This is a genomic window from Paenibacillus sp. GL_099_B (genome assembly GCF_057835695.1).
Genome location: NZ_CM174430.1, coordinates 1,900,713 through 2,131,398, shown reverse-complemented (window position 1 = coordinate 2,131,398; position 230,686 = coordinate 1,900,713). Strand labels below are relative to the sequence as shown.

Sequence of the window (230,686 nt, the reverse complement as noted above, 5' to 3'; positions counted from 1 at the left end):
CTGCGATTTGGGAACAAAATGTTTCGGTAGCTCCTTGCCTGCATCCGTCACGATCCCATCAATCTTTGAATCATCCAATCCCGCATTTTTCAACAACGTTTTCAGCCAATCCATATATCATCAACCTCCATAGATTTGTATAGCTGCTCTCCAGCTAAGGGAGTTAACCGTTATGCTCCGGTTACTGAGCGGTGAGCCCCAAAAGTCTCATTTGGAGCCCATGCAAAAAGCACCCTCTGAATGAGAAGGTGCTAATTAGGCGGTATTCTGAGTTTTTCGCGTTTGGAATCCCTACGTAAGTAATCATGTTCTCTTAGGTGCATCCGTAACTGAGCTTGCCACTGTCTAACCTTGGCCTTATAATTCGCTTGATTCTCTTCATCCACGCTACCCGCTTCCAGGCGCTTGTATTTACGTATCTGGCGTTCCATGTATCTCTGCTTCTGTTCTGCTTGATAGTTGGATAGGGCTTTCTCATCGTCAACTGGCTTTGGTAATGAGCTGGTTCCCACAATGAACGTGGTCATGTTATGACGACAGTTCGGATGGAACAACCCCCCAGCAATGGCGGTACTCAGCAGCGGGTACTTTCCATCTGCAGCCGTTCCCCCGGAATACACATCGTCAATGAACACCTTGCCCTGATATGGCAGGCATAGCTTCGAACAGTTGCCGTGTGAAGATATGACCACGGTTCGGATGCCAAGTTGATCCCGTTTGGCGCCCTCTCCGGCAAACACCGCACGCTGGGAAGAGGTACGCAACGCCATTTCCGCATAAGAAGCAATGTTCACCCGCCTTCCATTGGCATAGGTGATATTGTCAAAGCCCTTTTCAAGAAACTCCTTCGTCGCCATGTCTATAGCCTGATTCAGCGAAACAGCACCACTGTTCATATATACCTGGGACTTGTAGATGGTCTGTCTGTACACGTCATCCGCTTGTCTTAGCATGGCATGACGGGCAATTTGAAGATTGTTCTGCGCTGCATCAGCCAGAGCGTTAACTCGCTTTTCATTGAGTTTAAAGAAGCTGCGGTCTGAACCATCCTCGGGTTCTATATCCGGCTTTTTGCCCGTGATCTTGTTCCACAAGCTCTTTACCGTATCCTTTACCCGGTCAGCCCCACGCCGCCAAGAGCCTTTAACCTCTTCCTCGGCTGCCCTCTTCACTTCCGGTTCATACTTCTTGGATATCTGACGTGTCTCCTTGCGGTACTGCTGGATGTCTTGGAGCTTGCGTTGCTGCCACTGCTCCCACTCCTTGCCTTCCTCTTCTTCGGCAAGCTCATGACGTTTCAGGTTGCGCTTCATGGACTTGATCAGATCCATTTCCATGTCAGAGAAGATTTGACGGATGTCATATCTCTTCTTCATGATTCATCCTCTTCTGATTCATCGTCGTTTTCAGTATGAGGCGGGTCATCCCGGTTTAGAGATGGTTCGTCAAAAATGTCTTGTTCTGCCTTTAACCGGGCAACCTCAGCGGCCTTTTCTTCATCCGTCCAGGTATCACCGTACATTTCTTCAATCGCACGTTCTACGCTCATCACACCGAACGTCCGGGCCTTGCCCACCGTCTCTACCACAGCGTCAAAGGATGGACTGGCATATTCCCCGAACTTAACAGATACTTCATACTCGCCCGCTCCCCGATTCTGCATCGTGTCATGCACCTTCAATACAGTTTCCACCAGACGGGGCAACACCTCATTCAGGGCATCAATGATCTTGCCACGGGTATATAACGTGGCTTTCTCCTTCTCCCGCTGCGCTTCTGCATTGTCGGTCTTCTTCAAGTCAATGCCCAGCGTGGACGGCGACATAACGCCCTGCAAGCACATGTCCAGCGCGCTGGCATAGGACCCCACGAATGCTTCATACAGGATTTGCGGCTGTAACATAGTGATTTGGTCTTTACCGTCCTCAGCCATGGAGCTGCCAATCTTGATGAACTGATTATCAAATGGGTTGGCACGCATTGGAGCCCCCGTTTCAGGGTTCTTCGGAACCAAGTCGTCTGGAATGTACTTCTGTACCCTTCCGGCCCGGATCGCGTCCCACCATTGACTCACCACCTCATCCAATGCGTCAAAGTTGTCTGATTTGCTATCAAACAAGGATTTCCCTCGTCCCTCCCACTTGGAGCTGCGGAAGAACATGAGCGGCACAGCCATAATAAACTTGCCATCGTATTCAACGTTCGCTAGTGCTGCTGTCTGAGGCAACACAGCAAGCGGCACGCCTTTCCCATAAGCGTCATAAAGCTGATACCGGATGTAACCACGCCCATAGATTTCTTCCAAGCGGTATTCCTTGTCCTTTAGCGTGTAATCAGTAAAGAACACAACCTCATGCAGCCTGCCCCGGTTGCGTCTATATTCCACTCGATCCCCACTGTAAAACTCAATGATGGGATACTTTGTGACTGCTGTGTCCACGGTAATCTTGTATGCTCCATCCCCGGCCACCAAAGCGTCTATGATGTTTTGACCAAGCAACTCAGCAAAATTATTGTCCTGGCTGATATCATCCCATGCCGTTTCCTTGTCTACCTCAATGGCTTCCAGATCAGCAACGACGATATCCGATAGACGTTCTGTAATCATGGCAGGCATACCGGAATGGATTTTCCTAATCGCCAGGTTCTGGCTGGGTACCGCTGCCCAGAATCTTGCCTTGCCCACGGCGTCGGTCCCTGTCTGCTTGTAAAACTGATCCAGCTCAGACGCATCACCACGGAACCATAAGCGGTTACGCATTACATTTGTCCGATATGATAGCGGCTCAGTGATGTTTACGATTCGATTCTCCGGCGCTGGGTTAATACGCAGCATTTTCATGACCATATTCTTGATCCACCCCATTTCTATACCTCCAGTCTCTTCTTAAACGGCTGAACGGCGTATTCGCTACTATCCAAGCAGTCCACTGGGTAACTTCCGTCATCCGTCCGCACCCATTCACCCTTCTGGCGCTCCGTCTCATCCCATGTGGCGTTCTCTATGGCTTCAATCCAATGTTTAAGATGGGCCATGATCTTGTATCGCCCTTGGTTAATCAGAACGTTCGTCAATCTGATCCGGTCAACGATGCCCTCTTTCTTATAAGCAGGTACTACCTGAATGTGTATTCCACGGCGTTTAAGCTCATTTGTCAGGGCCTGCCGGAATAGCTTATCAGCAGATTCAGCAAAGATATGGGCACACGACAAAAAGGCCGGATAGGTTTCCGACCACTCGACTATTTTCTCAACAATCTCTTTGGCGTAACGGTCATGTGTATAGCCGTTCTCCTTGCCCTGCTTGTGGTAATAGCCATCCAGCAACATAACCTTGCCATATCGCGGCGTCATCCCTGTTAGCGTGGCAACCGTGGCGTCAGTGCCCCCAACGTCTATGCCAATTGAAAACTCAATGAACCGTTCGGCCCGTATCTGCTCCCGAGTGATAATGACATCCTTGACGCTGTAACCCGTGTATATCCGTCCTGTAGCTGCCGTCCGTTCACCCTTAATCTCTGACTTGTACCACAGACTGGATTTGTCATAAGTGATCAGCATCGCCTTGAGTCGGTCGTCTGGGATACTCAGGTTATCGAACACGGTAAAATGTGCGTAATTGTACCCCTGATTCTCCCCTTGCTTCAACAACTCATCCTGAAAGTCCAAGATATCTGCATAGAACCAATGGGCTGGGGGTTTCGGGTTAAGGTCAAAGAACAGTTGCCGCTTGGTGGACGCCAACGTCCGGTCAAATACCTCTTTGACGAACGATGGATGACACTCGTTAACCTCCGTCACGTAGGCCGTCCCGTAAGAGTTACCCTTGATCAGTGCGGCGTTGTTTGCCTTACCGCCACCAGCAATAATGACAATCTTCTCGCCTGTCTTGGTCTGAATGAAGAGTGCTGCACGGTCCTTGTATTCCCCTTCCCGGCAACGCCCCTTGAACAGCCATTGCAGCCCGAACCCGTTGGAGTCAATGGCGTTCATCTTCGCGGCTGCCATGCTCACACCAGCAACCAAATGAAGCTTGTCCGGGTGAACCTCCAAGCACATGGCATAGGCAATCAGGTTAATGATGTTCTTGCCTGCACGCTTGCCACCCTCGGCTACGTTCAGCCACGAGTCCTGGCAACGTCTGATATATTCCGACTGCTTCGTATTAAATGGAGCATACGGAATCAGGGCTGTGTCAGTCATCGTCTATCACCCGTTCCGGCACAGGGTTGTTGATCAAGTCAGCCAATGCGGTAATTTGCTGGTTTAGATCAAGCTTGCTGTTATCTGGAACCTTCCCACGCATCACGGCAATACTGGCCTTGATCTGCTCCAGACGCTGTTTCTGGACTTCGTTCACCTCATCGGGGGAAGCCATCCGCAAAACATCTTCATACTTCTTAATGGAGCTACCCAGGGCCGTCCATGCAGCAGCCATGGCTTTCAGGCTGTTTGCTGATCGTTCCCACGAAAATTGGAATTCGTATTCCTGTTCGGTCATCATTTGTTCAAACTTAGGTTCCTTCTTGGTACCCGTGTTATGGATCTCAAATTTCTGCTTTTTGACTTCCTTTATCATTTCATCCTTGCCCGTTACATGCTGTGTTTTAAGAGCGCGTATAATGTTCGTGAGCTGGATGCGTATGCCTTCCCACAGAATGTCCAGCGCGGAAAGCTCGGCTGTCGTGTCATAAATCTCTTGCGTTTCTTCATCATCTGGCAGAAACTTACGGAATAGACCATGCTTTACGGCTTTATCGTTGCCGTATGGACCACCGTGCCCACCTCTATTGCCTACTGCATTCTGATTGCCCTTGGGGGCTCCCGGGCGTGGCTCAGGCTGCTTCTCCCATTCATCAAGGCTTTTCCATTTACGAACAAGTCCATCGCTTATGCCAAGCTTTTCGGCAATCTCTCTTGGCTTCATTTTTTTGCCACTGGCGAACCACATCGCTAATGCTTTCTTGCGGTCCGGGCTTCTCTCTCTCGCCATTACATAATACACCTCACCCCTGACATTCGTTTATGCAATATTTATGCACAGACATGTGTTCAAAACCCTGAGTTTTGTACATATGTACTTTCCCACAACCACGCCGAAAACCCTGATTTGACGGGATTTTTGACAGCTAACTGAATTGCGCAATTATACATAGTTTATGCATAAACCCGAAAACCCGCGTCATTACTGGATTTTTCAATTTTGCCGATTTTGATTATTTCCCGGCTTATTGCCCTCAAACGGAGCGTTTATTCATCGTTTATACAGCCATAATTGAGTCGGTTTTCTTAGAATCAGTCTAAATAGACAAACTTCTAATTGTTTTTCTTGAAATCCAACCCAAAATAAAATCCATTTTCGATCCATTTAGAACCAATTTAAGGAAGTAGAGTGAAACATAACTCTATTTCTGTTGCACTGGAGATAGTTCAAGAATCTGATTAAATCAAGCTTTGTCCCGTTCCCACGTTTGAGTGCAACATTAACCGGATTGTGTAAAACTCAAACGGCGTATAGCATCGTCCATGGCATCCTGGGTGATACCCAAATACATAAGCGTGGTTGCCATATCCTCATGCCCGAACATCTCCATTAGTAACGCTAGATTGCGTGGGTCGTCGTTATAAAGGTGATAACCCCACGTCTTTCTGAGTGAATGGACACCGATGTCTGTAAGCCCAAAGCGCTTGGCTATGCCACAAATCATTTTATAGGCTGTTATCCTATGGATTGGCTCTCCCACGGCTCCTGTGAGCGTCTTCCGTTGCCTGCTGGGGAACAAGTAGTCATCATCGTCCATATCTGCAATGTAAATCATTAGATCATCGTAGATATCCGGGTGAATGATGAACTTTTTCCGCTTACGCTTCTTACGTTTCCTGTTCTTTGTTTTCTGGGCCACATAATTGATATGTTCCTGATCACGAACCGAAACCACTTTAAGCTGCAATAAGTCGGATACACGTAATCCACTATGAACGCCCATACTAAAGAAAATGTAATTACGGAAACTAGTTACCTTCAGGTAATTTTTGATTTGTTCAACAATAGCCTTGTCTCGTATCGGTTGAACTTCGTTCATATCACCACCTCGATTAAAAAACTGGAATCAAAAAAGCGCCTTTAAAGGCGCTCAATTTTACTAACCTGCAAAAAGCTTTGCAACAATTTTGTCCGTGATTGGCTCCGCTAGGTTAGACCCTTCCCTTTGTTGCTCAAAACCTTCGTTCAACAAGGATTCATTGGTATCCAGAGCCACCAGATCTATAGCGTCAATTGTTTTTTCAGTGCCCTTGATGAACGCATCAAATGCATTAATAAAATCGTTATGTTCTTCTGAAACAATGCTGGGGACATTCATTTTCAACATCTTTTCTTTACATTCTTTATATTCTTTTAATGATTTTGAGAATGAATCTTTTTTATGCTTAAGCGTCTCAAAGGTCGTGGCACTTAAACGATTGACTTCCCCAATATGTTTAGATATATGTCCGATTTTTTCGCCTATTGCACCGAACTCCAGAGCATATTTTTTATACTCTTCTTTCATCCTATCACCTCCTTAACACCTTCTTTCGACAAATAGGAAGGGATTTCCTCTTTTGGTGTCGAAAGGAGGTTAGGTGCTTGCTTGAACGATTGTATGATGAAATCGGAAAACCACTTTTAATACGCTGTATTTCCCTTGCTGCTGTACTTGTCTTTTTGTACATGAGAGCTGAAGCAGTCTCAAATTAAGTCGCTTAATGCGGCTTCTCCCACGTTGATAAATCTATTGAAATTTTTTGTACTCACTTATGAAATGATCCCAGCGGTCGTTGTCTACTCTTTTCCCTATTTCAACCCATATCTTTATCAGGGAAGAACGCCACCCTATTTAAAGGATCGATCCGTGTCACCTTCCGAACATTCACAACTGCTTCGTCAGAAATCACTACGAATCCCGGCGTGTTAAGGACACGTTCCATTTGTGCTTGTGCAAATTTATTATCCATATTGTCATCTCCCCAAATGCAATTGAAATACTTTCCAATCATACCCACTCGTAGACACTCTAGGTAATGGAAGATTATTTAACATTTGATTATTATTAGTTAACCATACTATATCAAAAATTATTTCTCTAAAGCAGTTTTCGGAAAATCACCATAGTGTTAAGATAGCTTCATAACAAGTAAATTTTAGGAGATGATCTTTAATGCAAAATATCGGTGCTAATTTCACAATGGATATCTATAGTTGTAGATGGGGACACAAGGACACCTACTCACTAACTAAGACAGAGGAAGGTTGGAATATTTCTTCTAACAAGTTTGATTCTCTAAAGAGCGATAAACACGGTAGTCCCGGAATCGGCAAAGCCCTTGATTCTGAATCTATAGCTTATCCTCAAAGTATTGGATACTTTCTATCAGATCTCTGGGATGCTTCACAACTCAAAACGAAAGAAGAAACCCAGGAACTTTTTAACCAACTCGCAGAGTGGATTTCAACTTCAGAAGAAACAAAACCGAATTTCGGTCCATTGCACGTTTAATCATAACTAAAGCCGCCCTAAGTATTAGAGCGGCTTTTTTTCATGAATACTAATATACGGCCTTCCGGGAATCGACCCAACTCACACCAGTAGGCCATAATATAAAATAGCGGTGATCATAACCGCTTTCCCCGCACACCGCACCCCTGACGATTCACGTCTAAGGATATACAATCCCACAGCACGGTCGAGTCCTGCCAGGATAAGGGGTAGCAGGGACACCCAGGCAATTGCCTTATGTCCCTTAGTTTAGTTCCAAACCTCAGACAGCATGTTGTCTTACTAGTGTCATACACAGGACACGATACAGACATGCCAAACTATAAAACAGATAAAAATTACCATATACTTCCTTGATTGTTTTTTCATTCGAAAATATAATGATTACGTGAGGATAATCAAGCGTACATAAAATACATATAGGGAAGGATGTTACACGAAAATTTAAAGTACTATTGTATCGTTTGAATAGATGTCATCTTTCAAATGATCATAGAACGTTAAAATTTTCTATGATAATCTTGAAGGTTTACTTTTGGTAGGGTAAACCCCCATGTCTCCTCTATTATGTTTTTGTGCCTGATTGACCACCTCACGCTTCCATCCATTTCATTATTTTGGAAAATGTTAATTTCCTCACTTCCTCTAACTCTGGGGTTGGATGCCACATTCAGCCCCAGACTTGGGCTTTGGCCTATATTTTTTGTTGGAGGAGATCATCATGGGGAATAACACTACCAAGGTCTTGTTGGAGTACACGCTTTTCTTATTAGGGGTATATGCCTCAACAATAGGAATAGCATGGGCTACGCTGTTCTGGATGCTGTTGTATTTCTTACTTAGAAAGCCTTAAGAAAGAATGACCGAACTACATAGCTGTGGAGCAAAAAAAGAGGGTTGCAAACCTCTTTTTTTTGTGCTCAATTTATGTTTTATAATACTCCAACTAGTTTTAGAGTTTCTGCTACTGACTCAATTCCTCTAACAATTTGCCGATCAATCGACCTATCCGTTACACTGCTGAATCTTTTAATAGTTCCCCATCTCGGATTACCTCGGATGAACCGAAAGTCCATGACTCTCCGTACATTATCATCAACAATTAAACGCACAGCCATTTCAATATTAGCTGTTTTCTCCTCATACTCCATCTGAACTTGTTTCCATCTTTCTGATGGATTAGTCATTGTCCCGATTTCCTGAACTGCCTTCCTCATCCGAACATACTTGTTCAACAGTTCGCGAGTCTGTTGGATGTCTGAAGGGCTGGGGGACGGGAACATCTCCATCTGACCAGTTTCCCCCATTCCTTACACCCCTTATATAAAGTCATCTATAGTCGTTTGTCCTTCAAGTTCAATTTCCGATGCATCTTGGATCAAACCCTCGTCCAACCAATCTTTTGGAGCAGCGGTCTTGAAATGGGGCCATATTGGTTCACCTACACGAGAATGTGCGGGGTTTTTCGCAGCGGCCTTTTCTGTCCATACCCAGTGTGTTTGAGCTGTGACTTTTTCATCACTCATGTCTGTTCTTCCTCCCTCTCAGCTGCTCACACAGCCTGTGGTATTTCTCTAATGCTGGTTCCCGACGTGGATCTGTTGGGGAAAGCGAATCAATAAATTTTGCACCCTTCACAATCCGTTCTCGTAACCGATCATGATAATAGGCCAGCAATTCGTGAAAAATCCTATCGAAATGGTCCAATATCTCGTCATGTGTTTGAGCAATACAGCCCTGACTTTTCAAGCGGGTGAATGTATGTTCGTCGATTCGACCGTTTTTCAACGCATTTTCCAAATGACTGACCAACAAAATTTGATATCGCATGATCAGCCTTACGCTGTTTTCGATCTCCAGTTCATCTGCTGAACTTGTCATCTTCACCCCGCCTTTCTCGTCAGTACTGCATGCGTTCTATATTTACAAACTTGCTGAAATTTTTGAGATAGATCATCTCTGCAAGTCCGGTACCTGTATTCCGTCCCTTGGCTACAATGATTTCTACGATGTTCTTTTTGTCAGTCTCGGCGTTGTAGTAGTCATCCCGATACAAGAAATCAATCTCGTCTGCATCTTGCTCAATAGAACCTGACTCCCTCAAATCTGACATCATCGGACGTTTGTCCTGCCGTTGCTCTACACCTCGACTGAGCTGTGACAGGACTTCCACCGGACAATCATTGTCTCGGGCAATTTGCTTCAAAGAGCGACTGATATAGGCGATTTCCTGTTCACGACTTGAGAACTTTTTGCCTGCGCTGATCAATTGGAGGTAATCAATCTGGATAAACAAGTTATCATGCTCTTTCTTGAGCTTCTTCACCTTGGCTGCTATCTGCTGAATGGTGATTCCAGGAGTGTCGTCAATGTAGATTGGTAGCTCGTCCAAAATAGATCGGGACATCGTGTATTCCGGCCAGTGTTCCGGTCCAAGTTGACCAGTTCGAAGCAGGGTACCATCCAAATTCCCGATACTGCCTATCAACCGTTCCCCAAGCTTCTTACCGGGCATCTCAAGACTGAATATCCCTACGGTTACGCCAGACATAGCCGCTGCTCTTGAGTTGTTCAGCATGAATGCCGTCTTCCCCACCGATGGCCTTGCAGCGACAATAATTAAATCCTGCTTCTGTCTGCCGCCCGTGAGTCGGTTCAGATCAACCCCACACGTAGGAACGCCTGTTATGCCTTTGGATTTACCTCGCGTCTCCAGATCGTCATCATGGCCTGTCATGACGTCATTGATCTTGACCATGCCGCCTTCAACTGGCGAACGTCCGGACAACTCTTCTGCCCCTGCCTTGATACCAGCAATCACTTCGAGTGGGTCCGAAGACTCTTCGAGTGCCTGACGTTGTTCCTCCAGCAATCGCAATGCCTGCCGTTTAAGTCCAAGACTCTGAACAATTGAAATGTATTCTTTGGCATGCCCTACGGTCGGTACTGCATCAACCAAATTGCCAAGATAGTCAATACCTCCGATGTCTTCCGTAACACCTCGCGTTTCCAAATCTGCGTAGAGCGTAACCAGGTCAACGGCCTTCTCAGATTCGTGCAACACGATTACCGATTCAAAGATCAGACGGTGCTGTGAAGAAAAGTCTTGGGGAGTAAGCAGCGCTACAGCAAGTGCTGTATTATCTCCTGACCGATCCAGAAGAAGGCTTCCAATCACGGCTTGTTCAGCTTGTAGGTTATACAGGTTATTCATTCGTCTCACCGTCTTTCAGGAGCGGTACAGCATTCTGTTCCCAAGTCTCCATAAGCGCAAAACGTTCCTGTGTCTCAGCTCGGAGCCGATCTATGTTAGCCGCTGCGGGATTTCCGTATATCTGTGAAATGGCTGGTGGGAAATGTGATGTCTTGATGTGGTGTGAAAGGTTCTGTTCGGCTTGTGAAAAAGGAACATCATGAAGCATTCGTTCCCAAAGTGTGACCATTTCGTCAGTAAGTTCCACTATGGGGTAAGCTGTAACCACTACCGCCAAAATTCTCAGCACCTCTTGGTTGTTCATGTTGAGCTGCCTCCATCCGTTTTTGTAAAATGCTCTTGTTCCGGTCTGCACGGGAATTTCCCTGCCCTTTATTCACCGGAACAACCGTTATCTGTTCTGGAGCTGCTTCGAAATCGGCATACCGTTCATTTTTTAGGTTTAAAAAGGTTGAACCGTGAAGGATGAAATTATCTTCCGTTCTGTTCACCTTGCAATGTACCGCATAGTTCTCGGAACAGCGGATCAATAGCGCAGGATCTACCTTCGCTTTGATTGCTCTCTCCCACATGTTCAATGCTGCTTTTTTCGCAACTTTTTTTGGATAGGCAGACCAGAAGGTTTCGAAATCCGAAACAGACATATCTTTACTGTCTTTCTCTTTTAATGTCTTTAAACTGTCTTTAGAGAGCTGGAAAGCCGCGTCCTGTATAGGATCATCGGCACTCTCAGTTCCTGTTTCAGTAACCGCAAGTTCCTGTTTTGGTAACTCATTTCCGATTTCAGTTCCCGTTTCAGTAACTTTAGGACTTTTCTCCGGTTCCTGTTTTGGTAACTCTGGAATAGGTTCTAAGTTACTGTTTCGGTAACTGTCATCTGGCGGTTCGTCGCTTAAATCTGGTAGTGGTTCGGTTCCTGTTTCAGTAACTTTTTGTCGAGATAAGCGACCATTTTTTAAGTTCAAATGTATGAGTTCATGAAAGCGTTCTTTTTCCCAACCACGAACCGAGTCGATTTTCCATAAGTCATAATTTTCGTTAAACCAATACTCGGCGTCCGTTCGTGTAATCACCTTGCAGGTCTCCAGATGCTTCAGTTCAGCTCCTATGTGACCCTTGCCCACGCCACAGAGGGAGAAATCCTTCTGCATCGGGATTACTGCAACCTGTTGATTACAGCCGTAGGAAAGCCGCCAAATGAAGAACAAAATATCTTTCTGGCGCTTGGTGAAATCCCGACGAATGACCTCATCCCATATCTCGTTGGCAATGGCTACATATCCGTTCTTCCTGCGAGAGTCGGTCACCCGTCTCACCTACTCTTTCTTTATTTCAAAATTGATGCTATGATCGTCGCCGCCATACGCCGAAACCTTAGCCCTTGGATCGTTTCGTCCAACATGACATGGCACTCTTTGCATAAATGAGCTAAATCATAAACCTCAGTACGATGGTCCAGCTGCTTACGACCAGTCAAATGAGCCCGTTCCGTTGCTCTTGCTTCGCCACATGCTTCACAAACACCGCCTGAACGCTTTTTAAGTGACTTGTCTACCGTCTTACGAATGTCTCCCATTTGACGTTGTGTAGGTTTGATACGCTTACTGCCGGTCTGTTGTGATTTACTGTAAGGCCGATACTCGAATGTCATGAAAGACCTCCGGAGTACGCAGGCTTGTCCTTTTTAACGATCTTTGATATGATGACTGCATATGAATTGTAAAAGTGTTTAAACCGATGACTGCGTTCGCGAGACGCAGTCATTTTTCTGTACCCTGGCATCTCTTGAATATGTACAGAGCAACCTTCACTCATACTCCAGCGCTTGGTTTTGATTTGTGTCACAGTTTCCCCTCCTTATCTTGCAAATCCGTGTACACATCATCCAATACCTGAACATATTCAAACTTTTGATTGTCTGGCAGATCCGTACTCATGATAGCGTGTGCCATGATGGTGTAGGACTCTTCACGTACAAAGCCGTGATAGTCCAGCTCATTGACCATACGTTCCTTGTACTTCTCAAGAAGATCTGGAGCAACCGCAGGTGCCCCTTTCTTCTCCCCGGATTCATACACGGCTTGCAGCAAACCCATGACCACAGTCTGAGTATCCTTCTCCCATCCGTTCATCCATTCTATTTTTTGACGTTCTACATGGGTGAGGGGGCGGCTGAGTAAACTTTCAATCTCAGTTGGATTCATGAGAAATCCGCTCCTGATATTCTTTGTTCGCCGCTCCAAGCAGCTCTTGCAGCTTACTTAATTGGTCGTGACGGACAAACCATACTGCAACGCTAGCAGCGTTATTCCGTTCATAAGATTCTTCCAGGGCATTCCGTTTGGATTCACGGGAAGATTCTCCGATCGCATCACATGCATCCAACATGGTTTCGAAATTCAGCGTTCGAATATATTGTATTAGGGCTGATTCTTGTTCAGACAAGTTCATGGCTTTACGCTCCTTTGGTTTGTTTTTGGATGTTGCGTACAATAATCGCATGTTGAATTGGGTTGCTAAACCAGAGTCGAGCCAATTCAGAAAGAGTCATGGACTCACCTTGCCTACGTAACCGACTGTTATTACCTGGTTACCATCTCCCAATACCTTCACACTTTTAATGACATAACCTTCACGGATTAGCGTGATTAAAAATTGAAAAGAGTCTTCGAAGTCTTCTGAGTTAATTTCCATATGGATGATTTTGTCATCAAATTCATTGTCATAAGCCTTAGCCAATAATATTTTTTCTGATGACATCATACTGCTAGTAAACCAAGCTACATAGTTGTCGTTCGACACACACAATTGGATCTGGTGAGAGGTAATCTCATATCCAAATCGGTGATCGGCAACGTTGAATCCGAATTCTAGTTCCCCTAATCCAATGATGAGGGTTTCCTCTTTCGGGCCACAATCCCAGATATAGTCAACTTGCACCGGCTGATAAGATATTCCCATTAGTGGATCTGGTTGAGCAGTTTGAAATTCAACACCACACTGGATATTATGATTTTGCATGATATTAAACAGGTGGAAAATATGCTTTGTGGAAGTTTGAATGAGTTCATTACCCATCGGTTTCACGCAAGATTTTTCTTCCAGATTTTTATTAGTCATATCCCCTGTCCTTCCGGTTTGTAATTGATTCTTTCTTGTTCTCGACCCCAAGCGTCCAACGAAGATAAACTAAATGTAATACGGCTACCAAGACGACGATGTGGAATTTTCTTTTGTTTGCACATCGTATATAAGGTTTTATCTGATATGCCCAGATGCTCCGCAGCTTGGGGAATATCCAACGTTCTATCCTGAGATATGCTCATTTGATTAGATAAAATATCTGTTATATAGGGTTGAAGGTTTGTTAGTACGCGCCTAGATATTTCATCTAACAAGTCATTACTGTTCATGTCATCGCCACCTCTTTCTGTTTCATAGTCATTTTAACTTGCGTTATTTAAAATGACGGTTTATAATAATGACTGTGGGACATTGCTTAAAGTAGCTTCATGCTCAGCCTGTTCTGCAAGATCAGGAAATAAGTCTTCGGCTTGCACTCCAAAGTACTTAATCATCTTGAACAAGAGCTTTACATCGGGGTTTCCTCTCCCGCTTTCAATATTACGAATATGGTTTTCACTTACGCCTAAGTCCATAGAAACCTTGCGTTGAGAAACATTTTTTTGTTTACGGTGTTTTCTAAACTGTTCTCGGCGTGTTGGAATAACTTGCACATGTTCACCTCCTGATTTAGACCTATATTTAATGTGCTTTTAAATGACACCCTTATCATATACGTCATTTTAAGAAACGTCAACCCTTGATACGTCATTTTAAATGAATTTTTCTCGTGAGGAGTATCGATATGAATGATGATGAAAAAATGATTATGTCGGAACGCATAAAGCAAGAAAGAGAAAATAGTGGATTATCCCAAGAGGCTCTTGCTGTTAAATTGAACATGAAGAGAACAAACGTAGCTAATTATGAAGCAGGTAGAGTTACGCCCCCGAGCAATGTTTTAAGGGAATTGGCTACTATTTTTGAGGTCAATGCTGATTATCTGTTGGGCCTTAGTGATATTAGAAAAAGATTCAGCAGTGAAAATGATCAAGAAGTCCCTAATTGGGCTACAAAAAAAGATAAACGGGATTTCAAGCAACTCTTGACCGATGATCAAGAATTGATGTTTGATGGCGTTCCGCTAGATGATTCGGACAAGCAGAGAATCAATGACATACTCACAGGTTTATTTTGGGAAGCTAAGCGCTTGAACAAAGAAACCTACGGGAAAAAGAAGAACACCAAAAAAGACAACATAGAGTAGGTGATCCCTTGGATAATGTCATTCAAAAACTCGTAAAAAAATTTGGAACAAACGACCCATTTGTGATTGCCAAAGGATTAAACATAATCGTTGTTTACAAGAACATGGGGAAAACAACTCGAGGAATATACTTCAGAAAATTGCGAAGAAGGTTCATTGTTATCAATAGTGAACTATCTGAAGAATGGCAGAAAGTAGTATGTGCTCACGAGTTGGGTCACGATAGGCTTCATCCTGGCTTGGGTAGGTTTTGGTTGGATGAGAACACCTTTTTCAATACTGGAAAATATGAACGTCAAGCTAATACCTTCGCAGTTAAACTACTTACTTACACCACTAACCAATTCATTGACGAACCATTGGATAAATTCTTATTGCGTTGTGGTGTCCCCCACGAAATACATAATCTGTTTTTGTAAGCTTTCGGCTTCACTGAAGGTTTACTTTCCATTGCCCAAAAAGCGAACATACATTCTATTTCATGAAAGGTGGTGATGCAGACTGCAGTAAATTCATCAAAATTAGAAAGGAGTATTTACCATGGCTAAAGGAAGTATTGAAAAGAGAGGTAACAACAGTTGGAGGTTAACTGTAGACGTAGGACTTCTACCAAACGGAGAGAGAGACCGAAAAAGAAAAACTGTCATTGTTGAAGATAAAGCACTTTTGAAAACAACAAAAAAGTTAAACGATTATTTAGATAATGAATTAGCCAAATTCAAAATAGAAGTTGAGTCAGGTGAGTATATCGCACCCGAAAAAATGGATTTCAAACAATTCTCTGATGAATGGACAAAGAAATATGCAACTAAGCACCTGGAGATAACCACATTAGAAAATTACGAACGACAACTTGAGAATCACATCATTCCAGTTTTTGGACATATGCGAATCGATCAGATCAAACCTCTTCATGTAGTTTCATTTCTTGATAAGTTGTCTGAGGAAGGAGCTCGTAAAGACGGAAAAGAAGGTGGTTTAAGCGGTACTTCTCGAAGGTTCACACATAGGGTTCTGAAGGATGTACTCGAACGAGCTGTAGAATGGAGAGTAATCAAGTCCAACCCTGCAGATGAAGTTAAACGCCCTAAAATAGATACAGAAGAAAAAGGTTTCATGACTGAGGAAGATTTATTTGAGATGTTTGATAAATTAAGAAATGCACCGTTAAAGTGGAGAGTTCTTGTAGAATTAGCTGCTACTTCTGGAATGAGACGCGGCGAACTCCTTGCTATTGATATCAACAAGCACGTCCATCTTGAAGAACACGGTGGAACAGAAATTGCTTTTATACAAGTACGGGAATCATTAGCTTATGCAAAAAAGAAAACTATATTTAAAGACGTAAAATCAAATAAATCTCGTCGTACTATACCTGTAGCCGACTCAATCGTTCCCTTACTGAAAAAATTGATCAAACAAGTAAAACGCAATAAATGGGATCAGCAAGACCTGTGGCAAGGTGGAGAACGTATGCTGTTATTTGGGCAAGACAATGGGCTGCCGATGTTTCACACCTCACCTACTCAATGGTTTGCAAGGTTCCTAAAGAAACATGAACTTAAACAAATACCCTTGCATGGGTTGCGTCACACTACAGCGACTTACCTAATGAGCAAGAACGTGCCAATGAAACAAATACAAGAGTTACTTGGTCATGCCGATATAAGAACTACAGGAAATATGTATACTCATGCAATTGAAAAATTGAACCGTGATGCAATTCAAACTTTCAATCAATTCAAAGAAATTAAACAGCTTGTCCCCAATTCGTCCCCAATGGAAGAAAAATTATAGGATGCCATGTTTTGATATGCCATTAAAAAAAGAAAAACCCTTATATATCAAGGGTTTCAATGGTTTAGTTTATATGGAGCCTAGGGGGATCGAACCCCTGACCTCATCGCTGCCAGCGATGCGCTCTCCCAGCTGAGCTAAGGCCCCAGAATTATGAATGTAACAAGTTGTCCAACGCTTCAATGCTCCGCAGGCGACTCCTATATCATATAAAATACAGCTTTTGCTGTCAACAACTTTTTCTTATAGCTAAAGTGATTGGAGAAGAACAACCTTTTTTACTGGAACACACAGATGGTAACCCCAGAATGCTCTTCCCCTTTACCCGTTTCACTAATCCTCGTTGTTGTCTTTGGACAATAGGGATTTCAGTTCTTTCATGAACATATTGATGTCTTTGAATTGACGGTATACCGAAGCAAAGCGCACATAGGCTACTTCATCCACTGGAAACAGCTGTTCCATCAGCAGCTCGCCAATCTGACGGCTCTCTACTTCTGCATCGGCTGTATTTCGCAGAGACTTCTCTACCTCAGATACCATCATTTCCAGTGTCTCCACAGAGACCGGACGTTTCTCACAAGCCCGAATGAGGCCACGGAGAATCTTATCCCGGCTAAATTCTTCACGACTGCCATCTTTCTTGATGACGATCAGAGGTGTTTCTTCCACCATTTCAAAAGTTGTAAATCGACGGCTACATTGCTCACACTCACGACGACGACGAATCGATTTCGATTCATTGGCCGGCCTTGAATCAAGCACCTTTGTGCCCAGATAGGCGCAATAAGGACATTTCAAATCAGATCACTTCCCATGTTTTACTTTTTACCAGAAATTGCCTGCATGCATTTAGTTATGAAAATCGTATTGCCGACACATAATACTTTTACCAACCGCGAGGAGGTGAACAGCAATGGCACAAAGCAATGGTAACTCCAACAACCTGGTGGTAACTAAAGCTTCCGCAGCTCTGGAACAACTGAAATATGAAGTTGCTCAAGAACTCGGAATCAGCATCCCACAAGACGGATACCAAGGTAACATGACTTCTTACGAGAACGGTTCGATCGGTGGATACATCACGAAGCGTCTGGTAACAATTGCAGAACAGCAATTGGCAGGTCAATACCAATAATATCTGCATCGTAATACGGTACACAGAGGAGCATGGAGCGGCCGGTGAATAACCGGCCTGCTCGGTGCTTCTACTTATTTTAGAGCATGAATCCAAAGTGTCTTAACTTAGAACGTATTATAGATCTTTACATATTGATTATAATAATAAATGACGCGTTGTACATAGTGCCGGGTTTCACCAAACGGAATATCTTTGACCGTCTCGAATGAACCGTCCCATACGCCATCCCTTAACCATGAGTTCACTTTACCTGGACCTGCATTGTAAGCAGCAATCATAGCCGCTTCATTCCCGTCAAATTGATCTGACAAATTGCGTAGATACCAGGTACCCAGCTGGATATTCCTTTCAGGCTCGTGCTTCAATTCTTCCAGTGAGGTGCCCGGTATTTTAGCCTGCTCCATAATCCAGTTCGCGGTGTCGGGCATCAGCTGCATTAATCCGATGGCACCTCTCTTGGATTCCTTGCTTGTCTTAAAATTGGTCTCCACCTTGATGATGGAAGCTATGAGAAACGGATCAACCTCATAACTCTGAGACTGGGCACGAATCTCTTCCTTATAATGAATCGGATAGAACCATGACATCCAATTGGTATTCAAGAACAGCACCAATACAAAAGACACAAACATCAACAACAATACCCGTTTCTTACGCAGCAATCTCATAATAGGCCCTTACGATGCAAAAATGAAATGATTTGCTGCTCCGTCTCTGACCACAAGCCGCTGTTGTCGATAACCACGTCAGCACGCTGCTTCTTATCTTCAATATCCATCTGCACGTCTATACGGGCATCTGCCTGTTCGGCCGTCATTCCATCCCGGCTCATCAGTCGATCCCGCTGCACAGACCTCGGAACATATACAACCATCACTTCTTCGAAGCCATCCTCCAGCCCTGACTCGTACAACAATGGAATATCCGATACGACCAGCTTGTCCGGATGTTCAAGCTCATAAAGGGCAGCGCGCTTGCGCATCTCCTTGCGGATCGCAGGATGTGTAATAGCCTCCAGTGCCTTACGTTCCTCTGGATTCTGAAATACAATACTGCCCAGCTTTTTCCGATCCAGTGTTCCGTCCTCATTCAATATGGCTTGTCCGAACCGCTGAACAGCCGCAGCCAAAACGGGATGCCCGGGCAGCATTACTTCCCGGGCAATAACATCTGCATCAATGAGCAACGCTCCCTTACTGGCGAGAAAAGCGGACACACTGCTTTTGCCTGTCGCGATCCCGCCGGTTAAGCCAATATTCATTATTTCACCTCACAACAACTTCATTATTCCCATAAACATTAATAATAGCGCAGGTAGCACGGATAATCTTCGCATCCAACGCAGAGCAGCAAAGCGCAATCCAACTTTCATGCCGAGTGACAGAAATACCCCACTAAACAACGCAATAACTAATGCTGTCCACAAAGTTGGGAATCCCAATAATGCTGCCCCCAGTCCTGCACCGAAAGCATCCAGAGAAAGGGCTATACCCAGCCACATTGCTTCTTGGACGGATATACTGCCCGAGTTATCCATATCCGCCTTCGAGGGACTACGCAGGATTTGAATAACAACACCCAGCTTCCGCAGCTCAAGTGTAAAGACCATTCGTTCTAGAGATCCTCCAGAAGCAGATGGCTCAAGCTCAAGCGCGAGCACCTGGTTTCTGCCCTTCGATTGAGCTTCTTGTGAGGCTTGCGTACCACTGCGGATTGTTCCTGCTCCCTTTTCCTCACCCACTCCATTATCCGTTTCCAGCTGTTCCTTGCCTCGTTTTCGAATGAGTTGCAGCAACGACCATGCGCCAATACCGATCAGAATAACCGCTCCAACAATCGAAGCCACGTCCGGAGATACTACATGAGACAGAAGCACACCTACTTGCATGGATAACGCAATAACTAGACCCGAACAGATGGAAATGACGACAATGGATAACAGCGGAATTTTAGTCCTCCGCAGCCCATATGTAATCCCGACTCCAAAACCATCTAAACTAAGCGCCAAAGCAAGCGCCAGTAATGAAATAAAATGATGCAGCACCCCGGATTCCTCCCCTGTGCGGAACTCGTTCCAACTGGCGGCTGCCAGTATGGGTATACGCCCGCTTATTTCTGCCATATCAGTATATGGAGGGAGGAATCCAAGGGTGCTACAATTTGACGATTTCGTTCATGCTGCCAAACCCATCACCGATTTAGAGCAGCGGTTGACACTTCGGACAGTAATGCGTGCCCCTACCGCCTACTACGCTCTTCTCGATTAATGTACCACAAGTTGCACAGGGTTCAGATTTGCGTCCATATATTTTCAACTGATGCTGGAACATTCCCATCTCGCCCTGTCCATTGACATAGGACTTAATGGAGGATCCACCTGCATCCACCGCATCCTGCAACGTAACCACGATCGCTTCATGCAGTACGGTTAACTGGGCTGCTGTCAATGTCTTGGCAATGGTCTCTGGATGAATGCCTGCGCGGAACAAAGCCTCGTCCACATAAATATTCCCAATGCCGACCACATATGCCTGATTTAACAACACGGCCTTGATTTTGGTCATCCGTTTGCCAACAGCATCCCGGAATGCAGCTACGGTAAACGCAGGATCAAGCGGCTCCAGCCCCAGTTTCAACAAAGGTTTGGATACCAGTTCCTCCCCTGCATTGAAGAGATGCATTGTACCGAATTGACGGACATCCTTGTAACGTAATTCTGTACCATCGTTAAAGTGAAAGATGACATGGGTATGCTTCTCCACTTCCTCATGCTGTTGGTACACCCCGTACCTTCCTTCCATCCGCAGATGGGAGACAAGCACCAGCCCGTCCAGCAAAATACGCAAAAACTTGCCTCTGCGCTCCACACCAATCACGGTATGTCCCGCAAGTTCCATTGCAAATGCATCTATGTCGTCTGGCCGCTGAATAATCCGCGGCAAGCTAACGGTAACTGAGTCAATGGTTTTACCAACAATAAGTTGATTCAAAGTTCTTCTGACTGTTTCGACTTCCGGTAATTCCGGCATGATGTTCTCACCTCCCCTATATTATAACGGAAGATGGCGCTCAGTGGGACCCCTTCTTGTGTCGAAAACAGTTGAAAAACATTTTGTGAAATAACGGAAAACCCGCTTGGGGTCTATTATTTAGCCTCGTACCAGTTTGCCCCGTAGCTAACTTCCGCTTTCAGCGGCACAGAAAGCTCCAATGCTTTTTCCATGACCGAAGGCACCAGCTCTTTCATCAGTTCCAACTCATCAGCAGGCACTTCGAATACAAGTTCATCGTGCACTTGAAGCAGCATACGGCTCTTCAGCTTGCGTTCACGCAGTGCTTCATCCATCTGTACCATGGCAAGCTTGATGATGTCCGCTGCAGTTCCCTGGATCGGTGTATTCATCGCTGTCCGTTCAGCAAAGGAACGCAGGTTGAAGTTGCTGGCATTGATTTCTGGCAGATAACGACGGCGTTCCAGCAACGTTTTGACATAACCATCCTGACGTGCTTCCTTCACAATATCATCCATATATCGACGCACACCCTGGAATACTTCAAAGTATTGATCAATGAACTGTGCTGCCTCTTTCCGCGTGATGTGCAGGTTCTGCGAAAGGCCGTAATCGCTGATGCCATATACAATCCCGAAGTTAACCGCCTTGGCAGAACGACGCATGTCTCCATCCACCTCTTCTGGCTTCACACCAAACACATCTGAGGCCGTCTTCGTATGGATATCCATGTCCTGAACAAAAGCTTCCTTCAGCCGCTCATCATCTGAAATATGTGCAAGGACGCGCAGTTCAATCTGCGAATAGTCTGCTGCCAGAATGGACCACCCAGACTCGGAAGGAACAAATACCTTCCTGATTTTACGACCTTCTTCCATCCGAATCGGAATGTTCTGCAAGTTCGGGAACTGGCTGCTCAAACGTCCGGTAGCCGCAATCGTCTGCCGGTAATACGTATGCACCTTGCCATCCTTATCTGAAATCTCTTTGAGCAGTCCTTCTACATATGTGGACTGCAACTTGGCAAGTTGACGATATTGCAGAATGTGCTTGACCACATCATTATATGGAGCCAGCTTCTCCAATACTTCGGCATCCGTAGAGTATCCTGTCTTTGTTTTCTTCACCACAGGCAGACCGAGTTTATCGAATAGAATCTCCCCCAGTTGCTTCGGTGAATTCAGATTGAATTCCGTACCGGAGAGCTTGTAGATTTCCGCCATCAACCTGCTGATATTTTCTTCGAATTCACTACCCAAAGCCTTCAAATCTGCCGTATTAGCCTTAATCCCCTGTTTCTCCATATCAGCAAGAATACGTGACAACGGCATCTCCAGTTCATGGAAAAGTGCGTTCATCTCATTGCTCTCCAATGCCTGCTCCTGGAGTGGAATAATGGCTGCTACCGCCGCCGCTTTGCGACACAGAAAATCGCCCAGTATATCCGCCTCAGGCACCCTGTATTTTGCACCTTTGCCCATGACCGTATCATCCTCCACAAGGGAAGGTAGACCATACTTCGTGGTCAGGCCACTGATCGTCTGATTCGATTCGGTTGGATCAAGCAAATAGGCAGCCAGTTGCACATCAAAGGACGCTCCAGCAAACTCAATGCCATGCGCATGCAGTGCGAGATCGACACGATGCAGATCATAACCGCGCTTGGGTTGTTCTGCATTGCCGAGCCATTCTCGTACTGGGGCAGCTACATCAGACTGAAGCAATTCGGGAGACAGGAATGTATAGGTTCCGGCTGAACCTACAGCAAGTCCGATTAGTTTCGCCTGATGGGGGTTATCGCCATGTGTCTCCACATGCAGTACATCAATGGATTCGAGTGAACCGAACAATTCGCTAATCGTTTCGTCTGTTGCAATGGAGGATTCTACCGCGGCAGCTGGAACGGCTTCCTGTTCAGAGACTATACTTCCACGGAATGACAGACGCTCAAGCAAAGACTTGAATTCGAGCTTGGCCAAAGCCGGGCCTGCCAGTTCCTCTTTTAACCCGGCGAACTGCATATCTTCCCAAGTTTGTTCCAATGGAACTTCACGGTGGATCGTGGCAAGCTGCTTGCTCATACGTGCATCTTCGGCGTGAGCCTCAATCTTTTCTTTCATTTTGCCCTTTAGCTCACCTGTGCCGTTAAGAACTTCCTCAACCGAACCGAACTGGTGCAGCAGCTTCAAAGCCGTTTTCTCTCCAACGCCAGGAATGCCCGGAATATTGTCGGACGTGTCGCCCATCAGACCTTTGAGGTCAATGATTTGCAACGGGGTCAGACCATAGCGCTCCTTGATCTGAGCAGGATCGTACAGCTCAATCTCGGTTACCCCTTTGCGCGTAAGCCCGATATGCACATGTTCAGAAGCAAGCTGCAACATATCTTTGTCACCTGACACAACGAGAACCTGTCTTCCGGCTTCATCCGCACGTTTCGTTAATGTTCCGATAATGTCATCCGCTTCGAACCCTGCAAGCTCAAACTGGGCAATACCGAAGCCCTGAAGCAGCTCTTTCAGCAGTGGAAATTGCTCCGACAACTCCGGTGGTGTTTTCTCCCGACCACCCTTATATTCCTGGTAACCTTCATGCCGGAACGTGACTTTGCCTGCATCAAATGCCACCATCACATGTGTCGGTTTATGCTCTTCCAGCAAGCGCAGTAGCATCGTGGTGAAACCGTACACCGCATTGGTGTGCAAGCCTTTCGAGTTAGTTAGCGGCGGCATTGCAAAAAACGCCCTGTAAATAATGCTATTTCCATCTATAAGAATAAACTTGTCCATTCCAGCACCTCGCGTATCGTATGGTCAATCCTTCAATTACATCTACTCTCATGATACCATACACACCTGTTACAACAAAAAAATTAGTCATCTTTACATGTCATAATCTGCCTGCAAAAAAAGAACTTCCTCCGCGGACAGCCTGATCATAGGCCACCCGAGAGAAAGTTCCTTAATTTCGTTACGAATAATACCCCAATTCCACTAAAAGCTGTTACCTATTGATTCAAATCAGGGCGTTTGCCTGTTACCAGGTACACCGTGCTCTCACCAATATTTGTTGCATGGTCACCAATCCGTTCGATGTAACGCCCAACCATCATCAAGAGCATCGCTTGGGAAGCCTTATTCGGATGATCTGTCATGAACACGTAGAGGTCACTGATCATATGACTGTACAATTGGTCAACCTGATCATCAGTCTGAGCCATTTTGTAGGCCAAATCCGTATTTTCTTTCAGGAAAGATTCGATGGATTCATCAACCATGGCTTTGACGATTTCCGCCATTCTTGGTATGTCCACAAGCGGTTTAATGAGCTCCTGTCCCTCCATCCGAAGGGTCACTTTCGCCACATCCAGCGCAAGGTCACCCATACGCTCCAGGTCACTTGAGATTTTAAATGCAACGATAATGCGTCGCAGATCCTTCGCTACTGGCTGTTGTGTAATGATGAGCTTGGAACCCAATTCCATAATCTTGTCTTCCAAGGCATTCAGATTCGCATCATTCTTGATGATGACCTGAGCTTTCTCAGCATCCATCGTCTGTAAACTTTCAATAGCACCATCCAACGCTGTGCCTACATGCTCACCCATTTGCCGAAGCAGTGTGCGCAGTTCCTCAAGCTCCTGATCAAATTCTTTTCTGCGAATCATAGATTCCATGTCCTCCTTATCCATCATCTCCGGACACGCCGGGATCGTTCGAACTCAGCTTGCTTATCCGAACCGTCCGGATATATAATCCTCGGTTCTGGAATCCTGCGGTGTGGAGAACAATGTTTCTGTATCCGCCGCCTCCACCACTTCCCCGTTCAGGAAAAATACCGTACGACCCGATACCCGTGCAGCCTGGTGCATGTTGTGGGTTACCATAACAATCGTGTATTTGTGGTGCAATTCCTTGACTAGTTCCTCAATTTTGAGTGTCGAGATCGGATCAAGTGCAGACGTTGCTTCATCCATCAACAGTACGTCAGGCTGCACAGCCAGAGCACGTGCAATACAGAGGCGCTGCTGTTGTCCACCAGAGAGACTGAGTGCCGATTTTTTGAGCACATCCTTTACTTCATCCCACAGTGCAGCATGAACAAGACTCTGCTCAACCAACTGATCCAGTTCGGCCTTTTTTGTCACCCCATGAAGTCGTGGTCCATAGGCTACGTTATCGTAGATGGATTTTGGAAAAGGGTTAGGTTGCTGAAACACCATACCGACCCGCTTGCGCAGCGTCTCCACTTCAATCTCATTGCTATAAATGTCGGAACCGTCCAACATAACTTGTCCTTCCACACGTACGCCTGGAATCATGTCATTCATCCGATTCAATGTACGAAGCAAGGTCGATTTACCGCAGCCCGACGGACCGATAAACGCGGTAACCGTCTTCTCCGGCAGGTCCATCGATATATTTTTAAGCGCGTGATGCGTATCATAGTATAAATTAAGTCCTTCAATGTGAATGAGGTCCTTCATGGATGTTCACTTCTCCTTCGCGGCAGGGACAACCAGATTCCCTTACGTAGACCGATGCCAATGATTGAACTTGGCTCTCGGTCATCTATAATATCCTACCCTCTCATTGTAAAAACAGTATCACTTTCATGTTAACGGAATGTAAAAAGAGACATCTTTCACACCCACGACCCACCTATCCGATCATTGTGTATGAATGATGCCCATCCTACCTTCGTTTAGTCATCCACCTGGACCATATCTTCCAGTCTCTCCCGAATGTGCTCTGCCAATTCTCCAGCCGTTTTGCCTTCCATCGCGATATCCTCTGCAATATGGGACATGCCTGCTACAGCCGTGTTCAGCTGTTTGAACGCAGCCCCTCCTTCGTTTACATGAACGGAACTGTTGTCAATCTCTGCCGCGCTTGCTCTCACCAGTTCTACAGTCTGTCTGGTCAAACCTCCGATATCATCCAGCAAAGAGGACATATTTCCCGCAACCTCACGGGTCTGCTTGGCTAGTGCGCGAATCTCACCAGCGACAACCTGGAAACCCCGTCCATACTCCCCCGCATGTGCCGCTTCAATGGAAGCATTCATAGCGAGTAACCCGCTTTGGTCAGCCAATGAACGAATGGAACGAGCCATCCCGGAACCCATGTCAATGGAGCTCAGCATGTCATCAGCGTGCTTCTGCTGACCCTCCATATGCTGATTTACACGGTTATAGGAAGCATCAACCTGGCTGAGACTGCTTGCTCCCCGTTCGGACAACTGCATGATCTGAGACGCCTCTTCCCCCGCCTTTCGAGCTGCTTGAACCAGTTTGGTGACGGAGTCGTTGATTCTCGTTATTTCCTGCCTGCTCTGTGTAATAATATGTACACGTTCTTCCGAAGCCACATGCTGCAGCTTACGGGAAAGGGACATGACATCCCTCATCGTCAACACACCCAGCAATCGGCCTTCTTCCGTAACGATCAAACAATCATAGAAATATTGCTCACTGCGAGCCAAAGCGATGTCAATAATTGCGATCGCTTCTGCGTGCACATCGACAATGACAGGAGAAGAGTCCGCTGCATGTACAACCGGCTTCCGATAGAAGAGGTCTGCCGCAAAGCGTCCATTCAACATCCGGTATAACGTCTCTCGCATCAACAATCCTAATGGCTGCATGTGATCATCACATAATACAATACACGGGTACTCCTGATCCTGATTGAGCAGGCTTGCCGCTTCCCCACAGGTAGTATGAACGTCAACTACAGGTATTTGACGGCAATAGTCCCGTAATGAGATTACATTCTCTTTGGTGACCCCAACTTCATCTTCATCTTTTTGTTCTCCCATGGGAGCTACAACTTGTTCCTGTTGCGTATTTATCAATTCTTCGGGCTGGTCGGGCTTCACTTCGAGCAACATGGGCATAAATGCGCAATCTCCTTTACGTATGAGCTCCGTCCTGAGGTGGAATATGTAGGTATAAAGTATCACTCAGACAGCTTCATCCTACTCCCTATACGTAAAGGAAAATAATTGTTTATGTTAACGGAATGTAAAAAAAACTCCCCGATCATTGTTAACTTGAATGATGGGGAGTTTTTCTTTTTACAACCAATTTATAACCTACACCGCGAATCGAATCAATGTGAACCGATTCCGGGTCCAGCTCCAACTTTTTCCGCAATGAACTGACATGAACGTCCACCGTGCGCTGTCCTCCGATATAATCGAAGCCCCAGACCGCATTCATCAGATCATCCCGTGTAAGCACAACACCCGGCTTCTTGGCCAGATAAAGCAGTACCTCGAACTCCTTGGGACGAAGACTGATGGATTGTCCACCCAGTGTCACTTCATACTTCAAAGGATAAATCTCAAGCTCTCCCAGAATAATACGGGAACCGTCCTTATCCTCTGGTTGCGGCAAATCTTCACCGTTCGAATAACGTCTTAACACTGCATCTACGCGAGCAAGCAATTCGGATACACCAAATGGCTTCGTAATATAATCATCGGCACCTGATTTTAAGCCTTGTACAACTTCGGCTTCACCGTTTTTGGCTGTGAGAATAATGACCGGTGTACTAACACCCTGAATTCGTAACTTATTCAGAATATCCAGACCATTCATTCCAGGAAGCATCAGATCCAGCAGAATCAGATCAAATTCCTGGGACAACGCCCGATCATAACCTGAAGATCCGTGATCCTCAGCAATAACATCATAGCCCTCTTGTGTCAGGTTGTACGTAAGCAATCTTGATAATGTTGGTTCATCTTCAATAACGAGCAAACGCTGCGCCATGATACCCCTTCTCTCCTATAGGTTGTCTGTTGCCACAACACTTTCATTATCATAGCACCTAATTGTTAACTCTGTGTAAAACAGCACATTCCTTTTACATTTCACTTCCATCGCGCTAGATTTCTTCATCCTGAATTAATGGAAGGATAACACGAAACGTAGTCCCCATGCCAAGTTCGCTCTCTACAGACAGTTTGCCATGGTGCAATTCTACCAGATGTTTCACAATTGAAAGTCCTAGTCCAGTCCCTCCCGAATTACGGGATCTGCCCTTGTCCACCCGATAGAAGCGTTCAAAAATCCGCGGCAAATCTTTCTTCGGAATACCAATTCCTGTGTCGGATACTGCAAATACAACTTCTTCTTCGTCCTCATTATGTTCAACCGACACTTGTAATTTTACCCGTCCGCCCTCAGGGGTGTAATTAATGCCGTTGGATAACAGATTAATAAAGATCTGCTTCATTTTATCCTCATCAGCTTCAATATACAATTCTTCGGGAACATTCATCTCCAGGCGAATCTCTTTCTTCTCTGCCACCTTGGACAGGGTACCCAGGACCATCTCGAAGAACGAATACACATGCACTGGTGAACACTGCAGGGGAGCCCGTTTGGACTCAATTTTGGACAACTCCAGAATATCTCCGATCAATCGGTTTAGTCTGTCACCTTCATCATAGATAATCTGCAGGAATGAACGCTCCGTCTCTTTGTCCTGTACCCCACCGCTGAGAAGCGTTTCGGCAAAACCTTTGACCGCAGCCACCGGCGTCTTGAGTTCATGAGATACATTCGCTACGAACTCACTGCGCATTGATTCTAGCCTACGGATTGCCGTGACATCCTGCAGGAGGAAGAGCATCCCCCGATAAGCGCCGTCATCTTCGGACATCGGTACTCCATCAATCCGAATTAATTTTTCGACCGGATTGAACACACTCACTTCTTCATGCATCGGTTCTCGCAATGCAACACTCTCTTCAATCGTGCGCGTCAGCTCATAATGCCGCTTCAATTCAATATATGGTTTGCCAGTAACCCGCTCTGCCTGAATGCCAAGCATACGCTCCGCTTCCCGATTGACCAGCGCAATAGATTGACCAGCATCAATCATAATAATGCCGCCCGTCATGTTGGCAAGCACACTTTGCAGCAACGCTTCATTATCCCTGATCGTCTTCAGTTGCATCTGAAGGCTGTCTGCCATTCCGTTAATGGCAAGTCCCAGTTGACCGATCTCATCATTACGAGTTACATCCACTCTAGCATCATAATCCAGCTTGGTGATCCGGTGAGCCACCTTCGTAATATGCTCAATGGGCGATGTCAGTCCCCGCGCAACCCGGTAACTTACCAGAGCCACAATCAGGAACAGAAGGCCCAAGGTGAAGAACATCAAAATCCAGCCCTGCTGGAGACCCTGATCAACAGCTTCAAGACTCATGGATAGTCGAATGTAACCGTCAAATTTCCCACTGGGTAACTCGATCATGTCGCTTTGATCCGAATTCACAGGTAGCGCCACATACAGCATATCCTGTCCCAGTGTTGCACTATAACGAATCGACTGACCATAGTTTTGCCCAACCGCTTCTTTAATCTCCTGACGGTTCAAGTGGTTGTCCATTGAATTGGGATCGCTCTCCGAGTCGCCAATGACCGTTCCGTCTTTATTGATAAAAGTTACCCGTGAATCCGTCAGTCGATCCAGCTCAACCGCACGTTCTGAGTAATATTTCTGTGTCTCTTCATTTTTTGGATTGGTTGCATCATGGAACGGGAACGTTGCTTTTAGCAAGTTGATCTCACGCACCATCGTTTGCTCCAGTGCATTAATGTGAGTAGTCTTAAAAACTCTGCCCATCGTATACCCCGCCACAATGACGGAAATACCGATCAGCACCATCATGATGATGGCAAGGCGAATTCGGAACGGTCTCATCTATCTCTTCCTTTGTTATAAAATTAATAATTACAAATCCATTTCTATTCGATCACCACGAGAGGTAGGCTGGGAAATGACAAGAAACTCTATGTCTACTTCTCCCCGATTCTGCATCTGATGTGGCATCTCCGGCGCAATCTCTATTCCTTTCACCCCATATATAGTGTGCCGCATTTTGTTTGCTAATCTTCATGTGACCGCCTCCGAAGCTTACTTGTTCGGTGTATATCATATCACAGATAGCATGGAGACCCTGCCATATTTGATAAGCAGCAAAGCCGCGGCTATTCTAGAACTATCTCCAGGCAAGACTAATGATAAAATATCATGGTTGTATCAACGCCGATCCCGACTTTTGTAAACAGGATCAAAATCATACCCATTCCTCTATATGCTCATAAAAAAAGACGTACCGACCAGTCATGCTGGAAACGATACGCCTTCATTTAAAACACGTCTTCAATGGATTATCCGTTCACCACTTCGCCGCCATTAACGTGCATCACCTGACCGCTTACGTAGGAAGAATCATCCGAAGCGAGATATACGTAAGCTGGAGCCAGTTCATCCGGTTGCCCTGGACGTTTCATCGGCTGAGTAGCACCAAATTCACTCACCTTTTTCTCATCAAATGTGGATGGAATGAGCGGGGTCCAAATCGGCCCTGGAGCGACGGCATTCACACGAATTCCCTTCTCCACAACGTTCATTGACAAGGAGCGTGTAAATGAAGTGATAGCTCCTTTCGTAGATGAATAATCAATTAACGTCGGATTTCCGCGATATGCGGTAATGGAGGTTGTATTAATGATTGTACTGCCTTTCTTGAGATGTGGCAGAGCAGCCTGTGTAATATAAAACATGCCAAAAATATTTGTGCGGAACGTACGCTCCAACTGTTCTGGAGTAATATCCTCCAGCTGCTGCTGGGGATGCTGCTCCGCTGCATTATTCACGACAATATCCAGCTTGCCCAGTTGATCCACTGTCTGTTGCACGGATTTCTTGGCAAAGGCATTGTCACCAATGTCACCGGCAATCAATATGCATTTGCGTCCTTCCTGTTCGACCTGACGCTTGGTCTCTTCTGCATCCTCATGCTCACTCAGGTATACAATCGCTACATCCGCGCCTTCCTTCGCATATGTGACGGCAACAGCACGTCCAATTCCACTGTCTCCACCCGTGATCAAAGCAACCTTATCTAACAACTTTCCAGCTGCTTTATATTCAGGTTTCTCAAACTCTGGTTTGGGGTGCATCTCCGATTCAATACCCGGGCGCTGGTCCTGATGTTGCGCAGGCATCGTCTTTTTGTTTTGTGTGTCGGTTGACATGTGGCATTTCTCCTCTCAAAATGGAATTTCTGATCCAGTCTCATTCTGTAGGATGGCATGAACAGTACATATTATTCCCTTTTCCAACAGTCATGCTCCAAAGTCCCTGTGTGATGTCTCGATACTTACTTACCACTCCCTTTTGGCAGTCAAACAAAATTCCCAATACTCTCTCCCAGACATGCTGTCAACTGAGTTAAAGCCACATTGAATTCGACCTATTTTGCCATACATTCGAAGTTTTTTCGAAATTGAACTGATTCACTCCCAAATTGTATTCCTATGCCGTATGGGCTGATGTACAATGTACAGTATCAGATAAGCTTTAAACTACATTAATCCAGTTTGAATGAAGCTGTCATACTTCCCAACTAAGCAAATATTCTGATCTAATATGGAGACCTAACCCATGGAATCGCACATTAATTCTTATATAACATTTGTAGCAACTTCAGCTGTGCTGAATGTTTTTCTGTGTTTATATACTTATGTTAGAAGAGCAGAAATCCCCAGTTCGAAAATATTCATTCTCTATACAGCAGCTCTGTCTGTTTACACCTTCGGATATGCGATTGAACTCGCCAGCAATACACTGGAGCAGATGAAATTCTGGACAGTCGTAGAATACATCGGCATGCCTTTCTCCGCCTCTCTTGGCCTGATGCTCATGATGCAATACACGGGTAAAAAGTTATCCAAAAAAGCTTCTGCGGCGCTGTTTGTAATCCCTTCCATTACTTTGTTCATGGTGGCAACAAATGATTTTCATCATCTTTTCTATAAAAGAGTATGGCTAAGAGAAGACAGTTCCGTCCCTCTAATGGATATTGCCGTAGGGCAGTGGTACGTTGTTCATGGTGCATTCACCTTTTCCTGTCTGTTATGTGCCTGCCTTATTCTCGTCGGACAATGGAAACATACCAAAAAGATGTATCGTCGTCAGTTACTCACACTGATCACTTCACAGCTTATTCCCATGGTAGCGGCCTTTGTGTATTTGCTTGGTCTGACCCCAGGTGGTATGGATCCTGTTCCGGTTCTCATGTGCATTACATCCGCAATGTATATCTGGGCTATTCTATCCTCCCGACTGCTAACTATCGTACCTATCGCCAAGGATAGTATCTTTGAGAGCATGCGTGAAGGCGTTATTGTGCTGGATAGTTCCAATCGTCTCGTCGACTACAACAAATCTCTGCGCGATATGCTGCCAGAGCTTGATTTCAGCATGGTGGGTCAACACCTTAACGATGTATGGCTGTCGCTTGCCGGTGAGACCTTTCCGGTGGAATATGGCCGAGAAGGTCTGCAAACCGATCTGTACTGGCAATTGAACGGAGAGACTGTCTGTTATCAGGTAAGAACCTCTTATGTGTATAACAAAGAAGGACAAGCCGTTGGCACACTGATTATGCTGATTGATATTACAGAGCAACGTTTCCTACAAGAACAATTGAAGCAACTGGCTTACTTCGATGGTCTCACCAAAATATATAACCGCACGCAGTTCCTGCTTAGAGGTCGAGAGATACTGAGTGAAGCTCAGCTTAATCTGCAGCCTGCGGCCTTTATATTATTTGACATTGATTATTTCAAACGAATTAACGACACCTATGGACATGACGTTGGGGATCAGGCGATCATTCATGTGGTCTCTGTATGTAATCGTTATCTGAACCCAGAGATGTTGTTTGCACGTTATGGAGGAGAGGAGTTTGTTATCGCGGTTCCCAATGCATCCCTCCAAGATGGTGAACAGCTCGCTGAGAAGTTACGCGTGGCTTTGTTGAATGACCCGCTGGAGGTACAAGGTACTCGTATTCCACTGACTTCAAGCTTCGGAGTGGCACAATATAATGGAGGGTCCGATTCTCTGGAATCCTTACTGCGCGATGCTGATACAGCACTATATGAGTCCAAGCGTAACGGTCGTAACACCGTATTTGCCCACGCTGTGAGCCTAGGTTAACTAAATGTAGAGTATAACTACGTGAGCCATATATGCCGTTATTTCAGCACTAGCACCTTGATGGTTGTCAGACATTATCCCAGACGGAGCGAACAAAAATAGACAGCCTCAGGGCTGTCTATTTCACTACGGTTCAAGACCTTACTTTCTTATTCAGGTTGTCCCAACGTTTGAAGTGCAAACGCTTTAAGTTCAGCTCGCGAATAAAACTCGTTCGCAGCTATTGTTAGATAACCTGGTTGTTCACCATCAGATACACCATAATGAGCAGGAATACGGCAAGCAATGTGCTGAACGTACGAATCTTACTTTGTTCTGCACTGACGTCACGATTGCTTTTCACAGCCTCTGCTGCCAAGCGTAACGGTTTACCCATAATGCCACCGATTGCTGCAATAGCCAGCAACAGAACGACTACCACGCCCATCCACAGATAGGAATACTCACCCTTGGTCATCAAGTAACCACCCGTAAGAAGCTGAATTACAAGTCCGTACTGTGCGATACGGTTCAATGAACGGAGCGATGCAAATGCTCCCTCTTGAGCGGCAACACTCAAGGTACGGATTTTACCCACCACGAAAGGCAAGATCAGATAGAAGCCCATCGCCAGTGCTCCAATAATATGGAGCAAATACATAATCATTGTCAAAATGTCCATCCTCCTCAAAAATTTCAGTCAGTGTGCTATACATCACATCTCATTATACTGGGGAACTTATCCAAAGAAAAGAAAACCTCCGGATGATCCGGAGGTTTTCTGTGTGTTCCTGTCAAAAAGTTTTCAAACTTACAGGTTTACTACTGAAATGACGTTACGAACCGAATCCGCAGATTTGTCGAGGCCCGCTTTTTCTTCAGCAGTCAGTTCCAGTTCAAATATTTTTTCAATTCCGTTACCACCCAGAATGGTTGGCACACCAAGGAACAAGTCGTTGTAGCCATATTCCCCTTCAAGGTAAGCAATAACCGGAATGATTCGTTTTTTATCTTTCAAAATGGCTTCGGTCATTTGCACCAATGAAGCTGCGGGTGCATAATATGCGCTGCCGTTTCCGAGCAGGTTAACGATCTCACCGCCGCCAACACGTGTGCGTTGTACGATAGATTCAATGCGCTCTGCCGGGATGAGGGTATCGATTGGAATACCGCCAACGCTGGAATAACGAACGAGTGGTACCATATCGTCTCCGTGGCCGCCAAGAACGAATCCACGGACGTCTTCAACCGATACATTCAGCTCTTGCGCAATGAATGTGCAATAACGTGCAGTATCCAGAACACCGGACTGGCCGATTACGCGGTTTTTAGGAAAACCAAGCGTCTGATAAGCTGCATATGTCATTGCATCTACCGGGTTGCTTAGAATAATGACGATGGAATCAGGGCAATATTTTTTCACATTTTCACAAACAGACTTCACGATTCCCGCGTTCGTGTTGACCAGATCATCACGGCTCATACCCGGTTTACGGGCAATACCTGCCGTAATAATAACAATCTCCGAACCTGCAGTATCCTCGTAGTTGGAAGTACCGACGATATTGCTGTCGAAGCCCTGAACAGGACTAGTTTCCCACATGTCGAGCGCTTTACCTTTAGTCGGGTTTTCCAATTGTGGAATATCAACCAGAATAACATCCCCGAGTTCTTTTTGGGCAAGCATCAAAGCCGTTGTAGCTCCGGTAAATCCGGCGCCGACTACTGTGATTTTTTTGCGCTGAATAGTCATGATTCACATCTCCCCTTACAGGTTTTTAATGATTTGATCAGCAAATTCAGAACATTTCACTTCAGTAGCGCCGTCCATCAGACGTGCAAAGTCATAAGTAACTGTTTTGTTGTTGATGGATGTTTCCATACCTTTGTAGATCAAGTTAGCCGCTTCTTGCCATCCCAGGTGCTCAAGCAACATAACGCCGGACAGAATAACGGAACCAGGGTTCACGACATCTTTGTCTGCATATTTAGGTGCAGTACCGTGAGTAGCTTCGAAGATAGCATGTCCTGTTACATAGTTGATGTTCGCTCCTGGAGCGATACCAATTCCGCCAACTTGTGCAGCCAGTGCATCGGACAGATAGTCACCGTTCAGGTTCAACGTTGCAATTACATCAAACTCACCTGGACGAGTCAGTACTTGTTGCAGAGCGATATCGGCAATAGCATCTTTCACGATGATTTTGCCAGCATCTTCAGCTGCTTTTTGAGCTGCATTAGCTGCATCCGTACCGTCTTTTTCTTTAATGATATCGTATTGTGCCCAAGTGAACACTTTGTCAGCGAACTCATCTTCAGCAACTTCATAACCCCAGTTTTTGAAGGCACCTTCTGTAAATTTCATGATATTGCCTTTGTGTACCAATGTAACGCTCTTACGGTTGTGATCGATGGCATATTGTACTGCTGCACGTACCAAACGTTTGGAACCTTCGGAGGAAACTGGCTTGATACCAATACCGGAAGTTTCAGGGAAGCGGATTTTGTTTGCACCCATCTCCTGTTGCAGGAATTGGATTACTTTTTTCACTTCTTCTGAACCTTCTGCGTATTCAATACCCGCATAGATATCTTCCGTATTCTCACGGAAAATGACCATGTCTACCAACTCAGGACGTTTAACTGGAGAAGGTACACCATCGAAATAACGAACAGGACGCAAGCAAGTGTACAGATCCAGTTCTTGACGAAGCGCTACGTTCAGGGAACGAATTCCGCCGCCGATTGGTGTAGTCAATGGTCCTTTGATCGCTACGATATACTCGCGAATAGCTTCAAGCGTATCGTTTGGCAGCCACTCCCCGTATGTATCGAATGCTTTTTGTCCAGCAAACACTTCATACCATGCGATTTTTTTGTTGCCGTCATATGCTTTTTCAACAGCTGCATCCAATACACGTTTGGAAGCTTTCCAGATGTCACGGCCTGTACCGTCACCTTCGATAAATGGAATGATCGGGTTATTAGGTACTTGCAGTGTACCGTTATCAATTTGAATTTTTTCGCCTTCAGTTGGGTGAGCAAATTTTTCTAATTTCATTAGTATAATTCCTCCTTGGGTTTCGTAGATACAGTATGATAACACACCGCTTGTCTTATTGGAGGAAGGGTTATGAACGTGCTGCTAATTTCAGCCAACATGTTACACCCCTTCACCCCGTCCTTTTTTATTATACTGGTTTTGATGCCATTAGCGAAGTTCGATTGAAACGTACTTCTGATCTGTTGGGCCTGTGTACTCGGCACGCGGACGAATAATACGGTTATCCGCAAGCTGTTCCAGAATATGAGCAGTCCAACCTGATACCCGGCTAATCGCAAAGATCGGTGTAAACAGGACCTCTTCAATACCCAATTGGGTATATACGGAAGCAGAATAGAAATCTACATTTGGTTTCAGGCCTTTTTGTCCTGTTACCAGTTCTTCGATCTTCACTGACATTTCGTACAGGCGTGTATCGCTATTCATTTCTCCCAGTTCCTTGGACATCTTTTGCAGATGTTTTGCACGTGGGTCTCCATTTTTGTAGACACGGTGTCCAAAGCCCATGATCTTCTCACGGTTGTTCAATTTTTCTTGAATAGCTGCTTCCAGACGATCTGGTGTACCAATCTCATTCAGCATTTTCATTACAGCTTCGTTCGCGCCGCCATGCAATGGTCCCTTCAGTGCGCCAATGGCAGAAGTTACTCCCGAATAAATGTCGGACAGCGTAGCTACCGTTACACGTGCTGCAAATGTAGAAGCGTTCAACTCGTGATCCGCATGCAGGACAAGCGCTTGATCAAGGGCTTTAACAGCGGTCTCGGCTGGTTGTTCTCCAGTCATCATATATAAAAAGTTTTCTGCGATGGAAGCGCCTTCTTTTGGAGCCACAGGTTCTTTGCCCTGACGGATACGGGCTATGGCTGCCACAATGGTTGGCAACTGCGCTTGCAGCTTAACCGCTTTGTTCTCATTCGCTTCCGCTGTCATCTCGTCAGCCTGCTCATCGTACAGAGCCAGTGCGGATACCGCGGAACGCAGTGCTGCCATGGTACTCATGTTTTTCGGATACAATTGGATTTGTGCAATCAACTCGCTCGGAATCGGCGCGTAATCGCTCAGGCTTTTGCGAAGGGATTTCAGTTCATCCGTAGTTGGCAATTTACCAAACCACAGTAAATAGGCAACTTCTTCAAAGCTTGCATGTTCTGCCAGATCGTCAATATCGTAACCACGGTATGTAAGCACACCGTCTACAATGGAGCTGATCGAAGAGGTTGTTGCAACGATGCCTTCCAGACCTTTGGTAGCTGTCATATTACATCTCTCCTTTAATAAACGAAATCAAGAACCCATCCAGAGTGTCATCTACGTGCTCAAACGCACTCGTCCTTCTTTTGTAACCATTTACATTTTAAAATTAATAAATACCTCAATATCCGGTTTTCATATCTGTCAATCGGTATTTCCTTATCTCATCATACTGGATTTTGTCGTTTATGTGAACATGGTGCGAGGTCATCCGCACATCAAACTTCTTTATCGGACCGATAAAGCATTTTTGAAAACCTTTACAAAAACAAGGTTGACATTTTATTCTTTTTATATAAATCCATGCTATAAATCAAGTTTTTATTGCTATATTTTGTGAACATGAGGCATACTCTAGGCAAAAGAAAAGATCTAATTCGACGACATCCTGGCGTTTCAAATCAGTGTATTTGCTCTATATTAACTAGATAGCTTCCTACGCTTCCTTCATGGTAGCTTGAAATGGAATAAGGAGAGTTGATGCTTGGATAGAATCCTAATGAAACGCCTGTTGCGCGGCTTATGGGTAATTATCGCGACCATACTCATTGCCGTTGCCATATACCTGCTGTTCCCGCTGTTATATCCTTTTGCCATCGCCTGGATTATCGCTTATGCGATGAACCCTCTGGTGAAGTTGCTTCAATACAAGGCCCGATTTCCTCGCTGGCTGGCTGTAACCTTATCACTAATCATTTATTTCGGGGCCATTGTCGTCGTATTGTCTGCTGCGGTAACCCGTATGGTCAAGGAAGTCATTTCACTAACGACGAGCTTCGACCTTCATGTCGATGAGATTAAGGCTACGTTCATCCGCTGGACCCAGAATGACACGATTCAGAGTTTAATTGGACAGATCAATGAATTTTACAAGGAAAACCCCAACTATCAGGAGACCATTAACAGCAATATTAGCAAAACAACCGAAACGGTAGGTACAGCTGTAACGGACCTGGTCACCGGATTTTTCAACATGATCCTGAACCTGCTCACTTCTCTACCCAATATGGGAGCCGTATTAATCGTGGTTCTGCTGTCAACTTTCTTTATTAGCAAAAGTTGGACCAGACACAGCATTACCGTATCGGGCTGGGTGCCCTCATCCATTCGCAAACCGATTACCGACATATGGAATGATCTGAAAAAAGCCCTGTTCGGTTATGCACGAGCCCAGTTGATCATGATCTCTATCACCGCATTATTTGTCATGATTGGATTGCTTGTGCTCCAGGTTAAGTCTGCCTTCACGATCGCTCTGCTCATCGGTCTGGTGGATCTGCTTCCTTATCTCGGCGTTGGCCTCGTGATGGTTCCCTGGGCAGCATACCTGCTTATGAATGGAGACTTGTACCTGGGGATCGGCATCAGTATTGTATATCTCATTGTGCTGATTGCCCGCCAAATCATTGAACCCAAAGTGCTTGCCAGCAGTGTCGGATTGGACCCTCTCGCCACATTGGTTGGCATGTTTGTCGGATTGAAACTGTTCGGTGTACTCGGTTTGATCATCGGCCCTGTCAGCCTCGTTATCCTTGATGCATTTAATCGAGCGAACGTGTTCCGTGATCTCCGAACGTACATTATTAACGGACGTGTCCGATGAAATCATGATCTCTGTTTTCTGTCATCCGTATATATTCAAGATTAAAAAAGGCACCGCTCATCAGACTGAATCTGGTGGTGGGTGCCTTTCTTTAACTGATGCTGGTATATCCTATTTTTTCGGACCACGATAAAACTTAATACTTCCGTTTCTCATTTTTTTCTCCAGCCAGCCCAGGAAGAATAGACGGTACACTGAACGTGTTACTGGGAACAACAGTGTAAAACCGATCAGATCTGTGATAAATCCCGGAATCAGCAGCAGGAAACCACCGACAAAAATAAAAAGTCCATCTACCATTTTCCTTCCGGGCACCTTACCGCGCTCCATCTCGGATTTGGCATCAATAAGTACTTTTCGTCCTTCAAACTGCAACATTGCTATACCGATCAAGGACGTGAGAATCATGAGAAGCAATGTCTTTCCGGCTCCAATCCAATCACTCATAAGAATGAAACCAAACAGTTCAATCACCGGAATGATTAATAGCAGGGCCCACATCCATCTTCGCATTACGTATTACCCCTTTCCTGAAAGCCACACTTTCTCAAGCGCGCTGTAGAGCTCAGAAGCTGCCTTATCCAGCCTGACTGGCTTCCAGTCCCCATTGACCCATACATGTTGGGTAGAGCCTGTAACCAATCGTTCACCAGGAAGGGACTCCTCAGATGACCATACTCGTTGCCCGATGCCTATCTGCTCATTAAGGTCTGGAGTCATGCGCCTTATGTCATACTCATAGTTCAGTCGCAGACCACTAAATGCAGCAATACGGGTGAAAATGATGATGTCATCATCATACCGGGCAGGTTTATGATATTTTACATCCAGTCCGGTTACCGGAAGCAGTAACCCCTGTTCCTCCATTTTACGATATGTATACCCCATTTGGCGAATCATCTCGGTTCGACCGATTTCAAACCAATTCAAATAGTTGGCGTGATAGACCACACCCATCTGATCACTTTCTTGATAACGCACGCGAAGGCGTGCCGTGTACCAACTGCCATTGCTTTGTTGTTGCATGTTACCGGCCTCCTTCGATATACCAATTATTACGTATCTAGCGACGGTAAAGTCTCATAAAGATGGAAAAAAAGCAACGGGACGCAAACGCCCCATTGCTTCATTCCTGTTGCTTCTCGTCCAAACACAATTATGCGTTGTTTGGAATTTGGCTTACTTTGATCAGGTTAGTGGAACCGGAACGACCCAAAGGTACACCCGCTGTAATAACAACAAGGTCTCCTTCTTTTACAAGTCCGGATTTCACGCCGCCTTCAATTGCATTTTCAAACAAAGCGTCAGTGGAATCAACAAGTCTTCCTTTGACTGGTGTTACACCCCAAGCCAGTGCAAGACGACGGGAAGTTCTGTCTTCCGTTGTCACCGCGATGATTGGAGATTCTGGACGATATTTAGAAATCATGCGTGCTGTATGACCGGATTCAGTCGAAGTAATGATCGCTTTAGCGTTCAGATCTTGAGCTGACAGGGCAACAGATTGGCTGATTGCTTCAGTAACTGTTGTTTGTTGAGCAACACGTTGTTTCAGATACAGCTCTTGGTAAGGCAGAGCGGATTCTGCTTTTTCGGCAATACGGGACATTGTCAGAACGGATTCAACTGGGTATTTACCAGCAGCTGTTTCACCAGACAACATGATTGCATCTGTACCGTCGAAGATCGCATTAGCCACGTCACTTGCTTCTGCACGTGTTGGACGCGGGTTGCGTTGCATGGAATCCAGCATTTGTGTAGCTGTGATAACCGGTTTGCCTGCAACGTTACATTTTTCGATCATGCGTTTTTGTACCAATGGTACTTCTTCCGCAGGAATCTCTACACCCAGGTCTCCACGAGCAACCATCAGGCCATCGGACACTTCAAGGATTTCATCCAGGTTGTCCACACCTTGTTGGTTCTCAATTTTGGAGATGATTTGAATATGTCCAGCATTGTGTTTTTCAAGCAATTCACGAATCTCAAGGACGTCGCTTGCTTTACGAACAAAAGAAGCCGCGATGAAATCGACACCTTGCTCGATACCAAATACGATATCGTTAGCATCTTTTTCAGTAATACCCGGCAGAGAAATGGCAACGCCCGGAACGTTAACACCTTTTTTGCTTTTGATCGTACCGCCGTTAACGATACGGCATTTGATCTCGGTGCCTTGTACTTCCACCACAGTCAGTCCGATCAGACCGTCGTCGATCAGAATTGTAGATCCCGGTTCAACATCACTCGGAAGATCTGCATACGTAATGGAGAGACGTTCTTTGGTGCCCAGAATTTCTTCTGTTGTCAAAGTGATGTACTCGTCTTGAACCAGTTCGATTGGCTCCACTTCGAGTTTACCTGTCCGAATTTCCGGTCCTTTGGTGTCCAGCAAGATCGCTACTGTCTTGTTCAGCTCTTCGCATGCTTGGCGAATTGCTGTGATCCGTCCGCCGTGCTCATCGAAATCACCGTGGGAGAAGTTCAAACGGGCCACGTTCATACCGGCCATAATCAATTTTTTGGTATTCTCCAATGATTCACTGGATGGACCAATCGTACATACAATCTTTGTTTTACGCATTTTGGGTTTCCTCCGATTTTAAAGGTCTATCTTTTTATCTCTTTTTCTTTTTCCAACTATTAAATTTACTATACTTTTGCTCATTTGTATAGGAAATTCGTCACATCATTCAGCATTTCCCGACAAATTACCTGCTGTATCGACCTCAACAGGCACTTGGGGGGCTTCAATCTGCACTTCAGGTTCAAACGTGACAGATCCAATCTTACGGAATTTCTCATACCGATCCTGCTTCAATTGGTCACCAGTCCAGCCTTTCATCTCATCCAGATGACGAACCAAAGCCTCGCTAATTGCAGCCGCAGATTCTTCATAATCCCGATGAGCACCACCGCGTGGCTCAGGGATTATTTCTTCAATGACCTCCATCTCCAGAAGGTCTTTGGCCGTTATTTTCATCGCTTCGGCCGCCTGATCTGCCTTGGATGCATCTTTCCAAAGAATGGATGCAGCACCGTTCGGAGAGATCGCAGAGTAAATCGCATGCTCCAGCATCAACACACGATTACCCACAGCCATAGCTAGGGCCCCGCCGCTTCCGCCTTCGCCGATGACCACTATAATAACAGGTACCGAGAGCTTCGCCATTTCCAGCAGGTTACGGGCAATAGCTTCCGATTGACCTCTCTCTTCAGCAGTATTACCCGGATACGCCCCTTTAGTATCAACGAATGTAATAATTGGACGACCAAATTTGTTCGCTTGCTTCATGAGACGCAAGCCTTTTCGGAATCCTTCTGGATGTGCGCTCCCAAAAAAACGGGCGATATTATCCTTCGTATCTTTCCCCCGCTGTTGGCCGATGACCGTTACTGTTTTTCCGTTCAGCTTCGCCAGTCCGCCAACAACCGCCAGATCGTCTCCGAACATGCGATCACCGTGCAACTCAATGAAATCGGTAAATATCAATTGTATCAAATCCAGTGCCGTCGGACGCTGCTGATGCCGCGCCAGATGCATTTTCTGGGCAGCCGTTATGCCGGTATAAATCTCTTCTTCGAGTCTATGATAACGTTCTTCCAGGCGGGCAATTTCGTCAGTGAAGTCGATGCCTTTTTCCTGTCCAAACTGTACGAGCTCTTCGATCTTTTTGCGCATCTCAACCAGAGGCGCTTCATATGGCAACTCACCCGCCATTTAGACCCCTCCTTTTTCACTATGCATGTCTAGAAGCTTGCCAAGGGTGGCTCGAAGTTCTTTACGATGGACCACCATGTCCAGCTGACCGTGCTGCAAATTAAATTCTGCCGTCTGGAAATCATCAGGCAGTTTCTGACGGATCGTTTGCTCAATAACGATTCTACCGGCGAAGCCAAATACAGCTCCCGGCTCAGCAATAATGATATCACCAAGGCTCGCAAAACTGGCCGATACTCCGCCTGTCGTCGGATCGGTGATGACCGAAATATACAACCCGCCCTGTTCATCCAAACGGGACAAAGCCGCACTTGTTTTCGCCATTTGCATAAGGCTTAGAATACTCTCTTGCATCCGGGCACCCCCAGATGTTGAGAAAATGATCAAAGGCAGGCGTTTCTCTGTTGCATGCTCAATCGCACGGGTAATTTTCTCCCCTACAACCGAACCCATACTACCTGTGAAGAAGTCGAAGCTCATGACAGCAACAACCACAGGCAAACCTTCTAAGGTTCCCTCACCCGTAATGACAGCTTCCTTTAGTCCTGACTTCAGGCGCTGTTGTTCCAGTTTGTTACTATATCCAGGGAACTCAAGCGGATCAACTGATACCATATCAGCGTCATACTCCACAAACCCTTGCTCATCTAAAACCATGGCGATACGTTCCATTGCGTTCAAACGCATATGGTAGCCGCAAGCCGGACATACTTTCAAGTTCTTTTCCAATTCCTTGCTATATTGAATCGTGCCGCATTTGCTGCACTTGTTCATAAGCCCTTCAGGTATTTCCCGTTTTGGACGTTCTCCAGCTTCCTGACCTTCGCCACGAAGCGCACGCTCGGAAGGTATGGTGGCGTACTTCCGTTTTTTCTGGAATATATCTTTGAACACAACTACACCTCTCCAGCCGTTGATTTGATGGCCGCAACCTGCAGTCCGTTGCATGTAGCAACTTCATCCGCGCGCTGCGGTAAACCGCTTACGACCCATACGCTGCCATGGGCCTTGTCCAGCATTCACAACAAAAAAATCCGCCGGTATAAGGCAAGGATCAGCGGCTTCTGTCAGCACGATTGATGTTACCTGCAATAACCGAAAGATTGTTGCGCTGATGTTTGAATCTGTCTTGGTAGGGTCTCTGGGAGCAATCTGGTCAGTCCTTGTCCTAACAAAAAAAGAAGGAAGGACAGCAGCATACAATACATGCAAGTCGATTCCTCTTTCCGCTTACGCGGTCAGTCCCTTATGTACCATTGGTACTTCTTCATCTGCCAAGGCACGTCTGATATCGAATGAATCAGGAATGCAGAATCGAATTCAGCACTTCCTGAACCTCTTCCAATTCCCCTGAAGGGACGCGAATCTCAAATTGCTGCTTGGATAAACTGATGGGACGGGTCTGTACCAGAAAACCTTCTTCCGAAAGCTTGGTCTTAATCTTGTCCGCAACCTTTGCTGTCGGTGCAATGTAAATCACCGTCCACATGCCATGTCCGCCCCCTAAGCTAATGTTCAGAGCCCGTATATTGGACTAATGATAACATACCTCACTTTTTTTCTGCAAGGAAGGGTTCGGGACCTTTGGGGAGAAAACGAGAACTAGAGGGACATTTGTCCCGTGAGGATAACCGATATGGTTGATGCAATGTTCCTAAGACTTTCTTTATCAAAAAGGAATTTCAGGCCGCTCAGGGCAGCAACAGCCACCCCGGATGACCTTCCATTGAACAAACAAAAGATACCAAATGAATGAAAACACAAATGAAGAAAATCAGATATCCGATGGATATTTCTTGGCTTTAATATTTTTGTGAGCAATTCGGGCAGAAGCAGCGGCGGCGAGCCCGGCAACCAGGTCGTCCAGAAAAACATGTATAGCTGGTCCTGCTTCATTCAGATCATGAATGACGCCAATCTTTTCTTTATCCAGATAACCAAAACTGGTTAAACCGATCATACCATACACATGGGTAATGCCAAGAGCAAGAGTCTCGTCCACTCCATACAGGGATTCATCCGCCTCCATAATCGCCTGCAATGGTTGCGGCAAAAGGCGTTTCTCAGCAAGCTCGTCAAGGGCTATACCTGTGTACAGTGTATATTGCACCTCACGTTTCTGCAGTACTGATTTTACACTGGTGACACAGTCGTCCATAGTCAGTTCCGGGTGGTACCCTTTTTGCAGACGATATACAATTTCCGCGATTGCATCAATCTGTACACCCCGCCGGGCCAGCATGGCTTCTACGATTTCATATGACATATCTCGACCTCCCGCATCGCTCCCCCGAGGACCCCCAGGTCCTTCGGTGTTCTCAAGTGTATGCGGCAAGCTCGCAAAATGTTCATAAAAAATGCGGAATGCACATTCGCTTTGGCAGTCTGCTTATCCTATAAATTATGTAAAAAGATTCACATATTACATTCTTGTGTTCAATATCACCTTCGCCTGTATACTTGATGTAATTGGTAAAATAAATACAAAAAAACCTGCTCGGCAGTTGGCCGAACAGGTTTTTTATTAGGAATAAGGGGTATTTGAGGGTCATGAGCATGGCCGGAGACACCTTTTTAGCATTATTCGGTTCGGCCCTAACGATTCAATCGCACGTTATTAGCTCCAATTTCCACAGATCTGCGGTTTAACGAATCTCAGAGATGTTATTTCGTCATTCTATAGGCCGTGCCGCAGTTTTGTACCGGAATAAAGTCACTGAAGTTCGTTAAACTTTGCATTACACGATCATCCGCCTTTTAAGGCGCAGTAGTATCGTTAGCGCTTTGAGGCGAGAAAACAATCACTTGCGAGACAGCCTATTATTTTATTTTGACCGTGCCCTCACCCAGCATCTTCTCCATCTCGGAGAACAAAGAGGGCGAAGGTTTAATCCGGTAGGCATCACTCAATGCGAGCAGCTTCTGCTGCTGTTCATAGAAGAGCACCGTCGCCACCGGACCCGAATGCTGCTGAAGCAACTGTTTCAGTCGGGCCAGAAGCTCGGGCTTCTCCGCCTGCGGGGTGATCTTCACGAACACCCGCTGCTCCACCACTCGCGGCCCACGACTCTGCTCCGTGCCGCCAGCGGCCTCAGGGGCCCGACGAGCCACGGAAGCGGCCCCATTGGCATTGGCCGCCCCAGATCCACCCCCAGCGCTGTGCGACGCTGCCGGACCCTGGCCTCCGCTGCTGCGTGCAGCTCCAGCATCCACGCCTGCGCTGCTGCGCTGAGCTCCGGCTCCCGCGCCGCCCGCCTGCCGTGGCGGAGCCGCCGGGCGCGAAACACTGCCGCTACCGGGCTTGCCGCGCCGTTCGCGGCTGCGCAGCTGCTGTTCCAGTGCCGCCGGTGACAACGGCGCCACTTCCTCAGCCAGCAGCTTGACCCCTTCGTCCTGCTGCTGCACCTTGGCACGCACGACGAGCAGTTCACCTTTCCCGACATGCTGCTGGCTGCGCCGCCATAATTCGGGAAAGAGAACCACTTCACAGCGTTCGATCTGGTCTTCCAGCTCCATGAACGCCATAGCCTTGCCCTGTTTCGTCGTAATCGACTTCACAGACACGACCATCCCGGCTGCGACGGCCATCGTATCGTCAGCCGCTTCCGTCAGCTCCATAATGCGATCTGCGCCGCTGGATTCAAGCACATCTTCATAGTCATCTAATGGATGACCAGATAGATACAAACCTAACAGCTCACGTTCCAGCTCCAACTGCTGACTCCCGGAATAAGGCGGAATTTCGGGATATTCAATCTCCCAGTTCGGCGTCTCGACAAAATCAAACAATTGAATTTGCAGATCCTCGCGTTCCTTGCGCCATTTCAGAGCGGCTTCCACAGTCTCATCCAGCATAGCAAGTAATTGGGCACGGTGCCCAGGCAATGTGTCAAAAGCTCCCGCCTGAATAAGCGATTCAATCACACGTTTGTTGCATACCCGCAAATCGACGCGACGACAAAAATCGAGCAAACTGTCGAACGGTCTTTCCTGCCGTACAATCATGATACTTTCCATCGCCTGGGTACCTACATTTTTCACCGCAGCCAGACCAAATCGTATCGCCCCGGTTGCAGTATCTGCATCAGAGTTCTGATTCGACAATCCATCTTGCTCCTGTACAGCAGACATTTCATGCTGTTCAGAATGCGAGGACTCCTCTTCCCCAGTCCCATGCAGACGTTCTGCTGTAGAAACAGTCACTACGCCTGAATTAATCCGATCCTCGGACTTCTCTGGCATAGCCGTTGCTGCCTGCCACTCATAGGCACTACCGTCTTCGTCTGGTGCGGGACCCGGGTCATCTGGTAGAGGTGCTTCACCGTACTCCGCTTGTCCCGAATAATGATCATCATCATGTACGGCATGTTCCATCGTAGAACTTGCTGTACCGTCCTCCCCATGCTCTCCCCCTAAACGTTGGGTTCCCGCCGCTTGTCCAGGCCTAGTGCTGGTGGATGATGCAAGTACAGGTGTAAACAGAATGCCGCTCTCATTCACATCTGGTGGAAGTACTTCAATGTCCATGCGTCGGCATTCCACAACGTACTCCGCCACTTTGCGGTGACTGCCCATAACAGCTGTTAACATGGATGACATAAAATGAATGGGATAATGTGCTTTCAGATAAGCCGTTTGGAAAGCCAGCACGCCATACGCAGCGGCATGGGCACGCGGGAAACCGTAGTTGGCAAACTTGACGATCATGTCATAGACCAAGTCAGCCTCCGCTTCGCTGTATCCTTGCTTAAGACTGCCCTGAACAAAATGTCCACGTTCGAGATCCAGTACTTCCCGTTTCTTCTTGGAAACCGCTCTGCGGAGCAAATCCGCTTCACCGAGAGAGAAGCCCGCCATCCGGGAAGCAATCTGCATAATTTGTTCCTGATATACAATGATGCCATACGTATCCTTGAGGATGGACTCCAGATCTGTATGCGGGTAATCCACTTCAATCTGTCCATGTTTGCCCTGAATGTATTTGGATATGAACTCCATCGGGCCTGGACGATACAAGGCCAGTACGGAAATAATATCTTCAAATACACTTGGCTTTAGCTCCTTCAGGACACGACGCACCCCTGCGGATTCGAGCTGGAATATTCCCATGGTGTCGCCTCGACCAAGCATCTCATACGTGAGTGCATCGTCGTCCGGAATATGACGGAAATCAGGAATTTCGCCATTTTCACCAATCCAGCGCAGACAGCGTTCAATAATCGAAAGGGTACGCAGACCGAGGAAGTCCATTTTGAGCAGTCCAATGGACTCCAGGTTTTCCATGGAATATTGCGTTAAGGCCGTTCCCTCACTGCCCTCCTGAAGCGGAACGGCATCCGTCAGCGGATCACGGGAGATGACAACCCCCGCCGCATGCGTGGAAGCATGACGAGGCATGCCTTCCACTTTCATGGCCATATCGAGCAATTCACGTGTTTTCGACTTGGTCTCATACAGTGCCTTCAGTTCAGGTGTGGCTTCCATTGCCCGCTGAATGTTAATGCCAAGCTGTGCAGGAATCAGCTTCGCTGCCTTGTCCACCTCGCCGTAAGGCACATTCAGTGCACGCCCGACATCCCGAACGGCTGCACGGGCAGCCATTGTACCAAAGGTAATGATTTGGGCGACATGGGCTTTGCCGTATTTTTTCGCAACATACTCAATGACTTCGTCCCGCCGTTCATCGCTGAAGTCGATATCAATATCCGGCATGGATATCCGTTCCGGATTCAAAAACCGCTCGAAGAGCAGGTTATACTTCATGGGATCAACGTCTGTAATACGCAAGGTATAGGCAACCAGACTACCTGCCGAGGAACCACGGCCCGGTCCGGTGACAATTCCCTGCCTGTGAGAATAGGCGATAAAATCCCATACGATCAGGAAATAATCCGAGAATCCCATACTGTCTATAACCCGGAGCTCATAATCCAGCCGCTGTTCAAGTTCGGCTCTGAGCTCCGTGTCCGTCCAACGCGATGATTCAATATAGCGGTCTTCCATTCCCTCTTCGCACAACTGACGCAGATAGGCAGAAGGACTTTCCCCTTCAGGAAGCGGCCTATACTCCGGCAAAATCGATTTGCCGAATTCCAGCTGCAATTCACACGACTCCGCGATGCGAACCGTATTCTCCAAAGCCTCGGGCACATGGGGGAACAAACGCGCCATTTCTTGTTCACTCTTGAGATAAAGCTGATTGGTTCCGATGCGCAGCCGGTTCTCGTCATCTACCGTTTTCCCTGTTCCGATGCAGATCAACACATCCTGAAGCTCGGCGTCCTCTTCGGACAAATAGTGCGCATCATTGGTCGCCACCAATGGAATATCAAGCTCTGCTGCCAGACGGATCAGCTGGGGGTTCACTCTTTTTTGCTCAGATAGCCCATGATCCTGCAGTTCCAGATAGAAATCGGCACCAAAAATATTTTTGTAACGGAGCGCCGCACGCTTTGCCTCTTCCTCTCGTCCATGCAGCAAATGCTGGGGAACCTCTCCCCCCAGACAAGCACTTAGACAGATGATACCCTCGTGATGGGCGGCCAGACTCTCCATATCAATACGTGGTTTGTAATGGAAGCCTTCCAAATGACCGATGGAGCATAGTTTCATCAGATTACGATAACCCGTCATATTTTTGGCCAGTAAAATCAGATGATGGATCGGCTGATCCTTGCGGCTTCCCCGCTCTTTACGAGACCCGGCAGTCATATAAGCCTCACATCCAATGATCGGCTTAATTCCCCGCTCGACGCATGCTTTATAGAAAGGGATAGCACCATACATTACACCGTGGTCGGTCAATGCCAGCGTAGTCATTCCGAGATCCGCGGCTTTATTCACGAGATCCGGTATACGCGCAGCGCCGTCCAGCAAACTATATTCACTGTGAACGTGCAAATGCACAAAAGAACTCATGTTTTTTTCTTCCTTTCGCCATGGACAGTCGCAGCAACGATCTTGCATCAGGTTGCTGCACTATCTTCTTCTATCCGTATTTTTCATCCTTCGGTTCAGACCGAAAGTTGATTTCTGTATTCATGCAAAATGCTGCTATAAATGAAATGAATGAAATATAAGGATTCATCCTAATGAAGAGTGCTTTATTATTCTATTTTATCATAACGTTCGGGGGCACGCCCATACAATAGAAGTACAAGCCGCTCCCCCTGTTACGGACCGAAGACAGGAGGTGTGCTGCTGGGTCTGAAAGGGGTGTTGCCGGATGAGCACATTTTTGTCCAAAGCCATTCTTGATTTCTTCATTGCGTTTGGGATCGTGCTGGGCGGCGCGATGATTGGAGGTATAGGAGCGGTGGTCTCTCTCCAGCCTCCGACACAGACGATGCTTGATGTCGCTGGGAAAATTAAAATTTGGGCGCTCGCAGCGGCCGTTGGCGGTACAATCGATCCGATGCGGGTGATCGAAAGCAACGTGCTGGACGGCAATCTGTCTCCGGCAGTCAAACAAATTTTGTACCTGATATCCGCCTTCATGGGCGCCCACATGGGTACTGAACTGGTGAAATGGGTTTGCGGTGGAGGACGGGGTTAGCATGACTCCAAGACAACGCCCATGAGAATCCCGCCTTTTGCACGTTACCGTCCGCTTATGCGCATGACTGCTGTCTTTGTTCTGGGAATGATCGCCGGTTGTGTCGTGTACAACGGTGTATTTCACCTGAGTTACAACGAGTTGTGGCTCAACAATCAGGAGTTGCAGCTTCAGCTGCATCAGAATGAGGAGGATATTAAAACGCTGAAAAAATACAGTAAACGCCAAACCGTCATCAAGGAAATCAAGGTCCGTGCAGAAGATTCTGACAAAGGTCCGGACGAGGCCTCCCTGAAAGTAATGTTGCAGAAACTGGGCGATGAACTTGAGGTTCTCCGGGGCCGCGACGTCTTCAACATCGATGAGTACAGCAAAATGACGCGGATCATGCTGAACCAAAAAGTGTATACGGTCAGAGAAAAGGAATACACCGTCCAGGTAAAAACAATGCTGGTGATGGAAGGTGTCCTGCAAGTTTGGGTACAGATTCGGATGCACGTTCCGGCTTAGAAATGGATGACAGCCCCGGAAAAAAACTGCCCTTGCCCTCTGCCTGCATGGTACAATAAGGGCAGTAAATGCTTTCCAGAAAAGGAGCTGCGTCTTTGTGTTCATCGATGTACTCAAATATGCCCTAATCGCCATCTTTGCCCTCGCCATGGTCTGTTCAGCTCTGAACAGCATTCGTTCACGCAGGACCACTGATCCCATCGCCACAGGTCTTTATCGCTCATGGACCAACGTTTGGATGGGCAGCATGCTGATTATTCTTGCCCTTATCCTGATGTTTGTCTTTACCGGTTCTACACTATCCGTCGTTGTGGAAGCGCTATTTCTGATTATGGGAGCGTACAATTTGTTCGCCGGATTACGTAACCGCAGTTACTATGCTCGTCTTCAGCAACATGCAGACGGTGGAGCTGGCAAGACATCCGGACAATCTGCCTGATGCATTTAGCGGGATGTCATTGCGTTGTGCCAAAAAGAGAGTACCCTCATCTATCGAACAAGCCTGAACCACGTTTTTATCGGGGTGCAGTGCACTGTTTCGAATAGAGAATACTCTCTTTTTTTCTGAACTCATGATATTTTCGAATCCAGACTTTTCTAGGCATGGTCAATGGATTGCAGGGTCATCACCGCTTTGCATACCACATTCCCATCACGGGTAATGACAATATCCATTTTGCAAGTCCGACGACTTGTCTCCAGAATTATTGGACGAACCAGAATCTGATCTTCAATCTGTACCGGACGAACAAAATACGTTGTTACATTATCCACCATATGGTCGTTTCCAGTAACATCCCAGGCTGCACGCCGTCCCGCCTGTGTCATCACATTCAGCAGAACACCTTCCGAGATGGTGCCGAGGTCTGTTGCCATCTGCGGGATGATGAATCCGTGGAAAAACAATTCGTTCTGCTCTCCGCGCTCTTCCGCAAACCCGTTCCAGATCAGATGATCAAACGTCTCTCCAAGCTGTGGCTGCTTCTGTGCATCACGCATCGCCTGCAGCACTTCCTTACGTGTGACGGATGCAATCAGTTTACGGTTCCGATCCACAATCGGCAGAAAGTCAATGCCTTCCCACGTCATGATCTGTGCAGCCGAAGCCAGTGAGGTTTGCAGCGAAGCCGTGATCGGGCGGCGTACAACACACTTCTCAATACTCTGATCCTCTTTTAACTCGCTCACATCTTTGAGGCTCACAATACCGATAACCCGGTTCCATTCATCTACTACCGGGAAGCGATGTTCTCCTGTTTCAGAAACCAGCAAGTGAAAATCCGCAGCTGAACTGGTCACCTTAAGCACCTGAAGGCGGGGTTTCTGACCGATAATGTCCTCAACCAGCATAATTTTTTTCTTAATCAGTCGATCGAAGATCGCACGGTTAATCATTGAAGCCACCGTAAACGTATCATGTCTGGAGGAAATGATGGGCAGACCCAACTCATCAGCCATGACTCTCACTTCACGGCTTGTACCGAAGCCACCTGTAATTAATACACCTGCGCCCTGCTCGAGGGCAAGGGAATGTGCATTGTCCCGGTTACCGACAATCAACAGGCTTCCCGCGTCAATGTAACGGGCCATGGCCTGCTCTTTCATCGCACCGATCACGTACTTATGAAGCGGTTTGGCCAGACCGTCACTTCCACCCAGCACATGACCTTCAACGATGGTTACTACATCGGCAAAAGTCAGCTGCTCGGTCATGCCGCGAGGTCTTTTCTCAATCCGCACCGTCCCGATTCGTTCCTTGGTCACGACCAGGCCGAAGTTCTCTGCCTCTTTTACCGCACGGTATGCTGTTCCTTCGCTTACGCCCAGTTCCCGCGCCAGTCCGCGCACCGATATTTTACTGCCTACCTTCAGTTGTTCAATATGTTGAAGCAATTGTTCGTGCTTCGTCACATTTTCTTCCTGTCCGTCCATCTGTACCACCCCCGAAGATGCATCTGTACTATTCTGTATCTATTATAACACGACCTTATGAAAATAACCCCATTCTACGCAGCATTCTCCTAAAGAACCGCGCTACATTGATCACAATAACAGGAACATCGAATAACGGTATAAAAAAAGACCGGCCCCTTTCATACCAAAGGGAATCCGGCCTTACTTAGACAGATAGAACCATCATCTCTATCACCATGTCGTATGTGATCCAAATCTTATACAGATTTGCTCTGTTCCTGCTTGTCCACCAGTTTCATCTCCCACTGCCGCAGCTTTGCCCGCCGAACAGCTTCCAGGGCACGCTTCTTCTCTTCATCCACACCAAGAATAAAATGCAGATGTGCACCAATGATTAATAACGAGAACAGCACCCATACGATGCCAAAAATATTAACCCAGTCCATTCCACCAGCAAAGGAAATCCGTGGCAACGCAATGACCAGCATCGATAACGCGATAAGCAGATAGATCACATGTTTTGCTTTCTTCAACCTTTTCACCATTCACAGCTCCTTCGTTCTTGATCGACTCTATATGTCTAGTCTATGAACGATAAAGAGCTAATATGAGAGGTTCAGGCAAAAAAACGAGACAAGGTTTTGGTTTAAGCTTCAGCGCCACCGTACAGATGACCCAGGCTGTCTGCAATAATTTTGTTCACGTCTTCGATAATGACACTCAGGCGACGTTCAGCGTCAAACAGACGACGGATATTCAGGTTCAGGCTCAGTACTTCAAACAGTTTCTCCATTTTCTCCATCTCGTCCGGTGCAGGCATATCCCCACTCATCATACGTTGTTGCAATTCCATCTGTTGATCACGGAAATTATCCAGCATAGCCTTTGCTTCCGGGTCCGTTTCGATCAGCTTCATCGCAGAAGTAATTTCTTCCACCTCGCTGCTTTCTCTCAGTGCTTTGGCCAAATCATTGGCTTTGTCATAAATGTTCACTATAATTCCTCCTCGAATTGGGTTGTTCTTCTGTTATCCATTCGTATTCATTCACATTCTCATCGCAACGTTCACCCGTGTTAATACACGTATTTAACTTCCGTCAAACAAAGGTTGTGGAATCATGCCATCCATTACCTGCCCGAGCATCAAATGCATTTAATCCAAATGGGTCAATCACCAAGGGTTATATGTCCTCATATGATGAAGCACATGCCATGTTTAGATGCCGTTCAACTTCGAGATCAGACATCAAGTTGCCGCCCGGAAGGAGATCCGCGATGTCCACTAAAAAAGTAACGATTCAGGTTACCGGCTCGGGCATCCTGCAGGACGACGTCATCATGCTGGGTGAAGGGCTGCTCAAGGCGCTTAAAATCCCTTCGGGAAGGCCGCTTCAGCTGCAATTCGGCTCTTTCAGCCGTGAAGTCACTGTCATCCCTGTTCCCAGGTATGTCGGTCTGCGCATCAATCAGACGGTAGCCAGCAAGACCGGCCTTGTTCCCCGTTCGGTCCTGAGCATATCTTATCGTTCAGCCAGCCGTACTTTGCGTCTTGGACCTTACATCAGTGTATTGGTCAGCCAGGATTACCCCGATCAGCCCGATCGGCCCTTTGGCTCCATCACGATGTTCTGTCAAGAACTGGTGAACGCCTGCCGGAAGAAGGGCGCCTATGTATCCTTTTTCACACCGGAGGATATTGGAGCGGTAACGGGTTATATGAAAGGCTGGGTGTATGATGACGGCTGGAAAAAGACCGTTCTGCCTATAGCAGACGTCGTCAATAACCGGCTGACGTCCCGTAAGCTTGAGAACAAACCTAGCGTACAGCATTTTATGAAAGAAGTAAAATCGCTCTACGGTACACAAACCTTCAACGAAAAGTTTCTGGACAAAAATGAAGTATTCGATGCCTTGAAGTCCATTTCAACACTGAAAAGGGTACTACCCGAATCCCATTTGCTCAAAGCTTCCGCCACACTCAAAACCATGTGCAATCGATATCCGGTTGTCTTTCTGAAGCCGGTTCGCGGGTCGCTTGGCAAAGGTATCATCCGGGTCTCCCGTCAAAGCGACGGCAGCTTCCTCACCCTCGCTACAAGCGTTGGGGGTACCCGAAAACAAACGTATGCTTCTCTGGATAAACTGTATTCCAGTCTGTCCGGGAAAATGAAAACAACGCGTTACCAGATCCAACAGGGTCTTTCCCTTATTGATAACAGCGGCAGGCCCGTAGATTTCCGTGCGCTTGTGCAAAAAAACCGTACGGGCAAATGGAGTGTCACTTCCATCGTCGCACGTATTGCAGGCGGCAGTCACTATGTATCCAACCTGGCACGAGGTGGAAGCCTCAGCACCGTCAAGGAAGCTGTAGCCAAAACCCAATTGTCCGGATCAGCCAAAGCTTCTGCGTATGCAGGATTGCATACGGCGGCGCTGGATATCGCCAAAGGCATTGAAGGTGCCATCCCCGCCCATTTTGGTGAACTCGGCATCGACCTTGCCTTGGACACCAGCGGAAGGGTCTGGCTACTTGAAGTGAACTCCAAACCATCCAAGAACGATAATACGCCACTTAGCGAGAGCAAAATCCGGCCTTCGGTCAAAGCGATGCTGGAATACTCTACCTATCTGGCCGGATTCTGAAGAGTCATCCATTAGAGGAGGTGTAGCGGAATGTTCCTGCAACATCAGACAAACACAGTAGCCATCCTGGTTCGGGCAACAGAAGGCTCGCCTCCTTTCGTGGATGAACTCTTCTGTCGTCGTCTCAGTTTGGAAAGCCACCGTTACGACCTAAATATCATTGTGCTGGCCGTAGCGAATAAACCCAGCGCATCCCTACTCACACAGGGCTATGCATTCGACAAAGGAAAATGGAACATCGTGCCTCTTCCTGCTGTGGACCTGATCATGGACCGCTGTCTGCTACCGCTTCCCAGAAGATTCAAACAGCAGCTTCAGCAGCTTGTTTCCTCAGGCAACGGACACCATGGCCGATACTGGTCTGCTTCCTTGCCTGGTAAATGGAAGGTATACCGCGCCTTGTCTACTGATACAAGACTGCGTGCTCTTCTTGCGCCTACGACGCTCCTTCAGTCGGATACCTTATGGGAGCAATCGCTGGAGCGCTGGCCGAAAGGTATTTTCTTCAAACCTGTATCGGGCACCCATGGTAAAAATACGTTTCGCCTTTATCGCGAAGATCACCACGCCTCCTGGATCATGGAGGGAAGAAATAATCGCAATGAATTGATTCACCGTACATTTGACCGTCGCCAGGATGTCTCTGCCTGGCTGGATTCACACAAGGCCGGTAAAAAGATGATCTTACAGCCGTATCTGGAACTAAGTCATCATGGACGACCGTTTGACATCAGGGCCTTGGTGCAAAAAAATGGGCACGGACGCTGGTCTCTAACCGGATGCATGGTACGGGAAGGACCCACAGGTTCACTCACTTCCAATTTGCATGGAGGGGGAAAGGCTCACCCTGCAATTCCTTATCTGCTGGAACGCTACGGGAGCATTCATACCAACGATCTGCTGGAGGAGATCAGGCATGCTGCAGCCCTCATCCCCACCCTGGTGGAGAGCCACTTCGGCAGGCTGGCTGAATTGGGGCTTGATTTCGGAGCAGATGTCCAGGGACGACTCTGGCTGCTTGAAGTGAATTCAAGACCGGGCCGCTCCTCATTTGCAGAAGCAGGTGACCGACGTATGCATGCTCTTACCTACACCCGGCCGCTGGCCTATGCCCGTTATTTGCTGCAACAACATGTTCTAACGGACGTAACGCGTCCACTGAAAATGCCGAATACATCCAGCAAAGCTGGCCTGAAACCCATCCCAATTCACGGCGGCTGAGGCCCGCATCGCCCTGCTTGCCATGGAGCAAAGGATCTTTTCAGGATAGGAGGATAAATCATGAGTTTGACCTTTTGCAATCTGCATTTCACAAAGCAGCCGGATAAAGTGGTTTATGTATCCAACGCGTTAATGAAAAGCCTAAATCTATCCGGCAAAAAAACGATACATCTGCGGTTTGGACGTGACCGGGTACCTGCCACGATCAAACCAATCAAAAAAGCAGGTAAACATCTCTATCTCGCCTCAGGCATACGCAATCTGATGAACGTTCCAAAAAGAGGCAGCATCTACCTTCGCAACCTGCAGAATGATGAAGTTCAACTGGGTCCATTGATTGGCGTATTGTCTGACGGACCAGCTACAGGTACCAGCCCTTTTGGCTCCCGTACGGGTTTCATTAAACAGCTGCTCCGCGAAGGCAGTCGCAAATCCTATATTTATGCATTCACCCCACGAGATATTAACTGGCAGAATGAAACAGTATCCGGTTTTTTTCTTAACGACAATGGAAGCTTCAGTCGGAAAACAGTACCTCTGCCCGATGTCGTGTACAACCGATTACCCAGCCGCCGTTCTGACTTCTCACCAGCGATCAACCAGCTGCGAGAGCGATTCATCCGGCGCAAGATCCCATTCTTCAACTGGAGTTTCTTCAACAAATCGGACATCTACAAGTTGTTGGAGAATGAACCTGCAGCAGGACGACATATTCCTGAATCCATCACTAATCCGACGGTGGAACAGATGAGGGAAATGTTGGAACGGCATCAGTTTGTCTACTATAAACCAACCGCTGGAAGTCTGGGCAACGGGATATACCGATTGACCTATTCACCCAAACGTGGATATTTCGCCCGTTATCGTAAAAAAGGTGGCAACGCACTGCTACGTTTCGGCTCGTTCAATAGCCTGATGCGCATGCTTCAAGGCAGACACGGCAAACAGCTCCGCGGGTATGTCGTTCAACAGGGTATCCGGCTCATTGAGATCGACGAATGTCCGATTGATTTCCGCTTTCACATGCATAAAAATGGAAACAATCATTGGGTGGTCGTCGGCATTGGCGCCAAGAAGGCTGGCCGAGGCAGCGTAACCACACATATCAAAAATGGCGGTTCCCTGATGACCCCTGAGCAGGCGCTCAGCCGCAACTTTGGCGACCGAGCGGGAGAAGTGCTTCAGCATGCCAAATCCGTCGCTATTACACTGGCCCAGGCGATTGAAACCCAGCACCAGCATCTGATTGGTGAGATTGGCTTTGATCTGGGCATTGATCAGGAGGAACATGTATGGATGTTCGAAGCCAACGCCAAACCCGGGCGCTCCATTTTCCGTCATCCTTCACTCCGCGTGGAGGGAAAATCGTCGGTGGAGCACATTTTGGAACATTGCCTGTATTTGAGCAAATTCCGGAAGCAGGACGGCAATTGATGAGTCCTCATGATGATTTCAAACCAGTCATTGCTGTACTCACCATGCATGATGATCAGCGAATGTTCAGGGGAAATCACCAAAATTTTCAGGACATTGTGCAGACAGGCGAGAATATGGGATACGTGGTATACATTGTGACTGTACGAGATCTGAACGTGAACGGTCCAACCGTGAAAGGATATACGTACAACAAGGGGAGTGGAAAATGGACGTCACAGTCCTTCCCTCTCCCCCATGTATTATACAATCGCATCCCTAACCGGGAAGACGAGCGCAAGCCTTCAGTGCAGCGCAAGATCGATGAATGTATGCAGTCTGGAATAGAGCTCTATAACCCGTTTTTCTTCAATAAATGGAATCTGTTCGAATGGCTTAGAAAATCGAAGTCTACCCAGAACCTGGTTCCCTATACTCGCCGAATGCGTAATGGATCCGCTTTGGGTACGGTGCTGCGGTCATATCCCTACTTGTATCTGAAACCCGAAAGTGGTAAGGCTGGAAAGGGTATCATGATGCTCAAGTTCCAGGAAAAAGAACGTCTTCCTTACCGACTTAAAATACAAAGCACCCGTAAAAGCACCACGTACAAAGCAGCAACCCTTTCCAAGTTATGGGCAAGAATTCGCAAGGAGACCGGACACACGCCTTATATCATGCAACAGGGGATTGAGCTGGCATCTTCCCGAAAGCGTCCCTTCGATCTAAGGGTACTTGTGCAGAAAAACGGCAAAGGACACTGGAGCGTAACGGGAATTGGAGCCCGTCTCGCCGGCTCCCGGAGCATTACCACCCACGTTCCGCGCGGAGGTAGTGTGGAGGACCCCGAGAAGTTGCTCACTGATCTGTTCGGGGAAGAGACATCAATTACACTGATGAAGCGTGTGAAATCTACCTCATTGTTGATTGCGAGACAAGTCGAACGAGGCTCAGGGCATACGCTTGGAGAAATGTCCATGGATCTGGGTGTTGACGATCTCGGTGAGATCTGGTTCTTCGAAGCGAATGCGAAGCCGATGAAGTTCGATGAACCGCAGATTCGGCGCCAGTCACTGGAACGAATTTTTGAATACAGCGCCTACCTTGCCCGTCAGTCCAAACGATGATGAACAGGAATAACAGCAAAAGAAGGTGATTGTTTGTGTCCTCACCTGTTCTGGGCATTATGACGTTGTACTTAAATGAACATCGCGCTCTGGAAGAACGGAGTATATACCGCAGAATGATCCTTGAGGGGCGCAAGCGGGGACTCGATATCTATGTGTTCACACCTGCCGATGTACATTCAGGAGGCAAGCAGATTGAGGCTTTGGTCTTTCATTCGGAAAAAGGGTGGTCCCGGGAATGGCGTTCATTCCCGGATATGATCTTCGACCGCTGCCGTATACAGCGCAATCGCAGATTCCAGCAATTGCTTGCCTTTCGGGAAAAATATGGGCATCTTCTCTTTCTGAACCGTCCACTACGCAATAAATGGACGATTCATCAGACGCTCTCGGGGAAATCAGCCTTTCGTGCGCATCTGCCAGATACCGTTCTGTTTCAGGATATGTCCGATGTGAATCGAATGCTGAAAGCCTCCTCACTCATCTATCTGAAACCCATTAATGGAACGGGAGGACGAGGTATTCTCCGTATCGAACGCAGCGGTAGCGAGGCTAACACGGTTCTAGTGCAAGGACGGGACCAAAAGCGCCGGATCATTACCCCGCGCAAAGTCCATCTGTCACGCCTTGGTTCACTACTCACGCATTGGAATATGAAAGATAAATACCTTGTTCAGCAAGGTATTCAACTTCAGCTTCCGAATGGCCGTGTTCATGATTATCGAATGCTGGTCCAGAAGAATGGTGAAGGGGAGTGGGAATTGACCGGATGTGCAGGACGTATGGGCGCAGAGAAAAGTGTTACTTCCAATCTGCATGGCGGCGGTCAGGCTATTGCGATGCACAAATTGTTGAAACAGTGGATTACCGATGAGGAGGAACGGGCTGAAATCAATGCCACTGCAGAGAAATTCGGGATTGACGTTGCCACATTTCTGGAAAACACCTATGGTGCCTTGTGTGAATTAGCTCTGGATCTGGCGATAGACAAGAGCGGACGTATCTATTTGCTGGAAGTGAATCCAAAACCTGCGCGTGAGGTGTTCGCCCGTATCGGTGAGCAGGATACCTACACCAAAGCTATTACCCAACCACTGGAGTACGCCTTGTGGGTGTACCGCAACCATCCACATACGAATCGTCCCCCTCGCGGAGTAAAGGTAACCAAACCTGTCAAACGCGTAAAAGGTAAGTCTGCCACCCTCAAAAGGACCAGAAGATCCCGGTTATGACCGTCAGACTTAAATTGGTAGTGAACCAAATTCTCCTTGAACCAAAAAAACTGACCACCCAACATCCGAATGGATTTAGGGTGGTCAGTTTTTTTCTATTCGGCTTCCCGATATAAACGAAGCAGTTCCGTAAAATCAGAGATTAGTACATCTGATCCTGCAAGTTCTTCATCTCGTCCGAACCCTGCATAGGCACAGCCGATGACGGTCTGGTTGTTCATTTTACCTGCTTCCACATCGGAAGAGCGATCCCCGACCATCCATGCATCCTGAATCCGATGCTTCTCAAGCAGAATCTGAACCAAGTTAACTTTGGAAGGGGTCTTGTACTGTCCTGCACTATACACGCCTTCAAAGAGCGGCATGATCTCATGGGCAAAGGCCACACCTTTAACATAGTCCTCCAGCCCGTTGCTGGCAACAAACAACCGCACGCCCTGTTCTTTCAACGCTTCCAGCGTCTCTTTTACTTGTGGGTACAGCTGCGAGCTCCCTCCATCCAGCCCTTCAATCTCCAACTGAAGCAGCAGTTCGTCTGCACGTCGATGGGCTGCAACTGAAGCTTCGGGCATAACCACTTTCCATATATCTTCTAGTAACATCCCCAGGCTTCCCAGCATTCGTTCTTCAGGAGGAGTCTCTCCCTCAAAATGCCCTTCAGCCCGCAATGTATCAAACAGCTGATGATAGGCTGGCAACAACAGAGTTTCCGTCTGAAACAAAGTACCATCCATATCAAAAATCATTGCTTCCGGTTTACGCAATACCGTCTCTTTTGTCATGTCCAATGTTCCTTTCGGATTGGGATATGTATTCGGAATCGTTCCCCTTCCATGATAAACATAAACGTTTGGCAGTGTAAACCGCGCAATGTAAAACATCTGTGTCATCAAAGTTATACACAATCTACAACCTCTTCTAACTCAGTCCTTTTTGGGATCAGGATTGATCCGGATTACGCAGCGCTTCAAGGACAAGCTGTGCATGATAGCCATCGTGGAAATCGTATATTTTGGCAGGTTGGCCCTGAATACGAGCAATGACGTGTTTGAGTACAGGCAGCATGCTTAAGGATTCCTCTACTACGACGGGAACAAGCGGCTCCCCGACGCGTCCACTCCATAGTTGATCCCAGTTTTCCAAGGCAATCGTTCCTTCAGTACCGTAAACCACCATGGATACACGCTCTTCACCTGCAAAATGAGCAATCCCATTTAACTGAACTCGGGTTCCATCCTCCAGCTCCATCGCAGCCTGAACTTCATGTTCACATTCACCTGTATTTTGAGGAAATTGAACCTGACTGCTAATCACGCGGATAGCACCAAACACTTTTTGGATCATATGAATCCAGTGGATTCCCACTTCAAGAATAAATCCGCCCTGCTCGCGGCTGGTAATCCATGCATTTTGCTGCCACGCTCGTGGCCACAGAGGGAATTGCAGGATCAGATCGATTTTGCGAATCTCACCAATCGTTTCCTGACGGATCAACTCTTGCAACTTCACTACAGACGGTTCATGCGGCATGGAGAAATGAATTGCATGTACTACATCGGCCTTCTCGGCTGCCTCAAGCATTGCTCTAGCTTCCTCCACGCTGTTTGCCAGTGGCTTCTCACAAAATACATGAATCTTGCGCTTTAATGCATCCATAACGACCGGATAATGATATTTAGGTGGAACTGCAATGTACAGCAGATCAACCGGATGTGTGTCGAGCAATTGCTTGAAATCTGTATACGTCTTCGTCTCAGGATGAGAGGAAGCAAACAATGTCAAATTATCCTCACTGGAATCGCACACCGCTACAATCTCTACTTTTTCGGATAGTTCCGCCTCTGTTGCCTGATGAATCATATGTATTCCCATTTTGCCCAGTCCAATTACGGCCATTTTTATCGTTGTCATTCAATTCACTCCCATCGAATTTCAGTATAACAGAAAGCATAACATTGCCAATCCTTGCACGGATGCGAAATGGAAAGCACACGATTCTCATTGGATCCTCACAAAAAATCCATCACATTATACATTATTTTACATTTTATTCTATAAATCATGTTTATAGGTAATTTGTTTCAGGAATATATAACCAATTTATTTTCTCTTATGGGACAAGACATTAAGCGTTTCCAACCTAAGAATCAGGAGCTTATACTCATAAAAGCGGTTGACAAAAAACCACAAAAAAAGCTACGCTTCCTATTAACAAGGATTTATTTCCTTTTACAACCTTAGACAACGACATACACCCCAAAAATGGAACTTGACCTGTGGGTCCAAAAACCTATTTTGTGAAGCGAGGTGTCCCGCATGAGAACAGTTGCGGACTATTTGGCAGAATCTCTGCGTAATTTAGGCGTTACTCATGTCTTTGGTATTATCGGAAAATCCATATGTCCTGCTGTCCTGAAGATGGTCGATTACGGCTTGGAATTCATTCCAGGTCGCCATGAATCCAGTTCAGGCTTTGCCGCATCGGGCTATGCCCTTCAAACAGGGAAACTGGGTGTGGCCTTCGCCACTTCAGGTCCAGGCGGAACCAACTTGCTCACCGCCGCAGCCCATGCCAAAGCCAACAACTTGCCTGTCCTGTTTATTACGGGTCATCAATCCATTCAGGAATTGGGGCTTCCACAATGTCAGGACTCCTCTTCCTACTTGGCTGATTTGGCGGAGATGTTCCGTCCTGCCACCCTATTCAGCAAGCTGGTGGAGCGCGGTGATCATTTCAGCACCATATTGAATCACGCCCTTTCCATTGCACTCGGTCCCAACAAGGGTCCGGTCCATCTCTGTCTTCCGTTTGATGTACAAACCGAACAGCTCGCTGATTTCCGGGTTGTCATCCCGGAGCCAGAACCCCTGATTAGCGTATCCAACCTGAATCGTATCCTCCCCTTACTTCAACAGTCCAGTCATCCTTTAATTATTGCAGGCAAAGGCGTTAGTCGCGCCAGAGCCCATGATGAATTGCTCCATTTGGCCGAACATTTCAATATTCCTGTCATTACTTCTCCTGGAGGTAAAGGTGCCATTACCTGGGATCATCCCCTTTACCATGGGCCATGCGGTGTTGGCGGCTTCCCTCATGCAGATGAACTGCTCAATCAAAGTGATCTCTATATCGTATTCGGTTCACGTCTGAGTGATATGACGATCTGTAATTTGAAGCCTGTAAACCATCCTGCACATCTAATTCAATTCGACGCTGATCCTACATTCGTTGGTAAAATACTTAACGCTCAAACCTTACATATCACCGGCGACTTGAAGGACAACCTGCAGTTTTTGCTCGGTACACTGACAGAACAACCTGTTGTTCCAAGAGAAACGACAACTGTTGATTACACCGTACCTCTCCCGGATCTGCCAAACCTGTCCCTAGCTTCCGTGCTGGAAGAAATGAGTGAACTGCTTCCATATGATCATAAGCTGTTTGTGGATGATGGCAGTCATGGTTTTCATGCGGTTCAACGATATAAAGTCAAGAAACCCGGTAGCTTTGTGTTTGACGCCTATTTTGCCTGCATGGGCAATGCCATCGGCATGGCTATTGGGGCCAAGACTGCTGCACCGGAAGAAACCATTGTATGCATTACAGGTGACGGATGCTTCATGATGCTTGGAACTGAGATTAACACCGCTGTATGCAACAATTTGCCAGTCATCTTCATCGTCGTGAACAATAAACAGCTGGATATGGCACTGAAAGGCATGGAAAAAACAACAGGTCGAATCGATGGCACTTTATTTGAGGTTCCCGTGGATGCGGCAAAGTTTGCCGAGTCACTCGGTGCTGTTGCTTTTCGGGCAGAAACACGGGCTGAATTCACCTCAGCTCTCCAGGCCGCGCAGCAGCTGAACCAGGTTACTGTAATTGAGCTTCTTACCGATCGCGACGAGATCCCACCCACGGCTCACCGTACCGTGACTTTGAATTAGGAGGAACTTAGCATGAGTGAACACGTGACTCAGGGATTGGAGCGTTTTGCAAAGCTTTCCGGTGAATATGGTGCAAAAGCACTGGCACCGATTAAGGATCAGTTCCCCGAGCTCGCCGAGTTTATTATGGGAACAGCTTACGGGGATATTTTTCAGCGTACAACCATTACCGATCAATGGAAGGAAGTTGCGATTATCTCCTCACTGATCTCACAGGGGCAGTGTGAGCAGTTGGGGGTTCATTATACGATGGCGTTAAGTGTCGGTGTAACCGTGGATCAGCTCAAAGGAATTTTGCTGCATCTGGCACCTTGTGTTGGCGCTCCACGAATCATCAGTGCTTTTAATATATTGCTTGCTACACTGAATGAAATCCAATAATTCACTCTTCTACATTTTTATACACGATTCGACTTTTTTATTGATCTTATTACAGCTCTACCTTTATAATATGGTTAAATTATCCTCCGAATCCGACTACATCTCAGACACAGTCAGCGAGGGCCTCAAGGCCTATGTCTTGGTTAGCAGGATAGCCTTAACTCATTTAAAGGAGAGAGAACAATCATGGGAAGTTTTATACTGAAAACTGACGTTCCGAACAAGGTGTTAAACATTGAACTGGAGGGCTCTTTCTCTCAAGAAGATGGTTTACGTTCCATCTCGGCATATCAGGACACGATCGCTCCGATTAACACCAAGGAGTATCAGCTGAATATCGATTGCAAAAAGTTGAATGTTACCGCTCCGGAAATTGTGCCTCTTCTTGAGGGCTGCCTGCAGATGTTCAAAAAAGATGAATACAAAAAAGTGGTGTTGACGCTTGAGAATAATGCCATTCTGAAAATGCAGCTGTCCCGTCTTGGACGGTCTGTCGGACTGGAAAATCTTGAGATCATCTCCACGGTTACGACCTAATAAACCAGGCGGACAAGCATGAGGGTTCACCCATCCGCTCAGGAGGAGAATGAAGATGGCTGGAATTCGTATTGTAGATATCGATATCTATCATCCAACGAATAAGGTGGGCAATGACTTTTATATTGAACATTTTGATGCAAGAGGTGTAGATATTCGGGGATTGTTAAAGGCACTTGGGCGTGATACACGTTACAAAATTGACAACGATGATGAAAACTCACTAAGCATGGCCTTTGAGGCCGCCAGTAATCTGCTCGAAAAGACAGGACTTACCGGTGCTGATATCGATCTGATTGCTTATGCAAGTCAAACGCCGGAATACATCTTTCCTACGAATTCCTTAATGATTCATCGCCTGATTAACGGGGCATCCCATACGATCTGCATTGACAGCAATGCCAACTGTGCGGGCATGACCGCCGCCTTTGAACAAGTTAGCCGCCAGATGCTGGGCAATCCCAGAATTCGTCGCGCCTTGATTATCGGCTCTGATTACGTGGCTCCTCACGCCAGTCCGGACGATCCTGTATACTTCGCGAACTTTGGGGACGCAGCAGCAGCTGTCATTGTTGAACGGGACGAACAGGCTGTCGGTTTTATTGACTCGATCTATCAGACCGATACCTGTGTGTACGGCAATTCCCTCTTCCCAGCACAAGGTCTTGCAAAACTGGGCCAAACCGGTGTTGACGCAGGTGCCTTCCATGTAAAATTCATACCGTTTGATGATTCCATCTGTGTAGGTGCAGCCTCCGAATCAATTCGCACTCTGCTGAGTCGTAACGAGATCGGAACAGACGAGATCAAAGCCGCTTGTTTCTCCCAATTATCCATTGGCAATATACGTGCTGTATCCGAGAACATTGGCATTGGCGAAGATATTGCCGTCTACATCGGAGACGAGTTCGGGTACACCTCAACCAGCAGTCCATTTATTGCATTGCATCGAGCCATTACATCCGGCCAAATTCAGCGTGGTGATAAAGTGCTGTTCTGGACCGTCGGAGCTGGGTGGCAAAATGTTGCCATGGTCGTTGAATACTGAGAGCATGACACTAAACCCAAAAAACAGGGCAGTCTTTTTTTAATAAAAAAAGGCTTGCCCTGTTTTTTATTATTTTATATTTGAAATGATAACTTTTGCTGGATAACCCCCATTCCCATTACCTCAAAACCAATGAGCAGGATGCTCTGAACAATTCCTTTAATCGCAAAAACCGCTCCCTTGGCAGAGAACGGCAATGAGAATGATATGTTATCCTTTTCAGAAAATCTTCTTTGTCTCCCGATCATCCTTCAGAATCTCTACTGCCTCACGAAAACGCAAGGAATGCACAATCTCCCGTTCCCTTAGAAACTTGAGACTATCCTGTAGATCAACGTCATCCGTCAGATCGATCAACCACTGATATGTAGCCCGTGCCTTCTCTTCCGCTGCGATATCCTCGTACAAATCCGCGATAGGATCTCCCTTCGAGGCAATATAGGCTGCTGTAAATGGCACACCCGAAGAATTCGTATAGAACAAAGCAGAATCACGCTGTGCATAGTTCGGTCCAAGCCCCGCTGCTTCCAGTTGCTCCACAGTCGCATCTTTTGTCAATTTATATATCATCGTTGCAATCATTTCCAGGTGAGCGAATTCCTCCGTGCCTATGTCGTTCAACAGCCCGATAATCTTGTCCGGAATTGTATACCGCTGGTTCAAATACCGCAGGGCGGCCGCCAGTTCTCCATCTGCGCCTCCATACTGTTCCGCTAGCAATTTCGCCATATGAGGATCACATTTGCTGACCCGAACGGGATATTGCAATTTTTTCTCATACACCCACATGCAAATGCCTCCTCTTCTAAATCAAATCCAACCTGTTACGATCCCTCGAGCTCCCGGCCTGGAACAACTGCAAGGAAACTCGAGGCTTTTATCTCACACTTGCCAAGGCCATGGCGTCTGGGACCATTCCCACGGATATTTGGAGAAAGCATGCCCAAAGTTCATCAGCGGTCCGTACAATTGCTGAAACTCATGCGCCACCCTCATCCGCTCCTGGCTGAATTTGTTGTATTGCTCAATGCTCTGATAGTCGCCCGGGTGGGTGTCCAGATACAGATTCAGCTCAACCAATACAAAATCCAGGGCCTGAAGTTCCTCCAGCAGCTCATAGTATTTTGCATCGCAGGCTTTAGGTGCTTCAGGTTCCATCTGCTTCCACCTTCCTTCCCTTCGAGCTCGCAGGTGTATAAGGACTGTATAAAGCAGGCCACAACGTTCCAATTCTTAAGGCTTCAGCTGGACTGAACTGCGGCCAGCCCATCGGCTGAAATGGGATAAACAATTGCGGAGGAACCAGGTACGTCCGAATCGCCTTCGGTGGACATGGATCAAACGGCCCCACAAAAGGGGCGTAAGCACGAAGCTGCGGATCTGACACAGAACAACGCCTCCTTCATCACTGATTTGGTACATTCCACATCGCATCATTACAAGCTTTCATTTCCCGTCTCTATAACCATATGTCGCCGTCCCCCAAGTTAATCCCATATTTAGCGGAACGCAAAAAAAAAGACCTTCGAACGACTCACCCCGCTGGGCAGTGTCCAAAGGTCACTTCAATTAATATGGAGGCGATATGCATCGATGGTCAATTCATCAATACTCAGTCCCTGTTACGTTCACGATCATCAGCCTGCATCGAACCTTGTTCCTGTTCTCCTATCTCCACCTTATCTTCTTCAGAATCAGGTCGCTTATATACCTTCACTCGGGTAATTCGGAGACGGGTTGATTCTTCCACCTCAAAGACGTAACCGTTTTGCTCCCGTGTTTTGCCTTTGACCACGCTTCCTTCCAATTCCTTGAACAGCCAGCCGCCAATCGTATCGACTTCCTCATCCTCAATGACAGCTCCGGTCCATTCATGGACCTCTTCAATCAGGGAACGACCATCGATGGAAAAGGCTTCTCCACTGCGCTCCATATGTGGACGTTCGTCCTCAAACTCATCATACAGATCACCAACGATCTCTTCCAGAATCTCTTCGGCAGTTAGCAAACCGGCTGTACCGCCATATTCGTCGACCACCAGTGTCATCTGGGAGTGCTTTTTCTGCATCAGACGAAGTACATGACTAATCTCCATCGATTCAGGAACATTCAGAATCGGACGAACAAGCGCAGCCAGATCATGCTGCTGCTCTGGTTCAGCTAGAAGCAAATCGGTAATGTGGATAAATCCGATAATCTCATCCTTATCCTCAACAGCCACAGGGTAACGGGAATGCTTCGTTGCATTAATGATTTTCAGGTTTTCTGCCAGAGACATATGGGTATACAGACAGTCCATGTCCGTACGCGGCAGCATAATTTCACGTGCCAGCATATCCGAGAAATCAAAGATGTTATCCATCAGTTTGATTTCATCCTTATCGATGACACCACTCTTGGCACTTTGCTTCATCAAAATGCGAAGCTCATCTTCGGAATGGGCCTCCCCTTCGCTGGCGGGTTCAATGCCTGCCAAACGCAGCAGTGCATTGGCTGACGCGTTCAGTACCCAGATGAATGGGAAGAAAATTTTATAAAATAACAGCAATGGTGCCGATAGTAGCAAAGCCACTCTGTCTGTTTTTTGAATCGCCAGAGATTTGGGCGCAAGCTCACCCAGCACAATGTGTAAAAACGTAATGATACAGAAACCGATGATGACTGAAACCGTGGATATAAGTCCTGTATCCGCTACACCAAGCTTGAACATCAGAGGCTCGACCAGCAATTCGGAAATGGCTGGTTCACCGAGCCAACCAAGCCCCAGCGATGTCAGCGTAATTCCGAACTGGGTTGCCGATAGATAGGCATCCAATTTACCATTCACCTTCAGTGCATAACCAGCCAACTTATTCCCTTCACTCTGTAATTGAGTGAGGCGCGTTTGTCTAACTTTGACCAGAGAAAATTCCGCTGCGACAAATACGCCGTTCAAAAATACGAGCAGAAACACACAGACCAGATTAAATACTAACTGCCCGAGATGAAATTCGGTATGAATACCCAAGTCGAAACTCCCCTTTTCTATCTATTTCAGGAATACACCTGGAATATCAACGTGTAATTGCTTTTCTCGATTTGAAATCCACACCTTTATAATACATATCTGCCACCAGCAGATTCGGACCGCAGCAAGAAGCAGCATCACAATGACAGTTCACTGTCTGATTCAAAGGATGTTCCGCCGACCACTCATGGAATACGTCATCCAGCTTCCGGTCACGAATGTTGCCAAACGCCGGGATATCGGCAAAATCGGTAACATACACGTTTCCGGTGAACATGTTGACATTAACGCGGTTACGACCGTCGGGATCATTACGAACCGTCACTTTAGGCTCGCTATACAGACGGTTGATCAGTTCGCGATCCTGGTCTGCTGCACTGCATGCGAAGAACGGAAGTGTACCAAACAGCATCCACATATCCTTGTCACGCACATCCAACAAACGATGAATAGCCGCTCTCATATGATCAAGAGAAAGCACCGGCAGGGCAGAAGCAAAATTCGAATTATACATCGGATGCACTTCATGACGGACACAGCCCATCTCACGGATCAATTGATGAATGCCCTCAAGCTTGTCATGGGTACGGAAATTAATCATGGACTCCGCAGAGATAAACATGCCCGCTTCACTGAGTTTTTGGGAATTTTCAATCATTTTCTCATACATCTTCACCGCGACTTCCCGTTTTACAGGTCTACCACTGTTGGCAAACCCGACTTGGTGAAAGTCATCGGCATTCAGATAGTTGAATGAGATATGCATAACGTCCAGATAAGGCAGAAGCTGCTCGTACCGACGGTAATCCAGCGTCAGATTGGAGTTGATCTGGGAACGAATACCCCGTTCCTTGGCATATTTGAGGAGCGGAATGATCATCTCATCCACGGTCTTCTGGCTGAAGCTCGGCTCACCGCCCGTCAGACTGATCGTCTGAAGGTGCTCAACCTCATCCAGCCTTTTAAGCATCAAAGGTAGCGGAAGCGCAGGTGCTTCGCGCATCGTTAACATATCTCCTACCGCACAATGCTCGCAGCGCATATTGCACAGATGAGTCACGGTCATTTCTACACTGGTCAGCACATGGCGTCCATATGTACGCAAAGAGCCGATCGGATCCCAAGGATCATTAGTCGGCGATAAAGGCATCGGTTCTACCGATCCTGAGTTTAGCATGGTCATTGTTCCTCACCTTATTCCTTTTATTAACCTAAAAAGTTTTATTTACAACATACCCCGTCTTCAACTTTTGGAGTTATCTTTAATCATAGCACAATTTCCTGTGCTCTGGCATGAGCATGCTCTGTCCATTACATGACAAAAAACGCCCGCGTAATATCAGGCCGGCTCGGCCCTGATATTACGATATGAGCGTTGACCCATTCTCCATTTGACGTCAGGATATCAAAATAATTCGCCACGCGCTGCAGCTGGCGTAGCGTCTTCCACACCCTCAACGCCTGTAATCATAACAGACAACGCTGTAGCCAGATCGATCTCGTAAGGTGCACTTAATGTCTGTCCGTCTGCATCCTTGAGAACACGAATGCGTGGTCGTTGCGGAACGCGCGTATGGATGTCTGCAACAACCCCGACCTCCCCTGAACTCAGCGTGACGGAGATACCTAAGGGATAAATGGCTACGCAGTCACGGAATTTCTCCAGCATTCGCTGTTCATATAAAGTCCCTGAACCCGTGTATAATACTTCCACAGCTTGATGTGGCAGCAAAGCTTGTTTGTATACCCGATTGGTTGTCATCGCATCATACGAATCGGCAAGGGCCAGCCATTTGGCGTACTCATGAATCTCTTTGTCTTTCAAACCAAAAGGATAGCCGCTGCCATCAATCCGCTCATGGTGTTGTAATGCGCAATGTGCAGCAAGGAGCGGTATACCTGGTTCATCTTTGAGAATACGATGTCCATATGTAGTATGCTGCTGTATGATTTTAAATTCCTCATCGCTCAGTTTGGCAGGCTTGTGCAGAATTTCTGGGGCTATCTGTGTTTTTCCAATATCATGCAATAGAGCTCCTAGTCCAATCTCCATTAGCTGCTGCCGAGTATAGCCTGATGCCACACCAAGAACCAGCGTATACACACATACATTGAGAGAATGATTATACAGGTCAAAATCACTGGCGTTCATATCCATCAGCATAATCATCGCTTCTTTTTGACTGCCAATGTCCTCCAGAATCGTATTCATTAACCCGCTAAGTGCTTTTCCGAAGTGTGGGATTCGGCTTTTGGTTTTGAGACCCGACATACTCTGAAACTGCTGTTTGATCTCGACCAGCGCTCTGCGCCTGGTCTCTTCCTGCAGCATATCCGGAATGATGATATCCTCTGTTGCTGCATCCGAAATATACACATATCCAATCCCCAGGTCTTTCAGACGTCCAATCAACCGACTGGTCAGCTCCACTCCCTCACTGAGCAGAACCAAACCCTCTTCACTATAAATTCGTTTCCCCAGCTTCATGCCAGGCTGCAATAGGTTTATATGTACTAAACGCACAGCCTATCCTCTCCCGCTCCGTAGATGTAATTTCCACTAGCCGCCGCTTCAGCAGAAGGCAAGTACTTGTTAGATTTCATGCCAACGGGATCGCAGGCTGTCATCCAGCGCCCCAGGCCTCTTTAATTCCGTTTCGAGCAAGTCACGTATGAATTCAGGAAGTCGATACGATATATCCGTTCCAAGAGCCAGTGACGGATAACCTACGTTAAACGTAAACATGTCGAGTGTTCCTACCACATATTCATGTTCATCACGAATCGGCTCGCCGTCAATACATATGGCACGGATTTTCTCGTATGGAGGCGAATGGGGGTCATACTCCACAACCATTCCATCCATGCACAATGTTCCTAAAATATCCCCGCGAAATCCAAATCCGATAATCGGTTTACGTGAAAACTCTGACAACATGGACTGCTCCAGTGCCTCCCGAATCTGAATTCCATTCAAGCATATTGTACAGGCATTGATGGGAGATGGACATAGGGAATGTAACATTCCCTTCGTGATATTCCCCTGCGGGAGATCTGCAAGAAGCTGCCCGGCGTTAACAAGAGACAACTGCGCTCCAGTGAACTGACGAACTGCCTGGGCAAGCAATGACGCAAACGGAGACTCATGATCGTAATCAATGGTAAGCGTCCTGTCCGTAATAACGGCTGTTTGACCAAGCGTACGCTCGGCTTCCGTCCGGTGTGTATCTATAGCCAGCGATACGCTTTCTTTGAGCATCATGTTCTGGACCGGAAAACAGCCGCTGCTCACCAGTGTAAGTTCATTCGCTTCATATTCCCGCTCCAGTACCACCTTACCGAGCCACTGGCCAAACTTGCCTGCCGCTCCAAGCACCGTCTGACCAATGACTAATGGTTCTTCCAGTACATGATGTGTATGTCCACCCAGAATGACATCGATGCCCTGGATCTGTTCGGCCAATCTGCGATCTGTGGAAAACCCCAGATGAGACAAGATAACGACTACATCCACCTGAGCACGCAAAGCTTCAACCTGCTCACGCAGCGTTTCTACCGGGTCCAATACATCCCAGCCCAACAATTCATAAAAAGCGGTAAAGGGTGCTGTAGCACCAAGCAGACCGATGCGAAATGGCCCCTTCTCCAGAACGAGAGAGGATTTCATCCAGACTGGTGGCCGGCCCGTAGCCTGGTCCACAACATTTCCACATACAACAGGACACAAAAGTCCAGAGTAAGACTGACCCAGTTGTTCGGGTGTAAATGTTAGTCCTTCGTTGTTCCCGATCGTTATCGCATCATAACCGGTCAGATTAATGACATCCACGTTGGCCGCGCCCAGGGTACCCTCCGTCTCAACTGCCATCCGATCCATATGATCTCCGATATCCACTACCAGAAGTTCTCCAGTCTGTTCCCTCTCGTGTTCGATCATGGCGGCGATGGAGCTCATGGAGCCAAAATGACTATGGATGTCATTGGTGTGTAGAATCGTTAATGTTTGCGCCTTCTTGGTGCTCATCACACCGCCTCCCTCTTATCGTCGATAACGTACATCCTCTAATGGATAAGCATAACATTTTCCGCGTCGTTATGATATATTTATAGGGTTTAGAGATTAAAAAGAGGTGAGTTATTTCCATGAAATTAACAATTCAACTATTTGCAGGAATCGCTGAACGTTTGGGCACATCTCTGCTTGAATATGAATACCCCGGAACGGATCCAACTCCTGTGCAATTAAAAGAAAAACTGGGCCTTGCTTACCCTGAAGCGGCTGCTCAAATACGTGTTTCTTTTCTGGCAGTAAACCAGCAGTATGCTTCTGCCGATATTATAATCAAGGCCCATGATGAACTCGCCTTAATTCCCCCTGTATCGGGAGGAGATGGCACCCATTTGAATGGTGACGGACATCGTTATTCCCATCCTGAGCATCGTACAGATGACGGATTATTCCTGATCACCCAGTCCCCACTGTCCGTGGAAGCTACAACGGAGCTCGTCATCACTGCAAACCATGGAGCAGCCCTTACCTTTGTTGGCACCACCCGTGAAATGACTGGACAACAACGAACGGTTCATCTTGAATATGAGGCCTATGTACCTATGGCACTTTCTCAGATGGCAGCTATCGGTAGTGAAATCAATGAACGCTGGCCAGGCGTAAAATGTGCGATTAGCCATCGGATTGGGAAGGTAGACGTAGCAGAGATCAGCGTCGTTATTGCCGTTTCCTCCCCTCATCGCAGTGACTGTTATGACGCAAGCCGTTACGCGATTGAAAGACTCAAACAGAATGTACCCATCTGGAAAAAAGAAATATGGGAAGATGGTTCCGAGTGGAAAGGTCATCAACTAGGACCCTGGAACCCCACAGACAATTAATTAACTAGTCATTCGACCTGTTCGAGGGGTGACGAAATTAGTAAATAAGTCGTTGTCAACCCATTTTTTTCTTGTTATTATAATCATATGTGTCGATATTAGTCGAGGAAAAGGTGGTTTATACGTGAGAGTGCATGTTACTGATCTTAAAACTGGCGACCTGTTAAAAAAAGATGTGTACAACAGTTCGGGTCTCCACATGCTGATGAAAGGTTCCACACTCAGCGACGATGATATTGCCAAGCTGCTGCAGCACGGAATCGATTACGCAGATGTAGAGCATACAACATCTGACCTACACTCTGATGCACAAACCTTACCTTCCGATCAAACCCGTCTGTTAACTAACCTGTTTAACGATACGATCAAAGGTACAGAATCTCTATTTGAACAAGCGATGGAGAAGGGTTTTATTGATGAGACTCAGGTCGATGAGATTTTGATAACCCTAACGGGACAGCTTGAAAAACAAAAGGACGTTGTCTCCTTGCTGCTGATGCTTGACGGGGATAACGACTATACCTACAACCATTCCTTACAAGTCGGAATGCTTGCTTTTTATATCGCCGGCTGGATGGGCTACAGCCCTGAAGAATGTCTGACCGTAGCCAAAGCAGGATATCTTCACGATATCGGCAAGTCCAAGATTCCTTCTGAAATGTTACATAAGCCGGGAAAATTAACGCCCGAAGAATTCGAGGAAATGAAGAAACATACGTTATATGGTTATGAGATTGTCAAAGAGTCCACTCAGGACGAGATCCTTGCAACCGTTGCCCTCCAGCATCATGAGCGCGAGGATGGAAGTGGCTACCCTTACGGACTGAAAGGCGACGAGATTCATCCATTTGCCCGTATAACGGCTGTAGCCGATGTGTACAGCGCGATGACGACCACTCGGGTGTATCAGACCAAGCAGGAACTAATCTCCGTGCTATGCGAATTGTACAGCCTCAGCTTCGGTCAGTTGAATGCTGAAGTTACGCAGGAACTCATCAAACACATGCTACCCAATTTTATTGGCAAAAGGGTTCTGCTCACGACCGGCGAAACCGGTCTGATTGTTTTGAACAACCCTGCGGATTACTTCCGCCCACTCGTTCAGACCTCTACAGCCTTTATTGATTTAGTGAAGGAAAGAGATGTAGCTATCGTTGAAATTTATATCCAGTAAGCATTAGCATTCAGGTATGTGCAGCAGCAGTTAGAATAACCCAAATTCAAGAGAACATCTTACACGTTTACATTGTATGCACGTGAAAAAAAGGGGAGCCGTTAAGGCTTCCCTTTTTGTATACCGGTTTGTTCATATCAGATTAAATACAGAATGCTTTAGTGATGATAACCAACAGAATGAACAGTACCAAGATCGCACCCGTGTTTGTGAACATATTGTATCCGCCTACGCCGCCTACGTTGCCCCCACAGCCATATCCTACTTCGCTCATGTGATTGCCTCCTCTTCATCAGGTATACCCTAACATATGACGTTTGCGTTGGGATGAACCGGGCGAACTGGAAACATTCAATAAATGGTTGTCTGCCTGCTTTTGCCTAAATCAAGCTTCACGTATACTCCTGATCTGTTCGTTAACTTGAGGAACTGGAAGAGACCTTGATTCCCTTCTCCTTACGATACATGATGACAAGTAATCTCCAAAAGTCATAACTGCCTGTTTCGTTCATTATATATGGTTGGTAGTAATGATAAGCTTCCTCAGCCCAAGATGGACAAGCCATACTGGAAATGCTTTTCTGCTGCTGAATCCAGGCTGACTGGGATTCCAGCATCTTCTCCATCGCTGTTAATCGTGCTCTTTCCTCCATCGTCATTGGCGTCCCCTCCTGTTCTTCAACCGTTGAACTATATTCAGATTGCAAATATATCCCTGGATCAACAACACCATTTTCACTAGCCGTGTATCCATACGAAGGGGAGCTCGTTTTGCGTACCTCATAATGCACATGCGGACCGGTGCTTTCACCCGTGCTCCCCTGGTTGCCAAGAAGCTGTCCTTGTTTCACTTGCTGTCCAACTTTTACTGCAATTCGAGAAAGGTGAGCATAACAATGCAAGTAGCCCCTATGATCCTGTACTGCAACCGTAAGCCCGTAACCGCCGAATCCTGAGCCTGTAGCACCTTCCGCAGAAAAACGTACAGTCCCGTCCATAAATGCATGTATGGGCCCATTCCATGGCTCTGTGACGAGATCGATTCCACGATGAAATGTCTGACCGCCAGAAATAGGATGAATTCGATAGCCAAATGAACTTGTAATCCGATATCCCTTAAACGGATTTATGCTCATGTATTCACATCCTTTTCTATCATTAGATGCTTAAATCTAGTAAATGGCTTGTGCTATTGATCTTATTTTATTACAAATAAACCCAGGATAGAGCATCCGAGCGCATTTCTACTGCAATAAAAAAAGATCGAGGGATGAACTCCCTCGATCTTTCTTGATACGCTATTTAATTCACGTGACACTGATTCAGCATAACTTCGCCACAATCAGAATCGACGTTTCGAAACGGGCCAGGGCAGTTGGATTAACCAATCGACCCTTCCATCTCGAATTTGATCAATCTGTTCATCTCTACCGCATATTCCATCGGCAGTTCCTTCGTGAACGGTTCAATAAAGCCCATGATGATCATCTGTGTTGCTTCTGCATCGGTCAAACCACGGCTCATCAGGTAGAAGAGTTGATCCTCAGACACCTTTGATACCGTAGCTTCATGCTCCAGCATGATGTTATCATTCATGATTTCATTGTAAGGAATCGTATCGGATGTGGACTCGTTATCCAGAATGAGCGTATCACATTTGATATTGGATTTTGCGCCTTCCGCTTGGCGACCAAAGGAAGCCAGACCACGGTAGGTTACTTTACCGCCATGTTTACTGATCGACTTGGATACAATCGTCGATGTTGTATCTGGAGCCAAGTGAATCATTTTCGCGCCTGCATCCTGATGCTGATTTTTACCAGCTACAGCGATGGACAGAACCGAACCTTTAGCACCGCGGCCTTTCAGTACAACTGCTGGATATTTCATCGTCAGTTTGGAACCGATGTTGCCATCGACCCATTCCATCGTTGCATTTTCTTCAGCAACCGCACGTTTCGTAACCAGGTTGTAGATGTTTGGTGCCCAGTTTTGAATCGTTGTATAACGAACACGGGCATTTTTCTTACAGATGATCTCAACAACCGCACTGTGCAGTGAGTTCGTGCTGTAGATTGGAGCTGTACAGCCCTCTACATAGTGAACGAAGCTGTCCTCGTCTGCAATGATGAGTGTACGCTCGAATTGTCCCATATTTTCAGAGTTAATCCGGAAATAGGCTTGCAGAGGCACTTCACATTTTACGCCTTTAGGCACGTAGATGAAGCTTCCTCCGGACCAAACGGCACTGTTCAATGCAGCGAATTTGTTATCTGCTGGTGGAATAACGGTTGCGAAATATTCACGCAGGATTTCTGGATGCTCTCTAAGTGCAGTATCCGTATCCATGAAAATTACGCCCTGATCTTCCAATTCTTTTTGCATGTTGTGGTATACAACCTCGGACTCATACTGAGCCGATACACCTGCGAGGAACTTTTGCTCCGCTTCAGGGATACCCAGTTTATCAAAAGTTTCCTTGATTTCGGAAGGAACCTCTTCCCATGTTTTTCCTTGCTTGTCAGAAGCACGAACATAATACTGAATTTCGTTGAAATCCAATCCGTCGAGGTCTCCGCCCCATTTAGGCATAGGCATCTTTTCGAATTGTTTCAGGGATTTCAAACGGAATTCCAACATCCATTCCGGTTCGTTCTTAATTTTGGAAATCTCGGTAACGACTTCTGCAGTCAGACCTTTACCTGTTTGAAAGATGGATTTGTGCTCATCACGAAAACCATATTTATACTCTTCCATTTCTGGTGCTTTTTTAGCCATCTTGCTCTACCTCCCTATCGTTATTGTACATTGTCCTCTTCGTCAATTCCTTTGCGTAGTGCATTCCAGGCCAATGTGGCACATTTGATGCGTGCAGGGAACTTGTTCACACCGGATAGGGCTTCGAGATCTTCATAATCGTCGAAATCAACTTCTTCCCCTTTCATCAGTGAGGAAAAACGGTTAGCCATGTCGAGTGCCTGATCCATCGTTTTGCCTTTGACTGCCTCGGTCATCATTGATGCCGAGGACATGCTGATGGAACAACCTTCCCCCGTATACTTGGCTTCCTGAACGATTCCGTCTTTCAGCAAAAGTTGCAGTGAAATCCGGTCGCCGCACGTTGGATTGTTCAAATTCACCGTGACAGCTTCATTATCGAACGTTCCGCGGTTCCGCGGGTTTTTGTAGTGGTCCATTATGACACGCCGGTACAGATCATCAAGTTGCATCGCCAAAATACTCCTTTGTCTGGATTAAGGCGCTGACAAGCCGATCCACATCTTGTTCGTTATTGTATAGATAGAAACTGGCACGAGCTGTTGAACTGACTTCAAGCCAACGCATCAGCGGTTGGCAACAGTGGTGTCCGGCACGAATGGCTACGCCACTCGCATCCAGCACAGTTGCCACATCATGCGGGTGTACATCACCGAGGTTAAATGTAACCACTCCGACATGACGCTTAGCTGGCCCATAAATGGTCAGTCCGTCAATCTCGGCCATACGTTCCGTTGCATAAGCTGCCAGCACACTTTCATGATGAGCAATCTCATCCATGCCAATCTGCTCCAGAAAATCGATAGCAGCGCCCAATCCAACCGCACCTGCGATAATCGGTGTTCCCCCTTCGAATTTCCAAGGAAGCTCTTTCCAATTGGATTCATAGAGACCCACATCATCAATCATTTCACCGCCGAACTCAACCGGCTCCATGGACTCCAGCAGCGCCTTTTTGCCGTAAAGTGCACCGATCCCGGTTGGTCCGCACATTTTATGGCCGGATAATGCGTAGAAATCACAGTCCAGATCCTGCACATCTACCTTCATGTGCGGTGTGCTCTGTGCGCCATCCACAACGATGACAGCACCTTTGCGGTGTGCAATTTCAGCGATTTGTTTTACCGGATGAACAACACCCATAACATTGGATACATACGCGATTGCTACAATTTTAGTATTGTTCGTAATCGTCTTCTCCACATCAGCCAAATCAATGTTACCATCCGGCTGAAGCGGAATGTATTTCAATGTCGCTCCCGTTTCCTTGGCTACCTGCTGCCATGGAATCAGATTGCTATGGTGTTCCATCTGCGTAATAACAATTTCGTCACCTTCTTTGCAGACTGCGCGTCCGTAGGACGAAGCCACCAAATTCAGAGCAGTCGTTGTCCCACGGGTGAAAATAATCTCCTGTGTGCGCCGTGCGTTGATAAACTTGGCAACCTTCTCACGTGCGCCTTCATAAGCATCCGTTGCACGGCTTCCAAGCGTATGAACACCACGATGCACATTGGAGTTCTCATATTCATAATAATGTTTAATCGCTTCGATTACAGCCAGCGGCTTCTGGGAAGTCGCTGCGTTATCTAGGTATACGAGCGGGTGTCCGTTGATTTCCTGGTGGAGGATCGGGAACTGCTCGCGGATAGCCGGGTTCATTGTCCCAGTTTCCGTTCGATGAGAGACTGCAATTGGGTACGCAGTGCTTCCAGAGGAATATCCGCCACCACCGGAGCCAGGAACCCGTAAATGATCAGGCGTTCCGCATCCGTACGGTTAATCCCGCGTGACATCAAGTAATGAATTTGCTCCACATTGACTTGACCTACAGAAGCCGCGTGACCTGCTGTTACATCATCCTCATCAATGAGAAGGATTGGGTTGGCGTCTCCACGTGCTTTCGGGCTCAGCATCAGTACTTTCTCTGTTTGCTGTCCGTCCGCTTTGGTAGCGCCTTTCTCAATCTTCGTGATTCCGTTAATGATTGCAGAAGCCTCTTCACGCATAACTGCACGTGTAATCATCTGACTTGGCGTGTTTTTGCCGAAGTGACGAGCTTCTGTTGTGTAGTTCAGTTTTTGGGAACCGGAACCTACTGCAATCACTTTGGAGTCGGAGCTTGAGCCATTTCCTTTAAGAACCGTCATCGTGTTGCTTGCAGTATCACCGTTGTTCATCTCACCAACGATCCACTCGATCGAACCGTCATTCTCCACCACTGCACGGCGGAAAGATACGTCAGTAACATTCGTGCTCAATTGGTGAACTGATGCGAAACGGACTTTGGCACCAGCTTTCACGAATACTTCCACAACACCGTTATGGAATACAGGTGAGGACAGTTCGCCAGATACATAGTTATCCACATAAGTAACGGAGCTGTTAGACTCAGCAACTACAAGCACGTGAGGTGCAAACGTTGCAGAAGCATCATCTGTGAGCAGTACCGCTTGCAGCGGAACTTCAATTTCTACATTTTTCGGAACATAGAGGAATACCCCACCGTTCCAAAGCGCTGCATGCAGTGCAGCAAGTGAATGCTCATCTGCTTTCACAGCCGTATTCAGATATGGTTTTACCAGATCACTGTGTTCGCGAACTGCTGTAGCCAGATCTGTGAAGATAACTCCTTTTGCTGCAAGATCAGCAGATAACTTGGAATATACCGTACCGGAATTACGCTGGATAACCAGACTGCCTTCCGCTTGGTCCTTAACCAGATCTTTAATGGAAGCTGGTACTTCCTCAAGGGAAGCAATCGCTTCACTAGCTTTATACGTGCCGTACTCGCTGACATTCCAGCGTTCGATTTTTTGTTTTTCCAGTTTGGGAAGCGCAAGCCCACTTGCTAGCTTAAGGGCTTCGAGACGCTGCTCGGTCAACCAGCCGGGTTCATTGTTGCTTTCCGACAAGGCGCGAAGCGCTTCAGATTCAACCGGAAGAATTGTTTGTGTAGTCATTGATTATCCTCCTCCGTTTTGTCTTTACGCTTGACCTACAGTTTCGTCCGTGATTCCCAGCTCTTCTTTAACCCAATCATATCCTTCAGCTTCCAGGCGGTGAGCCAGTTCAGGTCCACCAGACTTCACGATACGACCTTGCATCATTACGTGTACATAGTCAGGAGTAATATAGTTCAACAGGCGTTGGTAGTGAGTGATGATCAGGAAGCCGCGATCTTCGCTCTTCATTGCGTTTACACCGTTTGCCACGATTTTCAGAGCATCGATATCCAGACCGGAGTCGATTTCATCGAGTACTACGATTTTTGGATCAAGCAGCATCATTTGCAGAATCTCGTTCCGTTTTTTCTCACCACCGGAGAAACCTTCATTCAGGTAACGGTGAGCAAATTCAGGATTCATGTCGAGTTCTTTCATTTTACCTTCCATTTGGCGAATGAACTTGATCAGGGAGATCTCGTTGCCTTCACCACGACGTGCGTTGATTGCGCTACGCAGGAAGTCGGAATTCGTTACGCCAGCAATTTCACTCGGGTATTGCATAGCCAGGAACAGACCAGCACGAGCTCGCTCGTCTACAGCCATATCCAGTACATCCTCACCATCAAGTGTAATCGTACCGTCTGTTACTTCATATTTAGGGTGCCCCATAAGTGCAGAAGCCAGTGTTGATTTACCTGTTCCGTTCGGACCCATGATTGCGTGGATTTCTCCACCTTTCATTTCCAGGTTGATGCCTTTCAGGATTTCCTTACCTTCGATCGTCGCTTTCAGACCTTCAATGACGAAATTCGTAGCCATGTGTATTGTTTCCCTCCATTGATTAAATTGATGTTTACTGTCGAAAACGAAAAAGCGCCTATTAATATCTGAACAGGGCTTCCCCTGAATTTCTCCTGTACTCCAATCTCCAAAGCAAGAATCACTTTAGAATAATTCTAAACTGATTCTCAATGATTATCAAGTCATTTCCTAAGAACTCTTGTCCCTTACAGGAAACATTATTCTATTTGATTCTATAATAAAAGCCAGATTGAATCAAATGACAAAACTTCTTCGTCATAAATAGACAGTGAGAAAAATCACAAGGATTCAACCTTTTATCAAATCTGATCCTTTCAACCGAAAAAGGACCTATCCATATCATGGACAAGTCCTTCCGATAAATAACATTACATTTTGAGCATCTCGTTAATCTTCTGTACCTGTTCGTCAAAATCCGCAACGTCCACCACCGGCGTCATTTCGCGCGGCACCGGACCATTCGGAATGGAAATCCATGAACGGCATCCGTTGTATTCAGGTAACACGGGAATCTCCATCGGTTCCTTCAAACGGTACACTCGGAGTATCAATACGTGGAGTGGATCTTTGCGTTTCCACTTTAGGCGGTCTTCGGCAAAATCCGCTGTCCACATATGAAAGTCAAGAAGTCGATCCAGCATCTCCTGATCTCTGATCTCCAAATCCTGTGTCACTTCAGCATATGCTGTGAGATGGATCGTCGAAGCTTCAGGCACCCATTCGGCCAGTGATTCCTCAACATAGAAATGATCAGAGGACTTTATCAGTTCTTTACGCTGATGTTCATAAGTCGGATACAGATAGAACGCTGGACTTTTCAACTCAAAACGTCGGGTTTCCTCCACAATCCCGCCTTTGCGCATCACCATAACCTGGCGACCCGTTTCCAGTGCTTTGATTGCGGAGGCCCATTCTTTTAATGCCGGTATCGTTGTGCCTATCATAAAGTTCTCCTCCCAAAGTCAGTCTTGTCAGCAGTATAGACGCTCGGCGTCATCCTGACAACGTGAAAGAAAGGTTAGAGTAACTGTATGGTTTATAAGCCAACAAACTCGGTAAATGAGGATGGAATTAGCCCAAGAAAGAGCGCAGCATCCACATATGTTTCTCCAGATCAGCTTTGAAGCCTGTCAGCATATCAGATGTTGGTTGGTCTTCCGCAGCGTCTGCCACTTCAATACCTTCCTGGTACTCGTTCGACAATGTAGCAAAATCTTCGATCAGATTCTGTACCATTGTGTTGGCATCTTCGCCACCAGCTGCTTCCTGAATGGAGGAAATCTCCAGATATTCTTTCATCGTAGCCGCTGGGTTACCTTTGAGGGTAAGAATACGTTCAGCAATTTCATCCATTTGTACAGTCACTTCATTGTAGAATTCTTCGAATTTTACGTGCAGTGTGAAAAAGTTAGGTCCTTTTACATACCAGTGATAGTTATGGATTTTAACATACAGGACGTTCAGGTTTGCCACCTGACGATTAAGTACTTGTTCCACCGATTTTGCTTGATCTGTTTTGTTTTTTGTAGCCATCTTAATCCCATCCTTTTATTATAAAATTAGTCTGACATTCACTATAAGCAGGGTACCCTGCCGTAAATGACAGAGATTTAACATTTCGGCACCACCCAGTGGTGGGGAGCCTTGTCGGCGGTATTTCTGTCAACCGTCCGGCCTATTTGTTTTTACCCGTACACCGGAAGTTCGAAACAAGTCCGGTATAGGCTGTCTCAAAAAAAGGGTACAAAATCACAGTTATTTCCGATATACTGACATATACCAAGCAAAGAAGTGGGTTTTCCTGTTTCTTCATATATATGGAGGTGGCATTCTTGTCCCAATATCACCCTTTTACACCCCAGGATGCAATCGAACTGGCCAAAACATTACCGGGTCCGTTTGCGGCAGATGCGAATCTGGAATGTCGTGAGATCGGTGACGGCAATCTGAATTTGGTCTTCCATATCACGGATCAGAACTCCGATAAAAGTATCATTATCAAACAAGCTCTTCCTTATGCGAAAGTGGTCGGAGAATCATGGCCATTGTCTCTGGTACGTGCCAGAATTGAACGAGAAATCCTACAGGAAGAGTATCGTCTATGTCCGGGAATGGTGCCCGAAGTGTACCATTATGATGATGATCTCGCCTTAACTGTGATGGAAGATTTGAGCGATCATGTGATTATGCGTAAAGGCCTCATCGATGGCGGAACATATCCTCTTTTTGCACAACATATTGGGGAGTTCATGGCAAGAACGCTGTTTTTCACTTCAGATCTTGGCATGAACCAGCAACTGAAGAAAGAAAAACAGGGCAGATTCGTCAATCCGGATCAATGTAAAATAACCGAAGATCTGATCTTTGATGAACCGTATCGCATTGCGGAGAAAAATAATTATGAGGCTGCCATTGAAGATGAAGCGGAAGCACTTCGTACAGATGGAGAACTTCATCTTGAAGTAGCCTTGCTGCGCGAGAAATTTCTCACCCATGGTCAAGCTCTACTTCATGGTGATTTGCACACAGGCAGTATTTTTGTCACACCTGAATCCACCAAAGTCATTGATCCCGAATTTGCCTATTTCGGCCCAATGGGATTTGATGTAGGAGCCGTGCTTGCCAATCTGCTTCTCCACTACGCTTCGCTGCCAGGTCGAATTCAGGATCAGACGGCTCTTCATGAACGTGAAACGATTTTGCTGGATATGGTTCGTGACGTATGGACTGAATTTGAATCCCGCTTCCGTGCTCTGTGGACTTCCGATCTGGTAGATCCTATGGCTAAGGCGCCTGGATACGAAGATCTTTATGTACAACAATTATTCAGAGATTCTGCTGGCTTTGCTGGCGCGAAAATGGTCCGCCGTATTGTCGGACTTGCGCATGTCGCAGATATCGATACGATTGATGATGCGACACAACGTGAACGTGCTCAGCGCAAAGCGCTGGCGATCGGTAAAGCACTCATCAAACGTAATCGCAATCTGAATACCATTGGTGAACTTCTAGATACAGTAGCTACTGCGGTTACTTCTATTAAAGCTTAACTCAAGGAACGGAGGAACATCCATGACAACCCCTGAACATCAGCCTCTGTCCTCCCTTATATGGAAACAGGACAAGCTTGAAATGCTTGACCAGCGTCTGCTGCCTGAAACGATTCTGATGCTGAAACTGTACACGCCCGAGGAAGTATGGGAATCCATCCACTCGATGAAAGTACGCGGTGCTCCTGCAATCGGGATCGCTGCTGCATTCGGCGTCGTGCTCGGTGCCAAGGCATATGACGGACTTGCCGTACAAGGCTGGTTGGACCATGTAAAATCCATCTGTGCTCATCTTGCCACTTCCCGTCCAACGGCTGTGAACTTGTTCTGGGCGTTGGATCGTATGATGCAAAAAGCCAGTAACCTTGCTGAATCCGGTGCAAACATCGAAGATAGCAATGCTGCTCTTGAAGCGGAAGCTCTCTTGATTCAAAAAGAAGACGAAGAAGTTTGCCGCCTTATCGGTGAAAACGCTCTTCCTTTGTTCGCAGACGGTATGGGTGTACTTACACACTGTAATGCAGGCGGACTTGCGACCGCAAAATACGGAACGGCGACTGCACCGATGTACCTCGCTCACGAGCGTGGCATCAACCTGAAAGTATTCGCGGACGAAACGCGTCCTGTCCTTCAGGGTGCACGCCTTACGGCCTTTGAGCTCCAGCAAGCGGGCATTGACGTTACTCTGATCTGCGACAACATGGCAGGCATGGTCATGTCCAAAGGCTGGATTCAGGCAGTTATCGTTGGTACAGACCGCGTCGCTGCCAATGGGGATGTAGCTAACAAAATCGGAACTTACAGCGTAGCGGTCCTTGCCAAAGCGCACAACATTCCCTTCTATGTAGCCAGCCCACTGTCCACCATTGACCTGTCTACGCCATCCGGAGATCTCATTCCGATTGAGGAACGTGCTGCGGAGGAAGTAACTGAAGGTTTTGGCAAACGTACGGCACCACAAGGTGTGAAAGTATTCAACCCGGCGTTTGACGTCACACCTAACGAATATGTAACAGCCATTATTACGGAAAAAGGCGTCGTTCGCGCTCCTTTCAAAGAGAATCTGGCTGCCTTGTTTGCTAAGGATGAAGCTTAATTAGTGGAAGCATGTTTTAGCGTTTGATATAGGATGGGTATATGTAAATTAAAGAGAGGGCTTCCCAGTGAGGGAGCCCTTTTTTAATCGCCTAATATTCAGGGATTAGATCATCTTGAGCAATGCTTCTACACCCGTCATGCCAACCGTAATGCCCATAGCCTCGGCTTCCGTGGTTACCGACTCCATAGGTGCATGCAGCAACTGTTCCAATGTGCGCACGCCAACCGCCCGAGCTGCAATAATTTTGCGATCCCCAAGCTTCTCATTAAGTAATCCCACATCGAGTGCTCCGCACATGATATATCCTTTGGATGTATTAATCGTCAATAATGTCGTTTTGGGCAGCTTAACCTCTACCCCGACCAACACATGCTCTCCAACCACAATCGGCTCCATCGTCACCATAATTTCCCGATACACCTCCTCTTCCACAGGTCACGATAATTGTATGCCTCATTCCAGATAGCCGTGTGGACACCTGCGGAAAAGAGCTTGAAATACATATGTTTTGCTACAAGTCGTCAATATAGCGACCCATTTTCTATGTCTCCAGCACTATGATTATTGCCTTTTTAATGATATAGTGTATTGAAGCATGTTTTTGCTGACATATCTTTTAACGGGGCTGGGATGAATGAAAGAAACCTTATCCAACGAAGAAGAAATCGGCTTTTTATTCAATGTCGATATTCTTATTAAGAGCCGCTCGAATGCATTGGCACTGCAGTCCCTGTTGGAGTTCATAAACAAAGAGGAACAAATTGCGGACTTCCGGATTCAATCCGGCATAGAGCTTGGCAAAATTATTGAAGTGACACTGCAGTCCAAAAAGGACTCATTCGCCTTTCTTCATAAAGAAAGAAAAAAATCACAATCCAATGCAAGACAGAAGAACTCTTCACTAAATCAAGCGACGGCTTCAACCGTTCCAGTCAAACCACAAAGTGAAATCGAAACACCTGCTTCCCAGAAAGCTCCTTCAACCGAAGCATCCAACACTACCAACGGAAATTCATTCGATGTATGGATTGATACCCTTATCAAAGAAAACCGTCTTACTCGGATCGTTGTGAACAACAAAAACGGTAGGCATCAGAGCATTCCATGCCGAATATTGAATTTTGATCGGGATACCAGCATTGTAAGCGTCTACCATGTGGATGAAAAACAAGTGTATACGTTCCGAACCAATGAAATTGATGAGTTTCTTTAACTCAATGTGCATTCAAACAAAAAGCAACTTACGGGGGAATTCCATAACATTTCCCAGGCAAGTTGCTTTTTTTAGGTGTTCATTCATGTAACAATGAACTGGTACATCGTAAGTTATCCATAACTATGCCCATCCATTGTAAATCATCATGAGCGATCTTTTCCCCGCTGCCATACGTCTATTGCTAATAACAACCAGCCGACAATAAAGGCTACCCCGCCGATTGGCGTGATGGCTCCCAATATTTTAATACCTGAAATACTCAGTACGTACAGACTGCCTGAGAATATGATAATTCCAATAAACAGCAGGCGTGCTGCCCACTTGAGCTTGGTGGACGGTCCAAGTTGACCCGCTGTAAGACCAATGATCAGCAGTCCGATTGCATGTATCATGTGGTACTGCACTCCGGTTTCATACACGGCTATGGCGTCTGCACCAATTTTCTCCTTTAGCATATGTGCACCAAACGCACCAATAGCTACAGAAAGCATTGTCAGTACAGCACCAAGCATCATCCATTTCCGTTGCATTTGCCTTCTCTCCCTTAATTCATCTCTCAACTATTCATTTTAGCGAATCCTTGCAGTGTTTACCAGCCAGCTCCGATGCGGAAGGCATTTATATGTCTGGTTATATATACTTTGCTTCGCTTTTGCCTCAAAATCGACGAAAAATGGCGTTAAACCTTGATTTTTATCGATTTTTATGGAAAAGTAAAAAGGAATGCCTTCATTCTCTTGATGAGAATCATAATACCCGGATTAGGTTAATTACACTCATGACCACGATTAAGGGAGGGATAAACCATTTATGGATAATCAAAATAACCAGAATAACCATCATCCTTATCAATCCGGTTCCGCTACGGATTATTCAGATCCCAATCATGATAATCTGTATACACCTTACCCCTCCGCCCTTGAAGATCCATCCATGGGTCGATTGAAACACTCTGGGCCTGGTATTGCAAGTTTTGTGATTGGATTGGTCTCGATCATTGGTTACATGCTGACTTTTTTTATTGCCACAATGGCTATAAACAGTTCAATTGGCGTTGTAACCACACCGATCCAAGTAGAGGAGATTGCATTACATCCAGCAGTTGTTCTGGCTTCTCTGGCTGTTCTAGTTTGCCTGATTCTTAATCTGGCCGGAATCATTCTCGGCGTGATTGGGCTTATTCTCAAAAATCGAAAAAAAGTCTTTGCTATTATTGGAACCATTCTCAGTGGAGCCATGATCCTGGCGTTTGCAGGGCTTATTATTGCAGGTATCTATATGATGTAGAAGCGTATATCCGCTTCACATTCATTTCTCAAAAAACGATAATGAAATAACACTAATCCATCTCAACTTGATTTATTTGATCCATCCTATTGCCAAATTTTCGTATCCAAAGGAGATTGACATGTCACGAATCAAAATTTTCACGGACAGCACAAGTGATCTGGCCCCAGCATGGATCCAGCAGCACGATATCGGTATCATCCCTTTATATGTCGTGTTCGGTGAGGAATCACTGAAGGACGGTGCTGAAATTAAGCCGGAGCAGCTCTATGAACGTGTAAGCAGGGATGGGCGTCTGCCCAAAACGGCAGCACCTTCACCTGCGGATTTCATGACGGCATTTCAACCTTACATAGAACAAGGGTATGATATCTTATATATCAGCTTGTCCTCTGAACTTTCGTCAACTTACCAAAATGCAAGATTGGCCAGTTCCGAGTTTCCGGAAGGTCGCATCTCTGTCGTAGATTCTCTGAATCTTTCTTCCGGAATTGCTCTGATGGTCATGAAGGCAGTTCATGCAGCAGAAAAAGGGCAGAGCCTGACGGAGATTACACATCTCGTTGAAGCCATCAAACCGAATGTGCGAACTGAGTTTGTCATCGATACGTTGGAGTATCTGTACAAAGGTGGACGCTGCTCTGGCATGCAAAACCTGATTGGCAGTCTGCTGAAAATTCGCCCCGTCATTCGAGTAGCCGATGGCAAGATGTCACCTGCGTACAAGGTGCGTGGCAAACGGGAAAAGGCGCTGGAACAAATGCTGCAAAACACACTTAACCATAAGGAACAGATCGACCGTGATCTCGTTATCGTCGTGCATACCATGGCCGAGGAAGACGCGCTTAATTTGCAAAAGTCTCTGCAGGAGCAGACTGGAGCACGAGTGGAATTAACTACGGCTGGTTGCGTTATATGTAGTCATTGTGGTCCCAAAACGATCGGTATCATTTATAACACGGTTCTATAAAAGGCCTCTCATCACAAAGCATGTTTCCTTAATGATTAGAATCATGTCTGCTGATACCATCAAAGACCAAGCCAAAAAGGGCATCCCAAGCTACCGTAGCTCAGGATGCCCTTTTTCTATTGTAAACATGTAAAATTAATAACTTTTTGTTTTCAGGTCATTTAAACTTTTGAACGCATATCCTTGCTTACGTGCCTCATCAATGATAGAAGCTAGCGCCTCCGTGTTATCCTTAGACACAGAGTGAAGCAGAATGACTGCTCCCGGATGAAGCTGTTTCAGAACTTGCTGACGTGCATATTCTGTCCCACGCTGCACTTTGGTATCCCAATCTTTATAGGCAACGGACCAAAATACATTAACGTAACCTTGGGCGTGACTCTCTGCAAGCGTCCGATTATTAAAAATGCCACGTGGTGGCCGCAAGAAGGTCGCTTGCTGTCCAGTCAACCGATTGACCTCAGATCGTACCTGATCAAGCTCTGTTCTTATTTTTTCATTGGAAACTCGGGTCATATCGGGATGGCTCCAGGAGTGGTTACCCACAATATGGCCTTCTGCCGACATTCGCTTCACCAATTCAGGCTGGTCTTTCAGATAATGTCCGGTGACAAAAAAAGCAGCTGGCACTTTCTTGTCGCGCAGAACATCCAATATAGCTGGCGTAAACCCATTTTCATATCCGTTATCAAACGTAAGATACAGCTCTTTCTGTTTTGTATCCCCCAGGAAAATGGCATCGTTATGCTGCAATATCTCCTTAAATCCTTCCTGATCAATGGAAGGCAACTGGCCGTTTTGGCTCTTTTTGAAGCCAAAATGATAAGCTCCATTTATTGGCGATGCTTCAGTATGTGCCGGTAATATACCGAACGTCAATACAGCCAGCAGCATGTAAAGAACCATTCGCTTCATTGCTATCCGCTCCTGTTCCTGAAAAATTCGGTTTGTCGTTTCCTATCACGAACACCTTCAGGTAATATGCCACAGGAACAGCTAATGTATGTAAATTCCGATTACAGATCGCTTCACATACTTACACACCATGGAGCCCCAGTTCTCATTTCTTCGTTCAATACCGTTTATTATCTCGCTCGGGATGATGAAACAATTCAAGTAAGGTCTGAGGTTTTCCACTGGAAGCCAACCATTCTCTAACCATCTCTATTGCACGTGTCTGACCATCACCACTATCCCGCCAGGTTAGCAGCTCAATTACTTTAATAATCAGGGCAGACATATTATGATTATCATGTTCAGAGCGATCTGCGCGCAATTTATGATATAGGGCCTCCTGCTCCCAATCAAGCAAAATCTCGTCACCAATGGTAGGTTTCAACAATGTGTATGCTCTACCACATCCTGAACAGCGAACCGCACTGACCTGCTCTTGAGCAAAGATTGCCCGAATATCCTGATCGCAATCCGCGCACTGGAAATATACCTGTATGTTGTGTATGTTATTGTTCATGTTGGTCTTCCTCCTGCTATGTATGTACTAATTCTATACCCGAATTGTCGTTGATTCACGCTAAATTTCGCCAAATTCAGAAGGTGCTATAATCTTGTAAATATGTTAAAATATTATACATATCATAAGTAGGAAGAGGCGGATATCATGTCAAAGGAAGAGCGTAACATTACCTGGCAGCAATCCAGCTTAAACAGGCAGGACAGGGAAAAACATAACGGTCATCGCAGTCGTGCTTTATGGTTCACCGGCTTATCCGGCGCAGGAAAATCCTCGCTTGCATTTGCCCTAGAGCAGTATCTGTACGAAAAAGGAGTTCATTGTTACGTACTAGATGGGGATAACGTACGTCATGGACTGAATCGGGATCTAGGCTTCACGGCCGAGGATCGGCAAGAAAATCTGCGCCGGATTGGTGAAGTATCCAAGTTGATGGTAGATGCCGGTTTATTTGTTCTTTCCGCCTTTATCTCGCCAGATGCACAAGATCGGAATAAGGTTAGACAGCTCTTTGAAGCTGATGATTTCATTGAAATTTATGTACGTTGTTCGATCGAAGAGTGCGAACGACGTGATCCGAAGGGACTCTACAAAAAGGCGCGCAGCGGTGCCATTCCACATTTCACAGGGATTTCTGCCCCTTATGATATTCCAGAAGATCCTACATTGATCATTGATACTGAAGAGCTGTCCATCGAAGAAGCCGTGCATGAAATTGTGCAGCATCTGGAACGTGTTGGTGCTTTTCATCTTCCGAAGCCTGTTAGCAATGCCATCGTTCACTAAATGAAAATGGCAAATCATATTGATTACTTTCCTAATACACATAGATCAAAGGCGCTGCCTCAAATGGCGCGCCTTTTTGCTTTGTTCATTTCGGGATTTACCGAGAGATTCATTGCCCCACCACACCTGCCTGCATATTCAACAGTTTGCTGAACGTGCCTACCGGATCAGTAGATAATTGCTGATAGCCCCCTTGTTGGATAACCCGGCCCTCATCCAATACAATCACTCGATCCGCTGTTCGAATGGTGGATAATCGGTGGGCGATAACAATAACAGTGACATGCCCTTTCAGGCGCTCAAGGGCCTCATGAATGTGCTGTTCGTTCTCACTATCCAGCGCACTCGTCGCCTCATCCAATACCAATACAGAAGGGTTTCGAAGCATCGCGCGGGCAAGCACCAAACGCTGACGTTCACCGCCGGACAAGCGGATGCCGCGATCACCGATAATGGTATCCAGTCCTTGCGGAAGTTTGCGGACAAATGTTGCAGACGAAGAGAACTGTAATGCATGCCACATCTGTTCCTCACTGGCATTTGGGTCAACCAGACGCAAATTTTCACGAATGCTCGTATGGAACAGAAAAGGGTCCTGAGAGACATATCCGATTGAACTTCTCCAGGCTAACAATCGATTTTCGGTTAACGGCACCCCATCCACCAAAATCTGACCGCTCTCCGGACGAATGAGTCCCATAATCAGATCAATCATCGTGCTCTTCCCAGCTCCCGACTTGCCTACAATGGCCGTCATGCCTTTCGCAGGGATGGATGCATACGCTTCGAATAACGAGTAGATATCGCTGCCTTCGTAGCGATAATTGACTTGCTGACACTCTATGGATTCCTTAAGCAACAAGGGTTCAATGGGCCGAACACTGCCATCTTCCTGCTCATTTAGCTTGGCCTGGGCCTTCATTCTAACCGAACGAGGACCGGGAACCGTTAACTCCTCATCATATGGTTCACCAGCATTAACCATTTTTTCGCTAATCTCACGGCTTTTCTCGGTCTCTGTCTGTAACTCTCTCACAATCTGAAACGCGGGCAGCATCGAACTCATATACTCCAGATTGGACTGAATGGACGTGAATCGTGGCCACAACCGTGAAAAAATCAGAATGATGAGCAACAAACTTGCCGGAGGTACAGCGAGCACATGCAGGGATAAATAGATAAAAGCAGCAATAATGACAGCCGCCGATATTCGATGAATCAATTGTGTGCCACTGTTCAACTGGCTGAACTGAATCACGTTACGTTCTATTCGCCCACACATACGTTCAAACCAGCTAATATGTGATTTTTCGAGCATATTGCTCTTAATATCCTTGATTCCGTTAAAGTGCTCTGTAATACCGTTATAATAGCTCTGGGAATATTCCGACGTCTGATCCCCAATCTGTTTTGCCCGTTTCACGAATTTTCTCAAGACAATAAACAATACCAATCCGCAGACCAGGACAAGGGTGGTTAACTTGGCAGACAACCAGAAGGCCAGGCCGATTTGAATGCCGGTGAAGATCAAGGAAGCCGCCATTTGCAGCATAATATTCGTTCCCTGACTGACACGGGCAAGTTCGGTCGTTAATATATGATTAAAATCGGATTTTCGTTTTTGGAGAAAAAAAGACCACTGCGCCATAATGATGGCACGATAGGTTTCCATGCGCAGCGTTCGAACAAATTGCTGCTGAATTCGAGTGTTGCGAATTGTCTGAAGACGTTGTAGCCACGCCTGTCCAGAGACAATGAGGACAAAGGCCAACAGTACCAGCAGCAGCCGGCCATTTTCCGGAAAACGATTTAAAAATTCTGATATCCAGGGTAAGTGCAGACCTGTTGGACCCATTTCAAAAATACCAATAAGACTTAACATCGGAACGAGCATATATATGCCGATTCCTTCCATCAGACTGATGCAGATCATGCCCAGCAGGTTCCAATATAACACTGGGCCCGTTACACGATGCAGTTTTCGCATAAAAAATTGCATTTCCGAAATCATACGTTATCCCCTCTCCGTCATCGTGTTCCTTTTGATTCGCCGCCAGAACCAGAGAAAGGGACGTAACGGAAAATACAAAAAATGCAGTGAACGCGGAAGCGGCAGTTGGTCTACATCCCAGGTACTCGGATACAAACGTTCGATAAAGAAAAACAGCTTCTGCCTTGTGCTTCGCAGTGCGAACAGATAGGAACGATAACTCTTTACATCTGCCGGGCTCTCAATCATCACATTCATGAACACTACGCCGCGTCTGGCTAATTTCTCTCCCGCACGTTCGTGCGAAGACAACAAAGCAAGATAATTGGCATCCAACGGGGTGTCCATTAATACCGAAGCCAGATGAAGAGCTTGTGAACCGATAGATAATCTACCTTCTGCTTTCAGGCGTCGCTCCACTTTTTTGACATCCAGTGGCATATTGCGAATCATCTGGTCGATATCCAGCAACCAGCGCAGTCTGAACCATCCATGTCTTGCACCGTGCGTCACCAAATATGCCCACAGATCCTCCCTTTCCAGCATACGGACAGGCGTCTGGGTATAGGTGCTGAATCGGCTGCGTTTCCACAGTAATTCAAAATCGGTTTCTCTTCCAGAATCCGGGTTAAGCCGCCAATGGATCTCCACTTGGGTTCTTTTGACCGGGTGTTTGTAACAGATATGATGTTCCCGCCATTTCCAGCTGGCAACGGTCGGTGTTCGCTTGCCTTCCTTCGATTCATAACCAAGCGATTCCAGGATCTCTTCCGCGGACTCCACATCATCAAAGGGAATGAGAATATCCAGATCTTTAGAGGTCCGCAAGGAAATATCTCCGTATAGATCATGTGCCAGCGCGGGCCCTTTGAGCGTAATATTCCGAATACCTCGTTCACGAAAAGCACCACACACCTGCTCCATCTCGGCTGTCAGATGTAACATGCGGAACGTATTGGCTGTATATTGCTGCCTCAGGTTTTCCACTACAAAAGCGGGAATAACCGCTGAGTCCAACTCTTTTATTTTCAGATAGAGAACAGAGTACAGTCGATGATGATGAGCGAGCTGCAAAAAGAGCTGCCAGTCCATGTCCTTCATCCGTATTTTGGCGTCCTCAGGGGTTATTGCTGTTAGATCGCCTTTCATCATGCTCAAAATCAGCTTAAGCTCCTGTGGAAATTCCGCTGTATATTGTTCCCACTCATGTATCGTAGACAATCTCCCCAGCTCCCTTCTCAGGACACCGCTTGCCAAACACGCCGACAACCGTATATTGGTCCATTGTATCTGCTCCAGTCACAATCAATTTCCCACTTCGTAGCCATGCATGAGCCATCATTTGGCCTTGTTTATTCCGTGCAGTACCCATATATAGAGTACTCTCCACTTTACGGCGTTCCAGCATCTTCATCGCTGCGATTGCCATGACAAGGCAACGACTCTCCCATAATGTATACCTGCTGGCAATGAGTATAGCTTTAGAAATATTTCGAATCGTCGTCACATCACTTCGATTGAGTCCCGTCATCGGCGTTTCGTACATCGGTGTACCGAGACCAGGAGCAATCTTGGCAAAAGGCATCGCCTTAAGTATTCGTGCCCATCCAAGGTGGACATAAGCTTCCCATACCAATCCACGAATTTCACGCGGCAATGAACGATATGCTTTTATTTTTCGCAACATGGTCTACTCTCCGCGGGTAACGTCAATTAATCCTTCATGCGTCAGATGCTCTAGAAATTGCACAACCTGTTCACGGCATATGTCTTGTTCAATCTCATATTCTGAAGCTAACACTTCAACCAATTCGGTCAATGTTCGTTCTTCACTGATCAGATCCCAGATTCGTCCACCCGTGCTGCCCAGATTATAGTACTTGCCGTTATGGATGCTCATCATGACTTTTTCCCCGCCCATGTCACTGACAAGATTGCCTTCCTTACGCAACACACGGTCTTCCCCATTCATTGGCTTCGTTGCTGTCATTGTCCCGTATACACTCCTTTACGTGCATATTCTGTAATCCGGTCAGCCATCTCAAATGCCGTAAAATCAGAGCCTGACCTCGTGATTCTGAAAACTTCAATACCGGCGGACAGCCGTGAGACCGTCTCGAACAGCCATTGTGCCAGACCCTGCCTGGAAACAAGTCCACTACGAAATGTATGAGAGCACAGCATGTGAAGGCGTTCCAATCCGGCAACTTCCTTCAGCTGTACGGGTTTCAGCATTTCTTCCGGTTTCGGATCAAGTTCAAAAACAGCGGCAATCGGAACGGGTCTATCATGAAAATAGTGCTGAACCGGTATCGCGTATTTCGTAATCTCCGCATGAACCGTTGCGTAATCCTGTTCCTTCATACCGAATCCGTCCAGGCTGGGCTGCCATAACTTTTGCTGCGGATAACCTGGTGATACGATTGCTCTTCCTCCTGCATCCCAAGTCAGTGCCACGACATCATCCGTTAAGAGCGGAAAGCCGCGTGAAGCAAGTGCAGCTGATAAAGTGGATTTGCCTGCACCCGAGTGTCCAACAAATGCATAAGCCCAACCATCAATGACTATCGCACTTCCGTGCAGCGGTAGAATGCCGCGCTGCATCATAATGACGGCCATACATGTGCCCAGCACAAATAATCTAACCTTTTTGTCATCTGCTCCCGCTTGAGGGAATACCACGATGCGGCGTCCTTGTTCCACGAGAAACAGACCCGTATCCTCAATCCGAAAAAAAAGACTGCCATTTCGGGATACAAAGTTATCGCTCCCCACATCCCACTCTTCCCACTGTGCCGCCAAATCAGCTATTTCAATGTGTACGTCCGTATGGGCAGTTAGAGAATCTGTACCGCTCTGTACGATTTGGAGTTCAGGCATTGGGATTTGGCTCAACCAACGCAAGCCATACGCTTCATACTGCACAGGCAACAATGAATGACTCCTCCTTCGCAATCTGCATGTAAGTAAAAAAGCCCTTATATTCGCATTGCTCAATATAAGGGCGGAGGCGAAAAGTTGGGATATTACCCTTTCCGCCCTTCTAAGTATGATGGCACATGTTAAAACTAAACAACTTAGGAAGTCGGATCGTAGAGATCAGCATCGTGGACAGTAATCCAGTCGATCTGTCTGTAACCTACTCCTGCCATCGTTTGGTTCACTTCCAATACTTCCAGTGCTGGTGCTTGCCATTCCTTTTTTTCCATTTGCATCGTGTTCACCTCCTCTCATAAGTCAACTAATTAATGAACCTTATCCCGGTTCATATCGCTACACCCACTAGCTACATCAGAACTTTCGGATGAATCGATACACGATCAGGCTATGCATCATCAACCGCAAGTCGGGGTGGGAAGCGAGCTCCGGCCGAGGGTTAGGAAAGTTTGCGAGTGCGGACTTGATTCGCTCTGTGTTCAATATGCCAGCGACCCGGCTGTCAGAACATAACGCACGCAATTCGGCAGTAAAATCGCCCCAATTGGGAATCATGCGGTGCAACCAATCCGCGGGCTGAACACCGCGCACTCGCTGGTTTAACCTCACTTTGTCAGGTAGCTCAGGTGATGTAGCCCGCCGAATCAAGGCACGGTCCGTCCCTTGATTAACATATTGTTCAATCGGTACGGACAGACAGAAACGAATCACTCTGGCGTCACTCGTAGGATCACGCTCCCACGCACGATAACGAAGAGAGCATTTGGTCGCAACAGCACCATTTTTGTTGGCAATGGCCAGGTTGTTGAATTTCTCTGCCCGTACTTTGAGCGCATCTGCCTGAGCACCGCCTTGCAGAACGATAATGGATTTGAGCCGATCCAATACGCCTGTTCGCCTAGCAAACTCCGGATGGATTAACTGCACCGACGCAGCTTGGGCAGCTCCCTTTGACATGGATTTGAACAATTCCGGATACGCTTTACGGCCCGTAATTTTGGCAATTCGTGAGAACTTCATCCCGGTACGTTCACTGTACTGCTGCATTTCCCGGAGCCACCGGAACCAACGTCCGCTTTTTAGCAAACTGGCGTAATAATCAAGTGCTGGGCCCCAGGAGACCGTGAAGTTGCCCCGCGCTCCAGTCAATAGAATGCCTGCATCCTGCTGACTCGCTTTTTCATAAAAACCCCGAATCCAGAATGAGTTCTCAAAGTATTTATAAGGCATTTCCATAATATCAAGCCAGGTGTCCACTTCACTAAGTGGGCTTCTACCCTCAAAATCAAGATAATTCTCCGTGATATTACCGACATGATTAACCGTAGACTGGATAAACGGGCGTTCATCTGCTAACAGTGTTTTCGATGTGTAATCCGTAAAGTCAGACACCGGAACATAGCTGTACGCATTTAATGTTTTCCCTTGACTCCGCAGTGTTCCTGAGGCAAATCCAACCACAGCCCCAGAATCCAGCCCTCCGCTTAAAGCAGCAGCCACCTGTCGATGCGTTCGTAAACGCGATCCAACAGCTTGACCAAATACCTCCCGGAATGCTTCTACATATTCCCCGTCGGACTTGAGTCTTAGAGGCTCCACTTCGTCCCAGCGATGATATTGTTTCTGTTCCATCCTTCCATCCCTGAAACTAAGCGTATGGGCAGGGGGCAGCTGACTCACTCCGCGATAGACGGTAGAATGGATGTCTGCTGAGTCATGCATATCGGGAATGGCAAGAAATTCGGACAACCAGATTTCATCCAGTTCTTTATGTACACCTTCCAATTGCAGCAACGGTTTCATTAAGGTACAGAAGGCAAACCGCTCACCATCATGCCGAAAATAAAAGGATCTCATGCCCGTAATATCTCTGGCAGCGAAGAGTCTACGCTTGCGATCATCCCAGATTGCGAAGGCGAAATCGCCAAGCAGTTTCTCTGCCATATGTTCATCCCACCGCTGATAGGCTCGCAGGATCAGTTCACTATCCGACAATCCGGCTAACTCCGCCCTCGATATGGACAGTTGATCTGCCAGCTGCTCCCGATTATCCAAAATGGCATCCGCCGTGATAGTCAGACCACTCACTTCATCATATAAGGGCAATTGCTCGCTGACTGACTCCGGCGTAATCCACTGGGCGTGACAGCTTAGAAAAGCTTCATTACCTTTCCATACCCCCGTTGTATCCGCCGGAACGTGGCCCAGACTGGCATATAAGCGCCAACTGTCCTCCCATAACGCTTGCTGACCATCGGTGTGAACAATTCCTGCTATAGCGCTCATGACTTTCCTCCCCGGAGTATCTTGCGCTGTGAAGCCCAGGCGCTTATCTGGTTCCCAAACGGAATCAAGGATTTGATACGCTGAATCTTGCTGTGAGCAGAGGCAAGCTGTACCTTCAATCGTTCCCGCTCATTGTACCCTCGCTCCAGCCGATTATCGGCTGCACGTAATGCGGCTTCCAACTGCCTGATCGTTGTCAATGCGGCCAGAGTCGGGTCAATTGCATCAGGTTCATTCGCTGCCTGATTATCCCTGTTTTCATCTGGAGTATTGCTCACTAGGTCTACAGGCTGCATCCGGTAACCTCGCTGCCAGCTGCTGCCCGTTGCTTCGGAGAATTGACGCGTTAGCTTGGATATGACTTCCTCATCCGGGCCAGCTTCGTAACGTACACCCGTCCATTGCTCGGCTTCTTCGAGCTGTTCACTGTATCCCATCCGATGGAACAGATCTGCGCCTATCACCCGGCAATAGAATTCAACTTCCTGTGGATCGAGTATTTTTTTCCAGTTGTTAACAGAATCCTTATGAGCTTCCTGATGCGAGGACAGAAACGGATCACCGACACCCATACTATAGAACATATTGGACTTTGTACTGTCCACAAAGCGTCCATATTGCTCTATTCCCTCTTCATATCCGATGCCAAGAAAACCGCATAACTTTTCCATTTCGTCCCGAGGATTGGAGACAAGTTGTTCGTACTGAACTTCATAGGCATTCGTGTGTTTGTCCGCAAAATAATCGTTCAAACGGAGCATACCCAGTGTGAGATCAACTGCTTTCATATTAAGGTTCGAACTCTGCAAGCTACGAATCAGTTCGAATCCTTCTCCGGTATGGCGGTTTACCTTTTTGTAGGAAGCAGCTATGGCAAGGGGGTTACGCTGGAGATGAATGCGCTTGGACTGTGGAAACAGGCGATCAAGCCATTCCAGCATATAATAGTAACGAGGAGATTTATCTACGATGAAGTCTGCCCCGCTCCCCTCCAGAAATCCGTTATAGATTTCAAGAGCAAAGCTTCTGCACGCCTTCTCAAAACCTTCATCTGATACCATAGCACTGTAAAACTGACGGATAATTGCACTTCCACCATATGGGCGGGAATCAGCCTTCTGCAAATCTACAAGATTCATCAGAAACCACATCTCCTGTGTGGCAAATACACGGCTGTGATTTTGCAGCATCACGGTGGATAGCGAACTTCCACTGCGAGGCACACATAGTAGTAAGACAAGTCCGTTACCATGAACATCTACCAATGGCAGCCTCTCCTCTGTAAAATTAAAATAAGCATGCAGTTGGTATAGCCCTTTATATCAAAATCCGCTAATAATCCTACTTGGGAATAGGTAATATGGATGATGTACTTTCGACAATTTTTAGATACGATATGTATTCATGCTTTTACTCTATGATACAAAATGTATCATGTCAATCTTTTATTTTCACCTTTTCATAATATCTTTCTATCCACTCTATTCTGTTCTCTGTCGTTTAAGCACTTATACTTACTCTATGACCCTTACCATCTATAACTGTTGCATAAACATGAAAAAGCTCCAGAGCAGTTTACGAATAAACAGGCCCACGGAGCTACTATTATTAATGATGAACATTAGACTATAAAACGTTAATAACCACTCATCCAGTCGATCTTGCCTCTGAGCTTTTCCCCGAAATGGGATGATGCATCCAGCCCTGCCCTTCTTCCGGATCAGCCTGAATCGCATCAGACATCCCCTGCTGCACTTTCACAGTCACTAGCACTGCAATCCCCACAGCGAAAAAGAAAATTAGAGACAGAATCCCCCAACGGGTTGACCCTGTTAATTGGCCCACCCAACCAAATACAAACGGCCCAAAAATGGAAGAAAATTTGCCTGTAATATTCACAAATCCAAAATACTCTCCAGTTCTGCCAGCAGGCATCAAATTACTGAACAAGGATCGCGCTGTCGATTGACTTACGCCCTGCACTACGCCAACCAGCCCAGCGAGCAGATAAAAATGGATGGCTGATGTCATGAAATACCCTAAGATAACGATGCATATGTAAATGGACAAGCTTACCATCAACACCTGCTTCGCGCCCCAACGCTGTGCCCATGCCCCCAGCAACAATGTGCAAGGAAACCCGATAAACTGGGTCAGTAACAAGGCCAACATCAGATCTGCTGTCCCGATCCCAATGCTTGTTCCATAAATCGTTGCCATCAGGATAATCGTGTTAATGCCGTCATTGAAAAACCAGAAAGCAACTAGCATGCGCATCAGCTGCGGAAAACGCCGTATCTGGCGAAAAGTTTGGCCAAGTCTGCGTACACCCACACCTGCATACCCTTTCCACGACTTGGGCATATCCGGTGCGGCAGGTCGACGCGGGGCATGGCGGAATAAAGGAATGGAAAATACCAACCACCACAACGCTACGGAGATAAAAGCAAGTCTTGTTCCCGCAAGTGTACTCGCCATCCCAAACCACCCAGGCTGCTGAATCATCAGCATATTGACCGCAAGCAGCAATCCCCCACCAATATAACCATAGGCGTACCCTTTGGAGGAGACCATATCTCTTCGATCGGCTGATACCAGATCAGGCAGCATCGCATCATAGAACGTGTTACCACCCGCAAAACCGATCGTCGAAATGACCAGCAGTGCAGAAGCGAGCAGCCAGTCTCCCTCCCCAATGATGCTGAATCCGAGTGTTGCGACAATGCCAATGATGGAGAATACTCGCAAAAAATCACCTTTACGCCCAGATAAATCCGCTAATGTCCCCAGTAAGGGGGTTAACAGCGCTACACATAGCATGCCGATGGAATGGGTGTACGCCAGATATGATGCTGCGGTATCTGTATCCAGTGTAGCTGCAGCCACAGAGGCGTAGAAGACGGGAAGAACGGCTGCAAGTACCGTCGTCGCATAGGCCGAGTTGGCCCAATCATACATAATCCATGCCTTAACTGCCCGTTTATCCAAATCGTACCCTTCCTTTGCATACATCCCTTTGAGGGATGCCAAGTAAACACCTTGTCCCTATTGTAAAGGAAGTTCGTCACACTTGTTCATCGTTTCTGTAAAAAAGTTCCGGACGATCTGTACAATTTTAGATGATCCTGGAAGGCAAACTCGCGTAATTGTATCATTTTATCTACTCATGCATCACATATCGTCCCCGCCCGTGAATATACTTAATTACCGACAGGCCAAACTGTGCCGCGTAATCAATGGGGGGTGCCTACATGTCAAATTCACACCAGCCTTACTCGTTCGTCGTATCCCGGGAAGATTGGTCGCTTCACCGCAAAGGGTACCAGGACCAGCAACGCCATCAGCAAAAGGTTAAAGATGTCATCAAGCAGAATCTGCCTGATTTGATTACTGAAGAAAACATCATTATGTCCGATGGACAACAAATCATCAAGGTACCAATCCGCAGTCTGGATGAGTACCGTTTTGTGTATAACTACCAAAAGCAAAAACATGTGGGGCAGGGAGACGGTGACAGTCAGGTCGGGGATGTCATTGGTCGTGATCCCGCTTCGAAGAAACCAGGCAAAGGTGAAAAGGCCGGAGATCAGCCCGGGCATGACATTGTTGAAGCCGAGGTGAGCATCGAGGAATTGGAAGATATGCTTTTTGCAGAACTGGAGCTTCCGGATCTGAAGCAAAAAGACAAGGATCAGATTGAGACACATACAGTGGTATTCAACGATATTCGCAAAAAGGGCATGCAATCCAATATTGACAAGAAACGCACCATATTGGAGAACTTGCGCCGCAACGCTACTACAGGCAATCCGGGTATTCACCATATCAGTCCGGATGATCTGCGTTACAAGACGTGGGAAGACAAAATCATTCCACAGTCCAATGCGGTCATTATCGCCATGATGGACACTTCCGGGTCCATGGGCTCCTTTGAGAAATATTGCGCACGCAGCTTTTTCTTCTGGATGACCCGTTTCCTCCGCCGTCAGTATGAGAAGGTCGAGATTGTTTTCCTCGCCCATCATACAGAAGCCAAGGAAGTTACCGAGGAAGAATTTTTCACGCGCGGCGAAAGTGGAGGCACCATCTGCTCCTCTGTATATATGAAGGCACTGGAAATTATTGATAGCCGTTATCCACCTTCCAGCTACAATATCTACCCTTTCCATTTCTCGGACGGGGATAACCTGACTTCGGATAATGAGCGGTGTGTCAAACTGATTGGTGAGCTGATGAAGCGCAGCAATATGTTTGGATATGGCGAGGTGAACCAGTACAACCGTAGCAGCACACTCATGTCCGCCTATCGTCATATCAAGATCGACCAGTTCATGTATTATGTGATCAAAGAAAAAGGCGAAGTGTACAAAGCTTTGCGCAGCTTTTTCCAGAAACGGGAAGGAGGCAGCGTAAGATGACAGATGAAATCCGCGACCTTGAATACGCCATTGCCGAGATTATGGAGATTGCCGATGGATTCGGCCTGGATTATTATCCGATGCGTTATGAAATATGCCCTGCCGATATCATCTATACCTTTGGAGCGTATGGTATGCCGACCCGGTTCAGTCACTGGAGCTTCGGGAAAACTTTTCATAAAATGAAGATGCAATATGATTTTGGACTCAGTAAAATTTATGAGCTCGTAATCAATTCCAACCCTTGTTACGCCTTCCTGCTGGATGGCAACTCGCTGATCCAGAACAAGCTGATCGTCGCACATGTGCTGGCTCACTGCGATTTCTTCAAAAACAATGCCCGCTTCTCCAAGTCCAATCGTAATATGGTGGAGAGCATGGCAGCGACGGCTGATCGGATCAGCAACTATGAGATGGAATATGGTACAGAGGCCGTTGAAGCGTTCATTGATGCCGTTATAGCGATTCAGGAACATGTCGATCCACAGTTGATCAAACCCCGCCATTTGGACAAACAACGTTATATGGAGATGAAAATGCGGGAGCAGCGTGGCGAGAAAACGCCAAGGCCGGAAGGTCGCTATGATGACTTGTGGTCCCTTGATGATACCCAGCCCGAGGAAACACCTACGGATGGAATACAGGTACATCACTTCCCGCCAGAACCGGAAAAGGATGTCATGTGGTTTATCCAGGAATTTTCTGAAGTGTTGACGGATTGGCAGCGGGATATTATGAGTATGATGCGTGAGGAAATGCTCTATTTCTGGCCGCAGATGGAAACGAAGATTATGAATGAAGGCTGGGCCTCCTACTGGCATCAACGTATTATACGGGAGCTGGACCTGAACAGTGAGGATACGATTGAATTTGCCAAACTGAACTCTTCTGTCGTGCAGCCATCCAAGCAAAGTTTGAATCCCTACTATTTAGGGCTGAAAATATTCGAGGATATTGAACGTCGCTGGGATAACCCGTCCCGGGAAGAAAGAGAACGTTTTGGGCGTCAACCAGGGCAGGGTCGTGCCAAAATGTTTGAGGTGCGCGAATTCGATTCCGATACCTCATTTATTCGCAATTATATGACCAAGCAATTAACCGAAGACCTCGACCTCTATGTATTCGAGAAAAAGGGCCCGGACTGGAAAATTACCGACAAGTCCTGGCAAAACATACGGGATCAGCTTGTATTTGCACGCATCAACGGTGGTTCTCCGTATCTGGTCGTTCAGGACGCCGATTACCTGCGAACAGGAGAACTCGTGCTCAAGCATCAATATGAGGGCATCGAGCTGGATCTGAAATATATGGAACGGACCCTGCCTTATCTGTACCGCCTTTGGGGGCGTACCGTCCATGTGGAAACACGGGTGGAAGATAAGCCGATCTGGTTCACATATGATGGCAAGAAGCACCACCGCAAGTTTTTATCATAAGAACAAAAAAGGCGGCAAGTCCCTGGCATATGGCGGGGACTTGCCGCTTGGCATTTCAGTGAACTTAGAGAATCGATGGAGTTCCATGCAACCGCAGTGGCACAAAAAAGTCATGCTCCACTTCGCTTGCCGGCAATGGACGACTGAAATAATATCCCTGAATTTCGCGGCAATCATTTTGCATCAGAATATCCAGCTGTCCTTTCGTCTCGATCCCTTCCGCGATCACTTCCATCTTCAGATTTTGAGCCATCGATATGATCGTGGCCACAATCGCCTGGTCACTCCGGCTCTCCGTAATATCCGTCACGAACGAACGGTCAATCTTTAACTTATGAATTGGAAAATGCTTCAAATAACTCAGCGAGCTATATCCTGTCCCGAAATCATCCAGGCTGATTTTGACTCCAAGCGCTGTAAGTTCATTGAGAATACCTGTGGATACAGATGCATCCATCATCATGCTCTCTGTAATCTCCAATTCAAGATAGCGGGCATCGAGGCCCGTCTCCGTGAGTGCATTTTTGACCTGCTCCACCAAATTGGATTGATGAAACTGCTGACTAGACAAGTTAACGGATACCGGAATGAGTGGTCCGCCACTGGCATGCCAAAGTTTCATCTGTCTGCACGCTTCGCGCAGTGTCCAGTTCCCAATCTCATAGATCAAGCCTGTCTCTTCTGCCAAAGGAATGAACACATTCGGAGACAGAACGCCCTTGTCTGGATGATTCCAGCGAATCAAAGCCTCCACGCCGATCATACGGCTGTCTTCTGTACGTATCTGGGGTTGATAATACAAGACCAGCTCATCCCGTTCCAGTGCTTTGCGCAAATACCCTTCCAGTTCAATTCGTTCATACAGCTCCGAATCCAGTTGGGCCGTGTAAAACTGAAAACCGTTCTTGCCGTTTTTCTTAACTTCATACATGGCAGAGTCTGCATGCTTCAACAACGCATCCGCTCCTGTTCCATGATACGGATACATTGCGATCCCGATGCTGGCTGTAACGTAAAAGTCATTTTCCTTTAATCGATAAGGTAGCTGAATCGCTCGAACAATCCGTTCTGCCAGTTCGGCTACCCGATCCTCATTCCCCTGCTCATTCGTAACAACCAGTGTGAATTCATCGCCTCCCATACGAGCAAGCATGACATTATCCGTCGCGTTCGGGTCTGAATCCTGGAATGCACTCATAATTCTGCTGCTCACTTCTCGAAGAAACACATCTCCAATGGAATGTCCCAGGGAGTCATTAATCATTTTGAAACGGTCAATATCCATCACCATAACCGCAAATGAACTTCCTGCTGCCCCAGAAGACGCGATCGTGCTCTCCAGCACATCATCCAGCTTGCGACGATTGGGGAGCCCGGTCAGCGGATCGTGCAGAGCCTGATGGCGGATGCTTTCCTGAGCCTGTTTCTCCTCGGTGATATCTTTGATCAGAATGTGGCTTCCCTGATGTTTACCATCAATCAGTACAGGCACTACAGCGATACTTAGATCAAGAATATTTCCCTGAACGTTTTTCATTTTTCCCATAAAATGCTGCTGCTCACGACTATCATCATCCCAAACCACATGATGCATTTCACTTGCCCAATGAATATCAACGTGCTGTGCAATCTCATCAATAGAACGATGAATGATCTCTCTTTCTTGGTACCCTGTAATACGTGTAACTGCAGCATTAATCCCCTTGATAGCCCCTTGCTTATCCACCGAAATAATGGCATCTGAATGGTTTTCGTACAGGGCCTGATACCACTGTTCATTTTCGTGAATCCGGCGATCTTTCTGAGATAAACGCTGATTAATAAAGATACCGAACAAGGTCAACCCCAATGCAATAAAAGTACCCGCTGCGATCAGATACGCGAAAAGTGAAGGTTCAATCTGCATCCTCGAACCAGCCATTGCGTCATGTGCATGATGAAATCGTGCAGCTGACATCCCTGTATAATGCATTCCCGAGATGCCCAGCCCCATAATAAGTCCGCTGCCCATTTTGTACACCCATGTATAACGTGACTGATGCTGCCGGAAGAAAAACATGAGCCATAAGGCAGCAAATGAAGCTAAAGCTGCGATCAGGATGGATAACACCACCCTGTCTGGTTCATACGTTATGGGTACCGACATGGCAGCCATTCCGATATAATGCATGCTGCTAATACCTGCGGTCATTAGCACTCCTGATATCAGGAGCTTGCTTATTTTACCTGACTGCTGACCTGCAATATTTAACGCTACACCAGATGCAATGATTGCAAGCAGAACGGATAGAAAGACCTCACCTGTGGAATAAGACACATGCATGGGAAGAACAAAAGCTAGCATGCCCACAAAATGCATGGACCAGATTCCCAAACCCATGGAGACTGCCCCGCAGGTAAGCCAGACATTCCGGGACATGCCTTTAGCCAGACTTACCCGTCCCGCAAGGTCAAGCGCTGCATAAGAAGCCAACGCTGCAATAATGTAAGATAAAATAACCAGTTCTAAGTTGTACGTTCCATGTAGGTGCTCCACTCACTTTGTCCTTTCAACCGGGAAATGCCTTGTATGTATGCAAAATGTAAAAAAAGAAGCGAGTGCACTGTCTGGATGACAGGCACTCCCTCCATATCATTTGTCTGGAGACCACCGACTTGTTATAAAGCCAAAGTCATACATCTCTAACCCGTTAATATTGATGTATATAGTCTAAACGTCCCAGACGTGGAAATCAACACTTTTTTCCAGAAAAAACGGATGTTTAATATCGCCGAATTCCCATCCACCATGCGCCTTGGAGGCGTTTATTTTCCCCTTGCCATCCTTTCCTCGCTTACCTTATTCGCCTTGGACCAGTTTCGCCTTCTTGCGAACTTCTTCGGTCATCGTCTGCTCATAACCCTTCACATCGAGCTTGTTGAATTCCTTCACATATTCACCCCAGACCTTGTTAAAGTCATCCGGGCTGGAGAGGACCAGTTTGGGCGCATATTTCTTTTGCAAATCCGTACGTTTCTGCCCATAGATATGGGCTGGGGAACCTTGATCAAAAGCAATGCTCCAAGCCGGGTACCATGGACGTTCATCCGGCGCAGCGAACAGTTGGGAGAACGTCTCCACGCCATACTTCTTCAGAATGAGCTTATCTCCATCCGTATAGGAGAATTGGGCAACTTCGGGTTGTCGTTCTACACCGACAGAATTACCGTCAGGCAGAGTCGATCCATTACCGTAACGCGGCCAGCTGTACTCAAAGTATTTGAATCCGAACGATTGACGGAACTCATCTGAGTCCGTTTTCTGGATCATTTCTGGTGAGCGCGTAAATCGCCCCTTGTCATCCACTTCGTAGGTCTCTCCTTCGATCCCCCAGTTGGACAGAATCTGATTCTCATCCGTTAACAGGTTATCGAAAAATTTGATAATACGGACTGGATCTTCTGCGCTTACGGTGATGCCAATCCCCCGATTATTAACAAAGCTCGGCGAATCAGTATACTGATCCTTGTTGTTTGCATCGTACACAATAGGCAGTGCCATATAACGCAAATCGTCGTTGCCAGCTTCCTTCAAATGGTTCATTTCCTGCCCTACCTGCCAGGCATAATCAAAGAATCCAAGCACTTTTCCATTGGTCACTTTCGCAAGATACTGGTCATAGTTGTCGACAAAGGAGGACTTATCGAACAGTCCCAATGAATTCATTTCATTCAGCTTCTGCATCCAGCGTTTGGTCTCTTCGGTCAGCCCATAGTCCCTGGCTTCCTGAGTCTGCATATCCACCATAATGGCTCCATCATTCGGATAACCTGCAAGATGCATGGCCGGGTTAGTGATCGTAAAAAATTTATCATCATACGTTAATGACAGGAATCCAGTCAATCCTTCATCTTTGTGTTTGTCAGCGTATTGTTTAATCAGAGCCATGTATTCATCCAGTGTGGTGATTTTTGGATATCCAGTCTCCTTCAATACACGCCGCTGTATCCAGAAGGCACCTTGATCCACATTCGGATTAGGCAGATAGTCTCCAACCACTGCGCTCATTGGCAGAAAATAAATGTTGCCGTCTTCCTCTTTCATCAGATTGTAGTACGGCTCATACACCCGTTTAATGTTTGGGCCATACTGATCAATCAGATCGTTGAGAGGAATAAATGCACCGGCATCCACGATTTTGTCAATAGCCCCGTCCGGCACCATCACATCCGGGTATTTATTACTCGCAATCATCGTTCCGATTTTGGTATTAATATCACCCACAAGGTATTCAATTTTGAAATTAACCCCCGTTTGTTCCTCCAGCTTTTTACCGATTGTGGTTTCATTTGTATTGATGTCCTTGCCGGAACCCGCTTTAAAATACGAGAATGTAACTTTCTCTGTGCTTACTTTGTCGCCTCCCCCTGCTCCGGCTTCCGGTTTAATCTCACTTCTTCCCCAGGAACAAGCCGTCATCATGGTTAAAGCTAATACTGCCGGCAGCCAGCGCTTCAGCATGTGGTTAACCAATATGAACACACCCTCTTTCTCCCTCGACTTATGTAAGCACTCTCATTGCGTTGGCGGATTTGATGAATCTTCAAGGGGTAAACCAATTTCCACACGTGTGCCTGCCCTGGCAGCGCTATCGATCTGAATATGGAACCGGCTATCGTAGATCAGCTTCAGACGATAGATGACATTCTGTACACCTACGCGATCACCCATTGAGTCTTCCGTTTCCACGTAAGAGAGTAGCTGCTTTCTTTTGTCCTCTGTCATACCTGCCCCGGAATCCTCCACCACACAGATCAGTTCTGTACCTGTTCGCCGAATACAAAGCCGAATTTCTCCGCCTTCCTTCAGTGGTTCGATACCATGAATGCTGGCATTTTCAACAAAAGGCAACAATGTCATCTTGGGAATGGAACAATCCGCAGCCTCTGGGTCCAGAACAATCGTATAATTCAGCTTGTGACCGAAACGATATTTCTGGATTTCAAGAAAACAGGTCACATATTCCAATTCTTCCTGTATGCTGACTTTATCCCGATTCCAGGTTAGGGCATTCCGAAAAATTTTAGCCATATGATAAATAATTCGTGCCGTCTCATCCTCATCTTTCATGAGGCTGCGCATGCGGATGGTCTCCAGCGCGTTGAACAAAAAGTGTGGATTAATCTGGCTCTGCAATGCATTTAATTGGGCATGCCGCCGCTGTAACTCCAAATTTTTATGTTGAATGTCTGCCACGTAGACGTCGTTAATCAAACGATGGATCGTCATCGTCATGCGATTGAATTCGGCTGTTAGCTGCCCAATCTCGTCCGACGATTCCGGCTGTCTGATCGGTTCAAATCGCTGATGCTTCACTTTTTCCATGTGTTTCAGTATTCGTGCCAGCCTCACGTGGATTGTACGTGTCATCCAGATAATGATCCAAGTCGGCAGAATCAGATTGATACAGGCCAGTACAACGACGAGGTGACTGGATTTGCCCAATTCCTTGTAAATCTCGGATTCATCGAACACCCCATTGATTTTCCATCCCTCCATTTCACCTGACAACGGATAGGCCATTTCGAACTCTTTCTTACTTTGTTGATCCATGACATCGCCATAATTTACGAGTTGACTAGTCCATGGAATACCAGAATCCGTCGAGTAGTCTATTTGTCCAGCCGGATTAACCAGATAGAGATTGCCCTGTACGTTAAGATTGGTGAAAATCTGGCGAATCGTCGACGGCTTCAGATCCAGTCGTACGAACTTTTCCTTCCATCCGGGCAGAGCTTCATAATAATTCAGTTTGCGTAAAATGCTGAACGTCTGCCGATTCCCTTCGGGGCCGGATCTCATTAGAAGGGGGGCGGAGTGTTCACTGTTTGCCAGCAGCCTGTATGGCTCGGACTGTCGAACCTCTTCGGTCAGAAACTCAACTCCCCCGGAAGGCAGTACACTTTCGTTATCCACATATATCGTCAAGCCTTGGAGGGAGCGGTAACCGGAGTAATAGGTATTCAGGATTTTGCGAAGATAAGAATCGTAGGCTTCGATATACTGAACCGGATTTGTGTAATTCACATCCAGCATGTCATTTAATATGCTGTCCGTATAAAAGCTTGAGGAGAAATCTGCCGCATTGCGAATTTCCCCCATAAATTGACTTCGAATCTGTTCCAATCCTTTGGAGAGGTCGGCCATTCGCTGGGATTTTACATTCGCTATGGTCACCTGATAGAAAATAACATTAGTCAGGATAACGGGTACGAGTACAAAAAAGAGATATAAGATCAGCATTTTATCGCGTAAGCGGATATTATTAAAAAAGTTGAGCTTCACGCTTTCATCTCCCTACCCTTCATCCATGATGCGATTTCGATATTCCGTAGGAGCGCATGATTCCGTTTTCTCAAATTGAGTTGCGAAATAATCACTGCTTCCGAACCCAACCCTCTCGGCAATTTCATATACTCGCATATCCGTCTGACGCAGCAGCTTCTTGGCTTCCTCCATCCGAAGCTGAAGAAGGAAGTCGTTGAAATACACGCCATACACCTTGCGGAAACGTTGCCCCAAATAGACCGGATTCATGTAAAATTTGGAGGCAATACTTCTCAAACTAATATTGCTGCTGTAGTTGGCTTCAATATAATGTTTGATTTTTGTCATAGCTCCCCTGTGATTGTACTGACGCTGTTCCGCCAGTTTACGCGCTGAATCCAGCATGAAAACCGTCAACAACTGTCTGGCTTCAGCCAACGTTCCCCGATCTGCTTGCCATGCCAAAATTGGTTTGAACGAAGGTATCTCTTTCACATTCGCCTCAGCCGATTTCAGAATCGATAGTACCGCTGAGATCAATTGGTGAATTGCTGACGTCACGGCAACAGGAGCGTAATTGGCCGTTCTCATACCGGTGAACCATTCACCCACTGCATGCTCCAACGCCTGAATCCGTTGTTCCTCCATAAGTGTCAGGAGTTCCTGCTCCTTTTCATGATCGGTATGCACCCACTGTACAGGTTCATGCTGCATGTCATCATACAGGACGATCCCGCTCTTCTCTGAAATAAATTTATAGGAAATGGCCTTCAGTGCGGTCTGATAGGCATGTCCAATGAGTAAAGGTTCATAACAAACCTTCCCGATATATATGCTTACAGAGTCATGACCCATTTCGGCGAAGCAGGATTGCATTTGCCCGGCAACCGCATGTAGATTCATTGAATAGGGGCGTAGATGTTCCGCAGTTAACAGAACTCCGATACGTTCGCCGTGCTCTTTTACATGAAGATACGAGCGATTTGCATACATCTTTCCAAGAACAGACTGCACAATCCGGCCAAAATTCTCTCCGCTCCTGGCTCCCAGCCCCTCTTCTTGAGCATTATCCGAAACCCAAAAATGTAGCGTGTTATTCTCAACCAGCAGATATGCCAGCGGGTCGCCAGCACGTGTACCCGTCAGTTCAGTCCACTGTTCAAGCGTTCCCGATTCCGATTCGCCATAGATAAACTGATCAAGTAATCTGACGTATTCCTGCTTACGTCTGGTTTGTTCAGCATGTTTGTGACGATTCAACTCCTCCGCCAGCTTGCGTAAAGTCCCTTCCAGTTCAATTTCATCAATTGGCTTCAAAATATAATCCTGTACCCCGTACCTTACGGCCTGCTGGGCATAAGCAAAATCATTATATCCGCTCACGATGATAAAATAGGGCTGTTTGCACTTGGTTAGAACCTGCTCATCACGCTCAACCGTACGCCGGATCAATTCCAGTCCATCCGTCTCCGGCATGCGTATGTCCGTAATGACAACGTCTGGCTGTAGCTCTTCAATCCGGGTACAAGCCTCATCCCCATCATTCGCCTCTCCAGCCACTTCGAACCCGCATGCTTCCCAGCGGATCAGTTTGCGGAGTCCTTTGCGTGCGTATACTTCATCATCAACCAGCAGTACCCGATGCATGACCATCACCCTTCCCATTGAATGACAATTGCAGTGCCCCTATATTCAGCAGCAAATAAAGTAAGCGGTTACATAATTTTTTTTGTATTATTCTGCCTTTTATTGTTAAGGTCTGTGTGGCAAAAAGTCAACAGCTTTTCCTGCCATCTTTGCTCAGCAACTTCTGATCCCCGTTATTTCTTAAACTGAAATGACATACCAAAAAAGCACAGCCCGTAGGCTGTGCTGGTTTGAAGACCTTTACGCTTGCACAGGTGCAGTCGTTTGACGAATCACCAGATTGGATGGCTCCGTAACGACTGGAGGAGTATATGCAGGATTCTCAATCATGGCGATCAGATATTCGATGGATTTGATTCCAATGGAATGAATGTTTTGATTAATCGTGGTCAACCCCGGTTTGAACACTTCCGCATAATATGTGTTATCAAATCCGACAACAGATACATCCTCCGGCACCCGTAAACCATGCTTCTCAATTTCGTGGATCGCACCGAAAGCAGACATATCTGAAGCACAGACAATCCCCGTAGGCTGGTCCTTCAATGCAAGCAATCGGCGAGCTGCCTTACTACCACCATCGAAAGAATAGTCACAGACCTCCAGATACACCGTTGAATATGGAATGCCGCAGACACGCAAGCCTTCCCGATATCCATCCAGTCGAAGATTCGCTACGGCAGGCCCAAGTGTACCTGAAATATAAGCAATTTTCTGGTGACCCAGTTCATGCAAATGCTTCACACTCATGGCAATGGCATTTGCATTATCCGTCGTTATGTATCCTGCCCGCTTGCCAAACAAGTCGGTATCAACGAACATCGTCGGAATCTCCGCAGTAACCAATTCCTGAATACTCTTGTTGTCTCTTCCTTCCCCGAATACAACAACGCCATCCACATTACGGCTGCGGCAATGTTTAATAAACGAGTATGTCGGATCATCAAAACGTGTAGATAAGCGAACAAGATCGTATCCGCTGTTTTCCAGCGCTGTTTTGATTCCTTCAAGCAACTCCGATACAAACGGATTGGTAAAAGGAACTGTCAACAATACACCTACCGTCCAAGAACGGCGTTTTACAAGTCCACGTGCAACCACATTCGGTTGATATTTCAATAGTTCGATGGCTATATTGACTTTTTTGCGAGTTTTGTCACTTACATCGGGATAATCGTTCAGCACTTTGGAAACGGTTGCAACAGATACGCCCGCCTCTTTGGCCACATCATGGATAGAAGCCACCTGATCACCTCAACCTCTTTCAAATCCCCTGTCTCCGGCTGCATTCACTATAACATCGGCAGGTTTGTCTACCCATTATAGCTTAAAACAGCCAGAAACGGTATCACAGCTTCCAGCCAGTATTACCGCCTATTCCTGATGATCCAATTTCCTGAGATCAAGTGCCAGTTTCTCCATAGTGGTAGCAAAAACCGCAAGCTCTTCTGAACGGGATGCCTGACGCCTTGCTCCCGAAGCAGTGTGCTCTGACTCCTGTTGAACACTGCCCAGCTTCTTCATGATCTGTGCCAGGTTCGACTGGATTTTCCCTTGAGCCTCACGGGAACTAGCCGCAAGCTTGCGAACCTCACTGGCAACCACCTCGAATCCCCGGCCAAATTCTCCTGCATGTGCAGCTTCAATGGCAGCATTCAAGCCCACTAGATGACTCTGATCCGAGATTTCACGAATGATCTCACCCATTTTGCCAATCTGATGAATCTCCTTGGTCAACTCTTCCAATAGTCCATTTGCCTGATCCTGAGAGGCTGCCGTTTCCCTGGCCACATCAGAGATCGCCTGAGCATTTTCATTCAATTCACTAATCATGCCCGTCAACTGCTGGGTAATCTGTGTGATCGCCAGCAAAGTATGCTGCTGATCTTCAGCGAGTTGATTTAATTTTTCCTTTTCCTTCTTCTCGTAGGCCTCCAATACAAGCTGTGAATCGAGGTTGAACATTTTACTAAGGGCCTGGATGACCAGATGCCAGCGTTCAGGGATGACTTGCTGGAATATGCTTGTTGCAATATCGAGGTAAACCATATACGTGCCCAGATAATAATCTTCGGACAAACCAATGCGGGAATGGACCAGTCCGATTGCAATGCGCTGTTCAATGTATGCATCATCAACTACACCATCGGTCATGGATAACCAGTATACCTTTTGAGTTTCCTTCAAACGGTCAATGGAAGAGAAGCGGGCAATTAGATCGACTAAATTCGGATAATTTCCCACATGGTTGTAGAAGTGGTCCACCACTTCGTCAACGACTTTCTCAAAAGCAGGTCGATGATCAGCAAGCAATTGCAGATCTCCGGCGGTCAATCCAATATAATCAAGTTGTTGTTGTCTTGCTATAGCAATACTCATAACTAGTTCTGTCAGCTCCTTAATAACCACAAAAAATATTAAATTGTAAATATCTGTATCGATTATAGACTAAATGACCTAATTTAACATATACCATAAGAACTAATTTGTCATGGAATTGACCTTCTTTGTCAGTTTATTAGTCTTAATTGTACATCTACCCATATAAAAAGACCCCTGACCCTGCTGTGAAGGAGCCTCACAGCAGGCGTCAGGAGCCTGATCCGGAATGGTTCGTTGCAGATCAGCGATTCAACAGACTGCCCACATAACGGAGCAGTTCATTCGCGCTGGCTGCGGTATATCCATGTTCTTCAATCAACCGCTTAATGACTTCATTCATGCGTTTCAGCTGTGTCGCATCTGGCGTCTTCGTTGAAGTTGTAATTTTGACAATGTCCTTCAAGTCAGTGAACAGCTTTTTCTCAATCGCTTCACGCAAGCGGTCATGACTGCTGTATTCGAATTTCCGCTCCTTGCGGGAATAAGCCGAGATGCGGATCAATATCTCTTCCCTGAAAGCCTTTTTGGCATTTTCGGAAATACCGATCTGCTCCTCAATCGAACGCATCAAGCGCTCATCCGGGTCCATCTCCTCATCTGTCAGTGGATCACGAATTTTGGACCAGTTGCAGAATGCCTCGATATTATCGAGGTAATTTTCGAACAGCGTTCTAGCCGACTCTTCGAACGAGTAGACAAATGCTTTCTGCACTTCCTTCTTCGCCAATTCATCATATTCTTTACGTGCGAGTGCAATAAAGTTCAGATAACGTTCTCGTTCATCTTTGGTAATCGAAGCATGCTGATCCAGACCATCTTTGATCGCCCGTAGGATATCCAGCGCGTTAATGCACTGAAGATTTTGCTTAATCAAAGCACTGGATATCCGGTTGATGACATAACGTGGATCAATGCCGGACATACCTTCATCCAAATATTCATTTTGCATCTCACGCAGATCGGCTTCTTTGTACCCTTCGACTTCTTCACCGTCATACATCCGCATTTTTTTGACCAGATCCATGCCTTGTTTCTTCGTTTCTTTCAAGCGGGTAAGTATGGAGAAAATGGCTGCAGTCCGCAGGGCATGCGGTGCAATATGGACATGCTTCATATCACTTTGCTGAATGAGCTTGCCATAAATCTTCTCTTCCTCGGAGACCTTCAGGTTATAGGGAATTGGCATGACGATCATCCGGGATTGCAAGGCTTCATTCTTTTTGTTGGAAATAAATGATTTGTACTCGGATTCATTCGTATGCGCCACAATCATCTCATCCGCACTGATCAAGGCAAATCGGCCTGCTTTAAAATTTCCTTCCTGCGTCAGCGATAACAGGTTCCACAGAAACTTCTCATCACATTTCAGCATTTCCTGAAATTCCATCAATCCACGGTTGGCCTTGTTCAATTCACCGTCAAAACGATAGGCGCGTGGATCGGACTCGGAGCCGAATTCGGTAATGGTTGAGAAGTCGATACTTCCCGTCAGATCGGCAATATCCTGGGATTTGGGATCGGATGGACTGAATGTTCCGATTCCCACCCGGTTATCCTCCGAAATGGTGACCCGTTCCACTCGCACCTTGCTGATATCACCGCCATATTCGGTCCGAAGACGCATCTGGCAGGATGGGCAGAGATTGCCCTCAATGCGGACACCGATCTCCTTTTCCACTTCGGGACGAAGCTCCAGCGGAATCAGATGCAAGGGCTCCTCATGCATTGGGCATCCGTCAATGGCGTATATAGCACCCTTCTCTGTGCGGGAGAATTGTTCAAGGCCACGTTTCAGCAGCGTTACCAGTGTTGACTTACCTCCGCTGACCGGACCCATAAGCAGCAGAATCCGTTTGCGAACATCCAGGCGGCGTGCTGCCGAGTGGAAATATTCTTCCACCAGCTTTTCAATGGAACGATCCAGCCCAAAAATCTCCTGTTCAAAAAACTTGTACCGTTTGTGCCCCCCAACTTCTTCCACGCCAAATGATTCAATCATCTGGTACACTCGTGCGTGAGCCGTCATTGCCGGAGTCGGGTCCTCTCTCAGCAGTGCAATATAATCTTCAAATGTCCCGTTCCATGATAAACGGTCACTCTCTGCCCGATGTTCCGCAACGCGTTCAAAAATATTCATGCTTGGTACCTCCCATGGCTCCTTTAGTGTGATTGTCAACCATTCCGAATGGTATGAAGAAATCAATAGAATTACGGCTTGTGCTTGAATACCAATCTTGCGGTCCGGATTAGTCCCGCCACCCTCTGTCCAAACATCATGTATTGTTGTGAAAAGTGTATTACATACCTATGCGGCAAATCGGATAAGTTGACCTCTTTTTTTCAATCTGCGGGTCTTAATTTGAGGCTTTCCCTGTTCTATCAGACATCTTGTGCGCTCAGAAAAAAAAGAACGGATATGATATAATGAAGGTTCTAAATTCAGAAAACGGGACAATAGATGGCCAGAGACGAGCCACTTCAGGGAAGGAGCAAAACGATGGCAGTAAAGTACGAAACCGAGTTATATTCGCCTGTAAAGGCTTTTTTCGAACGACGCGGCTACGACGTGAAGGCTGAAGTCAAACATTGTGACCTGGTTGGGGTCAAATCGGATCAGAATGAACCACTCATTGTGGAGATGAAAAAAACATTTAATCTGTCTCTGCTGTTACAGGGAATGCAGCGCCTGAAGCTCAGCCCCTTCGTGTATCTGGCTGTTGAGCGGAACCGTAGCAAGCGTGGTGCCGTGAACCAGCGCTGGGGCGAACTGACCGCACTGTGCAGACAACTTGGGCTAGGGCTTATCACCGTTACGTTCTACAAAACCAAATCACCTCTGATTGATGTGCTGTGCGAACCTGCTACCCAAGCTCCTATGCCTGGTAGCAGCACCGGTGTCCGTAAAGGCGGTATCCGGCGGCAACGACTGCTAAAGGAATTCGACGAGCGCAGTGGTGACTACAACACCGGAGGAAGCACACGCAGGCAGCTGGTCACCGCTTACAGAGAAAAGGCATTACGTGTGGCTTCCGCCCTTCGCGCTCAGGGAGAAGCCTCCCCCGCCTCAATCAGTAAACAGACAAGTGTGGGTTCCGCTGCGGCCATTTTGCAAAAAAACTATTATGGCTGGTTCGAGCGGCTATCCCGTGGACGATATGTGCTGACGGTTAAGGGTGTGCAGGCACTGACCGAGCATGCTCACATGCTTGAGGATAATGATATGATTGAACGGAGTATAAATGAACTAGAAATGGATTTTTCCTTGAATCAACATGACGAAAGTGAGCTAGAGCTTATTGCGGAAGTAGCGGAGCCCTACCTGATCCATGGAAGGGATGACTGAGGCAACAGGCAGCGTAGCTTTATGCAAAATGCAGATGCACATGTAGAAAAGCCCATCATCTCCAATGGAGATGATGGGCTTTTTCGTGTTTCTATATATAGGCTATTAGAAGCTTGCTGCTACTTCGGAAGCCAATTTCAGACCTGCTGCTACGATCTCTTGGGAACGGTCAGGTGAAGCATTGTGGCCTTCAACGATAACCAGTTCAGGGTTTTGGATACCCCAGAAGTTCAGTACATTTGTTACATATTTCACGGACATTTCAGCGGAAGCCATAGGCTCTACGGAGTAAACTCCGCCACGTGCGTTCAACAATGCCACTTTTTTGTCGCCTACCAGACCTACAGGGCCTTCAGCAGTGTATTTGAACATTTTTCCAGCTTGGCTCAGGTAGGAAATGTAGTTCACCAGTGGTGCTGGAACAGTGAAGTTCCACAGTGGGAATGCAAATACTACTTTGTCTGCTGCCAAGAATTGATCTTGCAATTGTGCCGCAAGTGCTGCTGCTTTTTGCTCTTCTGCAGTTGCTTCGATACCATTAGCGGCTTTGTATCCACCTGTAATTACAGTGTTGCCGTAGTAAGGAATATCTGTATTGTAGAGATCCAGTTCGGTAACTGTGTCACCTGGGTGGGATTCTTTGTATGCGCTCAAAAATGCATCGTACAATTGTACGCTGACTGCTTGATCTGCAGGACGGTCGTTTGCTTTGACAAATAAAATGTTAGACATGTTCGTTCCCCCGTTAGTTAAAATATATGAGTGCTTCTCCTGAACTTGCAATGAATGCAGCTTATATAAAGAAAACAACAACTCATTAATACATATTATATATAAAAATGTTAGTGGATGCAATAACGTAATTACTTTGGGGGTAACATATTTGCTTCCAAATCCAATGCCTGGAACTTCTGTTGTCCCAGGTTCCAGGCATGAATTTGACCATACATTCTTTCTTTCTATATCTGGTTTAGCTCCGGGCTGTAAACTCTGTTATGGATTCACTGATCAGATTCATGCCAAGGAGCAACTCATCCCGGCCGGGATGGCTGAAGTTCAACCGGATGTACCGATGATCCTGTTCACCCGTGGAGCAGAGTGAACCCGGAAGAAAGGATACTCCTTTTAACAGAGCTGCTTTGAGCAGAGCTCCGCTGTCCAATCCATCCTGCAACTGTACCCACAGATACATCCCCCCTTCAGGAATGCTGTACTGGCTCCCTTTCCAACCTGGGCGCTTCAATAATTCGAGCATAAGCTTGAGCCTGGTCTTATACTCCCGGTTCAGCATGGAGAGATGATCACTCCACTTAAAAGGAGAATGGGCGAGCAGTTGATACAACAACCGCTGATTCATGGGACTGGACTGTCCGTCTGCTATCCGTTTTACTGAGGCCATAGCCTGGATCAAGGCCGGATGTCCGGCAGCCCAACCTGTACGCAGGGCAGGTGCTACGGTTTTGCTAAACGAACCAATGTAGAGAACATGTCCACCCTGATCCGCTGTATCCAGCGCAAAGAGGGAAGGATACTTCCGGTAGAAGTCTCCCGGCTCCAATCCATCGAAATGAAGTTCACCATAGGAATCATCTTCCACGAGCAGTACACCATAACGTGAGCACAGATCAAGCACAGCCTCACGCCGTTCCATACTCCACAGCACGCCGGTTGGATTGGAAAAACTGGGTGCAGCAAAAAGCAGCTTCGGTCTCACCTGCTGCATGTGGTGCTCCAAAAGGTCAGGCAAAATGCCATCCCCATCGCCTGTGACGGGCACGATTTTGGCACCTTGCATCTCCAGAACCTCGAGACAGCCTGGAGAGGTAGGATGCTCGACCAGTACGGAATCTCCAGGCTCAAGCAACAAACGCATCACAAGATCGATGGCCTGCTGGGTCCCTGTGGTCAATAGAATCTGCTCTGGGACTGTCCGTATGCCCTTGCGAGCATTCCAATCGTTGTCCAGCCATTCTCTCAACGGTCTATACCCTGCCGGTTCACCATACTGCAATGCGGAGGGTCCAGAACTAAATACAGACACCGCTGCTTCTTCCAGCAATTTGAATGGAAACAGCTCCTCCGCAGGCAGTTCTTCTGCCAGAGAAATGAAATAATCCCGACCAGACATCTCACGTATGTCCCTCAGCGGTGATGTCAAAAGCCTGTTTGTACGGGAGGCGAAGAAATATTTCATCGGTCCGTTCCCCTTTCATCCCTAATCCGAACTGTGCTCGCAGTCCGTAGCCCCTACAACCTATTCCTGTTGGACACTGAATATGACCAGACCGGACACTTGACGAGCCATCGTACATAGGGATTCATGGAGCCATGCTCGTCAGGATACGGTTTTGGTCTGCCTCGCATATAAAGCGTAACGTTCAATCGCCTGTGCCCTGCTGCTTACATCCAGCTTGACGTATATTTTACGCAGGTAATTATCAATCGAACGTCTGCTAACGTTAATCTCACTGGCTATTTTATCATAGGTTACGCCCTGAACAATTCTTTCCATGATAAAAGTTTCGGTTTCTGTTAATTCAACAATAAGTTCTTCTGCCGGTGATTCGACGGGCTGGGCCCATTCCGAACTGGCTAACCAGGATAATGGGATGGATACACATCCCTCACGCAAGCCGGAAATCAGATGAATCAGCTGGCTAGGGGAAGCCTGTTTGGACAGCATACCACTAGCACCAAGACTGATCAGATGACGAAATAATTTTACATTGTCCTCGTCCGTTAGAATAATGATGTGACTATGAGCCGACAGATTTTTCATTTGGGATATATACTGATCCGCCTGACCCTCAGGAAGCCGATAATCCATTAAAATCAGATCGGGCTGGTGAATGTTCACCAGGTCAAGACCTTCGGACCCGGTCGAAGTCATCCCCCGTACCAACAGATCCTGCTGTTCTTCCAAAATCAATTTCGTACCCAGCATGCTGGTGGGGTGGATATCTACGATGACCACCTGCCATACTTTTTTCATTGTTGTTCCCCCTGTTATGTATTGGACAAATTCCTTTTCTACCATCAGCCATGATAATGCCTCTATCCTTGCGACAGTCCGTGTATAGAAGAAGTAAAAGTCGGATAATGTCGAAAAATAGAAAAACGCTTGATACAGCTGTAAGAACAGCTCTATTTCTACTGTATTTTGCTGTCGTCACATCAGGACTTTTGTCTTCCCAAGCGAAGAAAGATCAAAATATAGTATAAATTTCCTGCATTTCTATCTAAAAAAGTCGAAAAACTTGCCCAAAGTTCCTACTTATTGCATCTATAAGAAATTGTATCCTAGGACTTCCTTCCGATGCAATCTCTTTTTATCCTATTACTCAAAGAATTTCATTTTTGCGTAATCAATAGTGGCGTGATAGAATGAGGACTGGAAAATTTTTTGTACCTATAAATAACCAGGAGTGATGATATGAAACCTTCTGTCCAACCCTCTGACATCCATCACACCCGGAGCGCCAAAGGTAAGGCCGGATCTTCAGTCAAGCTGTTTCTGGTCATGTGGATTGTTCTCATTGCACTTGGAGTACTCGGAACCTACTATTATAGTAACCACCTCCAGCAACAGATGATTAATCAGCTTCAGACCCATAATCAACAGCAGATTGCAGCGCTCAAAGCCGACTACGAAAAGCAGCTAACAACGATATCCAAGGAAGTAGCGGACCTGCAGGGCCAGGTGCAGTCCTTTAATGAATTGCTGACTTTCACCAAGGATAATGCAAACGATAAAACCGACAACAGCAACAAATTGTATACCCAGCTGAGCGAAGTCAAAAAACAACTGGAGACACTCCAGAAAAAGATGGACCTGCTCAAATGATTACACCCGTAAAAAAGGTTAATCGTTTATTTATGCTTGCACTTGCTCCTTTTGTTGGATTGATGTTATGCATGCTGCTGATTCGTCCTCCGCTTGAACCCGGAGATTTCATTAATTCCGGTCTGGCTGAAGAGAATGTTACACCCCGGACCCAGGCAATTAGCCAGGAGCTTGCAGGGGCAAAAGAAGCTGCTGTTCAGACTTCTTCTTCTATTAAAAGAACAACACAGCTGTACAATCAGACAACGAGTACGATGTCGACGCTTGTACAGAAGGCTACGGTTCAAGCCGCTCGCCCGGAAACGATCTATAATCAACGAATCTCATCCAAGCTGGGCATTCCGTTTGAACGGATAGACAGTGATCGACTTACGATTGAACTCTATAGGGTCAATCCAGGCCCCTATAAGGGCTATGCGATGAAAATCAAGCTAAAAGACCCCACGGCCATGAAGATGGCTCTGGACAGCGAGCCAGGCCGATCTGAGACAACCATGCAGGCGGTCAAGCGCAGCGGTGCCATTGCCGGAATTAATGCCGGAGGGTTCGCCGACAGCGGCGGTAAACGGTATCCGCTGAGTACAACCGTTATGGATGGCAAGTATGTGAATGGTTTTCAGGCCAGCTTTAAGGATCTGTTTTTTGTAGGTCTTGATGATGCCGGTAAGCTGGTAGGCGGTAAATTTTTCGACAAAAGTTCCCTGGATCGCCTACAACCACAATTTGGCGCCACATTTGTACCCGTGCTCTTGCAGAATGGACAAAAAACGGTCATTCCAGCCAAATGGAAAGTTTCACCCAAGCGGGCCCCACGCACCGTGATCGGCAACTACAAGGACGATCAATTGTTGATTATCGTTGTTGACGGGTATAACGAAGGGGGCAGCTCAGGAGCCACCCTGGAAGAGCTGCAAGGACGTTTGTACAAGCTTGGCGTAGTGGACGCCTATAATCTGGATGGCGGCGGATCGTCCTCACTCATCGTGAACAACCGGGTTGTGAATAACCCTTCGGACGGGAGCCTCCGCCCGGTACCTACTCACTTTTTATTTTACAAATGATGGAGTGAAGCATTCCTTTTCTTCTTATAATGGTTATAATAGAAGTAAATGAGATTGTGCAGGAGGTGCTATGGTATGTCATTTTCACTGACATTTTGGATTATTGCAATTGTATTGGCTCTCTTCCTTACAGGCATTCTCACTTCATCCTACAACAATGACAAAACCAAGGGCCTTTAAAGGGCCAAGCCTCTCCTGGTGAGAGGTTTTTTCATTTTATAATGGGTCAAATAAACAAGCTAAACAAGAGACAAGGCTTAAAAGAATGCTTCAATTCTTCTAAGCCTTGTCTCTTGCTTGCTGTACAGTCGTCGTTTGACACAACATCCATGGAATGAAGAAGGGGCAGCGTCGTCAATAGCTAACCGCCTTTTCACCCTGGGCTTGCGCAAGATATTCTGACTGAACCTGGCTGTTTACCGACCCGCCCTCCACCAGTGTCACGTAGATGCGTTCATGATCGACTGGCTCTCCAGCAATAATCTTGATTAATTGTTCGGCTGCAAGTGCGCCCCATTTTCGTTTGGAATAATCAATCGTGACCAGTCTTGGCTGCACATATTTGCTAAGTTCAATATTATCAAATCCGATAATATCAATCTCCTGACCAATGTTTAACTCGCTATCAGCGAGCCGGTCACACATCCCAATCGCCATCTCGTCATTGAGACAAAATACCCCAACTGGTTCAGTATATTCCTGAATAATACGTTCAGCTGCCCGTTCTCCGCCACTCTTCTCGAAATCTCCTGTGATCTCAATCCATTCCACATTCGCTTCCCGCTCCGATACTTGCCTCACAGCCTTCAACCGCTGAGCCGAGTCAAAGGAACCTTCAGGACCTGTCACGACATAAATCTTCGTGTGTCCCTGTTCAATCAAATGCTCCATCGCAAGGGTTGCTCCTGCCTTGTTATCCAGCAGAACCTGATTAATATTGGGGTGATCCAGTTCCCGGTCAAGAACGACAATCTTGTGTCCTCTGTCCGCATATTGTAATAGTTCCTTGCTCGCAAATGTATGATCCAGAATGACAGCACCATCAATCATTCGCTCCGGAAGCATTCGATGAGATTGTTTCCCGCTGCACACAATCAGGTCGTACCCTTGCGCGTTACATACAGATTTCATACCACTAAGCAAGTCCCCATATACATCCCCGCTAAAATCCGTCAGAAATACACCCAGAATTTTGGATTCTCTCTTCTTCAATGTTCTGGCAGCAGCATTGGGAACATAGTTCAGCTCTTTGGCGATAGCCAAAATTTTGGAACGGGTCTCATCTGTCACTTTGTTGCTACCATTCAGAGCATATGACACGGTAGAGATCGAAACTCCCGCCTGTTTGGCGATATCCTTGATACTGACCACATTCTTCGCTCCCCTGTTATGTTCATCAGGCCCTTCGAAATCGAAGGACCTGACATCTAAAATATTTATACTTGATAAAATGGACTAACGTTTACACGATTAACTGTAAATCTCAATCACGTTATTCTCGCTCAGGCTCTGTTCAAGCTCCTTGCGTGAAATAAGCAGTCCACCAAGACGATAAGGTTGTTGCAGCCTAGTCGCATCCAGTTCCTTGCCATTCAGAACAATACGTTGTACGGCCTCTCCGCTGAGATGATAGACGAAGGTTACTTTTTTGCCGGCAAATTGGAAATCAAAATGCAAGCCATCCAAGCTGACAGGTAACACAGGGTCCAGAACCAGATCTTCTTCCTCCTGACGAATACCCAGGGCGTTCGAAATGAGCTGATTCATGTAGATTCCCGGTCCACTGGAGTAGATTCTCCAGCCACCCTTCACCTGCACATCGCCGGTGCGAAGCTTATCGAACTGCTCCTGCGCTGCATAACGGTTGTTGAATTTCCCGTCAGAGCTGCTGAAGTAGGCATTACTCTGGCGTAGATCTGCGTTAGGAACAGCTTCCTGAATACCCACTGGATTGATAATGCCTAGGCCATTCCAGACCTCATCCGGGTTGCCCAGCTTCGCCATGGCTTCAATATAGCGGATGTGAGCATGAACATATTGCAAGCCCACTTCACGTCCGAAGTTGGATGCCTGCTCTGCACGTTTGAAATGAGTGCTGACGCCGCCATCATACTGTGCTGGACGATTCATCAATCTAACGCCATCAGGGCAGTACAGCTTGTCCTTGATCAGTTCATAATGGGATTGGGCTTGCTCAGGCTCCAGCAACTCGGCAATCATGCTGCGTGTCATGGGCAGCAAACGGTACTGAATACCTGTCTCGCTGTCATCCGGATGCAGCATGCGCTTCGCTTGTGCCGGATCTTCCATATATACAAAGCCTGGAATCACATCGGTATCCAGCATGTACTTGCTGAAGTCCTTTTTCACACCCGCTGCCATATCGCTTAATTCGGAAGAAAGCTCCGGTTTCACAGGCGCGAGCGCTCTGGATAGCTGCTTCAACGTTTGATAGGTGAGCGCTACTGTCCAGCTGCTGACCATATATTGCTTCAATTGAGCATTGGCAGGCTGTAATGTATCGTCCCAGTCCCCGTCACCATATGAGGAGAGGAATGTATCATGCAGGAAATGGCTGCGGATATACTCCAGTTCTTTCTGGGCATGCTCCAGCACGCTGGCTGTCTGATCAGTAAAGTCAAAACCATGTTTTACGGTATAAGGTACTTCCTCATTCAGAATCGAATAATCCTTGGTAGCAATCAGATAATCACTTAGCACTTTAAGAGGCCAAACAATAATGTCACCATGGCTTTCTTCCTGCTGAACCTTGAAATACCGATCGAACATGAACCATTGCGGCCAGTTGCCGTCATCCTCATACTGATGCGAATATACCGCCTTCAGAATGTCGCGAACCTGCTCATACTTTTGTGTAGCCATAAAGTATTCGACCGGACCCTGGCAGACATCCCGTGTTCCCCAAGCTGCACCGCCATATTGCTCCAGTCCGTGAGGAACAGAGTAATGCACCAGCATATTGTGGGTGTACCACCATGCAAGAGCATTCACTTTGAACAACTCGTCTGCTCCTTGCTTCTGAGGTTGGGACAAATGGAATCCATTCATCACTTCTGCATAGAAGGTACGATAAGCTGCCACTTCCTCTTCGAAGCTGCGTGTCGAGGATGCAGTCTGTCCTCCTTCCAACAGACCTTGAATGGTCAATGTCCATTCAGCGCTGCTGTCCAGCCGTAAAGTCGTCAGTGAGTCGTCGCCTGCGTTTACTCCACTAGCCAACTCAGTCTCATCGCCAACCTTCACTCCTGCTCCGCTTACCCGCATGCGGTACTCCAGATTAGGATATACTTCGGCACTGAGGGAGCTGTGATCTGCCTTGAAGATCAATTCACCATTCTGCTCGGAAACATGAACAGGAAGTTCATATTCATTCACATTCATCGTAATCTGATTGGTAATCAGGTATCGATAAGCTATTCCTTTTTCCGACTTCACATGAAGATGTACTTCAGGAGTATCCAAAGTTGTATAATTCGTGATGATCAGCGTATCCTCAGCTGTTTTGTAATACCAGCGAACATAGTTGAAGCCCATTTCAAACAGGGAAGGCATCGTGAGTAGGCGGAAGATTCCCTCAACCTCGACGTAGATCCGCTGACCGGATGATTTGGGTATGTTGAGTGCACTACGTGCATTGCTCATCATTTTATTGAAGTTCGTATTCCCCACAACCACATGGGAATTGAAAATACCATACATATAGGAAGACGTAGTGATTACGTTCTGACCCAGCTTCACATTGTTGCCACTCATCAGAATGTGTCCATGCGGACGTTCCACGCGCATTTCCTTTTCCTTCAGCACAATATGCTCATACGTATCTGTAAAGAACGCCAGCAATTCACCATCCGCGCGCTCTTCCTGATGTCTCTTCGAACCCGGGAAGAGGGAGTTCACTTCTTCTTCTGTCATCGATAAAGTAGGTAAGGGTTCACCCATTACCGAATGGAGAGATACTTTTGGGAATACGTTGGATACTGCCTGTACCATGCTTGTATTCTCTTGACGCTTCGCTTCATACTCGTCCCAAGCCTGTTGGACAACATCCTGGTATTCGAGTTCCTTCACTGCTTCAGCGTGATTGGCCTGAAAGAGTCCATAGAACACAAAGCGAGCTTCGCCACTCAACACCACTTTTTCGGACTGCAGGGCTGTGTATGCAAATTCATACTGGTACACTTCATTCGCAAGTGTTGGCTTGCTCAGACTTTCAGGGACATTCGTTTCCTTGTAACTCAAGCCAAAGAACTGAAATCCATCTGTGGAGTAACCTGCTGCATGGGTTAATGAACCCTGTTGAAGATAAGGAAAAGCCCCACCCTGCGGTTGATTCTGCCGTGAAGCTACGATATATCCCAGCTTTGAATCCTCAAATACAGCATGGTCAATGTATTGCGACAAGTAAGCCTCATTGCTGCGTACCGCACCTGGATCCGCATTGCCGACATCCTGGCCGTAGACCACGTCGACCTCTTCTCCATTACCGTTTACGGTTACATCCCAGAACCATACACCTTGTGTTGTTGGAGCAAATACAACCTGATAACCTACGCCCTCAGCGGTACCTGTCCATACCATACGACTGCCGTCGGTGCTCACCTGACTGTCGGAGTGAATGCCAAGCATTGGAACAAAACGGATACCGGAATCACTGTGAAACCGCAAGTACAGATTGTTCATGGAGCCGTCCACCGGACTAGCCATCCACTGATTAATCATCGTTGTTCCACTTACGGCCTTGAACAAATCACCGCTTTCCCAGAACGTAAAGCACAGATCGCCGGATTGTACGTTGATTTGAGATTTATTCATGGTCTTCATATATCTATTCATATCCTCCTTCATTTATCGATATGAGGTGTATCCCATTACACCAGCTTGAACTTACTCTCCAATGTATCGCGGCTATTTGGTCCTACAAAGATGTGGAATGTTCCCTTATCACTGCGATGACTCAAATCGGAATGATGATAACGAAGCTGTTCTTCGTTTAATGTAAATGTAGCCGTACCACTTTCACCCGATGCGAGTGACAGCTTAACATACCCTTTCAGCTCACGCATTGGTCGCACAACTTCACCGGTTACATCACGTACGTACAACTGAACCGTCTCTACGCCAGCACGTTCGCCAGCATTGGTTACACGCACTTGGATTGTCAGAGGTTGATCAGCAGTCATTTCATTGCTTGAAACTTCCAGATCACCATACTCAAACGAGGTGTATGACAAGCCGTAGCCAAATGGAAGCAGTGGATCATTCGGACTATCAATATATTTGGAAACATAACGTTCTTCCGTCTTTTGCGGATTGAGTGGACGTCCTGTATTAAAATGATTGTAATATACCGGTATCTGGCCTACAGATTGCGGGAAGGACATCGTCAGACGCGCAGATGGATTCACCACACCTGTCAATACATCTGCAATGGCCGCTCCACCTTCACTGCCCGGGAACCACGCTTCAAGCACAGCATCGGATTCTTCGAATACACCATGTAAGTCCAGAGGGCGACCGTTGAAAATTACGCTGGCGATTGGTTTACCCGCTGCTTTGAGCTGTTTAACCAATTCCAGTTGAGCTGCTGGCAAACGAATATCCGTACGCGATCCACCTTCACCACTCATTTCGGAATCTTCACCAAGTGCAAGCACGATCAGATCGGCTTTGCTTGCTACTTCAAGCGCTTCAGCAATCTGTTCAGCGGTAATCGTGTGAACGTTGCTGCCTTGAGCCATATGAACTTTCCCGGCAGTAAGACGTTCCTGCAAAGCAGTTCCGAGTTTAACAGCATCCTCTTTGACACCTTCACAGGACCACCATCCGAGAATGTCTTCACTCTGGGCAAAAGGTCCAATTAACGCTACATTGGCTTCTGGCTTCAGCGGAAGAACGTCATTATCATTTTTCAGCAATACTGCCGATTTGGTTGCAAGCTCGTACGATACCTGACGATGTTCTTTCGAGAACACAATCTCGCGCTCACGCTCCGGATCAGCTGCACGCAGTGGATTATCGAACAATCCCAGCTTTTCTTTCAGTTGCAGAATACGCAGCACCGCTTCATCAATGAGCTTTTCTTCCACTTCCCCGTTCTTGATTAACTCTGGCAGATGATGGACATAACAAGGTGTCATCATCTCGATGTCCACTCCTGCACGAATGGCGCGGTATGCGGCTTCACGGTCATCTTCAGCTGCGCCATGAGCAATCATCTCACGAATGGAAGCCCAATCCGAGATCAATACACCATCAAAGCCCCACTCGTCACGCAAAATGTCACGCATCAGCTTCTCATTTCCGCTCGCTGGAATACCTTCTACGGTATTGAACGAAGCCATAACCATTTCGACGCCTGCATCCAGTGCTGCCTTATAAGCCGGTAAATAGTACTCGCGCAAGTTGCGCTCAGACATGTCAACCGTGTTGTAATCACGTCCACCTTCTGCTGCCCCATATGCTGCAAAGTGTTTTACACAAGCAGCCAGACGATCCGGCTCCTCCTTCAAACTGTCGCCCTGATATCCACGTACAAATGCCGCAGAGAATAGACTGTTCAAATAAGGATCTTCGCCTGTTGTCTCCATTACTCGACCCCAGCGCGGATCACGAACAAGATCGACCATCGGTGCAAAAGTGACATGGAGGCCTGATACGGCGGATTCACGTGCTGAGATCTCAGCACTTTTCTCAGCCAGTTCGGTGTCCCATGAACAGCCAATGGCTAGCGGGATGGGGAAAATGGTTTTAAAACCATGCACGACGTCCGCCATGAACAAGAGCGGAATGCCGAGACGGCTTTTTTTCAGGTAAGCTTGCTGTACATCAATAATGGCCTGTGCACCGGACAATCCCAGAATGGAGCCACTGGCATCCACGGACTGCTCCGTGATTCCCATTTCTTCCATTGGACCTGTGATCTGACCTTCAACATTGGTTCCTTCATAAAAGTTAGCGGTCAGCTGAAGCAGCTGGGCCGTTTTTTCTTCCAGAGTCATTTGGTTTACAAGGTCTAGCAACTGTTCGTTATTCATAGACATTATCCTCCACTACATGTTGTTGAAATAAAGAACCCGGCTGCGTTCGGGGAGAGACCGCGCACCGGGTTCGATTGGACGGGACAGACAGAACACACCTGTCATATCCCATCTTGCTAATTACTGAATGATTACTTGAATTCTTTGTTCAGTTCATCCAGATAAGGTTGAACCAGGGACATTTTACTGTTTACCCATTCTTTCCAGTTCGCTTCAAGATCTCCATTTTTGAGGATCAAGTTGGCATATTCATTCTGGTAGTCGAATGAAGCCTGACTTTTAGCTTTGGAATCGTACAGGTTGACATCCCAGTCGTATGTTGCGAGTGATTGACCTTCTGTACCGAGTTTTGCTTTTTCCTCGAACAGCTTCACAGCTCTATCACGGTAATCCTTTTTAATTGCAGGGTTTACAACACTGAAGTCATCACCCAGCAGGTACAGACCTTCGAAACGTGCTGGGTATTTGTCTTCCAGAACAGTTCCTTCTGGCAGCAAACTAACCAGTTCTTTGTTTTCATCATATTTCCAATCTTTACCTTCGAAGCCCATGTTGATGAGCAGTTGTCCTTCTTTGGTAGTCGAGTAGTCGATTAGATCCATGATCCGTTCGAATTTCTCGTCACTGATGTTCGGATTGAAGATCAATGCAGACCAGAAGTTGGCTTGCTCCATGTTACGGTATTTCCCGTCTTCGCCCAATACGATTGCTGTGTGTACCAGGTCATCACTATCTACACCCAGATTCTTTCTCATATCGGAATCCAGACCTTGTCTGTACGAAGCCAGTCCGCCCAGACTTGTTACTGCAGCTGTACCTGTTACTTTGAAGTTGTTTTGACCTTCATTGTTTTTCCATGTGTAGAACTCAGGATTGAGCAAGCCATCTTTGTAGGCTTTTTGCATCAATTTAAGTCCTGTCAGAGTTTCAGGATCTGATGGTCCCCAGTGGAACTGGCCATCTTCTCCTTTATAGAACGGAGAGTCAGTCATGGCATGCACACTGTTCGGCATAATGATATTCGTCATTGCATCTGCCGCATTGTAGGATAGAGGTACAAGTTTGTTGCCCACTTTGCCTGGATCTTTTTCTTTCACAAGCTCAGCGTATTCATTCAATTCAGTAGTTGTATATGCATCTTTTAGTTCGAAACCAACCGCTTCAGCCCAGTCTTTACGAAGCGCAATGACACCAATTTGGTTCGTCAATGGGTCAGCAGGTTTGTTCTCGAAATAGATTGGTCTTGGCAGGACATATGTTCCACCCGTCAGTTCTTCCAGCTTGTCTCCAAGACCGGTCAACTTGTAGGCTGCTGCCACGTTAGGCCAGCGTTCTTTCCAGTCATCCGGGAATTTGTAGAACAGGCCTTGATCAATACTGTTCATGGCATCGCCATGCACGTAGTTCCATACTGCTACATCCGGCAAATCGCCAGAGTTGATCCACAGACGAAGCTTCTCGCCCCATGAATCCCAATCGATATAGTTGTAATCCCATGTTACATTGAACTTGTCTGTCCAGAATTTGTGGAAGTCATTATCCAAGTTCCCGTTTTTGATTTCTGTCAGGTTAGCTACAGAGATGGTCAGGTTGTCTTTGTAATTTCCCTCTGCATCTTTTTCGTTACCACCTGAAGCTCCTTGGCTGGAACAAGCGGTCACCATCAGCATAACTACACTAAGCGTGATGGCAAAGAGAGCTCTTACTGACAACTTTTTGTTCGTTTTCATGTTTTACCCCCATGTTTTTTAGTAGAATTTTAATGCAAAATCCTATACGTATAATCAGGTCTTGATAGCCCCTGTTAATACCCCTTTGGCAAAGTGTTTTTGCAGCATTGGGAAGAAACACATAATTGGTACCATGGTGACAAATACTGCCGCCATCTTCATACCCATTGAGAAATTGCTTGCTTGGGCAGCATCCACACTGGATGCATTGGATGCGTTCGTCTGGGATGTGACGATAATGTTTCTGAGTACATTCTGGAGCGGTAACTGATCCGCTTTTCGAAGGAATATCATCGCATCGTACCAACTGTTCCAGTAAGCCACACCGTAGAACAACGTGATTGTAGCCATAATTGGTGTAGCCAGCGGAAGAACAACTGAGAACAGGATTCTCCACTCTCCTGCTCCATCCAATCTCGCCGATTCCATCAGCGATTCAGGCAAGGTATAGAAGTAGTTCATCATCAGAATCATGTTGAAAGCACTGAAGCTTCCCGCCAGGATAACGGACCACAGCGTACCTGTAAGGTGAAGTGATTTCATGATCAGGTACAGCGGTACAATACCACCATTAAAGATCATGGTGAACAGTACTAGGAAAAAGAGAAATTTCTTGAACGGAAATTTGTTGCGACTAAGGCCATATGCCATGCTTGTTGTCAGGAACAAGCTGAGTGGCAAACCGATGACTAGCAAAATAATTGTATTTTTGTACCCCGACAGAATCGTTCCGTCAGCGAACAACGCCTTATAGGAATCCAATGTCCATTCTTTAGGGAACATCAAAAATGGATTGTCAGCATATTCTTTTTGTGTTGCGAACGAGATCATGATGACATTCCAGAACGGAATCAGAATCATCAGGGCAAGCACAAGTAAAATGGCGAAAATAATGTAATCGAGAAATGTCATTTTTTCTGTACCAATTCTCGGTTTTTTGTTAGACTTCTTACTCATTTCATTTTTCCTCCTCTCTTATCGGAACAAACCGTCTCCGCCAAGCCACTTGGCAAATCTGTCTGCGAGAAGCAGCAAGACCATATTCACGAGGGAGCGGAACAAGCTGACCGCTGTCGAGAATGAGAAGTCCGTTGAGGACTGGAACGTAATCCGATAGATATATACATCCAATACTTCCGATACATTTTTAGTTGCGGCATTTGCCAAGTTGAAGATCTGGTCGAAACCGGAAGACATCAATCCACCAACCGACAGAATGAACATGACGGTGATTGTTGGAAGAATGTTTGGCAATGTAATCTTGAACATCTGCTGCATACGGGAAGCGCCGTCAATCTGCGCCGATTCATACTGATCCTGATCAATACCGGAAATGGCAGCCAGGAAGATAATCGCACCCCATCCACTTGATTTCCAAATATCCGTCAACAGCAGCATCGGTACAAAGTTGGACTCGGAACCAAGGAAGTTAATAGTTGGCAATCCAAGCAAACCAAGTGCGCTGTTTACCAGTCCGTCATAAGCCAGGACGTTGATGACTACCCCGGATACGATGATCCATGAAAGGAAGTGAGGGAACGTAAGAACCGTCTGGAACCACTTTTTCCCTCTGCGCATCCGCAATTCATTCAGCAACAGGGCAAGAATAATCGGGAACGGGAACTGAATAATCAGTTTTAGAATGTTGATGTACAGCGTACGCCATACCGCGTCAATAAAGGTTGGATCCCGGAAAACGTATTTGAAATTCTCAAATCCGCTCCATGGGCTTCCCCAAATCCCCAGGTTCGCCTTATAGTCTTTAAACGCAAGAGACAGGCCACCCATTGGCATGTAGGCAAACAGGATCAGCCAGACGAGCCCTGGAATAAGCAGGGTGTACGTCATTCTGTGCTTCCAGATTTCACTCCAGAGCGAATTGCCTTTCAAGTTTCCCTTCAGCTTTTTGCTAGGTCCTTCGGCTGCAGGTTTCAAATTGCATCTCCTCACTCTACTTTGGTCTTGTCGTTATACAGAAAATCAAACATTGTTCTCAGGTGTTGCTCCCAGAATCTCCATTCATGGGTGCCCGGTGTCTCCACATACCGAAACTTAAAGTCCGTCTCCTGCATGTATTCCGCGAATTTGCGATTCATATCCACAAAGGGATCGATGTCACCACAACAACTCAGAATATCCGGTAAATTTCCACCTTGCTTCAACAGCTTTGCAGACAGTGCGTATAGGTCCTGATCGGGTTTTACCTGTAACCGTTCTCCAAAAACCGCTTTCATTTCCTTGATCATGCCTGATGGCATCTCCGGATCATGAAGCCGGGTCTGAATATCAGTTACACCTGATAAGGACACCGCCTTGCGATACCTCTCGGGATATGTCAGTGCACATTTCAATGCACCGTACCCACCCATGGATAGACCGGCGACGAAAGTCTTGGCCGGGTCTGTATTGAGATTGAGCTGACGCCTGCAGAATTCAGGCAGCTCCTGAGTGATGTAATGGAAGTAATTCAGGCCGTATTCCATATCGGTGTAATAGCTTCGGTTCGCTTCTGGCATAATGATGGTACAGCCATATTGCTCTGCGTACATTTCAATTGTAGTCAAACGTTGCCATGTACTTGCATTATCACCTGCACCATGCAGCAAATATAGCGTACCGCCTGAAGTGTCTCCGGAGTCACTGGACACTACATGTATGCTTGTATTCATGCATAACGTAGGCGATCCGGTTTCGATCGTTATATGCGCCATATGTAACCCCTTTCATCGTCGGCTGCTGTCTGTAAACTTCTATTTCTCTGCCTTTTTGTTGCAACTTCCAGTGATTCCCCCGTATTTCGCTTGGTTATCGAAACGATTTTCTCGAATCGTTTCAAAACATAGCCAACGTTGATTTACTTGGACTTGATTACAACACTTTTTACGTGGAAGCGATTTCTTCGAATCGTTTCGAATAAATCATAATCCCGAAGTGCAAACCCTGTCAATAACCTTTTTACAAATTTCGCGCTTTTTTCTCAAAAAACTGATTTTTCGTGATAAAATTTGCGTCAAAAGGCACTTCTAATGTAAAACAATATCCTATAAGTAATCGTTTACACATCTTCATTGACATTGAACCGAGTTTGTACTAACATAAGTTCTAATTTTTGATCCAGATTGCGGAAACGTTTCACCAACAGCAAAAATTCTTCTTTTTTTGAAAGGATGTTAAGATGTCGAGTATTATTAATTCTTTTGTTCATCATATAGATGAGCAGCAGTTAAACGTTCATTCTGTTCGGGTATTGCAGAAAGGGGTTACAATCGGAGCGTGGGATCGCACCAGTGATATGCGCCGTTTACAGCATTCCGTCAGCAAATCGTTTACCTGTATGGCGATTGGATTGGCTTTGGATGAAGGCACACTTACACTTGAATCCAGACTCGGTGACTATTTCACATCACCAACACCTGCTTCTCATTTAACAGCCTTCCCTCCTGCAGATCTCACCCTGTATGATTTGCTACGGATGTCCTCGGGGCATGACGTACCCGTGTTATGGGCAGAAGAGCGAGCCACCCTTCCTGAGAAAGATTGGGCGAAATATTACATGTCCCTTCCTTTGAACAGAGTTCCTGGTGAAACGTTTACATACAGCAGTGCAGATACGTTTATGATCTCCGCCATGTTTCAGGCTGCCACCGATCAAACCGTTAAGGACTATCTGATTCCCCGGCTATTCGAGCCACTGGGTATTACGAATGTAGAGTGGGAGACTTCTCCCTTGGGCATTACATTGGGCTGTGCGGGCCTGCAGCTCACCAACGAGGAATTAGGTAGATTCGGTCAACTGTTGCTTCAGGAGGGCCACTGGAATGGCAAGCAGCTCATTCCTACGGAATGGATCCGATTAGCGACAACACAACAGATCCCTACACCAGGAGACGGCGACTGGGGACAAGGTTATGGATATCAATTCTGGAGATGTTCCCATAACGCTTACCGTGCTGATGGCGCCAATGGTCAACTATGCGTTGTCCTACCTACACTGGAGTCCGTCGTTGCCATCAATAGTGATGAACAAAATATGCAAGCCATTCTTGATAATGTTTGGTCGGATATATTGCCTATTCTGGAGGGGAACATTTGAATATACGAGCAGCCACTCAGGCAGATTATGCGGAGTTGAGAAACATTTATCTTGAGTCGCGACATGCCCGATTTCACTGGGCTAATCCGGAAGAACTGTCCCTGCAGGATTTTGATACTGACACCGTAGAAGAATATATTATCGTGGCTGAAAATGAAGAAGGACAACTTCTCGGCTTCGCTTCGCTATACCTTCCCGACAACTTTATCCACCACCTTTTTGTCCATCCCGGTTTTATTGGCATAGGTGTAGGAGCGCGTTTACTTGAGGCATCCATTGCAAACATGGAACAACCGATTCGATTGAAGTGTGTATCGGAGAATCATAACGCTATGGGCTTTTATGAGCGCCAAGGTTGGAAAAAAGTCATTGAAGAAGGTACAGCCGGGGAAAAATATTGGGTGATGGAGTACGACACTAATAGCTGATCTCCTTCGTTTAATCCCGGTAAAATAGAAGTGGAAATGGTTTTTTTCACACAAAAAAAGTATCATGACCTTCAGAGGTCATGATACTTTTTATTTTACCCGTGCTGTGGAAGCTGGGTCATTTCATCTAAACATTGTGCGCATATGTAACGCTCTTTGAACTCATTGACTTCTTCCATCGATCCACAAAAAATACATTTTGGACGGTATCTCTCTAGAATGATATGGTCCCCTTGTACTAAGATCTCTACAGGATCTCCCTCATTCATTTGATACCTTTTACGCAAAGATTTAGGCAATACGATCCTACCCAATTGGTCAACTTTGCGAACGACTCCAGCTGGCTTCATAGCTACGGCACACCTCTCCTATCTTACTCTAAATTTCTAGGTACATTTGTACTATGTTTATTAATTCGCCAAGATTTTGTCGAATCCTGCTGGAAATAAACATTTTTTGTCCTTTTTTTTGAAAAATGTTTTTTTAGCGAATTCTAACCGTCACTTATACGCGAATCGGATTAATCCAGACCCGGGAAATTAAGTTGACGCAATGCCTCATACACAATGATTGCTGCTGAGTTTGACAAGTTCAAAGATCTGACATCACCTGTCATTGGCATCTTCATACAAGTATCTGGATTAGCAGCAATTAATTCTGGAGGAAGGCCTTTTGTCTCCTTACCGAACACTAGAAAATCTCCATCCTGAAAATTAAAATCGCTATAACGGTTCTTCGCCTTCGTGGTTGCGTAGAAGAAACGCCCTTCAGGATACTGTTCCTGAACCTCGGCAAACGAATCATGATATTCAATATGAACGGCATGCCAGTAATCCAGACCCGCGCGTTTCAGTGTGGCATCATCCGTACGGAATCCGAGTGGACGCACGAGATGCAAATGTGTGCCGGTAGCCGCACATGTACGAGAAATATTTCCTGTATTTGCCGGAATCTCCGGTTCAACCAGAACGATATGTAAAGCCATATGTGTTCAATCTCCTTTTCATTTCATGTAAACAACAATTCTCTAATCTTAAAGAAAAGCCCTCCACACGTCAATGTGGAAGGCTCTGGTAAAGCACAAGTGTGAATGCTTGAATTCACAACTCGCTGCCAGGTTATTTATCCATTTGTCTTCTGGAAGTGGCTCATGAAGTCCGTAAGTGCTTTAACACTTTCATATGGAGCAGCATTGTAAATGGAAGCACGCAGGCCACCCACACTCCGATGCCCTTTCAGACCAACAAAACCTTCTTGCTCCGAAGCCTTGATAAACTGTTTCTCCAATTCCTCGTTAGCCAGGCGGAAGGTCACATTCATCAGGGAACGATCTGCCGGATCTACACAACCACGGTAGAAGTCTCCGGAGGAATCGATGACATTATAGAGCAAATCTGCTTTCTTCACGTTCTTCTGTTCAATTCCAGCCAATCCGCCTTGTTCCTCGATCCATTTCAGAACCTCATTCACCATGTATACGGAGAAAGACGGTGGTGTATTATAGAGAGAATTGTTGTCCACATGTGTACTATAACGAAGAATCGTCGGAATCGTTTTAGGAGATTCACTAACCAGTTCTTCGCGAGCAATAACTACCGTAATCCCTGATGGGCCCAGGTTCTTCTGTGCACCTGCATAGATCATGCCGAATTGATTAAGATCAAACGGTTTGCAGAAGATGTCACTCGACATGTCGGCAATAAGTGGAACTGAACCGGTATCCGGGAATGACTTGAATTGCGTTCCCTCAATTGTTTCGTTAGACGTCAAATGAACATAGGCTGTGCGATCCGAGAAGCTAAGATTCGACACATCCGGCAATTTCATGTATTTATCCGCTTCGGAAGATGCAGCGACCTGCGTCTCCCCAATCAGTTTCGCCTCAGACAGTGCCTTCTTGGCCCAGCTGCCTGTCATGACGTAACTGGCTGTCTGCCCTTCCCCGAGCAGGTTCATCGGCAGCATGGCGAACTGAGTGCTGGCTCCGCCCTGCAGGAAGAGGACCTTGTATCCTTTGGGGTTGCCTAGCAGAGACAACAAGCGCTCCTGAGCTTCATTATGTACAGATTCATACACCGCTCCACGGTGAGACATCTCCATAATCGACATCCCTGTATTCCGAAAATCAACAAATTCTGCCTGAGCACGCTCCAGAACCTCAAGTGGCAACGCCGCAGGTCCTGCATTAAAATTATACGCTCTCTTTGTCACAAAATCCCCCGCCCTTTCCATCCGTAGCTGACATATGAAGTGAATATTATCGCTATGATATCAGTATTCCCTATCTGCTTCAAGGGCAATAAGCACCGAAGCTGCGAATCAGGGTTATCAAATTCCTTTATCACCCTGCAAAGTTAATGCACTACATCGCTTAATTCAAGGAAAAGCCTCCGAGAGCGAGTCCCGGAGGCTTTACATTGGGAACAGTTTCTGTTCCGACCGGATTAGCAGTCGAAGTAGAGGCTGTACTCATGCGGATGAATGCGAATTGCTACTGCTTTCGCTTCGTCACGTTTGAGGTTGATGTAGTTTTCAATGAATTCTTTCGTGAAGACGCCGCCTTCAGTCAAGAATTCGTTGTCCGCTGCCAGAGCGTCAAGCGCTTCTTCCAGGGAAGCTGGCACACTGCGGATATTTTCTTTGTCTGCATCAGACAAATCATAAATGTTTTTGTCGAGCGGACCATATCCAAGCTCAGTAGGGTTGATTTTGCGTTTGATACCATCCAGACCCGCCATCAGCATTGCGGAGAACGCCAGGTAAGGGTTAGCTGTGGAGTCCGGTGTACGGAACTCGATACGACAGCCTTTCGGTGTCACAGCTGCAACCGGAATACGTACTGCTGCCGAACGGTTACCTTTGGAGTAAACCAGGTTAACCGGTGCTTCATAACCAGGTACGAGACGTTTGAATGAGTTCGTACTAGGGTTAGTCAAAGCAATCAGAGCTGGTGCGTGGTACAAAATTCCTCCGATGTAGTGCAAAGCCATTTCGCTCAGGTTCGCATATCCCGCTTTGTCATAGAACAATGGGGAATCGCCATCGAAGATGGATTGGTGAACGTGCATTCCGCTACCGTTGTCACCAAACAGTGGTTTTGGCATGAATGTTGCAACTTTACCATATTGACGTGCAGTGTTATGCACGATGTATTTGTATACAAGCAGGTTATCTGCTGTTTTCTTCAACGTATCAAAACGGAAGTTGATTTCGGCTTGACCTGCTGTCGCCACTTCATGGTGGTGACGCTCGATCGAGAGACCCGCTTCTTCCAAAATGCGACACATTTCACTACGAATATCTTGTTGTGTATCCACTGGAGCTACAGGAACATATCCGCCTTTAGTGCGAACTTTGAATCCCAGGTTACCGCCGTCTTCCTTGCGGTTTGTGTTCCATGAAGCTTCTTCGGAATCTACGAAATAGGAAGAGCTGTTCGTGCCGCTCTCATAACGTACATCGTCGAAGATGAAGAATTCGGATTCAGGTGCGAAGAATGCTGCTGTACCTACTCCGCTTTCTTTTAGGAACTCTTCCGCTTTGACTGCGATACCGCGTGGGTCACGCTCATAACGCTCGCCATCCGGAGTGAAGATATCACACATAACATTCAATGTAGGGTGTGCTGTGAACGGATCGACATAAGTCGCTTCAGGATCTGGAATCATAACCATATCGGACTCTTCAATTCCGCGGAAACCTTGAATAGAAGAACCATCAAAGGCTACTCCATTTACAAAAGTGTCTGCGTCAACTGCCGAAGCTGGTAACGAGATGTGGTGCGCACGACCGGATAAATCTACAAAACGAAAATCTACCCACTCGATGTTGTTCTCTTGAATTGATTTCAATACGTTTTCAACCGACATGTATTCGTCCTCCCAAATATTCCGAACATTAAACAACCCCGCTAAGAAAATGTCCATATTCGAATTTTTTTCTGTCGTCATTATAAAATCTCAAATGTGACATCGTCAATACTTATGTAAGGTATTTTTTGCGACTATGTAAGCTATGCTTACATTTTATAAACCTATTTATTTCACTTAACAACGTAAATATACTACATTTAACTAGTTTAATGCGGTAAAGCAGGGGTATATTTACCCTAAATTATGGAAATAACATTACATCATAAATGTTTCTTATCACCTATGATTAATAAATGCGTTCAAAGCTCCAAATAACATAAAAACCGGACATTTTGTCCTAGCCCCATTCTCATTGAACGAAGTCAGGACAGATGCCCGGATGATATATATTACCTATATTATGATGATCAGTTATACGCCAACTCGTGCCGGAAAGAACTCCGCCGGTTGTTTGGCTGTGTTGAATGTTTTACCGACGATTGGTGCCAATTTCTCCAGATCCTGAAGCAGGTTGGCAAATTGGTCAGGGAACAGAGACTGCACGCCGTCACCCGTCATGGAGTTATCCGGGTCCGTATGCATTTCGATAATTAGGCCGTTAGCACCAGCAGCAACAGAAGCCTTCGTCATCGGTTCAACCAGTTCACGTCGACCAGTACCATGACTTGGGTCCGAAATGACTGGCAGATGACTGAGAGACTGCAGGACAGGGATGGCCGACAGGTCGAGCGTATTGCGTGTGTAGGATTCGAATGTACGAATACCACGCTCACACAACATTACATTCGGGTTGCCACCCGCAAGAATGTATTCCGCCGCATTCAACAGCTCATCATAAGTTGCACTGAAACCACGTTTCAGCAATACCGGTTTGCCACACTCACCCAACTTGCGCAGCAAATCGAAGTTCTGCATGTTACGTGTACCTACTTGCAGAATGTCTGCGTACTCGGCACAAATATCCACATATTCAGGCGTCATGACTTCTGTAATGGTTAACAGGTCATGTTTCTTGCCTGCTTCTGCCATCATGATCAGACCTTCAACACCCGTTCCCTGGAAGCTGTATGGACCTGTACGTGGCTTAAATGCACCACCGCGTAGCACCTGTCCACCGGCAGCCTTAACCAGTCCGGCAATCTCATCAATCTGTGCGGCTGATTCAACCGCACAAGGTCCGCCCATAACGACGAGTTCTTTCCCGCCAATGTCTACTCCTTTGATGGAGATCACGGTATCTTGAGGATGGAAGTCACGGCTTGCTAATTTGTAGGACTTCGAAATCTTGACGACATTCTCCACACCTTTCATTTGACGGAGATGCTCAGCCATTTTCGGCTCTACTTTACCAATCAAACCAATGATGGTGCGGTCCTCTCCACGCGAGATATGAACCTGAAGCCCTTCCTTTTCAATTGTAGCGACGATATCCTGAATATGTTCCTCCGGAGTAGCTTTACCTGCAATAACGATCATTATAAATCCCATCCTTCCTTGTATGAGAGCGCCTTAAGCGCGTCTGATTTAATCTCCAAAACTCTTCTTCGCTTAAACGCTTGTTCGCTTTCAAGCTTTTATCCACTAAAGTAAATATAACATATTCACCCTTTTCAGTCAAGCCGACTCTTATCCCCCTCAAAAAAAAGAATCCTGCAGTCAGTCACCGGATTTCGGCTCTGTACTGCAAGATTCTTATATTAATGTTCGTTTACGTCGTACGAGTCTTTTCCCTTACAGGAGGTAGCAGTTTGCTCATATTCACCGTACGCTTGATTTCCCATGTTTCCGGCTTGTCATGTTCATACTGCTCCAGATACAGGATGACTTCCTTCGTGATGGGTGTTGGCGTTGAAGCGCCTGAAGTAACCGCCACCTTATTCACACCTTTCAGCCATTCCTGCTGAATCTCCGCCACATCTGATACACGATATGCCGTTACACCCGCAATTTCCTCCGATACTTGTGCAAGCCGGTTGGAGTTATTACTGCGAGGATCACCTACAACGATGACCAGATCTGCCTGCCCTGCCTGTTCAGCAACAGCTTCCTGACGGACTTGGGTAGCCAAGCATATCTCATTATGAATCTCTGCGCCTGGATACTTCTCCAGAAGACGGCTCATAATGTGTTTAATGTCCCATTGGCTCATCGTTGTCTGATTCGTAATAAGGATTTTACCGGGAGGTACGTTCAGTCCGTCAATCTCCTCTTCCTGCTCGATCAGATGAACATGATTGGGTGCAACACCAACCGCACCTTCAGGCTCTGGATGGTTCCTTTTCCCAATATAGATAATGTCGTATCCTTCAGCCGTCTTCTCCCGAATAAGGTCATGGGTTTTGGTTACATCCGGACAAGTTGCATCCACTGTAGTCAGGCCTTTATCACGTGCCATCTTACGCACTTCCGGAGATACACCATGGGCCGTAAAGATCACTGTTCCAGTCTCTACCTGGCTCAAAATATCAATCCGATTCGGTCCGTCCAGTGTAATAATGCCCTCATCTTCAAAAGAGTCCGTCACATGTTGATTATGCACAATCATACCCAATATATAAATAGGCCGTGGTAGGTCCAGATTGCGTGCCGCCTGGCGCGCGAGCACCATCGCATCCACAACTCCGTAACAATATCCCCGCGGCGAAATTCGTAGTACTTCCACTTGGTTGCCACCCGCTTTCTTTCTCGGCAAAGATAGCCGATGTAATTGCAGTCCAGTCTATTATAACCTTATTCGATAGGCGGAGCAAAGACAACCGGCAACCAAATGATAAAGGTCGTTCCTTCTCCACGTCTGGTTACAACCTCGACAGATCCTTGGTGTTCCTCAATGATCCACTTCGCGATCGATAATCCCAGACCTATACCTGGTGTGGCACCGCGGGATTCATCCGCCCGATAGAACCGGTCAAAGATAAACGGAACTTCATCCCTATCCATTCCGATCCCCGTATCACTGATTCGCAGTCCTACCTGACCTTTATAAAGTATCGCATCAAGCGTAACCGAACCATCTGGAGTGTACTTGAAAGCATTCTCGATAAAAATAAACAGCATCTGCTGCAAATAGTCCTTGCTGCCGTTCACATATATGCCATTCAGAATCGATAGATCCCCTGGACGCCAGTCTGCCTGATGATCAAGGAATTGCGATCTGCGAGCCACTTCCTGCACCAAAATTTGCAACGGGATCGGATTCAGTTCGATTTTCTGTCCTGTATCGGCTCTGGCCAAAGACAGCATGTCACTAATCAGCCTGCTCATGCGTTTGCCTTCATCCGCCATATCCTCTATCGCTTCGAGCGACATTTGTTTAACCGTTTCTTCGTCCAAATTCGGTCGGTCCGTGCTCTCCTGATCCCACAGCTTCTTAAGGAAGTCCACATTGCCACGGATCGTGGTCAGCGGTGTACGCAGCTCATGCGAGGCATCAGACACAAATCTGCGCTGAGCTTTATTCGTCTCCTCGAGCCCACGGAATGAAAGTTCTGTTCGTTCAAGCATATTATTGACTGTTTCAATCAGACGTCCAATCTCATCCTTGGGACCCGTGTATTGAATACGCACACTAAGGTCATCCCCGGACTGAATCTGATTGGCGGCATCAATCACATTGACGAGCGGACGCATGGATTTGCGAGCCAGAATCAGACCCGAAGTAATCGCAAGTGCCATCGCTACAAGCCAGCCAAAAACCAGAATATTTCGCAGAGCTTCCAGCAATCGTTCCTGGGAACTAACATTGGCGCCGACTTGAAGGAGTCCCCTTATTTCGTTGGTTCCCTGAAGAGACAGGGGCTGTTGATTCACCAAGAAAGGGGTCCCATTCACATAGATCTTGGATATTCCACGCTTTTTCTGGATCTCATTGGATTTCACAACGGGAAATTGAATCTGAAGCTTCTCCATATTGCCTGAGATTTTACCAGATCTGCTCTGGTAATCCCACAACTGGATGTATATCTGAGCTTCCTGAAGCTGACTTTCCGTAAAAGGGTCCAGGTCCAGCGACTGTGACAGCGGATTGACACCAATCTGATTCGTAATTCGTTCACTTTTATCTTTCAGTTGCTGTTCCACTTCTTGATACGTATTAAAATAAACAAAAGCGTAGATCACAACTCCCCAAAAAATGAGCACGGCTGCCAAGATGCCTGAATACCACGCGGTTAATCTTAACCGAATGGACATGTCAGGAGTCACCTCTCAAAATATAACCGGCTCCCCGGATCGTCTGGATCAAACGTTTGCCGCCGTATTCCTCGGTTTTTTGTCTGAGCATGGCAATATACACTTCGAGCACATTGGATTCACCACTGTAATCATAACCCCAGATTTTATCCATAATCAGATCACGGGACAGCACACGTTTCGGATTTTGCATGAACAGATTCAGCAATTCGAACTCCTTGGCAGTCAGTTCCAGACGCTGACCGTCACGCAACACCTCACGAGAATCATTATCCAGAATAATATCCTCATACATAAGACGATTATCAGGAGTGTCCGCTATATCCGCTTTACGACGCAGTAAGGCACGGACACGAGCTAACAATTCTTCAAGTGCAAACGGCTTCACGAGATAATCATCTGCACCTGTATCCAGCCCAATTACCCGGCTCTGTACTTCATCTTTGGCAGTGAGCATCAGCACGGGAACCTTGCTCCCTGCTTCTCTAAGTCTGCGGCATACTTCAAACCCGTCAATTTGCGGCATCATGACATCAAGAACCACGATATCCGGCTCTTTATCCATCAGCTTACTGAGGCCCTCCGCCCCATTGGAAGCTGTCTGTACATCATATCCTTCAAAAGCAAGTCCCCGCCGAAGCATGGACACGATTTTTTCATCATCATCAACAATCAGAATAGTTGAGCGCATGGTCTTTCTCCTTTATCCTTTAACGTTTTAATCTCATTGTAACAGCCAAAAGCCCAATCTGCATCTTCTCCAAATACCTTGTTGCATTTCAAGTCCACCCTTGATGGAGTACAAACGTATATAGTGCAAAAAAAGCGAAAGGGCCCTCGAACCCTTCCGCTCTTCTAAACCTCTTATTCTATAATCCATGATTCGGCATTAAGGTTGCTGTTGTTGTTGATCCGTCGTTTGTGTAGTATCGTAATCGTTTTTGTTGCCGATTTTGAGTTTCACATCCATTTTTTTGCCGTCCCGAACCACATTCAGTGTCACTTCACTGCCAATTTCCTGTTTCTTGATGAAATCAATCAAATCCTGGCTTGTGTTGTACGCTGTACCATTGGCACCTGTGATGATGTCATAAGCACGCAGGTCAGCTTGGTAAGCAGGGGATTGATAAATCGTGCTGGCTACAACTGAACCTTCAGTGATATCCGTTCCCATCTGTTTAGCCACTTCAGGAGTGAGGGCCATCAGAGATGCACCAATGAACGGTACGGGCTCTTTGGGAACTTCTTTGTTTTCTTTCAGATATTTAACCGCATCCGAGATTACACTCGAAGGAATGGCAAACCCAATGCCCTGTGCATCCGCGCTAACCGCAACGTTCATACCAATGACTTCGCCATTGAGGTTAAGCAACGGTCCACCGGAGTTACCAGGATTAATGGAAGCATCCGTTTGTAACAAGTGGCTATACTCACGAGTTTTGCCTGTTTCTTCATCAGGAATGCTGATCGTACGTTCTTTCGCACTCAACACACCTGCAGTAACTGTATGTTCAAAACCTTCCGGGTTACCAATAGCTACAAGCCATTCACCAACTTGTGTACTGTTAGAATCGCCCAGTGGAGCGACAGGGAAAGCATCATCACCGCTGTTTTTCTCAATTTTCAATACGGCAAGGTCAAGGTCGAAGCTGCTTCCCAGCAATTTAGCTTCATACGGTTTGCTGTTGTTCTCCAACGTTACCTGAATCACATCTGCACCCTGAACCACGTGTTGGTTCGTCAGGATGTAGCCTTCTTTGTCAAAAATAAATCCGGATCCAATGCCGAGTGGAACCAACTGATTGCTGCTTTGTTGCTGTTGCTGCTGATTTTGGCCTTGGTAGCTATCTGTTCCGCCATTGCTTCCATTACCAAAGAAGTATTGGTACAATGGATCACTCATCGTAGAACCACCCTGGCTGCTGCTGCGTGTAGACTGCTTAGCAAGTGTTTCGATTTTGACGACAGCCGGACTTGTACTCGTTACTACAGAGGATACATCCTCTTTGCCCGTTGGCAGTAATGACGCTGTCACGTTATTGCTGCTGCCTGAGTTAGTAGGAGAAGATGACTGACTGGAGCTTTCATTGTCTGCACTTGTCAGCGCTTCCTGTGGGGTAAACATGTTTGTTCTGTCCGCTGTATACATCAGCACTGTAATGACCAGCATCCCGGCGATGAAAGAGAACAGGAGCGATCTTACAGAAGAACGTGGCCGACGGTTGTTATAATTCCAATTGCCATTGTTCTTGCCGCCGTTCCCTTGATCTCCTCCGTTACCTGAACCATTACCGCCCCCTCTGGATGACGTATTGGCTTGATCAGATGATTCGTTACTGTAATTACTGTAGTAAGTAGGTACGGGCTTCACGGGGTCAGGTCTTGTAATCTCTACATTTCCTTCTTCACGTTGATTTTGTTCCCCATTATAACTTGCTGTATCTTCCTGATTCACGGACTGAAAAGGTCCATAAGAATAATAATAGGAGGAATCGTCCGTCCCGGATGAATTGCGATTCTCCGCTTGTTTAGTTTCATTTTCCTCGTCTTGACGGTTCGCTCTGTAATTACGTTCGTCCATGCCTCTCTACCTCCCAATCTCTTCTTCGCAAGAGATATTCTTTAACTGTCCTTATTTTGTACTTTAAACCTTAACCGTACCTTAAAAACAATTAAAAAGGAGATAAAAGCACGCTGTTATAGAACATTTTTCCCGCCAAATCTGCATTCTAACCCTTATTCTTCACCCAGCCCTGACGATGAGCGTAGATTGCAAGCTGTGTCCGATCGTCCATTTCACATTTCATCAGCAGATTGCTCACATGAGTTTTGACGGTTTTGATACTAATATGTAGTTCTTCCCCGATGTCCTTATTGGTCTTGCCCTCTGCAATCAGTAAAAGCACTTCCTTTTCTCGTTCCGTCAGTCCGGATTCGTTCTCTCTTGCTGTGCGCTGCCTGATGCCACGGGTCAATGCCTGTGATACGTCGCCTGTCATTACAGGCATACCTCGGTATGCTCCTTGCAGAGCATAGATTAACTCTTCAGCAGATACCGTCTTCAGTACATAACTGACCGCTCCGGCTTCAATCGCTTGTACGACAAGGTCATCCTCCAGAAAACTGGTCAGCATCACAATTTTCATCCCCGGAAATTCGGTCATGATCGCTTGTGTCGCTTCCGCGCCATTCATCACCGGCATCATCAGGTCCATCAGGATCAGGTCAGGCAGATCGTTTTCTCCCAGCTTGCGCAGCTGATTCAATGCATCCTGTCCGTTACCCGCTTCCCCCATCACATGAAATGTAGGCTCCAACATAAGATACGTTTTTAACCCCATCCGCACCATATCATGATCATCCACAATCATTACATTCACTTTTCCGCTCATTCCGTTTCCCCCTCTGGTTCTTTCGGGAATTTCGGGATGAATACCCGCACCGTCGTCCCCGCTCCCGGCTTCGATATAATCTGAACCTGACCCCCAAGTTTCTCTGCCCGTTCACGCATCGTTGATAATCCGTATGAACCAGGCCGTTCCGCTTGCTGCAAAAAACCTTGACCATCATCACTAATGCTCATGCTGATCTGATGTTCACTCTCTCGTATGGACAGGCTGACCAGACCCGCTTCCGCATGTTTTACCACATTAGCGACCGCTTCCTGAATAACAAGAAACAGCTGGTGCTCGATGGCATCGGAAATTCCGCCATCCAGTTCCAGCTCTTTCACTCCTTTTAAACCATTCTGCCTACAATAATCCGGGAACCAGCTATCCAGCGCTTCGCCAAGATTCCTTCCCTCCAACTCCACTGGGCGAAGCTGAGCAATAAGCCCGCGCATCTGCCGTTGTGCGATATGCGACATCTGAATAAGTTGATCCAGCACTTTGCTGCCATGCTCGGGATTCATCTCAAGCAGACGTGGTAAGGAGGAAGCCGACATATGCATGGCGAAAAGCTGCTGGCTGACCGTATCATGCAAATCTCTTGCCATCCGTTTGCGCTCTTCAATCACGGCGCGTTCCGATGCCTGTTCCTTCTCAATGACTTCCTGCTCACCGAGCCGCTGAAGCAATCTCATTTTTTTCTCAATCGAATCCATCATGACATTGAATTCCTGATATACCCGCCCGAAGGAGGCATCATCTGCCTCAGGCATACGAACGGAGAGATTGCCTTTGGACACTTTCAGCATGTTGAGATCCAGTAGATCAATCTTGCGTTGAAGCCGCAAGGCGGCAATATATCCCGTGATTACGGTAGCCAGTAGAACAACAGCAACATAGGTCCACGCACGCTGACGCCCTGTTCCCATCAGCACTTCCCCGTACAGCAAGTAAAACCCACCCAAAGTAATGAGTCCGGTCAGCGCAAAATACATCATCAGTTCCCACTTATTTGCTTTGAGAATCGTTCGAATCATGCGTTAACCCACCTTATTCACTTTGACATCTCCAATAAACACACTAACGACAATCCTTACTTTTTTTCCTGCTTCGCGATAATGAGCTGTTTCAGCTTGAGCACTGCTTAGGAATCCACCCCGCTTTTGATTTAACAGCGACATGTCTCCAATAAACGAGTTCGTCGTCACAGTCACACCCAGATCCATATCTTCCGGAACAAATACCTTCACATCCCCGATAAAAGAGGAAATGTTAATCTTCGTCTCACCGTAAGGTATTTGCGCCTTCGTCAAATCAATAACCGTATCGCCAATAAATGCCGAAATGTTCATCGGTTTCAGGGAGAACACTTCCTGTCCCATATACATATCACCGATAAATGCCGATTTGTTAATCGTATTTCCATGGCCACCATAATAATTCGGATCATCATCATAGTGGTCATCGTCATCAAATGTTCCATATGCCTTTTTATTTGAACCGAAACCTTTATGCTTGTGTTGATGATGTTGATGTCCGTGTGATTTATGGTCTTCTTTATCTGCATAAAATGAGCCATGCGAATCATTCTTTTGTTCCTGTTTCGGTTTGCCAAATGTTTTCTCGAACTGTTCGTCAAACGAAGACGGCATTTCAAGGTCCTCAGGGGACAATGGCTTATAAGGCGGCTCCGGTGGTGGAGGCGGTTGTACTTGGTCATGATGTTTCCGGTCACGACGACGAGGTCCGATCAGAACGAACAATCCCCCACCAATAAGCATCACCGGTATCAGGTAGCGTATAAACTCACCCATGGAGTAATCGATCCATCCCAGATTGCGTGCCAAGAAGTATCCACCAATCGCCAGTACAATGGCGGGTCCGATCAATGCATGACTCCCGTTGCGCCGAATTTCGGTTATACCTTTTACACCCCACCAAATCAAAAATAACGGCCAATATGTTCTGAACATGTATCCGATATCTATGTCATAGCCCAATTGCCTGAACAATATTATTGCGCCAATCGCAATAAGAGGAATGCCAACCCACCAGCGGTCCCGCGTAGATCGTTTCATCGCTCATGTCTCCTTTGTCTGTATTCTGTATCCAGTTTACAACAGACAAGGGTTGGTTAACAGCGGCGGCAGATGGAATTGATCTCGGTCTTCAGACGGAGGCGGAAGGATATTTATGTAAAAATTAAAAACACCTTGGAGAAATCCTCCAAGGTGTTTTTGCAGTGATTTACTTTTGAGTTTTGCCTGTGTTCTCAGTACCGAACTCAGCATTGTATTTTTCATCAGGTGTTTGGAAGTTATCCTTCACTTTGTTTTGTTGCGATTGTTTCACTTTGCTTGCTGCATTCTCTTCTCCAAACTCTGCATTGTACTTCTCGTTTGGCGTTTGTGAACCTTGAGATTTCTTAGCCACGACGATCACCTCTCTCTTCATATTTACATTGCATGTCTGCAACGCGGGGTTCGTCCCCAGAGAGTATTATGTGACGAGTGCGCGTACGTTATTCATGTATTAAAATTCAACATTAAACAGCCTTGTCCAGCCATGCATCCGGTACGGATTTGTACACATCGATGGCTTCGGATAACTCTTCCAGCATTTTTTCAGTACATTTTCCGGCACCTTGTTTGATCACCTGTACTTCAACGTCCTTTTTGCCCCATTCTTTATACACTTGCTTTGTTGTAGGGAAATAGAGATCAATTTTATTGCCCTTGATCGCCGAGCCCGTGTCTGCAACGATGCCGTAACCGTAACCGGGAATATATAAAATGGAGCCCAGTGGGAACAGCTTCGGATCCGCTGCAATCGTTGAGACCGTTTCTTTATCGCGGCGCACCTTTACACCTGAATACGTAATTCCGTATTGAGGATGTTTTGGACCTTTTCCGGTAGATTCCACGCCTGCAGTGTATCCGGTAGCCGTCACCTTGTGTGTATCCAATACCTGTTCTGTACGCGGAGCGAGCACCGGCATGGACGGGTCAACTCCGGTCTTCTTTTCAGGAATTTCCGGTCGTGGAATAACAATAGGCTGCGGAGACCATAAAAACCCCATATATACCAAGGTTGTGAGTTGAGCCTGATCGCTGTATTCATAAACTGTTGTTTCTGGATATACACCCTCAAACTCATTTGAAATTTCGCTGTGCTTATTCTCCACATACATGACTTCATTTTCCTCTTCAAAGGTATACGCTTCTGCCTGATTCCAGTTCAAGACTACTCCGGTGAGCACTACACAGCAAGAGATGATGAACCTTATGTTTTTCTTTTGAATTAAGAATTGCTTTTTCATTATAGAACCTCCCCCTTACTGCAAAGGTTTTCCAAAATGAAAAAATTCTATACTTTTCCCCGTTATGGCTTCTAAACCGGATGTCTAGAAAACCTGAAAACAACAAAAAAACCGTCTGAACCATTGGATTTACTCCAATATGATTCAAACGGTTTTCTATTATAAAACCAACAATTCAGGATTACACCTGTCTTGTTGTAATCTCTTCTTTGAGCTGGGCTACAATTTCGTCCAAAGGTTTCATGCCGAGATCGCCTTCTCCACGTTTCCGCACAGATACACCCTCTGCATTACGTTCATTTTCACCAACGACGAACATGTAAGGCATTTTCTCAAGCTGTGCCTCACGGATTTTATAACCGAGCTTCTCGTTACGCAGATCAGCTTCAGCAGAGATCCCTGCACGTTTCAACTTCGCTTCCACTTCACGTGCATAGTCATCGAAGTTGCCGGATACCGGAATAACCTTCGCCTGCACAGGAGACAACCACAGTGGCAGAGCCCCTGCAAAGTTCTCCAGCAAGAATGCAGTGAAACGCTCCATCGTACTGATTACACCGCGGTGGATAACGACCGGACGATGTTTCTGCCCATCATCTCCCACATATTCAAGCTCAAACCGCTCTGGCAAGAGGAAGTCCAATTGAACGGTAGACAATGTCTCTTCTTTGCCCAGTGCTGTCTTGATCTGAACGTCCAGTTTTGGACCGTAGAATGCCGCTTCGCCTTCTGCTTCATAGAATGGAAGGTTGAGTTCTTCCACAACTTCACGCAGCATGCGTTGGGACATTTCCCACATCTCGTCATTCTGGAAATATTTCTCGGTATCCTGAGGATCGCGATAGGACAGACGGAAACGATAATCGTGAATGCCGAAATCTTTATAAACCGTTTGAATCAGCTCAATAACACGTGCAAATTCTTCCTTGATCTGATCCGGGCGTGCAAAAATGTGAGAGTCGTTCAGCGTCATCGCACGTACACGGTGCAGACCTGTCAATGCGCCCGACATTTCGTAACGGTGCATCATGCCAAGCTCGGCAATCCGGATCGGCAGATCACGGTAGCTGTGCATGCTGGACTTGTACACCATCATATGGTGAGGACAGTTCATTGGACGAAGAACGAGTTCCTCATTGTCCATAACCATTTTCGGGAACATGTCTTCCTGATAGTGCTCCCAGTGTCCGGATGTTTTGTATAACTCAACATTACCAAGCACTGGTGTGTACACATGCTGATATCCGAGGCTCTCTTCCAAATCCACGATATAACGTTCCAACGTCCGGCGCAGCTTGGCACCATTAGGCAACCAGATTGGCAGACCTTGTCCAACCAGTTGGGAGAATGTGAAGATTTCGAGTTCCTTACCCAATTTACGGTGATCCCGTTTACGTGCTTCTTCCAGGAAATGCAAATGCTCATCAAGCTGTGCTTTTTTCACAAAAGCTGTACCGTAAATACGTTGCAGCATTTTGTTTTTGCTATCTCCGCGCCAGTAAGCACCGGCAACATTCATCAGTTTGAATACTTTGATTTTGCTGGTGGATGGTACGTGTGGTCCACGACACAAGTCGAAGAACTCACCTTGCTCATAAATAGTGATAACACTGTCTTCTGGTAAGTCACGAATCAATTCGAGCTTGTAAGGATCGCCCACTTCTTCGAAGATTTTGATCGCTTCCTCGCGGCTAACTTCCTTACGTACAATCGGCAAGTTCTCATTAACAATACGTTCCATTTCCTTCTCGATCTTTTGCAGATCTTCGGGATTTAGCGGCTGTTCTAGATCCATATCATAATAGAAACCATCTTCAATGACAGGGCCAACACCGAGATGTACCTCTTTGTTTCCGTATAAACGCTTCACAGCTTGAGCGAGCAAGTGAGCTGTACTGTGACGCATTACTTCCAGACCTTCTGGTGAATCCAGTGTTACGATCTCCACCAATGCTCCCTCATGAAGTGTTGTGGACAAGTCCACTACGATTCCATCCAGTTTGCCGGCTACGGCATTTTTGCGAAGTCCGCTGCTAATCGAAGCGGCCACATCTTCAATGCTGCTTCCGTCGGCATACTCACGAACCGAACCATCGGGTAGTTTAATGTTAACTGCCATTTGTCTCATTCCTCCTGTAAATTCAACCTCTGTCCGTGCATGATCATGGATGGATAATCTATTGCTGTTCCTGCGATTTTTGCAAAGGAACGCAAAAAACACCCGTCCCGGCAAAGGGACGAGTGTTGTATACTCTCGTGGTTCCACCCTAATTCAGCTGCTTCATTCATACTGGAGTACAGCCCTCATTGGCATGACGGTAACGGGCATGACCCGGCATATCCTTACTCATGGATAACTACCTGTATATATAGAGGTAATCTTTATATCCATTTTCAAAACTGCAGCTCCAAAGGGGTAAACCAAACGTGGCATCCGGAGGAAATTTCAGCCTAGTTCCCTCTCTCTGCACTGACCGTGCGTATGGTTCTTGTCTTTGTCAACGCTTTTGTTTATTGTTCCATAACAACCTCAAATAAATATCATGGATCAACAGTTATTATAATTGCCGATATCATTTGCGTCAAGACCTGTCAACAATCCGGAGCGCAGTACTTCACACTCAGGGCAATGATGGCATAATTGCACCTTGTCTTCAAAGATCTGGCGGATCGTAGAGATGATAGGCAGATCTGGAGTGCGTGTATGCAGCATGACCTTTTCAGGTGAGATGGAGATCAGCGTACTCACGATCATATCTTCGATATCCATTTCCAATTCAAGTCCTGGCATCTCCACGACGACCTGTTCATCCTTTTGTACAGGCAGCACATTAAGCGCAGCATCCAATACCTGAAATTCATGCAAACCTTTGTGTATCAAATGCACAAGAGGTACTTTCGCCTCCTGAAAGAACACAAAATACTTGAGCAGCCCCATAAACTCTTCATATTGACGATCCATCCAGAATTCATCCAGCGCATATTCTACCAGCTCATGAAGTTCCTGCTTATATGGCCGAATCCGGAAATTAAGAATGCCTTCAAGATGAAAAAAATGCACCTCTTCCAAATCCTGCTTCAATCCATTGGCCAAAGTGGTACGGCGACGCTCTCGCAGGCCTGGCTGATCCAAGTCGCCATTGAATAATAAAGGCATGCATATCCGGTTTACCTTCTCCACCTCATGTTCATCCATGACTGAGCAGGCCTTTGAGATCATCTCTTCTACCATAATACGTTCACGCGTATCCATAATGAAATCTGCAAGTCCCGTTGCAAGCAAATCACTGATCTGGGGCAACCATTGCTGGAAGTCAGCGTGATTCTCATTGCCTCTGCATACCCAGGCCGCTCTTCCGTCATTATGTTTGAAGGTGAGCCGAAATCCTCTTTTGCTTATATGTAAACCTTTGGTTTTTTCCTTCACACATCGATAAAATTGATCCGCTTCCTCCTGCCCTGATACATCGGTCCATACGGCGAACAGTTCCATAAGAATCACTCCTTTCCTTCCTGTTCAAAGTATATGGCAAGGCCGATAGGGATATACGAAGCGGATTGATGGAAAGCGTGTCATGATTTCTCAGTATATTATCAATCTGTTTGGAGTTAAGACAAAAATGTGTTATTATTTTTATAACAGTATGTTTCACGGAAAAGGGGGGAAGCCAAAATGAGACAACAACCAAGAATACTCCGTTACGCTTTTATTATCATTTTGTGCGTATTCCAAGCGTTGTCCTTCCCTATTCCGATGCAGTCGGAATCCGCTGTCGAGGTAACCGTTGAGACGACTTCCAACAAGGAAGTGCTTGTCCACACATTGGAGTCTCAGCAGAAACCTGCCATTCGCAAGTACCCACAAGTCATGTCGAAGTTGATTGCGGTCACGCATAACAAACCTGTCTTTCTTGTGCTCGCTTTGTTGCTAATGCTGCGAATTCCTACACCGCGTCTACCCTTTAAACCGTTGATTTGTCTGTTTAAACGCAGATTATTTCTGCTACCCATCAAATTCACCAGTATGTATGTATCTCCCACCCCTATAGCACCAATTTACGTGAACGCTCTTAGCTAGCCGTTACACCGTATTTTAGGTTGCTTTGCATGGAGACGCCTCTGTCTGAAAGACGGTGTGCTTGTGCATAACTTATAACCCTTTTAGCAAATGTTAGATATCAATCAGCCTCATTGGAAACACCTATTTGTTAACGTCTATTTTGTTATCCCCATTTTCATTAAAAATTCACAACATAAGGCTGTGTGTCAGGAGTCCCTGGCTCTGTTTACCCGCATCATTTAATGTTCCTAAGAGCAGCAGATCATTCTATTTTCGGGAAATAAGCCTGTCTTCTGTGGCCAGCCTCAATTTAAGGAGGCATACTATCCATGGATGTACGCGAAACAGATTTGCCGGGAATCGGCAAGAAATTCCAGATTGAAACGAGCAGTGGAGATAAAATTATTGTCATTATTCACGATGACGGTCGCCGGGAAATGTACCATTTTGAGTACGATGATCCAGACCAAAGCATCTCCATGATTACGCTTGATGACTATGAAGCAAGACAGATTGCTGCCATCGTTGGTGGATTGACCTATAAACCAAAGCAGCTTGAAAATATTGAAGTAACGTTTGACGATCTGATAATTGAATGGTACAAAATCGAGCCATCCTACGGATGTATCGGTAAATCTATTGGTGAACTGGACGTACGTCAAAACTCAGGGGCAACGGTTATTGCCGTTGTAGAGAAGAATCACAAAAAACATATCAGCCCCGGTCCGGAGGTCGTGATTAGTGCAGAGTCCACGGTAGTAGCCGTTGGCGAACGCAATCAGCAAAAGCTATTCAAATCCCTCCTCCTGACCGGAAGGGGGTGAGTCGATGGATCATCTGATATTCGAAGTGGGTCTGGCGCTTGTGCTCATTGCAGCAGCCGGACTCTTATCCGCAAAACTGAGATTTTCGGTCGTTCCATTTTACATTCTGATCGGGATGGCCGTTGGACCTCATGCCATGAAGATCTGGCATCTGGACTTTCGTTTCATTGAAAGTCAGCCGTTTATTGAGTTTATGGGCCGAATTGGTATTCTGTTCCTGCTCTTCTATCTCGGGCTGGAATTCTCGGTTGGCCGTCTGATCAAATCGGGTAAATCCATTGCAGTCGGCGGGTCCATCTATATTGGGATTAACTTCACGCTGGGATTAATATTCGGTTTTATGTCCGGTTTCCCAGTTGCAGAAGCACTTATTATCGCAGGTATAACTACCATCTCTTCCAGTGCCATCGTGGCCAAGGTACTCGTGGATTTGAAACGAACGGCCAATCCTGAAACAGAGATGATATTGGGTATTATTATGTTCGAAGATGTATTCCTCGCTGTATATATCTCGATCTTGTCCGGACTTGTGCTTAGTGATTCATCCTCCATCGGAGGCGTCATCATGTCCGCACTTATTGCTCTCGGATTCATGCTTATCGTGATTATCCTTGGACGCAAAGCAACACCGCTACTAAACAAATTGCTAAAAATTCGATCGAATGAGCTATTCTCTCTCGTTGTATTCGGAGCCTTGTTCCTGGTAGCCGGCTTCTCTGAAACCATTCATGTTGCCGAAGCGATTGGTGCATTACTGGTTGGTCTGGTGCTTGCTGAAACAGAACACGCGAAACGGATTGAGCACTTGATTCTACCGTTCCGTGACTTCTTCGGAGCAATCTTCTTCTTCAGCTTTGGATTGTCCATTGATCCGTTGTCCTTGGGTGGCGAAGCCGTATGGTTAGCTCTGATTGCAGTTGTTATTACATTGTTCGGTAACTTCCTGGCAGGTATGATGGCCGGACGCAGTGCAGGACTATCGCCCAAAGCATCGGCGAATATTGGATTAACCATTGTGTCACGGGGTGAATTTTCCATCATCTTGGCCAACATGGGTAAAGCCGGGGGACTGTTGCCAATGATCCAACCGTTTGCCGCGCTCTATGTCCTAATTCTGGCCATTCTGGGTCCTTTATTAACCAAAGAGTCCAAACATGTATTCCGTTTATTGGATAAAATATTCAAGTTCAAGGATCCTCGGAAGAAGAAAGAAGAACCGAAGGTTCTACAGAAAGAAGAACCGAAGGTTCTACAGAAAGAAGGATAACCCCCTTGTCTGTTCAGAACAGACAACGTATCGTAATCGCGGCTCTACCGCCGATCTTTCTGTGATTAACCCAGGGAGAATGGCACGAAAGCCGCACAAAGGAGGATGACCTATGAAAGCACCTCTGATATCGGCTAATCCAGTGCCACAAACCGCCAAGACCAGATTATCATCTGCCCGTCGCATGTTGAATTTATTGTTTGTAATAGCGGGTGGAATTCTGGCCTCCGTGGGACTTGAATTGTTTCTACATCCCAATAAGATCATTATTGGAGGCATTACAGGCATCTCTTCGTTGTTCGCCCACTGGACCGAAATGAGGATTGGTTTGTTCCTGTTTTTGTTCAACGTTCCATTTATTTTTCTGTCCTATAGACTCGTGCAAAAGAAATTCGTACTGGTCACTGTTCTGGGTTTGGTTGTCTTTTCGATTGGTGCCATTGTGCTTCATCCCATGCCGCCGCTTGTCGAGCACCCGCTGGCTGCCGCCATGTTTGGCGGATTATGTCTCGGTCTAGGAATCGGTCTAGTCGTGCGGTATGGTGGGACACTGGATACGCTGGAAATCGGTGATCCGTCCTCCCGTCCACCTGAACGTGTATTTAGCGGGAAACGGATGCTTATCGAAAAAATAATCATGCTGCTCAACTTGTTGATTCTAACCGCTGCTGGTGTTATCTTCGGTTGGGATCAAGCGATGTACTCGGTAATTGCTTATCTCATTGCATATGAAATGGTGTATATTGCATTCCGCGGATTCACAGCTAAGCGCAAAATATGTATTTTAACCACACAAAGCGCTCAAGTTGAAAAAGCCATCCGTAAACGCCTGCGCCGTGAACCTGGAACATTGGATGCTTCAACGGATTCAGGGCATCCTGCTGTCGCTGAAGGATGGATCCAACACGTTCCGGGAGCACTCTACTATGAGATTCATTTCCTCGAAATGATCTGGCTCAAATCCATTGTGCGTCATATTGATCCACATGCAGGTATTGTGACGAACCCGGAAAAATAATTTAGATTCCTATAGGCTATATATTTGAACTAAAGAATATTTACACTTGCCACTCCGATGACAGAACAACCTTCCGATCGCTGTTATCCCCAGATTTTTTGAATTCCCTTTTCAAAGGGGAAAATCCGGGGATAAAGGCGAACGCTCCGCTTCTTCAGGTTATTTCTGTCCACTCCGTTCTCGTGTAAATGTTTTGTTCAATGTATATAGGCAAACAAAACTCTCTCTGATTTCCCATGGATGTTAACCATTCATTCAGGATCAGAGAGAGTTTTTTCAGTTATTCTTTTTATAACTCCACTATCGCTTTAACTACATGCGAATCCGGTCGTAACCAGGTGTCAATCGAAACAGGCAATTGATCAAAACTCGCCCGGTGTGTAATGTAGCCATCCATGTTCAACTTCTTCTCCCGCAAGATCGACATGACCTGTTCAAAATCTTCCCGTGTGGCGTTTCGGCTGCCCAAAATGCTCATCTCCCGCTTGTGAAAGTCTGGATCATGAAAGGAAATATCGGCTTTAACCAGTCCAACAAAGATTAATTGTCCACCATGAGCCACATAATGGATAGCATCATTCATCGATTGCATGTTTCCTGTTGCATCAAAGACAGCCGTCGCATAGTCCCCATCCGTGATTTCAGCAACTTGCTGTGCCGCTTGTTCATTGGCCTGAACCCAAGCATCCACTCCGGCCCACGTGCGGCTAAGTTCCAGCCTGTCCAGATTCCGGTCAATAGCAATCACCCGAGCACCCGCCTGTTTGGCAAAAGCCATCACACCCAGGCCAATCGGTCCAGCTCCAATGACAACAACCTGTTCACCAGGCCTTAGGGCTGCTCTTCTGACCGCGTGAGCACCAATACTCAGCGGTTCTACCATCGCAGTTTCATCCAGTGTAAGTCCGTCGGCTTGGATTAGATGGGAGACAGGCACAACGATCCTCTCTCGCATGCCGCCGTCCACATGTACACCCATCACCTGCATGGACACACAACAATTTGTTTTCCCTGATCGACAAGCGATACAATGACCACAATGCAAATATGGAATAATACTAACCTGATCTCCCGCCTTCAGGCCCGCTTCATTCTCCCCGATTTCTTCAACAATCCCTGCAAGCTCATGACCCAATACACGGGGATAGGTAAAAAAAGGCTGATTTCCTTTGTAGGCATGCAAATCTGTGCCACAGATTCCAATTCGTCGGATAGTAACCAGCGCCTGATTCTCGGTTCTTTCGGGTTCAGCTATGTCTCGCAACGCCAAACGATTTATTTCTTCACATATAACTGCTCTCATTCCTGTTCCCCCTTCGATGATGCTTGTGACTTCATGTTATGTTCAATGTTATATTCAGGACGGCCGCTGGCCCAGCTCTCATTATGAACCGGAGCCAGAATACGCAGCACCTCCGTTAACAGTTTATGGTCTAGTGGTTCGTCAATCCAAGCTGCATTGTTGCGGATATTATGTTCACTTGCACTGCTGACCAGTGTTGTTGGAATCCGTTCATTGGCTGTTGCAAACTGTACAGCAAGCTTCGCAATATCAGTGCCCTGTTCCGCGCAGAACCGCGCCGCTTGCAGGCAAATCTGCTTCACGCGATCATCTGCCGGGTGCCAGGCAGGAGCTCCTCTTGTGCTTAATAAGCCCATAGAAAGAGGCGAAGCATTCACAAGACCAACTTCTTTATTTTCCAGAAGGGGCAGTAAGGACAGTAGTGAAGTATCATTTAATGCATAATGGCAGTAGGAAATGATGGCATCGGCATCAATCTGTGGCAATACCTTTTCGAATAACGGCAGCGGTAATCCACAAATTCCTGCATGGCGAATGACTCCCTGCTCTTTCAGCCGGAGCAAGGTTGGGAAAGCTTCTTCAATAATGATTTCGGCCGGGACAAACTCAATATCATGCAAGAACATAATGTCGATATAATCGGTGTGCAGTCTGTCCAGACTCTCTTGTACACTATCATGTATCCGCTTACGCGAAAAATCAAATGCATTCTCCCCATAACGTCCAGCCTTGGTCGACAACGTAAACGAGCTGCGTGGCAAACTACGGATGGCTTCTCCAAGCACGATTTCGGCTTTCGTTAATCCATAATAGGGCGAAACATCTATATAGTTCATCCCTGCATCTACAGCAGCGTGAACCGTACGAACACCCTCATCTTGGTCAATATCACGAAATACCGAACCTAGAGAGGATGCTCCAAAGCTCAGCACAGGTACTTCCAGTCCCGTCTTACCAAGTCTTCTCTTTTTCATCAGCCTGCCCCTTCCCAGCATGTCAGCTTACTCACATGTCCTTTCATTGTAACAGTTGAATTTCAATATAAAATATCGCCAAATGCGTAATATGTACTGTTTGATGATCTGTGAATAAGGGCTTGGTGTGAAGTGAAATTAAAAATCCGCCGATTCCCCTTATAAAGAGTAATCAACGGACTTCATATCCAAACTGACTGAATGATCTTATCGATCCAACTCATCAGCATGATGTATTTTAAAATATATATTAGTTCTGCATTACAAAATCTTGTTGAATGGCATTATCTTCATCAAACGTCCGCAGGATGTCATATCTTGTATTACGCTGTGCCGGAATATAACCGGACTCCCGAATCAGTTGCGTAATGGAACCAATGTTAACTTTGTACGTTGCGCCTGCAGCAGATACCACGTTCTCTTCAATCATGGTGCTACCAAAGTCATTGCAACCAAATTCGAGTGATTTTTTGCCGACTTCAGGTCCCATCGTTACCCATGAGGATTGAATGTTTTTGATGTTGTCCAATACCAGTCGACTGATCGCTACCGTCTTCAGGTACTCTTCTGGCGTCTGACGCTCCAGCTTCAGGTTTGTATTATCCGGTTGGAAAGTCCAAGGAATGAACGCCAGGAATCCTTCGGAATCATACTTGTTCGCAATGCACTCATCCTGAGCTTCACGTACACGAAGTAGGTGCAGTGCGCGCTCTTCCATCGTTTCACCAAGGCCGATAACCATCGTTGCCGTTGTGTTCATACCGATACGGTGAGCTGTCTGCATAACGTCCATCCAATCGCGCCATGAACCTTTCAAACGGCTGATTTTGCGGCGTGTACGGTCATCCAGGATTTCGGCACCACCACCAGGCAGGGAATCCAGTCCTGCTTCGTGAATTGCACGTACAACCTCTTCCAAAGTAAGGCCGTCGGACACTTCAACCATTTTCATAATTTCTGCCGGCGAGAAGGAGTGCATCGTAATATTAGGGAAACGCTCCTTGATCGCTTTGAGCAGGTCGGTGTAATAGCTAAACGGCAGATTCGGATTCGTTCCGCCTTGCATCAGAATCTCGGTACCATTTACGTCTTCGGTTTCTTGAATCTTCTGGAAAATGACTTCATCGGGAAGTACATACCCTTCGTCAGACCCAGGTCTGCGGTAGAAAGCACAAAAACGGCAGTACACATCACACACGTTCGTGTAGTTGACGTTACGCCCAATAACAAATGTTCTGTATGGTTCGGGGTGCATGCGTTTTACAATCACATTGGCGGCTGCCCCTATTTTGTCTACTTCATTTGATTCAAACAGCTGAATCGTGTCTTCCAAATCCAAACGTTCGCCCCGAAGGGCTTTATCTAAGATACGGTCTACCGTACTCATCGTAAAAAAGCCTCCCTCATGAAGAGAAAATATAATCACGATCCGTCCCAACTTGCTCATATAGATGAAAGTTTTGGTGGCAACATCGCATTTCTGTACTCCACATATCGTAACACAGGTTACATGTGAAAAAAAGCACCTTATGAGCAGGTGCTTTAAAAATTAATAAAAATGTTTACATATGCCATCTATTTCATTTCTTTTTCAGCGGGCTCTAACACCCGTGTTTCAATACAGCGGACTCTACGAATCCTGAAGTGCCTGATCCAGATCTGCAATCAAGTCATCGATGTCTTCCAGACCAACCGAGAAGCGCAGTAATCCGTCAGTTATACCCCGATCACGGCGAACCTCAGCCGGCATAGCCGCATGAGACATCATCGCAGGATAAGACAAGATACTTTCAACCGCACCCAAACTCACGGCAACAATTGGCAATTTCACACGGTTAAGTATAGCCTTGGCCCGATCTCCCGAACCTACGTCAAACGACACGACAGCGCCGTATCCGCTTGACTGACGTTCATGAGCTTCACGGCCGGGATGATCCAGCAGCCCCGGATAAAATACAGCCGTAATATCACTGCGTCCACTAAGCCAAGCAGCCAGCTTCGCTGTGCTCTGTTCACTGTGTGCCATGCGCGCACCCAAGGTTTTCATACCACGCATCAGCAGCCAGGATTCCTGAGCCCCGAGGACGGTTCCAAGTCCATTCTGCAATTGTTTTAGCTGTGTACCCAATGAATCCGTACGAGCAACAGCTAAACCTGCCAGCACATCACTGTGTCCGCCAAGAAACTTGGTCGCACTATGTACGACAATATCTACCCCGAGCTCAATCGGACGTTGGTAATAAGGCGTCATGAAGGTGTTATCAAGAATGGAGATTAACTCATGTTCCTGTGCCCAGGAGGTGACTGCAGCAATATCCGTGATCCGAAGTGTCGGGTTGGATGGTGTCTCCATATAAACTGCCTTCGTGTTCGGTTTGAGCGCTGCCTTTACTTCCTCAATATTGGTCATATCCACAAAGGTAGTCTCAATCTGCATCCGGCTCAGAATGGAAGTAAGCAGTCGATACGTTCCTCCATATACATCTTCCGTCACAATCATGTGATCGCCTGCCGAGAACATCATGAACACACTGGAGATGGCAGCCATGCCTGAGGAGTAGGCAAATCCGCGTGCCCCACCTTCCAATAATGTAATGTAATCCTCCAATGCCTGACGAGTCGGGTTACCGGAACGACTATAATCATGTTGAGGTGGATTAAAAATATCAAAATGATGGAATGTGGAGGCCTGGTAAATTGGCACACTGGAAGCCCCGGTGGTTTTATCGATTTCGTCACCGAAATGCAACAGCTTAGTATCGAACTTCAGGTCGGAATGAACATTCCGTTCATGATTATTGGCATTATTGTTTTGCTCACTCATGATGCGTTCCCCCTTCTATCTCCTGCTGTGCAGCTGTGAGTGCATTGCCCAGATCGGCAATCAGATCTTCGGCGTGCTCGATCCCTACAGAAAAGCGCAATAGACGGTCATCCACACCTACAGCGTCACGAATTTCAATCGGAATATCCGCATGGGTCTGTACCGCAGGATAAGTCATCAATGACTCTACACCCCCGAGGCTTTCCGCAAAAGCAATCAGTTTGATATTACGAAGCAACGGTTCAACATAACGGGCATCCTTTACTTTGAAAGAGAAAATGCCTGTATTTCCACTGGATTGTTTATTCTGTATTTCAAATCCGGGATGATCCGACAAACCAGGATGATACACTTCATTAACGGCTGGGTGCTCCAAAAGGTACTTGGCAATCGTCAAAGCATTATACTCATGCCGCTCCATGCGAAGAGCGAGTGTCTTCATGCCTTTCATCAGCTGATAGGAGTCGCTTGGAGACAACACTGCTCCAATAGAATTGTGCAGGAATGCCATTTCGGCCGACAATTCCTCCCCTTTTGTAATAATTAATCCGGCAAGTACATCATTATGACCACCCAGATACTTCGTGGCACTATGGATGATGATATCAGCACCGAGTTCAATAGGACGCTGGAAGAACGGAGTCAGTAGTGTATTATCCACAATGGTCAGCAGATTGTGGCTCTTGGCCCAGGAGCAAACCGCTTCCACATCCGTAATCATCATTAGTGGATTGGTTGGTGTCTCAATAAATACCGCTTTTGTATTCGGCTGACGAATACTTTCCAGAGCTGCCAGGTCATTGGTATCGACGTAACTTGCCGTCACACCAAATCGAGACAGGATGCGCTCAAGCAAACGATACGTTCCGCCGTACAGATCCAGCGATACAATCAGATGATCCCCTTGCCCAAATAAAGCGAAAATCGTTTGCAAGGCAGCCATACCGGAGCTACAGGCAAAACCTGCATCACCAGATTCCAACGCTGCCGCTGCTTCTTCCAACACTTTACGGGTTGGATTGGTCGTACGAATATAATCAAATCCCGTGCTTTGTCCAAGCTTGGGGTGGCGAAACGCAGTGGATTGATAGATCGGAAAATTAATGGCACCCGTTACCGGTTCATTGATAGACCCAATTTGGGCCAATCGACTTTCGATTTTCAACTTGTTGTCTTCCATTGCAGCATCCTCCTGTAATGTCGATTAGATTTGCGGACCAATATCGTAAGGTGTCTCTTGATACACATAGTAATTGAGCCAATTAGAGAATAATAAGTTTGCATGTGCCCGCCAAGTGGCCGGGGGAACACGGGAAGGATCATCATTCGGGAAATAATGTCTAGGCAGCGCAATGTCCATGCCTTTAGCTGCATCACGGTCATATTCCCATTTCAATGAAAGCGGGTCATACTCGGCATGTCCGGTTGCAAAAATCTGTTTGCCGTCTTTGGTAGCAACCAGGAAAATACCCGCTTCCTCTGATTCAGCCAATATTTCAAGGTTATCATTTTTTTCAATATCTTCACGTCGCACTTCCGTATGGCGGGAATGCGGGACGTTGAATACTTCATCGAATCCGCGCAGCAACTGCACATTAGATCTGTTGATCGTATGTGAGAATACGCCAAAACATTTTTCATCCAGAGGAACTTTGGGAACTCCGAAATGATGGTATAAACCCGCTTGGGAAGCCCAACATATATGCATGGTCGAAGTCACATTGGTTTTGGTCCATTCGAAGATCTCCTGGATTTCTTTCCAATAGTTCACGTCTTCAAAGTCCATTTGCTCTACAGGGGCGCCTGTAATGATCATGCCGTCAAAACGGCGGTGTTCGATCTCATCAAAGGTTTTGTAGAACAAGTCCAAATATTCCTGGGAAGTGTTCTTGGACGTATGAGACTTCGGATGAACCAGAACGATATCTACCTGAATGGGTGTGTTACCCACCAGACGAAGCAATTGAGTTTCTGTCGTTTCCTTTGTAGGCATCAGGTTTAATATAGCGATACGTAGTGGACGAATGTCCTGCTGGTAAGCAGATGTCTCGTCCATGACAAAGATGTTCTCTCCTGCAAGTACTTCCTTGGCAGGCAGTGTGTCTGGAATTTTGATTGGCATGGTGTTTCTAACTCCTCCTTGTGCATAAATAGATGCAGCCACTGCGGATTCGATACGATTCGCATCCGTACAGTTATAGGCTGCCATGAGCTTGCCTGCAGGCGCTGAATTGCAACCACATTGCTGGCAACAAGCTCAAGTTCCTTAGCGAAAATCACTGCTGAGAAGTCGGTGCATATAACAAAGACCTTCCTCGGATTCCGAGAAAGGTCATATGTAAATAGATATGCGCCTCTCTCATCTCTCAGTTACAACAGTGTCACTTGGACACTTGGTCGCTGCAAGAATTAGCACCGTGCGGTATACCGCCGGTTGCCGGGTTTCATCGGGCCAGTCCCTCCACCTACTCTTGATAAGATTTCGCTTTATTCAATTGTAAAAACTAGTGTGGTTCACCTTTTACTTTAAGACATTAATCCCCTCACGTCAAGGTGTAGTTCAATGTCTGTTCCTCAGGATCGGAACCGTTCCTCATCCGTTGTCATACACTGCTCCAGGGCGCGAAATCGACACATTTTTGCGCTTGAAAGGACCCTGTACCAGCGGTATACTAGACAAGTGTTATAAACCCTTATGTGAGAGGTGACATATTCAATGGATGGCGACCCGAGGCCTGACTGGCAGCCGAATTCCGACAAACTGCATAGAGAATTGATATCAGCATGCCGGCAGCGGGACGTTACTTCCGTTTGATTATAGAGCGAACGCAGTCCTGACTTCCAGGCTCCGCTGCCGACCGGCTGATCTGTTCTTTTTGCGCCCATATTGATGAAATCCGCCCATTTGGCGGGTGCAGAAGGAGTAGATGAATAATGAAAATCCGGTTGGTAAATAACGGTGTATTTATTCCGGTGGACGACATTCAGCAGGCGCTGACTCCACCAGCGGAGGGGTTTTACTGGATTGATGCGGACATAGACGATTTGGCGGTACTTCAACCGCTGTTCATGATGCATGATCTGGCCGTGGAAGACTGTTTGAGTGACGAAGAACAACGTCCGAAGATTGAAATTTATGAGAGCCATTATTTTATTGTTATTAATAGCATTCGTTTTGATGATGAAGAGATTTTTTTACGTGCCGTCAACTTGTTCCTTGGCAGACACTTTATTATCAGTGTGACCAAACAGAAAGTCAGCGAATTGCGAACATTGAAACCGATCCTTTGGGAACAGGAAATCAGTACGCCGGATAAGCTACTGTACCTGTTGGTTGACTTAATTGTTGATAATTACTTTACCGTCGGTGACCGAATTGAAGCGCGTATCGAGAAGCTAGAAGAAGACATTCTGATGCACACCAAGAAGTCTCATCTGAATGAGATAATCGGGTTGCGCAGTGAGATTCTGTGGCTGAAGAAAGTGCTCGGACCTCAGAAAGAGGTTATTAACACACTCAATAAAAAAGATCTGCGTCTTATTGATGATCAACTGCAAAAGTATTTCAGTGACATTTATGAGAATGCTGTGAAAATATCCGAAACCTTTGAGACCTATCGCGACTTGATGGGGAACTTACGAGAAGCTTACCAATCCAGTATCGCCAACCGTGCGAATGAAATCATGCGTGTGTTCACCGCCATTACCACGGTGTTCATGCCGCTGACCGTTATCACTGGCATCTATGGGATGAACTTCACGAACATGCCTGAGTTGGACTGGAAATATGGTTATTTCGTGGTTATTGGCCTAATGGTTACACTGGGCCTGAGCATGTTCTTTATTTTCCGCAAAAAAGATTGGGTTTGAAATAGCAAAAGACGAAGCGCTCCACATTTGGAGAAACGCCTCGTCTTTTTTTATTATCCGCTTAATGTATGACACTAACGTCCTATTTCCAATCTAGCCTGCATTCTGCTCTGTCTCTGTGTGACGACGAAACCGGATCCGAATCATGCGCAGTCTTTCATAGACCTGCTCCAGGTTGCTCCCCCCAGGCTTCTCTTCTCCATACACCTTATGTAACACGGGCTTCAGGAACGTATCTCCCAGCTCCTCGTAGGCACTCCATACCGCCTCTTGCTCCTCTTCGGGCATGACAGCAAGCTCCGCATCAAGTAGACAATCTGTGTCATACCCCTCCAAATCCAGTGTCTCCAACAGCTCAATCAGCTCTCGCCGGGACAATCCAGAACGATTCACGATCTCCTCCAACGTATATCCTTCTTTCATGCCTTCAAGTACCTGCTTCCGTGTGGTGAATCTGTCTAGCTCCTGCTTGTATTTCTGCTCTCTCTGTTTGTACAGCCAGCTCTCATATTCTTGTTCCTTCAGAACTGTGTACACCCACTCTAGCGGAAAAGATGTGGAACGTTCCAGTCCATTTGTAAGCTCCAACCATTCAGCTCCGTACTCGGAAGCCTTGCTCTCACCTACGCCAGGCAGTTGCATCAATTCATCGATGGTTTGTGGAACAAATGCACTAATCATGCGCAACAACCGGTTTGTTGCAATAAAATAGGGGGCCTTCCGGTCAGACGCTGCTCTCTTCCTGCGCCATATGCATAGGTCCATATACAGCCCCTCATTGCCATATAATTCACTGTAACAATGAAGACGTTGACCGCCATAACTGCGCGACTTCAAATCATCATTTTCGTGAAACATACCCTGCAGCAACGGACGATATCCTTCGCCCATCTGTATGGCTAACTGATGACGATAAACATGTAATAGCTCGTCCCACGAACTGCCAGCATACCAGATGTCATCCGTTCGATCTCCTTCCTCATATCGGCTCCATCCCAGATGCCACGCTCCATCTTCTTCACCGATCCACAACTGCGCATGCTCTTCATTCTGACCTGACATTCTGGATAATCTGTTCATGAAAATGACTTCCATTTCTTGTCCCTCCTTCAATAGTTCAGCTCGACACAGTCTGTTTTGTGCTAAATTAAGCAACAAAAAAACACCTCTCCTGCAAAATCCATGCAAGAGAGGTGCTTCCTCATTAACCGTGCTATGCTGTTGCTCATATATTACCACAATGGAAAAATTCGTCAACTACTTGTTTGTAAAGCTATTTACTTGTTCAAAGCCAATTTCGCCAGCGCAAGCGAACCACACAGTCCCGCATTATCGCCAAGTCCTGGTGAAACAACATACTGGTCAATTTCGGACTGAAGTGCAGGATGCTGAACGTATCCAGCGAGCAATTCCTGCAGTTTGCTGCGAACCATTGGGAATAGATGCTCCTGCTTCATTACACCGCCGCCCATTACAATTTTCTGAGGTGTAAGGATCAATACATAATTCATGAGAGCATGCGCCAGGTAATGTGCTTCAATCTCCCAGGCCTTATGATCGGCTGGCAGTTCGTAAGCCGGTTGCTCCCAACGTTTATTGATGGCAGGACCTGCGGCAAGCCCTTCCAGACAGTCTCCATGATACGGACAGAAACCTTCATATGTATCTTCAGGATGTCTGCGTACAATGATGTGTCCCATCTCTGGATGTGACAATCCATGGACCATTTTGCCACCTACAACTGCACCTGCACCAATACCCGTTCCGACAGTAATATACAAACAGCTATCCAGGCCTTGTGCAGCCCCCCAGGTTGCTTCCCCGAGTGCAGCACCGTTTACATCCGTGTCGAACGTCATCGGTACATCAAAGTGCTCCTTGAGCTTGCCGATCATATTGTACTGACCCCAATGCGGCTTAGGTGTTGTTGTAATGTAACCATAGGTCGGGCTTCCTTCAATCGGATCAATTGGACCAAATGAACCTACGCCCAACGCCTCAATTCCTTTACCTTCAAAAAAAGCGATTACTTGAGCCATCGTCTCTTCCGGTGTCGTCGTTGGAAAGCTTACGCGTTCAAGAACTTCTCCTTCTTCCGTACCGATACCACATACAAATTTGGTTCCTCCAGCTTCAATTGCGCCTAAAATCGTCATGTTAGTCACACTCCCAAGTAGTTTAAAATTAAAATGGATCTTCGAATCTGTTCTCTGAACGACTGCATGATTATTCCTGTTCAGCAGTTTCGAGCTTCGCCAATCGCTTCAATAAGGTCTGCTTCCAGCTGTCGGCTAGCGTTGGAATGGCCAGCAAAGCACGCATACCAGCGGCATCATGCTTCCCCTGATGCATAATTCGGTTGGCTTCCAGAATGGTCATTGATGCAGGGTCAGTGCTGATTCGTCTGAAGATTGCAGAGGGAGTTACCTCGCCTTCTTGCAACACCCGAAAATAAAATCCGGTATGCCCGCTATCCTGAAAATAAACAGGCAGCTCTTTGTAATCATACCGTGCACCAAGCTTGAAGCAAGGCTGTCTTGGCTGGCTAACCTGTACCGTGGATTCCCCCAATTCATACATATCGCCAATTCGGACTTCATCCTCCATACAGCCTTCAACTGTCAGATTTTCTCCACAAGCTCCCCAGTCCAGCTTACGATCCATCAGTTGTTCAAGCGCCGGATAACGACTGTAATCGTATACACAAACCGCCTTATCCGGCCCACCATGGTGCTCCAGATCCGCCTGAGCGTCTCCTGTCATTCCGGTGAATGACAGGAAGACCGGGCTGGATATGGGATGTTTCACAATGCCGCTCAGCACTCCGCGCTTCTGACCAGGCAAGGCCTGAAGTTGCCCCACGTTCACAGCTAATACAGCCGTTTTGCTTTTATCTGGCTTCCGGTTATGTGTGAGTGTCATCTGATCCTACCTCCCATAATAGCTTTCTTTTAACGAACAGAGCCACCAAAAACAAGTGTATTACTTAACAAGCGACCTGGGGAAGTAAGCATTTTGCCGCCAGCATACATGCCTGAAGACGCACCACCATCCAGGTTCATTGCCTGCTTGGCACCGAGCTTCTGCATGACAGCAGCCCATTCCTTAATCGTCGCTCCCGAAACGGTAGCCAACATAACCGAACCGTCGGCCATAATGGCAATACCGCTTCTTGCGCCGGAGGCATTGAGAATTTTGGTATCCTTGAAGCCCTCACTCGTTGGATTGACGGCAACTTTGCCGTCTTTCACCAGACGTGGACCTGCGCCCACAGCGGTAACTACATCTTGCCAAGGGATCTCCTTGCCTGCTGCATTGGTGTATTTATAATTCATCTCTACAGTTGATCCAACGGTGAAGCGGTCCGACGAAGATTTCTGATTCCCCGTGAAAACCAGCACCGAGCCATTCTTCGGAATGGCTACATTGGTATTGGGTACTTTCTTGGTGACAATCCCTTTCTCCATCACAACCGCCGTACCTCCTTTGAACCCGACTGTAGATCCCCGCTCTGGCGTGTATAACATCGTAATGCTCGCATTCGCGGAAGGTGTTCGGTTAATAAAGGTCGCATACCAACTGCGTGATTTCCCTTCTTTATCTGTTACTTTACCCGTCAGGCTCACTTGAAGCGAATCCATGATGGCTGAACCATCTTCCTTAAACCCAATCGTTGTTCCGTATCTTCCAATATGTATAACCTTGCCGTTTGCTATTAACATGCCGTATGGATCTGGAGCTCCGTTATAAGCTTCAAAAAACGCTCCGTTAATGGCCGCTTGCGCGCCATAAGCTTTGACAATCGAAGGTAATGTTGCGGTCTGACCGACCTGCTTCTTCGCTAATCCTACGGTAACTGGTGTACCCTTGGGAATACTAACCGTCTGCACGGTAAAACTGCGTCCTGCTGCTTTTACTTTCTGTACTTTAGTGCTTATTGCCGCTTTGGCATCCGCTGTCTGTGGAGCACTCACCGCTCCTGAAAGGATTACAGGCAAAGCAAGGACGAGGGCCATAGCCCCTGTCCACCACTTTTTGCCCGTCCGTTTTGTCTGCATACTACTCACCCTATTGCCACTCCCATCCAAGAGCCCAGGCTCTTCATCTCAAGTTGTTCGAACTTGTCCATCACCATATCCGGGTCAAGACGCAATTCACATACATCCAGTGCACAAGCTACCGGAACTGCACAGTGAATCTCTGCCAGTTTGCGGGACAGATGAAGCATGTCAAGATCATTCTCAATCTTGTTACGTACCGAAGGGGTAAGTTTATCCATATTGTCCAAAATGCCTTCAATAGAGCCAAACTCCTGCACAAGCTTCAAAGCCGTCTTCTCCCCAATGCCCCGTACTCCAGGATAATTGTCACTGGCATCGCCCATCAGGCCTTTCATGTCGATCACTTGACGAGGGGTCAGTTGTTTCTCCGTCATTAGAGATTCAGGTGTATACACCATGTAATTGCCATGACCTTTTTTCATAATAATAATGCTTGTACGGTCATCAATCAGTTGCAGCATATCGTGGTCACCCGTAAGTACCATCACGTTCATATCCGTCTGCTCGGTGTAATACTTGGCAAGTGTACCAATGCAATCATCAGCCTCATATCCTTGAGCGCCAATATTCGGAATGTTCAAACTATCCATCACTTCACGAATCAGAGCAAACTGAGGAATCAGATCATCCGGAGCTTCCGGACGGTTCCCCTTATACGCTGCATACTCTTCACCGCGAAACGTCTTGCCCCCCATATCCCAACAGCATACGACATGACTTGGCCCAAAGGTCTGAACCGCATCCCAGAAATAACGGATAAATCCGTATACTGCGTTGGTTGGCATGCCTGCCTTTGTACGTCTGATATATCCGCTTGCAGATGTTGCATAGAATGCACGGAACAACACCGCCATACCATCTACCAGCAACAAAGTAGGTTCATTACGTTGATTCACTTGAATTTGTTCTCTCCTGTCCTGTATCTAGCAAATAAAATATCGAACTAATTCTATCATTATAGCATAGTTCCGCCAAGGATCGACCAGCCAAAAAAGCCCTGAAATTTGAACATTCAGAGCCTTTTTTACCTTGGTTCATTTAACAATCAATGAAATCATTCATTTATAATTTACGCATTGTTCCATTCCTGCTCATACGTGTCTTCTTTGAATCCTACGGTCACTTTATGACCATCCGTAACGATTGGACGTTTGATCAGACGACCATTGGAAGCCAGCAAACGAATCTGCTCTTCTGTGGACAACCCCGGGAGCTTGTCCTTCAATTGCTGCTCCTTGTATACTTCCCCACTCGTATTAAAAAACTTCTTCACTTCAAGTCCGCTCTTCTGAATCAACCCCGTTAATTCTGCTTCGGATGGTGGTGTATCGAAAATAGGGATTAATTCCAGCTCATGCCCCTGAGCTTCCAGCCATTTTACGGCTTTGCGGCACGTGCCACATTTGGCATATTGATATACTTTCAGATCACTCATCGTTACTAATCCTCCTAAAATTGCTCCGGTGGTGCTCCGGTTTCGACTTCTCGCTTCCCTTGGTTTGCTTCGCAAATCCAAAAGTCGCTCCAACCCGATACCATCGCACTGTAAATTTAAACCTCTTTGCGAATGAGAAAAATGTCCATTCGGCTTTAGGGTCAAAAACCTTAAAATATAAAAATCCTACCACCTAAAAATTTTTAAAAATAGCCTGCGGCATTTTGTTCGGGTGCAGTTTGCATGCCTCACAAGGATTTGGCAACTAATCGTTTAACATACAGCAAAGACACATTTCACTGAGGTACTCACAGAGCACAATCAGGCCGTTTGACAGCTTCCTACAACGCTTCTCTCGGTGATGCCTCGGTATCCAGGCGAGCCTCCAGGGCAGCCATATCTGCGGGCAACGGGGCTTGGAACGTCATCCGATTGTGCAAAATGGGATGGTCAAACGCCAGCTCACATGCGTGCAATGCCTGACGGGAAATCCAAGTGTCTCGTTCCTCCCGAACAGCCATGATCTGCTCATCGATCTCATGCACGGGAAGGGTCTTGTACATCCGATCTCCAACTAACGGGCAGCCGATCGATGTCATATGTACCCTTATTTGATGGGTTCTGCCGCTCTCCAGCTTCAGGTTCACCGCACTGGCGCTGCTGTCTGCCCATCGGGCGACTGTCGTGTATAACGTTCTTGCCGCATACCCGTCAGGTGTAACGATTCGACGATGCGGCTCTTCGGGATCACGATCGATCGGGCCATCGATAGCCCCCTCTTCTTGGGCAGGACTACCGTGCACAAAGGCAATATATTGTTTATCCACCGTTCCTGCAATCATCTGTTCAGACACATGCTGGTGAACATATGGATTTTTTGCGATTGCCAGCACACCTGATGTTTCCTGATCCAGTCGATGAATCGGTCTGAAGCGGAAACGCTCGCCCTTGGACTTCCAATAATGGACAACTCCGTTTGCCAATGTACCTGTGTAATGCCCATGTGTTGGATGTACGATGACACCGGAATCCTTGTTCACGATAAGTAAGTGCTCGTCTTCATACAGTATCGTAAAGGGAATCGGCTCAGGTAAAATATCATCCGACTCTTCCTGTTCCATCCGGACTTCCAGGACGTCACCTGCGCTAACTTTGACGCTGATGTATACCCGCTCGCCATTTAGCATAATTCCCTGCTCTGTAAGTTTGATTCTCGACAGGAGCTTGCGCGAAACCTGTAGGCGCCGCTGAAGCACGGTCTTCAGCAACCAGCCATCTTCATGTTCGGGAACCGTGTAAGTAAGTGGTGAATAATAACCGCTCATTCTTTGTCTTTGCGGCGGAATACTTTTTTGCTCCGCACATACTCAATGTCAGCTACCTGTTGTCTCGCATTGGCAGTCCGTGCAACAACGAAGAAATAATCAGACAGACGGTTCAAATAACGTCGTACAGAAGGGTTGATATCCGTATGCTGTCCGAGTGTTACGGCGCGGCGCTCAGCACGGCGACATACTGTGCGGCAGACGTGCAATGTGGAAGAGAGCAGACTACCCCCAGGCAAAATAAACCGTTCCACCTTCGGATTCTCTGCATCATACAGATCAATCCATTGCTCAAGCCGGGTGACCATCTCATCCCGCACTTTATATCTGGTTTCGCTGATTTTTACAAAGGCGAGATCGGACCCGCAATCAAACAATTCTTGCTGAATTTCGAGCAAGTGTTCACGCAAATCTTCAAATTCCCCATTTGCTTGATCAATAAAACTAATGGCCTGCCCAACAAAACAATTCAGCTCATCAATTGTACCGTAAGCTTCAACCCGATCATCGTCCTTGATGACCCGTCCACCAATGACTGAGGTCTGCCCCTCGTCACCTGTTCGTGTATATATGCCCATTGTAATTCCTCCTATTGTTAATATCATTCGCATGGTAGAACGCTGGGGTTAAATATAAATGCATGCCCTTCTTGAGTTTAACTTAATTAGTATACTTGACCTGCTATGAATACGGGAATGCTATTATTTTCAGAAACCAGTGAGATCCTTCACACGTATATATGAATTGGTGTACTCTGCCGAGTATACGCCAAATCCTTGCAAACCAAAAGTAGAGGAGACGATTATGCAAAACTGGATAACCGATTTCATGGAACAATACGGCTACATAGGTATTGCACTCATTATTGCGCTCGAAAACGTATTTCCCCCCATCCCCTCCGAAATCATATTACCTTTTGGCGGCTTCATGACCACCTACACCAGCCTGACCCTTCCCGGTGTTATTATTGCTGCTACCATTGGTTCTGTGCTCGGGGCTGTCATTCTCTATGGGATCGGACTGCTGATTGATGTCAATCGGCTGGAGAAGATTGTAGAACGTTGGGGTCATATTCTGCGGATCAAAAAAGAAGATATTCACCGTGTCGATGCATGGTTTGACAAATATGGAATGTGGACCGTACTATTCTGTCGTATGGTTCCCCTTGTTCGCAGCCTGATCTCGATTCCTGCCGGCATGTCCAACATGAAATTTGGTTTATTCCTGCTCTTCACAACCATTGGAACACTAGCCTGGAATATCATTCTCGTCTCGGTTGGTGCAGCGCTTGGTGCGTCATGGGAGAGTATCCTTAACTTTATGGACGTGTACTCCCTGGTCGTATATGTCCTTCTGGCGATTATTGTTGTGGGCTGTATAATCTGGTGGATCAGACGAAATAAAACTCGGAAATAAAGAAATTTACACGCGTAGCTTTTGTCATAAAATAAAGCCTCCTCACCACAATTTGTGGTGACGGAGGCTTTATTTAGGCTCGTCCATCGTTTATAACATTATGAAATGCTAATCTTCATATCGCAGCCCTCGATCTTTGAGATCAACAGGCAAGCCAGATATCAACAGATACATCTGTTCCGAATGCGCCTGCAACGCCCGGTTAACTGACGCCATTCTTGCTGCAAAAATTCGTTCTTCCTCTGAAGGATACAAAGAGCCATGCATTTCATTGGTAATCACGAGCAACTTTCCCTGGTAAGACAGAAGGGCGTCCAGCAACAGCTGTGTCTCTGAACGCTGCTGATCCAGATCATCACTTGCCCTGAACCCGGCTGCCATCCATGCTGTCAGACTATCCACAATGACAATTCGCTGATCTGCCAGGAAGAGATTGGATTCCCGATTAATCTGGTGAAGCACCTCCGTCAGGTGCTGGCCGTTCCCAGCCTGGATGGCACGATAATGAGCGGATGGCAATTCAGGAATCACGGGATCATGATCACCAGTGGATAAATAGATGCCCTCCCGGCTGATCCGGGCTGCGTATCCAAGCGCAAATCGGGTTTTACCACTGCCTATTCCGCCTGTGACCGTAATTAGCAATCCGCTCCCCTCCTTCAGTAGCCATACTAGATTGCATTTACTCTGTCAGCGCCTTCAGCACTTTCTTGGATTCTTCGACATTAGACGCCGACACCGGAATGGTAGCAAACAGATTTTGCGCAGCATAATCTACATCTTTGAACATTTGCATGTCTTCCAGCGGAATGCCATAGAGATGTGATTCTGTCTTGATGTCTGAACCGTCATCTCCTTCACCCTTCTCAACCAGGACCCCGCCTTCAAATACACCGCGCTTATACTTCTCCGGATCAAATGTATCATCAAGCGGAATATTGGAGCCGTTACTTCCGTACTGCTTCATATCAGCCTCAGGCAAAATGAAAATATCATGTCCACCAGCCGCATACTCTACCATAATTTTTTGAACATCATACATCGCACTGGTGATAACTTCCACCTTGGGCTCCTCGCCCAACTTCTGCTGCAAATTAGCTTGCAACTGCTCCGAGATCACGGATGGATTTCCTTGGTTGTCAATGATAAAAATCGTAAAACCGTCCTTACCGCCACAGCCAGCAAGCAGAAAAATCATAGAAATGATTGCGGTAAGCCCCCAAAATCTCTTCATTCCAGTTCCCCCTTTAGTCTCCTATGTACAATATATCACAATTGTTCCACGCAAAAAAATAACCCTGCCTATCCGAAGCAATCTGTTCATAGATCAAAAAAAAGACCCCTTCCGGGTCTTCTTCGAATCGCATATGCGTAACGTTTCGATACAACGAAAAATTATTTCCCTTTAATCGGATTAGCCTTCATGTATTCATTAATCTTCAAATCTAGCAAACTGCTAATTTCAATTACAATATCGGATGTGAATGATTTCTCTTCAAGGAATATCTGTTCCATCCTGCGGCGTAGCATATGGATCTCATCTTCCAAGGAAACGTTATGCAAAGATGCGTGATCCGGTTTCACCGACCATCGGTCGCCATGATCGCCTTCTGCCAAATAATGCCCACGATTAGTCGGTAAATCATATTCAACACAAAACAAAGCCAACCCCTCCTTGGAAAATTTAGTTTACAAATACAAGAAAAACATATTTCAAATTGAAATTATATCACAATATTTTGTAAAAGAAAGTTATTTTTTTCTAGTTTGAAGAAAATTTATGTCGATCAGAAGCTTCTATTCCCTATTAACCCTCTTTTTGCAGTTTGTAAACAAAGTTTCCGATTCGTTCCAATGCTTCATTCAATTGGGTCACCGATGTTGCATAGGAACAACGAAGAAATCCTTCACCTTGTGGACCAAATACATTACCCGGAACAGCAGCCACTTTATTTTCCGTTAGCAAACGCTCAGCAAAAAGATCCGAACTTAGCCCCGTCTTCTGGATACTAGGAAATGCATAAAATGCTCCCTGGGGTTCATGACAGTCCAGCCCGATATCTCTAAAACCCTGCACGATAAGGCGTCTACGCTGATTATAGGATTCAACCATTCTATCCTTCTCACCCAAACCGTTTGTCAATGCCTCAAGCGCGGCCACCTGTCCCATGGCAGGTGCACACATCACCGTATACTGATGAATTTTGAGCATGGCTGCAATTAGTTCAGGATGTCCGCACATATACCCGATCCGCCAGCCGGTCATGGCAAAAGCCTTGGAAAACCCACTCACCAAAATGGTTCGTTCCTTCATATCCGGAATCGAAGCGAAACTAACATGTTTTTGCGTATATGTCAGCTCAGCATAAATCTCATCCGCAATGACGATCAGGTCATGCTTTTTGATCACTTCAGCAATCGGTAACCATTCTTCATAGGTCATGATGGCACCTGTAGGATTGCTCGGATAACATAGAATAAGAACCTTGGACTTCGGCGTAATTCCCGCTTCCAGCGCCTCGGCAGTCAGTTTAAACTGATCCTTCGCATATGTTTCTACACCAACCGGTATGCCTCCACCAATCGAAGCGATTGGAGAATATGCCACATACGAAGGTTCTGGAATCAGAATCTCATCTCCAGGTACGATTAATGCACGCAATGCCAGATCAATGGCTTCACTGCCACCAACGGTAACAATAATTTCGTCCTTTGGATCATACTTGGTATCAAACTGAGTGTCCAGATACTCGCTGATGGCTTCCCTCAATTTCGGCATACCTGCATTGGAAGTATAACTGGTCATGCCTCTTTCGAGTGAATATACACAAGCTTCACGCATATGCCACGGTGTTACAAAGTCCGGTTCACCTACACCCAATGTGATGATATCCTTGTTATCGCCAACCAGATCAAAAAATTTGCGTATGCCGGATGGCGGTATCTGTTGAACCAAAGGTGCCAGATACGAAGTCATTTTCTTGTTGTTTCCTGTTGTCTGTTCATTCACTATCATGACGCATCTTCCTTTACGGCGAGATCATGAGACGGTTGTCTTCCTGATGGTCTTCAAAAATAATCCCGTCCTGCTTATATTTTTTAAGAATAAAATTCGTTTTGGTTGAAAGTACAGAGTCAATCGGAGACAATTTCTCCGATACAAAATTAGCAACTTCACGCAGGTTGCCACCTTCTACTTCTACGAGCAGATCATATGCACCTGACATGAGATATACCGATTTCACTTGCGGATACAGATAAATGCGTTCAGCGATCCCTTCAAAGCCACGACCACGCTCAGGCGTAATCTGTACTTCAATCAGGGCTGTTACTTTCTCATCATCAATCTTGCTCCAGTTCACAACGGTTGCGTATTTCACAATCACGTGGTCCTGTTCAAGCTGTGCCACGGCGTTCTTGATCTTATCTTCCGACTCCCCCAGCAGCGTCGACAGCAGTGCGGGAGTCCTTCTCGCGTCTTCCTTCAACAAATCCAGAACTTTTAATTGCAGATCGTTCAGATCCTTCATGTCTTTCCCTCCAGCGTCATCCAGGTTCCTGAAAATGAATTAATACTTATATTACATGAATTCAACGATCATGCAAAGACAAAAACCGCCCGCCCTGAATTCGGGCAAGCGGTGGTATGGTCTGCAACTGTCCCTGCTTCAAACCATAATTACAAAGGTTACATGTAATAAGGGTTACCGTAATTCGGTTGATGCTGGGGAACATTAGGCGCCTGGTTGTAAGTACTGGCCTGCGTATTCTTTTCCTGAATGAACTGCTGGCATTTCTGTTGAGTCTGGTGAGCCGATTGAATCTGCTTGTCCACATCCTGGCGCAATGCCTTCGAACCCACCGAATACATGTTGTTTTGCTGCATTACATTGAACAGCTCACCTTGCAGACGGAGTGTATCATTGGTCAAGTCTGTGAACATCCGACGTGTAATCGGGCAAGATGCTTCAGATGTTGCAGTCGTATATTCGCGCGCGGTTCGTCTTAAATCCGCAAGAATCGACTTTAACAAATCCTGCTCCTGCATAAAAGATCCATTAGATGATAAATTTTGAGAATACACCCGGTTTCCTCCTATACGGTTAGATTCGGCTTACTGCACTTGTGTTGGAGCAAGAGATTGATGTTGCTGCAGAGCATTGACGAGTGTGTTCATATGCTGCTCATGGGAACGAACATAGTGATTCAGCGCCTGCTGAATTTGCGGATTATGTGAGATGGAAGCTGTGGCCGCACACTGCTTGATCAGCAGTTCTTCATTGGTTATTGAATCCGCAATATAATTCAATTCTTTCGGACTCAGCGCTTGCATAGATTGATTCTGCATGTTTCGTTGACCTCCTCGGCATAAAGTTTATGCGCAATTATTGTTAACCCGGTCACTCAAAAGTATACAAACGTAATCACGAAGGAGATGTTTCTAATGGATCTGGTCTATGGTACAACTTTCTGGCCTTCCACTTTTAATACAAATCCCAACTATCCCTCGCTACAAACCGACATCTCCTGTGACTGCTTGATCATAGGTGGAGGTATGGGGGGCGCACTGACTTCCGAATTGCTTACGGAGCGTGGAGTTAACACGGTTGTTATTGATAAGAGAAAGATTGCGCATGGCAGCAGCTCAGCCAATACAGGTCTTTTGCAGTACACAAACGACAAAACACTGACCTCTTGTATTCATACCTTTGGCGAAAAGGCAGGCGTGCGGTTCTATGAACTATGTCTTGAAGCCATGCAGAAGCTCACACAAATTGCGGACAGGCTGGATACGGATCCCTGGTTTATTCCGCGGACCAGTCTCTGTTTTGCCAGCAGCATTGATGATGTAGCCATGCTGGAGGAAGAATATCAAACCTTGAAGCGCTATGGCTTTGAAGCTGAACTGTGGAATTCCGACAAAATTAGCAACCATTTCCCCTTCAGCAAACCTGCCGCACTGTATACGTTGGGGGATGCCGAAGTGAACCCGTATCGCTTTGTTCATGCCTTGTTTAAATCGGCAAGCAAACGAGGCGCACGAATCTATGGACAGACTGAGATGATTCATTGTGAATTCGATGATTATGGTGTGCTGTGTCATACTTTAGGTGGGAAAATCCGGGCCAGAAAGGTTGTTTTTGCTGCCGGTTATGAGACGCAGGCCATCAAAAAGGATCAAGGAGCCTACCTGCAAACCACCTATGCAATTGCTACTAAACCGTTGCCAGACCTGAAGGAATGGTATGAGCACAGTCTGATCTGGGAGACAGCACGCCCTTACCTATATATGAGAACCACACCAGATGGACGGATCATTGCTGGCGGTCTGGATGAAGAGACACCGAGGGAAGATCAGCGTGAGATTCGGGCAAAACACCGTGGAGATACACTCCTAGAAGAAGTCCGCTCTTATTTCCCATTGGACGGTCTAGAAGTCGATTATGCCTGGGGTGCCGTGTTTGGCAATACGAATGACGGTCTTCCGTTTATCGGTCCACATCCTCAATACCCACATTCTTATTTTCTTGAGGGTTATGGCGGTAACGGGACGGTGTACAGCATGTTCGCTGCTTCCATTTTGGCCGATGCTGTTACAGGAGTTAAGAATGGCGATATGGAACTTTTCTCATTAACGAGAACGAGTAAACCTTCTCCTGTATAAGCAACATCTCAATAAATAAGGGTACAGCTCAGGATCAAATCCCTGGACTGTACCCTTTTTACCTATGCAGAGGGTTCTTGCTGATCCGGATGTACTAACATTTTGCGCATAAATATCCATCCGATGAGCGGGAAAGCCCCAAGCGCCACAATAAGCCAGGTTAACGTTCGTAACGAAGGTCCATTCATGACAGTCAGAATAAATACAGCAAGGCCAAATAAACGACCGACCATCAAGCACAGCTCCCTTAATACGACAAGTTCGACCCTTTTCTCTACATTTTCGCCGCTCGTCCCCATCAGGTCGAAACCTGCCGAAATCATCGGCAAAATATACAACGGCATCGACAAGGCAGATCCAATTCCCATAATCAAAAGTGTTCCATAGCTGACCTGCCATAACAGAGGAATCAATACGATGAATAACAAAACCGCTCCGGCTAACATCCCTCTGGACCGGTATTGAGGCTTAAACCATTTTCCTGCGGCCCAGTAACTCACCAGAGCTACGGCAGAAGTAATTAGCGAGAACTGCCCAAGCTTATACTCCTGCTTAGTTGCCACGTAGACGAGCAACGCAATCAGAAAGGCAAACACGCCTTCTCGCACGCCTTGTGCAAACAGTCCCATGCCAAGCGGTCTCCATGCGCTATCTTTTGCAGATAACTGTCGCCACGGTTCAGACCAGCGGTACGTGCCGCTGACCTCCCTTTTTTTCAGAAAAAAACTGAACACGACGGCAATCACATAGATCACCAACGACACCGTAAAAATAAGGCGATAACCCGAATTGTCAACCATTCGTGAAATAATAAGACCTGAGAACCACGGGCCGATGATACCTGTCATGGAACCCAGTAGACCCACCCAACCATTGAACAGATCCCTATTCTCCCGGTCAGTCACCTCAAAGTAAACCACATTGAACGCAATCCAGAACAATCCGAGTGCACATCCAAACAAAATCCCCAGAGGCCATATCCAGTCGACCGCTTTCGGCCCTGCCCATAAAACAAGCATGTAAAAAACACCTGACAAGCCCGTCCCCACTCGCAACGCACTCATTTTGTTATGTTCCTTGACCCACTTCCCCGCAAGCCAAAACGTGAGTCCGAGTGCAATTTGCTGGCTTATCGTAAACCATCCTAGCATGGCGTAGTCCGGACGGCTTTTCCACAGATACACATTCAGAAACGTCCCCGACAAAGCTCCGGCTAACACAAACAATCCATTCACGCCTAGTAGCAGAATGGATTGTCGGCCCAGAGAAATCTTCATCTGCTCCCTCCTTATTCCGCCTGAAGTCAGCACTTCACAGGCAAGGTCTCAGGGTTAACGTACCCCAAGCAGAAGGAAAACATGATGAATTTCCCGGAATATTATATTTTCAGAACGTTATACCCCTTATTTCCGCGCACTCAAATTCTGGATCAGACGCAAACGGTCATCTTCGGACAAGTTATATTGAACCTGGAAGCAGCCTGAGCATACATACATTTGTACAGAGAACGGCGCATCCAGCAACGAGTCCGTACCAGAGACGGCATTGGCGACAGGATTGAAGGAATCCTTGGTTGCCTTCTGTGTGCCCGTGAGGATCATAAATTCACGGCAGTGAGGGCATTCCGGCACCTCTTCTTGCAAATCAAGCTGCTTCTCCACGCCTTCTTCGTATTGTATCAGATCATTGCCCTCATCCGCATACTTCGTCAATGTACGAAGCTCTGGCAATTTCAGCTCTACTTCATCTCCCCAAAGATTGGCGAGATCCGTAGTTTGTTCACCGTCCTCGTCATCATCCATATCATAGATGTCTTCCTCGGCTTCATTGTTCTCTTCATCACCGATATTGATGTTTAGTGTACGATATCCCTTTAATTCATTGTGACAGTAAGGGCATTCTTCTTCAGGACCTAGCTCCTCATCCCATACAATCTCGGTGTGGCACCATGGACATACTGTTGGTTCCATATTGAATCAACCTTTCTCTTTCAGATAATCATGTGTTTAACACATAAATGACGCCTATGGCAAAAAATACAATCGATGCAGCAAACAGAATCCGTATCAATATTTTCATGAACGGTCCCCCTACATGATGCTCGCGCCAATAACAAATGACAACGAGACGGAAATAATCATGGATATCAATCCAACGGCCCGGTTATCCGCTTCAATCTCCTTGTCAATGGAGAAAACCGGTGTCAGAAACTCGAATAGAAAATATGCAATGAGCAGAAGGACAAATCCTACAAATGACCACGTCATAGCTTCATACACCGATGATTTGGCCTGAATGCAGAAATGAAGCACGTTGCAGATTCCAAAGATCTTGCCTCCTGTAGCCATCGCAACCGCCACATTGCCCTTCTTGATTTCATGCCAGCATTTGTACTTGGTCACCAGTTCAAAGCAAGCCAGAAATACAAGCAGCTCCATAATCGCTACGGAGAAAAATCCGAGCACCATCCCTAAGGGATGAGACAGCAATTGGTCAATCGTCCCTTTCACTCATCGTTCCCCTTCCCCATTCTGCTGCCTGAATTCACTCAGGAGGCAGAACTTCTTTGATTCTTGGTCGGGCTATTCCAATTCTGCGACGGTCACACCGTTTCCGCCTTCTCCGTAATTGCCCAGCCGGTAACTTTTTATATGTCTATGCTTACGCAGATAATCCTGAATACCGGATCGCAAAATCCCTGTTCCTTTACCATGAATAATATAAACCTGACCCAGATTAGCAAGGAAAGCTTCATCGATAAAACGGTCTGTCTCCATCAAGGCTTCTTCCAGATTCGTACCCCGCAAATCCAGTTCACTCTTCACATTGTCATCGCGAGTTCGTTTCATGCCCGTTACCGGTTTCTGCTTCGGTTTTGCTTCTGATGGTGCAGACTGCTGTAATTCAAGGTCATTGAGGGATACTTTCATTTTCATGATCCCCAATTGAACTATGGCTTCCTTGCTGCCTGACATCTCCACCACATGACCCTTTTGATTCAAACTGTAGACAAGTACTTCGTCGCCCGGGCCGATGGCCCGAGACTTTGTTGCCGTTGCAGTGCGCTTAACCGTCTTCTTGCGTTTCTCTGGTTCTGCTTCATCCAGTTGTTTGCGAGCAGCAATAAGTTTGTGCTCCTTCACGGATGCGCCTTCTTCCATGGCGAGCTGGCGAAGATCGGCTATAATCTTCTCGGCTTCTGCTCTGGCTTTGTCCACAATGTTGCGGGCATCTTCTTCCGCTTTCTCAATGCGGCGGTCACGCTGCTGTTCCAGCTTCTCCAGTTCGGCTTGATGACGGCTGCGCAATTTCTCCATATCCTGGCGCAAACGCTCTGCACTCTCACGTTCTTGCTCAGCAGTAAGCCTGTTCTCTTCCAGGGAAGCGATCATATGCTCTATGCGTTGGTCTTCCTCTTTCACTTCGCCACGGGCGTAATCCAGAATGTATCCTGGCAGACCCAGTCGCTCCGCAATTGCGAACGCGTTACTCCGTCCCGGCACCCCAACGAGAAGTCGGTAGGTTGGGCTCAGTGTATTAACGTCGAATTCCATGCTGGCATTAATAACACCTTTGCGTTCATAAGCATAAGCTTTCAGCTCACTGTAATGCGTTGTTGCTACCATACGGCATCCGGTCTGATGCATATGCTCCAGAATGGAGATCGCCAGCGCAGACCCTTCAGCCGGGTCAGTACCTGCCCCCAGTTCGTCAAGCAGCACCAGGCTTTTGGTCGTCATGTTTTTCAATATCCGAATGATGTTCGTCATATGGCTGGAGAATGTACTCAGGTTCTGTTCAATGCTCTGTTCGTCACCGATGTCCGCGTAAATCGCATCAAATACACATAGCTGGCTGCCGTCTTCGGCCGGAACGAACAAACCAGACATCGCCATGAGACTCAGCAATCCAATGGTCTTGAGCGTTACCGTTTTACCACCCGTATTTGGACCCGTTACAATAATGGACGTATAATCGTTGCCGAGTTCAATGTCGGTTGGCACCACATTTTCAATCGAGATTAGCGGATGGCGCCCTTTCTTGAGCTTGATGAACCCGCGGTCATTCATGCGTGGCAATGTGGCTTTCAATTCACGGGCAAGACGTGCTTTGGCAAAAATAAAATCCAGAGAGCCTAGCAAGTCAACATCATACAATAACCACTCTGCCTGTTCACTGACAAGTGCCGTTAATTTCTGTAAAATCACTTCAATTTCGCGTTCTTCCCGGATCCGGGTCTCACGCAATTTGTTATTCATCGCAACGATGGATTCTGGCTCAATAAACAGAGTTGCTCCCGAACCGGATTGATCATGCACAATCCCGCCAAAGTACGAGCGGTACTCCGATTTAACGGGAATCACGAAACGGTCTCCCCGAATTGTAATCAGCTGGTCCTGCAGCATTTTGGATACCGTCGAAGAACGAATCATCGAATCCAGTTTCTCGCGGATGCGAGCTTCACCGCCGCGCAGCTCACGACGAATCTGCGCCAGTGTTACGCTCGCGCTATCTGAGACTTCGGCATTGTCGTCAATACAGATACGAATCGCATCTTCAAGCGTTTTTTGCTCAGATAACTGATCGCTGATATAGAAAATCGATTCCACCTTTTCATCGTCGTGGAGCGCAGCGATCTGACGTTTCAATCGACGTGCTGCCAAGGTAGTGTTGGAAATTCCCAGTAACTCTTGAGGGTTCAACGTGCCCCCTATTTCGGCACGTTTGATCGAAGCGGTGATATCCACAATTCCCCCAAAAGATGGAGAGCCTTTCAGACGATCAAACGTAAAAGCTTCATCTGTTTGCTGGAGCAGTCTCTTCACTTCTTCCAGTTCACTGATCGGCTCCAATTGGTCCGCTTTCCTTTTCCCCATCGTAGTCTGGGCAAAGCTTTGCAATGTATTTAAAATTTTGCGATATTCCAATGTGTGTAAAATTTTCGTGTCCAAGGGTACAACTCCTTCCAAACTATAACTGTATTATAACGAAAGAAACTTTCTAGCGCTATTTAACGAATCCTTCCACACATAACTTGGGACAAAGCGCCGCAAACTACAGGTGTCAGGATTGTGCAACCTCGCCATTGAACAGGATGTACAATGCTCAATTCGATCTGAATAAAGGAGGTATAACATCATGAATTTTCTGGGACATGTCGTGCGATTTATCATCGCCGCAATTGTATTGATGGTCGTCAGCTGGATCGTACCCGGATTCGCCGTAGGTGGTTTCTGGAGCGCACTGATGCTTGCTCTGGTTATCGCTCTGCTTGGCTGGGTTGTTGAAGGCATCTTCGGTAAAAGGGTTAACCCTTTTGGCCGCGGTATTGTCGGCTTCATCGTCAGCGCACTGGTGATCTGGATTGGTCAATATGTCGTAGATCATGTACATGTCAGTCTGCTTGGTGCAGTTCTGGCTGCATTGGTCATTGGGATCATCGATCTGTTCATCCCGGTTTCCACCCCTTTTGATGCCGGAAGAAGATCCAAAGATCACGCATAGGCTCCAACGTACCAACTCCCCATAACACTGTTGTTGGCTTCCCCTAAACCTCTGATGGCTTAAACGCCTGATGAGGTTTATTTTTTTAGGTTGTGAGCATGCTGATGTTCAAAAAAACGACATAGGCAGCATGTACAGGCATCGTCAATTTGCGGTATGATGACTGGAGAAATCATTCAAATTTTATCCATATCACGCTTTTTAAGGAGGCATATGATGAAGAAAGGTATGGCATGGCTTACAGCCTGTATGTTGATCCTGGTTCTTGCAGCATGTGGAGGAACTGGACAATCCGCAGAATCAAACGGTGAGTCCGATTCGGGCGCAACTGCAAGCGAAGAACTGGTAATCAAAGCAAGCAACTATGAATTTGACCAACCTGAATACCATTTGAAAAAAGGTGTTCCGGTTAAGATTGTTTATGAAAATGCAAACGGAAACCATGGTGTACTCGTGCCCGAGCTGAACCTTCAGCTGGATACCAAGAACAGTTCCAAAGTGATTACTCCCGACAAAGCAGGGGAATTTGAAATGTCCTGTTCTGTCTTTTGCGGAAGCGGTCACAGCAGTATGATCTCCAAAATTATTGTTGAAGAATAGTGTTCAAGACAAGGAGCCCCCGTAGCGACGGGAGCTCTTTCTTCATTATAACAAATTGTACAAGAGTGCGCTGTCCAGGATTCCAGTTATGACATAATCATCAGCTAGGTCTGATCCTGCTCAATCAATTCAATCCATTCGTTATATTCCGTCTGCAATTTCGTATATTCATCCCGCAATTGGCGGTAATCTGTATTCAGTTGCTCCGCCTTCTCCTGCTCCATTTCACGTTCAACCTGCAGCAAACGTAACTGATTGGCCGCAAGTTCATACCGCTCACCGATATCCAGCAGTTCATTTTCCATCGTCTGCTTTTCTTCGATTGCTTCCGCACGCTGCTGGGCAAGCTGCTGCCGCTCGTGTTCCAGCTCTTCTACCTTCTCCACACTGGCAGCACTTTCTTTCTGCCAGAGATTCAATTCATTCTCCAGTGTAGTCCATCGATCCTGCCAGGACTGTTCCTGAGCCGCCCATTCATCTGCACGACGTTGCCAAACCTGATCTTGTTGTTCCGCTTGTTGTTCCGCTTGTTCTACTCTTGAGCTTAGCTCAACTTCCCGATCAGTCAGCTCTTTCAGGCGAGAGGAGAGCTCTGCCTGTTTGGCAGACAATTCTTCATGCTTAATCTGCCACTCAAGTGCTTCTTCTTCTGTCTGAGTCAGTAAGCTGCCTTGTTCATCGATACGCCCAGATAGCTGATTAGCATTCTGCCTGGATTCTTCAAGCGCACGCACGATTTCTTTCTTTTCTTCGCTCATCTCATTCAGCTTGCGAGTATAGTCTTCTTCACGCTGCAGTGCATCACCATAATCCTTACGGATTTGTTTATAATTTTCCTGCAGCTTGTTCAGTTCTTCACGAGCTTCATTCAATTCACCATCAAGCTCTTTATGTTGTAACTCCAGACGACCAGCTTGCGCAAGATAACGTTCTGCTTCTTCGCTGGCGTGACGAGCTTCTTCTTTAACAACGGATAATTCATCATGAAGGGACTGTACACCAGACTCCAACGTTTCATTCTGTTCTGCAGCTTCAAGTACCTGTGTCTCCAGTTCACCGATCTCGATCAGACGTTGTTCAGCCTGCTCTTTCCAAGACTGCTCGCTCTGCGTCAGTGCACCAAGTTCATGTTGCAATGTGCGTACTGCCGCATGGGCCTGCTCAAGCACTTTTTGCAACCTGCGCTGCTCATCCTCGGACTTCACTTCGGCTTCACGGAGTTTCTTGATTTCCTGTTCAAGCTGACCGTGCTGATCCTGTACTTTTCGCAGTTGTGCTGTCAGAGAAGATTCACGTTCAACGGTCTCGTTGTACTGCTGTTTCCATTGCTGTTCCGCTTCCCGGAAATGTTCTGCCTCAGCTTCTGTGTTGCGAAGTTGTTCAGTCAGCTGAGCACTATCTGCTTTCAATAGATCCAGTTGCTGCTCCAATTCCGTAATTCGACGAAGCTGAACATCCTGTTCCTGTTTGTATACGGCTTGTTCATTGCGCAGCGTTTCTGTTTGACTACGCTCGTGTTGGAGTTGTAGCTCCTGATCTACAACAACTTCTTGAGCATTCTTGAGCTGCTTACGTACCTCGGCTAATTGGCCTTCAACATCGGTTAAGCGCGATTTGGCCTGTTTACGTTCTTCTTCCAACTGCTGCTTCAGCTTGCCTTGCTCTTCTTGCAGCAAAGCCTCAGCAGTTGCCGCAGCTTCTTTCGCCTGAGTCTGGGCTGCTTCATGGATTTGCTGAAGCTGCTCTTCATAAGCCGCTTCTTTTTCCATCCATTCCAATTCCGCCTGTTCGGATGCCTCCTTGAACGTTGCATTCAGCTGTTCAATCTCAGCCAGTCGCTTCTGCTCTGCTTGTTGCTGCAGTACAGCTTGTTCTTCTTTTGCTTTTTCAGTCAGTTCTTGAGCCTGATTCGCGGCAGCTTGCTCTGCCTGCTGTATACGCTGTTCCATCTCGGATTGAAGTTCACTGTATTGAAGCTGTGCTTCTTCCTGAACTTTTTGCAATTGGGCCTCTGCTTGTTCCAATTCAGACAAAATTGCCGCTTCTGCTTGTTCCTTCGCTGTTTGTACTTGCTGTGCGGCCTGCACCTCAATTTTTTGACGTTCTGCCACGGCCCGAGCTTCTGCTTCTTTCAGTTGAGCTGCCGTCTTATCCTGTAGCTCCTTGTATTGTGCAGCCGCTTTGGCCTGGGCTTGCTGCAACTCATTTGCTGAACGTGTCTGTGCTTCCTTCAGCTGAGCTGCCGCCTGAGTCTGTGCATTCTTGATTTGATTCGCTGCTTTTTCTTCTGCTTCTTTGAGACGCGCCTGTGCCTTCTCCTCAGCCGCTTTCAGTTGCGCCGCAGTTTGAGCCTGAAGCTTTTGCTCGCGACCTGCTGCCTGAGCGCGTTCCTGCTCCAGTAATGTATTCAGCTTGGCTACTTCTGCCTGCTGATCCTTCTGGAGTTTCGCGATGGCCTGTTCCGCCTCAGCCTTAAGTTTCATTGCTTCAGCGAGTTCTTGGTCCCTGCGTTCCAGTTCCTGCTGATGTTCATTTTGTATGGCATTCAGCCGATTGAGTTCATTTCTCATTTCGGTACGTTCACCGGTCAGCATTTTCAGCTCATTCCGAATTTCCTGAGTCTGAAGAGACTGCTCAGCCATATGTACAGCTGCCAGAACTGCAATACGCGGGGTATCCAGTCGGGAATTATGTTTGGAGATGGCGCTCATTCGCTCATCCACCAGGTTAGCTACTTGTTTCATATAGTCGGCACTGCTGCCAACCAGTTTATAGGAAGTCCCGTAGATCTCTACGGTGACGCGTGTACGATCAGGTGTAGTCACAGTTGTGCCCTCCTTTAAGTCTGTATGTTGATTCTAAGCTGTAAAACAAAAAAAGTCACATCGATCCTCTAATGCTAAGGATTCGATGTGACTTCAAGCAATTCCTGCTAATCTTTGTTCAAAAAATTGACTTATGTTCTATTTACGCAATTCGGCTCCAAATTGCTCCTCCAGACGAGCAACAACACGAGCATGAACCTCGGTAATTTCCTCATCAGTCAAAGTACGTTCGCGGTTGCGATAAACGAGAGCCATCGCTACGCTCTTCTTGTCTTCACCCAACTTGCTGCCTGTGAACACGTCGAATACCTGTACGGTTTGTAACAGTTCGCCAGCAGATTCACGAATCGAACGCAGCATATCCCCAGCTTCGATATCTTCACTCACAACAACTGCGATATCCCGCTCAACTGCCGGGAATCGTGGAAGCTCACGATAACGGATATCCGCATCCGCTTCACTATAGATAGCTTCGAGCCCGATCTCTGCGAGGTATACATCGTTCAAATCATATTGCTGTTGCAGTTCAGGATGCAATTGACCCATCGTACCAATCAGTTTGCCCTCTCCGCCATCTTTCGCTTCAAGGTATACCGATGCGGAACGACCAGGGTGGAAACCTTCTGGGCTGTTTGCTACCAGGCGAATGCGCTGCTCCAGGCCCACATAGGCGAACAGGTTCTCAAGTGCACCTTTCAGATCGAAGAAGTCCACTTTCTCTACTCCCACATTCCACTGCTGGGATGCACGATTTCCGGTGAGCAACAAGCTCAGGACCGGAATTTCATGCGGTTGCTTCGTCAGCTTTTCTTCTTCAGTGAAGAATACACTGCCTACTTCAAATACAGCCAGTGAATCATGCTTGCGGTTCATGTTATACACCGTTGCATCCAGCATTTGCGGCAAAATACTCTTACGAAGCACGCTGCGATCCTCACTCATTGGCATAGCCAGCTTCACGGCTTTACTGCCTTCTGTCAGAGCAGGGAACAAGGATACTTTATCCGGGTGTATAAATGAATAGCTGATCATTTCCTGCCAGCCACTACCTGCAAACAGGCCACGAATGGTACGGCGCATTGCTTGCGAACGCGTGTAAGCACCCGGTGTTGTTGGTCCTTCGATCAACGTGGTTGGTATATTGTCGTATCCGTACAGACGGGCAATCTCTTCAAACAGATCCACATCAAGTGTAATATCCCCTCTGCGGCTAGGAACTTCAACATCAAGCAGACCCTGCTGCGCATCACCACACGCAAAGTGTAAACGAGCGAAAATGGTTTTCACTTCAAGCAGGGACAACTCGGTTCCCAGATAGCGATTCAGTTTATCCAGCGACAGCTGCACAACATGTTTATCCGCAGCGGCTGTTCCAGCTTCCACGATCCCCTGATGAACTTCGCCTTCCGCATAACGCTGGATCAATTCAGCCGCGCGGTTCAATGCCGTAATGACAGCAGCCGGATCGACTTCTTTCTCAAAACGCATGCTTGCTTCGGAACGCAGCCCCAGTTGGCGCGACGTTTTCCGAACAGTTCCGCCGTCGAACTTGGCGGATTCCAGCAACAGATTCACTGTGGTTTCCGTTACCTCGGAATTCTCGCCACCCATAACACCCGCGATGGCTACCGGTTTCACGCCATCCGTAATGAGCAGCATATGCGGCTCCAGCTTGCGCTCCTGGCTATCCAACGTCACGATCGTTTCGCCTTCTTTGGCCATTCGCACTTCAATGTGGCCCTTCTCCAGCTTATCTGCATCAAAAGCATGCAGCGGCTGTCCGTATTCCAGCATGACATAGTTCGTGATGTCAACGATATTATTGATCGGACGAATGCCAGCGGCCATCAAACGGTTTTGCATCCACTGCGGGGAAGCTCCGAGCTTGATGCCAGTTACATAGCGGGCTGCATAATGACTGCATTGTTCGCCAGCCGTAATCTCAACCGAGATATGATTCGCAGCCACATCACCGATTTCCACCAACTTTTGAGTTGGATCAGGCAGTTTCACTTCACGACCGAGAATTGCACCTACTTCATAAGCTGCACCCAGCATGCTCAGACAGTCGGAGCGATTCGGTGTCAGGTCCAGTTCAAGAACATGATCATCGAGACCAAGTACTTGGCTGATTGGTGTGCCAATTTCCGTTTGTGCTGGCAGAACGAGAATGCCTTCCTGTTGGTCCTTCGGCAGCAACTTGTCGTTCATGCCCAGTTCTTTCGCAGAGCAGATCATGCCAAGGGATACAACGCCGCGCAGCTTGGCTTTTTTGATATCGAGTCCACCAGGGAGCTTCGCTCCTACCAGGGCAACGACTACCTTTTGACCGGCATCCACATTTTTCGCACCACATACGATCTGCAGATCTTCTTCCTGTCCGGCATCAATCACACATACATTCAGCTTATCAGCGTCAGGGTGTTTCTCCTTGCTCTTCACGTAACCAACAACCACTTTGTTCACGCCCTGGTTCCGGTTCTCCACTACATCAATCTCAATCCCCGCACGGGTGAATTTCTCTGCCAACTCCTGCGGTACCACGCCTTCCAGCGCGATATAATCAGACAGCCAATCTGTCGATACTCTCATGGACGTTCACTTCCTAATCTATGAATTGGTGTTGCAAATGAAGGGCGTTCGCCCTGTATGCTACTTCGGTAATTACAGTCGTCCGAATTGTTTCAGGAACGCCATATCACTGTTGTAGAAATGACGAATATCATCAATGCCGTATTTCAGCATGGCGATACGCTCTACGCCCATTCCGAATGCAAACCCACTGTATTTCTCCGGATCATAACCGCCCATCTCGAGCACTTTCGGGTGAACCATACCGCCGCCCAAAATCTCAAGCCAACCTGTCTGTTTACATACCCGGCAGCCACTGCCACCACATTGCACACAAGTCACATCCACTTCAGCACTTGGCTCGGTGAACGGGAAGAAGCTTGGACGGAGACGAATTTCAGTGTGTGAACCGAACATTTCGCGTACGAATTGCAGTAAGGTACCTTTCAGGTCACTCATGCGAATGTTCTCGCTAATAACCAAACCTTCAACCTGATTGAACTGGAACGAATGCGTCGCATCGTCATCGTCACGACGGTATACTTTACCCGGACAGATGACTTTAACAGGCACTTCACCTTTCATGCTTTGCATAGTGCGAACTTGAACCGGGGACGTATGCGTACGCATCAACAGGTCTTCTGTTACATAGAAAGAATCCTGCATATCACGCGCCGGGTGGTTCTTCGGCAGATTCAGTGCTTCGAAGTTGTAATAATCCATTTCAACCTCAGGACCTTCCGCTACGCGGTATCCCATACCGATGAAAATATCTTCGATTTCCTGTACCACTTTGGTCAGTGGATGCAGTCCACCTTGACGTCCGCGACGTCCTGGCAGGGTCACATCAATTTTCTCGGATTGCAGACGTTTCGCCGTCTCTTCCTTCTGGAACTGCTCCTGCTTGCTGTCAATGACTTCTTCAATCGCGCCGCGAACATCATTGGCAACCTGACCAATCACCGGACGTTCCTCTGCACTAAGCGCACCCATACCGCGCAAAATCTCGGTCAATGCACCCTTTTTCCCCAAATACTTTACACGCAGATCACTCAGCGTCTGTGGATCGTTCACGCCAGACAGTTGCTCCAGCGCTTCGATCTTTAATGCCTCCAAACGTTCTTTCATGTGTAAATGCCCCCTTTATGTGGTTTAATGCAACAAAAAAAGGCCTTCTCTCCCCTGAAGGGACGAAAAGACCGTGGTACCACCCTTGTTAGACATTCAATGCTGCCCAGCCCTTCCGGCCTGCAACATGTTTGCCTCACTCTATACGGAATAACGACCGTTAACCGTTACCCCCTACTGACTCATGCGATGAATCGCAAGATATGGTTCAGGGAACCGCTCCGGAGTGAATTTCAGCAGCCTTGTTCTACAGAAACGCTCTCAATCTACGGCGCTTCCTCCCTGTCCAGAGGCACTGCTTACTTGTCTCCATCATCACGTTTGCATGTCAGATAAACCTTCAAATTTACTGATGATCGTCCATTATTATATGCAAAATCGCTCGAAATAGCAAGCCGTAAAGCCGCATGATCAAACGTTAAGCCAAAAAGTAAAACGGCATAAGCTTCGTCAATCGATTACTTCTGTTTTCGCAGCTCGTGCAACTGTTTCAAACGACGCTGAATTTCGCGAACCTCCGCAACTTCAGCCGCCCGTTCAATTACATCATCAGGCTTAGTCAACATATCATTGCCCGCACTGTTCATGGGAGATAACAACTCGGATAAACGCATTTCAAGCCGCAGCCGTTCATCATCTGACTCCCGAACCTCAAGGGCGGACTCTCGCAGTTTGATGGATTGCTCCCAATCCTCCACTCCACCTTCATACAGTGTAGCCTTCCCACCGGGTTCTAAATCAAGCAAGCGACTGGCGAGTACTTTGGTCAACATGCGGTCATGGGATACGAGAACCAGTGCTCCGGATGCCTGCTTCAATATATTCTCCATTACTTCCTGTGTATCAATATCCAGATAATTGGTCGGTTCATCCAGCACCAGCACGTTAGATCCCCCGAAATACAACCGCAGGAATGCAACTCTGCACTTTTCTCCCATACTCAAATCCCCAATACGCTTGAACACATCATCTCTTGAGAATAAAAAGCATCCGAGAATGGTACGTGCAGCACTTTGTGTCATGGATGGAAGACTGAGCAAACTATCCAGAAGTGTCTCACTTTCCGGTAACCCCTCAAGCTCTTGCGAAAAATAACCGATCTTCAGTTGTGGATGTCGTGTCACTTTACCCTGGGATGGTTCCAGCTCTCCAATCATCAATTTGAGCAGTGTCGTCTTGCCTGTGCCATTCGGACCACGTACGGCAAGACGATCTCCACGTTCGACCGCAATCCGGAGATTGTGAAGCAATGTTGGGCTTCCCGGATAACCAAAGCTTACGTCTTCCAATGCAAGGAGCTGGCGGGCAGCCAGCGTGTTCACTTGCAGCTCCATGTTCAATTTTGCAGCTTCGCGGGGTTTATCCACGCGTTCCTTCTCCAGGCGCTCCAGTTGCTTTTGCTTGGCATGGTAGCGGGAAATGTTCTTGTTGGCTTTCGCTTTGTAAAAGCTCTGAGTTATTTTCACTTCCACATCGCTTGCTGAATTATGAGCCTGATGAAACCACTGCTGATAATTGCGGATCGTCTCTTCTAGCGCTTTCCGTTCCAGCTCCTGTTTGCGATAGGTTGCTTCCTGCTCACGCAATTCCCGTTCCTTATGGCCTTTGTAATCAGTGTAGCCCCCCTTATATTTGGTTAGTGCATCCGGGCTAAACTCGATGACACCCGTTGCAACCTCATCAATAAAGGTCCGGTCATGAGAGACAAACAACAATGTTCCGGCATAGGCGGAAAGCCATTCTTCAAGCCAGCGCATGCTCTCTTCATCCAGATGATTCGTCGGTTCATCCAGAATCAGAAATTTGGGTTTACTGACCAATAGTCCTGCGAGACGGGCCTTCGTTTTTTGCCCACCACTCAAAGAATGATACGGCCGAATCCAATGTTCCGACGATAACCCCAGTCGCGTTAGTACCTTCTCTACTTCAGTCTCCCACATATACCCGTTCAATTGCTCATATTGCTCCATCGCTATCGTATAAGCTTCGAGCAGCCGCTGCTCATCTGCGGCTCCACTGTTGCTCATACGTTGTTCTAATTCTTCCAGGTCACGCTTCACCTCGTAGATCCGTCCACTTTCCTGCCGGACGGCATCAAGCACATTCATCTCAGGCTTGATCAAGGAGCGCTGGCGCATGAAACCCCATTCCTGCTGCGGAATGTGGCGTTCGATGCGTCCACCACCATCTTCTTCTCCAAGAATTATGCGTAATAAGGTGGTCTTGCCACAGCCGTTGCGACCCAGAATGGCGAGCCGCTCACCTTCATTTATTTCCAGATTCAATCCTGCGAACAACTCATTCCCGTTCCACTCTTTCGATACTTCATGTAGGCGTACCATTGTCATCATGAGGCCTCATCCTTCCTGCAATTCAAAATAAAAAACCGCTGGCATCAGCCGGCGGTCTGGCAATTCAGGATTGGATAAAGCGTCAAAAAACAAGCATAAGATACCCCACAGTATGAACAAAGAACCCCTAAAAGGGTACACACAAGCCAGAACAGCCTGCCTGTTTCCATACCTGATCCCATAGCTGAATTTGGACACACGAATCCCCTCATTGCTCAGCCGCTTTTTTTGGCTGACTGCGTCATAAACTCTCTGCAGTTACTGGGGTTCAATTCATGTGTTTTACTTCATGGGACGTATGGTTACCTCTCATTCATGTCTAGTATCGATTTCTCCGTTATTGTACCAGATGATGGAGGAAAAGCAAAGGTTTTGAATTCGGAGTCAGTGATATTCTCCATTCAAACATGACTTAGATTAAACTAACTTCTAGAAAAAGAAAAACCCTTGTTTTCACAAGGGTTTCAGGTGTTGCATTAGTTAAGCGGGTGATGGGAATCGAACCCACGCTATTAGCTTGGAAGGCTAAAGTTCTACCATTGAACTACACCCGCGCGAATGACGATCGGGACGACACGATTTGAACATGCGACCCCCTGGTCCCAAACCAGGTGCTCTACCAAGCTGAGCTACGTCCCGTCAAGTTCCGAGGAACATTTACATGAATTTCACAAAATTAATATACCATGATCATCCAACGCTTGCAACTTCTTTTTACCATTTCCCCCCTAACATTTCGAAACAGAACAAGACAGAAGCGTGTCCACGCCCCTGTCTATCCTTACCCCGTGGGTTTATCCACATCTCTCAAAAATTTTTTTTCAAAATCTGCTGCCACAATCGGTTTGCTGAAAAAGTACCCTTGAGCCTCATGACAATGCTGATCACGAAGAAACGAAAGCTGGTCCTCATTTTCAACGCCCTCAGCCGTCACTTTCAACTGTAGGTGATGAGCCATTGAGGTAATGGTCGACACAATTGCCGCGTTATTGCTATCCTCCATCACTTCATTGACAAAGGAACGGTCGATCTTGAGACGGTCAATCGGCAGATCTTTCAAATAATGCAGTGAACTGTACCCGGTGCCAAAATCATCAATACTGATGTGCACACCAATTTCCTTAATTTTGCGCAACTGCTCGAACGCACGATCCTTGTCAAACGTCATGCTCTCCGTAATCTCCAGCTCAAGCCACACAGGTTCCAAGCCTGTCTCCTTGAGAATGCCGCTGATGCTGTCCAGCAGATGGGAATGCCTGAATTGTCTCATGGACAGGTTAACCGATACACAAAGCTTGCGGTAACCCGCTTCTTGCCATCGCTTGTTCTGTGTACAGGCCTCACGCAATACCCATTCTCCAAGTGGCACGATCAGCCCACTCTCCTCAGCAAGAGGAATAAATTCCCCAGGGGATACTGACCCTCTAAGCGGATGCTGCCAACGCACCAAAGCCTCCATACCCACAATCAAACCACTAGCCAGATTAACCTGCGGCTGATACACAAGATAGAATTGCCCACGATCTAGCGCTTTGCGCAAATCATTCTCAAGCTGCAAACGTTCTTGGGCTTTCATCTGCATCGCATGGGCATATCGGTTTAGCTCCACTCCCTGCTCTTTGGCATTATGCAGCGCCGTATCCGCATTCTGGATGATCTCTTCAGGTGAGTCTCCGTCATGCGGGAATATCGCCATACCTATACCCAGCGTGAGATGATATTCGTTCCCATCTACCGTTACAGGTTTTTCGAACAGTTGCAAGATCGATCTTGTCCGCCGCAACGCCGTATCTGTTGTGCAGAAGTCTGTCATTGTCAGCACGAATTCATCTCTTCCCAGTCCGAACACTTCCTCTCCCGGGAGCGAAGAATGCTTCAAACGCTGTCCAACCTGACGAAGTACACGGTTAGCCGCTTGTTGACCCAGTGAATCATTAATCGTTTTGAATCGGTTAATGTTCAATACCAGTACGCCGACAAGCTGCTCCTCCACCATGGCCTCGTCCATCATCACTTTCAGTCGCTGAGAAAGACGACGGCGATTCGGTAGCCCTGTCACATCATCATGATGAGCAATAAAGTTCATTTTCGCTTCAGCCACCTGTTGTTTGAGAAAAGGCGTATCCACCACAGACGAATACAATCCCTTCTGGATGAAGAAATAGCCCAAACAATCGCTTAACAGACCTAGCAACAGATTGAGATCATTAATCTTCGTAGCAGAGACAAAGTAACATTCTCCAAAGAAAAAACAGAGGATTGCACAAAGGATGGTAGGCAGATCACCATCTTTGCCTTTTTTCCATTGAACAAATAACACGACCGCAGTCACGCCATACAGGATTCCGATCAGAAAATGAATTCGGGTAAACATGCCGCCAAGCACATTCCCCTCCAGCAAGGTCGGCAGTACAGCCCATTCCTGAATTGCCACTGTATACAAAACAACAAAAACACCGAGTGTTCCACTGAAGATTAAAAATTTGCGTGGTAACGCAATTTCCCTCTCGTTAACTGCATATATGAACAGCAAACCTGCCGCACAAACAAGAGATCCAAGCGACATCATCTTCAGCGAGAACTCCGACTCCACCATCGCGCCATTTGGCATTTCTTCGGCAAAAGAAACGATGTGAACTAATTCAAACAAACCAATCAATAAAAACAGCGTAGTCATAAGGACCCTTCGGAGGGTCAGTCTTTGAGTCTGAAATAACCAGCTTTGATTATAAATGCCGATACAGGCCGCTGCTGCAGCGAAGCCACCCAAGAGTGTCAAAACCGGGTAACCCGATATGATCAGATCAGAGCTTGCAGAGGAACGAAACCATTGACTTGCGAGGAAACACAATAAGCCGCCTATCGCGACCCAACCTATTTTTCTCTGATCTTGCTGATTAGCCTTCATGCCGTGTTTTCCTTCCCGGGATCACCTATCCTGAAATAACTTTAACGATATAAATCTACATTGTTACAATATTCGACATTTTTATATCTACCAACGTTCAATTCACATGCGAATACATGCTATCTGGTACATAATAACATTTATTTCCGCAGACGTGAACAAAAAAAATGAGCACTCCTAGGAATATTTATTCATAGATATGTAGAAAAACAAGGCAATAAGAACTAAAAAAAACATGAACCCCCCATTGGAGTCCATGTCTTTTTAAATTGCAACTGTATTTTAGACTAATTTTCGCCACATCTGCACCATTCGACTTAAAACGCTAAAGCGCTAAAGTCATAGACGCATTAGATCCCTTCTCTTGATGACTGGAAGTCAATTTCAAGAATTATGCAACAAGCTTATTTGTCAAAATTCACTTCTGGTGTTGTCAATTTATCATAGAAATCAACAACCTTATCTTTGTCTTCCGACGAACGCAGTGCCATCGCCGAGCGAGGATGCTCGTCCAATGTACCTGTAATCATATAAGGCAAAATGTAACCCCATTCTTCTTTTTCACGGAGAGGGACCATCAATTGCTCCAATACACCGAGTACTGGACGAAGATTGTATTTCGTGCCTTTCAAATGAGCAACAAGCAGTTCAGTCGGACAGTTCCCTGCAGCACGTCCCATACCGTATACGGAGGCATCCAGCAGTTCAACGCCAAGCTCAGCTGCTACCAACGAGTTCGAGAACGCCAGTTGCATGTTATTGTGTGTGTGAACGCCAAGACGTTTGTTCGGCAGATGAGTTTTGAACTTCTCCACCAGATATTTCACATCGTTATGATCCAGGCTTCCATAGGAGTCTACTATGTATACAACATCCACAGCACTTTCCTTGATCAGTTCAAATGCTTCCAGCAATTCATTTTCCATAACATTAGACAATGCCATAATGTTCAGCGTTGTTTCATATCCACGATCGTGGAATGTTTGAACCAGAGCAAGTGCCTTGTCTACATCTTTGCTGTAGCAAGCTACACGGATCAGATCCAGCATGCTTTCGCTGCGTGGCAGAATGTCATTCTCGTCCACACGTCCAACGTCAACGAGTGCAGACAGTTTGGTGTTACCTTTTTGCGGAATAACTTTGCGCAGGAAATCATCATTCAGAAAACGCCATGGTCCTGCTTCTTCTGCACCTTTCAAGAGCTTAGGTGAGTTTTTGTATCCAATTTCCATATAATCAACGCCGGCTTCATTCAATCCAGCATAGAGCTGTTGAACAAAGTCCACGCTAAAGTCCCAGTTATTTACCAATCCGCCATCACGGATTGTACAATCTACTATTTTGCAATGATTTGTCTTCATTAATGTCTGCTCCTTTTCTGACCAACTTGTGTATTCCTCTCATGATACTTGAACGTAACAAGAAAAGTAAAGGGATTCCCGACTTATTTACTTCGATAAGATTTCCATATCCGATCAATCTCACTCATCTCGGAATCGTCTGGAGATTTCTTCCCATAGCGCACAGCGTTATAGGTATCTGGTAGCATTGCAGAGAGCTTCTGGTCATCTTCTCTGGCTCCATGCTGAACAATCGTCTCCGCAGCCTCCAGTGGCGTATGTGCACCCTGTATATGCACGCCCCGGTGTGCAGCTCTGTCGATCCACTTTCGATAATAAAATCGAACACGTTCAGCTTCCTGTGAAGGCAGCGACTCCTTCTTGCTGAACCAGGATTTGCGCGTTTTTGCAGGCGCCTCTAACGTTTCGCTAATGTCCACATACTCCGTCCGGGGTTCTACCTTCTTCTGACCGGGCTGCATCAGCCCTTTGAAACGCTCCATAAGTTTGTTTATCGCCTTCTGCCCCAAACGCAGGATAAGCCACAAGATCACAACTGCGACAGCCCCCATGACTACCCAACCCAGGATATCCCAGAAAATAGAGGGTTCCCCTGCTGGTTCCATCCCTTCAGGTATCATTGGCGGTTCATTTGGAGCTGTAGGCGTAATAGGAGGTTCCGGATTGGAACTCGAGCCTATTAAACCTCTGATCCAAGCAAGCAGACGGTCACGCAATGGTCCTAGCCAGGCAACAAGACTGGGAAAAGCACCAATTCCAGCGATTACAATCAGCATCCATAACAGACGCTGGTGATTCGCCCGGGCAAACTCACGTAACACGATCCTTTTTGAGCCATCATTTAATATCGCACGATCCAGCTGCACACTGTACTGGCCTACTAGCCAGCCAACAAAACCGATTACTCCCGCTGCATATATGGTTCCGGTGTAAGCAAGAAGAGGTTGCATAAATTCAATTCCATTGGCCGCCCCACTAAGCACAATTGCACTGACTACACCCCAAATCTGCAAGCGCCAAATCAAAATCGAACGGAAGACAGGTTGAAAATTCAACCCAATATAGGCTGAAATAACACCCCATACCACTGCCGTCAGCAACTCAGGTAAAGGAAATGCCCGTACTAGTGCGATAACCAATGAGACCAACAGTCCCATTAGCAATGCTGCACCCCATCGAATAAACGTGTTTTTTTCGCTGATGGTTGGTAACCTGTGCTGTACCCACTGACCTAACCAGCCAGCAATAACAAAGATAGCCATTAATGTGTATGGCAAATATCCCGTTGTATAAAGGGAAGTCAGCGTTAAAAGCGGATAGAAATATACCCCAATCAACAGAACGGCTGATATGGATAAAAGTAGTTTTTCTTTGGTGCTGTTGCTGTTGGACTCATTCATGCACTCACCGCCTTGGAATCGCTTTTCCCGCCCTCTACTGGGAGTATGGTCACACGGTGGCCTTGCTCATGCAAACGCGCAATTTCATGTTCCATAGCTGGAGATACATAGGACGTAATTAAGAGATAACTGCGAACCTGCTGAGCCTCTTCATTCCGTATTACTTCATCACTCAGGAACTGCTCCATGGGAACCATGCATTTCAGCTCCGTCTCTGCCATAGCTTCCAGTAACATTTCCAGATGAGGACTGCCGTAATCCGGCTCAATCCGTAATGGATCGCGCCCTCCACTCACACGATAACCATTATGAGCAAACCCTGCGGGTAATCCTCTTCCAATCGCATCTACCGCTGCTGTTGCCGCATAACGAAGTGCCCGTTCGATCATCTCCGGGCGGGTAACGACACTCCACATGTCTGCTGACTCCTGAATGTTAACCACAATCCAGGATTGAGGGTCCGCAGTCCATCCCTGCTTATAAACCTGCAATTCTCCTGTGCGTGCACTCGCTTTCCAATGAATACGGTTCATCGGATCACCCGCACCATACGGTCGTACCCCGAGAATCAGAAAAGGATCTTCAACAATCCAACGGGATACCTCAACCTCACCCTGCCATACCTGATAGATCGCAGGCAGATCCTCCGCATGAACAAGTGAAGGATATACAACCATCGACAGATGAACGGGAATTGGCTTCGAAGTACGCCAGAGGCCAAATAGATCCCCTCCGGTCATAGTTACAGTGTTTAACGTGTAGATCCCACGTCTGCTGCATACAAAAGGATGCTTGCGCGTAATACGGGTAAACGGTTTCAAAGTAAAGATACTTTTATGATTCTGATAAATATCTCCCTGACTGATATCCATGCCCGAGCCGGAACGGAATACAAATGAAACTGGCATCATAGCTTCAAGTCTGAGCCATGGAACCGATATTCGTTTTTCATTCGCAATCGTCTCAACCATCTCCAGCTCATCCCCGGCGTAACAACGCATTTTGCTGAATTGTCTGGTGTACTTCAGCTTGCGTAAAGCCGGACGGCCGAACCATATGCCGTGTACTCCAATAACAATGCCTCCGACAATGACTAGCCATAGTAATGCCATATGTTATCGCCCGCTGCCTGTAGCAAGATTCTCCGTCGGCACTTCAGTCTGGCTCAGAAGTTCCTGAATAATACGCTCCGCCAAGCCATCTTGTTGCCTCACCCGGTTGCGGAATACAAGTCGATGGGCTAGCACGGGCTCCGCCAATATTTTAATATCATCAGGGAGAACGAAGTCTCTGCCATGTAAAGCAGCCCAGGCCTGACTTGCCTTGAGCAACGCCTGAGCTCCTCGTGGACTTACGCCCAGTGAAAGCTCGGGATGTTGCCTAGTCGCTTCTGTCAGACGGATAATATATCGCAATAGATCTTCGTCGATTTGGACCGATGTATAAGTGCTCTGTGCCTCAAGCAGCTGCTCGCGACTAATGATAGCGGACAGATCGGCAACAGAACGGCTCGCTACCGTACGTCTCAGAATTTCCACACTTTCTTCACTGCTTGGATAGCCCATTCGGATCTTCATCATGAAACGATCCATCTGTGCCTCCGGTAACGGAAAAGTTCCCTGGTTATCTACTGGGTTTTGTGTGGCAATGACGATAAACGGTCGTTCCAGCTGTCTGGTCGAACCATCAATACTAATCTGCCGTTCCTCCATACACTCCAGCAAACTGGACTGGGTACGTGGTGTAGCCCGGTTAATCTCATCTGCCAGCACCAAGTTGGCAAACAGGGGGCCAGGTCTGAATTCAAAGTCACCTTCTTTTTGGTTGAAAAAATGAATACCCGTCAAATCAGATGGCAACAGATCCGGTGTAAATTGAATACGCTGGAAGATACAATCCAGTGAAGATGCTACTGATTTTGCCAACAAGGTTTTTCCCGTACCGGGCACGTCCTCCAGTAGGACATGTCCTGAAGCAATGATGGCTGTCATCACAAGCTCAATCGTATGGTCTTTTCCCACAATGATCTTTCCTACATGGTCCATTAGCTGTTTGTTCATTTGTTCCATTCCCTGGATATTCATAATTGGTTCTACCTCCCGTAAATTGAGCTATGTATTCGCATTCATTCTAACTATAACCCTAATCGTCCCAACAAAAAACAACAGGAACCGGCGATTAGCCAATTCCTGTTCGCAGTGATCTTGTCTTTACACCAATGGAAGCATGATGATGAATCGGGTGCCTTCCCCTTTTTTGCTATCCACAGAGATGGTGCCTCCGTGATTCTTGATAATGCGGTAACTCACGGAAAGTCCCAGCCCTGTTCCGCTCTCCTTAGTGGTGAAAAACGGGTCAAACAGGCGGACAAGGGTGTTGTGGTCCATCCCCTGTCCATTATCAGCAATGGAGATCTGCACATACTTGTTCTCGGTTCCCGTGGAGATCTGAATCAAGCCAGTGTGCTCTTCGCCCACATCCTCGATAGCATCCATTGCGTTTTTAACCATATTCAAAATTACCTGCTTAATCTGTTTGACATCAATGGACACATTTAACGGGACTTCTGCTTCATCCAGGGTTATCTCGCACCCCTTCATTAATCCTTCGCTTTCGGTCAGCAAGACCACCTCTTTGAGCAAAGAGTCAACAGACATAATGGTCTTCTGAGGAGCTGACGGTTTGGAGGAATTCAGAAATTCGTAGATAATGTCATTCGCCCTGTCAATCTCCGTTAGAATGATTCGAGCGTACTCGTCTTTCCCCAATTGCAACAAATGAGGACGAAGCAACTGGATAAATCCGCGGATAGCCGTCAAAGGATTGCGAATCTCATGGGCAATAGATGCCGAAATCCGCCCCAACATTGCAAGTTTGTCATTTTGATAAGCGGTCTGCTCAATTTGTTTATAATCGGAAACATCCTTCACACTGAAGAGGAAGTCCCCATCCATCTGATCCCCGTACGTTACTGTAACCAGCCAATGCCTGCCATACTCGTCAATCAATTCATGATAGCGCTTACGATGAAAGATAGTTTCCCGATAGATGCGTAAAATTTTCTTTTTCTTGAATCGGCTCATCTGTGGATGATGCAACATTTGCATCAGGGTGCAGCCGCTCAATAGACTCCTAGGAAGCTCCAACAATTTTGCCATCTGAACGTTAATAAACGTCAATACACCGTTACTGTCAAACAACATTATACCGCTATCCAGATGTTCCAGGACGTTCTCATACTTGTTGTTATCCAGATGTACAGGCGGGAATCCATTCGTTGGTCGAGGCACTGTATCCTGAAATTCACTAATCATGTCAGGTTCCTCCTTTTCACGTAAATGATAAACTTGCCATTCGGACATCATATCATCACAGAAACAGGAAGGGCCGATTTTATTTTTCATTACCGGTGCCCTTTCATTAGGGGGCAGAGCCGAAAATATGGATGGCATGTCCGGAACCCAAGCTGGTCTATTCCGGGTAACCAAGAGTCGATCCGGAAAACATTATACGTCTGTTCCATTCTAACCTTCTCCTATTCCCAAACACGAACATTTTTGCTCCGCCTCTTTTGCAAGTCTGTTTTTATCATAGACAAGTTTATAGAAGGGAGTCAATCGGAGAAAGTGTCGAATGGAAATTATTTTAAGAAAAACCGTGAATTAGTTTCTATATACAACAAAAACGAAGCTTTTTCGCTCGATTAGCGAATAAGCCTCGTTCGTATAGTTTAAATTTTAAATAATTAAATTCAATCTATAGTCCACTCTTGTTATGCTGAATTTTGAGTCTGCGCTGACTCATGACGGCTAAGCGACGCTTGAGTTCGCTTTCCCACTTCTCATCCTTCATTTCCTTGGCAAGACGAAGTAGATCCAGAGACATGTCGATCTGACGCTGCACAATGACCATAGCATCCTCGCTTTCACGATTCACGCAATTTTCAAAAATCGCATCTTCATCTTCTGTCACGTAATCTTGAAAATCAATCTCCGACGCACCATCTCCATGCGCATATTCAGCCAAAATTTCATATTCATTTTCCACTTTATAATGCACTTCTACCCGGTGACACACCGGACAAAACAGCAGGGGAACATTATGAACCTGGGTGCGGTAATGCTTCAGCGTGCCCTTTGTTCCCACCATACTTGCCCCACAACAGTAACTCATTTTTGTTCACCCTCCTTATAACGTGCCGAGACTTTTTAATGGATAGCAGTCCCGTACACTTCAAGCACTTCCGAAAAAGGAATAGTTCCATCAGTGTATCACATTCATGTACAAATTATAAATGCAGAGCACCGGAATATTTACCGGGTTTCCATACCCTATTCGCCTTGAGGCCCTTCGATTCCTCTTTCCAGAGATAAAATGAAGGCTTTCTTCTATTACATCATTACCACGTTTACGTCCCTGTTTAAACACTTTTCTTCCTTTAGGGCTTACATTCTAGCAAAAGGGTGCAAAAAGCCCTCAATCCCATGAGGGATGAGGGCTTGAACCATAAACGTTCAAGTTCAATCAGGCTTACAGGTTGTTGTCGCCTGGTTTCCAGTTCATTGCACACAATCCACCGGATTGCAGAGCTTGCAGTACACGAAGTGTTTCTTCAACACTACGGCCTACATCATTGTGGTTAACTACTTGGTATTTCAATTCGCCTTCTGGATCGATGATGAACAAGCCGCGCAGTGCAACGCCTTCTTCTTCGATCAGAATGCCATAATCTTTAGCAACTTGTTTCGTGATGTCAGAAGCCAATGGGAAGTTCAATTGACCAAGACCATTGCTGTCTTTAGGTGTGTTGATCCAAGCTTTGTGGCTGTGTACGGAGTCAACGCTCACGCCAAGAACTTCAGTATCCAAAGCTTTGAATTGCTCAGCAGCATCACTCAAAGCTGTAATTTCAGTTGGGCACACAAAAGTGAAATCCAAAGGATAAAAGAAAAATACGAGCCATTTGCCACGATAATCGGACAGTTTTACGGAACCAAAGTCTTGTCCATCTCCCGATACTGTTTCCATTGCAAAATCCGGTGCGGGTCTACCAACCAAACGTTCTGCCATAACTAACAATTCCTCCTTTGGGATTATGTAAGCACTCTAGTTGAATGCTCATCATCAAGAAAAACGAGAACGCTTTTCCTGTAATTAAAATGGGTTTGTTACTTGATAACAAGTACAAGTAAAATGTTATCATCCGGACTTCTCAAAGTCAAGATTATAATCGTTGTTTTATTATAATAATTATAAATAAGGATTTTTCGTGGCAAAAATCATAAAGGAACAGCCCTCTGCAATTCCGGATCGGAGCAAAGGGCTGTACTGTTGTTACTATTATTAAGCCTGTTTCTGAATTGCCGCGACGATCAGATCGCCCATTTCTGTCGTGCTGATCGCTTTACTCTTGTCTACAGCGATGTCGCTTGTACGATGTCCCGCATTCAGCACATCAGACACAGCTGCTTCAATTGCGTCAGCACCTTCGGCATAACCAAAGGTTGTACGGAACATCAATGCCAGCGAAAGGATCGTTGCGATCGGGTTTGCCAGTCCTTGACCTGCGATATCCGGCGCTGAACCGTGTACTGGCTCATACAGACCAAAGCTACCTTCACCCAGCGATGCAGATGCCAGCATGCCGATCGAACCTGTCAGCATCGCTGCTTCATCACTAAGGATATCTCCGAACATATTTTCAGTCACGATAACGTCAAAGCTGGATGGACGACGCAGCAACTGCATTGCGCAGTTGTCTACAAGCACATGTTCCACTTCAACATCCGGATATTCCGGTGCTACACGGTTAACAACTTCTCTCCAAAGACGGGAAGTTTCCAGCACGTTGGCTTTATCTACTGAAGCCAGTCTTTTGCTACGTCCTTGGGCAATTTCAAACGCCTGACGAACGATGCGCTCCACTTCGGTTACATTATATACGCATGTATCCACTGCTTCTTCACCTTGTGCACCTTCACGTCTGAACTTTTCACCAAAGTAGATTCCACCGGTCAACTCACGCACGACCATCAGATCCGTACCTTCCAGCACTTCCGGTTTCAAGGTGGAAGCATCCTTCAAGCAATCAAATACCACTGCCGGACGCAGGTTCGAGAACAATCCGAGCGCTTTGCGAATGCCAAGCAAGCCTGTTTCCGGACGCAATTCCTTGCTGTTGTTGTCCCATTTTGGACCACCAACGGCTCCGAGCAACACAGCATCTGCGCTCTTACATACTGTCAGTGTTTCTTCAGGAAGCGGTGTACCTTTCTCATCAATGGCGATTCCACCAAACAGCGCATGCTCTGTCTCAAAACGGTATCCGAACACTTCCTCCGTACGTTTGAGAACTTTCTCTGCCTCCGCTACGACTTCAGGACCGATTCCGTCACCTGCGATAACTGCAATTTTTTTTACGTCTGCCATGGGTTGTCCACTCCTTATATCCATTCATTCGGTTATTCACTTCAATGATTAACGTGTCATTTTTAACTCTCTCTTTTGTATCATATTCGGAGGTCATTTGACCAAGATATACAATCTATGACTTTAATAGTTTTTACCTATAAGCGGTTTAAGATTGGTTGTTCTGTACCTCTGACTGAGTTAAAATAAAGCCTGAAGACAAATTCAGGTAACTCAGGAGGGATTGCAATCATGCAATACACGTACTTGGGAAAATCAGGTCTTAAAGTCAGCCGGATCTGTCTCGGCACGATGAACTTTGGTCCTGCCACAGACGAAAAAGAGGCATTCCGTATCATGGATGCGGCACTCGATGCTGGTGTGAACTTTTTTGATACCGCTAACATTTACGGATGGGGCGAAAATTCGGGTCTCACCGAGGAGATCATTGGGCGCTGGTTTAAACAGGGCGGCGGTAGACGTGAAAAAGTCGTTCTTGCGACCAAAGTCTATGGCTCCATGCACGACGATACAGACGGTCCAAACAACGATGCAGGTCTCTCCGCTTACAAAATCAGACGGCATCTGGAAGGTTCACTCCGCCGCTTGCAAACCGATCATGTTGAACTGTATCAGATGCACCATGTTGATCCCGCCATCTCGTGGGACGAGCTGTGGGGTGCGTTCGAGAATGCTGTCCATCAGGGCAAAATTGGTTACGTAGGTTCGAGCAACTTTGCTGGTTGGCAGATTGCCGTTGCACAAAGTGAAGCTAAAAATCGCCATTTCCTCGGTCTTGTATCCGAGCAGCATAAATACAGTCTTAACTGCCGTTTGCCTGAGTTGGAAGTATTACCCGCAGCGAAAGAACTGGGTCTTGGCGTTATCCCATGGAGTCCGCTGGACGGTGGGTTACTCGGACGTAATGCGCTCCAGAAGCTGGAAGGTACACGCAGTGGTGGCATTGCTGAACGGATTGAGTCCCATCAAACTCAGCTGGAACAATTCGCAGCACTTTGTCGCGAACTCGGCGAACCGCAGGATACTATAGCTTTGGCCTGGGTTGCCGCCAATCCGGCAGTTACCGCACCCATTATTGGGCCGCGTACACTGGAGCAGTTTGAAACTGCGCTCAAATGTTTGGATGTGCCTTTGGATGAAACGGTCCTCAAACGTTTGGATGAAATCTTCCCAGGTCCGGGAGGACAAGCTCCAAACGCTTATGCTTGGTAAAAGCTTATCGGCTTAACTGAGTACGTCATTTCAAGGAAAACGCTCTAAATAATAATGCAATTATCCTATACGTAACAACAAAAAAGTCTGACCTTCAAATTTTGAGGGTCAGACTTTTTATGTACCTCACTGAACTACAATACTTAGGGCTGGGAACTCCATCTTAGCTTCTCCACCCAGACGAATTCCAGTCCAATGAAGAGCTTTGCTTGCTGCAAATGATGTGTTACAGGTTCACATTAACGCGATTCGTGTAGGTCTTGCGTTTCTCAATCAACTTGTTCAATCCATCGACATAAGCGCGTGCACTGGCACCCAGAATATCGGTGCTAACGCCACGTCCTTGTACAGATATTTGGTTTTGAGTAAGTACGACGTGTACCTCACCCAATGCGTCCTTACCATGCGTAACCGATTTGATCGAGTAGTCAGATAGAGTTACATCTTCCCCACTCACTTGGTCAATAGCATTATAGATGGCATCTACCGATCCATTTCCTTCTGCTTGTTGTTCCACCGTATCACCTTCAAGTGTAGCAATACGAACTTTAGCCGTTGGAGTGGCTTCATCACCATACGTCACAAAGATGGATTCCAGTTTAAACACCTCAGGTGCATCCTGCAATTTCTCTTCGATGACCGCCAGCAAGTCCTCATCAGTCACTTCTTTTTTCTTATCAGCCAGATCTTTGAATTGGGCAAAAGCACGGTTCAATGCTTCATCTTCCAGTTCATAACCCAACTCAATCAAGCGCTCACGGAAGGCATGACGCCCCGAGTGTTTACCCAGTACGAGCTTGCTCTCCTTCAGACCGATGGTCTCTGGCGTCATAATTTCGTAGGTTGTTTTCTCCTTCAGCATGCCATCCTGGTGAATTCCGGATTCGTGTGCAAACGCATTCGCACCAACAATCGCTTTATTTCCAGGCACAACCATACCCGTCAAACGACTCACGAGACGACTGGTCCGAGCAATTTCAGAAAGTTGCAGTGAAGTTTTTGCTTGGAAAAATTCCTGACGCGTCTCCAGTGCCATGGCAATCTCTTCAATAGCGGTATTACCTGCACGTTCACCAATGCCGTTAATGGTGCCCTCAATTTGATCGGCTCCATTCTGAATGGCTGCAAGTGTGTTGGCAGTTGCCATCCCCAGGTCGTTATGACAGTGTGCACTCAGCTGCACCTTATCAATGTTGTGTACATTTTCCTTAAGATGTTTGAAAATATTTCCGTATTCATATGGGCTCAGATAGCCCACCGTATCCGGGATATTTACAACAGCTGCGCCTTCTTCCACAGCCATATTCACCATCTCAACGAGGAAATCATACTCGGTACGACCTGCGTCCTCCAACGAGAATTCGAGCTTCGAAAAAGTTTTCTTCGCATAACGAATTGCGGAACGAGCTGTATCGAGAACCTGAGCTCTGTCCATGCGCAATTTGTGCTGACGGTGAATAGGTGAAGTTGCCAAAAAGATGTGAATACACGGGTCCTGAGCACCCTTTAACGCTTCTTTCACCGCATCGATATCCTGCTCTCTGGAGCGGGACAAGCCAATGACGGTAACGTTTTTGACCGCTTTGGCTACTGCATTAACTGCCGCCAAATCGCCTGGAGAGGCCGCGGGGAAACCGGCTTCCATCCGGTCAATACCCAGCCGCTCGAGCTGGTGCGCAATTTCCACCTTTTCACGAGTATTCAGATTAACCCCCGGGGATTGTTCTCCATCACGCAGCGTTGTGTCAAATACATAGATTTTACGCACGCCTCGCACCTCCTAGACTTGTATTTTATGTTCCTCTAAACCAGTAATAGCGGCACACGCATATGCACGGCCGCTATTCCCGGTTAAAGCTGTAAGTTTACTAGATTACCTTAAAACGAATGCTTACTTCTTGATCCAGTGCATCATCTCACGCAATTGTCCGCCCACCACTTCGATTGGGTGTTCAGCTTCATTGCGACGAGTTGCTGTCAGGAATGCACGACCGGATTGGTTTTCCAGGATGAAGTCACGTGCAAATTTACCTTGTTGGATATCTGTCAGAACTTCTTTCATTGCTTTCTTCGTATCTTCAGTTACTACGCGAGGTCCAGTTACATAGTCACCGTACTCAGCTGTGTTACTGATGGAATCACGCATGCTTGCAAGTCCACCTTCATACATCAGGTCAACGATCAATTTCAATTCGTGCAGACACTCGAAGTATGCCATTTCAGGAGCGTAACCCGCTTCTGTCAATGTTTCGAATCCAGCTTTTACCAGGGCACTTACACCGCCACACAGAACAGCTTGCTCACCGAACAGGTCTGTTTCTGTTTCTTCACGGAAGGAAGTTTCGATAACCCCTGCACGCGTACAACCGATACCTTTGGCATAAGCCAAACCGATATCTTTTGCTTTACCTGTTGCATCTTGTTCAATTGCGATCAGGCCCGGTACACCGAATCCTTCCACGTAGGTACGACGTACCATGTGGCCAGGGGACTTAGGAGCTACCAGCAATACATCGCTGTCTTTTGGAGCAACGATTTGACCGAAATGAACGTTGAAACCGTGGGAGAAGAGCAATGCAGCGCCTTTTTTCAGGTTTGGTTCGATTTCGTTTTTGTATACAGAAGCTTGTGTTTCGTCAGGCAGCAAAATTTGAACTACGTCTGCACGGCTAGTAGCTTCAGCCGGGGACAGAACTTCAAATCCGTCATTTTTTGCAGTGTCAAAAGATTTACCTTCACGAAGTCCGATGACTACGTTCAATCCACTGTCACGCAGGTTTTGAGCTTGGGCATGGCCCTGGCTACCGTAACCGATGACCGCAATCGTTTTTCCTTTCAATACGTTAAGCTCTGCATCCTGTTCATAATAAGTAGTTACTGGCATGTTTATAAGTCCTCCTTTGTATTGTAAAGAACCCTTCATTAATGAGCGGGTGTCTCAAGGGACCGGCACGCTTTTCCTGCTTTAGCGTCTCTGGTCTGATCCGATCCGTTCAGACACCCGCCCATTAATGCGGGTGTGTGGCTATATAGTCAAGCGTTACATCACTAAAATGTTAAATTGCAACTTGTACGGGACTGGCACCTCATCTAAGATGAACGGTATTTCTCAGCTTAATGCTGCTAACACACCATTGTCGTTCCGTTGATAAGCATCAGACCATGCTTTTTTTCAATATAATTGCTTAAACGTTGCCTCGTACCAATGCAGTTATGCCTGTACGTGACAGTTCGCGAATGCCGTATGGCTTAAGCAGTTCAATCATCGCATCAATTTTATCTGTATCCCCGACCACCTGTACAATCAGGCTGCCTGGACCAACATCTACAACAGATGCGCGGAATGTCTCCACCACACCCAGAATTTCTGGACGTTCGGATGGCTCTGCCTTGACCTTGATCAATGCAAGTTCACGGGCAACCATCGGCTTCAGACTGAAATCAACTACTTTGATGACATCAATGATTTTGTACAGTTGCTTTTCAATCTGCTCCAGCGTTTTGTCATCACCGATCGTCACAATGACCATCCGGGACAAACCCGGTTCCTCGGATTGACCTACCGTAATACTCTCAATGTTGAATCCTCGTCGACCGAACAACCCTGATACCCGCTGCAGGACGCCAGGCTGATCGTTGACCAATATCGAAATCGTATGTCTAATCATTCCTCAGCATCCCCCATCAGCATTTGATCGATTGTCGCTCCTTGCGGAACCATTGGATATACATTTTCTTCCTTGCGTACTACGAATTCAACAACGACCGGTCCTGGTGTATCCAGGGCTTCTTGCCAAGCACGCTCGGCTTCTTCCTTGTTGGTTGCACGCAATCCTTTTACCCCATAAGCTTCAGCAAGTTTTACAAAATCAGGGCTGCCTGCCAGATCGATATGACTGTAACGGTTCTCATAGATGATCTCTTGCCACTGACGTACCATTCCAAGCACCTGATTGTTGATAATAACAATTTTTACCGGGATGTTGTTAATGGCACAAATCGCGAGTTCTTGAGAACACATCTGCATGCCGCCGTCACCGTTAATGGAAATAACAAGTCTGTCCGGGTTGGCCATTTGAGCACCGATTGCAGAAGGGAATCCAAAACCCATCGTTCCCAGTCCACCGGAGGTTACCCATGAACGCGGTTTGTTGAATTTGTAATATTGGGCTGCCCACATTTGATGCTGTCCAACGTCCGTAGTCACGATTGCTTCGCCTTTGGTTGTATCATTGAGCATTTCCACAACCCATTGCGGTTTTAATACTTCCTCTGAATCTGTGTAGCTGTAAGGTTTCTCTTGTTTCCATTGTTTGATCTGATCTCTCCAAGCATCCGCACGTTCAGCACGTTGAACCTCTTTGTTCGCTATTTCGAGAACCGTTTTCACATCACCAACGATTGGAATGTCGGTTGCGATGTTTTTGCCAATTTCAGCCGGATCAATATCAATGTGCACAATTTTGGCATGTGGAGCGAATCCGTCCAGCTTGCCTGTTACCCTGTCATCAAAGCGTGCTCCGATGTTAATCAGCAAATCCGATTTTTGTATCGCCTGATTGGAAGTGTATGTTCCGTGCATACCCGGCATCCCGGTCCATAATTCGTGACCACTTGGGAATGCTCCAAGTCCGAGAAGTGTTGTCGTGATTGGAATGCCTGTCTTCTCCACAAATTCGAACAGTGCTTCGTGTCCACCGGAGTAAACTACACCGCCGCCTGCCAGAATCATCGGACGTTCCGCTTCCTGAATCGCCTGAGCCAGACGATCAACCTGAAGTTTGTTCGGTACTGTCCGTGGGTTGTACCCTCTCAATGTAACAGGTTCAGTCACCGGTTCAAACAACGTTTTGTTTGCCGATACATCCTTCGGGATGTCGATCAATACGGGACCTTTACGACCTGTATTCGCAATATGGAATGCCTCATGAATGACACGTGGCAGATCTTCTACGTCTTTTACCAGGTAACTGTGTTTGGTGATTGGCATTGTGATTCCGGTGATGTCCGCTTCCTGGAAAGCATCTGAGCCGATCAGGCTGGAAATTACATTCCCCGTAATGACTACGAGTGGTACGGAATCCATATACGCTGTTGCAATACCCGTAACTAGATTCGTTGCTCCAGGTCCGGAGGTAGCGATACAGACACCCACTTTTCCGCTCGCCCGTGCATATCCGTCAGCTGCATGAATGGCGCCTTGTTCGTGACGGGTTAACACGTGCTTGAAATCCTCGAAACCATACATCGCATCGTAAATGTACAACACTGCGCCGCCCGGGTAACCAAAAACGCACTCTACACCTTCCAGCAACAAGCTTCTCAGCAGAATTTCGGAACCGCTAATGACCTCCGGCTTCATCCATTTTTCACGTAATTCATCTGTCGATCGTACTTCTGGAATTTGAGCTCCCATCAGTCATCCTCCTCTCGGAATTTACATCATTATGACATTTAAAGTTACAAAAAAAACCTTCCATCCCTGCAAACAAGTTTATGCTTGCGAGGGACGAAAGGTTGTTGCTTCCGTGGTACCACCCAACTTTGTCCGAAATTTCGCAATAACGGACCTTACCAGGTACAAAAAACGATAGATCAAACGGATATACCCGTTCTCCATACCTGTTGTCTGTAACGCAGACATACGATTTTCCCTAATACCCAATGGAGTGACATCCAATGCTTTTCAGGAAAACAGCTCCGAGGTGAGCTCGTATATAAGGGGTAATGGTGGTGGTTTCAGCAATTCCAGCCACTCTCTGAGCAAAAGAGCCCTTAAAACTTCGTCCTCTTCATAGCCGATGAAATATTCTCGTTAAATGTTAGGAACATTATATGATTCCTCCAACCGATAAGTCAATACCCCTTTTGTATAAAAATTCAGAACGTCCCTAATCCTTCAACTTCCATCTTTAACGTTACCCCAATCCCAACACTTCATTCAGTCACCTTTCAACTTGCCTCAGGCATAGGATATACGAGCAGCACGACTGGTCCTGAAAGGAGGCTTCCGATGGTGATTCGGCAACGTAAATCCAAGCTGGATGATGCCGCCATAATGAGGCTGATTGACTCTCAACTTGTTCCTCTATCTCATATGAGTGAAAGTGAAATCAATAAAATACGCAAAGAAATACCCCTGCGAATGAACAGGGGCATGACCTTTGTTGTCTCACAAAATCCTGACAACGAAGCTGTCGCATTCATCCATTTTCTCATGCACGGTGAACTGCTGTATGTGGATATGATGGCTGTTGCCACAAAAGAACAGCGAAAGAAATACGGTCAGACTTTGCTGCTCAAAGCGGAAAATTTTGCAGCATCTCGTGGTTGCAAAAGATCCAAAGTGATGGTTGACGAAGGCAATACAAAAGGCCTTCGATTTTACCAAAAAAATGGATATAGCACCATTCGATACATTATGTTAAGCCGCTGTTACGAGTTGGAAAAAACATTATAAATCGGTCTAGAAAAAGCCTGGTGGCCGTGGTCCATAGGGTCCATATCCCGGTCCTGGTCCTGGTCCTGGTCCGTATCCACCACCAAATCCCGGTCCATACCCCGGGCCTGGTTTTGGTCCCGGGCCAAATCCTGGTCCACCACCTGGACCAAAACCGAATCCAGGGCCGCCAGGGCCGTAAGCATAAGGAAGCGTAGCGACGGCGAGTAAATCAAATAATACCAATGGCAAAATAGCTTTGGTGTGTACCTTTTTGCCAACTGCACGTTTCAGCACCAATTTATTGCCCGATACTTTTAACAGTCTTCCGGTCACCCGAGTACCGTCTTTTTTGATCGCGACAATATTTTTGCCTATTAATTTCATCGCTTCATCACGCGTAACATGTTGTTTCATACTTTCCCCTCCTCCTCGGATCGTTCAAAACAGTGTATTCGTCCAGGGCCAGCTTCGCCTGTTTCTTTGTCCCTAAATGAAAATATGGGTGTCTTTCTCTATAACAAGTTAAGAAAGCTGGTAATCTGCTCATTTTCTTTACGAAACAAAAAAAAGGTTCGCACGAGGCGAACCTTTTAAGTAAAGCATTATGCGGGAAAACATAATTTCTGTCGTTACCTTTTCCCCGGATCATACGGTTCCCCGAGTGCGGACGGAGCAGAAGAGCGTCCAACAGCCGCAACGAGCACGATGATGGTGAGCAGGTATGGCAGCATATAAATAATTTCCTGGGGAATACTTTGAGACCATTCGAACAGCTGTACATAGTTCCGGATAGCTTGCGAGAAACCAAAGAACACAGCCGCCCCAAAGGCACCAATCGGATTCCACTTACCAAAGATCATCGCTGCAATCGCAATGTAACCTTGACCGGAAACTGTATTATGAGAGAATGTGCCTGTCGTAGTCAGCGTGATTGCAGCTCCACCAATAGCAGCCAACGCACCACTGATCATCACCGCAACATAACGGTAACGACGCACTTTAACACCAACGGTATCTGCAGCACTTGGATGTTCACCAACAGAGCGAAGACGAAGACCGAATGGGGTTTTGTACATAATGTAATAAGTCAGAAAGACGAAAAGAATAGCCAGATATGTTGTCGGGTACACATTCTTGAAGAAAGCTTCCCCAAGCAAAGGAATATCCTTTAACAGTGGCACATTAAACTTACTGAATCCTTGTACCAATGGTGAATCGCCTGATCCTTCAAACAGCAGCTTTACCAGATAAAGTGTGCTTCCCGCTGCCAGAAAGTTAATGACGATACCACTAATAATTTGGTCAGCCTTAAACGTAATGGAGGCAACCGCGTGGATCAGCGAAACCACTACGCCCAGCACAACCGCGAACAAAATCCCCATCCAGGCAGACGTCGTTCCACCCATGCCCGCTTCTTGTGCATAATGCGCAGCAATCCCCGCAGCAAACGCACCAAATACCATGAAACCTTCAAGTCCAAGGTTGGTCACACCGGATTTTTCCGAGAAAATCCCGCCCAGGGATGCAAAAATCAATGCCGTGGCAAAGACAAGCGTCGTATTGATAATTTGCCCAATTGTCAACAAGTCCATCTACAACACCTTCTCTTTCTTGCGCTTGGAATAGAACGGTTTAAGTACCCAGCGCACGATGCCTTGTGCCGCAATGAAGAAGATAATCGAACCGATAACAATCCGAATAATCTCGGGCGGTACATCCGCAGCAAAGCTCATTCCCGCAGATCCATAAGTAAGCGTACCGAACAACACCGCGCCCAGCAACACACCAAACGGATGATTCAAACCAATCAGTGCAACCGCGATGCCGTCAAAACCTGTTCCTGGCGAGCCCGACATAACGGTCTGATATTGGAACACCCCTAGTACCTGGAATGCACCGCCAAGACCTGCAAGCATACCACTGATAAACATGGCTTTAACGATATTGCGATTGACATGCATACCCGCATACTCTGCCGCATTCGGGTTATATCCTACGGCACGAATCTCGTACCCTTGTTTGGTTTTCCACATGTAAATATAAAAGAGTACAGCCATGACAAGAGCAATCAATGTTCCCATGTGAACACGGGAGTTGCCCATCAACTCAGAAAGCCATGTCAGACTAATCGATGCGGTATCACTGATATCCACCGAACGATTTTCACCTTTTAACAGCAGGAATTGGCGCACGATCAGGTTGGCCAGATACAGACCAATCCAGTTCAGCATGATACTACTGATAACTTCGTTAACCCCACGCGCTGCTTTCAGATAACCGGCAATAGCTGCCCACAGACCACCAAATACTGCACCAGCAATCAAAGCCAGTGGAGCATGAATGTAGATTGGCAGACCTGCAAACTTCACGCCTACAAAAGTCGCCGCAGTCATACCGACGAGAAATTGTCCTTCTCCCCCGATATTAAACAGTCCTGCACGTGCCGCAAATGCAAATGCAAGTCCTGTCATAATCAGCGGTGTCATTTCCCGAACCGCTTCACCAAAGTTATACATGTCTCCGAAAACTTTCGTAAACAATGCACTGTACGCTTCAATCGGGTTGTATCCGCCGATCAGCATGACAATACCACCCAGGATCAGACCCATAATGATGGCTACAATAGGTAATATAAATGAATCACGGGTAAACCATTTTAATACGTTATTCATGCACAGTACCTCTCTTTTGGGTGCTGCCCGCCATCATCAAGCCGAGCTCCCTGTCATTGGTTTCTTCCGGCAGCACCTCGCCCACGATCTGTCCTTCATAGATGACAGCAATTCGGTCGGATACGTTGATAATTTCATCCAGCTCGAATGAGATCAGCAATACCGCTTTCCCCTGATCACGTTGTGCAATCAATTGTTTTTGAACAAACTCAATAGCACCTACGTCCAGACCACGAGTTGGTTGGGCAGCAATAAGCAGTTCAGGGTTCTTATCAACCTCACGTGCGATAATGGCTTTCTGTTGGTTCCCCCCCGATAAAGAGCGGGCTTTTGTTTCAATGCTTGGTGTACGCACATCAAATGCCTCGACAAGACGCTTCGCTTGCTTCTTGATCGCATCGAAGTTAAGGAATCCTTTACGCGTATAAGGAGCTTTATAGTACGATTCCAGGACGATATTTTCACTCACAGAAAAATCAAGAACAAGTCCATGTTTGTGCCGATCTTCCGGAATATGGGCTACACCCGACTCCGAAATATGGCGTGGAGAATGATTAGACAGTTCTTTACCCTCGAGGCGAATCGAACCGCTATCTACTTTACGCAGTCCGGTAAGAGCCTCAATCAGTTCGCTCTGTCCATTACCATCAACACCTGCGATTCCTACAATCTCTCCTGCACGTACATTCAGGTTGAGTTCGTTCAGTACCGAGATACCTTCTTTATTCTTGGCAGTCAATTTGCTAACTTCAAGCACATTGTTACCTGGAGTAGCTGGCTTCTTGTCCACTTTAAATGTGACATTGCGACCAACCATTTTTTCTGCCAACTCATTCGGATTGGTTTCTGATGTTATAACTGAATCAATCACTTTACCACGACGAATAATTGTCACCGTATCGGAGATTTCCATGATTTCTTTCAGTTTGTGTGTAATCAGAATAATGGACTTGCCTTCGGCCACCAACTTTTTCATGATTACCATCAGTTCTTTGATTTCCTGAGGTGTTAATACAGCAGTAGGCTCGTCAAAGATAAGAATGTCTGCACCACGATACAACGTTTTTATAATTTCAACACGTTGCTGCATTCCGACGGAAATGTCATGAATTTTGGCATGCGGATTCACTTTGAGTCCATACTGTTCAGACAGACGCTGCACTTCAGCAGCAGCTTTTTTATAATTAATGTTGAGACCTTTCCTTGGTTCAGATCCCAAAATAATGTTCTCTGTTACCGTGAACGGCTGTACAAGCTTAAAGTGCTGATGCACCATGCCGATGCCAAGATCGATTGCTTTGTTAGGGCTGTCGATGATGACAGGCTTGCCATTCACTTCAATGGAACCTTCATCCGGCTGATAGAGACCAAAGACAATATTCATCAACGTTGATTTACCAGCGCCGTTTTCGCCCAGTAGAGCATGGATCTCGCCTTTACGAAGCTGAAGGCTGATGGCGTCGTTGGCAACAATGCCTGGGAAACGCTTCGTGATTTGTTTCAACTCAACGACGGGGGTTGCTGCACCCATGTAATCACCCTTATACCTGATATAGTGTGGTTCCGCAAACGTAAGAAAAACGTCTAACGACGTTTATTCAAGGAAGATGACCGCGTTTTAGCGGTAATTTTTCTTAGGATCATCGAATCCTTCAGTTTCACCCGAAACTTCTGCATTCCATAATCTTAAGAAAAGCTCCTACCGGAGCGTTGATACGAAGTCTTCTTGCTTTTGCCGTGGGCTAATCCCCAAGCACGTACTACATAGCTTGTACAATTGTTATGATGACCTGAGCAAATTTTCCTGCTCTGACAATCATAAGGCCGGTCAAGACCGGCCTCGATGATTATTCATTTTTACAGGCAGAATCAGATTACTCTGTAGGAACTTTGATTTCGCCGTTGATGATTTTTTCTTTGTACTCGTCCACTTTTGCAAGTGTATCAGCAGAAACATTTTTCGTAGAAGTATCAGCGATACCTACACCGTTTTCTTTCAAAGTCAGATTCTCAGCTCCGCCTTTGAATGTTCCATCGATGATTTCTTGGTTTACGCGCTTAACAGCTTCGTCAACTTTTTTGATCATAGAAGTCAGTGTTACATCATCACCAAACTCCAGGGATTGGTCTTTATCTACACCGATAACCCAAACGTCTTGACCTTGTTCCTTACGAGCGATTGCTTCTTTGAACACACCATTACCAGTAGCACCGGAAGCGTGGAAAATGATATCTACGCCTTTGTTGTAGAGTGTTGTTGCTGCTGCTTTACCCAGATCAGGCTTATCAAATGCACCTGTGTAGTTCGGAATGAATTCAGCATTAGGATTAACAGCTTTAACGCCTTCTCTGAAACCTACTTCAAACTTTTTGATCAGTGGGCTTTCCATACCGCCAACAAAACCAATTTTGTTCGATTTAGTTGTCAGACCAGCTACAACACCTACCAAGTAAGAACCTTCTTCTTCAGCAAATGTTACCGATTTAACGTTAGGAACATCAACAACACTGTCGATGATCGCGAGTTTGGAATCAGGATTTTGTTCAGCTACAGTCTTGATCGCATCAGCCAATTGGAAACCGATACCCCAAGTCAGATCATATCCACCTTTAACGAACTCGTTCAGGTTTGGAATGTACTCTTCATCGGATTTACTTTGCAGGTATTTAACAGCTACACCTGTTTCAGTTTCAGTTGCTTGCAGCGCTTCCCAAGCGGATTGGTTAAACGATTTGTCGTTAACTCCACCCACGTCAGTAACCATACCGATTTTCAAATCGGATTTAGCTTCAGTGTTTTCGCCACCTGTAGTTCCTCCGGCATTTGTTTCCTCTTTCGGTTTGCTACCGCAACCTGCGAGCATAACCGATACTGCCAGCAACATGACCAAAGACAAGCTGAGCATCTTTTTCATTTCTCTTGTTCCCCCTTAATGATATATACCTAATTTCAGTCCAGGCCAAAATGGAACGGATCAACAGATCGATAATATGGCTTTTATGCAGAATGTATGGTTTCTTCGACATTAAAAGCGTATTCTTACCCCTTAACGATTGTGTCACCTGTCGAAAAACCGAACATTATGACTTGAAGAGAAAATTTTAGGACTAGCCTACTAGAGGTGATTATACATTCAACCCGTGGTAAAATCCAGATGTTTCATCACCAAATCTCACTTATTTTTGCTCTTTTTTTATTGAAAGCGCTTAATATTTTAACGATTTAACACACTAACGTTACAACGATGTGATGTTATATAACAAAAACTTATCACACTTCCTAGCAAGAAGTGGAATTAACCTGTTTTCGTTTGCATTATTTCACCGTTCGTATTTTATGTATTACCATAGCCTGTTATTCACCCGTTATATGCTTTCATTGTGTCCTTACAGACTGCAGCATATTCGTTTCGCACAAACGGCTCTTTTGATTAGATCAATCTTTAAGCCGTAAAAAAAGCCGCCATAGGTACGGCGGCTTGCATAAACAATTTTAAGCGTTGATTTTGCCTTTAGCTACAGTAGCCAAAGAGTTGAACGCATTGATGTCGTTAACGGCCAGATCAGCCAACATTTTGCGGTTCATGTCTACTCCAGCAAGTTTCAATCCATGGATCAGTTTGTTGTAAGACAAACCATTCATACGTGCTGCAGCATTGATACGAACGATCCACAGTCTGCGGAAGTTACGTTTTGTGTTGCGACGGTCACGATATGCGTATACCAGGGATTTCATTACTTGCTCGTTAGCTGTTTTAAAAATACGGTGTTTGGAACCGAAATAACCTCTTGCCAGTTTCAAAACCTTTTTATGACGACGACGTACTACAAAACCGCCTTTTACTCTTGCCATATTAAAGAACCTCCCAATAAATATTAAATGTATCCGTGGTATGTGTACGGCCTAAGCCGATCCCCCATACGGATTTACTATTTCAAGTTAGCCAGACCTTGTTTCAAACGTCTTACGTCCCCGGCAGCCATAACTGGGTTGCCGTTCAGAACGCGCTTAGCACGTTTTGATTTGTGGGAAAGCAAGTGGTTTTTGTGAGCTTTGTAACGCAGGACTTTACCGGAACCGGTAATTTTGAAGCGTCCTTTCAAACTGCTGTGTGTTTTCATTTTAGGCATTTTGTGTTTCCTCCTCCAATGTTATCAGGCTTTAGGAGCCAGAATCATGATCATACTGCGGCCTTCCAATTTTGGTTGACGTTCGATGGTGCAAAGTTCTGCAACCTCCACCTTAACGCGTTCCAAAATCCGTTGACCAATGGCGGCATGCGCAATTTCACGTCCGCGGTAACGAACGGAACATTTTACCTTGTCGCCTTCTTTCAAGAACTTAACTACATTACGAAGCTTCGTTTGATAATCATGCTCCTCAATATTGGAACGGAACCATACTTCTTTAATGTCAACAATTTTCTGGTTCTTACGGGCTTCTTTGTCTTTCTTTTGTTGCTCATAGCGGAATTTGCCATAGTCCATGATGCGGCATACCGGCGGTTTAGCCTGTGGTGCCACATTGACCAGGTCCAAGTTCAGGTCAATCGCCATTTGAAGTGCTTCCCGAATCGGCGTGATCCCAATTTGTTCTCCTTCAGCTCCGACAAGGCGTACTTCCTTCGCCCGAATCTCATCATTAATCATGTGATCTTTACTAATAACCGTCCACCTCCAGGTCATTTTGAATATCCTGTTACACAAAAATAAAAGGGATGCCGGTTAAGCTACCGACATCCCTGTAATCAACACAATTCTTCATGAGTAAACACTTCATAAATTATTGGGATCGTTGACCAGCCAACATGTTTGTTGATCAGGTGAGAAGTCGGACTTCTACTTGTGATTCCATAGCTATTCATTTAACGCACTTGAATACTATAACATCCTGTAAAACTATTGTCAACGTCTCTACAATATTTTTTTTACAGACATGCTTTCATCCAAGTCGACCAGTCATTATCCCTGCTTACTCTGTACCTCATCCAAACGTACAACACGTGTATGTTGGGTATGGCTCCATTGTTTGTTGTTCTGCGTAAAGAACGCGTAGAACGTAATTGGATACCATGAAAGAAGGTAAATCGGGAACAAGATCAGGTACAGATACACTTTGGCAAACGTAACCTTTTCCAGCGCCATGGACAACAAGAATGTCAGGACGTTCAGACCAATCGCTAGGAATCCTACCCAAAGCGGGAAGTACCCGTATATGTTTGCGATATGAGGACCACTGAATATCGCTGTATCCACCCACAGGACAGCTGTCATCAGGAACGTAAGCAAAACAACGTACACGTTTGCTCCATACACAGCAAGGTCAAATTTCACCAAGCTTCTTTCCTTGATACTCTGCCACAGCAGTGGGAAGAAATATCTACGCGCAACCGTAAAGTGACCTTGCATCCAGCGAAGACGTTGTCTTGCTGAAGCTTTAAAGGTTAATGGCTTCTCATCAAATACTTTGGCATCATAGTTAAAGACAGGATATACATTACGCTGAACACTGCGCATCGTAAACTCCAAATCCTCAACCAGACTTGTAGCGCCCCAACCAATTTCCTTGAGCAGGTTGGTCTCGAAGCACATTCCAGTACCTCCGAGGAAATTCGCCATATTCAGATTATGACGGGACAACTGCCACAGACGGTTGATGTACCAGTAAGATACGCCATATGCTGCAGTGATCCAGGAATCCTCCGGATTTTTGGTATCAATGTATCCTTGAATTACACGCGAACCATTGCACAAGTCGTCATTCATCTCGAGCAAGAAGTTACGGTCAACCAGGTTATCCGCGTCAAACATGACAACCCCGTCATACTGACGTGGCAATTTCCACAAGTATTTAAGCATCCATTCGATGGCATACCCTTTACCTCTGAGATCAGCATTCGTACGTACACAAGCATTCAATCCATGCTGTCTTACAATTTGAGCCGTTCCATCCGTACAGTTGTCACAAATGACAAACACATCATACAGATCTTCCGGGTAATCCAATTGTTTCAGGTTCTCCATCAAGGCACCAATAACTTGTTCCTCATTGTGTGCTGCGACGAGTACAGCGAATGATTTTGTCGCCGGATAATGTTTCTTTTTCTTTTTCTTAATCAGACCGAACAGCGAAAACGTGAATTGGTACACGGCTAGCAGTGCCAGAATGACCTGCATCGTGACGAATATAGCGTCCAACATCGTTCTCTGTTACCCCCTTTTTTTCAAAACCAGATTACTTAAAACGTTTCTCTTCCCGGATTCTGCACTTTTTATTTTTTTTGTGATGCGCAGAATATGACCCTGTTCTTTGGTTTACTACGCAAATATTTCAGACAATGATTCAAGCATGGTTGATGCCAGTTGGCTGCTTTATCGATTTTGTATTCTTTTCAGCCATTTGTCAAAACCGCAATTCCACTTCCTGAAGCAGAAATGTGAACTTTAAACGCTGAATAGGCACCTCGTGATACTCCAACCTCGCATTCATGCCTGTTATATCTTATTTTCAGCCGTTTACTTGATTTTTATTTCTAAAGTCCCTGCTTTTTTCATCAGGCTGATACATATCGACAGAGGCTCTATATCAAATAACGTAAACAGACCTCAAAAAGTTCAGTCTTAAACTCACATTTTTTTAACCACATTTCAGCCATGTTGAATCATTGTATCTTTTTTAGATCGTCCGAGTCAAAAAGTTAAGTTGGGTGTATATCCACTCTTTAACATGAATTTTACCTTCTTCACATGTGTTCTTCTTGAAAAGGACAACATTTAAAAATATGATAAACATATACCTGAAATAACCTCAAGTTCACGAAAAAACGGTTATATACTAAATCAGGACGAAACCGGACACAGCAATTTACCGGAAATATTGCCGCCAACATGGGGCCTGACTGGCAGGAGGCCAATATGAGCCGTTTATTCGTAAAGTTTCAAGAGTATGATCGAAATGTATTTATGTGGATTAATGGTCGACTTCATAATCGATTTATGAACTTTTGGCTGTATTATTTCACCCATCTGGGCGGAGCAACTTCTTCTATTGCAGTATCCTTACTAATCTGGCTACTGGCTCCCGCTCCTTGGAGTACAACAGGACTTCAGGCATGCATCGCTCTGGCCGTTAGCCACATTCCCGTAGCAATCGCCAAAAAACTGTATCCGCGCATTCGGCCTTATCTGGCCCTACCGGATACGATTACGTTCCGCAACCCCCTGACGGACCATTCGTTCCCTTCAGGGCATACTACTGCGGTATTCTCGGTTACGGTTCCTTTTATGGCAATGGAGCCGTTCCTATTGCTGTTGTTACTCCCTGTTGCATTAATTGTCGGATTTTCACGAATTTACCTGGGGTTACACTATCCCTCAGATGTGCTCGCAGGCGCTACTATCGGTACTTTAGTCGCACTTGCAACAGTTGCTTTATGGACATAATGTGAATATGTTAGACTAAGGAAAACCTAGCAGGAACAGGTGAAGCAAGCGTGGAGAAAAAAAGAGTATTACTATTATCTGAAGGCTTTGGCGCTGGTCATACTCAAGCCGCTTATGCGCTGTCCAGCAGTTTGCGAAAACTTTCGCCGAATGTGCAAACCAAAGTGCTTGAGCTGGGAAGTTTTCTGAACCCCAGAGTTGCGCCACTCATTATTACAGCGTACAAAAAAACGGTCATTAATCAGCCCAAGCTCATCGGGTATGTATACAGGCACCAATATAAAAAATCCTTGAACCGGCTGACTACACTCGCGTTGCATAAACTGTTTTATACCCATACACGCAGTATTGTGCGTCAGCTTCGTCCGAATGTTATTGTATGCACCCACCCAATTCCCAGTGCTGTCATATCCAGACTGAAACGTCTGGGTGTGCAGGTTCCACTTTGTACAGTCATCACCGATTATGACGCCCACGGGACATGGATTAGCCCAGAAGTGGACCTGTATCTTGTTTCTACAGATGAGGTAAAGTCCAAATTAATGCTGCGAGGTGTATCTTTAGACAAAATTCGGGTTACTGGCATTCCGATCCACCCCAACTTCTGGGAACATCCCGGGCGGGAGGAGATCCGAGGCAAATTCAATTTAAAGAACATGCCTACTGTGCTTGTGATGGGCGGTGGCTGGGGAATGCTTAGTGATGAAGTGGTTAACCAATTATTGACACGCTGGCATGAGGATGTTCAGATTATTTTCTGTCTTGGCCGCAATGACAAAAGCCGAATCAGCATGGAACAAAATCCGTTGTATCAAAAAGATAATATCCATATCATCGGGTACACCAATGAAGTGGACAAATTAATGGAAGTATCTGACCTCCTGATCACCAAGCCTGGCGGAATGACATGCAGTGAAGGGTTGGCAAAGGGAATCCCCATGTTGTTCCATAATCCCATACCGGGCCAGGAAGAAGAAAATGTTCAGTATTTCACCGCACGAGGTTTGGGGGAACCCATTACTTCCCTTGACGTTGTTGTAAAATGGATGAATAAACTGCTTCATAACTACCCTGACATTGTTCGCAAACGCAAACGTCACATGGCGCAGATTGCCAAGTATCACCCCATGCAGAGCGCACAGAGTATTATCGACCTTCTGGACCTGCGTCCCTACTCGGCAGACCAAGCCAGACTGTGACGGCTTCAAACAAGCCCGCATGTACACAGTAAAGGTGCCTTCGAATCGAAGGCACCTTTTTTTAATATGAAGAAAAGTGCAAACTATTGAATACCAGCAGACTTCAAGTAATCCTGCCACTGCTTGGTATACTCACTCTGAATCTTCTCAAGGCCCGCCTGTTTGGCTTTTTCCATAAATGTATTCAGACCCGCTTCTACATCCTCCACCAATCCCACATTCAACGGATAGAGATACTGCTTCTCTACCTGCTCCAGTGCAGCTTTCTCAGCTTGGTATGGCGTCCAATCCTCAGCAAATCCGGTAAAGATATCCGGCTTTTTCATTTTATCCAGCTCTTTGAAAATAGCCAGCACATCATCAAAGCTCTTATCATAGAGCATGAATTCCGGGTTACGCCAAGCCCAGCCATTCATGCCTTCACGCGGGAACCCATTGGTCTGGGCATCGCCCACCATTTTATAATAACCGTCTTGAACTTCAAAGTTTTTGCCTTCCACACCATATTCGGTAAGCCAGTTGTAACGTTTGTCGGTAACCAGTTTCTCGTAGAATGCGAGTGCTTTCTCCGGGTTTTTGCTGCTGCGTGGAATTGCAAAACCATTGTGGATCGGGTGAACTGGTTGTGCAACCCCTTTTGCATTCGGGTAAGGGAAATAACCGAGCTTCCAATCCGGGTGAGTGGACTGGACCTTGATCACATCCGCATTAAATTTGTTCGGATTCTCACCCGACAGTACAACAGCCGATTTGCCATTTTGCAGCAATGAGTTGGACGTATCCTTTACATTCAGCACGTTTTTCGGGAAAAAGCCTTTGTCCATCCAACGTTTGTACGTTTTCAGGTCTTCCAGATGCTGTGCAGATCCCCAGTAGGAATTGATATTGGATGGTGTATCATACATGATATCCAGACCATAAGGGAGCTGACCGGCCGTATTCACCAGCTTGGATGTCAATTGTCGAATACCATGGGTATGGTTCGCATTACTATCCGCGATTGGAATCATATTCGGTTCATTGGCTTTGATTCCCTCCAGATAGGCTTCGAGTGTCTCCAGAGATTCCGGTTTGGGCAGATTGTACTTCTCACGCAAATCCTCACGGTACGCAATACCCTCAGTAACATATTCAGTCCATGTCGATGGTACAGTATAGATCTTGTCGTTAACTTTTACCGCGTTCCACATGTCATCAGGTACATAAGCTTTGAGCGTTGGTGCTGCCTTAGGCAGTAGTTCATCCAGAGGCAGGAATGCTCCTTTTTTCGCATAAGACTGGTAGAACGTCCAATCCGCGGTAAAGATCAGATCAATCGGTTGACCGGAGGACAGCAGCAGTTTGTATTTCTGGTCCCAGTCTGTCCAGGAGGTATAGTTAAATTTCACATTGACGTTCAGATCTGCCTCAGCCAGCTTGTTGATTTCCGACTCAATCGCAGGCAGATCCTTGGGGGCATCACCAAGCATGTAGAATTGCAGTGTTACCTTCTCCCCTTTGTTTTCAGAAGAACCTCCCTGCTCACTTCCTTGCGCAGATCCCCCCGAACCGTTATTACATGCGGCAAGCACCCCGGCAAACAACATCAGGGCAAGTACCATAGACAGGTGCCGAATTGTTTTGTTACGCATACGCATCCTCCCTTTTTGTGGTCAACCTTATATGTTAGCGCAGACTCGCCATGATTCAGACGCAGACGGATAGACAGTTATCCCGCCATCTGCACCCACAGCGCGTGCACGTTCTAACCTTTCACCGCACCAATGGTAAGACCCTTGACAAAGTACCGCTGCACAAATGGATACAGGAACAAGATGGGGCCAGTAACCACAATAGCCATTGCCATTTTGGTCGATTCGGTAGGTACATCCTGGCTAAGAGTTATGCCGGTACCAATCGCCATCTGGTCAATGAAGGTAATCGTGTTCATGGTGTTATACAAATAGAATTGCAGCTGGTACATATCCGGGTTGTTAATGAACAAGGATGACGTGAACCAGTCATTCCAATACCCCAGTGCCAGAAATAACCCTACAGTGGCAATGCCGGGCATCGCCAGTTTCAGTACTACGCTAAAGTAAATGCGGAAATCATTCGCTCCATCGATTTTAGCTGACTCAATCAGCTCATCCGGAACGGCTGAACGAATGAAGTTTTTCATTAGGATAATGAGAAAAGGCGTCATCAGTCCCGGAAAAATCAACACCGTATACGTGTCCGTAAGATTGAAATAATTTGCAAGCATGATGTACCAAGGAACCAATCCCCCGCCAAAGAGGGTTGTAAAGTAGATGAAAAATGAGAAAGCGTTCCGGTACTTGAAATCTTTGCGTTGCAGTACAAATCCCGCCATCGTAATGAGAAATAGTCCAAGGGCCGTACCCACAACGGTTGTAAAGACCGTCACGCCATAAGCTTTGAGCACCTGGGTCGGAAATTTGAACACCATCTTGTAACCTTCCAAGGAAAAATTGGTTGGAAAGAGGTGATACCCATCTCTTACAATGGATTCGTTGCTGCTGAATGAGCCGGATAAAATCAAAAGAAATGGAATGATACAGATTAAGGAAAGAATCAGGATCATGCTGTAAGCGATGATTTGAAACAACAAGGTGAATTCTGTATCTCGGGTACGCGTGTGCATAGTAGGTCTCCCTTCTGCCTATAGGCGTTTTAGAACAAGGCGTAGTCCTCATTCACTTTACGGATGATATAGTTGACGGTCATGATCAGGATAAAACCGAACAGCGATTGATACAGACCCGCCGCGGTAGCCATTCCGATATCAAACGTCACTTTCAGAGAACGATACACATACGTATCGATGATATCTGTAGCGTTATATAAGACACCGTTGTTTCCAATGAGTTGGTAAAAGAGATCAAACTGTCCCTTCATAATGCTCCCGAGCGAGAATAACAACAGAATAACAAAGGTCGGTTTTAGCATCGGTAGGGTGATGTACCAAATGCGCTGAAAGATATTGGCCCCGTCAATCCGGGCGGCCTCGTAATACTCATCGCTGATACCTGTAATGGCTGCAAGGTAGATGACCATGCTGTACCCAAGATTTTTCCACAGATAAAAAATGATGATCAGGAACACCCATATCCAGGGTGTGTTGTAAATATCAATAGGCCCCGCCTCGAAACGTTT

At 46.5% G+C, this 230,686-nt stretch carries 213 protein-coding genes, 3 tRNA genes and 1 riboswitch (2 of these 217 only partly in view); of the genes, 47 read left to right on the top strand and 169 right to left on the bottom strand.

Annotated elements, in window-relative coordinates; all coding sequences use genetic code 11:
• From AC3ITG_RS09995 to AC3ITG_RS09960, 8 genes are all read right to left on the bottom strand, one after another.
• Positions 1-114, bottom strand: partial view of a phage scaffolding protein gene (locus tag AC3ITG_RS09995; RefSeq protein ID WP_489253620.1) — the start only. It extends 477 nt beyond the left edge of the window; 114 of the gene's 591 nt are visible here — the first part of the coding sequence; its start codon is at positions 112-114; its stop codon lies beyond the left edge, outside the window.
• Positions 115-251: 137 nt separating this feature from the next.
• Positions 252-1,376: a phage minor capsid protein gene (locus AC3ITG_RS09990; protein ID WP_489253619.1), complete on the bottom strand. Its 1,125-nt coding sequence runs from the start codon at positions 1,374-1,376 to the stop codon at positions 252-254.
• A complete protein-coding gene (locus AC3ITG_RS09985) occupies positions 1,373-2,866 on the bottom strand; it encodes a capsid protein (RefSeq protein WP_489253618.1) in 1,494 nt (497 codons plus the stop codon). Before AC3ITG_RS09985 ends, AC3ITG_RS09990 begins: the two co-directional genes overlap by 4 nt.
• Positions 2,867-2,868: 2 nt before the next feature.
• A complete protein-coding gene (locus AC3ITG_RS09980) occupies positions 2,869-4,203 on the bottom strand; it encodes a PBSX family phage terminase large subunit (protein WP_489253617.1) in 1,335 nt (444 codons plus the stop codon).
• Positions 4,196-4,993 (bottom strand): phage terminase small subunit, encoded by a 798-nt coding sequence (gene terS / locus AC3ITG_RS09975; protein WP_489253616.1) that lies wholly within the window; start codon positions 4,991-4,993, stop codon positions 4,196-4,198. Before terS ends, AC3ITG_RS09980 begins: the two co-directional genes overlap by 8 nt.
• A gap of 490 nt (positions 4,994-5,483) precedes the next feature.
• Complete coding sequence (locus AC3ITG_RS09970) at positions 5,484-6,083, bottom strand: tyrosine-type recombinase/integrase (protein WP_489253615.1); 600 nt, start codon at positions 6,081-6,083, stop codon at positions 5,484-5,486.
• Between the two features lie 60 nt (positions 6,084-6,143).
• Positions 6,144-6,551, bottom strand: coding sequence for a hypothetical protein (locus AC3ITG_RS09965; protein WP_489253614.1), 408 nt, complete (start codon positions 6,549-6,551; stop codon positions 6,144-6,146).
• 289 nt (positions 6,552-6,840) lie between these two features.
• Positions 6,841-6,996, bottom strand: a complete 156-nt coding sequence (locus tag AC3ITG_RS09960) for a hypothetical protein (RefSeq protein WP_489253613.1) — start codon at positions 6,994-6,996, stop codon at positions 6,841-6,843.
• A gap of 203 nt (positions 6,997-7,199) precedes the next feature.
• On the opposite strand from AC3ITG_RS09960, the gene AC3ITG_RS09955 reads away from it, so the two are divergent.
• Positions 7,200-7,538: a hypothetical protein gene (locus AC3ITG_RS09955; RefSeq protein ID WP_489253612.1), complete on the top strand. Its 339-nt coding sequence runs from the start codon at positions 7,200-7,202 to the stop codon at positions 7,536-7,538.
• Positions 7,539-8,470: 932 nt separating this feature from the next.
• On the opposite strand, the gene AC3ITG_RS09950 is transcribed toward AC3ITG_RS09955, so the two are convergent.
• The 13 genes from AC3ITG_RS09950 to AC3ITG_RS09890 form a co-directional block, all read right to left on the bottom strand.
• The gene (locus AC3ITG_RS09950; RefSeq protein ID WP_489253611.1) at positions 8,471-8,845 is read right to left on the bottom strand and encodes a hypothetical protein; all 375 of its coding nucleotides are present in this window, start codon (positions 8,843-8,845) and stop codon (positions 8,471-8,473) included.
• Between the two features lie 12 nt (positions 8,846-8,857).
• On the bottom strand, positions 8,858-9,064 hold the full coding sequence (locus AC3ITG_RS09945) for a hypothetical protein (RefSeq protein WP_489253610.1): 207 nt from the start codon (positions 9,062-9,064) through the stop codon (positions 8,858-8,860).
• Positions 9,057-9,419 carry a hypothetical protein gene (locus tag AC3ITG_RS09940; protein ID WP_489253609.1) on the bottom strand — a complete coding sequence of 121 codons (363 nt, stop codon included), beginning with the start codon at positions 9,417-9,419 and terminating at the stop codon, positions 9,057-9,059. The genes AC3ITG_RS09945 and AC3ITG_RS09940 overlap by 8 nt, the downstream gene beginning before the upstream one ends.
• A 19-nt stretch (positions 9,420-9,438) precedes the next feature.
• On the bottom strand, positions 9,439-10,752 hold the full coding sequence (dnaB, locus tag AC3ITG_RS09935) for a replicative DNA helicase (protein WP_489253608.1): 1,314 nt from the start codon (positions 10,750-10,752) through the stop codon (positions 9,439-9,441).
• Positions 10,745-11,056 carry a replicative helicase loader/inhibitor gene (locus AC3ITG_RS09930; protein WP_489253607.1) on the bottom strand — a complete coding sequence of 104 codons (312 nt, stop codon included), beginning with the start codon at positions 11,054-11,056 and terminating at the stop codon, positions 10,745-10,747. The genes dnaB and AC3ITG_RS09930 overlap by 8 nt, the downstream gene beginning before the upstream one ends.
• Complete coding sequence (locus tag AC3ITG_RS09925) at positions 10,986-12,059, bottom strand: replication protein (protein WP_489253606.1); 1,074 nt, start codon at positions 12,057-12,059, stop codon at positions 10,986-10,988. Before AC3ITG_RS09925 ends, AC3ITG_RS09930 begins: the two co-directional genes overlap by 71 nt.
• 20 nt (positions 12,060-12,079) lie before the next feature.
• A complete protein-coding gene (locus tag AC3ITG_RS09920; RefSeq protein ID WP_489253605.1) occupies positions 12,080-12,403 on the bottom strand; it encodes a hypothetical protein in 324 nt (107 codons plus the stop codon).
• The gene (locus AC3ITG_RS09915) at positions 12,400-12,597 is read right to left on the bottom strand and encodes a hypothetical protein (RefSeq protein ID WP_489253604.1); all 198 of its coding nucleotides are present in this window, start codon (positions 12,595-12,597) and stop codon (positions 12,400-12,402) included. The genes AC3ITG_RS09920 and AC3ITG_RS09915 overlap by 4 nt, the downstream gene beginning before the upstream one ends.
• Positions 12,594-12,956, bottom strand: coding sequence for a hypothetical protein (locus AC3ITG_RS09910; RefSeq protein ID WP_489253603.1), 363 nt, complete (start codon positions 12,954-12,956; stop codon positions 12,594-12,596). Before AC3ITG_RS09910 ends, AC3ITG_RS09915 begins: the two co-directional genes overlap by 4 nt.
• Positions 12,943-13,203 carry a hypothetical protein gene (locus AC3ITG_RS09905; RefSeq protein ID WP_489253602.1) on the bottom strand — a complete coding sequence of 87 codons (261 nt, stop codon included), beginning with the start codon at positions 13,201-13,203 and terminating at the stop codon, positions 12,943-12,945. The genes AC3ITG_RS09910 and AC3ITG_RS09905 overlap by 14 nt, the downstream gene beginning before the upstream one ends.
• 96 nt (positions 13,204-13,299) lie before the next feature.
• Positions 13,300-13,872, bottom strand: coding sequence for a hypothetical protein (locus AC3ITG_RS09900; RefSeq protein ID WP_489253601.1), 573 nt, complete (start codon positions 13,870-13,872; stop codon positions 13,300-13,302).
• Entirely contained in the window at positions 13,869-14,165 is a 297-nt protein-coding gene (locus AC3ITG_RS09895; RefSeq protein ID WP_489253600.1) for a helix-turn-helix domain-containing protein, read from the bottom strand. Before AC3ITG_RS09895 ends, AC3ITG_RS09900 begins: the two co-directional genes overlap by 4 nt.
• A 60-nt stretch (positions 14,166-14,225) precedes the next feature.
• A complete protein-coding gene (locus AC3ITG_RS09890; RefSeq protein WP_489253599.1) occupies positions 14,226-14,489 on the bottom strand; it encodes a helix-turn-helix transcriptional regulator in 264 nt (87 codons plus the stop codon).
• 131 nt (positions 14,490-14,620) lie between these two features.
• On the opposite strand from AC3ITG_RS09890, the gene AC3ITG_RS09885 reads away from it, so the two are divergent.
• From AC3ITG_RS09885 to AC3ITG_RS09875, 3 genes are all read left to right on the top strand, one after another.
• The gene (locus AC3ITG_RS09885) at positions 14,621-15,082 is read left to right on the top strand and encodes a helix-turn-helix domain-containing protein (RefSeq protein WP_489253598.1); all 462 of its coding nucleotides are present in this window, start codon (positions 14,621-14,623) and stop codon (positions 15,080-15,082) included.
• Between the two features lie 8 nt (positions 15,083-15,090).
• Complete coding sequence (locus AC3ITG_RS09880; protein WP_489253597.1) at positions 15,091-15,501, top strand: ImmA/IrrE family metallo-endopeptidase; 411 nt, start codon at positions 15,091-15,093, stop codon at positions 15,499-15,501.
• Positions 15,502-15,622: 121 nt separating this feature from the next.
• Positions 15,623-16,879, top strand: a complete 1,257-nt coding sequence (locus tag AC3ITG_RS09875) for a tyrosine-type recombinase/integrase (protein ID WP_489253596.1) — start codon at positions 15,623-15,625, stop codon at positions 16,877-16,879.
• Positions 16,880-16,953: 74 nt separating this feature from the next.
• Here AC3ITG_RS09875 and AC3ITG_RS09870 read toward each other — a convergent pair.
• Together AC3ITG_RS09870 and nrdR are read right to left on the bottom strand one after the other, a co-directional pair.
• A tRNA-Ala gene (locus tag AC3ITG_RS09870) sits at positions 16,954-17,026 on the bottom strand.
• A gap of 186 nt (positions 17,027-17,212) precedes the next feature.
• A complete protein-coding gene (nrdR, locus tag AC3ITG_RS09865; RefSeq protein ID WP_489253595.1) occupies positions 17,213-17,680 on the bottom strand; it encodes a transcriptional regulator NrdR in 468 nt (155 codons plus the stop codon).
• Between the two features lie 115 nt (positions 17,681-17,795).
• Between nrdR and AC3ITG_RS09860 the strand changes: the two genes are divergently transcribed.
• Complete coding sequence (locus tag AC3ITG_RS09860) at positions 17,796-18,017, top strand: alpha/beta-type small acid-soluble spore protein (protein WP_053783555.1); 222 nt, start codon at positions 17,796-17,798, stop codon at positions 18,015-18,017.
• A gap of 107 nt (positions 18,018-18,124) precedes the next feature.
• Here AC3ITG_RS09860 and AC3ITG_RS09855 read toward each other — a convergent pair whose 3' ends face one another.
• The 11 genes from AC3ITG_RS09855 to AC3ITG_RS09805 form a co-directional block, all read right to left on the bottom strand.
• Complete coding sequence (locus tag AC3ITG_RS09855; protein ID WP_063568107.1) at positions 18,125-18,688, bottom strand: lytic transglycosylase domain-containing protein; 564 nt, start codon at positions 18,686-18,688, stop codon at positions 18,125-18,127.
• On the bottom strand, positions 18,685-19,281 hold the full coding sequence (coaE, locus tag AC3ITG_RS09850) for a dephospho-CoA kinase (protein ID WP_489253594.1): 597 nt from the start codon (positions 19,279-19,281) through the stop codon (positions 18,685-18,687). The genes AC3ITG_RS09855 and coaE overlap by 4 nt, the downstream gene beginning before the upstream one ends.
• A 9-nt stretch (positions 19,282-19,290) precedes the next feature.
• A complete protein-coding gene (locus AC3ITG_RS09845) occupies positions 19,291-20,064 on the bottom strand; it encodes a manganese efflux pump (RefSeq protein ID WP_489253593.1) in 774 nt (257 codons plus the stop codon).
• A 154-nt stretch (positions 20,065-20,218) separates the two neighbouring features.
• Positions 20,219-21,049 (bottom strand): DNA-formamidopyrimidine glycosylase, encoded by an 831-nt coding sequence (gene mutM, locus AC3ITG_RS09840; protein WP_053783551.1) that lies wholly within the window; start codon positions 21,047-21,049, stop codon positions 20,219-20,221.
• Positions 21,050-21,165: 116 nt separating this feature from the next.
• Positions 21,166-23,820: a DNA polymerase I gene (polA, locus tag AC3ITG_RS09835; protein WP_489253592.1), complete on the bottom strand. Its 2,655-nt coding sequence runs from the start codon at positions 23,818-23,820 to the stop codon at positions 21,166-21,168.
• Positions 23,821-24,038: 218 nt separating this feature from the next.
• Positions 24,039-24,698: a phosphate signaling complex protein PhoU gene (gene phoU / locus AC3ITG_RS09830; protein WP_489253591.1), complete on the bottom strand. Its 660-nt coding sequence runs from the start codon at positions 24,696-24,698 to the stop codon at positions 24,039-24,041.
• 63 nt (positions 24,699-24,761) lie between these two features.
• Complete coding sequence (pstB, locus tag AC3ITG_RS09825; protein ID WP_413377020.1) at positions 24,762-25,517, bottom strand: phosphate ABC transporter ATP-binding protein PstB; 756 nt, start codon at positions 25,515-25,517, stop codon at positions 24,762-24,764.
• A gap of 218 nt (positions 25,518-25,735) precedes the next feature.
• Positions 25,736-26,929, bottom strand: coding sequence for a methyl-accepting chemotaxis protein (locus tag AC3ITG_RS09820; protein WP_489253590.1), 1,194 nt, complete (start codon positions 26,927-26,929; stop codon positions 25,736-25,738).
• Positions 26,930-27,080: 151 nt separating this feature from the next.
• Entirely contained in the window at positions 27,081-27,809 is a 729-nt protein-coding gene (locus AC3ITG_RS09815) for a response regulator transcription factor (protein ID WP_053783546.1), read from the bottom strand.
• A 115-nt stretch (positions 27,810-27,924) separates the two neighbouring features.
• Entirely contained in the window at positions 27,925-29,754 is a 1,830-nt protein-coding gene (gene pnpS / locus AC3ITG_RS09810) for a two-component system histidine kinase PnpS (RefSeq protein ID WP_489253589.1), read from the bottom strand.
• 470 nt (positions 29,755-30,224) lie between these two features.
• Positions 30,225-31,094: an SDR family oxidoreductase gene (locus AC3ITG_RS09805; protein ID WP_376032808.1), complete on the bottom strand. Its 870-nt coding sequence runs from the start codon at positions 31,092-31,094 to the stop codon at positions 30,225-30,227.
• A gap of 409 nt (positions 31,095-31,503) precedes the next feature.
• On the opposite strand from AC3ITG_RS09805, the gene AC3ITG_RS09800 reads away from it, so the two are divergent.
• Positions 31,504-33,063 carry a histidine kinase N-terminal 7TM domain-containing diguanylate cyclase gene (locus AC3ITG_RS09800; RefSeq protein ID WP_489253588.1) on the top strand — a complete coding sequence of 520 codons (1,560 nt, stop codon included), beginning with the start codon at positions 31,504-31,506 and terminating at the stop codon, positions 33,061-33,063.
• Between the two features lie 226 nt (positions 33,064-33,289).
• Here the strand turns inward: AC3ITG_RS09800 and AC3ITG_RS09795 are convergent, their stop codons facing one another.
• The 4 genes from AC3ITG_RS09795 to citZ form a co-directional block, all read right to left on the bottom strand.
• Positions 33,290-33,715: a hypothetical protein gene (locus AC3ITG_RS09795; protein WP_181586571.1), complete on the bottom strand. Its 426-nt coding sequence runs from the start codon at positions 33,713-33,715 to the stop codon at positions 33,290-33,292.
• Positions 33,716-33,853: 138 nt separating this feature from the next.
• A complete protein-coding gene (mdh, locus tag AC3ITG_RS09790; RefSeq protein ID WP_489253587.1) occupies positions 33,854-34,795 on the bottom strand; it encodes a malate dehydrogenase in 942 nt (313 codons plus the stop codon).
• A gap of 15 nt (positions 34,796-34,810) precedes the next feature.
• The gene (gene icd, locus AC3ITG_RS09785) at positions 34,811-36,103 is read right to left on the bottom strand and encodes an NADP-dependent isocitrate dehydrogenase (RefSeq protein ID WP_063568094.1); all 1,293 of its coding nucleotides are present in this window, start codon (positions 36,101-36,103) and stop codon (positions 34,811-34,813) included.
• Between the two features lie 150 nt (positions 36,104-36,253).
• Positions 36,254-37,366: a citrate synthase gene (gene citZ / locus AC3ITG_RS09780; protein ID WP_413377011.1), complete on the bottom strand. Its 1,113-nt coding sequence runs from the start codon at positions 37,364-37,366 to the stop codon at positions 36,254-36,256.
• A gap of 493 nt (positions 37,367-37,859) precedes the next feature.
• Between citZ and ytvI the strand changes: the two genes are divergently transcribed.
• Positions 37,860-38,963, top strand: coding sequence for a sporulation integral membrane protein YtvI (gene ytvI / locus AC3ITG_RS09775; protein WP_489254447.1), 1,104 nt, complete (start codon positions 37,860-37,862; stop codon positions 38,961-38,963).
• A gap of 111 nt (positions 38,964-39,074) precedes the next feature.
• On the opposite strand, the gene AC3ITG_RS09770 is transcribed toward ytvI, so the two are convergent.
• The 8 genes from AC3ITG_RS09770 to AC3ITG_RS09735 form a co-directional block, all read right to left on the bottom strand.
• The gene (locus tag AC3ITG_RS09770) at positions 39,075-39,476 is read right to left on the bottom strand and encodes an FxsA family protein (RefSeq protein ID WP_063568091.1); all 402 of its coding nucleotides are present in this window, start codon (positions 39,474-39,476) and stop codon (positions 39,075-39,077) included.
• Positions 39,477-39,482: 6 nt separating this feature from the next.
• Entirely contained in the window at positions 39,483-39,989 is a 507-nt protein-coding gene (locus AC3ITG_RS09765) for an acyl-CoA thioesterase (RefSeq protein ID WP_413377009.1), read from the bottom strand.
• Between the two features lie 130 nt (positions 39,990-40,119).
• Entirely contained in the window at positions 40,120-41,547 is a 1,428-nt protein-coding gene (gene pyk / locus AC3ITG_RS09760; protein ID WP_063568089.1) for a pyruvate kinase, read from the bottom strand.
• A 105-nt stretch (positions 41,548-41,652) separates the two neighbouring features.
• Entirely contained in the window at positions 41,653-42,684 is a 1,032-nt protein-coding gene (locus AC3ITG_RS09755) for an acetyl-CoA carboxylase carboxyltransferase subunit alpha (protein WP_063568088.1), read from the bottom strand.
• Positions 42,685-43,578, bottom strand: a complete 894-nt coding sequence (accD, locus tag AC3ITG_RS09750; protein ID WP_063568087.1) for an acetyl-CoA carboxylase, carboxyltransferase subunit beta — start codon at positions 43,576-43,578, stop codon at positions 42,685-42,687.
• A gap of 406 nt (positions 43,579-43,984) precedes the next feature.
• Positions 43,985-44,173: a hypothetical protein gene (locus AC3ITG_RS09745; protein ID WP_017689496.1), complete on the bottom strand. Its 189-nt coding sequence runs from the start codon at positions 44,171-44,173 to the stop codon at positions 43,985-43,987.
• 285 nt (positions 44,174-44,458) lie between these two features.
• Positions 44,459-44,950 (bottom strand): phosphatidylglycerophosphatase A family protein, encoded by a 492-nt coding sequence (locus AC3ITG_RS09740; RefSeq protein WP_024629130.1) that lies wholly within the window; start codon positions 44,948-44,950, stop codon positions 44,459-44,461.
• Between the two features lie 554 nt (positions 44,951-45,504).
• Complete coding sequence (locus AC3ITG_RS09735; protein ID WP_489253586.1) at positions 45,505-49,602, bottom strand: DNA polymerase III subunit alpha; 4,098 nt, start codon at positions 49,600-49,602, stop codon at positions 45,505-45,507.
• Positions 49,603-49,909: 307 nt separating this feature from the next.
• On the opposite strand from AC3ITG_RS09735, the gene AC3ITG_RS09730 reads away from it, so the two are divergent.
• From AC3ITG_RS09730 to AC3ITG_RS09720, 3 genes are all read left to right on the top strand, one after another.
• On the top strand, positions 49,910-50,239 hold the full coding sequence (locus tag AC3ITG_RS09730) for a YtrH family sporulation protein (protein ID WP_024629128.1): 330 nt from the start codon (positions 49,910-49,912) through the stop codon (positions 50,237-50,239).
• A gap of 21 nt (positions 50,240-50,260) precedes the next feature.
• A complete protein-coding gene (locus tag AC3ITG_RS09725; RefSeq protein ID WP_076289791.1) occupies positions 50,261-50,749 on the top strand; it encodes a sporulation membrane protein YtrI in 489 nt (162 codons plus the stop codon).
• 97 nt (positions 50,750-50,846) lie between these two features.
• Positions 50,847-51,188, top strand: a complete 342-nt coding sequence (locus AC3ITG_RS09720; RefSeq protein WP_489253585.1) for a YtpI family protein — start codon at positions 50,847-50,849, stop codon at positions 51,186-51,188.
• A gap of 158 nt (positions 51,189-51,346) precedes the next feature.
• Here the strand turns inward: AC3ITG_RS09720 and AC3ITG_RS09715 are convergent, their stop codons facing one another.
• From AC3ITG_RS09715 to AC3ITG_RS09705, 3 genes are all read right to left on the bottom strand, one after another.
• Positions 51,347-52,681, bottom strand: coding sequence for a DRTGG domain-containing protein (locus AC3ITG_RS09715; RefSeq protein ID WP_489253584.1), 1,335 nt, complete (start codon positions 52,679-52,681; stop codon positions 51,347-51,349).
• A 239-nt stretch (positions 52,682-52,920) separates the two neighbouring features.
• A complete protein-coding gene (locus AC3ITG_RS09710; protein WP_076289792.1) occupies positions 52,921-53,208 on the bottom strand; it encodes a hypothetical protein in 288 nt (95 codons plus the stop codon).
• 101 nt (positions 53,209-53,309) lie between these two features.
• On the bottom strand, positions 53,310-53,657 hold the full coding sequence (locus AC3ITG_RS09705) for a YlbF/YmcA family competence regulator (protein ID WP_062319951.1): 348 nt from the start codon (positions 53,655-53,657) through the stop codon (positions 53,310-53,312).
• 281 nt (positions 53,658-53,938) lie between these two features.
• On the opposite strand from AC3ITG_RS09705, the gene AC3ITG_RS09700 reads away from it, so the two are divergent.
• From AC3ITG_RS09700 to AC3ITG_RS09680, 5 genes are read left to right on the top strand one after another with little or no spacing between them, the layout of a single operon-like run.
• Complete coding sequence (locus AC3ITG_RS09700) at positions 53,939-55,306, top strand: YheC/YheD family endospore coat-associated protein (protein ID WP_413377002.1); 1,368 nt, start codon at positions 53,939-53,941, stop codon at positions 55,304-55,306.
• Between the two features lie 30 nt (positions 55,307-55,336).
• Complete coding sequence (locus AC3ITG_RS09695; RefSeq protein ID WP_489253583.1) at positions 55,337-56,527, top strand: YheC/YheD family endospore coat-associated protein; 1,191 nt, start codon at positions 55,337-55,339, stop codon at positions 56,525-56,527.
• A 60-nt stretch (positions 56,528-56,587) separates the two neighbouring features.
• On the top strand, positions 56,588-57,961 hold the full coding sequence (locus tag AC3ITG_RS09690) for a YheC/YheD family endospore coat-associated protein (RefSeq protein ID WP_489253582.1): 1,374 nt from the start codon (positions 56,588-56,590) through the stop codon (positions 57,959-57,961).
• The gene (locus tag AC3ITG_RS09685) at positions 57,961-59,067 is read left to right on the top strand and encodes a YheC/YheD family endospore coat-associated protein (RefSeq protein WP_489253581.1); all 1,107 of its coding nucleotides are present in this window, start codon (positions 57,961-57,963) and stop codon (positions 59,065-59,067) included. The genes AC3ITG_RS09690 and AC3ITG_RS09685 overlap by 1 nt, the downstream gene beginning before the upstream one ends.
• A gap of 35 nt (positions 59,068-59,102) precedes the next feature.
• The gene (locus AC3ITG_RS09680; RefSeq protein ID WP_489253580.1) at positions 59,103-60,299 is read left to right on the top strand and encodes a YheC/YheD family endospore coat-associated protein; all 1,197 of its coding nucleotides are present in this window, start codon (positions 59,103-59,105) and stop codon (positions 60,297-60,299) included.
• A gap of 95 nt (positions 60,300-60,394) precedes the next feature.
• Here the strand turns inward: AC3ITG_RS09680 and AC3ITG_RS09675 are convergent, their stop codons facing one another.
• The gene (locus AC3ITG_RS09675; RefSeq protein ID WP_163759324.1) at positions 60,395-61,081 is read right to left on the bottom strand and encodes an HAD hydrolase-like protein; all 687 of its coding nucleotides are present in this window, start codon (positions 61,079-61,081) and stop codon (positions 60,395-60,397) included.
• Positions 61,082-61,238: 157 nt separating this feature from the next.
• On the bottom strand, positions 61,239-62,210 hold the full coding sequence (locus AC3ITG_RS09670; protein WP_489253579.1) for a Gfo/Idh/MocA family protein: 972 nt from the start codon (positions 62,208-62,210) through the stop codon (positions 61,239-61,241).
• Between the two features lie 405 nt (positions 62,211-62,615).
• Here AC3ITG_RS09670 and AC3ITG_RS09665 point away from each other — a divergent pair, with 405 nt between their 5' ends.
• The 4 genes from AC3ITG_RS09665 (at position 62,616) to AC3ITG_RS09650 (ending at position 66,213) form a co-directional block, all read left to right on the top strand.
• Positions 62,616-64,247 (top strand): thiamine pyrophosphate-binding protein, encoded by a 1,632-nt coding sequence (locus tag AC3ITG_RS09665; protein WP_489253578.1) that lies wholly within the window; start codon positions 62,616-62,618, stop codon positions 64,245-64,247.
• A 12-nt stretch (positions 64,248-64,259) separates the two neighbouring features.
• Positions 64,260-64,628 (top strand): carboxymuconolactone decarboxylase family protein, encoded by a 369-nt coding sequence (locus AC3ITG_RS09660; protein ID WP_489253577.1) that lies wholly within the window; start codon positions 64,260-64,262, stop codon positions 64,626-64,628.
• Positions 64,629-64,814: 186 nt separating this feature from the next.
• Positions 64,815-65,165 (top strand): hypothetical protein, encoded by a 351-nt coding sequence (locus AC3ITG_RS09655; RefSeq protein ID WP_413376986.1) that lies wholly within the window; start codon positions 64,815-64,817, stop codon positions 65,163-65,165.
• 55 nt (positions 65,166-65,220) lie between these two features.
• Positions 65,221-66,213, top strand: a complete 993-nt coding sequence (locus tag AC3ITG_RS09650; protein ID WP_489253576.1) for a 3-oxoacyl-[acyl-carrier-protein] synthase III C-terminal domain-containing protein — start codon at positions 65,221-65,223, stop codon at positions 66,211-66,213.
• Positions 66,214-66,432: 219 nt separating this feature from the next.
• Here the strand turns inward: AC3ITG_RS09650 and AC3ITG_RS09645 are convergent, their stop codons facing one another.
• The 7 genes from AC3ITG_RS09645 to AC3ITG_RS09615 all read right to left on the bottom strand — a co-directional run bounded on the left by AC3ITG_RS09645 (position 66,433) and on the right by AC3ITG_RS09615 (position 73,244).
• A complete protein-coding gene (locus AC3ITG_RS09645; RefSeq protein WP_063564298.1) occupies positions 66,433-67,002 on the bottom strand; it encodes a manganese catalase family protein in 570 nt (189 codons plus the stop codon).
• Positions 67,003-67,095: 93 nt separating this feature from the next.
• Entirely contained in the window at positions 67,096-67,371 is a 276-nt protein-coding gene (locus AC3ITG_RS09640) for a spore coat protein CotJB (RefSeq protein ID WP_063564297.1), read from the bottom strand.
• A complete protein-coding gene (locus AC3ITG_RS09635) occupies positions 67,361-67,600 on the bottom strand; it encodes a spore coat associated protein CotJA (RefSeq protein WP_413376981.1) in 240 nt (79 codons plus the stop codon). The genes AC3ITG_RS09640 and AC3ITG_RS09635 overlap by 11 nt, the downstream gene beginning before the upstream one ends.
• Before the next feature lie 225 nt (positions 67,601-67,825).
• Entirely contained in the window at positions 67,826-69,214 is a 1,389-nt protein-coding gene (locus AC3ITG_RS09630) for a hemolysin family protein (protein WP_413379548.1), read from the bottom strand.
• A 52-nt stretch (positions 69,215-69,266) separates the two neighbouring features.
• A complete protein-coding gene (gene yfkAB, locus AC3ITG_RS09625; RefSeq protein ID WP_413376979.1) occupies positions 69,267-70,403 on the bottom strand; it encodes a radical SAM/CxCxxxxC motif protein YfkAB in 1,137 nt (378 codons plus the stop codon).
• A gap of 222 nt (positions 70,404-70,625) precedes the next feature.
• Positions 70,626-71,744, bottom strand: a complete 1,119-nt coding sequence (locus AC3ITG_RS09620; protein ID WP_489253575.1) for an HD-GYP domain-containing protein — start codon at positions 71,742-71,744, stop codon at positions 70,626-70,628.
• Positions 71,745-71,813: 69 nt separating this feature from the next.
• Entirely contained in the window at positions 71,814-73,244 is a 1,431-nt protein-coding gene (locus AC3ITG_RS09615) for a bifunctional metallophosphatase/5'-nucleotidase (RefSeq protein ID WP_489253574.1), read from the bottom strand.
• A gap of 119 nt (positions 73,245-73,363) precedes the next feature.
• Between AC3ITG_RS09615 and AC3ITG_RS09610 the strand changes: the two genes are divergently transcribed.
• The gene (locus tag AC3ITG_RS09610; RefSeq protein ID WP_489253573.1) at positions 73,364-74,110 is read left to right on the top strand and encodes a molybdenum cofactor biosynthesis protein; all 747 of its coding nucleotides are present in this window, start codon (positions 73,364-73,366) and stop codon (positions 74,108-74,110) included.
• Between the two features lie 124 nt (positions 74,111-74,234).
• Positions 74,235-75,284, top strand: a complete 1,050-nt coding sequence (locus AC3ITG_RS09605) for an HD-GYP domain-containing protein (RefSeq protein ID WP_489253572.1) — start codon at positions 74,235-74,237, stop codon at positions 75,282-75,284.
• Between the two features lie 142 nt (positions 75,285-75,426).
• Here the strand turns inward: AC3ITG_RS09605 and AC3ITG_RS09600 are convergent, their stop codons facing one another.
• From AC3ITG_RS09600 to AC3ITG_RS09560, 9 genes are all read right to left on the bottom strand, one after another.
• Positions 75,427-75,558, bottom strand: coding sequence for a YjcZ family sporulation protein (locus AC3ITG_RS09600; RefSeq protein WP_489253571.1), 132 nt, complete (start codon positions 75,556-75,558; stop codon positions 75,427-75,429).
• Between the two features lie 142 nt (positions 75,559-75,700).
• Entirely contained in the window at positions 75,701-76,420 is a 720-nt protein-coding gene (locus AC3ITG_RS09595) for a M23 family metallopeptidase (protein ID WP_489253570.1), read from the bottom strand.
• A gap of 244 nt (positions 76,421-76,664) precedes the next feature.
• Positions 76,665-78,062, bottom strand: a complete 1,398-nt coding sequence (sufB, locus tag AC3ITG_RS09590; RefSeq protein WP_024629097.1) for a Fe-S cluster assembly protein SufB — start codon at positions 78,060-78,062, stop codon at positions 76,665-76,667.
• Positions 78,063-78,082: 20 nt separating this feature from the next.
• Entirely contained in the window at positions 78,083-78,514 is a 432-nt protein-coding gene (sufU, locus tag AC3ITG_RS09585) for a Fe-S cluster assembly sulfur transfer protein SufU (RefSeq protein WP_063564289.1), read from the bottom strand.
• Positions 78,504-79,724, bottom strand: coding sequence for a cysteine desulfurase (locus AC3ITG_RS09580; protein WP_090895337.1), 1,221 nt, complete (start codon positions 79,722-79,724; stop codon positions 78,504-78,506). Before AC3ITG_RS09580 ends, sufU begins: the two co-directional genes overlap by 11 nt.
• On the bottom strand, positions 79,721-81,025 hold the full coding sequence (sufD, locus tag AC3ITG_RS09575) for a Fe-S cluster assembly protein SufD (RefSeq protein ID WP_489253569.1): 1,305 nt from the start codon (positions 81,023-81,025) through the stop codon (positions 79,721-79,723). The genes AC3ITG_RS09580 and sufD overlap by 4 nt, the downstream gene beginning before the upstream one ends.
• 24 nt (positions 81,026-81,049) lie before the next feature.
• Positions 81,050-81,829 carry a Fe-S cluster assembly ATPase SufC gene (gene sufC / locus AC3ITG_RS09570; protein ID WP_062320002.1) on the bottom strand — a complete coding sequence of 260 codons (780 nt, stop codon included), beginning with the start codon at positions 81,827-81,829 and terminating at the stop codon, positions 81,050-81,052.
• Between the two features lie 371 nt (positions 81,830-82,200).
• Positions 82,201-82,776: a DUF1802 family protein gene (locus AC3ITG_RS09565; protein WP_413376963.1), complete on the bottom strand. Its 576-nt coding sequence runs from the start codon at positions 82,774-82,776 to the stop codon at positions 82,201-82,203.
• A 127-nt stretch (positions 82,777-82,903) separates the two neighbouring features.
• Positions 82,904-83,365 carry a Dps family protein gene (locus AC3ITG_RS09560; protein ID WP_489253568.1) on the bottom strand — a complete coding sequence of 154 codons (462 nt, stop codon included), beginning with the start codon at positions 83,363-83,365 and terminating at the stop codon, positions 82,904-82,906.
• A gap of 299 nt (positions 83,366-83,664) precedes the next feature.
• Here AC3ITG_RS09560 and mtnK point away from each other — a divergent pair, with 299 nt between their 5' ends.
• Positions 83,665-84,882 (top strand): S-methyl-5-thioribose kinase, encoded by a 1,218-nt coding sequence (gene mtnK, locus AC3ITG_RS09555; RefSeq protein ID WP_489253567.1) that lies wholly within the window; start codon positions 83,665-83,667, stop codon positions 84,880-84,882.
• Between the two features lie 22 nt (positions 84,883-84,904).
• A complete protein-coding gene (gene mtnA / locus AC3ITG_RS09550; RefSeq protein ID WP_489253566.1) occupies positions 84,905-85,978 on the top strand; it encodes an S-methyl-5-thioribose-1-phosphate isomerase in 1,074 nt (357 codons plus the stop codon).
• Between the two features lie 105 nt (positions 85,979-86,083).
• On the opposite strand, the gene AC3ITG_RS09545 is transcribed toward mtnA, so the two are convergent.
• A complete protein-coding gene (locus AC3ITG_RS09545; protein WP_017689545.1) occupies positions 86,084-86,386 on the bottom strand; it encodes a YunC family protein in 303 nt (100 codons plus the stop codon).
• Positions 86,387-86,615: 229 nt separating this feature from the next.
• Here AC3ITG_RS09545 and AC3ITG_RS09540 point away from each other — a divergent pair, with 229 nt between their 5' ends.
• Entirely contained in the window at positions 86,616-87,194 is a 579-nt protein-coding gene (locus tag AC3ITG_RS09540; RefSeq protein ID WP_413376957.1) for a hypothetical protein, read from the top strand.
• 146 nt (positions 87,195-87,340) lie between these two features.
• Here AC3ITG_RS09540 and AC3ITG_RS09535 read toward each other — a convergent pair whose 3' ends face one another.
• A complete protein-coding gene (locus AC3ITG_RS09535) occupies positions 87,341-87,727 on the bottom strand; it encodes a DUF423 domain-containing protein (RefSeq protein WP_489253565.1) in 387 nt (128 codons plus the stop codon).
• A 280-nt stretch (positions 87,728-88,007) separates the two neighbouring features.
• On the opposite strand from AC3ITG_RS09535, the gene AC3ITG_RS09530 reads away from it, so the two are divergent.
• On the top strand, positions 88,008-88,484 hold the full coding sequence (locus AC3ITG_RS09530; protein WP_413376955.1) for a hypothetical protein: 477 nt from the start codon (positions 88,008-88,010) through the stop codon (positions 88,482-88,484).
• A 121-nt stretch (positions 88,485-88,605) separates the two neighbouring features.
• Positions 88,606-89,454: a DegV family protein gene (locus AC3ITG_RS09525; RefSeq protein WP_489253564.1), complete on the top strand. Its 849-nt coding sequence runs from the start codon at positions 88,606-88,608 to the stop codon at positions 89,452-89,454.
• A gap of 135 nt (positions 89,455-89,589) precedes the next feature.
• On the opposite strand, the gene pdaA is transcribed toward AC3ITG_RS09525, so the two are convergent.
• On the bottom strand, positions 89,590-90,369 hold the full coding sequence (pdaA, locus tag AC3ITG_RS09520; protein ID WP_076289863.1) for a delta-lactam-biosynthetic de-N-acetylase: 780 nt from the start codon (positions 90,367-90,369) through the stop codon (positions 89,590-89,592).
• A gap of 157 nt (positions 90,370-90,526) precedes the next feature.
• Entirely contained in the window at positions 90,527-90,925 is a 399-nt protein-coding gene (locus AC3ITG_RS09515) for a hypothetical protein (protein ID WP_489253563.1), read from the bottom strand.
• A 147-nt stretch (positions 90,926-91,072) separates the two neighbouring features.
• Between AC3ITG_RS09515 and cysC the strand changes: the two genes are divergently transcribed.
• Positions 91,073-91,711 carry an adenylyl-sulfate kinase gene (gene cysC / locus AC3ITG_RS09510; protein ID WP_489253562.1) on the top strand — a complete coding sequence of 213 codons (639 nt, stop codon included), beginning with the start codon at positions 91,073-91,075 and terminating at the stop codon, positions 91,709-91,711.
• A 109-nt stretch (positions 91,712-91,820) separates the two neighbouring features.
• Here cysC and AC3ITG_RS09505 read toward each other — a convergent pair whose 3' ends face one another.
• The 9 genes from AC3ITG_RS09505 to AC3ITG_RS09465 all read right to left on the bottom strand — a co-directional run bounded on the left by AC3ITG_RS09505 (position 91,821) and on the right by AC3ITG_RS09465 (position 101,912).
• Positions 91,821-93,722, bottom strand: a complete 1,902-nt coding sequence (locus AC3ITG_RS09505) for an ABC transporter ATP-binding protein (protein WP_489253561.1) — start codon at positions 93,720-93,722, stop codon at positions 91,821-91,823.
• A 3-nt stretch (positions 93,723-93,725) separates the two neighbouring features.
• The gene (locus AC3ITG_RS09500; RefSeq protein WP_489253560.1) at positions 93,726-94,922 is read right to left on the bottom strand and encodes a nucleotidyltransferase domain-containing protein; all 1,197 of its coding nucleotides are present in this window, start codon (positions 94,920-94,922) and stop codon (positions 93,726-93,728) included.
• A complete protein-coding gene (locus AC3ITG_RS09495) occupies positions 94,906-95,388 on the bottom strand; it encodes a lasso peptide biosynthesis B2 protein (RefSeq protein WP_413376943.1) in 483 nt (160 codons plus the stop codon). Before AC3ITG_RS09495 ends, AC3ITG_RS09500 begins: the two co-directional genes overlap by 17 nt.
• A gap of 3 nt (positions 95,389-95,391) precedes the next feature.
• Positions 95,392-95,691: a lasso peptide biosynthesis PqqD family chaperone gene (locus AC3ITG_RS09490; protein ID WP_413376941.1), complete on the bottom strand. Its 300-nt coding sequence runs from the start codon at positions 95,689-95,691 to the stop codon at positions 95,392-95,394.
• Complete coding sequence (locus tag AC3ITG_RS09485; RefSeq protein WP_489253559.1) at positions 95,688-96,635, bottom strand: aldolase; 948 nt, start codon at positions 96,633-96,635, stop codon at positions 95,688-95,690. The genes AC3ITG_RS09490 and AC3ITG_RS09485 overlap by 4 nt, the downstream gene beginning before the upstream one ends.
• 143 nt (positions 96,636-96,778) lie before the next feature.
• Positions 96,779-96,916, bottom strand: coding sequence for a paeninodin family lasso peptide (locus tag AC3ITG_RS09480; RefSeq protein ID WP_175383968.1), 138 nt, complete (start codon positions 96,914-96,916; stop codon positions 96,779-96,781).
• A 76-nt stretch (positions 96,917-96,992) separates the two neighbouring features.
• The gene (locus AC3ITG_RS09475; protein WP_489253558.1) at positions 96,993-98,924 is read right to left on the bottom strand and encodes an asparagine synthase-related protein; all 1,932 of its coding nucleotides are present in this window, start codon (positions 98,922-98,924) and stop codon (positions 96,993-96,995) included.
• A complete protein-coding gene (locus tag AC3ITG_RS09470) occupies positions 98,921-100,189 on the bottom strand; it encodes a sulfotransferase family protein (protein ID WP_489253557.1) in 1,269 nt (422 codons plus the stop codon). Before AC3ITG_RS09470 ends, AC3ITG_RS09475 begins: the two co-directional genes overlap by 4 nt.
• A gap of 382 nt (positions 100,190-100,571) precedes the next feature.
• Positions 100,572-101,912 carry an MFS transporter gene (locus AC3ITG_RS09465; protein WP_489253556.1) on the bottom strand — a complete coding sequence of 447 codons (1,341 nt, stop codon included), beginning with the start codon at positions 101,910-101,912 and terminating at the stop codon, positions 100,572-100,574.
• A gap of 263 nt (positions 101,913-102,175) precedes the next feature.
• Here AC3ITG_RS09465 and yhbH point away from each other — a divergent pair, with 263 nt between their 5' ends.
• On the top strand, positions 102,176-103,342 hold the full coding sequence (yhbH, locus tag AC3ITG_RS09460; protein ID WP_053780501.1) for a sporulation protein YhbH: 1,167 nt from the start codon (positions 102,176-102,178) through the stop codon (positions 103,340-103,342).
• Positions 103,339-104,778, top strand: coding sequence for a SpoVR family protein (locus AC3ITG_RS09455; RefSeq protein WP_413376931.1), 1,440 nt, complete (start codon positions 103,339-103,341; stop codon positions 104,776-104,778). Before yhbH ends, AC3ITG_RS09455 begins: the two co-directional genes overlap by 4 nt.
• A gap of 64 nt (positions 104,779-104,842) precedes the next feature.
• Here the strand turns inward: AC3ITG_RS09455 and AC3ITG_RS09450 are convergent, their stop codons facing one another.
• From AC3ITG_RS09450 to AC3ITG_RS09420, 7 genes are all read right to left on the bottom strand, one after another.
• Positions 104,843-107,314: an EAL domain-containing protein gene (locus tag AC3ITG_RS09450; RefSeq protein ID WP_489253555.1), complete on the bottom strand. Its 2,472-nt coding sequence runs from the start codon at positions 107,312-107,314 to the stop codon at positions 104,843-104,845.
• Between the two features lie 303 nt (positions 107,315-107,617).
• Positions 107,618-109,279, bottom strand: a complete 1,662-nt coding sequence (locus tag AC3ITG_RS09445) for an ABC transporter substrate-binding protein (RefSeq protein WP_489254446.1) — start codon at positions 109,277-109,279, stop codon at positions 107,618-107,620.
• Between the two features lie 54 nt (positions 109,280-109,333).
• Entirely contained in the window at positions 109,334-111,103 is a 1,770-nt protein-coding gene (locus AC3ITG_RS09440; protein ID WP_489253554.1) for a sensor histidine kinase, read from the bottom strand.
• A 12-nt stretch (positions 111,104-111,115) separates the two neighbouring features.
• Positions 111,116-112,732 carry a response regulator gene (locus tag AC3ITG_RS09435; RefSeq protein WP_489253553.1) on the bottom strand — a complete coding sequence of 539 codons (1,617 nt, stop codon included), beginning with the start codon at positions 112,730-112,732 and terminating at the stop codon, positions 111,116-111,118.
• A 240-nt stretch (positions 112,733-112,972) separates the two neighbouring features.
• A complete protein-coding gene (locus AC3ITG_RS09430) occupies positions 112,973-113,977 on the bottom strand; it encodes a LacI family DNA-binding transcriptional regulator (protein ID WP_413376924.1) in 1,005 nt (334 codons plus the stop codon).
• A gap of 129 nt (positions 113,978-114,106) precedes the next feature.
• On the bottom strand, positions 114,107-115,111 hold the full coding sequence (locus AC3ITG_RS09425; RefSeq protein ID WP_489253552.1) for a protoglobin domain-containing protein: 1,005 nt from the start codon (positions 115,109-115,111) through the stop codon (positions 114,107-114,109).
• Between the two features lie 244 nt (positions 115,112-115,355).
• Positions 115,356-117,251, bottom strand: coding sequence for a PrkA family serine protein kinase (locus tag AC3ITG_RS09420; RefSeq protein WP_413376920.1), 1,896 nt, complete (start codon positions 117,249-117,251; stop codon positions 115,356-115,358).
• Positions 117,252-117,611: 360 nt separating this feature from the next.
• On the opposite strand from AC3ITG_RS09420, the gene AC3ITG_RS09415 reads away from it, so the two are divergent.
• Entirely contained in the window at positions 117,612-118,457 is an 846-nt protein-coding gene (locus tag AC3ITG_RS09415) for a DUF2161 domain-containing phosphodiesterase (protein WP_489253551.1), read from the top strand.
• Positions 118,458-118,562: 105 nt separating this feature from the next.
• On the opposite strand, the gene AC3ITG_RS09410 is transcribed toward AC3ITG_RS09415, so the two are convergent.
• The 3 genes from AC3ITG_RS09410 to AC3ITG_RS09400 form a co-directional block, all read right to left on the bottom strand.
• Positions 118,563-119,189: an FMN-dependent NADH-azoreductase gene (locus tag AC3ITG_RS09410; RefSeq protein WP_063564259.1), complete on the bottom strand. Its 627-nt coding sequence runs from the start codon at positions 119,187-119,189 to the stop codon at positions 118,563-118,565.
• A 238-nt stretch (positions 119,190-119,427) separates the two neighbouring features.
• On the bottom strand, positions 119,428-120,651 hold the full coding sequence (locus AC3ITG_RS09405; protein WP_489253550.1) for an aminotransferase-like domain-containing protein: 1,224 nt from the start codon (positions 120,649-120,651) through the stop codon (positions 119,428-119,430).
• A gap of 141 nt (positions 120,652-120,792) precedes the next feature.
• The gene (locus AC3ITG_RS09400; protein ID WP_063564257.1) at positions 120,793-121,449 is read right to left on the bottom strand and encodes a response regulator transcription factor; all 657 of its coding nucleotides are present in this window, start codon (positions 121,447-121,449) and stop codon (positions 120,793-120,795) included.
• Positions 121,450-121,890: 441 nt separating this feature from the next.
• Here AC3ITG_RS09400 and AC3ITG_RS09395 point away from each other — a divergent pair, with 441 nt between their 5' ends.
• Both AC3ITG_RS09395 and AC3ITG_RS09390 read left to right on the top strand, forming a co-directional pair.
• Entirely contained in the window at positions 121,891-122,301 is a 411-nt protein-coding gene (locus tag AC3ITG_RS09395) for a hypothetical protein (RefSeq protein WP_063564256.1), read from the top strand.
• Positions 122,298-123,362, top strand: a complete 1,065-nt coding sequence (locus tag AC3ITG_RS09390; RefSeq protein ID WP_489253549.1) for a phosphodiester glycosidase family protein — start codon at positions 122,298-122,300, stop codon at positions 123,360-123,362. Before AC3ITG_RS09395 ends, AC3ITG_RS09390 begins: the two co-directional genes overlap by 4 nt.
• 354 nt (positions 123,363-123,716) lie before the next feature.
• Here AC3ITG_RS09390 and AC3ITG_RS09385 read toward each other — a convergent pair whose 3' ends face one another.
• The 7 genes from AC3ITG_RS09385 to AC3ITG_RS09355 form a co-directional block, all read right to left on the bottom strand.
• Positions 123,717-124,733, bottom strand: a complete 1,017-nt coding sequence (locus tag AC3ITG_RS09385) for a LacI family DNA-binding transcriptional regulator (protein ID WP_413376913.1) — start codon at positions 124,731-124,733, stop codon at positions 123,717-123,719.
• 99 nt (positions 124,734-124,832) lie between these two features.
• The gene (locus AC3ITG_RS09380) at positions 124,833-128,204 is read right to left on the bottom strand and encodes a GH36-type glycosyl hydrolase domain-containing protein (RefSeq protein WP_489253548.1); all 3,372 of its coding nucleotides are present in this window, start codon (positions 128,202-128,204) and stop codon (positions 124,833-124,835) included.
• A 47-nt stretch (positions 128,205-128,251) separates the two neighbouring features.
• Positions 128,252-130,417: a beta-glucosidase BglX gene (bglX, locus tag AC3ITG_RS09375; protein ID WP_489253547.1), complete on the bottom strand. Its 2,166-nt coding sequence runs from the start codon at positions 130,415-130,417 to the stop codon at positions 128,252-128,254.
• 134 nt (positions 130,418-130,551) lie between these two features.
• Positions 130,552-132,150, bottom strand: a complete 1,599-nt coding sequence (locus AC3ITG_RS09370; protein WP_489253546.1) for a type 2 periplasmic-binding domain-containing protein — start codon at positions 132,148-132,150, stop codon at positions 130,552-130,554.
• A gap of 54 nt (positions 132,151-132,204) precedes the next feature.
• On the bottom strand, positions 132,205-133,107 hold the full coding sequence (locus tag AC3ITG_RS09365) for a carbohydrate ABC transporter permease (RefSeq protein ID WP_063564250.1): 903 nt from the start codon (positions 133,105-133,107) through the stop codon (positions 132,205-132,207).
• 18 nt (positions 133,108-133,125) lie between these two features.
• Positions 133,126-134,085, bottom strand: a complete 960-nt coding sequence (locus tag AC3ITG_RS09360) for an ABC transporter permease (protein ID WP_063564249.1) — start codon at positions 134,083-134,085, stop codon at positions 133,126-133,128.
• Between the two features lie 11 nt (positions 134,086-134,096).
• Complete coding sequence (locus tag AC3ITG_RS09355; RefSeq protein ID WP_489253545.1) at positions 134,097-134,861, bottom strand: alpha/beta hydrolase; 765 nt, start codon at positions 134,859-134,861, stop codon at positions 134,097-134,099.
• Positions 134,862-135,325: 464 nt separating this feature from the next.
• On the opposite strand from AC3ITG_RS09355, the gene AC3ITG_RS09350 reads away from it, so the two are divergent.
• Complete coding sequence (locus tag AC3ITG_RS09350; RefSeq protein WP_413376903.1) at positions 135,326-136,243, top strand: serine hydrolase domain-containing protein; 918 nt, start codon at positions 135,326-135,328, stop codon at positions 136,241-136,243.
• Positions 136,240-136,671: a GNAT family N-acetyltransferase gene (locus AC3ITG_RS09345; protein WP_489253544.1), complete on the top strand. Its 432-nt coding sequence runs from the start codon at positions 136,240-136,242 to the stop codon at positions 136,669-136,671. The genes AC3ITG_RS09350 and AC3ITG_RS09345 overlap by 4 nt, the downstream gene beginning before the upstream one ends.
• A 95-nt stretch (positions 136,672-136,766) precedes the next feature.
• Here the strand turns inward: AC3ITG_RS09345 and AC3ITG_RS09340 are convergent, their stop codons facing one another.
• The 16 genes from AC3ITG_RS09340 to AC3ITG_RS09265 form a co-directional block, all read right to left on the bottom strand.
• Complete coding sequence (locus tag AC3ITG_RS09340; RefSeq protein WP_024629045.1) at positions 136,767-137,021, bottom strand: AbrB/MazE/SpoVT family DNA-binding domain-containing protein; 255 nt, start codon at positions 137,019-137,021, stop codon at positions 136,767-136,769.
• 170 nt (positions 137,022-137,191) lie between these two features.
• A complete protein-coding gene (gene trmL / locus AC3ITG_RS09335; protein WP_053780483.1) occupies positions 137,192-137,656 on the bottom strand; it encodes a tRNA (uridine(34)/cytosine(34)/5-carboxymethylaminomethyluridine(34)-2'-O)-methyltransferase TrmL in 465 nt (154 codons plus the stop codon).
• A gap of 137 nt (positions 137,657-137,793) precedes the next feature.
• Positions 137,794-138,882, bottom strand: a complete 1,089-nt coding sequence (serC, locus tag AC3ITG_RS09330) for a 3-phosphoserine/phosphohydroxythreonine transaminase (RefSeq protein WP_489253543.1) — start codon at positions 138,880-138,882, stop codon at positions 137,794-137,796.
• 233 nt (positions 138,883-139,115) lie between these two features.
• Entirely contained in the window at positions 139,116-140,540 is a 1,425-nt protein-coding gene (gene glnA / locus AC3ITG_RS09325) for a type I glutamate--ammonia ligase (RefSeq protein ID WP_413376896.1), read from the bottom strand.
• Between the two features lie 414 nt (positions 140,541-140,954).
• Positions 140,955-142,019 (bottom strand): 3-deoxy-7-phosphoheptulonate synthase, encoded by a 1,065-nt coding sequence (gene aroF, locus AC3ITG_RS09320; RefSeq protein ID WP_063564242.1) that lies wholly within the window; start codon positions 142,017-142,019, stop codon positions 140,955-140,957.
• A 232-nt stretch (positions 142,020-142,251) separates the two neighbouring features.
• Positions 142,252-143,205 (bottom strand): 4-hydroxy-3-methylbut-2-enyl diphosphate reductase, encoded by a 954-nt coding sequence (locus AC3ITG_RS09315; protein ID WP_413376894.1) that lies wholly within the window; start codon positions 143,203-143,205, stop codon positions 142,252-142,254.
• A gap of 68 nt (positions 143,206-143,273) precedes the next feature.
• Positions 143,274-144,734, bottom strand: a complete 1,461-nt coding sequence (locus AC3ITG_RS09310; protein ID WP_063564240.1) for a sensor histidine kinase — start codon at positions 144,732-144,734, stop codon at positions 143,274-143,276.
• A 1-nt stretch (position 144,735) separates the two neighbouring features.
• Positions 144,736-145,425: a response regulator transcription factor gene (locus AC3ITG_RS09305; RefSeq protein WP_076289894.1), complete on the bottom strand. Its 690-nt coding sequence runs from the start codon at positions 145,423-145,425 to the stop codon at positions 144,736-144,738.
• A gap of 198 nt (positions 145,426-145,623) precedes the next feature.
• Positions 145,624-147,315, bottom strand: coding sequence for a S1C family serine protease (locus AC3ITG_RS09300; RefSeq protein ID WP_489253542.1), 1,692 nt, complete (start codon positions 147,313-147,315; stop codon positions 145,624-145,626).
• Between the two features lie 148 nt (positions 147,316-147,463).
• Complete coding sequence (locus AC3ITG_RS09295; RefSeq protein ID WP_376032682.1) at positions 147,464-148,126, bottom strand: response regulator; 663 nt, start codon at positions 148,124-148,126, stop codon at positions 147,464-147,466.
• Positions 148,123-149,160 carry a sensor histidine kinase gene (locus AC3ITG_RS09290; RefSeq protein WP_413376889.1) on the bottom strand — a complete coding sequence of 346 codons (1,038 nt, stop codon included), beginning with the start codon at positions 149,158-149,160 and terminating at the stop codon, positions 148,123-148,125. The genes AC3ITG_RS09295 and AC3ITG_RS09290 overlap by 4 nt, the downstream gene beginning before the upstream one ends.
• Before the next feature lie 3 nt (positions 149,161-149,163).
• On the bottom strand, positions 149,164-150,201 hold the full coding sequence (liaF, locus tag AC3ITG_RS09285) for a cell wall-active antibiotics response protein LiaF (RefSeq protein ID WP_489253541.1): 1,038 nt from the start codon (positions 150,199-150,201) through the stop codon (positions 149,164-149,166).
• A gap of 169 nt (positions 150,202-150,370) precedes the next feature.
• Positions 150,371-150,556: a hypothetical protein gene (locus AC3ITG_RS09280; protein ID WP_379446904.1), complete on the bottom strand. Its 186-nt coding sequence runs from the start codon at positions 150,554-150,556 to the stop codon at positions 150,371-150,373.
• Positions 150,557-150,668: 112 nt separating this feature from the next.
• Complete coding sequence (locus AC3ITG_RS09275) at positions 150,669-151,442, bottom strand: 3D domain-containing protein (RefSeq protein WP_489253540.1); 774 nt, start codon at positions 151,440-151,442, stop codon at positions 150,669-150,671.
• 181 nt (positions 151,443-151,623) lie between these two features.
• On the bottom strand, positions 151,624-153,561 hold the full coding sequence (thrS, locus tag AC3ITG_RS09270; RefSeq protein ID WP_413376885.1) for a threonine--tRNA ligase: 1,938 nt from the start codon (positions 153,559-153,561) through the stop codon (positions 151,624-151,626).
• 429 nt (positions 153,562-153,990) lie between these two features.
• On the bottom strand, positions 153,991-154,935 hold the full coding sequence (locus AC3ITG_RS09265) for a putative sporulation protein YtxC (protein ID WP_489253539.1): 945 nt from the start codon (positions 154,933-154,935) through the stop codon (positions 153,991-153,993).
• Positions 154,936-155,115: 180 nt separating this feature from the next.
• Here AC3ITG_RS09265 and AC3ITG_RS09260 point away from each other — a divergent pair, with 180 nt between their 5' ends.
• The 4 genes from AC3ITG_RS09260 (at position 155,116) to AC3ITG_RS09245 (ending at position 158,611) form a co-directional block, all read left to right on the top strand.
• Positions 155,116-155,520 carry a hypothetical protein gene (locus tag AC3ITG_RS09260; protein ID WP_076289900.1) on the top strand — a complete coding sequence of 135 codons (405 nt, stop codon included), beginning with the start codon at positions 155,116-155,118 and terminating at the stop codon, positions 155,518-155,520.
• A gap of 311 nt (positions 155,521-155,831) precedes the next feature.
• Complete coding sequence (locus AC3ITG_RS09255; protein WP_053780467.1) at positions 155,832-156,326, top strand: cation:proton antiporter regulatory subunit; 495 nt, start codon at positions 155,832-155,834, stop codon at positions 156,324-156,326.
• Between the two features lie 4 nt (positions 156,327-156,330).
• Positions 156,331-157,593 (top strand): cation:proton antiporter, encoded by a 1,263-nt coding sequence (locus AC3ITG_RS09250; RefSeq protein WP_489253538.1) that lies wholly within the window; start codon positions 156,331-156,333, stop codon positions 157,591-157,593.
• A 112-nt stretch (positions 157,594-157,705) separates the two neighbouring features.
• A complete protein-coding gene (locus AC3ITG_RS09245) occupies positions 157,706-158,611 on the top strand; it encodes a YitT family protein (RefSeq protein ID WP_489253537.1) in 906 nt (301 codons plus the stop codon).
• Positions 158,612-158,900: 289 nt separating this feature from the next.
• Here the strand turns inward: AC3ITG_RS09245 and AC3ITG_RS09240 are convergent, their stop codons facing one another.
• From AC3ITG_RS09240 to metA, 6 genes are all read right to left on the bottom strand, one after another.
• Positions 158,901-159,914, bottom strand: coding sequence for a zinc-binding alcohol dehydrogenase family protein (locus AC3ITG_RS09240; protein ID WP_489253536.1), 1,014 nt, complete (start codon positions 159,912-159,914; stop codon positions 158,901-158,903).
• Positions 159,911-160,888 carry an aldo/keto reductase gene (locus AC3ITG_RS09235; RefSeq protein ID WP_413376878.1) on the bottom strand — a complete coding sequence of 326 codons (978 nt, stop codon included), beginning with the start codon at positions 160,886-160,888 and terminating at the stop codon, positions 159,911-159,913. Before AC3ITG_RS09235 ends, AC3ITG_RS09240 begins: the two co-directional genes overlap by 4 nt.
• A 250-nt stretch (positions 160,889-161,138) precedes the next feature.
• Positions 161,139-162,275 carry a cyclic dehypoxanthinyl futalosine synthase gene (gene mqnC, locus AC3ITG_RS09230; RefSeq protein WP_413376876.1) on the bottom strand — a complete coding sequence of 379 codons (1,137 nt, stop codon included), beginning with the start codon at positions 162,273-162,275 and terminating at the stop codon, positions 161,139-161,141.
• 243 nt (positions 162,276-162,518) lie between these two features.
• Positions 162,519-163,712 carry a trans-sulfuration enzyme family protein gene (locus AC3ITG_RS09225; RefSeq protein WP_413376874.1) on the bottom strand — a complete coding sequence of 398 codons (1,194 nt, stop codon included), beginning with the start codon at positions 163,710-163,712 and terminating at the stop codon, positions 162,519-162,521.
• The gene (locus AC3ITG_RS09220; RefSeq protein WP_413376872.1) at positions 163,705-164,892 is read right to left on the bottom strand and encodes an aminotransferase class I/II-fold pyridoxal phosphate-dependent enzyme; all 1,188 of its coding nucleotides are present in this window, start codon (positions 164,890-164,892) and stop codon (positions 163,705-163,707) included. The genes AC3ITG_RS09225 and AC3ITG_RS09220 overlap by 8 nt, the downstream gene beginning before the upstream one ends.
• 24 nt (positions 164,893-164,916) lie before the next feature.
• Positions 164,917-165,834: a homoserine O-acetyltransferase MetA gene (gene metA, locus AC3ITG_RS09215; protein WP_113051738.1), complete on the bottom strand. Its 918-nt coding sequence runs from the start codon at positions 165,832-165,834 to the stop codon at positions 164,917-164,919.
• A gap of 234 nt (positions 165,835-166,068) precedes the next feature.
• Positions 166,069-166,193: riboswitch (SAM riboswitch) on the bottom strand.
• 453 nt (positions 166,194-166,646) lie between these two features.
• On the opposite strand from metA, the gene corA reads away from it, so the two are divergent.
• Positions 166,647-167,582: a magnesium/cobalt transporter CorA gene (gene corA, locus AC3ITG_RS09210; RefSeq protein WP_489253535.1), complete on the top strand. Its 936-nt coding sequence runs from the start codon at positions 166,647-166,649 to the stop codon at positions 167,580-167,582.
• A gap of 93 nt (positions 167,583-167,675) precedes the next feature.
• On the opposite strand, the gene AC3ITG_RS09205 is transcribed toward corA, so the two are convergent.
• From AC3ITG_RS09205 to AC3ITG_RS09170, 8 genes are all read right to left on the bottom strand, one after another.
• Positions 167,676-168,677: an HRDC domain-containing protein gene (locus AC3ITG_RS09205; RefSeq protein WP_489253534.1), complete on the bottom strand. Its 1,002-nt coding sequence runs from the start codon at positions 168,675-168,677 to the stop codon at positions 167,676-167,678.
• A 182-nt stretch (positions 168,678-168,859) separates the two neighbouring features.
• Positions 168,860-169,738, bottom strand: a complete 879-nt coding sequence (locus tag AC3ITG_RS09200; RefSeq protein ID WP_024629017.1) for an ROK family protein — start codon at positions 169,736-169,738, stop codon at positions 168,860-168,862.
• Between the two features lie 70 nt (positions 169,739-169,808).
• Positions 169,809-170,504 carry an MOSC domain-containing protein gene (locus tag AC3ITG_RS09195; RefSeq protein WP_489253533.1) on the bottom strand — a complete coding sequence of 232 codons (696 nt, stop codon included), beginning with the start codon at positions 170,502-170,504 and terminating at the stop codon, positions 169,809-169,811.
• Positions 170,505-170,533: 29 nt separating this feature from the next.
• Positions 170,534-171,640, bottom strand: coding sequence for a phosphodiester glycosidase family protein (locus tag AC3ITG_RS09190; RefSeq protein ID WP_489254445.1), 1,107 nt, complete (start codon positions 171,638-171,640; stop codon positions 170,534-170,536).
• Positions 171,641-171,645: 5 nt separating this feature from the next.
• Positions 171,646-172,539: a 5'-3' exonuclease gene (locus AC3ITG_RS09185; protein ID WP_489253532.1), complete on the bottom strand. Its 894-nt coding sequence runs from the start codon at positions 172,537-172,539 to the stop codon at positions 171,646-171,648.
• 173 nt (positions 172,540-172,712) lie between these two features.
• Positions 172,713-173,078: an arsenate reductase family protein gene (locus tag AC3ITG_RS09180; RefSeq protein ID WP_413376862.1), complete on the bottom strand. Its 366-nt coding sequence runs from the start codon at positions 173,076-173,078 to the stop codon at positions 172,713-172,715.
• Between the two features lie 341 nt (positions 173,079-173,419).
• Positions 173,420-174,403, bottom strand: coding sequence for an RluA family pseudouridine synthase (locus AC3ITG_RS09175; protein ID WP_489253531.1), 984 nt, complete (start codon positions 174,401-174,403; stop codon positions 173,420-173,422).
• Positions 174,400-174,981 (bottom strand): cob(I)yrinic acid a,c-diamide adenosyltransferase, encoded by a 582-nt coding sequence (locus AC3ITG_RS09170; protein WP_489253530.1) that lies wholly within the window; start codon positions 174,979-174,981, stop codon positions 174,400-174,402. The genes AC3ITG_RS09175 and AC3ITG_RS09170 overlap by 4 nt, the downstream gene beginning before the upstream one ends.
• A gap of 226 nt (positions 174,982-175,207) precedes the next feature.
• Here AC3ITG_RS09170 and AC3ITG_RS09165 point away from each other — a divergent pair, with 226 nt between their 5' ends.
• A complete protein-coding gene (locus AC3ITG_RS09165; protein ID WP_413376856.1) occupies positions 175,208-175,819 on the top strand; it encodes a DedA family protein in 612 nt (203 codons plus the stop codon).
• Positions 175,820-175,927: 108 nt separating this feature from the next.
• Here AC3ITG_RS09165 and AC3ITG_RS09160 read toward each other — a convergent pair whose 3' ends face one another.
• From AC3ITG_RS09160 to AC3ITG_RS09130, 7 genes are all read right to left on the bottom strand, one after another.
• Positions 175,928-176,464 (bottom strand): bifunctional adenosylcobinamide kinase/adenosylcobinamide-phosphate guanylyltransferase, encoded by a 537-nt coding sequence (locus AC3ITG_RS09160; protein ID WP_072734039.1) that lies wholly within the window; start codon positions 176,462-176,464, stop codon positions 175,928-175,930.
• Between the two features lie 37 nt (positions 176,465-176,501).
• Complete coding sequence (locus tag AC3ITG_RS09155) at positions 176,502-177,053, bottom strand: type 2 periplasmic-binding domain-containing protein (protein ID WP_247901667.1); 552 nt, start codon at positions 177,051-177,053, stop codon at positions 176,502-176,504.
• 161 nt (positions 177,054-177,214) lie between these two features.
• Positions 177,215-177,436, bottom strand: a complete 222-nt coding sequence (locus AC3ITG_RS09150; protein ID WP_413379542.1) for an aspartyl-phosphate phosphatase Spo0E family protein — start codon at positions 177,434-177,436, stop codon at positions 177,215-177,217.
• Positions 177,437-177,626: 190 nt separating this feature from the next.
• Positions 177,627-178,835, bottom strand: coding sequence for an aminotransferase class I/II-fold pyridoxal phosphate-dependent enzyme (locus tag AC3ITG_RS09145; RefSeq protein ID WP_090895166.1), 1,209 nt, complete (start codon positions 178,833-178,835; stop codon positions 177,627-177,629).
• A gap of 13 nt (positions 178,836-178,848) precedes the next feature.
• Positions 178,849-179,349, bottom strand: a complete 501-nt coding sequence (locus tag AC3ITG_RS09140) for an Lrp/AsnC family transcriptional regulator (RefSeq protein WP_024628343.1) — start codon at positions 179,347-179,349, stop codon at positions 178,849-178,851.
• 158 nt (positions 179,350-179,507) lie between these two features.
• Positions 179,508-179,903, bottom strand: a complete 396-nt coding sequence (locus tag AC3ITG_RS09135) for a spore coat protein (protein ID WP_413376850.1) — start codon at positions 179,901-179,903, stop codon at positions 179,508-179,510.
• Positions 179,904-179,933: 30 nt separating this feature from the next.
• Entirely contained in the window at positions 179,934-180,167 is a 234-nt protein-coding gene (locus tag AC3ITG_RS09130) for a hypothetical protein (RefSeq protein ID WP_413376848.1), read from the bottom strand.
• 96 nt (positions 180,168-180,263) lie between these two features.
• Between AC3ITG_RS09130 and AC3ITG_RS09125 the strand changes: the two genes are divergently transcribed.
• The gene (locus tag AC3ITG_RS09125) at positions 180,264-181,484 is read left to right on the top strand and encodes an NAD(P)/FAD-dependent oxidoreductase (RefSeq protein ID WP_413376846.1); all 1,221 of its coding nucleotides are present in this window, start codon (positions 180,264-180,266) and stop codon (positions 181,482-181,484) included.
• A gap of 62 nt (positions 181,485-181,546) precedes the next feature.
• Here AC3ITG_RS09125 and AC3ITG_RS09120 read toward each other — a convergent pair whose 3' ends face one another.
• The 4 genes from AC3ITG_RS09120 to AC3ITG_RS09105 all read right to left on the bottom strand — a co-directional run bounded on the left by AC3ITG_RS09120 (position 181,547) and on the right by AC3ITG_RS09105 (position 186,436).
• On the bottom strand, positions 181,547-182,761 hold the full coding sequence (locus AC3ITG_RS09120; RefSeq protein ID WP_413376844.1) for an MFS transporter: 1,215 nt from the start codon (positions 182,759-182,761) through the stop codon (positions 181,547-181,549).
• Positions 182,762-182,887: 126 nt separating this feature from the next.
• The gene (locus AC3ITG_RS09115) at positions 182,888-183,454 is read right to left on the bottom strand and encodes a hypothetical protein (RefSeq protein WP_489253529.1); all 567 of its coding nucleotides are present in this window, start codon (positions 183,452-183,454) and stop codon (positions 182,888-182,890) included.
• 120 nt (positions 183,455-183,574) lie between these two features.
• On the bottom strand, positions 183,575-183,994 hold the full coding sequence (locus tag AC3ITG_RS09110; protein WP_236703290.1) for a DUF350 domain-containing protein: 420 nt from the start codon (positions 183,992-183,994) through the stop codon (positions 183,575-183,577).
• A 72-nt stretch (positions 183,995-184,066) separates the two neighbouring features.
• The gene (locus AC3ITG_RS09105) at positions 184,067-186,436 is read right to left on the bottom strand and encodes an endonuclease MutS2 (RefSeq protein ID WP_489253528.1); all 2,370 of its coding nucleotides are present in this window, start codon (positions 186,434-186,436) and stop codon (positions 184,067-184,069) included.
• Positions 186,437-186,623: 187 nt separating this feature from the next.
• On the opposite strand from AC3ITG_RS09105, the gene AC3ITG_RS09100 reads away from it, so the two are divergent.
• Positions 186,624-186,989 (top strand): phage holin family protein, encoded by a 366-nt coding sequence (locus AC3ITG_RS09100; RefSeq protein ID WP_053780442.1) that lies wholly within the window; start codon positions 186,624-186,626, stop codon positions 186,987-186,989.
• Positions 186,990-187,205: 216 nt separating this feature from the next.
• The gene (locus tag AC3ITG_RS09095; protein ID WP_413379540.1) at positions 187,206-187,589 is read left to right on the top strand and encodes a cytochrome C oxidase subunit II; all 384 of its coding nucleotides are present in this window, start codon (positions 187,206-187,208) and stop codon (positions 187,587-187,589) included.
• Positions 187,590-187,693: 104 nt separating this feature from the next.
• On the opposite strand, the gene zapA is transcribed toward AC3ITG_RS09095, so the two are convergent.
• The 15 genes from zapA to leuB form a co-directional block, all read right to left on the bottom strand.
• Complete coding sequence (gene zapA, locus AC3ITG_RS09090) at positions 187,694-190,414, bottom strand: cell division protein ZapA (RefSeq protein WP_489253527.1); 2,721 nt, start codon at positions 190,412-190,414, stop codon at positions 187,694-187,696.
• A 138-nt stretch (positions 190,415-190,552) separates the two neighbouring features.
• Positions 190,553-193,006 carry a phenylalanine--tRNA ligase subunit beta gene (pheT, locus tag AC3ITG_RS09085; protein ID WP_489253526.1) on the bottom strand — a complete coding sequence of 818 codons (2,454 nt, stop codon included), beginning with the start codon at positions 193,004-193,006 and terminating at the stop codon, positions 190,553-190,555.
• Between the two features lie 72 nt (positions 193,007-193,078).
• On the bottom strand, positions 193,079-194,113 hold the full coding sequence (pheS, locus tag AC3ITG_RS09080; protein ID WP_024628331.1) for a phenylalanine--tRNA ligase subunit alpha: 1,035 nt from the start codon (positions 194,111-194,113) through the stop codon (positions 193,079-193,081).
• 458 nt (positions 194,114-194,571) lie between these two features.
• Positions 194,572-196,464, bottom strand: a complete 1,893-nt coding sequence (abc-f, locus tag AC3ITG_RS09075; protein WP_413376833.1) for a ribosomal protection-like ABC-F family protein — start codon at positions 196,462-196,464, stop codon at positions 194,572-194,574.
• 483 nt (positions 196,465-196,947) lie between these two features.
• Positions 196,948-197,018 (bottom strand) — tRNA-Gly (locus AC3ITG_RS09070).
• Between the two features lie 11 nt (positions 197,019-197,029).
• Positions 197,030-197,103: transfer RNA gene (locus tag AC3ITG_RS09065), tRNA-Pro, on the bottom strand.
• Positions 197,104-197,245: 142 nt separating this feature from the next.
• Complete coding sequence (locus AC3ITG_RS09060) at positions 197,246-199,372, bottom strand: bifunctional diguanylate cyclase/phosphodiesterase (protein ID WP_413376831.1); 2,127 nt, start codon at positions 199,370-199,372, stop codon at positions 197,246-197,248.
• 404 nt (positions 199,373-199,776) lie between these two features.
• Positions 199,777-200,733, bottom strand: a complete 957-nt coding sequence (locus AC3ITG_RS09055) for an aldolase catalytic domain-containing protein (protein ID WP_090895136.1) — start codon at positions 200,731-200,733, stop codon at positions 199,777-199,779.
• Between the two features lie 83 nt (positions 200,734-200,816).
• Positions 200,817-202,133 (bottom strand): DUF4129 domain-containing protein, encoded by a 1,317-nt coding sequence (locus AC3ITG_RS09050; protein ID WP_489253525.1) that lies wholly within the window; start codon positions 202,131-202,133, stop codon positions 200,817-200,819.
• Entirely contained in the window at positions 202,130-203,245 is a 1,116-nt protein-coding gene (locus tag AC3ITG_RS09045; RefSeq protein ID WP_413376826.1) for a DUF58 domain-containing protein, read from the bottom strand. The genes AC3ITG_RS09050 and AC3ITG_RS09045 overlap by 4 nt, the downstream gene beginning before the upstream one ends.
• Before the next feature lie 3 nt (positions 203,246-203,248).
• Entirely contained in the window at positions 203,249-204,217 is a 969-nt protein-coding gene (locus AC3ITG_RS09040) for an AAA family ATPase (RefSeq protein WP_413376824.1), read from the bottom strand.
• Between the two features lie 126 nt (positions 204,218-204,343).
• Positions 204,344-205,447: an ATP-binding protein gene (locus tag AC3ITG_RS09035; protein ID WP_413376822.1), complete on the bottom strand. Its 1,104-nt coding sequence runs from the start codon at positions 205,445-205,447 to the stop codon at positions 204,344-204,346.
• A gap of 442 nt (positions 205,448-205,889) precedes the next feature.
• The gene (locus AC3ITG_RS09030; protein ID WP_024628323.1) at positions 205,890-206,306 is read right to left on the bottom strand and encodes a hypothetical protein; all 417 of its coding nucleotides are present in this window, start codon (positions 206,304-206,306) and stop codon (positions 205,890-205,892) included.
• 357 nt (positions 206,307-206,663) lie between these two features.
• Complete coding sequence (locus tag AC3ITG_RS09025) at positions 206,664-207,203, bottom strand: peroxiredoxin (protein ID WP_024628322.1); 540 nt, start codon at positions 207,201-207,203, stop codon at positions 206,664-206,666.
• Positions 207,204-207,476: 273 nt separating this feature from the next.
• Entirely contained in the window at positions 207,477-208,562 is a 1,086-nt protein-coding gene (gene leuB / locus AC3ITG_RS09020; RefSeq protein ID WP_053780430.1) for a 3-isopropylmalate dehydrogenase, read from the bottom strand.
• A 231-nt stretch (positions 208,563-208,793) separates the two neighbouring features.
• Here leuB and AC3ITG_RS09015 point away from each other — a divergent pair, with 231 nt between their 5' ends.
• On the top strand, positions 208,794-209,774 hold the full coding sequence (locus AC3ITG_RS09015; RefSeq protein WP_413376819.1) for an aldo/keto reductase: 981 nt from the start codon (positions 208,794-208,796) through the stop codon (positions 209,772-209,774).
• Between the two features lie 226 nt (positions 209,775-210,000).
• On the opposite strand, the gene AC3ITG_RS09010 is transcribed toward AC3ITG_RS09015, so the two are convergent.
• The 4 genes from AC3ITG_RS09010 to ilvB all read right to left on the bottom strand — a co-directional run bounded on the left by AC3ITG_RS09010 (position 210,001) and on the right by ilvB (position 215,190).
• Positions 210,001-211,542, bottom strand: a complete 1,542-nt coding sequence (locus AC3ITG_RS09010) for a 2-isopropylmalate synthase (protein WP_489253524.1) — start codon at positions 211,540-211,542, stop codon at positions 210,001-210,003.
• Between the two features lie 123 nt (positions 211,543-211,665).
• Positions 211,666-212,658, bottom strand: coding sequence for a ketol-acid reductoisomerase (ilvC, locus tag AC3ITG_RS09005; protein WP_053780427.1), 993 nt, complete (start codon positions 212,656-212,658; stop codon positions 211,666-211,668).
• A gap of 301 nt (positions 212,659-212,959) precedes the next feature.
• A complete protein-coding gene (gene ilvN / locus AC3ITG_RS09000) occupies positions 212,960-213,442 on the bottom strand; it encodes an acetolactate synthase small subunit (RefSeq protein ID WP_024628317.1) in 483 nt (160 codons plus the stop codon).
• Positions 213,439-215,190: a biosynthetic-type acetolactate synthase large subunit gene (gene ilvB, locus AC3ITG_RS08995; protein ID WP_413376815.1), complete on the bottom strand. Its 1,752-nt coding sequence runs from the start codon at positions 215,188-215,190 to the stop codon at positions 213,439-213,441. The genes ilvN and ilvB overlap by 4 nt, the downstream gene beginning before the upstream one ends.
• A gap of 600 nt (positions 215,191-215,790) precedes the next feature.
• Here ilvB and AC3ITG_RS08990 point away from each other — a divergent pair.
• On the top strand, positions 215,791-216,234 hold the full coding sequence (locus AC3ITG_RS08990) for a GNAT family N-acetyltransferase (protein WP_163759649.1): 444 nt from the start codon (positions 215,791-215,793) through the stop codon (positions 216,232-216,234).
• A gap of 6 nt (positions 216,235-216,240) precedes the next feature.
• On the opposite strand, the gene AC3ITG_RS08985 is transcribed toward AC3ITG_RS08990, so the two are convergent.
• The 9 genes from AC3ITG_RS08985 to AC3ITG_RS08945 form a co-directional block, all read right to left on the bottom strand.
• Complete coding sequence (locus AC3ITG_RS08985; protein ID WP_413376813.1) at positions 216,241-216,630, bottom strand: hypothetical protein; 390 nt, start codon at positions 216,628-216,630, stop codon at positions 216,241-216,243.
• 215 nt (positions 216,631-216,845) lie between these two features.
• Entirely contained in the window at positions 216,846-217,808 is a 963-nt protein-coding gene (locus tag AC3ITG_RS08980; RefSeq protein ID WP_413376811.1) for an ABC transporter permease, read from the bottom strand.
• On the bottom strand, positions 217,809-218,888 hold the full coding sequence (locus AC3ITG_RS08975; protein WP_413376809.1) for an ABC transporter permease: 1,080 nt from the start codon (positions 218,886-218,888) through the stop codon (positions 217,809-217,811).
• The gene (locus tag AC3ITG_RS08970; RefSeq protein WP_489253523.1) at positions 218,881-220,419 is read right to left on the bottom strand and encodes an ABC transporter ATP-binding protein; all 1,539 of its coding nucleotides are present in this window, start codon (positions 220,417-220,419) and stop codon (positions 218,881-218,883) included. The genes AC3ITG_RS08975 and AC3ITG_RS08970 overlap by 8 nt, the downstream gene beginning before the upstream one ends.
• Positions 220,420-220,762: 343 nt before the next feature.
• Positions 220,763-221,803: a BMP family lipoprotein gene (locus AC3ITG_RS08965; RefSeq protein ID WP_489253522.1), complete on the bottom strand. Its 1,041-nt coding sequence runs from the start codon at positions 221,801-221,803 to the stop codon at positions 220,763-220,765.
• 578 nt (positions 221,804-222,381) lie between these two features.
• On the bottom strand, positions 222,382-222,741 hold the full coding sequence (gene rplT / locus AC3ITG_RS08960; RefSeq protein WP_017689664.1) for a 50S ribosomal protein L20: 360 nt from the start codon (positions 222,739-222,741) through the stop codon (positions 222,382-222,384).
• Positions 222,742-222,818: 77 nt separating this feature from the next.
• On the bottom strand, positions 222,819-223,019 hold the full coding sequence (rpmI, locus tag AC3ITG_RS08955) for a 50S ribosomal protein L35 (RefSeq protein ID WP_062320217.1): 201 nt from the start codon (positions 223,017-223,019) through the stop codon (positions 222,819-222,821).
• Between the two features lie 24 nt (positions 223,020-223,043).
• On the bottom strand, positions 223,044-223,538 hold the full coding sequence (gene infC / locus AC3ITG_RS08950; RefSeq protein WP_024628309.1) for a translation initiation factor IF-3: 495 nt from the start codon (positions 223,536-223,538) through the stop codon (positions 223,044-223,046).
• A 312-nt stretch (positions 223,539-223,850) separates the two neighbouring features.
• The gene (locus AC3ITG_RS08945; protein ID WP_413376802.1) at positions 223,851-225,089 is read right to left on the bottom strand and encodes a glycosyltransferase family 2 protein; all 1,239 of its coding nucleotides are present in this window, start codon (positions 225,087-225,089) and stop codon (positions 223,851-223,853) included.
• A gap of 714 nt (positions 225,090-225,803) precedes the next feature.
• Between AC3ITG_RS08945 and AC3ITG_RS08940 the strand changes: the two genes are divergently transcribed.
• Both AC3ITG_RS08940 and AC3ITG_RS08935 read left to right on the top strand, forming a co-directional pair.
• On the top strand, positions 225,804-226,331 hold the full coding sequence (locus AC3ITG_RS08940; protein WP_109999523.1) for a phosphatase PAP2 family protein: 528 nt from the start codon (positions 225,804-225,806) through the stop codon (positions 226,329-226,331).
• Positions 226,332-226,381: 50 nt separating this feature from the next.
• Positions 226,382-227,530, top strand: a complete 1,149-nt coding sequence (locus AC3ITG_RS08935) for an MGDG synthase family glycosyltransferase (RefSeq protein WP_413376800.1) — start codon at positions 226,382-226,384, stop codon at positions 227,528-227,530.
• An 83-nt stretch (positions 227,531-227,613) separates the two neighbouring features.
• Here the strand turns inward: AC3ITG_RS08935 and AC3ITG_RS08930 are convergent, their stop codons facing one another.
• The 3 genes from AC3ITG_RS08930 to AC3ITG_RS08920 form a co-directional block, all read right to left on the bottom strand.
• On the bottom strand, positions 227,614-229,167 hold the full coding sequence (locus AC3ITG_RS08930) for an ABC transporter substrate-binding protein (RefSeq protein WP_413376798.1): 1,554 nt from the start codon (positions 229,165-229,167) through the stop codon (positions 227,614-227,616).
• Between the two features lie 107 nt (positions 229,168-229,274).
• Positions 229,275-230,114, bottom strand: coding sequence for a carbohydrate ABC transporter permease (locus tag AC3ITG_RS08925; RefSeq protein ID WP_489254444.1), 840 nt, complete (start codon positions 230,112-230,114; stop codon positions 229,275-229,277).
• Positions 230,115-230,203: 89 nt separating this feature from the next.
• Positions 230,204-230,686 carry the 3' portion of an ABC transporter permease gene (locus tag AC3ITG_RS08920; RefSeq protein ID WP_489253521.1) on the bottom strand. Its footprint extends 423 nt past the window's final position, so the window shows 483 of its 906 coding nt (coding positions 424-906); its start codon lies beyond the right edge, outside the window; its stop codon occupies positions 230,204-230,206.

Bases quoted from the DNA above. Each gene is read 5' to 3' on its own strand.
- AC3ITG_RS09675 (WP_163759324.1), bottom strand. From the start codon at position 61,081: ATGACAAAAGAGACGGTATTGCGTAAACCGGAAGCAATGATTTTTGAT.
- AC3ITG_RS08940 (WP_109999523.1), top strand. From the start codon at position 225,804: ATGAGCCGTTTATTCGTAAAGTTTCAAGAGTATGATCGAAATGTATTT.
- pheT (WP_489253526.1), bottom strand. From the start codon at position 193,006: ATGAGAGTATCGACAGATTGGCTGTCTGATTATATCGCGCTGGAAGGC.
- AC3ITG_RS09565 (WP_413376963.1), bottom strand. From the start codon at position 82,776: ATGATAGGCACAACGATACCGGCATTAAAAGAATGGGCCTCCGCAATC.
- mqnC (WP_413376876.1), bottom strand. From the start codon at position 162,275: ATGAGTACGGTAGACCGTATCTTAGATAAAGCCCTTCGGGGCGAACGT.
- AC3ITG_RS09130 (WP_413376848.1), bottom strand. From the start codon at position 180,167: ATGCAGAATCAATCTATGCAAGCGCTGAGTCCGAAAGAATTGAATTAT.
- AC3ITG_RS09950 (WP_489253611.1), bottom strand. From the start codon at position 8,845: ATGGGGGAAACTGGTCAGATGGAGATGTTCCCGTCCCCCAGCCCTTCA.
- yfkAB (WP_413376979.1), bottom strand. From the start codon at position 70,403: ATGACCATGCTAAACTCAGGATCGGTAGAACCGATGCCTTTATCGCCG.
- AC3ITG_RS09660 (WP_489253577.1), top strand. From the start codon at position 64,260: ATGAGTGAACACGTGACTCAGGGATTGGAGCGTTTTGCAAAGCTTTCC.
- AC3ITG_RS09445 (WP_489254446.1), bottom strand. From the start codon at position 109,279: ATGCTGAAGCGCTGGCTGCCGGCAGTATTAGCTTTAACCATGATGACG.
- AC3ITG_RS09255 (WP_053780467.1), top strand. From the start codon at position 155,832: ATGGATGTACGCGAAACAGATTTGCCGGGAATCGGCAAGAAATTCCAG.
- AC3ITG_RS09235 (WP_413376878.1), bottom strand. From the start codon at position 160,888: ATGAAAAAGAGAAGACTTGGTAAGACGGGACTGGAAGTACCTGTGCTG.
- AC3ITG_RS09985 (WP_489253618.1), bottom strand. From the start codon at position 2,866: ATGGGGTGGATCAAGAATATGGTCATGAAAATGCTGCGTATTAACCCA.
- mutM (WP_053783551.1), bottom strand. From the start codon at position 21,049: ATGCCGGAATTACCGGAAGTCGAAACAGTCAGAAGAACTTTGAATCAA.
- AC3ITG_RS09530 (WP_413376955.1), top strand. From the start codon at position 88,008: ATGGATAATCAAAATAACCAGAATAACCATCATCCTTATCAATCCGGT.
- sufD (WP_489253569.1), bottom strand. From the start codon at position 81,025: ATGACTACACAAACAATTCTTCCGGTTGAATCTGAAGCGCTTCGCGCC.
- AC3ITG_RS09990 (WP_489253619.1), bottom strand. From the start codon at position 1,376: ATGAAGAAGAGATATGACATCCGTCAAATCTTCTCTGACATGGAAATG.
- AC3ITG_RS09945 (WP_489253610.1), bottom strand. From the start codon at position 9,064: ATGAGTGATGAAAAAGTCACAGCTCAAACACACTGGGTATGGACAGAA.
- AC3ITG_RS09595 (WP_489253570.1), bottom strand. From the start codon at position 76,420: ATGAGCATAAATCCGTTTAAGGGATATCGGATTACAAGTTCATTTGGC.
- AC3ITG_RS09095 (WP_413379540.1), top strand. From the start codon at position 187,206: ATGAAGAAAGGTATGGCATGGCTTACAGCCTGTATGTTGATCCTGGTT.
- AC3ITG_RS09860 (WP_053783555.1), top strand. From the start codon at position 17,796: ATGGCACAAAGCAATGGTAACTCCAACAACCTGGTGGTAACTAAAGCT.
- AC3ITG_RS09390 (WP_489253549.1), top strand. From the start codon at position 122,298: ATGATTACACCCGTAAAAAAGGTTAATCGTTTATTTATGCTTGCACTT.
- AC3ITG_RS09045 (WP_413376826.1), bottom strand. From the start codon at position 203,245: ATGGCATTACTATGGCTAGTCATTGTCGGAGGCATTGTTATTGGAGTA.
- AC3ITG_RS09395 (WP_063564256.1), top strand. From the start codon at position 121,891: ATGAAACCTTCTGTCCAACCCTCTGACATCCATCACACCCGGAGCGCC.
- AC3ITG_RS09735 (WP_489253586.1), bottom strand. From the start codon at position 49,602: ATGAGTTCTTTTGTGCATTTGCACGTTCACAGTGAATATAGTTTGCTG.
- AC3ITG_RS09355 (WP_489253545.1), bottom strand. From the start codon at position 134,861: ATGGCGCATATAACGATCGAAACCGGATCGCCTACGTTATGCATGAAT.
- AC3ITG_RS08945 (WP_413376802.1), bottom strand. From the start codon at position 225,089: ATGTTGGACGCTATATTCGTCACGATGCAGGTCATTCTGGCACTGCTA.
- leuB (WP_053780430.1), bottom strand. From the start codon at position 208,562: ATGGCAGACGTAAAAAAAATTGCAGTTATCGCAGGTGACGGAATCGGT.
- AC3ITG_RS09140 (WP_024628343.1), bottom strand. From the start codon at position 179,349: ATGAAGGATCTGAACGATCTGCAATTAAAAGTTCTGGATTTGTTGAAG.
- AC3ITG_RS09410 (WP_063564259.1), bottom strand. From the start codon at position 119,189: ATGTCTAACATTTTATTTGTCAAAGCAAACGACCGTCCTGCAGATCAA.
- corA (WP_489253535.1), top strand. From the start codon at position 166,647: ATGAAAATCCGGTTGGTAAATAACGGTGTATTTATTCCGGTGGACGAC.
- AC3ITG_RS09535 (WP_489253565.1), bottom strand. From the start codon at position 87,727: ATGCAACGGAAATGGATGATGCTTGGTGCTGTACTGACAATGCTTTCT.
- AC3ITG_RS09380 (WP_489253548.1), bottom strand. From the start codon at position 128,204: ATGAAGACCATGAATAAATCTCAAATCAACGTACAATCCGGCGATCTG.
- AC3ITG_RS09710 (WP_076289792.1), bottom strand. From the start codon at position 53,208: ATGGTGAAAAGGTTGAAGAAAGCAAAACATGTGATCTATCTGCTTATC.
- AC3ITG_RS08970 (WP_489253523.1), bottom strand. From the start codon at position 220,419: ATGGGTGCAGCAACCCCCGTCGTTGAGTTGAAACAAATCACGAAGCGT.
- AC3ITG_RS09305 (WP_076289894.1), bottom strand. From the start codon at position 145,425: ATGCGCTCAACTATTCTGATTGTTGATGATGATGAAAAAATCGTGTCC.
- terS (WP_489253616.1), bottom strand. From the start codon at position 4,993: ATGGCGAGAGAGAGAAGCCCGGACCGCAAGAAAGCATTAGCGATGTGG.
- AC3ITG_RS09370 (WP_489253546.1), bottom strand. From the start codon at position 132,150: ATGAAAACGAACAAAAAGTTGTCAGTAAGAGCTCTCTTTGCCATCACG.
- AC3ITG_RS09940 (WP_489253609.1), bottom strand. From the start codon at position 9,419: ATGACAAGTTCAGCAGATGAACTGGAGATCGAAAACAGCGTAAGGCTG.
- liaF (WP_489253541.1), bottom strand. From the start codon at position 150,201: ATGAAACGATCTACGCGGGACCGCTGGTGGGTTGGCATTCCTCTTATT.
- AC3ITG_RS09665 (WP_489253578.1), top strand. From the start codon at position 62,616: ATGAGAACAGTTGCGGACTATTTGGCAGAATCTCTGCGTAATTTAGGC.
- infC (WP_024628309.1), bottom strand. From the start codon at position 223,538: ATGATTAATGATGAGATTCGGGCGAAGGAAGTACGCCTTGTCGGAGCT.
- AC3ITG_RS08925 (WP_489254444.1), bottom strand. From the start codon at position 230,114: ATGATCCTGATTCTTTCCTTAATCTGTATCATTCCATTTCTTTTGATT.
- AC3ITG_RS09610 (WP_489253573.1), top strand. From the start codon at position 73,364: ATGAAATTAACAATTCAACTATTTGCAGGAATCGCTGAACGTTTGGGC.
- AC3ITG_RS09200 (WP_024629017.1), bottom strand. From the start codon at position 169,738: ATGACGATTTTAGGCGCAATTGAAGCTGGAGGAACCAAATTTGTATGT.
- AC3ITG_RS09495 (WP_413376943.1), bottom strand. From the start codon at position 95,388: ATGTTGCGAAAAATAAAAGCATATCGTTCATTGCCGCGTGAAATTCGT.
- AC3ITG_RS09960 (WP_489253613.1), bottom strand. From the start codon at position 6,996: ATGGATAATAAATTTGCACAAGCACAAATGGAACGTGTCCTTAACACG.
- citZ (WP_413377011.1), bottom strand. From the start codon at position 37,366: ATGACAGCTACCAAAGGTCTGGAAGGCATCGTTGCAACAACCTCTTCG.
- AC3ITG_RS09310 (WP_063564240.1), bottom strand. From the start codon at position 144,734: ATGTCCATTCGGTTAAGATTAACCGCGTGGTATTCAGGCATCTTGGCA.
- pheS (WP_024628331.1), bottom strand. From the start codon at position 194,113: ATGAAAGAACGTTTGGAGGCATTAAAGATCGAAGCGCTGGAGCAACTG.
- rplT (WP_017689664.1), bottom strand. From the start codon at position 222,741: ATGGCAAGAGTAAAAGGCGGTTTTGTAGTACGTCGTCGTCATAAAAAG.
- AC3ITG_RS09455 (WP_413376931.1), top strand. From the start codon at position 103,339: ATGACAGATGAAATCCGCGACCTTGAATACGCCATTGCCGAGATTATG.
- AC3ITG_RS09540 (WP_413376957.1), top strand. From the start codon at position 86,616: ATGAAAGAAACCTTATCCAACGAAGAAGAAATCGGCTTTTTATTCAAT.
- AC3ITG_RS09100 (WP_053780442.1), top strand. From the start codon at position 186,624: ATGAATTTTCTGGGACATGTCGTGCGATTTATCATCGCCGCAATTGTA.
- polA (WP_489253592.1), bottom strand. From the start codon at position 23,820: ATGGACAAGTTTATTCTTATAGATGGAAATAGCATTATTTACAGGGCG.
- AC3ITG_RS09505 (WP_489253561.1), bottom strand. From the start codon at position 93,722: ATGATTTCGGAAATGCAATTTTTTATGCGAAAACTGCATCGTGTAACG.
- AC3ITG_RS09115 (WP_489253529.1), bottom strand. From the start codon at position 183,454: ATGGAACCAACAGTATGTCCATGGTGCCACACCGAGATTGTATGGGAT.
- AC3ITG_RS09050 (WP_489253525.1), bottom strand. From the start codon at position 202,133: ATGAATGAGTCCAACAGCAACAGCACCAAAGAAAAACTACTTTTATCC.
- ilvB (WP_413376815.1), bottom strand. From the start codon at position 215,190: ATGGGAGCTCAAATTCCAGAAGTACGATCGACAGATGAATTACGTGAA.
- AC3ITG_RS09265 (WP_489253539.1), bottom strand. From the start codon at position 154,935: ATGGAACTGTTCGCCGTATGGACCGATGTATCAGGGCAGGAGGAAGCG.
- AC3ITG_RS09420 (WP_413376920.1), bottom strand. From the start codon at position 117,251: ATGAATATTTTTGAACGCGTTGCGGAACATCGGGCAGAGAGTGACCGT.
- AC3ITG_RS09030 (WP_024628323.1), bottom strand. From the start codon at position 206,306: ATGAGTTACTGTTGTGGGGCAAGTATGGTGGGAACAAAGGGCACGCTG.
- AC3ITG_RS09805 (WP_376032808.1), bottom strand. From the start codon at position 31,094: ATGTCAACCGACACACAAAACAAAAAGACGATGCCTGCGCAACATCAG.
- AC3ITG_RS09920 (WP_489253605.1), bottom strand. From the start codon at position 12,403: ATGACATTCGAGTATCGGCCTTACAGTAAATCACAACAGACCGGCAGT.
- AC3ITG_RS09515 (WP_489253563.1), bottom strand. From the start codon at position 90,925: ATGAACAATAACATACACAACATACAGGTATATTTCCAGTGCGCGGAT.
- AC3ITG_RS09035 (WP_413376822.1), bottom strand. From the start codon at position 205,447: ATGATTAGTGAATTTCAGGATACAGTGCCTCGACCAACGAATGGATTC.
- AC3ITG_RS09980 (WP_489253617.1), bottom strand. From the start codon at position 4,203: ATGACTGACACAGCCCTGATTCCGTATGCTCCATTTAATACGAAGCAG.
- sufB (WP_024629097.1), bottom strand. From the start codon at position 78,062: ATGGCTAAAAAAGCACCAGAAATGGAAGAGTATAAATATGGTTTTCGT.
- AC3ITG_RS08985 (WP_413376813.1), bottom strand. From the start codon at position 216,630: ATGAAACAACATGTTACGCGTGATGAAGCGATGAAATTAATAGGCAAA.
- AC3ITG_RS09170 (WP_489253530.1), bottom strand. From the start codon at position 174,981: ATGGGCATATATACACGAACAGGTGACGAGGGGCAGACCTCAGTCATT.
- AC3ITG_RS09025 (WP_024628322.1), bottom strand. From the start codon at position 207,203: ATGGCAGAACGTTTGGTTGGTAGACCCGCACCGGATTTTGCAATGGAA.
- AC3ITG_RS09745 (WP_017689496.1), bottom strand. From the start codon at position 44,173: ATGTGGACGGTGATTTACATTGCACCGACAGCAAAGGTTGCGGACAAG.
- rpmI (WP_062320217.1), bottom strand. From the start codon at position 223,019: ATGCCTAAAATGAAAACACACAGCAGTTTGAAAGGACGCTTCAAAATT.
- AC3ITG_RS09815 (WP_053783546.1), bottom strand. From the start codon at position 27,809: ATGGCGCAGCGTTTGCTCGTTATTGAAGATGAACCAACATTATCAAGA.
- AC3ITG_RS09340 (WP_024629045.1), bottom strand. From the start codon at position 137,021: ATGAAGCCAGCTGGAGTCGTTCGCAAAGTTGACCAATTGGGTAGGATC.
- AC3ITG_RS09615 (WP_489253574.1), bottom strand. From the start codon at position 73,244: ATGAGCACCAAGAAGGCGCAAACATTAACGATTCTACACACCAATGAC.
- AC3ITG_RS09240 (WP_489253536.1), bottom strand. From the start codon at position 159,914: ATGAGAGCAGTTATATGTGAAGAAATAAATCGTTTGGCGTTGCGAGAC.
- AC3ITG_RS09250 (WP_489253538.1), top strand. From the start codon at position 156,331: ATGGATCATCTGATATTCGAAGTGGGTCTGGCGCTTGTGCTCATTGCA.
- dnaB (WP_489253608.1), bottom strand. From the start codon at position 10,752: ATGAATAACCTGTATAACCTACAAGCTGAACAAGCCGTGATTGGAAGC.
- AC3ITG_RS09910 (WP_489253603.1), bottom strand. From the start codon at position 12,956: ATGAATCCAACTGAGATTGAAAGTTTACTCAGCCGCCCCCTCACCCAT.
- AC3ITG_RS09955 (WP_489253612.1), top strand. From the start codon at position 7,200: ATGCAAAATATCGGTGCTAATTTCACAATGGATATCTATAGTTGTAGA.
- AC3ITG_RS09125 (WP_413376846.1), top strand. From the start codon at position 180,264: ATGGATCTGGTCTATGGTACAACTTTCTGGCCTTCCACTTTTAATACA.
- AC3ITG_RS09580 (WP_090895337.1), bottom strand. From the start codon at position 79,724: ATGAACCCGGCTATCCGCGAGCAGTTCCCGATCCTCCACCAGGAAATC.
- AC3ITG_RS09015 (WP_413376819.1), top strand. From the start codon at position 208,794: ATGCAATACACGTACTTGGGAAAATCAGGTCTTAAAGTCAGCCGGATC.
- AC3ITG_RS09365 (WP_063564250.1), bottom strand. From the start codon at position 133,107: ATGAGTAAGAAGTCTAACAAAAAACCGAGAATTGGTACAGAAAAAATG.
- AC3ITG_RS09970 (WP_489253615.1), bottom strand. From the start codon at position 6,083: ATGAACGAAGTTCAACCGATACGAGACAAGGCTATTGTTGAACAAATC.
- AC3ITG_RS09525 (WP_489253564.1), top strand. From the start codon at position 88,606: ATGTCACGAATCAAAATTTTCACGGACAGCACAAGTGATCTGGCCCCA.
- mdh (WP_489253587.1), bottom strand. From the start codon at position 34,795: ATGACTATTCAGCGCAAAAAAATCACAGTAGTCGGCGCCGGATTTACC.
- AC3ITG_RS09400 (WP_063564257.1), bottom strand. From the start codon at position 121,449: ATGAAAAAAGTATGGCAGGTGGTCATCGTAGATATCCACCCCACCAGC.
- AC3ITG_RS09895 (WP_489253600.1), bottom strand. From the start codon at position 14,165: ATGAACAGTAATGACTTGTTAGATGAAATATCTAGGCGCGTACTAACA.
- AC3ITG_RS08975 (WP_413376809.1), bottom strand. From the start codon at position 218,888: ATGAATAACGTATTAAAATGGTTTACCCGTGATTCATTTATATTACCT.
- AC3ITG_RS09220 (WP_413376872.1), bottom strand. From the start codon at position 164,892: ATGGAAGACAACAAGTTGAAAATCGAAAGTCGATTGGCCCAAATTGGG.
- AC3ITG_RS09800 (WP_489253588.1), top strand. From the start codon at position 31,504: ATGGAATCGCACATTAATTCTTATATAACATTTGTAGCAACTTCAGCT.
- AC3ITG_RS09245 (WP_489253537.1), top strand. From the start codon at position 157,706: ATGAAAGCACCTCTGATATCGGCTAATCCAGTGCCACAAACCGCCAAG.
- AC3ITG_RS09900 (WP_489253601.1), bottom strand. From the start codon at position 13,872: ATGACTAATAAAAATCTGGAAGAAAAATCTTGCGTGAAACCGATGGGT.
- pdaA (WP_076289863.1), bottom strand. From the start codon at position 90,369: ATGAAGCGAATGGTTCTTTACATGCTGCTGGCTGTATTGACGTTCGGT.
- AC3ITG_RS09425 (WP_489253552.1), bottom strand. From the start codon at position 115,111: ATGAGTATTGCTATAGCAAGACAACAACAACTTGATTATATTGGATTG.
- AC3ITG_RS09765 (WP_413377009.1), bottom strand. From the start codon at position 39,989: ATGCAACAACAAAGCAATGGCAGTTGGTACACGGCACGCCTTCGCGTG.
- AC3ITG_RS09275 (WP_489253540.1), bottom strand. From the start codon at position 151,442: ATGAAAAAGCAATTCTTAATTCAAAAGAAAAACATAAGGTTCATCATC.
- AC3ITG_RS09690 (WP_489253582.1), top strand. From the start codon at position 56,588: ATGAGTTTGACCTTTTGCAATCTGCATTTCACAAAGCAGCCGGATAAA.
- ilvC (WP_053780427.1), bottom strand. From the start codon at position 212,658: ATGCCAGTAACTACTTATTATGAACAGGATGCAGAGCTTAACGTATTG.
- AC3ITG_RS09290 (WP_413376889.1), bottom strand. From the start codon at position 149,160: ATGATTCGAACGATTCTCAAAGCAAATAAGTGGGAACTGATGATGTAT.
- AC3ITG_RS09205 (WP_489253534.1), bottom strand. From the start codon at position 168,677: ATGGAAGTCATTTTCATGAACAGATTATCCAGAATGTCAGGTCAGAAT.
- AC3ITG_RS09175 (WP_489253531.1), bottom strand. From the start codon at position 174,403: ATGAGCGGTTATTATTCACCACTTACTTACACGGTTCCCGAACATGAA.
- AC3ITG_RS09415 (WP_489253551.1), top strand. From the start codon at position 117,612: ATGGCAGTAAAGTACGAAACCGAGTTATATTCGCCTGTAAAGGCTTTT.
- AC3ITG_RS08980 (WP_413376811.1), bottom strand. From the start codon at position 217,808: ATGGACTTGTTGACAATTGGGCAAATTATCAATACGACGCTTGTCTTT.
- AC3ITG_RS09770 (WP_063568091.1), bottom strand. From the start codon at position 39,476: ATGCGAAGATGGATGTGGGCCCTGCTATTAATCATTCCGGTGATTGAA.
- AC3ITG_RS09405 (WP_489253550.1), bottom strand. From the start codon at position 120,651: ATGAAATATTTCTTCGCCTCCCGTACAAACAGGCTTTTGACATCACCG.
- AC3ITG_RS09155 (WP_247901667.1), bottom strand. From the start codon at position 177,053: ATGAAGAGATTTTGGGGGCTTACCGCAATCATTTCTATGATTTTTCTG.
- AC3ITG_RS09820 (WP_489253590.1), bottom strand. From the start codon at position 26,929: ATGCCCATGTTGCTCGAAGTGAAGCCCGACCAGCCCGAAGAATTGATA.
- AC3ITG_RS09645 (WP_063564298.1), bottom strand. From the start codon at position 67,002: ATGTGGGTGTATGAGAAAAAATTGCAATATCCCGTTCGGGTCAGCAAA.
- AC3ITG_RS09295 (WP_376032682.1), bottom strand. From the start codon at position 148,126: ATGAGCGGAAAAGTGAATGTAATGATTGTGGATGATCATGATATGGTG.
- AC3ITG_RS09670 (WP_489253579.1), bottom strand. From the start codon at position 62,210: ATGACAACGATAAAAATGGCCGTAATTGGACTGGGCAAAATGGGAATA.
- pnpS (WP_489253589.1), bottom strand. From the start codon at position 29,754: ATGAGACCGTTCCGAATTCGCCTTGCCATCATCATGATGGTGCTGATC.
- mtnA (WP_489253566.1), top strand. From the start codon at position 84,905: ATGACAACCCCTGAACATCAGCCTCTGTCCTCCCTTATATGGAAACAG.
- coaE (WP_489253594.1), bottom strand. From the start codon at position 19,281: ATGAATATTGGCTTAACCGGCGGGATCGCGACAGGCAAAAGCAGTGTG.
- ilvN (WP_024628317.1), bottom strand. From the start codon at position 213,442: ATGATTAGACATACGATTTCGATATTGGTCAACGATCAGCCTGGCGTC.
- AC3ITG_RS09475 (WP_489253558.1), bottom strand. From the start codon at position 98,924: ATGAGCGCTATAGCAGGAATTGTTCACACCGATGGTCAGCAAGCGTTA.
- AC3ITG_RS09300 (WP_489253542.1), bottom strand. From the start codon at position 147,315: ATGGACGAACGTAATTACAGAGCGAACCGTCAAGACGAGGAAAATGAA.
- AC3ITG_RS09165 (WP_413376856.1), top strand. From the start codon at position 175,208: ATGCAAAACTGGATAACCGATTTCATGGAACAATACGGCTACATAGGT.
- AC3ITG_RS09055 (WP_090895136.1), bottom strand. From the start codon at position 200,733: ATGAAGACAAATCATTGCAAAATAGTAGATTGTACAATCCGTGATGGC.
- AC3ITG_RS09695 (WP_489253583.1), top strand. From the start codon at position 55,337: ATGTTCCTGCAACATCAGACAAACACAGTAGCCATCCTGGTTCGGGCA.
- phoU (WP_489253591.1), bottom strand. From the start codon at position 24,698: ATGATTCGCAGAAAAGAATTTGATCAGGAGCTTGAGGAACTGCGCACA.
- AC3ITG_RS09650 (WP_489253576.1), top strand. From the start codon at position 65,221: ATGGCTGGAATTCGTATTGTAGATATCGATATCTATCATCCAACGAAT.
- AC3ITG_RS09120 (WP_413376844.1), bottom strand. From the start codon at position 182,761: ATGAAGATTTCTCTGGGCCGACAATCCATTCTGCTACTAGGCGTGAAT.
- AC3ITG_RS09855 (WP_063568107.1), bottom strand. From the start codon at position 18,688: ATGAGATTGCTGCGTAAGAAACGGGTATTGTTGTTGATGTTTGTGTCT.
- AC3ITG_RS09190 (WP_489254445.1), bottom strand. From the start codon at position 171,640: ATGCAGACAAAACGGACGGGCAAAAAGTGGTGGACAGGGGCTATGGCC.
- trmL (WP_053780483.1), bottom strand. From the start codon at position 137,656: ATGGCTTTACATATCGTTCTGGTTGAACCGGAGATTCCGGCAAATACA.
- AC3ITG_RS08930 (WP_413376798.1), bottom strand. From the start codon at position 229,167: ATGCGTATGCGTAACAAAACAATTCGGCACCTGTCTATGGTACTTGCC.
- AC3ITG_RS09905 (WP_489253602.1), bottom strand. From the start codon at position 13,203: ATGAACTTGTCTGAACAAGAATCAGCCCTAATACAATATATTCGAACG.
- AC3ITG_RS09350 (WP_413376903.1), top strand. From the start codon at position 135,326: ATGTCGAGTATTATTAATTCTTTTGTTCATCATATAGATGAGCAGCAG.
- AC3ITG_RS09260 (WP_076289900.1), top strand. From the start codon at position 155,116: ATGAGACAACAACCAAGAATACTCCGTTACGCTTTTATTATCATTTTG.
- AC3ITG_RS09655 (WP_413376986.1), top strand. From the start codon at position 64,815: ATGGGAAGTTTTATACTGAAAACTGACGTTCCGAACAAGGTGTTAAAC.
- sufC (WP_062320002.1), bottom strand. From the start codon at position 81,829: ATGGCTACGAATTTCGTCATTGAAGGTCTGAAAGCGACGATCGAAGGT.
- sufU (WP_063564289.1), bottom strand. From the start codon at position 78,514: ATGCAACTTGATGATCTGTACCGGCGTGTCATAATGGACCACTACAAA.
- abc-f (WP_413376833.1), bottom strand. From the start codon at position 196,464: ATGATGACAATGGTACGCCTACATGAAGTATCGAAAGAGTGGAACGGG.
- AC3ITG_RS09885 (WP_489253598.1), top strand. From the start codon at position 14,621: ATGAATGATGATGAAAAAATGATTATGTCGGAACGCATAAAGCAAGAA.
- AC3ITG_RS09740 (WP_024629130.1), bottom strand. From the start codon at position 44,950: ATGTCATATGAAATCGTAGAAGCCATGCTGGCCCGGCGGGGTGTACAG.
- AC3ITG_RS09225 (WP_413376874.1), bottom strand. From the start codon at position 163,712: ATGAGTGAGCAAAACAATAATGCCAATAATCATGAACGGAATGTTCAT.
- AC3ITG_RS09560 (WP_489253568.1), bottom strand. From the start codon at position 83,365: ATGGCTACAAAAAACAAAACAGATCAAGCAAAATCGGTGGAACAAGTA.
- AC3ITG_RS09730 (WP_024629128.1), top strand. From the start codon at position 49,910: ATGAGCACATTTTTGTCCAAAGCCATTCTTGATTTCTTCATTGCGTTT.
- icd (WP_063568094.1), bottom strand. From the start codon at position 36,103: ATGAAATTAGAAAAATTTGCTCACCCAACTGAAGGCGAAAAAATTCAA.
- AC3ITG_RS09875 (WP_489253596.1), top strand. From the start codon at position 15,623: ATGGCTAAAGGAAGTATTGAAAAGAGAGGTAACAACAGTTGGAGGTTA.
- metA (WP_113051738.1), bottom strand. From the start codon at position 165,834: ATGCCAATCAAAATTCCAGACACACTGCCTGCCAAGGAAGTACTTGCA.
- AC3ITG_RS09640 (WP_063564297.1), bottom strand. From the start codon at position 67,371: ATGGAACCTGAAGCACCTAAAGCCTGCGATGCAAAATACTATGAGCTG.
- AC3ITG_RS08965 (WP_489253522.1), bottom strand. From the start codon at position 221,803: ATGAAAAAGATGCTCAGCTTGTCTTTGGTCATGTTGCTGGCAGTATCG.
- AC3ITG_RS09435 (WP_489253553.1), bottom strand. From the start codon at position 112,732: ATGCATCGGGTACTGCTGGTTGATGATGAAGTATACGCACGCAAAGGA.
- AC3ITG_RS09930 (WP_489253607.1), bottom strand. From the start codon at position 11,056: ATGAACAACCAAGAGGTGCTGAGAATTTTGGCGGTAGTGGTTACAGCT.
- thrS (WP_413376885.1), bottom strand. From the start codon at position 153,561: ATGGCAGTTAACATTAAACTACCCGATGGTTCGGTTCGTGAGTATGCC.
- AC3ITG_RS09600 (WP_489253571.1), bottom strand. From the start codon at position 75,558: ATGAGCGAAGTAGGATATGGCTGTGGGGGCAACGTAGGCGGCGTAGGC.
- AC3ITG_RS09965 (WP_489253614.1), bottom strand. From the start codon at position 6,551: ATGAAAGAAGAGTATAAAAAATATGCTCTGGAGTTCGGTGCAATAGGC.
- AC3ITG_RS09145 (WP_090895166.1), bottom strand. From the start codon at position 178,835: ATGATAGTGAATGAACAGACAACAGGAAACAACAAGAAAATGACTTCG.
- AC3ITG_RS09685 (WP_489253581.1), top strand. From the start codon at position 57,961: ATGAGTCCTCATGATGATTTCAAACCAGTCATTGCTGTACTCACCATG.
- ytvI (WP_489254447.1), top strand. From the start codon at position 37,860: ATGAAACGCCTGTTGCGCGGCTTATGGGTAATTATCGCGACCATACTC.
- AC3ITG_RS09195 (WP_489253533.1), bottom strand. From the start codon at position 170,504: ATGACACTCACACATAACCGGAAGCCAGATAAAAGCAAAACGGCTGTA.
- AC3ITG_RS09060 (WP_413376831.1), bottom strand. From the start codon at position 199,372: ATGAAGGCTAATCAGCAAGATCAGAGAAAAATAGGTTGGGTCGCGATA.
- AC3ITG_RS09545 (WP_017689545.1), bottom strand. From the start codon at position 86,386: ATGGTGACGATGGAGCCGATTGTGGTTGGAGAGCATGTGTTGGTCGGG.
- pyk (WP_063568089.1), bottom strand. From the start codon at position 41,547: ATGCGTAAAACAAAGATTGTATGTACGATTGGTCCATCCAGTGAATCA.
- AC3ITG_RS09480 (WP_175383968.1), bottom strand. From the start codon at position 96,916: ATGCAAATGGAAAAAAAGGAATGGCAAGCACCAGCACTGGAAGTATTG.
- glnA (WP_413376896.1), bottom strand. From the start codon at position 140,540: ATGTCGGTTGAAAACGTATTGAAATCAATTCAAGAGAACAACATCGAG.
- AC3ITG_RS09180 (WP_413376862.1), bottom strand. From the start codon at position 173,078: ATGAGTGATCTGAAAGTATATCAATATGCCAAATGTGGCACGTGCCGC.
- AC3ITG_RS09715 (WP_489253584.1), bottom strand. From the start codon at position 52,681: ATGGACGGACAGGAAGAAAATGTGACGAAGCACGAACAATTGCTTCAA.
- AC3ITG_RS09490 (WP_413376941.1), bottom strand. From the start codon at position 95,691: ATGACAGCAACGAAGCCAATGAATGGGGAAGACCGTGTGTTGCGTAAG.
- bglX (WP_489253547.1), bottom strand. From the start codon at position 130,417: ATGAATAACGAACAGTTGCTAGACCTTGTAAACCAAATGACTCTGGAA.
- aroF (WP_063564242.1), bottom strand. From the start codon at position 142,019: ATGATCGTTATTGCAGGTAAAGCTACTCCGGAGGAACATATTCAGGAT.
- AC3ITG_RS09040 (WP_413376824.1), bottom strand. From the start codon at position 204,217: ATGAATATCCAGGGAATGGAACAAATGAACAAACAGCTAATGGACCAT.
- AC3ITG_RS09725 (WP_076289791.1), top strand. From the start codon at position 50,261: ATGAGAATCCCGCCTTTTGCACGTTACCGTCCGCTTATGCGCATGACT.
- AC3ITG_RS09755 (WP_063568088.1), bottom strand. From the start codon at position 42,684: ATGGCGGGTGAGTTGCCATATGAAGCGCCTCTGGTTGAGATGCGCAAA.
- cysC (WP_489253562.1), top strand. From the start codon at position 91,073: ATGTCAAAGGAAGAGCGTAACATTACCTGGCAGCAATCCAGCTTAAAC.
- yhbH (WP_053780501.1), top strand. From the start codon at position 102,176: ATGTCAAATTCACACCAGCCTTACTCGTTCGTCGTATCCCGGGAAGAT.
- pstB (WP_413377020.1), bottom strand. From the start codon at position 25,517: ATGAAGGACCTCATTCACATTGAAGGACTTAATTTATACTATGATACG.
- AC3ITG_RS09700 (WP_413377002.1), top strand. From the start codon at position 53,939: ATGTCCACTAAAAAAGTAACGATTCAGGTTACCGGCTCGGGCATCCTG.